The following is a 230686-nucleotide window of genomic DNA, read 5'->3' on the forward strand; positions in this document are numbered from 1 at the left end:
GTCGTCCGGCGGGAAGACCTCGCAGAAGGTGATCGGGGTGGCGAGGCCGGGGACCGGTGTCACCCAGCGGTCGTCGACGCCGAAGTCCCGCAGCGCCTGGTGGAGGTACTCGCCGAACGGGTCCTGGCCCGTGCGGGTGATGACGGCGGTGTCCCGGCCGAGCCGGGCGGCGGCCACCGCGACGTTCGTCGCCGATCCGCCGAGGAACTTCCCGAAGGACGTCACCTGCGGCAGCGGGACGCCCGTCTGCAACGGGTAGAGGTCCACACCGATCCGCCCCATGGTGATCAGGTCGTACGCCATCGAGTTCCCTTCACGCTCCGGTTCCGTCAAGGTCTAGCCCCGCGGGAGCGACCCTGTCAATGTTTTGTCCAGACATTCGGACTACCTATTGACACCCTTCGGTTCCGGCCTGAAGCTGGCCGCCATGACGTCGTTGTCACCTCAGTCCTCACTCTCGCGCATCCGGATCGGCTCGGCGCCCGACTCCTGGGGTGTGTGGTTCCCCGACGACCCCCAGCAGGTCCCCTGGCAGCGCTTCCTCGACGAGGTGGCCGCCGCCGGATACGAGTGGATCGAGCTGGGCCCCTACGGCTATCTGCCGAAGGACCCCGCCGTTCTCGCCGAGGAGACGGCCAGACGTGGCCTGAAAGTGTCGGCCGGCACGGTCTTCACCGGGCTGCACCACGGCCCCGACGTCTGGGAGAAGACCTGGGCCCACGTGGCCGACAACGCGGTCCTCGCCCAGGCCATGGGCGCCCGGCACCTCGTCGTCATCCCGTCCTTCTGGCGGGACGACAAGACGGGCGAGGTGCTGGAGCCCAGCGAGCTGACCGTGGAGCAGTGGCGGCACCTCACCCAGCTCACCGAGCGGCTCGGGCGGGAGGTGCGGGAGCGGTACGGCCTGAAGATCGTCGTCCACCCGCACGCCGACACCCACATCGACAGCGAGGAGAACGTCGTCCGCTTCCTGGACGGCACGGACCCCTCGGTGGTGTCGCTGTGCCTCGACACCGGGCACTACGCGTACTGCGGCGGGGACAGCGTCAAGCTGATCGAGACGTACGGCGAGCGCATCGGCTACCTGCACCTCAAGCAGGTCGACCCCGAGATCCTGGCGGACGTCCGGGCCAAGGGGACGCCGTTCGGGCCCGCCGTCGCCCAGGGCGTGATGTGCGAGCCGCCGAAGGGTGTGCCCGAACTGGGGCCGGTGCTGGCGGCCGCGCAGAAGCTGGACGTGGATCTGTTCGCGATCGTCGAGCAGGACATGTATCCGTGCGAGCCGGACGCTCCGCTGCCGATCGCCAAGCGGACGCGGGCGTTCCTGAGGTCCTGCGGGGCGTAGGCGCTCCGCTGGGTTGGCCGGGCCGGGTGCTGTGGTGCTGTGGTGCTGTGGATCAGCGGCACCCGGAGTGTGCGGTGGCGCACAGCACCCGGGGGCTGGGGGATCGTCGCGAGTGCGGGTGCGTCGTGGTTGGTCGCGCAGTTCCCCGCGCCCCTACCGGGGGCGGGCGGCGGCTGCGGAGGCGCGCCCTGTTCGTCATCACTGTCACGAATGACTTGGTTCTGTCACATGTGTCACGGGTGCGCGGGGGTTGTGTCACATGTGGCCCACGGCGACTTCCCGGTGATCACTGTGCGTCGTTGAGCGAGCACAGGCTTGTGATCGCCAGCGCAGCGCCCGGCTCCCCCGACGGTCTTCCCGGCCGCCACCGCGGTGCGCGCGGGGAGGTGCCAGATGACCGACCGACGCCTCTGGTCGTACAAGGACATCGCGGCGCACATCCGTGTGCAGCCCGACACCGTCCGCTCCTACCGCAAACACGGGTTGCTGCCGCCGCCCGACCATGTGGAGGGCGGCAAGCCCTACTGGTACGCGGACACAGTCCGAGCCTGGGTCGCCTCCAGACCCGGCAACCGGGGGCGCAGGACGGTCGACTGACGACCGCGCTCACCGACCACCCGGCTTAGAGCTCCGAACAAGAGTGGAGCCCGGCTCGCGACGCCTGGCACGCACGCTCGCCGCGTTGCCGAAGCCCCTGGTAGTCCCGCTACAAGGAGCTTCCGGCGCCTTGCGATCGCACGCACCAGACGCCGCGAGCCGATCGGACTCCACTCTTGTTCGGAGCTCTTAAGCGTTTGCCCCCGTCTCCTCGCGCCGACGAGGATTCCGGGATGAGCTTCTCCGTGAAACCCGTGCTCACCGGTGAGAGGACCGTACTGCGGCCGTTCACCGCGGACGACACCGCCGTGATGGCCCGCATCCTGGCCGACCCGGACGTCATCCGGCTCACCGGCAGCCAGGACGGACCGTATGAGCCGGAGCGGCTGCGCACCTGGTACGGCAGCCGCAACGAGCAGACCGACCGTCTCGATCTGGGCATCGTGGACCGGACGAGCGGCGAGCTGGTGGGCGAGGTCGTGCTCAACGAGTGGGACGAGCCCAACCGCAGCTGCTGCCTGCGGATCCTGATCGGTCCCGACGGGAGGAATCGGGGGCTGGGCACGGAGGCCGTGCGGCTGACGGTCGGCCACGCCTTCGAACGGCTCGGCATGCACCGCGTGTCGCTGTATGTCTTCGCCCACAACCCCCGGGCCCGGCGCGCCTACGAGAAGGCGGGGTTCGTGGCCGAGGGCGTGGAGCGGCAGACGCTGTGGCAGGACGGGGAGTGGATCGACGCCGTCCGGATGTCGATCCTGGCCCCCGAGTGGGCCGCGCGTCGCGCGCGGCCCGAGACCGGCCGGGCCGACCTCACGGCTCGCTGACCTTCACGAACGGTCCGCCCACGGCTCGATGACCGTGACTCCGCTGCCCGGGGCCGTGCCCATCGCGGCGAGTGCCGCGGGGACCGCGTCCAGCGGGATCGTCGAGGTCAACAGGAGGTCGGGGCGCAGGACGCCCGAGCGGACCAGTTCCAGCATGGGCGGATAGGCGTGGGCCGCCATGCCGTGGCTGCCGAGGAGTTCCAGTTCCAGGGCGATCGCGCGGGCCATGGGGACGGGGGTCGTGCCGGTCGACGACGGGAGGAGGCCGACCTGGACGTGGCGGCCCCGGCGGCGGAGGCTGCCGACCGAGGCCGCGCAGGTGACCGGGGAGCCGAGGGCGTCCAGCGAGAGGTGGGCACCGCCGCCGGTGAGGTCCCGCACCGCCTCGGCCGTGTCTCCCACCCCCGAGGCGTCCAGGCAGGCCGCCGCCCCGAACTTCCGCGCGAGGTCCAGGGCCTGGGGCGAGACGTCGACGGCGATCACGCGGGCCCCGGAGGCCGCCGCGATCATCACCGCCGACAGGCCCACTCCCCCGCAGCCGTGCACGGCCACCCATTCGCCCGCCGCGACCCGGCCCTGCGCCACCACCGCCCGGAACGCCGTGGCGAAGCGGCATCCCAGGGAGGCCGCCGTGCCGTACGACAGTCCGTCCGGCAGCGCCACCAGGTTCACGTCGGCGTGGTCCAGGGCCACGTACTGGGCGAACGAACCCCAGTGCGTGAACCCCGGCTGGGTCTGCCGCTCGCACACCTGCTGGTCCCCGGCGGCGCAGGCGGCACAGCCGCCGCAGGCACAGACGAACGGGACGGTGACCCGGTCGCCGGGGTGCCAGCGCGTCACCCCGGCGCCGACCTCCTGCACCACCCCGGCGAGCTCATGGCCGGGGACGTGCGGCGGGGTGATGTCGGGGTCGTGGCCCATCCAGGCGTGCCAGTCGCTGCGGCACAGGCCGGTGGCCTCGACGCGGACGACCACTCCGTGGACCGCCGGGGTGGGGTCCGGCACGTCCCGTACCTCGGCCGGCTCACCGAACCGCTCGAACACCACCGCGCGCATACGCCCTCATCCTCACCCTCACCGTCCCGGCAGGCCGACCGGCCGACCGGCCGACCCGTCTGCCTGCCGGCCTGCCGATCCGTCTGCCTGCCGATCCGCCGATCCGCCGGAGATCCTTTCCGGGTAACGCTAACCAGAGATCTCCACCTTGTCGTGGTCGCTCTGCCTGTCGCTGCCGCTCTCCTCGTCGCCGTCGCTCTCCTGGTCGGTGCCGCTCCCCTTGTCCCGGTCGCTCGGCTCGCCCTTCCCGGACGCGGTGGCCGGGGCGGGCGGGGTGCTCCTGGTCCCCGTCTCGGTCTCCTCCTCGGCCGCGGTCGCGGTCGCGCGCGGGGCCGACTCCCCCTCGCTCAGGCCGAACCGCTCGTGGAACCTGCGCAGCGGGGCCGGGGCCCACCAGGTGGCACGGCCCGTGAGCCGCATGAAGGCCGGGACCAGCAGGCTGCGCACGATCATCGCGTCCATGAGCACGGCGAGGGCGAGGCCCAGGCCGAGCATCTTGGTGTTCGTCACCCGGGAGGTGCCTATGGCGATCATCACGACGGCCAGGATGACGGCGGCTGCGGTGATGAGGCCGCCGGTGCGCTGGAGGCCGTGGCGGACGGCGGCGGTGTGGTCGCCGCCGTGGTCGTACTCCTCCTTGATGCGGGAGAGCAGGAAGACGCCGTAGTCCATGGAGAGGCCGAAGGCCACACAGAACATGAGCACCGGCAGGGTCGTCTCGATGGAGCCGGAGGGGGTGAAGCCCAGCAGGCCGGAGAGGTGGCCGTCCTGGAAGACCCAGATCATCGCGCCGAACATCGCGGTGAGACTGAGCGCGTTCAGCAGGACCGCCTGCAGGGGGACCAGCACACTGCCGGTGAGCAGGAAGACGAGCAGGAGGGTGACCACGGCGATGAAGGAGAGGGCCAGCGGCAGGCCGCCGCCTATCGCCGCCTTGGTGTCGACCAGGACCGCGCCCGCACCTGTCACCGACGTCCTGAACGGGGCGTCGGCCGCCTGGGCCCGTATGTCGTGGACCAGGTCCTGGGCGGCCTCGTCGACCACGTCGCCCTTCGGCTGGACGGCGAAATAGGCCGCGTCGCCGTTCACCACGGGGCCGTCCACCCGGAGCACATCGGGCAGGGCGGCGATCTCGTCCTTGTACGCCGCGTACTCGGCCTCGGTCGCCCGGCCCTCGGCGAGGATCTCCAGACCGCCGCCGGGGGTGCCCGGGAAGTCCTCCCGGATGTGCTGCTGGACGACACGGGACTCGGCGGACGCCGGGAGCTGACGGTCGTCGGCCGAGCCGAACTTCACGCCGAGGAAGGGCAGGCCGAGGAGGACCAGGCCGGCGGTGGTGGCGATGGCGAAGAACGGGGCGCGGCGCATGACGAAGCCGGCCATGCGGCCCCAGGCGGCGCCCTCCTCCCGCGCGGGAGCCCCCTCGGCCCCGCGGCGCTTGAACAGCTTGCGCAGGTCGAGGGCGTTGACCCGCTCGCCCAGCAGCACCAGGGCCGCCGGGAGCACGATCAGGGCCGCCGCCGCGGCGAGCAGGACGACCGCGATTCCGGCGTAGGCGATGGACTTCAGGAAGGACTGGGGGAAGACCGCCATCGCGGCCAGCGAGACGGCGACCGTGAGCGCCGAGAACAGGACCGTGCGTCCGGCGGTGCGCAGGGTGGTGCCCACGGCGGTCCGGGGGTCTGCGCCGGCGGACAGCTCTTCCCGGAAGCGGCGCACGATGAACAGGGCGTAGTCGATCGCGAGGCCGAGGCCCATGGCCGTGGTGAGATTCAGCGCGAAGATCGAGACGTCGGTCAGCTCGGTGAGACCGCGCAGGATCGCGTTGGTGCCGAGGATGGCGACGACGCCCACGACGAGCGGCAGCAGGGCGGCGACCGCGCTGCCGAAGGCCATCACCAGCAGGATCAGGGTCACCGGCAGGGCGATCAGCTCGGCCCGCAGGAGATCCTCCTGGATGATCGTCTGCATCTCGTGGCGCACGGCGACGATGCCGCCGACCTTGACCTCCACCGGGCCGTGCGTGCCGCGGAACTCGGGTGTGATGCGGTCCAGCGTCGCGTTCATCGTGGTCTCGTCGCCGGTCAGACGGGCCGCTATCAGCGCCTGACGGCCGTCCTCGGCGCGGAGGGTGGGGGCACCGGTCTGCCAGTAGGAGCCGACGCCCGTGACGCCCTTCTCGGCGGCGAGCCGCTCGGTCAGCCGCTTCGCCTCGGCGGCGACCTCCGGAGCGTCGACCGAGGCGTCGCCCGCGTCGACCATCAGCAGCAGGTTCGGCTGGGAGTTCGGGAACTCGCGCTGCAACGCCTTGGTCGCATAGGTGGACTCCGCCTTGGGGTCCTCCCAGCCGCCGCTGGTCAGACGGTCGGCGACATCGCTGCCCGCGAGGACCGCGAGGGCGGTGATCAGCAGGGCCACGAGCAGGGAGAGCCGGGGACGGGCGGTCACCAGTCTGGTCCAGCCTCCCGCTCGGGGTGGCCTGTTGACTTCGGTCATGGTGCGGTGTCCCCTTCACTCTGATCCGTGCCGTGCGCAGCCGGGCGGACGGATGCGCCACGCCATAAACTGGCAAACACGAGACCTCGCTCGCGTTTCACCAGAATGCGAGCGACGACTCGTGTTTGTCAATCAGGTCCGAGAAGCTGGGGACAACCGCATGCCCACCCACCAGGAGCAGGAGCAGCCGCGCCGCCGCCAGGCCCGCGGCGAGCGCCGCATCGCCCAACTCCTCGAAGCCGCGGCCTCGGTGTTCGCGTCGACCGGGTACGCGGCCGCGAGCACCAACGCGATCGCCCGCGAGGCAGGCGTCTCACCGGGCACGCTGTACCAGTTCTTCCCGAACAAGGAAGCGATCGCGATCGAGCTGGGCCAGCGGCTGATGGCCGACATGCGGGCGGCGTACGGCGAGGCGCTCGCGCCGATCGATCCCGCGACCCCGCTGGAGCAGGCCGTGGCGGCCGCCGTCGACCGGTTCATCGACTTCAACTGCCACAACCCGGTGTTCTTCACCCTCATGCACGGCCCTGACGTCCCCGGCCGGATGGCGGAGGAGCACGACGCCCTCCACAACACCCTGATCACCCGGGTCGAGAACCTGCTCTCCCCACTCCTGCCCGACCGGCCGGCCGCCGCGGTCACCCGCATCGCGCACGTCTGCATGGCCCTCTACATGGCGGGCCTCGAACTGGTCCTCGCCAGCGAGGGCGACGACCGCGAGGCGTACATCCAGGAGCTGAAGGACGTGCTGTTCCGCTACCTCGACCCGCTGGTGGGCGACCGCCTCCGTGACGCGCAGGCGGCTTCGGCCTCCCCATCGACCCCGACCGCGGCCCCCACCCCGGCCTCCACCCCGGCCCCCTGAACCCGCGTGCCCCAGCCGAGCACCCCACCTCTCTTGGATTCATACCCCCTAGGGGTATAGGGTAGGAGACCTGAAGGGTTACACGTACCCCACACACCCCGATGAGGAGCAACGACATGACCGCCCAGACCGACACTCCCGGTTCCGTCACCGCCGTCTACAAGGTGAGCGGCATGAGCTGCGGCCACTGCGAGGGCGCCGTCTCCGGTGAGATCTCCGAGATCGCCGGCGTCTCCTCGGTGAAGGCCGTCGCCTCCAGCGGCGAGGTCACCGTGGTCTCGGCCGCCCCGCTCGACGAGGAGGCCGTGCGCGCCGCCGTCGACGAGGCCGGCTTCGAGCTGGTCGGCACCGTCTGAGAACCGCCCGCCCAGGCGGGGCCCCGCCCCGCCCCCGGGCCGCACCTGCGCACCTTCCCCGGAGCACGGACACGGACATGACCAGCACCACCGAAGTGACCCCCGCGGGCGAGTCGGCCCATGAGGTCGAACTGATGATCGGCGGCATGACCTGTGCCTCCTGCGCGGCGCGAGTGGAGAAGAAGCTCAACCGCATGGACGGCGTCACCGCCACGGTGAACTACGCGACGGAGAAGGCGAAGATCGCCTACCCCTCGGGGATCGAGGTCGCCGATCTGATCGCCACCGTGGTGAAGACGGGCTACACGGCCGAGGAGCCGCCGCCCCCTGCACCCCCGGCGGCCGACCCCGGGGCGGACCGGGAGCCGGGCGCGGACGCCCCGGAGGCGGACCCGGAGCTCGCCGCCCTGCGGCAGCGGCTCACCGTCTCGGCGCTGCTGGCCGCCCCGGTGATCCTCATGTCCATGATCCCGGCCCTCCAGTTCGACAACTGGCAGTGGCTCTCGCTGACGCTGGCCGCACCGGTCGTCGTGTGGGGCGGACTGCCCTTCCACCGGGCCGCGTTCACCAACCTCCGGCACGGCGCGGCCACCATGGACACCCTGGTCTCGCTCGGCACGCTCGCGGCCTTCGGCTGGTCCCTGTGGGCCCTGTTCCTGGGGCACGCGGGCATGCCGGGCATGCGGCACGGTTTCGAGTTCGGCGTGTCCCGCACGGCCGGCTCCTCGACGATCTACCTGGAGGTGGCCGCCGGGGTCGTGGCGTTCATCCTGCTGGGCCGCTATCTGGAGGCCCGCTCCAAGCGGCGGGCGGGCGCCGCCCTCAAGGCGCTGCTGCGGCTCGGCGCCAAGGACGTCGCGGTGCTGCGCGAGGGCCGGGAGACCCGGATACCGGTCGAGCGGCTCGTGGTCGGCGACCGTTTCGTCGTACGTCCCGGCGAGAAGTTCGCCACCGACGGCACCGTCGTCGAGGGCTCCTCCGCAGTCGACGCGTCGATGCTCACCGGCGAGTCCGCACCCGTGGACGTGACCGTCGGCGACGCCGTCACGGGGGCGACCGTGAACGCCGGCGGCCGGCTCGTCGTCGAGGCGACCCGGGTGGGCGCGGACACCCAGCTGGCGCGGATGGCGCGGCTGGTGGAGGACGCGCAGAACGGCAAGGCGGAGGTGCAGCGGCTCGCCGACCGGATCTCGGCCGTGTTCGTGCCCGTCGTCCTCCTGATCGCGGTGGCCACGTTCGGCGCCTGGCTCGGCGTCACGGGCGACACCACCGCGGCCTTCACCGCCGCCGTCGCGGTCCTGATCATCGCCTGCCCCTGCGCGCTGGGTCTCGCCACACCGACCGCGCTCATGGTCGGCACGGGCCGCGGCGCCCAGCTCGGCATCCTCATCAGGGGCCCCGAGGTGCTGGAGTCCACCCGCCGGGTCGACACCGTCGTCCTGGACAAGACCGGCACGGTCACCACCGGCCGGATGACCCTGCAGAAGGTGCACGCCGCCGAGGGCGTCACCGAGGACGACGTCCTGCGCCTCGCGGGCGCCGTCGAACACGCCTCCGAACACCCCGTCGCACAGGCCATCGCCGCGGCCGCCGAGGAGCGCCTCGGCCCCCTGCCGCCCGTCGAGCACTTCGGGAACGTGCCCGGGAAGGGCGTACACGGCCGCGTGACGGGCCACGACGTGGAGGTGGGCCGGATCCACGACGGGCCGCTTCCGGAGGTCCTCAAGGCCGCGAAGGAGGCCGCCGAGGACGAGGGGCACACGGCGGTCGTGGTGGCCCGCGACGGCACGGCGGTCGGCGTCCTCACGGTCGCCGACGCGGTCAAGGACACCAGCGCCGAGGCCGTCCGCAGGCTGCGGGCACTCGGACTGACCCCGGTCCTGCTGACCGGGGACAACGCGCGGGTGGCCCGGTCGGTGGCCACGGCCGTCGGCATCCCCCCCGAGCAGGTGATCGCCGAGGTCCTGCCGCAGGACAAGGTCGACGTCGTACGGCGGCTCCAGGGCGAGGGCCGTACGGTCGCCATGGTGGGGGACGGGGTCAACGACGCCGCCGCGCTCGCCACGGCCGATCTGGGACTCGCCATGGGTACGGGCACGGACGCGGCGATCGAGGCCGGCGACCTCACGCTCGTCCGCGGCGACCTGCGGGTGGCCGCCGACGCCATCCGGCTGTCCCGCCGCACCCTGGCCACGATCAAGGGGAATCTCGTCTGGGCCTTCGGCTACAACGTGGCCGCGCTGCCGCTCGCCGCCGCCGGACTGCTCAACCCGATGATCGCGGGGGCCGCGATGGCCTTTTCGTCCGTTTTCGTGGTCACGAACAGCTTGCGACTCAGGGCATTCGCGTGACGACCGGGCAAAAGTGCCTCTAGAGTCCGGAAGCAGCCTCACATAAGCTCTTCACAAGGCTCGCGCATCTTCCTTACGCTGGGACCTCGGTCGCCGTATCGGGTCTCTTGCGCATCTTCAGGACATATGGCGAGAGACGCAGATCACAGTGACGTGAACGTAACCAACGAAGGGGTTCGTGAGTCTAAGTTGGCGATGTCAGAAGCGTCTTGGGGGGCGCGACTGGCATCTGGGGATGTCTTGGGGGACGTTCCCGGAATTGCGTTGCCGGGGCACGTACCCGGGGAGCTTTGAGCGGCCCTCCCGTCCGTACGCGTCCCGGCAGACCGCACATCACGCACAACATCTCCATATACGCAGGACGGGCCTCGCCCGTTCCGCGCAGCGATTCAGGCGCTGGTCCACCAGACGCCCGGCCGGATCCCGTGGGGGGAATCCGCACCGGGACATGGGAAGGCGCCCTGCTCGCCGGCCCGTGGGGGGACCAGCGGCGCAGGGCGCCTTCTTCTTGCGCCCGTACAGGCCTTCGTGCCGGTACGGGCTTTCTGCGCGTGTACGTCCTCTCCGCGCGGGCGTGGACCGTACTCGGCCGTGCGGGCCCGGCAACCGAAACGGGCGCGGGGGAACCGGATGACCGGCTCTCACGCGCCCGCGAGGGGAGACGACCCGTAAAGGGGCCTCGGCAAAGGGGCCTCAGCGGGCCTCGACCGGAACGAAGTCGCGCTCGACGACACCCGTGTAGATCTGACGCGGGCGGCCGATGCGGGAGCCCGGCTCCTTGATCATCTCGTGCCACTGGGCGATCCAGCCCGGCAGCCGGCCGAGGGCGAACAGGACCGTGAACATCTCGGTCGGGAAGCCCATCGCGCGGTAGATCAGACCCGTGTAGAAGTCCACGTTCGGGTAGAGGCTGCGCGAGACGAAGTAGTCGTCGGAGAGCGCGTGCTCCTCCAGCTTCAGGGCGATGTCCAGCAGCTCGTCGGACTTGCCGAGCGCGGAGAGGACATCGTGCGCGGCAGCCTTGATGATCTTGGCGCGCGGGTCGAAGTTCTTGTAGACCCGGTGGCCGAAGCCCATCAGACGGACGCCGTCCTCCTTGTTCTTCACCTTGCGGATGAAGGAGTCGACATCGCCGCCGGCGTCGCGGATGCCCTCCAGCATCTCCAGCACCGACTGGTTGGCGCCGCCGTGCAGCGGGCCCCACAGGGCGGAGATACCGGCGGAGATCGAGGCGAACATGTTCGCCTGCGAGGAGCCGACGAGGCGGACCGTGGAGGTCGAACAGTTCTGCTCGTGGTCCGCGTGCAGGATGAGCAGCTTGTCGAGGGCCGAGACGACGACCGGGTCGAGCTCGTACTCCTGGGCGGGGACCGAGAAGGTCATGCGCAGGAAGTTCTCGACGTAGCCCAGGTCGTTGCGCGGGTAGACGAACGGGTGACCGATCGACTTCTTGTACGCGTAGGCGGCGATCGTCGGGAGCTTGGCGAGCAGGCGGATCGTGGAGAGGTTGCGCTGCCGCTCGTCGAACGGGTTGTGGCTGTCCTGGTAGAACGTCGACAGGGCGCTGACCACGGAGGACAGCATCGCCATCGGGTGGGCGTCCCGGGGGAAGCCCCGGTAGAAGTTCTTGACGTCCTCGTGCAGCAGCGTGTGCTGGGTGATCTCGTTCTTGAACGTGGAGAGCTCGTCGACCGTCGGGAGCTCGCCGTTGATCAGCAGATAGGCGACCTCCAGGAAGGTGGAGCGCTCGGCCAGCTGCTCGATCGGGTAGCCGCGGTAGCGGAGGATGCCCGCCTCGCCGTCCAGATACGTAATGGCGGATTTATAGGCGGCGGTGTTGCCGTAACCGCTGTCCAGGGTGACCAGACCGGTCTGGGCCCGGAGCTTCCCGATGTCGAAGCCCTTGTCGCCGACGGTGCTGTCGATCACCGGGTAGGTGTACTCGCCGTCGCCGTACCGCAGTACTACAGAGTTGTCGCTCACGTCTTCCCTCACCGACGTAGTGCCTCATCTTCGAGGTGCCCTGACTGTCTCTACCATCCCCCAATTGGCTCAGGAGAGTGCACTCGGGGTCGACCATCGGGCCTATCGGCGGCACTGAGTGCCGCCAACTTGCACATCCTGCCCGCTCCGTCCGGCATCTGGAAGGGCTGTGTGACCTTCGCGACTCATTTGATCGATCAAATTTCACTCACGTGTCGCCGGGGAGTCGCGAGAGGGCCCCTCATCGGTCCCCTCACCTCGATCCTGGGGGCTGCAGTGCCCTTGGCGCGAGCCGGAAGTCGAGGGCCGTATACCGTCGGCCCGCGGACACGGTGCGCACCGCCTGGCCGATGGCCTTGCGGGAGCCGACGAGGACGACCAGTTTCTTCGCCCGGGTGACCGCTGTGTAGAGCAGATTGCGCTGGAGCATCATCCACGCGCCCGTGGTGACCGGCACGACGACCGCCGGGTACTCGCTGCCCTGGGAGCGGTGGATGGTCACCGCGTAGGCGTGCGCCAGTTCGTCCAGTTCGTCGAACTCGTAGGCCACCTCCTCGTCCTCGTCGGTGAGGACCGTCAGGCGCTGGTCGACCGGGTCGAGAGCGGTGACCACGCCGACGGTGCCGTTGAACACGCCGTTGGCGCCCTTGTCGTAGTTGTTGCGGATCTGGGTGACCTTGTCTCCGACGCGGAAGACCCGGCCGCCGAACCGCTTCTCGGGCAGGTCGGGGCGGGCCGGGGTGATGGCCTGCTGCAACAGGCCGTTGAGGGTGCCGGCGCCGGCCGGGCCGCGGTGCATCGGGGCGAGCACCTGGACGTCCCGCCGCGGGTCCAGGCCGAACTTGGCCGGAATCCGACGGGCCGCCACGTCCACGGTGAGCCGGCCCGCCTCCTCCGTGTCGTCCTCGACGAAGAGGAAGAAGTCCTTCATGCCGTCCGTGACCGGGTGGTGCCCGGAGTTGATGCGGTGCGCGTTGGTCACCACGCCGGACTGCTGGGCCTGGCGGAAGACCTTGGTGAGCCGGACCGCCGGGACGGGACTCCCCTCGGCGAGCAGATCGCGCAGCACCTCGCCGGCGCCGACGCTGGGCAACTGGTCCACGTCCCCGACGAACAGCAGGTGCGCGCCCGGCGGCACCGCCTTCACCAGCTTGTTGGCGAGGAGGAGGTCCAGCATGGACGCCTCGTCGACCACGACCAGGTCGGCGTCCAGGGGGCGGTCCTTGTCGTAGGCCGCGTCGCCGCCGGGCTTCAGCTCCAGGAGGCGGTGGACCGTGGAGGCCTCGGCGCCGGTCAGCTCGGCGAGGCGTTTGGCCGCCCGGCCGGTGGGGGCGGCGAGGACGACCTTGGCCTTCTTGGCGCGGGCCAGCTCCACGATCGAGCGAACCGTGAAGGACTTTCCGCAGCCGGGGCCGCCGGTCAGCACGGCCACCTTCTCGGTGAGCGCGAGCCGGACGGCGGCCTCCTGCTCGGGGGCCAACTCCGCGCCCGTACGGCCCCCCAGCCAGGACAGCGCCTTGTCCCAGGCCACGTCGTGGAAGCCGGGCATCCGGTCCTCGTCCGTGCGCAGCAGGCGCAGCAGCTGCGCGGACAGCGACAGTTCGGCGCGGTGGAAGGGGACCAGGTAGATGGCGGTGACCGGGTCTCCCCCGTCCTGCCCGGGCACCTTCTCCCGGACGACACCGGGCTCGCCGGAGTCCTCGTCCGGCTCGGACAGCTCCGCCAGGCACTCGATGACCAGGCCCGTGTCGACCTGGAGGAGCTTGACGGCGTCGGCGATCAGCCGCTCCTCGGGGAGGAAGCAGTGGCCCTGGTCGGTGGACTGCGAAAGGGCGTACTGGAGGCCCGCCTTGACGCGCTCCGGGCTGTCGTGCGGGATGCCGACCGACTGGGCGATCTTGTCGGCGGTGAGGAACCCGATGCCCCAGACGTCGGCGGCGAGGCGGTAGGGCTGGTTCTTCACGACCCCGATCGAGGCGTCGCCGTACTTCTTGTAGATGCGGACCGCGATGGACGTGGAGACCTCGACGGTCTGGAGGAACAGCATGACCTCCTTGATCGCCTTCTGCTCCTCCCAGGCGTCGGCGATCTTCTTCGTGCGCTTGGGCCCGAGGCCGGGGACCTCGATGAGGCGCTTCGGCTCCTCCTCGATGATCTTCAGGGTGTCCAGTCCGAAGTGCTGGGTGATGCGGTCGGCGAAGACCGGGCCGATGCCCTTGACCAGGCCGGAGCCGAGGTATCTGCGGATGCCCTGGACGGTGGCCGGCAGCACGGTCGTGTAGTTCTCCACGGTGAACTGCTTGCCGTACTGCGGGTGGGAGCCCCAGCGGCCCTCCATCCGCAGCGACTCGCCGACCTGGGCACCGAGGAGCGCGCCGACGACGGTGAGCAGGTCACCGGCGCCGCGGCCGGTGTCCACGCGGGCGACCGTGTAGCCGTTGTCCTCGTTGGCGTACGTGATGCGTTCGAGCACGCCTTCGAGCACGGCGAGCCGGCGCTCCCCGGTCCCCTCCTGGGCGGCCGTCTGATTGGGCATGATCCGACGGTACAGCGAGGGTGTGACAGGGGCGGGGGCAGCGGCGGACGTCAGTGGCGGGGGTACGCCTTCAGGGCTTCGAGGAAGGGGGCGAAGACGGCTACGGGGAAGGTGAGGGTGGGGTCGGCGGGGGTCTTGGAGTCGCGGACGGCTATGTGGGTGGGGGTGGTGGCTATCTCCACGCAGTTGTTACCGTCGCCTTCGCCGGAGTAGGACGACTTGCGCCAGTCGCTCATCGGGTCCTCACAACTCTTTCGCCAGCCGGTTGATGAAGTCACGCGACCTGTCCGGTGCCAAAGACACCGCCTCTACCCTACGGAAACGCGTTCGATAGCTGGCGAGTTGGGCCTCGGAGTCGATGAGCATCAAGCCGTGAGGGGCGTCGCGCACCACGGTGTCCAGCTTGGCGACGGGGCCACCGACGTATGTCATCACGCTTGAGGCCCTGGCGAAGCCGTCCAGGTCGAAAGGGACGACACGCAAGGTGATGCGGTCCACTTCGGACAGCTCAAGGAGCCGGGCGAGTTGGGCCCTGGCGGCAGCACGGTCGCCGACCCTGATGCGGAGTGCGGCCTCGTGGATCACGATCTCGTGCGGGAAGGCGACCTTCCCCTGCCGAGCCATTCGATGACGTACGCGCAGGTCGAGCTCCTCCGGAGTGAGTTCAGGGATCCTGGAGGAGAAGACCGCGCGAGCGTAGTCCTCAGTCTGGAGGAGGCCCGGGACGTACAGGACGGCCACGTCCCGTTGGTACGCCGCGTGGTGATCGAGTTCCGACAGGTCCAGGAACGGCGTCGGCAGCCTCCCCCGGTACTCCTCCCACCAACCCCGCGTCCGGTCTGTGGCGATCGCGACCAGGGCGTCGACGAACTCCGTGTCTGTGCAGGCGTAGTGGGACGCGAGACGGCGCAGCCGCTCCTCGCTCACGCCGATGAGCCCCGACTCGATGTGACTGATCTGCACCCGGTTCGCCCCGAGGAGCGCTGCCGATTGGACTGCCGTCAGGCCAGCCGCTTCGCGGAGTCTGCGAAGTTCAACGCCCAGGCGTACCTGACGAGCCGTCGGTTCGCGCCTCTGGACCATGCGCTTTCCTCCTCTTTCGGGGTCGGATTCCACATTCGGCTTGCTTGGGGTTACAGGTTACCCCTACCTTCTGTGACACGACGAACACGCTGCGGAAGCGCACCGCGCCGTCATGCCGCGACGGCGTCGGCGATGCCACCGTGCGTGAAATCTCCTTATTCTCCACGGAGTTGATGACCCATGCCCGAAACCTGGGACTACACCCTGCACATCCCCAACGACCCCAGAGCCGTCACCATCTGCCGCCGCACCTTGCGGCTGATCCTCACCATGCACGGCCTCATCGGCCTCGTGGACACCGCCGAGCTGCTCGCGACCGAGCTGGTCTCCAACGCCGTGCTGCACACGAAAGGGCCCGCCGCGCTCCGGGTGCGGCGGTCACCGGAGGGGATGGTGTGGATCGGGGCGTGGGACGCCGACCCCGAACCACCTGAGCCCCCACAGCGGCTGGAGCGGATGGGCGAACAGGAGGGCGGACGGGGGCTGGGGCTCGTCGCGGCCTGTACGCAGTACTGGGGGTGGATGCCGTCCGCCAGGTTCGGCAGTCCGGGCAAGTACGTGTGGTGCGAGCTGGCAGCGGCACAGGGGGCAGCCAGCCCCCTATAACGACACAGGAGGGGATACCGATGAACCACAACGGCCCACAGCGCGATACCGCCGGACTTCTTCTACCGGTGCGACACCTGGCTCTGTCATGCTGGGGATGGTGGCGGCGCTGGGCAGGACGGGGTGAGGCAAGCGCATGACAGAGCAGCCGACTGACGAGACTCAGCCGGACGAACCACCCCCCGAGCCGACCTACGAACCCAATCCAAAACACAAGCCCATCCCACAACCGGGCAGACGCGGTTCGATCTGCCCGCCCGGGGCCGACGGCCCGGGGCTGCTCGAAGTGAGCGACCAGATCGACCGACAGCGCTACGCGACCGATGGCACGCAGGCGTACATGGCCCAGTGTCACGACTCCGTACGCAACTTGTGGCACGGATACCCTGTCAGCTGGGACGAAGTGCCACCCAAACTGGTCGCCAAGTGGATATCCGAGGCGAAAGTCGACCGAAGGACCGTACGAAGGGCACAGAGGAGGCGAAACTAAGCATGGCCGTAACCTGGGAGCGATTCAGTGGCGCCACGGACACGTTCGCCATCCGCCTTTCATTCATGCCTGATCCCGATCACGGGGTCGCAGCCGAACCGGACGAGAGCGCATCGTGGGGAGCTCTTCAGATCTGGGTCGCCGGTCAAAACCTGTGTGCCCACGTCGACCAGGGCGAAATCCTTCAGAGTTCCCACTGGTACCTTCTTCCCTTCCTTGAGTGGCTCACCGACAATTGGAACCCCCTCCTGCATGAAGAGCGGTTGCCCAATAGGAACATGGAGGCAACGGCCGTAGCATCGGTCGACCGGACACGGAACGCACCGCCTCTCGCCAGCGAGGTGGAAACACTGGCCTGGGAAGAAGAGCGCTATGACTGGCGCTCCCGTCACGCTCTTCGTTCGGCGCGCGCAGGTGGACTTTTTCCGAATGTAATCATCCGCAGAGTTCGCGATTCAGTTGAGGTCAGCTGGGACGACGAACCTCTGGCAGGAACGCAATCAGATTTCGCGTACACCTCCAGCGGCGGCGCGGCATTGTTGCCTCCAGCCCAAGTGGCAAGCGCTTTTTATGAAGTAGCAAGCGAGGCGATCCATCACCTTCACTCCCTGCATCCCGAGAGTGCTCGAATCCAGAAGGTGAAGTCTGCGCTGGATTCCCTGAAGACTCCTGTTCAGGACGAGACTCGGTTGAGCTGGCTGGCCGGTTTGCGCTCCTGCGGCTTCAGGCCCGGGATAAGCGATGAGGCCGGCGGAAGAATCAGGGACTCATGGGAGTACATCCGTGGAGTCATCGGTGATGCGTCGGCCGCCGCGCGCGCCGCACTCACGGTAGCGGACAGAAATCCGCTGGTAGTGACCGGGTCCTGCCAGGCTGCGCTGCTCTTCGGAAGTGTCTCCCCGACGGTTTCCGAAGCGGACATCGAAAGGCTGGCCGCCCTCCTGCTCCAGCAGTACGACGCCACCGGCGAGGCGCACGCCCGCCTGGAGGAGTGCGCAGAGGACTGCCAGGTGTCTCTTCAGGTTCCGGCCTGGGAGCAAGGCTATGAACTAGCGGAATCGCTGCATGACGATATCCAGTCGGACAGTTCTGTGGATGTCGATCAGTTCGCGGAATCACTGGGAATCCAACTCACTCGGATCCAGCTCGACGATGTGAACGTTCGAGCATGCAGTCTGGTGGGGCCACAACACGTACCGACAATCGCGCTCAACTCTTCCTATGCCCGCGGCTCCTCCCTTCATGTCAACCGATTTTCCGTGGCGCATGAACTGTGCCATCTACTTTATGACCGGACTCATGGAAAGCGCCTCGCCATCGCCAGTGGCCCTTGGGCGCCTGTCGATGTCGAGCGACGCGCCAATGCCTTCGCGGCGATGTTCTTGATGCCTCCCCATCTGGTGCAGGAAGCGATTTCAGCGTGTCCGGATCCGATAAATACTCCTGAAGGAGTTTCCTTCGTTTCCGCCAGACTTCGGGTGGGCTTCCATGCCACCGTCGAACACCTCTACAACCTGACGTTCATGACCGAGGAGGAGAAGGAACTTCTCCTGAGGCGGCCGCTCGGCTCCGCACGCTGAGCCGAGTCGGGCTGTTCTCCGTCGCGGTGAACCCTTGCCGACAGGGCATACAGGAGACCGGCTTGCGGCCCGACGGCGGAGCCGGGCACCGCGGGTCCCGGCCATGAAACCGAGGCCGGCCCAGGTAGAGCTGTGCTGGCGGACGGAGTCGATGTCCGGTGTCAGCGCGGCTTCGGTGTCACACCTTGATCACTCGGACGCGGGGGCCGCACAGCATGCCGAGGTCCTCGGGATCCGAGGTCAGGACGGTCACGGGGGCGGGAGAAGCCGACGCGGTGGCGGCGACGATGGCGTCCAACGCGTACTTGTGGCCATGGAGCCCGGCCGCGGCGAGCAGCTTGCTCGCGTGGCGGGCGATCGCTTCGGTGGGCCGGACGATGTTCACACGGGAGGCCGCGTAGTCGAAGCGGGCCTGGCTGGTTCTGGGGTCGCGTGCTTCGACGAGGGTGACGGAGCCGGCGATGACCCGGATGTCCTCGGCCTCGGCGGCCGCGAGCCACTCGGTGAGCTCGGGTGAGCGGCGTACGAGTTTGGACAGACCTTCGCAGTCCAGGACGAGAGTGCCGCTCACGCGGCGTCCGCCGAGCCGGCCGCGTCACCGCGCAGCAGCGCCCTCTTGGCCTCGACCGCAGCCTGGTCCACCGGCTCGTGTTCGGTCTCCGCGTCTTCGATGAGTTCGCGCAGCCGGTCCCGTTCAAGCTGGCGTTGGATGAGGGCTTCGACGTAGGCGGACATGCCTCGCTTGCCGGTGCGCGCCTTGAGCGCGGCGATCGTGCCCTCATGGAGGGAGACGGAGACCGGGCGGACGGGGCCCTCGCCGGGGGCGGGGTCGGGAGTGGCAGCCGCGGAGGCATTAAACAAAAGTCCTGTTATTCGAGCGATGACCTTTACGCCGCCGGACCGGCCCCCGCTTCGCACGGCCCCGACCCCGACCCCCCGAGCCCGGCCCCCGCTCCACGCGCACCCCGATCGGACCCCCTCGGTCACGATTGAATTTCGGCCACCCCCACCCCCTTGTTTCCGTCCGTGTAATCGATTCCAATCCTCCCTACACGTCGATGTAATCGATTCCACGAGGAGGTGGAGCGGCGATGGCGAGCATCAAGGACGTCGCTGCCGAGGCGGGGGTCTCCGTCGCCACGGTGTCGCGGGTCCTGAACGACCATCCGTCGGTCAGCGCGGACGCCCGCGCGCGGGTGCTGGCCGCCGTCGAGACGCTGGGCTACCGCCCGAACGCCGTCGCCCGCTCCCTGCGCACCGACCAGACCCACACCCTCGGCCTGGTCATCAGTGACGTGATGAACCCGTACTTCACGGAGCTGGCCCGGTCCGTGGAGGAGGAGGCCCGCGCGCTCGGCTACAGCGTGATCATCGGGAACGCCGACGAGCGGCCGGACCTCCAGGACCACCATGTGCGGAACCTGCTCGACCGGCGGATCGACGGGCTGCTCGTCTCCCCCACCGACGGCGGCTCCCCGCTGATGCTGGACGCCGTGCGGGCGGGGACGCCGATGGTGTTCGTGGACCGGTGGATCCCGGGTGTGGAGGTGCCGGTCGTCCGGGCCGACGGACAGGCGGCCGTCCGGGATCTGGTGGCGCATCTGCACGGGCTCGGGCACCGGCGGCTGGCCATCATCGCGGGCCCGGCGGCGACCACGACCGGCCAGGAGCGTGTGGCGGCGTTCCGTGCGGCGCTGCGGGCGTACGGGCTCGACCTGCCCGAGGACTACATAGGGCAGGGCGACTTCAAGGCCGAGAGCGGGCGCCGGGTCACCGAGGGCTTCCTCGATCTGGCCACGCCGCCCGAGGTCGTGTTCGCGGCCGACAACCTGATGGCGCTCGGCGCGCTGGACGCGGTGCGCGCGCGGGGGCTGCGGGTGCCCGACGACATCGCGCTGGCCGCCTTCGACGACATCCCCTGGTTCGTGCACACCGATCCGCCGATCACGGCGATCGCCCAGCCCACGGGCGAGCTGGGGCGCGCCGCCGTGCGCGCACTGGTCGACCGCATCGAGGGGCGGCCCCCGCAGTCCGTCACCCTCCCCGCCCGTCTCGTCGTACGCCGCTCGTGCGGCGAGCCCGCTCCCCCCGAGCGACCGGCTTCCCCACAGCCGTCCCCCGTAACGAACAGGAGCCAGACGTGAGCAACCCGGACGAGTTGCTGCGCATCGAAGGCATACGGAAGTCCTTCCCCGGTGTGGTCGCGCTGGACGGCGTCGACTTCGATCTGCGCCGGGGCGAGGTGCACGTACTGCTCGGTGAGAACGGTGCCGGCAAGAGCACCCTCATCAAGATGCTCTCCGGTGCCTACACGCCCGACGCCGGGCGGATCCTGGCCGGCGGCGAGGAGGTGCGCATCCACGGTGCGCAGGACTCCGAGCGCCTCGGGATCGCGACGATCTACCAGGAGTTCAACCTGGTGCCCGATCTGACGGTCGCCGAGAACATCTTCCTGGGGCGGCAGCCGCGCCGCTTCGGGATGATCGACCGCAAGCGGATGGAGGCGGACGCCGCCGTCCTGCTGGAGCGGGTGGGCGTGGACGTGTCGCCCCGCGCGCGGGTCCGTGAACTCGGTATCGCGCGGCTCCAGATGGTGGAGATCGCGAAGGCGCTGAGCCTGGACGCGCGCGTGCTGATCATGGACGAGCCGACGGCCGTGCTGACGACCGAGGAGGTCGAGAGGCTCTTCGCGATCGTGCGCAGGCTGCGCGAGGACGGGGTCGGGATCGTCTTCATCACGCACCATCTGGAGGAGATCGCCGCGCTGGGTGACCGGGTGACGGTGATCCGGGACGGGAAGAGCGTCGGACAGGTTCCGGCGTCCACGCCCGAGGAGGAGCTGGTACGGCTCATGGTGGGCCGGTCGATCGAGCAGCAGTACCCGCGCCGGCGGCCGGACGCCGGGGAGGCGCTGCTGGCCGTCGAGGGGCTCACGCGGGACGGCGTGTTCCACGATGTGAGCTTCGAGGTGCGGGCCGGTGAGGTCGTCGGCATCGCCGGGCTCGTCGGGGCCGGCCGTACGGAGGTCGTGCGGGCCGTGTTCGGCGCCGACCCGTACGACAAGGGGGCCGTGAAGGTCTCCGGCACCCCGGTCCCCCGGCACGACGTCAACGCGGCGATGACCGCGGGTGTCGGTCTCGTCCCCGAGGACCGCAAGGGCCAGGGGCTGGTGCTGGACGCGTCCGTCGAGGAGAACCTGGGTCTCGTGACCCTGCGGGGCGCCACGAAGGGCGGGTTCGTCGACCTCAGGGGGCAGAGGGCGAACGCGGCGCGGGTCGCCGAGCAGTTGGGCGTGCGGATGGCGGGACTCGGCCAGCAGGTGCGGACGTTGTCCGGCGGCAACCAGCAGAAGGTCGTCATCGGCAAGTGGCTGCTCGCGGACACCAAGGTGCTGATCCTCGACGAGCCGACGCGCGGTATCGACGTCGGCGCGAAGGTCGAGATCTACGAGCTGATCAACGAGCTGACGGCCGCCGGCGCCGCCGTCCTGATGATCTCCAGCGATCTGCCCGAGGTGCTCGGTATGAGCGACCGGGTGATCGTCATGGCCCAGGGGCGGATCGCAGGCGAACTGCCCGCCGCCGAGGCCACCCAGGACGCGGTGATGGCGCTCGCCGTGTCCACCCCGCACACGACCACACCTGACACCACCACGACCGGAACGGAGGCCACCGGTGGCCGCTGACACGCTCAAGAGCACGACGGGCGCGAGTGGCCCCTCGGGCCTGCGCAGAATCCTGCTCGACAACGGCGCGCTGAGCGCCCTGATCGTCCTCGTCGTCGCGATGTCGGTGCTGTCCGGCGACTTCCTGACGGCCGACAACCTGCTGAACATCGGCGTCCAGGCGGCCGTCACCGCCATCCTCGCCTTCGGTGTCACCTTCGTGATCGTCTCGGCGGGCATCGACCTGTCGGTCGGTTCGGTGGCGGCCCTGTCGGCGACCGTGCTGGCGTGGAGCGCCACGTCGGAGGGCGTACCGGTCCCGATAGCCGTCCTCCTCGCGGTCGTCACCGGTATCGCGTGCGGTCTCGTCAACGGCTTCCTCGTCTCCTACGGGAAGCTGCCGCCGTTCATCGCGACGCTCGCGATGCTGTCGGTGGGGCGCGGTCTGTCGCTGGTGATCTCGCAGGGCAGCCCGATCGCGTTCCCGGAGTCGGTGTCGCACCTGGGTGACAACCTGGGTGGCTGGCTGCCCGTGCCGGTGCTGGTGATGGTCGTCATGGGGCTCGTCACCGCCGTGATCCTGGGCCGTACGTACATCGGGCGGGCCATGTACGCGATCGGCGGCAACGAGGAGGCGGCCCGGCTGTCCGGCCTGCGGGTGAAGCGGCAGAAGCTCGTCATCTACGCCCTGTCCGGGCTGTTCGCGGCCGCGGCGGGCATCGTGCTTGCCTCCCGGCTGTCGTCCGCGCAGCCGCAGGCCGCGCAGGGCTACGAGCTGGACGCGATCGCGGCGGTCGTCATCGGCGGCGCCTCGCTGGCCGGCGGCACGGGCAAGGCGTCGGGGACGCTGATCGGCGCGCTGATCCTCGCGGTGCTGCGCAACGGCCTCAACCTGCTGTCGGTGTCGGCGTTCTGGCAGCAGGTCGTCATCGGTGTCGTGATCGCGCTGGCGGTGCTCCTCGACACGGTCCGCCGGAAGGCCGGGGCGACCCCGGTGGCCGCCGGGGCCGGTGGCTCGGGCGACCGGCGCAGGCAGGCGGTGACGTACGTGCTCGCCGCGGTGGTCGCGACGGCGGTCGTGGGCGCGACGTCCTTCCTGCACGGCGGTTCGTCGGCGGCCAAGAGCCAGAAGATCGGGCTGTCGCTGTCCACGCTGAACAACCCCTTCTTCGTGCAGATCCGCGCCGGCGCGCAGGACGAGGCGAAGAAGCTGGGCGTCGACCTGTCCGTGACGGACGCGCAGAACGACGCCTCGCAGCAGGCCAACCAGTTGCAGAACTTCACCAGTGAAGGTCTCGGCACGATCATCGTGAACCCGGTGGACTCCGACGCGGTGACCCCGGCGGCGAAGGCCGTGAACAAGGCGGACATCCCCCTGGTGGCGGTCGACCGGGCGGTCAACGGCGCGGACACGGCCGCGCTCGTCGCCTCCGACAACGTCAGCGGCGGGAAGCTGGCCGCCGAGGCGCTCGCGGAGAAGCTGGGCGGCAAGGGCGAGATCGTCATCCTCCAGGGCCAGGCGGGCACCTCCGCGAGCCGGGAGCGCGGCGCGGGCTTCGCCGAGGGACTGAAGGCGTACCCGGGCATCAAGGTCCTCGCCAAGCAGCCCGCCGACTGGGACCGCACCAAGGGCCTCGACGTGATGACGAACCTCCTCCAGGCCAACCCCGACGTCGACGGTGTCTTCGCGGAGAACGACGAGATGGCGCTCGGCGCGATCAAGGCGCTCGGCGCCAAGGCCGGGAAGTCCGTCCAGGTCATCGGCTTCGACGGCACCGCCGACGGGCTGAAGGCCGTCGAGGGCGGCACGCTGTACGCGTCGGTCGCGCAGCAGCCCGCGGAACTCGGCAGGATCGCGGTGCGCAACGCGGTGCAGGCCGCGGAGGGCGAGAAGGTGAAGAAGTCGGTGATGGTGCCGGTGAAGGTGGTCACGTCCAAGAACGTGGCCGAGTTCGCCGGCTGACACGACGCGGTGGCCGGACGGGGAGCACGCTGCCCCGTCCGGCCGCCTCGGCATTTCCGCCCGGCGGCGCGACCGGCCGCCGGGCGGCTCCAACCCAGCACAGGGAGATGCTTCATGTACGACTACGACCTCCTGGTCGTGGGATCGGCCAACGCCGACCTGGTGATCGGTGTCGAGCGGCGGCCGGGGGCCGGTGAGACGGTGCTCGGCTCCGACCTGGCCGTGCATCCGGGCGGCAAGGGCGCCAACCAGGCGGTGGCGGCGGCCCGGCTCGGGGCTCGCACGGCACTGCTGGCGCGGGTCGGCGACGACGGCAACGGCCGGCTGCTGCTCGACTCGCAGCGCGAGGCGGGGGTCGACACGGCGGGGGTGCTGGTCGGCGGGGCGCCCACCGGGGTGGCCCTGATCACCGTGGACCCGACGGGCGACAACAGCATCGTCGTGTCCCCCGGCGCCAACGGGAGGCTGACCCCCGAGGACGTCCGGGCCGCGGACCCGCTGCTCCGGCGCTCCCGGGTGGTGTCGGCGCAGCTGGAGATCCCGCTGGAGACGGTGGTCGAGGTCGTACGGCGGCTGCCGGAGGGCACGCGGTTCGTGCTGAACCCGTCGCCGCCGCGGGAGTTGCCCGGGGAGGTGCTGGCGGCCTGTGATCCGCTGATCGTCAACGAGCACGAGGCGCGGGTCATCGCCGGGGGCGAGCTGGCGGGGTCGCCGGAGGACTGGGCGCGGGCGCTGCTGGCACTCGGGCCGCGCTCTGTGGTGGTGACGCTGGGCGCGGAGGGCGCGCTGGTCGCGACCGCCGAGGGCACCGCTCGGGTGGCGGCCGTGAAGGTGGCTGCCGTGGACACCACGGGTGCCGGTGACGCGTTCACGGCTGCGCTGGCGTGGAGGCTCGGATCGGGCGAGGAGCCGGTACAGGCCGCCGCGTACGCGGCGCGGGTCGGGGCGGTGGCGGTCACCAGGGCCGGGGCGCAGGTGTCCTTCCCGACGGCTGAGGAGGTCGTCGCGCTGGAGGGTGGGGGGCGGTGAAGCGGGCCGGGATACTCAACCGTCATCTGGCCGGGGCGCTCGCGGAACTGGGGCACGGGCACGGGGTGCTGGTGTGCGACGCGGGGATGCCGGTGCCGCGGGGGCCTCGCGTGGTGGACCTCGCGTTCCGGGCGGGGGTGCCGTCGTTCGCCGAGGTGCTGGACGGGCTGCTCGACGAGCTCGTGGTCGAGGGCGCGACCGCCGCGCACGAGGTCCGGGACGCCAATCCGGAGGCGGCGGCCCTGCTGGCCGGCCGTTTCGCCGGGCTGGAGCTGGTCCCCCACGAGCGGCTGAAGGAGCTGTCGGCGGACGCGCGGCTGGTCGTACGGACCGGGGAGGCGCGGCCGTACGCGAATGTGCTGCTGCGCTGCGGGGTGTTCTTCTGAGCGGGGCACTCCGCCGAAGGGCCGTACACGTTTCGAGGGGCCCGGTCGACGACCGGGCCCCTCGGCTTTCCCCTCCCCCGCCAGAACCCCCGCGATCCCCCCAGATCCCCCTCCAGAAGTCCTGACACCGAGTACGACCCGCGGGGCGGGGTGAGGGTTGCACGGGCTCCTGAAGTTTTTTCGGCACGCCGATGGCCCCCCCTGCCCGAATGCGGAGTGAGTGCTCACTCATTGACGGAGTGAGCACTCACTCCGTACTCTCGGAGTCATGACAGCACCGAAGGAAAGCCAGACCACGCGCCGCCGCGCTCCCGGCATGTCGCCGGAGGAGCGGCGCGCGATGATCATCCAGACCACGATCCCGCTGATCGCCGAGTACGGCGCCGCGGTGACCACCGCGAAGGTCGCCCGCGCCGCGGGCATCGGCGAGGGCACGATCTTCCGGGTCTTCGCCGACAAGGACGAGTTGCTGCAGGCCTGCCTGGCGGAGGCGCTCTCCCCCGAGCACGCGGTTCGCGAACTCGGCGCGATCGAGATCTCCCAGCCGCTGCCCGACCGGCTCGCGGAGGCCGCCCAGGCGCTTCAGGCGCACCTGGCCCGCATGGGTGCGATCGCCGGCTCGCTGCACGCCTCCGGGCACCGCGGCGGCAAGCACCCCGGCACGGTGCGCGGGGCGGGGCGCGACGAGTCGACGACCCGGATCCGCGCGGCCCTCGCGGAGCTGCTGGAGCCCGACAGGGCCGCGCTGCGCCGGCCGCCGGAGCAGATCGCGGCCCTCTTCTTCGGGTTGCTCTTCACCCAGCCGCACCTGGAGGACGAGCCGGAGATGAGCACCCAGGAGCTGGTGGAGGTCTTCCTGCACGGCGCGCTGGCGGGGGGCGCCAAGTGAGCACGCGGGGACGGCGCTTGACGACTTCGGGCCTCGCGGCCGTGGCGCCCGTCCTGGTGTGGCTGGTCGCGGACCCGGTCCTGGGGCACCGGCTGCGGATCACCGACGGCGAGCGGACGCTCGACATCGGCGCGGCGCCGGTGGCGTCGGTCGCGTTACTGGCGGCCCTCGCAGGCTGGGGGCTGCTGGCCGCGCTGGAGCGGTTCGGAGTACGGCGCGCCCGCGCCGTCTGGACCGGAGTGGCCGTCGCCGTACTGGCCGTGTCCTTCCTGCCGTTGACCGGCGACGGCATGGACGGCGGCACCCGGGCCGCGCTGGCCCTGATGCACCTGGCTGTGGCGGCGGCGCTGATCCCGGGCCTGCCCGCGAGGGACGCCGCCGCGGCTCCGCCGGCACCGACTGCGCCGCCGACGGGAACCTAGTGCCGCAACAGGCACCAGTGCGGCGGCTCAGCCGGAGCGTCGTGCGGCGGGGCCGACCGCCGCAGTGGCTCCTGGCGGATCGGCCCCACGGAGGGCGCGAGCCAACGCGCCCGCGCCACAGCCCTGTTCGAGTTATGTCCCGATCATGTCACTTCGCGGGCAAGTGCGTTGCGGGTGCAACGGGGTGTGGGGGAGCATGGCGGGGACGTAGGTGACCCAGACACACGGGGGTGGACACGACGTGAAGTTCGACATGGGGTCGACGACTCTGGCGGACCTCGGCAAGAGCACGCTCGGTTCGAGCGACGACCTGGGGACGCTGATCCAGTTGCTGATCAGCGCGGCTGAGCCGCTGGAGGGCAAGTTCAACGGCGCGGGCAAGCTGGCGTTCGACTCGTTCAAGAACCGCGCGGACGAGATCACCGCGGACCTCAACAGCTCGCTCGCCGCGATCCTGGGCGGCCAGTCGGGCATGGACAACGCCTTCGGCACCGGTGACGTGGAGTCCCAGGACAACGCCAACCAGAACATGGGCCTCGCGAACTTCGACGCGGCCCGCTTCGGCGCGCGCTAGCCACCGGCCACCGGCCACCGGCCCGTTCATCGAGAGCCCGAGAGTCACGAGAGCCCACGAGAGCCACAGGGGGACATCAACCATGGGTCAGAACCAGGACCGCCGTTCGTACGACACCGGTGCCTCGGGTGAGGTGCAGACCTCGCTCGGCACCATCGTGGGCCAGCTGGAGCGCGTGCTCAGCGACCGCGACGCCGCGGTGAAGGCCGCGATGACCGACTTCCAGGCCGACGGTGTCTCCGACGACTACCACGGCAAGGAAGAGCGCTGGAAGAAGGCCGCGGGCGAGGTCCGCGAGATCATCCGCCTGGTGCGCACCACACTGGAACAGAACGACGGCACCGCCCAGTCCACGCTGGCCAAGGCCCGCGCGGCGGTCGACCAGATCGGCTGACGCCGGCCGGCGTCCTCCGCGCTGAGCGCGTGAACAGGGAGTGAGGGAAGGCAGCCGTGGCGGCGCAGGATTACGACAGCCAGTTGCTGGAGTCGGTGTCGGTGCGCCGTCGACGGCTGCGCGACGCCCTGCTGTTCGGGGCACAGCGGCAGCGGCGCTCGGTGGACGAACGGATCGGGAAGGTCTTCGCCGGGATCGTCATCGCGGCGGTGTTGTGCGCGGGATGTGTGGGGTGGTCGTTCGTGTCGAACCGCATCATCGGCAAGAGCCCCTACGGGAGTTCGGTACAGCCGTCCGCGACGCCCTCGGCGAGCCCGTCCGGGGCCTCCTCCACCTCTCCGACCAGCACTTCTACCCGGTGATAGGTTCGAACGCGTGATGTCTACGGGGGCCCTGAGCCAGGAGACGACCGGCGGTCGCACGGCACTCAGCCGGGTCACGCTGGTCGGTGAGCGGCGGCGCGTGGATCTCGTGCTGCCGTCGCGGGAACCGGTCGGGCTGCTGCTGCCCGAGGTGATGCGGCTGCTCGACGACCGGGTAGGCGGACAGCCGGAGTTGCGGCATCTCGTCACCGCGGACGGCAGCGCGCTCGCCCACGACAGCACGCTGGAGTCGGCCGGGGTTCCGGACGGCGCCGTACTGCGCCTGGTGCGCGCCGAGGACGCCCCGTCGGCGCCCGTCGTGCACGACGTCACGGACGAGGCCGCCGAGGACCTCGACGCACGCGGCCTGCGCTGGGGCCCGGCCGCACGGCGGGTCACCGCAGGGCTCGCCACGGTCGGCTGGGCCCTGGCCGCCGGCTGGCTGGCACGTGCCGAGTACGCGGCCGGAACCGTCGCGGGCGCACTGCTCGCCGTCGCCGTGGTCGCCGCGCTCACGGGCGCGCTGCTGGGGCGGCTGAGGAAGCTCGGGCTCGCCACGACGCTGATCGCGACGGGCGGGGCGCTGGGCCTGCTCGGCGCCTCGACGCTGGCCGACGCCCAGGACTGGTCCGGCACCGCACGGGTGGCGGCGCTGGCCGGCGCCGGGATCGTCACGCTCGCCCTGCTCGGCCTGTTCAGCCCGCTCGGGCGTGGCGGGCTGGTCGGGGCCGGGGCACTGGCCGGGGCCGCGGTGTGCTGGCTGGGCGTCGCGGCGTTCGTGTCGGGACCGGCGCCGATGGACGAACAGGCCCGTGTGGGCGCCGTCCTCGCCGTCGTCTCCGTGATCGTGCTGGGTCTGCTGCCCCGGCTCGCGCTGATGGCGTCCGGCCTCTCCGGGCTCGACGACCGGCGCTCCGGCGGGGCCTCCGTGAGCCGCTACCAGGTGGCGGCCGCGCTCACGGCCACCCACCGGGGGCTGGTGCTCGCGACGGTGACGACGGCCGTGTCGGCCACCGCCGCCGGGGTGTTCGCGCTGCGCGCGCCCACCAAGTGGACCCTCCTGCTGGCCGTCGTCACCATGGTCGTCCTCGCGCTGCGTTCCCGGGCGTTCCCCCTGGTCGCGGAGGTCGTGGTGCTGCTGGGCGCGGCCGCGGTGCTCGCGGTGCGGCTGGTCGCGGTCTGGGTGGACCGGTCCGGCGACGCGGCCGGTCCGCTCGCCGTGCTCGTGCTGCTGGCCGCACTGCCGCTGCTGGTGCTCGCCGTGCAGCCCGCGGAGCATGTCCGGGTCCGGCTCCGGCGCCTCGGCGACACACTGGAGTCCATCGGCGTCATCACCCTGTTCCCGCTGCTCATCGGGGTGTTCGGCGTGTACGGGCGACTGCTCGACACCTTCGCTTAGGAGCTGGGGGCGCACATGGCGCAGGCAGGGGACTGGCAGCGGGACGTGCTGCGCGAACTGCGACAGGAGGGCGCGGCGTCGAACGCGGGCGCCGGTGCCGCGTCCGGTTCGGGACCGTCCGGGGCCGATGCCGCGCCGGGCACCGCGGGTACGCCCGCCGGCACCGCGCGGCGGGCCGAGCCGACGCTCCGGTTGGTGCGCTCGGTCCCGTCCGGGCCGGCCGAGGAGGACGGCGGCGACAGGACGGGACAGGCGGTGCCGGGGCGGCCTGAGGCGGTGCAGCCGGAGGCGGCAGGGCCGGGGCCGGTGCAGCCGGAGGCGGCAGGGCCGGGGCCGGTGCAGCCGGAGGCGGCAGGGCCAGGACCCGTGCCACCAGGGTCCGTACAGCCGGGACCCGTGCAGGGCGTGCCCGTGCAGGGCGTGCCCGTGCAGGGCGTGCCCGTGCAGGGCGTGCCCGTGCAGGGCGTGCCCGTGCAGGGCGTGCCCGTGCAGCCTCTTCCCGGGCACCCGGTGCCGGTGCAGCACGCAGCCGTCGAGCCACAGCCGCGGCCCCGGCCGATGCCGGGGGCGCCCGTGCACCCGGCGCCCGTACAGCCCACGCCCGGTGTCCGGCCACAGGTTCAGCTCGGGCCTCGGGAGCCCGGCCCCGGCGTGGACCCCCGCGTCGACGTCCCCCGGGCGTCCGCGCAGCCGCCGGGCCTGCCCGAGCAGCCCGGCGACCCCCGCCCCGCCCCCCGCACCACACCCCCGGCCCCGCCGACGCCGCGCGGCTCCCGGGTGCCGCAGTCCCCGGCGCACACACCGGAGTCGGTGCCGACCATCGATCCCCGGCTGGCGCATGCGCTGGGGCGGCCGCAGCACGGGGACTCCGTGGCCCGGCGTACGGGGCGTTCGATCAAGAAGCTGACGGCGTCCGCCGCGCAGGATGTGGCGGAGGAGACGCGGATCGCACAGGAGTTGCAGCAGCCGGTGACGACGGGGCGGGTGATCGCCGTGACGTCGATCCGCGGCGGCGTCGGCAAGTCGACGGTGGCCGCGCTGCTGGGGCGGACGTTCAACCACTACCGGCACGACCCGGTGCTCACCCTGGAGGCGGACGCCGCGCTCGGCACGCTGCCGGTGCGGATGGGCGCCGACTCGGTGCGCTGGGCGGCGGCCGACCTCGCGCGGATCCTCAACCCGGCGATGCAGCTCACCGACGTCACCGGCTATCTGGTGCCCGTGTCGGACGGCGGCTGGCTGCTGCCCGCCAGTCAGGGCCGGGTCGGCGCCCCGCTGGACATCCGGACGTACCGCACGGTGACCCTCGCGCTGCGGCGCTACTTCGCGGTGACCGTCGTGGACTGCGAGACGCTGCCGGGCGAGGTGGCGCGTACGGCGATGGACACGGCGCACGCACGCGTGGTCGTCGCCCCGATGACCGCCGAGGGCGTCAACGGCACCCGGCAGGTCCTGGACTGGCTGGGCCGGTTGCCGCACTCCGCGCTCGCCTCGACGGTCGTGGCGCTCACCGCCAACTCGCCCGACGTCACCCTGGACCGGAAGACGGCGGTCGCGCACCTGAAGGAGTCCGGCGTCCACGTCGTCACCGTCCCCTACGACCGGCACCTCGCCCAGGGCGGCCCCATCCGCACCGCCCTGCTGGGCCAGGCCACGCGGGAGGCGGCCGTGACGCTGGCGGCGGAGGCGATGACCCGGGCGGTGAGGATGCGATGAGCGGCCGGCCCGGCACCGCGTCGTCCGACCGCCCTCACGGCACCGCTCTGTACGACCACCCATGGGAAGAAGGGGTCCGTCCGTGACCCAGCAGTTGGTCCACCGGCCCGCGCGCAGCACCCGCCCGCTCGGCGCGGCCGAACCCCGCACGATCGAGCCGCCGCCGAACCTCCCGGAGGGCAAGGCGGGCTCGGCGGCGACGGCGCTGCTGCCGATGGCGGGTGTCATGGGCTCCGTCGTGATGATGACCGTGATCCGCAGCAGCCAGTTCGCGGCGCTCGGCGCGGTCGTACTGGTCTTCGCGCTGCTCGGCGCGGTGGCCCTCTTCCTGTCGCAGCGCGGCAAGGCGCAGCGCACCCGGCGTACGCAGCGGGAGCGGTACCTGGAGTATCTGGAGGAGCTGCGCGAGGAGCTGGGGGCCGAGGAGCGCGAGCGGCGGACGCTGGCGAGGGTGCTGAATCCGCCTCCGGAGGCCCTCTACGACCTGGTGCGTGATCCCGCGCGGCTGTGGGAGCGCAGGCGGCGGGACGCGGACTTCCTGCGGGTGCGGGTAGGCACCGGCGACGTACCGGTGGCGGAGCTGGCCATCGGGCAGAACCAGGGCGGTGTGATGACTCCGCCGGACCCGTTCATGCTGAACGAGGCGCGTGCCCTGCTGGCCCGCTACTCGGTCGCCAACGACTGCCCGGTCACCGTCCCGTTGGACCGCGCCGGCAACGTCAGCATCGTCGGCGACCGGGAGGGCGTGCTGCGGGTGGCGAGGGCGCTCCTCGTCCAGGTCGCCGTGACGCACGCCCCGGACGACGTGGCCCTGGCGCTCGGCGTCCCCGGGGAGCGGCTGTCCGACTGGGAGTGGGCGAAGTGGCTGCCTCATGTGCTGGACGGCCAGGAGCACGACGGGCCGGTGGCCGCCCGGCGGATCGCGCCGAGCCTGCCGCAGCTGGCCCGGCACTTCCGCCATGAGCTGGGGCGGCGCGCCTCCTACGCGGCGGAGGTCCGCCGGGGGCTGGCCGACCGGGGCGCCCTGCGGCTGGCGTCACGCATGCTGGTGGTGAGCGACGAGTACGGGGAGACGGCCGCCGAACTGCCGCTGCCGGACACGGCGGTGGGGCTCAGCGACATGGGAGTCACCGTGCTGCACCTGCTGGAGCGGCAGGTGCACGAGCCGGACCAGGTGTCGGTGCGGATCACCGTGCGGGGCGACCAGGTCGAGGTCGAGGACCTCCGGGAGGGCCACGCGGTCGCGCAGGGCTCCTCCGACGACGTGACCGCCGCCGGGGCCGAGGGCCTCGCCCGGCTGCTCGCGCCGCTGAGGCTGTCGGCCGAGTCGGCGGCCGAGGGCACCCCGGTCACCGGGCCCGTCGACTTCCCCGTACTGCTCGGCGTGGACGACCCGGCGGTGCCGGACCTGGACCGGCTGTGGGCGCCGCGCGGCGAGCGGGAGTTCCTGCGCGTGCCGATCGGCCTGACGGACCGTCATGAGCCGGTGCTGCTCGACCTGAAGGAGTCGTCCGAGCTGGGCATGGGCCCGCACGGACTGTGCGTGGGCGCGACCGGTTCCGGCAAGAGCGAGCTGCTGCGCACCCTGGTACTGGCGCTCGCCGCCACCCACCCTCCCGAGGACCTCGCGCTCGTCCTGGTCGACTACAAGGGCGGCGCGACCTTCGCCCCGTTCACCGGACTCCCGCACGTGGCCGGGGTGATCACCAACCTGGAGAACCAGGCGGGGCTCGTCGAGCGGGTGCACTCCAGCCTCGCCGGAGAGGTCAAGCGGCGGCAGCAGGTGCTGAAGGACGCGGGGAACGTCGCCGACATCGGCCACTACGCGGCCCTGCGGGGCAGCAGCCGCCCGGACCTCGAACCGCTGCCGCACCTCTTCGTGGTGATCGACGAGTTCGGCGAACTGCTCACCGCCAAACCGGACTTCATCGACCTGTTCCTCTCCATAGGCCGCATCGGCCGCTCCATCGGCGTCCATCTGCTGCTGTCCAGCCAGCGCATCGAGGGCGGCAAGCTCAAGGGCCTGGACACCTATCTGTCGTACCGGCTGGGCCTCAGGACTTTCTCCGCCGACGAGTCGCGGACCGTGCTCGACACCACCGACGCCTTCCATCTGCCGCCGCTGCCGGGCTTCGGCTACCTCAAGGTGGACACCTCGACGTACGAACGGTTCAAGGCGGGGTACGTGTCCGGCGCGTACCGGGGGCCGGCGCTCGCCGCGCGGGAGGACGACGAGACGCCACTCGTGTGGCCCTACCCGGCGTACAACGCGCCGGACGGCGCGCCCGCCCCGGGCGCCGCGCCCGAGGAGCCCAAGGCGACCAAGCGGGAGACCGGGCCGACGGTGATGTCGGTGATGGTCGACCGGCTCGCCGGGGCGGCGCGGCCGGTGCGGCGGATCTGGCTGCCGCCGCTGCCCGACGCGATCACGCTGGACGCGGCGGCCGGGCCCGTCCAGGTGGACGAGCGCGGGCTGCGACTGGCCGCCCGGCAGGGGCCGTTGCGGGTGCCGCTCGGGGTGCTGGACGACCCGGCCAGGCAGTGGCAGGGCCACTGGGTGCTCGATCTGACGGTGGCGGGCGGACACGCGGCCGTGATCGGCGGCCCGCAGTCCGGCAAGACGACGCTGCTGCGGACCCTCGCGCTGTCGCTCGCGGCGACCCACACACCCGCCGAGGTCGCCCTCTACGGCCTCGACCTGGTCGGCGGCGGACTGTCCGCACTGGCCGGGCTGCCGCACGTCGGGGGGATCGCCGGGCGGGCCGACCGGGAGCGGGCGGCGCGGACGGTCGCCGAGGTGCGGACGATGCTGATCGAGCGCGAGGAACTGTTCCGCGAGCACGGCATCGACTCCGTCGACCAGCTGCGGCACCTGCGCGCCCAGGGCAGGCTGCGGGAACTGGGCTCCACCGACATCGTGCTGCTCATCGACGGGTTCGGCGCGCTGCGCGACGAGTTCGCCGAGCTGGACGACACGGTCGTCGACCTCCTGAAGCGGGGCGGCGGCTACGGCATCCACGTCGTCGGCGGCATGCTCCGCTGGAACGACGTGCGGATCGCGACGCAGTCCATGTTCGGCACCCGGATCGAGCTGCGGCTCAACGACCCGAGCGATTCGAGCGTCGACCGCAAGCTCTCCCAGACCCTGTCGCCGGACACCCCGGGGCGGGTCCTCACCGACGGCAAGCTGTTCGCTCAGGTGGCGCTGCCGCGCCTGGACGGGAGGCCGTCGACGGGCGACCTCGGTCCGGCACTGGAGGACGCGGCCCGTACGATCCGCTCCACCTGGCACGGCGAACTGGCAGCGCCCGTCAGGGTGTTGCCGACCCGGCTGCCCGCCGGCCGGCTGCCTTCACCGGTCGCCGAGCCGGGCCGGGTCCCGATCGGCGTCGACCAGGACGCCCTCGCCCCCGTACTCCTCGACCTCTTCGGCTCCGACCAGCATCTGCTGGTCCTCGGCGACAACGAGTGCGGCAAGACGAACCTGTTGAAGCTGGTCGTCGGCCAACTGGTGGAGCGGTACTCGGACGAGGAGCTGGTCTTCGGCGTCTTCGACCCCCGGCGCGGACTGCGGGGCGTGGTCCCGGAGCCGTACCGGGGCGGTTACGCGCACAACGCGAAGCTCGCGGCCGGGCTGGCGTCGGGCATCGCGACCGAGCTGGAGAAGCGGATGCCGGAGACCGCGGACCCGGACGCGGTGACCGACGAGCCCGCCTTCGAGGGGCCGCGCATCGTGATCCTGGTCGACGACTACGACATCCTCACCACGGCCGGGCAGCAGCCGCTGTCGCCGTTCCTGCCGTATGTGTCGTCGGCGCAGGACATCGGCCTGCACTTCGTGATCACCCGGCGGACCGCGGGCGCCTCGCGGGCCGTCTACGAGCCGCTGCTCCAGACGCTCCGCGAGACCGGGACGGCCGCCCTGCTGATGACCGGCGAGCGGAGCGAGGGCCAGCTCTTCCCCGGCCTGTACCCGTCCGCGCAGCCGCCGGGCCGGGGCACGCTGGTGCGCCGGGGCCGCGCCCACCAGCTGATCCAGACCGCGCTGTCCGGCGAGGAGGCCGACCCCAGGTGACGACTCAGCCGGGACGGCACACGCCCACGACGGCCCGGCCGGGATCGCACCCGCCCGTGTCCGCCCGGCCGGGATCGCACCCGCCCGTGCACGCCCAGTCAGGACGGACCCCCATGACCACCGAGAAGGACCTCACATGACCAAGGACGTCATCGCGCTCACCCCGACGATGCCCAACGTCTGGGCGCTCATGGCGAGTCTGTACGCGGGCGGCTCCGACCTGGACCTGTCGGCGGCGGCCGACGGAGCGGTCGTCCAGCTGCACGGTCCCGGCGGACGCCCCCTGGTGTCCGTGGAGTCCCCGCTGCTGGTGCAGGTGCCGGGCGAGGCGGAGCGGCTGCTCGGGCAGCGTGTCCAGGCCCCGTACTGGTGGACGGAGGCACGGGCGTCCACGGCCGTACCGGAGGCGGAGAAGCTGGCCGGGGCGGTGTGCGGCCGGCTCACCGCGCTGCTGGGCGGCACCACGTGGCCGGCCGGGGCCGCGAGCACGGAGGCCGTCGATGTGTCCGCCGTGCCGTCGGCGGGGTCCGGGCAGCCCGCCGTGGACGTCGTCACGGAGAACGCGGCGGTCGTCCTCATCGACCGCCCGGTGGTCGCCCTCACCAGCTGGCTCGCCGAGATCATGCGGACGACCGTCGCCTCCCGGCGGTCCCTGCAGATCGTCACCCCGCCCCGGGTCCGTCTGAGCGCCCCCGCCCGGACGACGCTGGCCCGCGTCCCCAACCGGTGGGTCGTGCAGGACCCGGAGTGCGGCTACTACGACGGCCTGTCGGGAGCGGTGCTGCGCTGGCGGGACGGGGCCTTCTCGCCCGCGCTGTCGGAGGACGGCCGGGCCACGGTGGCCGCCGCGTTCACCCGCCGTACCGGGGAGGCGCCGGGCCGCCGGCTGATCGTCGCGATCCGTACGGCGCACCGGCCCGACGAGCGGCTGCTGCTGGGCGGCGCGCTGGAGACCGCGTGGGAGACCCTGACCGGCTCGGTGCCCGGCGGCTGGGGCACGGCTGAGCCCGTCAACCTGCCTTGGTCGCCACGCCAGTTGACGGACCTGGCCCGGGAGCGGATGCCCGAGCCGTCGCAGCTGGTCGTGGTGGGCCGACCCGAGCGTCCGGCCGTCGCGACGATGCGGGTGACCCGGACGCCGAGGGGCGTGGAGGAGGACGTGGTCCTGACCGTCGGGTACGCGGAGGGCGAGAAGCCGCCCCTGGACCGCGTACGGGCGCTGGCGGAGGAGCTGGTCACGGAGCACTCCCTGGTGACCATGCTGACGTCCGTGCAGGCGGCCCCCGCCGACCTCACCACCGCGCCCCGTCTGGAGGGGCCGCCCGTCCCGGCCGCCTTCACCCTGGGCCCGGACGACGTGCGGGCCGTCGGCCTCGACCACGCCCGCCGGCCGCCGCTCGACCTGAGCCCCTCGGAGCTCGGCCCGACGTCCCGCCCGGCGCTGCACTACCCCCTGGGCGACGGGGAGGACCCGGCGGCCTGGGGACGGTTCCAGCAGCTCACGACCCATCTCCGGAGCGATCGTTCCCAGCCATCCACACCTGCTCAAGGGCGGTGACTCGCGTCACGTACACAATGACCATTACGAGCAGTACGAGCACTGACGGGTGAGGGATTTACCGGCCTGACCTGGGTCTCTAACCTCCCGGCAACAGCTGCCAGCAGGCACGCGCCAGGAGGAGAACCATGGCCAGATCCAGCCACTTCGGCACCGGACACATCGCCGTCACCGGCACGGCATCCACGTACCGGCGTCCCGTCCGGCGCCCCTTGGCGGCCGCGGTCGCCGCGACCCTCGCGCTCGGCACCCTGGCCGCCTGCGGCGGTGGGGAGAGCGACGCGCCGAAGGTCGCGGAGAACAAGATCTCCGCAGGCAAGGTGCCGGACTACTACCCGGCGGACTACTCCGACCTGATCGAGGCGGCGGAGAAGGAGGGCGGCAAGCTCACCGTCTACTCGAACCTCGGCGACGAGAACATGGCGCCGATCGTCCGGGACTTCAAGAAGAAGTACGGCTTCATCAAGACCGTCTCCGTCAACGAGCTCGACAGCGACGAGCTGTTCCAGAAGACCCTCTCCGAGAACGCGGCCGGGTCCTCCCCGGCGGACGTGCTGATCTCCAGCGCGGCGACCGCGTGGGCGGACTTCTCGGCCCGCAAGGGCACGGTCCTGGAGTACGAGTCGCCGGAGCTGAAGGAGCTGGGCGACAGCGCGCAGCTGCTGCCGAGCGTGTACTCGATGTCACAGGACCCGATGACCATCGCGTACAACACCTCGCTCATGGAGAAGCCGCCGACCACCCTGACGGACTTCGCGGACATCCTCACGTCCGACGAGGACACGTTCAAGAACAAGGTCACGGTCCGCGACCCGGAGGGCTCGTTCGGCTTCACGGTCACGCGGGCGCTCACCGAGGGCAACCCGGAGGCGTGGGACGACCTGAAGCGGATCCTCCCGCTGACCCGCCCGGAGACCTCCTCCGGCACCCAGCTGGAGAAGATCGTGTCCGGTGAGTACTCGGCCGGCTTCCTGATCAGCGCCTCCCCCGCGTACCCGGTGGTCGAGGACAGCGCCGGCCTGGTGAAGATCGTCTTCCCGAAGGACGGCACGGTCGTGCTGCCGCGCGGCATCGGTATCGCCGCCGAGGCCCCGCACCCGGCGACCTCGAAGCTCTTCCTGGACTTCGCCCTCTCCGACGAGGGGCAGCGCGCGGTCGCCGAGGGCGGTCTGGCCTCGTACCGCGAGGGCGTGAAGGGCGAGGGCCTGCACACCTACCAGGAGGTCGTCGACGCGGTCGGCGAGGAGAACATCATCCACGTCAAGTACGAGCCGGTCGCCAAGGACGACGCCGCGGCCTGGCTGGAGCGCTTCGACGGACTCCGCAAGTAGGCAGTGGTCAGGGACGATCGGAGTCAGAGCAGATGTCAACCCTCACCCAGCCACCCCGGACACCGGCCGGAGCGTCACCCGCGGAGACGTTCGAGCCTCCGCGCTACCGCCGCCCCCTCGGCATCGGTCGGGACACGGTGGTCCAGTACGCGGTCCTGGCGTTCCTCGCCGTACTGGTGCTGGCCCCGATCGTCCCGACCCTGTACCAGAGCATCCGCAACCGCCCGCTCTACGAGGCGGGCGGCGCCTTCACCCTCAGCGGCTACACCGACCTGTTCACCAAGGCGGGGTTCGGTGAAGTCGCCCTGAACACGCTGCTGTTCGCCTCGCTGACCACGGTCCTGAGCCTCGCCATCGCCATCCCCATGGCGATCGTGGTGGTCCGTACGAAGCTGCCGGGCGGCCGGCTGATCGCGCTGGCGATGCAGTGGCCCTTCTTCATCTCGTCGCTGATCCTGGGCTTCGGCTGGATCATCATGTACGGCCCGGCCGGTTTCGTCAGCGTCAAGGTCCAGCAGGTCTTCGGCTCCGTGCCGTGGAACCTGTACTCGATCCCCGGTATGGCGCTCACCGAGGCCGTGGCGCTCGCGCCGATCGCGTACGTCTTCTGCGCCAACGCCCTGCGCCAGTCGGACGCCTCGCTGGAGTCGGCCGCCCAGGTCTGCGGGGCGGGCCCCTTCCGCATCCTCGCCCAGGTGATCGTGCCGCTGCTGCGGCCGCCGATCGTCTACAGCGCGATCCTCGTCTTCTCCGTGTCCATCGAGACGCTGAGCGTGCCGCTGCTGTACGGCCAGCCCGTCGACATCGACGTGTTCTCGACGTTCCTCTACCACAACGGACTTCAGTCGGTGGACCCCGACTACACGATGCTGGGTGCCGCCTCCACGGTCATCCTCGTCGTCACCCTGAGCCTGGTCGCCGTCCAGGCGAAGCTGCTGAAGGACGCGGCCCGGTTCGTCTCCGTGCGCGGCAAGGTCACCCGCCCGCGCAAGCTGGACCTGGGCTGGCTGAAGTGGGTGAGCATCGCCTTCATCTGGCTGTACGTCGTCGTCGGCGCCCTGATCCCGATCGCCGGCCTGGTGATGCGGTCCTTCACCCTCGTCTTCACCCCGCTCCAGTCGCCGTTCAGGACGGTGACGACGAAGAACTACGAGCTGGTCTTCGACTCCGACAACTATGTGCAGTCCCTGTGGAACAGCCTGATCGTGGCCGGGGTCGGCTCGGTGGTCGTGTCCGCCCTCGCCGTGTTCGCGGTGATGGTCGCGAGGCGGTCGACCTTCCGCTGGGGCCGGGCGGTGGAGTACCTGGCCCTCATCCCGCAGTCCCTGCCCGGCATCATCATCGGCATCGGCTTCTTCTGGGCCTTCGCGCTCGCCCCGTTCGGCATGGGGTCCGTCCTCCAGGGCACGGTCTACGCCGTCATCATCGCCTTCGGCATGCGGGCCCTGCCCAGCGCGTTCGGCTCGGTCGCCCCCGCGATCATGCAGATCGGCGGTGAGCTGGACAACGCGGCCCGCGTCTCCGGCGCCGACTGGCTGATGACCTTCTTCCGGGTCCTGCGGGCCCTGATCACCCCGGCGTTCGCCGGAGCGCTGGTGCTCACCTTCGTGATCATGCTCAAGGAGTACTCCCCGGCCGTCTTCCTCAGCTCGGCCGACAACAACATCCTCGGCACCACCATGCTCAGCCTGTGGACACAGGGCAGGGCCGGGTCCGTCGCCGCACTGGCCACCCTCCAGATCGGCATCACCGCTGTCTTCGTCGCCCTGGCGGGACTGCTCATGAAGGGAAAGCACCATGCCTGAGGTGACCGTCAGGAACCTGGCGAAGACGTTCGGCGACAACTCCGTCCTGCGCGACGTCACCTTCACCATCAAGGACGGCGAGTTCTTCACGCTGCTCGGCGCGAGCGGCTGCGGCAAGTCGACCACGCTGAACTGCATCGCGGGACTCGAGCAGCCGACGGAGGGCTCGATCTCGGTGGGTGGGAAGCCCTTCGTGGACGCGTCGGCCGGCGTGTTCCTCCCGCCCGAGGAACGCAACCTCGGCATGGTCTTCCAGTCGTACGCGCTGTGGCCGCACATGACGATCGCGAAGAACCTGGCCCTCCCGCTCACCATCCGCAAGGTGCCCAAGGACCGGCAGAAGACCCTCATCCACGACGCGTTGGACAAGGTGGGCCTCGCGAACCTGGCGGGCCGCTACCCGCACCAGCTGTCGGGCGGCCAGCAGCAACGCGTGGCGCTGGCACGTGCGTTGGTGTACTCGCCGACGGTCCTGCTGCTCGACGAGCCGCTGTCGAACCTGGACGCGAAACTCCGCGAACAGGCCCGCGCCTGGCTGAAGCGGCTCCAGGAGGAGCTGGGCATCACCACGGTGTACGTCACGCACGACCAGGACGAGGCCCTGGCGCTGAGCGACCGGATCGCCGTGATGGAGGGCGGCAACATGATCCAGATCGGCACGCCGCACGAGATCTACGAACGTCCGGCCGCGCCCGCGGTGGCGGCGTTCGTGGGCCGCTGCAACTTCCTGACCGGCAAGGTGGTCTCGCTCGACGGCACCCGGCACGGTGTGCGCCTCGACGCGAGCGGTGAGACGGTGCGGGTCGACAGCGAACGCCCGGTCGCGGTCGGCGAGTCGGTCACGGTGGCGGTCCGCCCCGAACGGCTGGAGGTCGTGGCCTCCGCCGAGACCCCGGCGGGCGTGAACAGGCTCGACACCGAGGTCATCACCAGCTCCTACGTCGGCTCCCGCTACGAGTACGACGTCCGCCTCGGCGACCAGGTCGTCCAGGTCCTCAGCGGCAACGGGGGCCTGTCGGGCGAGGTGGCGCTGGTCTTCGAACCGGGGCAGGCGCTGCTCTACCCGGACAAGGTGGAGTTGTCGGCGGACGAGAGGGACCTGCTGACGGTCGCCTAGCGGCCCCCACCTCCCCTCCCCCTCCCGGTCCCCGGGGGCCGCCTCCCCGGTCCCCGGGGACACCGCCTCCGTACCCCCGCGTCAGGCATCAGGCCGTCAGGCGTCAGGCGTCAGGCGTCAGGCGTCAGGCGTCAGGCGTCAGGCGGAGGGTGACGGCGACCGTCGCGGGGGCGCCGGCGGTCGGGGCGGGGATCGTGACATGGGCGCTCGCCGTGCCGGCGAGGGTGGCGGCGTCGGCGTCCGTACGGCACACGACGGTGTACGTCCCCGCCAGGGGAGCCGTCATGGCGAAACGGCCCTGGGCGTCGGTCAGGGCCGCGATGTCGGGCAGCGGGCCGGGGCCGTCCGCGAGGACGACACGCGCGCCGCCCGCGGGGGCCCCCGAGGCGTCGGTGACGACGCCTCGGATCACTCCTGCGGGCGCTTGATGTGCGTTCATGCCTTCCAGGCCGTGAAGTTGTTGGCGACGGCGGTGGTGATACGGGTACCCGAGTTCACCCGGGCGCCGCCGTACGCGTGGACGGCGACTCCGTAGCGGCCGCCATTGTAGAAGCGGTAGACCGCGCTGCCGCTCTGGCCGCCGTAGGTGTCGATGTCGTAGTACACCTTGCGCGGACCCACCGAGTCGATGCGCCGGGCGTCATACCAGAGGGTGCCGTACGGCTTGTCCGCCGGGTAGCCGGCGATGTTGCCCGTGGTCTGGAGCAGTTCGCCGTCGGACCACACGCCGTAGCCGAACCAGCCGGTGGCGTTGCCGGCGTTGCTGGGCAGGATGATCGCCCCGTAGTCGTACTCGTGGTTCCCGTTCTGCGTCCAGCCGGTCACCGAGCGGAAGCTGGTGCTGGTGTACGGGCCGTACGGGGCGGAGGCGCCGTTGCGGCCGGGCCACACCCTGATGCTGCGCACCCAGCCGTCGCGGCCGGGGACTCCGCTGTTCTTGATGAAGACCACGTGCCCGGCGGTGGCGATGGTGTGCGGGCCGATGAACCAGCCGGTGCCCACCCACGCCGAGCCGTCGGCGGCGGTGATCTCCAGGAAGCAGTGCGCCCGCCACGGGTACACGCCGGTGTCGGTGATCTGGACCCGGTCGTCCGGCAGATGGACCGTCTCCTGTTCGATGAGCGGCCCGAACGACGCCTCCCCGATGTCCCGCACGACGCCGATGTCGTACGTGGCGATCTCCGCGGCCGCTTCCGGAGCGTCGGGCAGCCGGTAGCCCTCGACCGCCTCGATCCCCTCACTGGTCGGACCCGCCGGGCTGCCCGCCTCCCCGGTGTCCGGTGCGGCGACCACCGGATGTCCCGGCGCCGGGACGAGCAGACCTTCCGGCTGGTTGGACACGGCGACGTGGTACTGGAGTTCCTGCGACATCTACGACTCACCATCCCTGTCTGGCGCATGTCTTGCTTTAAGCCCTTTAAAGGACTTGATGACCCTTCAGATGAAATATCCCAGGGGACACCAGAGTGACGGGAGGGCGCGACTGACGGTGACGGAAGCACGGGAGTACCCCCGGGAGAGACGTTCCGCGCTTCGCATGACTTCACTGGGAGTGACGGGAGTTCAAGGCGGCCGTCACGTCCGGGTCAGGAACCCGGCGCGACGGCGGCGCGCTGCAGGCGGAGTTGGCCGATCTCCGCCGCGTTCTTCATCAGTTCGGCGTTCACCCAGGCGACCATGTGCGCCACGGTGTGCCGGGGGTCGTCCTGCCAGGGGAACGCGGCGGTCGACTCCAGGTCGGCGTCGGTGAGGCGGTCCAGCGCCTCCAGCCAGTCCACGCGCAGGGCGCGCAGCCACCCGACGGCCGGCTCGCCCGCGCCCGGCCAGCCGATGTCGCTCCGCTCGCGAGGCGGTCTGCCGTGGGCGTGGTCGGCGGCCACGCTCCACCACCAGCCGATGTGCCAGCTCAGCCAGGCGACGGTCGGTACGGGTACGGGGTCGGGCTCGGTCTCCGCCCAGTCCGGTACCCAGGTCCCGTCGTCGGCCCGGCGCATCGTCCAGCAGATCGCGGCGGGTTCCCACAGGAAGTCGTCGGGTTCGATTCTCTCCAGGTGGTACTCGAACAGCGACCAGGTCAGGTCGAACTGCCAGCGCAGCAGATCGAGCGCGCTACGTGGGGCGGGATCATGGCGAGAGTCGGTCACCGGCCGACCCTCGCACAGCGGCCGTGCCGTTGAGAAACGGGTTTCCGCAGGGGTGAGCGGCACCCGGGTTCTCGACGGTGCGGCCTGTCCCCGTGCGTGCGCGCCGCCGGTTCCCGGGGGCACCACAGTGTTCCCGGGAACCGGTCGGCGACCGTTTCATGCCGCGTGCAGCACGAACCTCCGTGCCGTCTCCGACAGGAGCGCGTGGCCGTCGCCGGCCCACAGCTCGTCGTTGAACAGCTCGACCTCGATGGGACCCGTGTAGCCGGCGGCTTCCACGTACCCCTTCCACTCCCGCATGTCGATCGAGCCGTCGCCGATCTGGCCGCGGCCGGTGAGCACGCCCGCGGGGAGGGGGGTGATCCAGTCGGCGAGCTGGAAGGTGTGGATGCGGCCGCCGGCGCCCGCGCGGGCGATCGCCGCGGGGGCCGTGTCGTCCCACCAGATGTGGTACGTGTCGACCGTGACGCCCACCTGGTCCGCCGGGAAGCGTTCCGCGAGGTCCAGGGCCTGGTTCAGGGTGGCCACCACGCAGCGGTCCGAGGCGAACATCGGGTGGAGCGGTTCGATCGCCAGGCGGACGCCGTTCGACGCCGCGTACGGGCCCAGCTCGGACAGGGCGTCCGCGATGCGTTCCCGTGCCCCGTGCAGATCCTTGGAGCCGGGCGGGAGGCCTCCCGAGACCAGGACCAGGGTGTCGGTGCCGAGCGTGGCCGCCTCGTCGATCGCCCTGCGGTTGTCGGCCAGGGCCGCCGCCCGCTCCGCCTCGTCGATCGCCGTGAAGAAGCCGCCCCGGCAGAGGGTCGTGACCGTCAGGCCCGCGTCGCGGACCAGCTTGGCCGTCGCCTCCAGGCCGTACTCGGCGACCGGTTCACGCCACAGGCCCACGCCGGGGATGCCCAGCTCGACGCAGCCCCCGACCAGTTCCGGCATCGAGAGCTGCTTCACCGTCATCTGGTTGATGCTGAAGCGGGAGAGGTCCCCCGTCGTCGTCCCGGTGCTCACTGGGTCACCCCGTACACGGACAGGAGGTTCTTCATCCTTGCCTCCGCCAGCGCCGGGTCCTGGAACAGGCCCAGGCCGTCGGCGAGTTCGTACGCCCGCGCGAAGTGCGGGAGGGAGCGGGCCGACTGGAGGCCGCCGACCATCGTGAAGTGCTCCTGGTGGCCCGACAGCCACGCCAGGAGGACCACGCCCGTCTTGTAGAAGCGGGTGGGGGTCTGGAAGAGGTGGCGGGAGAGTTCGACGGTCGGGTCCAGGAGTTCCCGGAAGCCCTTCACGTCGCCCGTGTCCAGGACCCGGACCGCCTCCGCCGCCAGTGGGCCCAGCGGGTCGAAGATGCCGAGGAGGGCGTGGCTGAAGCCCTTCTCGTCGCCCGCGATCAGCTCGGGGTAGTTGAAGTCGTCGCCGGTGTAGCAGCGGACGCCCTGCGGGAGCCTGCGGCGGATGTCGATCTCGCGCCGGGCGTCCAGCAGGGACACCTTGATGCCGTCCACCTTGTCGGGGTGGGCCGCGATGACGTCGAGGAAGGTGTCCGTGGCCGTGTCCAGGTCGGACGAGCCCCAGTAGCCCTCGAGCGCCGGGTCGAACATCGGGCCGAGCCAGTGCAGGACGACCGGCTCGGCGGCCTGGCGCAGCAGGTGGCCGTAGACCTCCAGGTAGTCCTCGGGGCCCCGCGCGGCGGCGGCCAGCGCCCGCGAGGCCATCAGGATCGCCTGGGCACCCGATTCCTCGACGACCGCGAGCTGTTCCTCGTACGCCTTGCGGATCTCGTCCGGGGACGCCGGCGCGGTCAGCTGGTCGGTGCCGACGCCGCACGCGATACGGCCGCCGACCGCCCTGGCCTCCTCGGCGCTGCGGCGGATCAGCTCCGCCGCGCCCGCCCAGTCGAGGCCCATGCCCCGCTGGGCGGTGTCCATCGCCTCGGCGACGCCCAGCCCGTGCGACCACAGGTGGCGGCGGAAGGCGAGCGTCGCGTCCCAGTCGACGGCCGCCGAGGAGTCCGGGGACACGTCGGCGAAGGGGTCGGCGACGACGTGCGCCGCCGAGAAGACCGTGCGGGACGTGAAGGGGGCGCCGGTCGTGAGGGCGAGGGGTTCCGGGCGGGGGGTGTAGGTCTTCAGCCCGCCCGCGCCGTCGGGGAGTCGGATCGTCACAGCTGGATCTCCGGTACGTCGAGGCGGCGGCCCTCCGCCGAGGACCTCAGGCCCAGTTCGGCGAGCTGGACACCGCGGGCGCCGGCCAGCAGGTCCCAGTGGTAGGGCGCGTCGGCGTAGACGTGCTTGAGGAACAGCTCCCACTGCGCCTTGAAGCCGTTGTCGAACTCGGCGTTGTCGGGCACCTCCTGCCACTGGTCGCGGAAGGAGTAGGTGGCGGGGATGTCGGGGTTCCACACCGGCTTGGGGGTGGCGGAGCGGTGTTGGACTCGGCAGTTGCGCAGGCCGGCCACCGCCGAGCCCTCGGTGCCGTCGACCTGGAACTCGACCAGCTCGTCGCGGTTGACGCGCACGGCCCAGGAGGAGTTGATCTGGGCGATCGCACCGCCGTCCAGCTCGAAGATCCCGTACGCGGCGTCGTCGGCGGTGGCGTCGTACGGCTTGTCCTGCTCGTCCCAGCGCTGCGGGATGTGGGTGGCGGTGAGGGCCTGGACGGACTTCACCCGGCCGAACAGCTCGTGCAGGACGTACTCCCAGTGCGGGAACATGTCGACGACGATGCCGCCGCCGTCCTCCGCGCGGTAGTTCCAGGAGGGGCGCTGGGCCTCCTGCCAGTCGCCCTCGAAGACCCAGTAGCCGAACTCGCCGCGGACGGAGAGGATGCGGCCGAAGAAGCCGCCGTCGATGAGGCGCTTCAGCTTCAGCAGGCCGGGCAGGAACAGCTTGTCCTGGACGACGCCGTGCTTGATGCCGGCGCCGTGGGCGAGGCGGGCCAGCTCCAGGGCGCCCTCCAGGCCGGTGGCCGTGGGCTTCTCCGTGTAGATGTGCTTGCCGGCCGCGATCGCCTTCCTGAGGGCCTCCTCGCGGGCTGAGGTGACCTGGGCGTCGAAGTAGATCTCCACGGAGTCGTCGGCGAGGACCGCGTCCACGTCCGTGGACCAGTGTTCCAGCCCGTGCTGCTCGGCCATCGCCTTCAGCGCGTGCTCGCGGCGGCCCACGAGGATCGGCTCGGGCCACAGGACGGTGCCGTCGCCGAGGTCGAGTCCGCCCTGCTCGCGGAGGGCGAGGATGGAGCGGACGAGGTGCTGTCGGTACCCCATGCGCCCCGTCACGCCGTTCATGGCGATCCGTACGGTCTTGCGTGTCACGGCCGATCCCTTCGTCTACGTCTGCGTTGCTGACTTGTTCGTTCTGGTTCGTACGCGTCCGGCGCCGCGTACGCCCGGAGGACCCGCGAAGAGGTGAGCGTGACAGCAAGCGCTTTCTATCTAGTGAGAAGCTAGCCTCTGGGCAGCGGTCCGGACAAGACCGCGGGGGGTTCGAGTTGTTCGAGGGGGCGAACAGCGATCGCGGTCGTATGGTTCCCCGAACAAGCCGCACGGCCCTGCTCAGGGGACACGCGGCCGGCTGGACGAGCCGCACGGCTCACGACGACTCGAACGAGACGCTCACCGGAGGCGAGTAAAACGATGACAGTGACCCTGGCGGACGTGGCGGCCCGTGCGCAGGTGTCGCCCGCGACCGTCTCCCGGGTGCTCAACGGGAACTATCCGGTGGCCGCGTCCACACGGGAGCGGGTGCTCAAGGCCGTCGACGAGCTGGACTACGTCCTGAACGGGCCCGCCAGCGCTCTCGCCGCCGCCACCTCCGATCTCGTGGGCATCCTGGTGAACGACATCGCCGACCCCTTCTTCGGGATCATGGCGAGCGCCATCCAGAACGAGATCGGCGGGCCGGGCGGGCGCGCGGGCGGGGAGCGGCTGGCCGTGGTGTGCAACACGGGCGGCTCCCCGGAGCGCGAGCTGACGTATCTCACGCTGTTGCAGCGGCAGCGGGCCGCGGCCGTCGTGCTGACCGGCGGGGCCGTCGAGGACCCCGCGCATCTCGCCGCGGTCGGCACCAAACTGCGCAAGCTGACGGAGGCCGGGACGCGGGTCGTGCTGTGCGGACGGCCGCCCACGCCCGACGCCATCGCGATCACCTTCGACAACCGGGGCGGCGGGCAGCTGCTCACCGAGCATCTGATCGCGCTGGGGCATCGGCGGCTCGGATACATCGCCGGGCCCGAGGAGCGGACCACCACACGGCACCGGCTGGAGGGCCACCGGGCCGCGCTGGCCGCGGCCGGTATCGAGGACGACCCCGGACGGACCGTCTACGGACGCTACGACCGGCTCTCCGGGTACGAGGCGACGCTGGAGCTGCTGCGGCGCGACCCGGCGCTGACGGCGGTCGTCGCCGCGAACGACACGGTGGCGCTGGGCGCGTGCGCGGCGCTCCGCGACTCCGGCCTGCGCATCCCCGACGACGTCTCCGTCGCCGGGTTCGACGACCTGCCGTTCAGCATCGACGCGGTGCCGGCGCTGACGACGGTGCGGCTGCCGCTGTCGGAGGCGGGGGCCCGGGCGGGACGGATCGCGATGGGGCGCGAGGAGGCGCCGCCGGGCGGGATCGCCATGGTGCGGGGAGAGCTGATGGTGCGGGGATCCAGTGGGAGGCCTCGGAAGGCCTGAGGTGGAGTCGGGTGGATTCCGAGGGGGTGGGGGCGGGCTTTCGGGTGGGGCTGGTTCCGGATGGGGCCCGCGCCAGGTGGGGCCGGCGCCAGGAGAGGCCGTGGTTGCTGTCGGCGCTCGGCGGTCCTGCGGCGGGGATGCGTGCGGTGGCCGGCCGCGCGCCGCGGAACGGGAGGGCATGCGGCCGGGATCGATGCTGTCCGCCTGTCGTACCTGGTCGGGTCGGGGAGCAGTCAGGCTCGGTTCGCGGCCCCGCCGGGCCTGCGTCCGGCTCGGCCTGCGGTCACCTCGGCCCGCAGGCGGCTCATCTTCTCCGGGTCGCCCCACGGTCACCTCGGCCCATGCCCGGCCGAACCCCCACCCGTCTCAGCCCGCGCCGCCTCGGCCCGTGTGGGGGCTGCGGCGGCGCGGGCCGGGACGGTGTACCGGGAGCGGTCGTGCCGTGATCAGTCGCGGCGGATCAGTTCCGGGTCGATGCGCCGTCCGACGAGCGGAAGCGTTCCGAGGGCGGACAGGGCCGCCACGCCCGCCGCCGCGAGAGCGAGCACCGGGAGCCCCGCGAAGTCCCAGTAGATCTCGCTGCCTCCGGTGATCAGATAGGAGGCCTCGGCAAGCTTGCCCGTCACGAGCGCCAGCGCAAGCCCGATGCTCAGAGGGAGCACCACCTGGACGCACTGCACGGTCCGCATCGTGCGGGCGCGTGCGCCGATCAACGTGATCGCGGTGACCTGTGCGCGCCGCTCCACCGCCCGGTCGGTCACCGAGACGACGAAGGCCGCGGTGCCGATGACCAGACCCATGATCATGCCGACGCCGAGCAGTGTTTCGAGGACGGCGATCTGCTGGAGCCCCTCGATGTTCACGCCGACGGGGTTGATCTCGGCGGTCGGGGTGACGGCGGCGATCCCGTCGAGGACCCTGCGGACCTGGTCGCGGTCGGAGCTGCTGGTGAGAACGTATTCCGCCGCCTCCGGGCGGGCGGTGGCCGGCAGCGCCGACGGCGGGATGAGCACCTCCGCTCCGCCCACCCCCGACGGGTCGTACCCGTTGTAGGCGATCTCGTCCTTCGGAAGGGTGATGCTCAGGCTGCTCTTGCCCTGCCCGCCTTCCGGTATGCGGAAGACAAGGGTGTCACCCGGGCGCGCGCCCTGGCCGGTGCCCGAGTTCGGATCACTGAGCCGCATCACCTTGCCGTCCACGCAGCCCTCGGAGCGCTGTACCAGCTTGGTGAGCTGGTCGCAGGTGGCGACGACGGCGCCGGCGTAGGGCTGGTCGGCGGGACCGTCGGGGTCGTTCCAGGACATCATCGTCACCGCGTGCGCGCGCACCCCCGGCACCTCGGCGAGCCTGCGCTGTTGGTCCGGGGTGAGGGTGGAGAGCGGGATGGCGTAGTCCTGCACGGGGGCCGAGGGCCGGGAGACCTGCTCCAACTGGATCAGGACGCCTTGGGCCAGGGAAGCGGAGAAGACGAGCAGCACGAGCCCGGTGACGACCCGCATGGTGCTGCCCGGCTCGACCTCGTTGCGGCGCATGGCCAGGTTCAGGGTGAGGGACTGGGTGGTTCGCGCGAGCCGACGGGCGAGGGCGAAGGACAGCAGGGGCAGCGTCAGCACCAGTCCCAGGCCCGTCAGCAGAATGCCCGCCGGGATCAGGATCGTGTTCGGGCCGACGCTGTTGGCGGGTTGGCCGGTGAAGCCCGTGGCGCAGTAGCCGGCGACGATGCCGAGGCCCGTCACCAGCAACAGGGCTCCCCACTTGGTGGGACGCCTGGGCGCGGCGGTGCGGCGTACGGCCAGTGGGTTGGCGGCGGCGTCGCGTGCGCTGGCCCGGCCGACGAACCAGGCGAGGAGCGGTGCGCCGATCAGACAGACGGCGACGGTCGTCACGGACAGCGCGCCGTCGGCCGGGTACCACCGCAGACTGGGCAGGCCGGTCCGGGTCATCACCTGGTTGAGGATCCAGTACTCGCCGAGACCGAGTATCGCGCCGAGCAGGGCCGCGACGACGGTCTCGGCGGCGTTGACCCGCTGGGTGCCCTTGGTGCTCAGGCCCAGCAGCCGCAGCGAGGCGAGGCGGCGGTTCCGGCTGGCGGCGGAGAGCCGGGCGCAGACGGAGAGGAAGATGCCGAGGGGGAGCAGGACGAGTGATCCCAGGGCGAAGCGGATGTAGGTGAGGGTCGAGGGTTCCACGGCGGGGAAGGGCGCGTAGCTGTATCCCCAGCCCTTCAGGGCACGGCCCTCGTCGGCGATCTTGTCGCGGGGCGTGCCGATGTAGGCGAACAGCTCGTCGGGGTGGGCGAGCCCGGTCGGGCCGATCAGGCCCTTCTCGTTACCGGGCAGGAGTGATGCGATCGCGGGCCGGTCACGGAGCAGCTCGTGTGCGCGGGGGGAGAGGAACACCTCGCCGGGGCCCGGGAGTTGCTTCAGTCCCGGCGGTGCCGTGTCGGCGCCCTCGGTTCCCTTGGCGATGAACACCCGGGTGAACGGCTTGGCCCCGTAGGGATCGGTGCGCTGGAGGACCAGTGTGGACTGCGCGGACCGCGCGGAAGCGGACCGAGGCTCGCGCGCGGCGGATCTGCCGTCGTGTGCGTCGAGGATCTGCGGGATGGTGAGGACGAGGGCGAGGCAGCAGACGCCGAGGGAGCCTCCGCCCGCCATGAGGAAGAAACGTATGCGGTTGCCTCGGCCGGCGCCGAACAGCAGGCGCAGACCCAGCAGGAACTCCCTCACGCCGCCCTCCGGGGGGTGAGGACTCCGTCGGACATCGCGTAGTGGCTGTCGGCCTGCGCGGCGACGGCGGGGTCATGGGTGACCAGGATGACGGCGGTGCCCTGGGAGCGCGCCAGGTCGAGGAACTCCTTCAGCACGGCGGACGCGTTGGCACTGTCCAGGGATCCGGTCGGCTCGTCGGCGAACACGACGGCCGGGCGGTGTACGAGGGCCCGTGCGACGGCGACGCGTTGGCTCTGGCCGCCCGACACCTGCGACGGGCGGCGCTCGCGCAGATCGCCGAGTCCCAGCCGGGCGAGGACCTCGCCGGCGGTCGCGAGCGCGGGACGCTTGCGCTGTCCGGCCAGGCGCAGCGGCAGGGCGGTGTTCTCCTCGATGGTCAGCTCGGGGAGCAGTTCGCCGTACTGGAAGACGAAGCCGAAGCGTTCCCGGCGCAGCGTGCTGATCTCGTCGTCGGTGAGATCGCCGAGGGTCTGCCCCTCGAACCGCACGTGCCCTCGCGTGGGAGGCAGCACTCCCGCGAGGCAGTACAGCAGCGAGGACTTTCCCGAACCGCTCTGGCCGGTGATGGCCGCGACCTCCCCCCGTGAGATCGAGAGGTGGGCGCCGCTGACAGCCAGTTGCGTGCCGTAGGCAAGGTCAACGCCCTTGGCGGAAAGGACTTCTGACGTACTGATGGCTTCCCCCAAAGAAGCGACCGGGCCCAGGGTCGCCCTGGGCCCGGTACTTGGCGTTGCAGCTGCTGCTTACCGCTGGTAGTGCTTGGTGGTAGAGCAGTTGTCGGGGTTCAGGGAACCCTTGTCCCGGCAGACGCGGATGTACGCGTCGTCGGTGTAGCGCTGCGGAGCCGCCCAGTTGAGGTGGTTCAGGGCAACGGTCTGCTTCTGCTTGCCGTTGTAGCGGTTCCAGTCGTAGCCCTCGACCTTCACCTGCATGTACACGTTGTGGTCGTCGTCGTGGTCGGTGTCCTGGAGCCGACCCTTCCACTCGAAGGCGCCGTGGTTCGTGCCCGCCGGGTGCCACTTGTACTCACCGTGGTGGAACTTGGCACCACCGGTCGAAAGCGTCGGAATGTCGTGCCACGAGGCGGCGAACGCCGTCCCCGCCCCCATGGCGAAGAGACCCACGGCAAGGGCACCGACTGCCAACTTGCGCATTTTTCCTCCCGTTTGTGTTCTGTTGTACGGCCCTGGCGGTCAGTCCAGAGCGGCCACGAAAGCTAACACGACCGCGGAGGGGGATGGGGATGATCAGTTCGATCTTGCCCCGCCTGTCCGATTGCCCGACCGGCACTCTTTGCGAGAGCTTTCCCCTGGCATTACATGAACATGACCTTCCGGATCGCCACCGGAGGTGTCACACACCGTGACGCTTCGGCGCGCGTCTGTCACTGGTCCGTCTTACGTTGGGCGTGAAAGCTCCCCCCACCTAGGAGGAACACCATGGCCGCCAAGGGCAAGGGCAACATGGACAAGATCAAGGGCAAGGCCAAGGAAATGACCGGCAAGGTCACCGGCGACCGCGAGCAGCAGGTCGAGGGCAAGATGCAGCAGGCACGCGGCGAGGCGAAGAAGATCAAGGGCAAGGCCCAGGAGCGCGCCCAGGGCACACGGCGCACCCCCTCCAAGGGCGAGCGCATCTGAACGACGCCGACCGTGCGCGCTCGGCGCAGGCCGAGCTGAGCCGGTGAAAGGGGCTCGCGTGACTGCGGAGCCCCTTTCGCGCGGGTGTGCACCCGGAGGCAGGCAGCCTGGGCACGGAGTGGCGCGGGGCTCCGTGCGGGGGACGTGGGGCGCCCCCGCGTGGATCTCGACCGACCCCGCTGCGGCCCCCTGTCGTCCCGTCTGATCTTCGGGTGACTTAATTTCGGATCGCGGGTACTCGGCGCGCATGGATGTCCGGTCGGAGGAACCGTCGCTGCCTGCGGGCAGGGGCGGGATCTCGGGTGCCCTCGTCGGGCATCTGCGGGGGAGCGGGCCGCTGCCCGACGAGCGGGCGGTCGCGGGGGCCGACCCGTTCGGGGAGGATCTCCAGCTCGCGCTGTACGTCTGTTACGAGCTGCACTACCGCGGCTTCGCCGGTGTCGCCGACGACCGCGAGTGGGACCCGGAGCTGCTGCGCTTCCGGGCCTCGCTGGAGTGGCCGTTCCTGGAGGCCCTGCGGGCCGACGCGACCCGGCACAAGCGGGCCGACGAGGCGCTGGACGAACTGCTGGTGGAGCCCGTCGACGGCACCGGCGTCAGCCGGTTCCTCGCGGAGGAGGGCGAGCTGTGGCAGCTGCGGGAGTACGCCGCCCAGCGCTCCCTCTACCACCTGAAGGAGGCCGACCCGCACGCCTGGGTGCTGCCCCGGCTGTGGGGGCGGGCGAAGGCCGGGATGGCCGCCGTGGAGTTCGACGAGTTCGGCGGTGGCCGGGCCGACCGGGTCCACGCCCGTCTCTTCGCCGACCTCATGACCGACCTGGGACTCGACCCGGCCTACGGCCGCTACGTGGACTCCGCCTGCGCCGAGGCCCTCGCCCTCGTGAACCTGATGTCACTGTTCGGGCTGCACCGTGCCCTGCGGGGCGCTCTCGTCGGCCACTTCGCGACCGTCGAGATCACCTCCTCCCCCGCCTCCCGGCGGCTCGCCAGGGCGATGCGCCGGACGGGGGCCGGGGCCGCCGCCGAGCACTTCTACACCGAGCACGTCGAGGCCGACGCCGTGCACGAGCAGGTCGTACGGCACGAGGTCGTCGCCGGGCTGCTGGCCGTCGAACCGCATCTGGACGCCGACGTGGCGTTCGGCGTGGACGCCACGAACCATCTGGAGGACGCCCTCGCCGACCGTTTCCTCGACGCCTGGCGGGCCGGCCGGTCCTCGCTGCGGGCACCCGTCTGACCCGGCCCCCACGGGGCACCCGCCCGCCCCACCCCCTTGCTCCCCACCCCCTTCCTCCTCCCACCACGACAGACCACCCCCTCACCCGGCCGCCCGATACGCACCAGTCGGACCCGCTGAACCGGACCCCCACAGACCCGGAGGCCGAAGCACCGTGAACCCCCTCTCACCACCCCTCGCTCTGCCAGGCGTCTACGCCCCGCAGGACGACACCGAACTTCTGGTGCACGCCCTGGGGCGGGAACCGCTCGCGCCGCGGGCCCGGGTTCTGGACGTCGGTACGGGTACGGGTGCCGTGGCGCTGGCCGCCGCCCGGCGGGGGGCGCGGGTGACCGCCGTGGACATCTCGTGGCGGTCGGTGATCAACGCCAAGGTCAACGCCGTGCTGGCGGGGCTGTCGCTGAGTGTCGTCCGGGGGAACCTGCTGGCCCCGGTGTCGGACCGGTCCTTCGACCTGATCCTCTCCAACCCGCCGTACGTACCGGGGCCGGAACCGGACCCCGGCGGCGGCACCCCCGGGCGGACGCCGGTCGTACGGGGCGCCGCACGGGCCTGGGACGCGGGGTGGGACGGGCGGCTCGCCCTGGACCGCATCTGCCGGGACGGGCCGGCGCTGCTCCGGCCCGGCGGGGTGCTGCTGCTCGTGCAGTCGACGCTGAGCGACGAGGAGGGGACGCTCGCACAGCTGCGCGCGGCGGGCCTGCGGGCCGAGGCCGTGGACCGCCGGTACGTCGCCTTCGGCCCCGTGCTGCGGTCGCGGAGCACCTGGTTGCGCGACCGGGGGCTGCTGGGGGACGAGGGGGACGACGAGAAGGAAGAGCTGGTGGTCATCCGTGCCGAACGACCCTGCTGAGCGCCGCCGCATCACCCTCCGGCGTCCCGGCCCGCTGCTGGTCGAGGGCCCCGTCGAGGTCACCACGGAGGACGGTACGACCGTGTCGTCGGACCGCTTCCTCGTGGCCCTGTGCACCTGCCGCCGCAGCCGTGTCCACCCCTGGTGCGACACCAGCCACCGGCAGCGTTCCGGGGGCGGGGCCGACGCCGACCGCCGGCGCCGCCCGTCCGACAGCCCACCCGAGCCTCCCTGAGCCACCTGCCGAGCGTCGTCGGGCCGCCCGAGCCGGGTCTCGCCGAGCCGCTCACCGCCAGCCGCGCACAGCCGTCCGTCCGAAGGGAACCCGGCCGCCATGCACACCTACGCGGGCAAGCAGAAGTCGTACTGGATCGAGACCGCGCCCGAGGTGGGCCCCCATCCGGCGCTCGACGGGGACCTCGTGGTCGACGTCGCCGTGGTGGGGGCGGGCATCGCCGGCATCAGCACGGCGTGGGAACTGGCCCGCACGGGTCGCAGCGTGGCGTTGCTGGAGGCGGACCGGGTCGCCGCGGGGGTGACCGGACACACCACGGCGAAGGTGAGCGCGCTGCACACGCTGGTCTACGACCGGCTGCGGCGCCACCGGGGCGCCGAGGCCGCGAGCCTGTACGCGCGGTCGCAGACGGAGGCGATCCGGCATGCCGCCGCGGTGGTGGAGGAGCTGGGGATCGCGTGCGACTGGGAGGAGACGGAGGCGTACACGTACGCCGAGGACGAGGGCCGTGTGGCCGGGCTGAGGGCCGAGGCGGAGGCGGCGCGGGAGGCCGGGCTGCCCGCCTCGTTCGTGACGGAGACGGGGCTGCCGTTCCCGGTTGCGGGGGCCGTGCGGGTGGCGGAGCAGGCGCAGTTCCATCCGCGCAGATACCTGCTCGCGCTGGTCGACGACTTCGTGCGGCAGGGCGGCGTGGTCCATGAGCGGACGCGGGTGACACGGCTCAAGGAGGGCTCGCCGTGCCGGCTGACCACGGAGGCGGGGTTCACGGTGACCGCCGGGGACGTCGTGGTCGCCACGCACTACCCGGTGTTCGACCGGGCGCTGCTGTTCACCCGGCTCTCGCCGCGCCGGGAGCTGGTCATGACGGCGCCGATCCCGGCGGACGCCGACCCGCGGGGCATGTACATCACGCAGGAGCAGCGCACGCGGTCCGCGCGCACCGCCCCGTACGGGGACGGGCGGCGGCTGCTGATCGTCACCGGGGAGCACTTCACACCGGGCACCGGCAATGTCGGGGAGCGGTTCGACCTGCTCGCCGAGTGGGCCGTCGAACGCTTCGGGAAGCTCGACTTCACCCACCGCTGGGCCACCCAGGACAACGACTCCACCGACTCCGTCCCGCTCGTCGGCCCCTTCCACGCGGGCAGCCGGCACACCTGGGTGGCGACCGGGTTCGGCGGCTGGGGCATGAGCAGCGGCATCATGGCCGGGCGGCTCCTCACCGACCTGATCATCGGCCGGAAGGCGGCGTGGAGCGACCTGTACGACCCGCGCCGCATCCTCAGCGCCGTGCGGGAGGCGCCGAGCTTCCTCAAGCATCAGGCCCAGGTCGCCCGGCACTTCGTCGGCGACCGGCTCTCCCCGTCCTCCGACACCTCCTTCGACACGATCGCGCCGGGCGACGGGGCGATCGTCCGGGTCGGCGGCCACCACTGCGCGGTGCACCGCGACGACGACGGCGTCCTCCACGCGGTCTCCGCCCGCTGCACCCACCTGGGCTGCCTCGTCGCCTTCAACCGCGCCGAACGCGCCTGGGAATGCCCCTGCCACGGCTCCCGCTTCGACCCGGAGGGCCGCATCCTCCAGGGCCCTGCGACGAAGCCACTGGAACAGCGGGAGATCTGACGGCGGCCCTTTGCCCCCGCCGGCGGATGACCGCGTGCCGTATCGACCGATGAGCGACGAGTAGGGTCCGACGACATGAAGCTTGCGTTTTCCACTCTTGGTGTGCCCGGTGTTCCCGTCTCCGAGGTCGTACGCCTCGCGGCCGGGCACGGCTATCACGGTGTCGAGTTGCGGGCCCATCCCGAGGAGCCGGTGCATCCGGGGATCGGGGACGCGGAACGGGCGGAGGTGGCGGCCGCGTTCAAGGAGGCCGGCGTGGAGATCCTGGGGCTGGCCGGGTACGCCCGGGTCGCGGCGCCGGGGGACGACGGGCCCGTACTCGACGAGATCCGGGCCCTGCTCGACCTGGCGCGGGACCTGGGCGCGCCCTTCGTCCGCGTCTTCCCCGGCGGCGACCCGGACGGCGGACAGAGCGCGGAGGAGGCCGACGCCGTCGCGGCCAGGCGGCTCGGCGCCGCGGCGGAGGACGCGGCCGAGCGGGGCGTGCGCATCCTGCTGGAGACCCACGACTCGCACCGCACCGGCGCCGACGCCATCCGCATCCTCGGCCCCGTCGGCCACCGCAACGTCGGCGCGCTGTGGGACGTCATGCACACCTGGCTCGGCGGCGAGCAGCCCGCCGAGTCGTACGCCGCCCTCTCCCCCTTCCTCGGCTACGTCCAGGTCAAGGACATCGCCTCGGCCGACGACACGACCCCGGTGCCGCTCGGCGCGGGCGTCCTCCCGCTCGGCGAGTGCGTGGAACTCCTCTCCCGCAAGGAGTGGGACGGCTGGCTGTGCTGGGAGTACGAGAAGCGGTGGTACGAGACGGCCGCGCCGCTGCCGGGCCTGCTGACGTCGGGGAGGGAACATCTGGGGCGGCTGCTCAACGACGCGGCCTGAACGGTGCGGGCGGGTGGGGGCTGATGATGAAGCGCACGGGGCGCGGCCCCGGCCGCCTTTCAGGGGCGCGGGGCGGTGACGGATGCGGCTCCGCCGCGTGGGCGCGGGAAACCACGAACCACCCGCACCCGCCACAAGCGCCCGCACCGCCGGGCCACTACGCGCCGGGCTCCGGCAGCAGCCGCGGCTCGACCCGGTCCTCGACGACCGTGTCCCCCTCCCGCCGCACGATGTACGCCCCCTTGCCGGGCACCTCGGAGACCACCTCCGTCAGCTTCGTGCCGTGGTACACGAGGCCCACCCCGTCGTCGGTGCAGTGCGTCTCCGGCAGTGTGCCGTCCGCGACGAGGTCGTGGACGAGGGGGCGGCGGCCGGCGTCGCTGTCGTAGTGGACGCCGTTGCCGTAGGGGAGGTACGCCAACGCGTCGGTGACGGGACGCAGCCGCGGGCCGAAGGAGTCGGTCGTGCCGCCCCGGAACCAGCAGATGGAGCCCGCGCTCACCCCGCTGAGGACGACTCCGGCCTCCCAGGCCCGCCGGAAGACCGTGTCGAGGCCGTGGACGCGCCAGACGGCCAGCAGATTGGCCACCGAGCCGCCCATCACCCAGACGACGTCCTGTTCGAGGACGGCGCCCTCGACGTCCTCGATGTTGGGCATCGGGAAGAGCTGGAGCGGGGTGAGGTCGAAGCCCGCCACCCGCGCCGCCTCGCTCATACGGGCCGTCATGTGCTCGGCGTCACCGATGGCCGTGCCGACGTACATGACCTTCGGACGACGGCCGTTCACACCCGACAGCTCCACCGCGTGGTGCACGAGCGAGTTGAAACCGACCCAGATGCGGTCCCCCCTGCGGTGGCCGCCCGAGGTGGCGACGATGGTGGGCTCGGTGGCAGTCATGGCCGGGAGATTAGCAAGGCGGGGCGGCCCTTCCGGCCTCCGCTGCTGTACGGGCGTTCAGTTGGCCGACGGGCCGCCGGACATTCCCCGCCGAAGCTCCGCGAACGCCGCCCCGAACTCCGCGTGAAAGTCCGGGAAGGTCTTCCGTACGCAGCCGGGGTCGTCGAAGGTGATGCCGGGCACCCGAAGTCCCGTCACCGCGAAGGACATGACGATGCGGTGGTCGCCGTACGTCCTGATGTCCGCGCCGGCCGTGGGCGCCCCCGGGCTGATCTCGATCCAGTCGGGCCCGGTGGCGACCTCCACGCCCAGCCGCCGGAGGTTCTCCGCGCAGGCGTCGAGCCGGTCGCACTCCTTGACCCGGGTGTTGGCGACGTCCTCGATACGGACCGGCCCGGAGGCGAACGGGGCGATCGCGGCGAGGGTCGGCATGGTGTCGGAGATGTCCCGCATGTTGACGGTGAGGCCGCGCAGTCGGCCGGTGCCCGTGACGGTCGTCCGGTCGTCCCGTACGTCGACCCGGGCGCCCATCCGGCGCAGTACGTCCACGAAGCGCAGGTCGCCCTGGAGCGCGCCGGTGCCGAGGCCGGGGACGGTGACCTCGGTGCCGGTGAGGGCGGCCGCGGCGAAGAAGTAGCTCGCGGTGGAGGCGTCCGGCTCGACGGCGTAGGCCGTCGCACGGTAGCCGCCGGGCGCGACCGCGTAGGTGATGCCGGTGCCGTCGTCCGTGCGGCGGACGTCCGCGCCGAAGGCACGCATCATCGCCGTGGTGATCTCGACGTACGGCTCCGAGACCAGGTCGGTCACCTTGATGCGGAGACCGTCGCGGGTGAGCGGGCCGAGGAGCAGCAGGGCGGTGAGGTACTGCGAGGACTGGCCGGCGTCGAGGGTGACGTCGCCGCCGGTGACGCCGTTCGCCCTGATGCGCAGCGGGTGGTGGCCCTCGGCCTCCTCGTGCACCAGGTCGACGCCGAGGTCCCGCAGGGCCCTGGTGAGGGGGGCGAGGGGGCGGCGGCGCATCTGGGCGGAGGCGTCGAAGCGGTAGGTGCCGTGGCCGGCGGCGGCCAGGGTCGGCAGGAAGCGGGCCGTGGTGGCGCCGTCGCGGCAGTAGACGTCGGCGGTGGTGACGGCGGGGCCCTGCGGGCGGCCGTCGACCCGCCAGGTGTCGGGGGTGCGGCCCACGCGGTAGCCGAGCCGGGTCAGCCCCTCGGCGAAGCCCTCGGTGTCGTCGGACCGCAGGGGGCGGCTGAGCGTGGTGACTCCGTCGGCGGCGGCCGCGAGGAAGAGGGCGCGGGCGGTGATGGACTTGGAACCGGGGATGTGCACGAGGGGCATGGGGCCATGGTCGCGCCCGAGCGCCGCCGCGCGTGGTGGCGTCCGCCAGGTGGACCGGGCGCCTCATGGCTCGGGGGTGCGGGTGGTTCTGGCGGGTGCGGGTGCGTCGTGGTTTCTCGCGCAGTTCCCCGCGCCCCTGGAGGGACGGGCCTGCGGCCCGCCCTCCCCCGGAAGGCGTGCGCCTGCGGCCGAACGGCGCCGTTGAGAGGCACGGGGCGCAGCCCCGGTCGCTCTTCAGGGGCGCGGGGAACTGCGCGAGAAACCACGAACCACCCGCGGACGCCGACGAACCCGAACCCCCTTCCCCTCACGCGCCCCGACACCCCCACCCCCACCAATTTCCGAGATCCCGCCCCTCCCCGGGAACCCGGACCCGCCCCGCCCCGTCCAACCGGCATGCTGCCGGGTGAGTCTCCGCAGCGCGGCCCGTCGGCCTCGCCGCTGGCTGCGATCGCTGACCACCCCTCTCCACCGCCTGCGGCCGGCAGCACGCCGTCACCGGCGCGCCCCCTCCGACAGCGCCGGTGACGGCCCCTCCCCCGCGGCCGCCCGCCGCGTTCCCGTGCGGTCCCTTGACCGGAAGAAACTTCCCGGATATTCGTGACTCCTCGGAAGTTTCCTTCAGTGGATCTTCTCCGGAAGGAGCGCACGTGCCCTCCAGACGTACCGTCCTCGCCGCCTCGGCGGGCGTCACCGCGGCCCTGGCGGTCGGCCCCACCGCACAGGCCGGCACCCCCGACGACAGGAGACTCGGCCGTCTCGTCTCCCGTATGACGCTGGAAGAGAAGGTCGGTCATCTCTTCGTGATGCGGGTCTACGGGCATTCCGCGACCGCGCCCGACCAGGCCGACATCGATGCCAACCTCCGGGAGATCGGCGTCCGGACGGCCGCCGAGCTGCTGGCGAAGTACCGGGTCGGCGGGATCATCTACTTCTCCTGGGCGCACAACACCCGGGACCCGCACCAGATCGCCGCGCTGTCGAACGGCATCCAGCGTGCCTCCCTCGGCCTGCCGCGCGGGCTGCCCGTGCTGATCGCCACCGACCAGGAGCACGGCATCGTGGCGCGGGTCGGCAGGCCCGCGACGCTGCTGCCGGGTGCGATGGCCCTCGGCGCGGGAGGTTCGCGGACCGACGCCCGCGAGGCCGGCCGGATCGGCGGGGCCGAACTCCGCGCGCTCGGCATCCGCCAGGACTACGCCCCCGTCGCCGACGTGAACGTCAACCCGGCCAACCCGGTCATCGGCGTCCGCTCCTTCGGCGCCGATCCGGCGGCCGTCGCCGGCCTGGTCGCCGCGCAGGTGAAGGGGTATCAGGGGGCCGGGGTCGCGGCGACCGCCAAGCACTTCCCGGGACACGGGGACACGGCCGTCGACAGCCACTACGGCTTCCCCGTCATCGAGCACACCCGGGAGCAGTGGGAGGCCCTCGACGCGCCGCCGTTCCGGGCCGCGATCCGGGCCGGCATCGACTCGATCATGACCGCGCACATCATGGTCCCCGCCCTCGATCCCTCGGGCGACCCCGCCACCCTCTCGCGCCCCGTCCTCACCGGCATCCTGCGTGAACGGCTCGGCTACGACGGGGTGGTGGTCACCGACTCGCTCGGCATGCAGGGCGTACGGGAGAAGTACGGCGACGACCAGGTGCCGGTGCTGGCGCTGAAGGCCGGTGTCGACCAGCTCCTCAACCCGCCCTCGCTGGACATCGCGTGGAACGCGGTGCTGAACGCCGTACGCGCCGGGGAGCTGTCCGAGTCCCGTCTCGACCGGTCGGTCCTGCGCATCCTGCGGCTCAAGGCGAAGCTGGGGCTGTTCGAGAAGCCGTACGTCAGTGACGCGGGTGTCGACCGGGTGGTGGGCATCCGGCGGCATCTCGACGCCGCCGACCGGATCGCCGAGCGGACCACGACCCTGCTGGTCAACGAGGGCTCGCTGCTACCGCTGTCCCGGCGTACGCACAGGAACGTGCTGGTGGTCGGCGCCGACCCCGCGTCCCCCTCGGGGACCACGGGCCCGCCGACGGCCGTCCTCGCCGCCGAACTCGCCTCCCTCGGCTTCACCACGAGCCGCCTGCCCACCGGTACGGCCCCCACGCAGGCCGTCATCGACCAGGCGGTCGCGGCGGCGCGCGGCAAGGACGCGGTGGTCGTGGGGACGTACAACGTGACGGCGGGCAGCACCCAGGAGACCCTCGTCGAACGGCTCCTCGACACCGGCGTACCGGTGGTCGCGGTGGCGCTCCGCAACCCGTACGACGTGGCGCGACTGCCGCGGGTGAAGGGCTGCCTGGCCGCCTACTCGTGGACGGACGTCGAGGTGCGGGCCGCCGCGCGGGTACTGGCCGGGCGTGTCGCGCCGCGCGGGCGGCTGCCGGTGCCGGTGCAGCGGGCCGACGACCCGGCCCGGGTGCTCTACCCCATCGGACACGGGCTGAGGTACCGCTCCTGATCACAGGGCCCGGCGTGCGGGAGCCCGGCCTACGGGTCCTGCCGTACGGTGCCTACGCCGTGCCCCCAGCGCACCACCCCCAACGTACGCAAAGCGCCCCGTATGCCGGGCAGGGCTCCCCGCCGCCGGGTCACGCTGGAGGCCGTGCGTCGGAGGGTGATCATGCGAGGGGTGCGTCGCGTTCGCGCGCGGGCAGGTCGCGTCGGCGGGCGGGCCGGTGTGCTCGCCGCGGCCGTCGTGCTGGCCGGGGCGTTGGTGTCCGGCTGTCAGGTCTGGCCGGGTGGTCCGGGCGGTCCGGGTTCGGAGCCCGAGGCGCGGCCGGGAGGCACCGCGCCCACCGTGCCGGCCGGCCACGGGACCGTGTTCCTCGGGATCGACGAGTGCAGTTCCTTCGGGACGACCAGCTTCACCGAGGTGCCCTGCGCCGGCGAGCGTGCCGCCGCCCGGGTCGTCGCCCGGCACGACGGAACGGCCTCGCAGGGGCCGCCGTGCCCGGCGACCACCGACTTCGTCCTCCACATCGGCGAGTCGCGGCGCCCCACCGGCACGGACGGGGGCGGCGACGGCGCGATACCGCGGGGCTACGCCTGCATGCGCAAGCTCCAGCCGCCGCACCCGGGCGACCCCGGCGGCGGCGGAGGGCCCCGGACCATCGCCGGCGACTGCGTCTACGCCGCCGGGCGCGGCGAGGTCCGCGAGACCGCCTGCGACGGCAGCGGCGGGCACGCCCCGGAGTACCGGCTCACGGCCGTCGTCGAGGAGAGGGCGCGGTGCCCCGTCTCGACGGACCTGTATGTGCGGCTGGGCGGCGGCAGACCGGTCGGATGCGCCCGGTCCGTGTGAACGCGGGCCGCGGCGCGCGGTGTTCACGACTTCCCCGCCGAGCACCCCTCCGAACGGCCGTATGCCGGATCGATATCATCCGCTTACGGTCCGTACGACGACGGTGGGGGAACGATGGCCCAGGATGCCCAGGGCGCTCCGGGCAAGGAGGAACTGCCGGAGATCCCCGGCTACCGCATCGACTCCCACCTCGGCTCCGGCGGCATGGGCCATGTCTACCTAGGTACGTCGCCCTCGGGCCGCCAGGTCGCCGTGAAGGTGATCCGCGGCAACCTCGCCCATCAGCCCGACTTCCGCGGCCGTTTCCGGCGTGAGGTGACCGCCGCCCGGCAGGTCAGCGGGGCCTTCACCGCGCCCGTCGTGGACGCCGACCCGGATGCCGACCCGCCCTGGATGGCGACCCTCTTCGTGCCGGGGCAGCCGCTGGACGAGCGGGTCACCAAGGGGCCCGCCCTCACCGACGAGGAGCTGTACCGTCTCGCGACCGGGCTCGCGGAGGCGCTGCGGGACATCCACCGCGTCGGGATCGTGCACCGCGACCTCAAGCCGGGCAATGTGCTGCTGGCCGACGACGGGCCCCGGGTCATCGACTTCGGCATCGTGCGCGCGGCCGACGACTCCGTGCTCACGGCCCCAGGGCTCACGGGCACCGGCGTCACGATCGGCACCCCGCCGTTCATGTCGCCGGAGCAGATACGCGCCCGGAAGGACGTCGGGCCGGGCAGCGACATCTTCTCGCTGGGCTCGGTGGTGACATACGCGGCGAGCGGCCGGGTGCCGTTCGACGCGACGGACGTGTACACGATGGTGTACCAACTGGTGCACGAGCCACCGAAGTTGGACGCCCTGCCCGGCTGGCTGCGGCCGACGGTCGAGCGCTGCCTGGCCAAGGAGCCGGAGGACCGTCCAAACGCGGCGGAGCTGCTCTCGCTGCTGACCGACGCGTATCCGGGCACCCTGGACGGGCCCGCAACCCCGACGGCACCGGCCCCGCAAGCCACCGCCGCCGCCGCCGCGCCGGACGGGGAGACGGGCACCCCGACGGACGCGGGCGCGGAGACCGACACCGCCGGGGACGCGGGCCGGGGCGGCGACCCCGCGTCCGACGCCGACGCGTCCGACGCCGACGCGGACGACGACACCGCCTCCGACGCCACGGACACGGGGTCCGTGACGACGGACCTGGGTTCCGTGACGACGGACCTGGGCCGCCTCCCCACTCCCCCGCCCCGGCGCGGGCGCCGTCGGCGGGTGCTGTCCGTGGCGGCTGCGGTCGTGGCGGTGAGCACGATCGCGGGCGGGCTGGTGTACGGGTTCCGGGAGGGCGGGGACGACGCGGGGACCGGTCCCACGACTCGGCCGCGGACGGTGACGAGCCAGCCGAAGGGCTCCGCCGAGTACATCGCGGCGCAGTCCGGTTCCGGCAACTTCTCGTACGCGTACCACGACAGTGCGGAGCGCCGCCCGGACGGCTGGCGGCAGTGGCAGTACAACCTCCAGAACAGCGACTGCGTGTACGCCGACTCGTCCCTCGTGTGCTTCGGCGACTGGGCCGTCCGGATCGACGCGGCCACCGGCAAGGAGCTGTGGCGCAACAGCAAGGTCTCGACGTACGGGAGCCAGAACAGCCCGGTCGTCGTGGGTGGCGTCGCGGTCGTCAACGTCGGCGACCGTCTCGTGGGGCTCTCGCTCGCCGACGGCTCCGTGAAGTGGCGCTATGCCACGGCGGTGCTCGCCGAGCGCCTGATGAGCGACGGCGAGCGGGTGTACTCGCTCACCGAGGACGGCACGGTGTACTCCGTCGACGCGCGTACGGGCACCAAGCCCTGGGTCGGGGGCTCCCATTTCCCCAGCAGGAGCGGCACGGCCGGGCAACGGGTGCTGGGCGACCGGTTCTACGTGTTCTCCACCAAGGACACCGAGATCGGCGACGACTACGTCACCGTCCTCGACAAGGACAGCGGCAGGCGCCTCGCCTCCTTCAAGCTGCCCGCGGTCTGCTCGCCCGGCACGGAGGCACTGCTGGAGGAGGACGGCAGGCCGCAGTTGTACTGCGCCGCCGTGGACAAGTACTCGGCGCCGTCGGGCCAGGGGGTGCTCCGCATGGAACTGGCCAAGGGTGCCGAGGTGACCCGCACAGAGGCCGGAGCGACCCTGGGCGCCGGACAGGACGGACCCGAGCTGTCGGTGACACCGGGCCGGGTGATGTACGTGGCGGCCACCGCCACGGGCGGCGAACTGGTCTGCGTCGACGCGGCCCGGCGCAAGGAGCTGTGGCGGGTGCCGATCCCCGGCAAGGGCCAGACCGACGCGCCGCCCATCCAGGCCGGTGACCGGGTCTACGTCGTCAACAGCCGGGGCGCCGCCGCCTTCGACGCGCGAACCGGCAAGCTGGTGTACCAGCACAGCGTGCCGTACCTGGACGACGAGAGCGGCTTCGACACCGGCCTCGACACCGAACCCCTCGTCGCCGGCGGCATCCTCTACGCGCCCTCGACCAAGGCCGGCTGGGTGGCTCTGGACACCGAGGCCACCTGAGCCACCTGAGCCACCTGAGTCACGCGGTGTCCGAGTGCAGTCGAGCCCCGGTGCCGCCGTCGGGCGGCACCGGGGCTCCGGTCGTGCGTGGTGTTACGGACGCAGCGTCATCTCGCGCTCGACGTCCCGCTTGTCGAGCTTGGAGTCGAACTTCGCGAGCGGCTTCGCCTTGCTCGCGTCCTGCTGGACCGCGACCGGGGCGACGCCCGCCCACTTCAGGATGCGGGCCGTGGCGAGGTCCTTCTCCGACTCGACGAGGCCGGCGACACGGGCGCCGTGGTTGGCGCCGGGGGCCGTGAAGACGTACGAGTCACGCGCCTTCTTGCCGAGGTGGAACGGCTCGGCGCCCCACGGGTCGTTCTCGCCGTACACGAAGAGCATGTGGCGGGCGTTGTTGCGGACCCAGGTGTCGACGTCCCGCATGGCGTGCGGCTGGAACTTCATCCTGATGTCCCGCGGGACGAAGTTCCGCGGCGGCTGGTAGCCGTAGCGGATGTACTTCTTCTCGATGTGCGGGAACTTGATGGTCGGCGCACCGAGCTGCGTGCCCGCCTGGTAGTAGTACGGCGTGTACGGCTCCAGGCCCTGGTCGGCGTAGGCGGAGAAGCCCGAGATCGAGTCGATCGAGTTCCAGATCTCGTCGTCGGTGGCGGCCTTGGCGTTCTTGGGGATGCTGTCGCCGTCGCAGTCGGCGAGCAGGCTGTACTGCCAGAAGCCCCACACGTAGTCGAGGACGACGGCCTCGTACGCCTTGTCGAGGCTGCCGATGGTGTTGAAGGTGAGGCCCTCGGCGGCGGCGAACTCCGCGTACTTCTTCTCCAGCGGCTCACGGCGCACCAGCGCCTCGCGCTGCACCGCGTTCAGCCGGTCGCGGCACTCCTTGGTGCCGACGTTCGCGAAGAACCGGTCGTACGCCGCGTCCTTCTTGTTGACCACGTCGTTGGGGGCGACGTAGGCGACGACGCCGTCCATGTCCTTCGGGTAGAAGCGCTCGTAGTACGTGGCGGTCATACCGCCCTTGGAACCGCCCGTGGAGATCCACTTCTTGTCGTAGATCTTCTTGAACGCCTTGAAGATGCGGTGCTGGTCGCTGGCGGCCTGCCAGATGTCCAGCTTGGTCCAGTCGGCCGGGGCCGGGCGGGACGGCGTGAAGAAGCGGTACTCCATGGAGACCTGGTTGCCGTCCACGATCTGCGTGGGCTCGCGGCGGCTCGGTGTCGTGGAGACGTTGTAGCCGCCGGTGTAGAAGACCGTCGGGCGGCTGGTGTCCTTGTGCAGGACGGTGATCCGCTGCTGGAAGGTGCCCTTGGCCGGGTGGCGGTGGTCGACCGGCTGCGTGAAGTTGAGGACGAAGAAGCGGTAGCCCGGGTAGGGCTTCTCCTCGATGAGGCTCACGCCCGGTATCGCGAGCAGTCGGTCCTTGATGTCGGTGGTGTCCGGCTGGGCGGCGGTGGCCGCGCCCGCCGTGCTCAGTGTGCCTATGAGCACCACGAGCGACAGCACCCACCTGAGCGCTTTGCGCATGCGTTCTCTCCCCTATGGAACGGCTGTGCGCCGGAAGCTATCGGAGCGGCCGCCGGGGCACCAGGGAAGAAAGGGGCCAACCGGACTGCTTTCAGGCGCAGATGGCGGGGATAGGGAAAACCCTGTGTGCGGTGGTGCGGTGGTGCGGTTCGGTCCGGGGTGCGGCGCGGCGGTTGCCCCGGCCGCGGCGGGTGTTCAGCGCAGGATCCAGCCCGAGGTGTAGTGCCGGGAGCCGACCCGCGCGTGGACGCACACGGGGCGCCGGCCCGCGTGGACGGTGACGGGGCCCGCCGGGTGCTTCTTGTTCCGCACCCACTGCCCGGCCCACGCCCGGATGCGGATGGTGCCCCTGCGGGCCTTCGGTCCGCCCTTGCCCATGGCCTGCTTGCGGGGCACGAGCACGGCGCACACGTACCGGGTGCCCTTGCGGTAGACGTGCACGGTCCCGGCGTCGAAGGTCAGGGTCCGCACCTTGCGTCCGGCGCAGGACGAGGCCGCCGTCGCGCTGCCCGCGGGACCGGCCAGGGCCAGCAGCCCGGCCAGGGTCAGTACGGCCAGCGCGCACGCCATCGGCCGGCGTATCGCTCCCTTCGTACCCCTGCTCACCGTCTGTCCCTCCCACCACAGATGCGTACTGGTATTCGGACGCGCAACAGGGCCCGAACGGTTGCGCGACCGGAGGGAAAGGCTACGGAGGTCGCCTACGCCTTCATCACCGGCTCGCCCACGAAGGTCCGCCAGAGCTGCGCGTACCGTCCGTCGCGGGCGAGGAGTTCCTCGTGGGTGCCGTCCTCGGCGACGCGGCCGTGGTCCATGACGACGACCCGGTCGGCGCGGGCCGCGGTGGTGAGACGGTGGGCCACGACGAGCGTGGTGCGGCGGCCGGCGAGCCGGTCGGTGGCCTGGTTGACCTGGGCCTCGGTGGCCAGGTCGAGCGCGGCCGTCGCCTCGTCCAGCAGCAGGACGTCCGGGTTCACCAGCTCGGCGCGCGCGAGGGCGATCAGCTGGCGCTGGCCCGCGGAGAGGTTGCGGCCGCGTTCGGCGACCTCGTGGAGGTAGCCGCCGTCGAGGGTGGCGATCATGTCGTGGGCGCCGACGGCCCGCGCGGCGGCCTCCACCTCGGCGTCGGTGGCGTCGGGGCGGCCGTAGGCGATGGCGTCCCGGACGGTGCCCTGGAAGAGGTACGCCTCCTGCGGGACGACGCCCAGCCGGTGCCGGTAGGACGCGATGTCGAGGTCGCGCAGGTCGGTGCCGTCGACCGTGACCCGGCCGCCGGTGGGGTCGTAGAAGCGGGCGACCAGCTTGACGAGGGTGGACTTCCCGGCGCCGGTCTCGCCGACGAAGGCGACGGTCTGCCCGGCCGGGATCCTCAGGTCGACGCCGCTGAGCGCCACCTCCTCTCCCGTGGAGCCGCCGTACCTGAAGTCCACACCCTCGAAGGCGATGTCGCCGCGCAGCGACCGCACCTCCAGGGGCTTGTCGGCGGACTTCGTGGACGTCGGCTCCTGGAGCAACTCCTGGATGCGGCCCAGGGAGACGGTGGCCTGCTGGTAGCCGTCGAAGACCTGGGAGAGCTGTTGGACCGGGGCGAAGAACAGGTCGATGTAGAGCAGGTACGCCACCAGGGCACCGGTCGTCAGGGTGCCCGCGTCGACCCGCCGGGCGCCCACGATGAGCACCGCCGCGGCCGCGACCGACGCCAGGAACTGCACGAACGGGAAGTAGACCGAGATCAGCCACTGGCCGTGCACCCGGGCCCTGCGGTAGCTGTCGCTGCCGGCCGCGAACCGCTCGCCGCCGTCCTTCTCGCGCCGGAACGCCTGCACGATCCGCAGTCCGGCCACCGACTCCTGGAGGTCGGCGTTGACGACGGAGACCCGCTCCCGGGCGAGTTCGTACGCCTTCACGCTCGCCCGGCGGAAGAAGAACGTGCAGAAGACCAGCGGCGGGAGCGTGGCGAAGACGACCAGGGCGAGCTGTACGTCGATCACGACCAGGGCGCCCATGATGCCGAAGAAGGTGACGACGGAGACGAACGCGGTGACCAGGCCGGTCTGGAGGAACGTCGACAGGGCGTCCACGTCGGTCGTCATCCGGGTCATGATCCGGCCCGTCAGCTCCCGCTCGTAGTAGTCGAGTCCGAGCCGCTGGAGCTGGGCGAAGATCTTCAGCCGGAGCGAGTACAGGACGCGTTCGCCGGTACGGCCGGTCATCCGGATCTCGCCGACCTGGGCCGCCCACTGGGCGAGGACCGAGAGCAGGGCCAGCAGGGAGGCGGCCCAGACCCCGCCGAGGACGGCCTGGGAGACGCCCTCGTCGATGCCGTGCCGGATCAGGACGGGCAGCAGCAGGCCCATGCCCGCGTCGACCGCGACCAGGGCCAGGCTCAGCAGCAGGGGCGGCCCGAAGCCGCGCAGCAGTCGCCTGAGACCGTACGAGCGCTCGGGGGCGACCGCGCGGGCCTCGTCGATGTCCGGGGTGTCCTTCGCCGGGGGCAGCGCCTCGACCTGGGCGAGGAGTTCGGGGGTGGCGGGGGTGCCGGCGAAGGCGGCGTCCCGGGGCTCCCGGTCGCCGGTCCACAGCCGGGGCGTGATGCCGCGTTCGGCGTCGAACTCGGCGTCCAGCTCGTCCCGTATCGAGTCGGGCACGGCGTCCTCGCCGGCGGGCGTCTGCCGCAGGTGGCCGGGTGAGACGCCGCCCAGCTCGTCGGGGTCGGTGAGCAGCCTGCGGTACAGGGCGGAGCGGCGCTCCAGCTCGTCGTGGGTGCCGATGTCGGCGAGGCGGCCCTGGTCGAGGACGGCGATGCGGTCGGCGAGGTTGAGGGTGGAGCGGCGGTGGGCGATCAGGAGGGTGGTGCGGCCCTCCATGACGTGTTTGAGGGCCTCGTGGATCTCGTGCTCCACACGGGCGTCCACGGCGGAGGTCGCGTCGTCGAGGACCAGCAGCCGGGGGTCGGTGAGGATGGCACGGGCCAGGGCGACGCGCTGGCGCTGGCCGCCGGAGAGGGTCAGGCCGTGTTCGCCGACCTTGGTGGCGTAGCCCTCGGGCAGCTCGGCGATGAAGCGGTCCGCCTGGGCGGCGCGGGCGGCCGCCTCGATCTGCTCGTCGGTGGCGTCGGGGCGGCCGTAGGCGATGTTGTTGCGGACCGTGTCGGAGAAGAGGAAGGAGTCCTCGGGAACCAGGCCGATGGCGGCGCGCAGCGAGTCGAGGGTCAGCTCGCGGACGTCGTGGCCGCCGATGAGGACGGCGCCCCGGCTCACGTCGTAGAAGCGCGGCAGCAGCAGCGAGACGGTCGACTTGCCGGAGCCGGAGGAGCCGACGACGGCGAGGGTCTCGCCGGGCCGGATCTCGAAGCTCAGCCCGTTCAGCACGGGGCGGCCGTCGTCGTAGCCGAAGGACACGTCGTCGAACTCGACGGTCGCGGGCGCGTCGGCGGGCAGCGTCTTCGTCCCGTCGGTCAGCGTCGGCTCGGTGTCGATCAGCTCCAGCACCCGCTCGGTGCCGGCCCGCGCCTGCTGGCCGACGGTGAGGACCATGGCGAGCATGCGGACGGGCCCGACCAGCTGGGCGAGGTACGTCGAGAAGGCGACGAAGGTGCCGAGCGTGATGTGCCCGCGCACCGCGAGCCAGCCGCCGAGCGCCAGCATGGCGACCTGGCCGAGCGCGGGGACGGCCTGGAGGGCCGGGGTGTACCTGGAGTTGAACCGGATGGTGCGCAGCCGCGCGGCGAAGAGCCGCCGGCCCACCTCGCGCAGCTTCCCGGTCTCCTGTTCCTCCTGCCCGAATCCCTTCACCACGCGTACGCCGCTGACGGCGCCGTCGACGACGCCCGCGACGGCGGCGGCCTGGGCCTGGGCGTACCAGGTGGCGGGGTGGAGGCGGGTGCGGCTGCGGACGGCGATCCACCACAGGGCGGGGGCGACGGCCAGCGCGACCAGGGTGAGCGGGATGGACAGCCACGCCATCACGACGAGGGAGATCACGAACAGCAGGAGGTTGCCGATGGTCATCGGCAGCATGAAGAGCAGGCCCTGGATGAGCTGGAGGTCGCTGGTGGCGCGGCCGACGACCTGGCCCGTGGACAGCTCGTCCTGGCGGCGCCCGTCGAGCCGGGTGATCGTCCCGAACATCTCCGTGCGGAGGTCGTGCTGGACGTCGAGGGCGAGGCGTCCGCCGTAGTAGCGGCGGATGTAGGTGAAGACGTAGACGAGGAGGGCCGAGCCGATGAGGGCGCCGGCCCAGGGCATCATGGCGCGGGTCCTGTCCCCGATGACGTCGTCGATGATCACCTTGGTGATCAGTGGGACGAGGGCCATCAGGGCCATGCCGGCGAGGGACGAGCCGAGGGCGAGGATGACGTCCTTGGGGTACCGCCAGGCGTACGCGGCGAGCCGGCGCGCCCATCCGGCGGCCTGCCCGGCCCCCGGTTCCGTCGCCGGCTCTCCCATGGCGTCCTCCCCCTGTCGCGCGGCCACGCGGTGCCCTCCTCGTCGTCGTGCGGGATGTGTTCGGAACACACCAACGCGGTCAGCTGCGGATTTCATCCCGCCGCGAATGTTTCGGGGCCGGGCGCCCCACAGCTCGGGGGTACGGGTCGTTGGCGACTGCGGGTGGGTGGGGGTTGTACGCGCGGTTCCCCACGCCCCTGAAGGATCGGGCCTGCGGCCCGCCCTTCGGCTGAAGAGGACGGGCGCAGACCCGGCCTCTCAGGGGCGCGGGCGGTGACACATGCGGCTCCGCCGCGTGGGCGCGAGAAACCACGAACCACCCGCACCCGCCGACGCGAGGCGCACCCCCGAGTCACTAAGGGTTGTCCCGTAATTCCCGGTGGATCAGCGCGCGGCGTCGGATGCGGTGCATCGCAAGGCGGAGGGGCATCCGCATACTGGATGTATGCGGATGTTCCGACAACGCGGCGAGGTGCCGTAGCCGGCGTCGCGCGCCCGCCGGGGATTACGGGACAACCCTTAGGCGCTCACCGCCTCCGCCTCCGCCCGCTCCTCCGCCGCACTCTCGCCCCCGCTGAACACACAGACCCCCGCGCACACCGCCGCGATCACCGCGGCCACGTACCAGTTCCCGCCCGGTACGTCCCGGGATGTCGCCAGGTCGAACAGGGCGCCCGCCAGGAGGGAGCCGATCATGTTGCCGGCGCTGCGGAAGAAGTGCATCGCGCCCATCGCCTTGGCGAGGCGGTCCGCGGGGACCTTGCGGGCGACCCAGATGTCGAAGGACGGGACGAAGAGGATCTCGCCCAGGACGACCGTGAGGCAGCCCACGACGATCCACGGCACCGAGCGGCCCGCGCCGAACGCCGTGAACGCCACCGTCATCCCGGCCAGGCCCACCGCCATCACCGCACCCGGGCGGAGGTGCTTGATCAGGAACTTGAACAGCGGGTACTGGAGCACCAGCACGCTCAGGCCCGTGATCCAGAACGGCGCGGACGGCGCCCAGCCCGGCGCGTACTCCTCCATGTGCAGCGGGATGCCGACCATGAAGCCGATGGAGAGGAACCAGAAGACGGCCGACAGCAGGAAGTAGCGGGTGGCGCCGCGGACCTCGATGCCCTTGAAGACGGCCGTGCTGAACAGCGGCACCCGCTCCGCCGGCCTCCGCGCGGCCTCCCCGAAGCCGTCCCTCGGGATGAACGCCGAGGACGCCAGGCAGAAGCCGATGAAGATCGCGAAGACGACCGAGAAGAGGGTGCGCAGGTCGACGTCGGCCAGCAGACCGCCCACCAGCGCGCCGCCGAAGAGGCCCACCTGCGCCGACATCTGGAAGGTCGAGAAGGCCTTCGGGCGCTCGTCGTCGGGGTACGAGACGAGGATGTTCTTCAGGCCCGGGAAGGCGGTGCCGGAGCCGAGCCCGATGAGGAAGGCCAGCGCGCTGTAGACGGCGACGCCGCTGCCGAAGCCCATCAGGCCCAGCGCGACCGCCTCCATGGCGGTGCCCGCGAAGACCGCTCCCCGGATGCCGATGCGGGAGGCGACCCCCTCGTAGCAGAACGTGGCGGCGAGCCGGCCGACGTACGTCATGCACATCACGACACCGGCCCAGAAGCCGCTGTCGGTGCCGCCGAGGGAGGCGACGAGGACGGGGAACCAGATGAAGTTCCCGATGTGGGCGAGGAAGATACCGGCGTTCACGCCGATCAGTGCCCGCCTGCGTTCGATGGTCACGCGGCCATTCCCTTCGGTTCGGTCCCTGCCTGGGCGGCCCGCAGGGCGGATATCGCGCGGGCGAGGGCCGCGCGGTCGATCTCCACGCCCCGGACGACCGTCCTCACGGGCAGCGCCGACAGCGGGCGGTCTGGGGCGGAGCCGTGCAGCAGGTTGTAGGTGGCGTCGGCGCCCGCGCTCAGCGGGTGCGCGCCCGCCGGGGCGCCGCGCAGCTCGTCGAAGTAGCGGCGGCCGCCGACCGTGGCCTGGTGGCGCAGCGCCGGGTCCAGTGAGGCGTCGTCGCCGCGCAGCAGGTCCAGCTCGCCGAGCAGGGAGTAGCCGTGGTAGGCGCCGGTGTTGCCGGAGTCGGTGCCGACCAGCAGGTCGCCCCGGCCGAGCGCGGCGAGCGCGTTGCGCCGCATGTCGGCGAGGGCGGCGGTGCGGGTCTCCTGGACGCCGTACTCGATGCCGTACGGCTTCTCGATGCCCTTGACGAAGTCGAGGTTGCGGACGTCCTGGGTCTCGGCGAAGCCCTCGCGGGAGTACTCGGCCAGGAACTCCTCGCCGGTCATGATCATCGGGCGGAGGCCGGCGAGCGTGGAGACGAACCGCGCTCCCGCGAACTCCTTCCAGTCGGCCGCGTCGAGCGTGCGGTCCCGGACGGTGTGGGCGAAGAGGCGGAAGCCGCACGCGTACGCCCAGCGGGTCTCCTGGAGGGTGTTGCAGTCGATGACCGCCGTGACCCCGCGCTCGGCGGCCATCCGGGCGGTGAAGCGCAGCACCCGCTCCGAGAGGCGGGAGAAGCGGACCGGGCTGCCCGGCTGCTCGGTGCCGTCGGTGAACATCACCTTCAGGAAGGTGCCGCCGCGCTCGGCGTTGGCGCGCAGCGCGTGGTCGAGGTCGGACTCGACGGCGAGCATGTGGACGGGGGCCGGGAACTCCACGCCGTGGCCGGTGCGGCCGGCCGCGTCGGTGGTCGCGGTCACCGCGTAGCCGCAGTGCACGATCTCCGGGTACGGCCACGGGGAGGCCTCCCGGCCGGCCGCCCAGGCGTCGGCGACCAGCGGGAAACCGAACATGTCCACCACGTGGGAGACCCCGTGGTACAGGTACTGGAGGGCCACGATCCGGGGGTCCTCGACCGTGTCGTCCCAGTTCGCGGGGAGCGAGACATGGGCGTGGGTCTCGGTGTAGCCGGGCCACAGTTCGAGCTCGCCGCCCCGGCGGGCGCCGGCGGGGGTGAGGGCCGTGTAGACGCCGTCCTCGGTCGTGACGTCGTAGAGGGCGCCGGGGTCGAGGGCCGGAACGGCCACCCCGCGCAGGGTGACCGGTCCCGTGCGGCCGCGTACGGCCTGGCTCATCGGGCCGCCTCGACCTTCAGCCGCAGGTCGATGGCGTCCAGGGCGTCCTCGTTGCGCTTGTTGACCTCGTCGCGGTCGGCGCCGGTGAAGATGATGTGGCCGATCCAGTCGAAGTTGCTCTTGGAGAGGCGGCTGACCTCGACGCCGGGCTTCTTGTAGGCGAGGGCGCTGTGGAAGCCGGGCAGGTCCTGGAGCCGGTCGAAGCCGATGGACTCGACGGTGCCGGCGACCGGGGAGCCGAACCAGTGGCCGCCGGCGATGGTCTCGCCGGGGAAGGGCAGCTCGGGGCGCTCGCCGAGGGCCTGGCGGATGACCTCCAGATAGGCGTCGACGCCGGAGCTGATCTGCATCAGGCTCGGCACGATGCCGCCGATGAGCCGGCCGTTGACCTCGCACAGCACCGGGCCGTCGGGGCCGAGCAGGAACTCGGTGTGGATGAAGCCGAAGTCGACGCCCAGCTCGTCGAGGACCCTCGTGGTCATCGCGAACAGCTCGTCCTGGAGCGGGTGCCCGGTGAAGTAGGTGGCGCCCATCTCGATGAAGTGCGGGAAGCCGCTCAGCGGACGGTCGGTCAGGCCGAGGTTGACGACCTCGCCCTTGCCGAGGACGCAGGACTCGACGGAGATCAGCTCACCGGTGACGAACTCCTCGATCAGGATGTCGGGGATGCGGACGACGCCGCGCCCGTAGTCGACGACGTCCGCGAGCTCCACGAGGTACGCCGCCAGGTCGTCCTCGTCCTTCAGGTGCAGCACATGCAGGCTGGCGGTGCCGTCGGAGGGCTTCACCACGCAGGGGAAGCCGATCTCGCGGACGGCCGCCTCGACCTTCGCCGGGTCGGAGACGTGCGCGAAGCGCGGCTGGCGGATGCCCTTGCCGTCGAGGGTGAGGCGGGTGAGGTGCTTGTGGCGGGCGTTGCGGGCGCCGTCGACGCTCATGCCGGGCAGGCCGAGCGCCTCCGCGACGGCCGCCGTGTGCACGGTGTGGTACTCGCTGTAGGTGGTGACACCGTGGACCGGGCGCTCGGCGTGGATCGTGCGGGCCAGCGCCGTCAGCTCCTCGATGGAGAACGCCTTCTCGCTCCTGATCACCCGGCAGTTGGGGTGGGCGTAGGCGGCCTCGGTGAGCGGGGAGACCGCGAGGTAGAAGTCGGGGTCGACGGAGACGAGGGTGACGTCGTGGCCGAGGTCCAGGGCGTTGGCGATGCCGGCCATGCCGTTGGGGTTGCATTCGATCATGAGGATGTGCACGGGGACTCCTGAAGTCGGTGTGGGTGGTGGGTGATTGCGGGGTGACGCGAAGCTCAGCCAGTGCCGACGTGCGCCCGCGCCCCTGCCTTGTCGACCGCGGCGAGCACGGCGGGCAGGTCCAGGCCGAGGGCGGCCATGACCTCCTCGTGGTCGCCGCCGTGCGCGGGCCAGCTCCGGTCCGCGCTGACGGAGGTGACACGGTGGTCCGGCAGAAGCAGCGCGAGCGCCTCCGCCACGCCGCCCTGGCCGCGGTGCTCCTCGACGACCACGAACCGGCAGTGGTGGCGGGCGAGTTCGGCGGCGGCGCGGGCCAGGTTCTCGTGGTCGAGGTAGACCAGGTGGGCGTGGGCGGTGCCGGGGGCGGCCCGCCGGGCGGCGAGGGCGAGCCGGGTGCCCTCCTCACCGACGGAGACCAGGCACACGTCGTCGGGCCCGGCCCTGAACTCCCAGTTCACCAGCGGCAGTTCGCCGCCGGGCAGCGGCAGGGGCAGGGACGCGTATGTGGCGTTGCGTCCGGTACGGATGTAGTGCGGGCGCCCGGAGCGGACGGCCTCCCGCACCACCGCGCGCATCTCGGCGTCGCCGTACGGGGCGGCGATGGTCACGCCGGGCACGCTGCGCAGGATCGCGAGGTCCTCCAGGCAGTGGTGGGTGGTCCCGAACCAGGCGCCGGAGACCCCGGCGTACGGTGCCACGACCGTGACTCCGGCGGCCAGATAGCCGAGGGTCAGCTTCAGGCTCTCGGCGGCGCGCAGCGCGGCGAAGGGGGCGAAGGTGCTCACGAACGGCTTGTGGCCGCCGGCCGCGAGGCCCGCCGCCATGTCCACCATGGCGCCCTCGGCGATCCCGAGGTTGAAGAAGCGCTCCGGGTGGGCGGTCTGGAAGGGGTGTCCCTTGCCGCCCAGGTCCGCCTCCAGGCAGACGATCGTGTCGTCGGAGCCGGCGAGCCGGGTCAGCTCGTCCCGGTAGGCGTCGCGCCCGGACAGGGTCACCGGGCGCTCGTCGGTGCGGGGCGCGGCAGGCTCGGCCGCGGGGGTCTCGGGCGTCCGAGCGGTGAGGACGCCGGCCCGCTCGCCCGTGGTGGTCATCGGACACCCCGCTTCCACTTGGCGGCGCGCGCCTCGTCGATGGTCACGTAGTGGCAGCCGGGTCTGCCCTCGACCGCGCGTACGCCCTTGCCCTTGACGGTGTCCGCGATGACGGCCAGGGGCCTGCGGGCGGCCGTGCGGTCCTCGGCGAACAGGGCGGTGAGGGCGGCGAGGTCGTGTCCGTCGGCCTCGGCGACGTCGAACCCGAACGCGGCGAACCGCTCGGCGAGCCGGGGCAGCGGGGAGATGTCGGCCACCATCCCGTCGTTCTGGCCGCCGTTGCGGTCCACGACGAGGACGAAGGTGCCCAGCTCCTGGGCGGCGGCGACCTGGCAGGTCTCCCAGACCAGGCCCTCCTGCAGCTCGCCGTCACCGGCGACGGCGATGCCGAGCCCGTGGTCGCCGGAGAGCCGCTGGGACAGCGCCCAGCCGGCGGCGTACGGGACGCCGTGGCCGAGGCTGCCGGTGGGGAAGCGGACGCCGGGCACCTTGGGGCCGGGGTGGCCGGTGTAGGGGTGGCCGGCGAGGCCGTACAGCGGGGCCGGGTTCTCCGGGAGGATGCCGCTGACGTACAGGGCCGCGTAGAGGCCGGCGGCCGCGTGGCCCTTGCTGAGGACGACCTCGGTGCCGTCGCCGGCGGAGGCGCGGTGCAGGGCGGCGATCAGGATGTCGAGGACGGAGAGGCTGCCGCCGAGGTGGCAGCCGCGCGGGCTCGCCGCCATGTCGACGACCAGCCGGCGGGCCCGGACGGCACGGTCGGCGAGCACGGCCTGCAATTCGTCTTCCTGAAGGGGCTGTTCGAGGACGGTCGTGGTCATCGCCTGCTCCCCTCGGGCAGGGTGAACCACCGGTTGACCGCGTCGGCGAGCAGTGAGCGGGCGGTGCGGTACTCCATGGGGTCGATGCGTTCCTCGTCGGTGTGGTCCAGGGAGGAGTCGCCCGGCCCGTACGCGACCATCGGCACGTCGTGCCAGGTCGTGGCAAGGGTGTTCATGTCGGACGTGCCCTTCTTCACCACGAAGCGGGGCCTGATCCCGGCCTGGGCGAAGGCCCGGGTGAAGACCTTGACCAGGGCGCTGGACCGGCCGCCGGCGTGACCGGGGGTGGCGCGCAGCACCTCGACCCGTACGTCCTCGCGGGCGTGGCCCAGCGCGACGGCCCTGAGTGTCTCCACGTCGGCCTTGGGCGGCACCCGGAAGTTGAGGATGCCGGTGGCGGTGCTGCGCTCCCGGCCGTTGTCCACGTGGACGTCGATGACGGCGCTGAGCGCGTCCGGCACCTCGGCGAGCACCGCGGCCCGGACGCGGCCGAGCACGTCGATGAGGTGGTCCGGCGCGGAGACCGCGTCCATCCCGGCGGAGTGGCCGCTGGGCACGGAGGCGGTGATCCGGAGCTTGAACAGTCCGAAGTAGCCGAGGGTCAGGGTGCCCGAGCCGCTGGGCTCGCCGATGACGACGGCGTCGGCCGGGTAGCGGTCGCGGGCGAAGAAGGCGCCCTTGGAGGAGGAGATCTCCTCCTCGACGGCGCCGACCACGCACAGCCGGCCGTCCTCGGGGATGTCCGCGTGGGCGAGGACCTCCAGGAAGGCCGCCAGGCTGCCCTTGGCGTCGACACTGCCGCGGGCCCACAGCTCGCCCTCGCGCCACTCGGCGGGCCAGTGGTGCGGGACCGTGTCGAGGTGACCGAGGAGCATCAGCCGGCGGGGTCCGTCGCCGCGGGTGGCGACCAGGTTGCCCGCCTCGTCGACATGGGCGTCCATGCCGCGCTCCCGGCACCACTCGGCGAGGTAGCCGGCGAGTTCGGCCTCGTCGCGCGAGACGGAGGGCACGCAGGCCACACGGGTGAGCAGACCGAGGTCGGCGGCGGGCTCCTTGGTGCGCCAGAACCGTGTCCAGCCCGACGGCTCGCCCATGGTGTGCGGGCCGGTGATGGCGACGTCGGCGCCGCTGTCCCGCATGGCGATCTCGGCGGCCCGCACCTTCTGCCGCATCCTGCCGCCCGCGTACCGGGCGCCCTCGCCCGGATAGGCGTCGAGGAGCGTCGAGCGCGGGTCGGCCGGGTCGGTCAGCAGCCCGGCGGTGCCCGTGACCAGCCGCAGGTGGTCGGCGCCGAGCGCGCCGGTCAGGACGGCGGCGACGACGTCGGCGTCCACGTTCAGCGGGGCCCCGCCGGCCGGGTCGGCGACCGGCGGCGACAGACAGACCACGTCGTACGCCTCCAGCAGCGCCGTCAGCCCGTCGGTGTCGACGTCGGTGGGCACACCGGCCCGGTGGTCGCGGACGACCACGGTCCGGCCCTCGGCGGAGACCGTCTTCAGAGGGCGGTTGGCCCTGCCGGTGACGAGTCCGCCGCGCGCGGCCACCGAGGTGAACACGGTCAGTCCGAGCGCCCGCAGCTCCCGTTCCACGGCGGGCAGCGTGACCCGCTCGTAGGCGTCGACGAGGTGGGCCATCTCCTCCGGCGGGCAGTAGCGCACCGAGTCGCCGCCGGCCAGCCGCAGCTGGGGCATGGGCCGTCCGATGGACGTGTAGTGGCGTTCGATGCCGGTGGCGCCGCCCGCGACGAGCAGCACCCGGGCACCCCGGGCCACCAGATCGGCCAGCTCCTTGTGGATCGCGCCCCGGTCGAGGGTCGCGCTGCCGGCCTTGATGACGTACAGGGGCCGGGTGGACCGGGAGGCGTACGCGGCGGCCCGCGCGACCGGTGCCACGGCCGGCGCGGCCGGCGCGGCCGGCGCGGCCGACTGGTCGGTCACGGTCGTCGGGTGTTCCGTCAGTGACGTCATGGGGACACCGCCGTCGTGGGCAGTCCGGCGGTCTCGTCGAGGCCGTGGACGAGGTTCATGGCCTGGACGGCCTGTCCGGCCGCGCCCTTGATGAGGTTGTCGAGCGCGGCGACGGCGACGACCTGGCCGCCCTGGACCGCGATGGCGACCTCGGCGACGTTCGAGCCGACGACCGCCTTCAGCATCGGGAAGTCCTGCGGCGCCTTGGGCGCGGGCCGCACCCGTACGAACGGCTTGCCGACATACGCCTTGGCGTAGGCCCGCTTGACGTCCAACGGGGTGACGCCGTCCCGGAGTTCGGCGTAGGCGGTGACCAGGATGCCGCGCGCCACGTCGAGGCTGTGGGTGGAGAACCGGAGGTCGACGGCCGCGCCGGTGAAGTCGGCGATGGCCTGCCGGACCTCGGGCGCGTGCCGGTGCCCGTACAGCTTGTGCACCCGGAAGTTGCCGCTGCGCTCGGCCGGCGGCTCGCCGCTGCCCCGGCCGCCACCGGTGGAGCCGGTCTTGGCGTCGACGACGACCCGGTCCGTGGCGAGCGGCTCGGCGCCCGCGAACAGCGGGTACAGGGCGTAGATCGAGGTGACGGCCATGCAGCCGGGCAGGTTGACGAACCTGCCGTCCGGCACCACGGGGCTCAGCTCCGGTACGTAGTAGGCGAAGTCCTCCAGCGGCGGGTGCTCGGCGGTCTTCGGGTAGTGCGCGCGCACCTCGTCCTCGGCCCGCAGCCGGAAGTCGCCGCCCAGGTTCAGCACGCGCTTGGCGTGGGCCGCGATCAGCGGCAGCCGCTCGGGCAGCGCGCCGGTGGGCAGGCAGCCGAAGGCGACGTCGACGGCGTCGATGTCCGCCAGCCGGTCCAGCGGCCGGAACTTCAGGCCCGCCGCCCTCGGGTGGTTGCGCAGCCACGGGTGGACGCTGCCGACGGTGGCTCCGGCCGCCCGCTCGGCGGACAGGAAGGCGAGTTCGACGTGGGGGTGCTCCAGGAGCAGCCGGATGACCTCGCCCCCGGTGTATCCGCTGGCGCCGACGACGGCGACCCTGATCTTCTGTCGTGAGAGGCCGGTGTCAGCCAAGGCGGGCCGCCTTCTCGTACGGCCGCACGTAGTCGCGCTCCTCGACGAGTTTGCGGATGGCGTCGGGGCGGCGGGCGACCTTGCGGAAGGCGTCGGCGTAGCGCAGGATCCGCTCGTACTCGACCGGGGAGCGCAGCTCGCGGCAGAGGACGAGGGTGGAGTCGAGCATGCCGAGGGTCACGGGGAAGTCCTCGGGCCGGTGGTCGCGCACGGCGCCCGGGTTGAGGCTGAACGGGTAGCCGTTGCCGAACCCGTCGCGGTGGCGGAAGGGCAGGTGGCAGGGGATCGGCGTGTTCTGCCACTCCCGAGCCGGTACGCCCTCGGCGACGAGCAGCTCGTGCACGGCCTCCTTGACCGCGTGCACGGGCAGGTCCGCCAGCCCGACGGCCCCGGGGTGCAGGGTGATCCGGTACATGTTGTACGCGTGGACGTGCCCGGCGGGCACGTGCGGCGGGGTGAACAGCCCGGTGCCGTCGAGGGCCTCGCCCAGCAGGGCGGCGTTGCGGGCGCGGATCTCGTCGTAGTAGGGCAGCCGCTTGAGCTGGCTGGTGCCGAAGGCGGCGGCGATCCACGACATCCGGTAGTCGATGCCGTGCCGCGCGAGGTAGTCCACGGCCCGGCCGTACGCCTCCTCCGTGGCGAAGAAGGCGATGCCGCCCTCGCCGCCGAGCGGGAAGTTCTTGTCGGCCATCAGGCTCTGCCCGGCCGCGTCGCCGAACGAGCCGGCGACCCGGTCGCCGATCTTCGCGGAGTGGGCGTGGGAGGCGTCCTCGACGAGGGCGATGCCGTGCCGGTCGGCGAGGGCGCGCAGCGCGGGGACGTCGGCGGGCAGTCCGTGCACGTGCACCGGCATCAGCGCCCGGGTCCGCTCGGTGACCGCGGCAGCGGCGGCGGCCGGGTCCATGCAGTACGTGACCGGGTCGACGTCGACGAACACGGGAACGGCATGGGCGGCGACGACGGCCTGCGCGGTGGCGATGAACGTGAAGGCCGGCACGATGACCTCGTCGCCCGGCCGCACCCCGGCGCCGACGAGCGCCATGTGCAGGCTCGACGTGCCGCTGGCGGTGGGCAGGGCGTGGGCGGCCCCGACGTACTGCCGGTAGGCCTCGGCGAAGTCGGCGACGACCTTCTCGGGGGTCTGCCGCTGGGCGAGCATCAGGTTGAACACGTCTTCCTTGGTGATGACCGGGAAGAGCGTGCGGCGCAGCGCCTTGGGGATGATCTCGCTGCCGCCGAGGGCGGCGAGTTCCTCGTCGAGGTCGGCCGGATCGGGCAGCGGGAGGGGCGAGTTCGGGAAATCGGTGATCATGACTGCTTCGCTCCGGAGGTCGCGGCGGGCCGCGCCGCCTGGGTCAGGGCCATCCGCACACAGGCGGCCACGAGCGGGCTGAGCCGGTAGTTGAACTGCACTCCGGGCACGAGGTCGGCGTCCGCCTCCTCCTGTGTCCACATCGTGCGCAGGTCGTGGGCGCCGAAGATCTTCAGCCGCTCGGCGCGGGCCCAGAGTTTCGGGTCGTCGGTGAGGACGGCGGCGGCGGGACCGAAGCCGAGGCCGGTCAGGTCCACGACGAGGGCCGGCGCGGTGGCCCCCGCGGCCAACTCGCCGAGCCGGTCGGCGTTCGCCGGGTCCAGCGCGATGTGGTCGTACGCGGCAGGTCCGTCGTACGAGGTGACGTTCACGCCGAGCCAGGCGAGGAACGCGGAGGTCTCCGCGTCCACGTCGGCCGGCGCGACGCTGTCGCCGTGGCCGATCCCCTGGCCGGCCAGCGCGGCGTGGATCGCCCCGGTGCGGCTGTTGAGCAGCACGGCCTTGCTCCGCCCGGTCTTCTTCCCGAGCAGCCGCTCCAGACCGGGCAGCTCCCGGTCGCTCTTCTCGATGCTCATCACCACGCCCGAGGTCAGGACGCGGGTGAGCACCGTGGCGGTGTCGAACAGTTCCATGTGATGCGGTGCCTCTTTCTGAAGATCGCGAGGGTGTGGGGGTGGGTGGGGTGCGTTGGCGGGTGCGGGTGCGTTGTGGCTGGTCGCGCAGTTCCCCGCGCCCCTGGAGGGACGGGCCTGCGGCCCTCCCTCCTGAAAAGCACGGGGCGCAGCCCCGGTCGCTTTTCAGGGGCGCGGGGAACTGCGCGACCAGCCCCCACCCGCCCGCACCCGCCGACGAACCCGCACCCCCGAGCTACTGGGCGCCGACGGAGACCAGCTCCGCGACGTACGCCGCGTACAGGCCCGCCACATCCACCCCGTGCCGTTCCGAGGACTTCGCGAACTCGGGGTTCGCGTTGACCTCCAGGACGAGCAGGTCCCCGGTGCTCCGGTCCTCCACGAGGTCCACCCCGTAGAACCCGGGTCCCAGGGCGTCCACCACCTGCCCGCACAGCTTGTCGATCTCGGCGGTCACCTCGACCCGCCGGACCTCCGCTCCCAGATGCGTGTTGGTCCGCCAGTCCTCCGACACCCGCTGGATCGCGACCACCGGAGTCCGCCCGATCACGACGACCCGCAGATCGTGTCCCGGCTTGTCGACGTAGGACTGCACCACGACGGGGAACAGCTTCCCCGTGGCGTCGGCGGACTCCCGCCCCCCGGCCCACGCCTCCACACACTCGGCGTTGGCCATCTTCGTGACTCCCCGCCCCCACGACCCGCTGACCGGCTTGACGACGGCCGGCATCCCCAACTCACGCACACACGAGCGGACTTGGTCGTAGCTGAAGGCATGCCGGGTCACCGGATGCGGTATGCCGTGGCGCGCGAACAGCAGCGACTGGAGCCCCTTGTCGTTGCACGCCTCGATGACGGACGACCGGTTGAGCGTGGTGGTCCCGGCGTACTCCAGCCGCCGGGACACGCTGACGGCGTCCCGGTGGGACAGGTTCCGGATCACGGCGAGAGCGGGCGGACCGCCGCGGCCCGCCACGACGCCCGCCAGATCCTCCATCAGCAACGGCCGCGCCGCGAGCCCTTCGGCCCGCAGGGCGCCGAGAAGGAGCTTCTCCTCGGGCCGCAGCATCGTCACCGAGAGCAGGACCTCGTCGGGGGTCGTCACTCGCCCCAGTCCTCTTCCACCTCGGGCGCGAGGTCGAGGCGTACACCGCTCTCGGCCTTCTCCACGACCTCGTGCTCCTGCCCGCAGGCGGTGCACTCGGTGATTTCCCCCTTTTCCCAGTCCTCCTGGACCTCGAATTCGGTGTCGCACACGAGGCACTTCGGTGCGGCGATTGCGGTGGTCATTCCTGTGACTCCTTCGTTTGTTCAATATGAAACCGACAAGCCGGATTACCTGGAGTCGGCATGCGGAATTCACCGGACGGCGATCCGGCCGGACGGTTTCCCCGTCAGCGGTCCGTGACAGAACCCCACGCCCGCCCGTGCCGCGCCGGGGCGCCGCGGGCGCCCGCCGGGGCCCGTACCGGACCGGCCGGGAACGGCCGGGAACGGCCGGGAACGGCCCCCGGATCACGGGGGCACATCCGCTTTGCACGGGCTTTACGTGGGAAGAATCAGCCGATCCCCCGGATCGGCGATGGCCCGACGGGGCTTAGGGCCAGCCCGGGTCGGCCGGCGCGTTGGCGACCTGGGCGCCGGCGACCGTCGCGCGGTCGGCCGTCCCGGAGGCGGCGGAAAGCGTCAGCGCCGCGGCGGCGACAATGGCGAGCGCGCCGGCAAGTCTGCGCAGGTACGTCATTTCTCTGATCCCCCTGAAGAATTTCCGGACTTCCGGCTCCCCGCCGGTGTCCACACGAAGAGCATGCCTCGGCCGGCCGGTTGCCGAAAGTGATTGAAGGGGTCATGATCGTGCACTGCAGAAACCTGAAGGGGGCCATGCATGTGCGGTGATGCGGACATACGCGGGGGCGCCGAGACACCGGCGGAGGTGTGCGGCGCGGGACTCGAGTTCTACCGCACCGCACTGCTGGAGGGGAGGGCTCCGGCCGCCCAAGCACCGTCCTGCTTGAGGGAGTTCGGCCTGGTGGCGTCTGCGGTGGACGACCCCGACGCGCTGGTTCCGCTACCGCCCTCGGTGGCGACGGCGGCGCTGGCACACCCGCTGGAGCGGCTGATCCTGGAGCAGCGGCAGGCCCTGGCGTCCGTGCGGGCGTCGATGTCCCAGGCGGAGAGCGTGTACCGCACCGCCCGCCGCAGGGACGACGAGTCGTCCCAGCGGCTCACCCCGGCACCGGTGATCACCGCCGCGCTGGACGAGGCGATCGAGGCCACCAAGCACGAACTGCTCACCGCGCACCCGGGCGGCAGACGGCCCGAGGAGGTCCTGGTGAAGGCGCTGCCCCGCACGCTGACGGCGCACCGCAAGGGCGTGAAGCAGCGCACGCTGTACCAGCACACCATCCGGGCCCACGGTCCGACGCTCGACTACATCAAGCAGGTCACCGAGCTGGGCGTCGAGGTGCGGACCGTCGACGAGGTCTTCGACCGGATGATCATCTGTGACCGTGCCGTCGCCTTCATCCCCGACACCGGCAAGGACCACGGCACCCACGCCCTCAAGGTCACCGACCCCGGGGTGGTGCACTTCCTGGTCTCGGCCTTCGAGTACGCCTGGGAGCGGGCGAAGCCGGTCGTGTACGAGCACGACCAGCAGCGCCCTCGGCTGCTCACCGACGAGACCCGGCTGCATGTGCTGCGGCTCATGGTCGACGGCTACACCGACGCGGCCATCGCGAGCCGGCTCGGCATCAGCACCCGGACCGTCGCCAGCCATCTGAAGAAGGCCGGCGATCTGCTGGGCAGCAACAGCCGCGCCCAGCTGGCCTATCTCACCGCGAAGAGCGGGCTGCTGGAGGACACCGCGTCGAGTGCCTGCGACTGCGATCGCCACTGCTGAGGCCCCGCCGGTTCGCGCACCGGCCGCCCCGCCGGGTCAGCGGCCGCCGTCCCCGCGCGGCACACCGCCGCCCCGCTTCGGCACCCGGCGGGCCCGGCGGCGCGGCTCGGGGCCGCACGCCGCCCACACGAGGAGCGTTCCGGCCAGGATGCCGGTCCAGAGCGTGTGGGAGTCCGCCCAGCGGGGGTCACCGGGCTGCACGAACAGCGCATGCTCGTACGGGAGGAACACCGCGGCCGCGACCGGGACCGCCGGCACCGCGGCGGCCACGGCCGGTCCGGGCAGCCGGACCGCGCTGAACCGCACCGCCGCCCCGGCGAGCGCCAGCGCCAGCCCGGACAGCGCCCCGGCCTCGACCGTGAGCGCCCCGGCGGGCAGCGCGGCCCACGGCCCGGCGTCGCCCGACCGTACGACGCCCAGGACCGCCGCCCACCAGACCGCGCCCACGAGGCAGACCACGGCCACCCGCAGCGTCTGCCGCAGCGGGCGCGGTACGGGGGCGACCCCGGTGGTGTGCCGGGCCGGATCGTCCAGGGCGAACGCCATGCCCACCGCCCCGCACAGGGCCGCCGCCCGCACCACGTTCGCCAGCACCGCAGCCGGAAGCTCCAGCGAGAACAGGGCAGGTACGGCGGCGACGACCAGCCCCAGTGCCCAGCCGGCGGCGAGCAGTCTCCACGGCAGCGCCCGCACCGTGGGCCGTGTCAGGGCCGCCGCCACCGCCGCCCGTCGCCTCACGCGCACCCCCACTCCCGGTCCGCGGCCGTCTCGGCCGGGGCGGTGACGCCCAGCAGGGCGGCCGCGCGGTCGGTGGTCGTACCGGGGGCGGACAGCTCCGCCCAGTGCGCCCGCACCGCCTGTCCCACCTTCGCCTGCGGCCGGGCCAGCAGCCGCTCGACCACGGTGAGTTCGCGGTCGCGCAGGGCGATCGCGGTGACGGGTGCCCAGATCACGCCGGGGCTGTTGTAGGCGTCCCCGGTCTTGTCGAACAGGGCCTCGCCGTCGCGGGTCGCGCGGATCGCCAGCCACACCGTCAGCACGCCGCGCGCGTCGCAGTACGCCCCCTCGTCCCGCTCGTTCCCGACGACCAGCCCTCGGGCCACGCTCGCCGCGAACTCCAACTCCCGTTCGCCGCCCCAGGCCGTGCTCGCCGTCACCTCGCCGGGCGCGGCGGGCAAGGGCTCTTCGATGCCCGACGGTCCGTCGAGCGCGTTGACCTTCTGCCGTACGGTCAGGGCCTGTTGAGCGCGGGGCCCGCCCGCCAGTGACCGCACCCGGTCCGTGACCCGGGCCCACTCGTCGGTCCAGGGCGTGAACTCGGGGAAGGCGCAGTACGTCGTCGGCCCGCGCCGCTCGCAGTCCTGCACCTCGGCCGGGTCGCGGGTCGCCACCTGACGCGCCTCGCGCACCGCGTCCGACGGTGCCGTGCCCTGGAGCACGACGGCGGCCACGACCGCCCCGAGCGCCGTGAGCGCGGTGGCCCGCACGGCCCTGGTCCGGCCGCCGCTCACCCTGACCGCGCCCGCCGCCGCCAGCACCGCGAGCGCCAGCAGATACAGGGCGTGCCAGCCCGCGGGCCGCCCGAGCAGGCCGGACGGCAGCGGCCGGGCGCCCTCGTCGAAGACGACGGGCGCCATGCCGCGCAGCCAGGCCGGGCTGCCGGAGTCGGCCACGAAGACGAAGACGGCGGCGATGACGGCGACCGCGGCGAGCGGGGCCACGAACGCCGGCCGCATCACCCGGCCCAGCAGGACACCCAGGACGGCCAGGAGCAGGATCAACAGTGGACCGGTCACCAGTTCGAACACCGAGGCGTGGCCGACCGCACCGGGCTTCAGCGCCTCGGCGGTGAACTGCCCGGCCACGATCAGCGCGCCGACGGACACCGTCGGCAGCACCGACAGGACGTGCGCGCAGGTGCGCCGCCACGGCTGCACCACCAGCACCGCGAAGGAGTTGTCGGTGCCCCGCCGGTGCGAGCGCAGCACCCCCAGGTTCGCGGCGATCATCACCGCGAGACCGAGGACCAGCTGGCCGAGCTGGGTCTCGCGGTCGACGTCATGGAGGACGGGATAGGCGTCCTCGGGCTCGCCGCCCGGCCACAGCAGCAGCGCCAGGTATCCCGCCAGCGCGACCAGTACCAGGGGGTGCAGCAGCAGGCGCCGCGCCTCCACCCGGGCCAGCGCGAGCACCGCCCGCCGGCCGTCCCCGGCCGGCGGCGCGGGTGCGGTGACCGGGGTCCCGGTCAGGGCCGTCATGCCGCCACCTCCGCCACCGTGTCGCCGCCGAGGGCCAGCAGATAGCCGTCCTCCAGCGTCGGCTCGACCAGCCGGGCCCCCTCCGGGGGGTCCCCGACGTTGCGGAACTCGCCGGTGCCGGTGCGCCAGCCGGCCCGGGCGCCCGGCTGCCGCTCCGTGCTGCGCCACACCCGGCCGTCGGCCACCGCCGTGAGCTCGGCCGGGGTGCCGTCGAACCGCACCCGCCCCTTGTCCATGACCACCACGCGGTGGCACAGCATCGCCACGTCCTCGGTCTGGTGGGTGGACAGCAGCACCGTGCGGCCCTCGCCGGCCTCCGCGATCAGCTCGCGGAACCGCATCCGCTGCTCCGGGTCCAGTCCGACCGTGGGCTCGTCCAGGACCAGGAAGCCGGGGTCGCCGACCAGGGCGGCGGCCAGCGCCACGCGCTGCTTCATGCCCCCGGAGAGTTTCCGGATCCGCTTGCCGCGCACCTCCCCGAGGCCGACCGCGTCGAGGACCCGGCGGGCCTCGGCGTGCCGGGTCCGCCGGTCCGTCAGCTCCTTGAGGATCGCCACGTAGTCGACGAACTCGAAGGCGGTGAAGTCCGGGTGGAAGCCGGGGTTCTGCGGCAGATAGCCGAGGGCCCTGCGGGCGTCCTGCCGGCCGGTGACGGTGCCCGGGTCGTGGCCCAGCACGGTGAACGCCCCGTTGTCCGGCGCGGTCGCCGTCGCGAGGATCCGCAGCAGCGTCGTCTTGCCCGCGCCGTTCGGTCCGAGCAGGCCCGTGACGCCTTCGGTGAGGCGCAGTGTCACCTCGTCCACCGCCCTGGTGCCGCGGTAGCTCAGGGTCAGGCCGGCGGCCGAGACCGTGGGTCGTGTCATGACAGCCTCCTGGCTGCGGATCGAAGGGGTCGGAAGGATCGGAGGGAAGGACCGGGCAGGGCCGCGCTGTCGAAGCGGTCGCGTGCCGCCACCAGCAGCACCGTCGCCACCACGGCGACCGCCGCCGCCGCGCCCTGGCCCTCGGCGGTGAAGGGCAGCGGCGTGCCGGAGGCCAGCAGACGGCTCAGCGCCACCAGCGCGGCCCAGGCACCGCCGACCAGGGCGGGCGCGAGGACGGGCCCCAGCCTGGCCGTCAGCGCGACCCCGGTCGAGGTCAGCGCGAGGGCCGGCAGCAGCCAGCCGAGTGCCGCGAGGCCGAGCGAGGGCAGCGCGAGGCTCGCCAGCGCGCTCAGTGCGGTCGTCGTCGAGAGCACGGCGACCGTGCGCACCATCAGCAGCCGGAAGGTGTGCATGGGCGCGACCACGGCCGACTCGTACGTCGGGTCGAGACCCGGGCCGAACGACACGGCCACCCCCGCCAGCGGCAGCAGCGGGGCCGTGGCCAGCAGCAACAGCGGTGACGCGGCGAGCGCCACGCAGACCGCGAGCAGCAGGGTCAGCACCACGGCGCCGAGCCAGGAGCCGCGCAGCAGCGGGGTCGCCGCGAGCAGCCGCGCGGTGTGGTCGGCGACCCCGGCCCGGACCAGCAGCGACTCGAAGGGGCCGGGCCGCGGGGCGTCCAGTTCGGCGTCGAGCCGGGCCCAGCCCGCGTCGGTCTCGGCGGCCGGAACCCGGGCCGCGAGCGCCGTCCGGCAGTCGGCGCAGGCGGCGAGGTGGGTCTCGACGGACCACAGCCGGGGTGGTGCCAGCACTCCGGCGGCGTACTCCCGCAGATCCCCGTCATCCGTGTGCCAGCTCATGCCAGGCCCTCCCGCAGTTGCTTCCGGGCGCGCATGGCCCGGGTCTTGACCGTGCCCGGCGGAATGCCCAGCAGGACGGCTGCCTCACGGGTCGTCAGACCGTCGATGACCGTGGCCTGGAGCACCGCCCGCAGTTCCGGCGAGAGCGCGGCGAGCGAGCCCGCCAGGTCGCCGTGGCGCACCCGTGCCAGCACCTGTTCCTCGGCGGACGCCTCGTCGCGGTGGCGCAGCCGGGCCAGCGCCTGCCTGAGCCGGCCGCGGGCGCCGTCGCCGCGCAGCGCGTCCACCAGGCGGCGCGACCCGATCCGCCACAGCCAGCCCGCCACGTCGCCCTCCCGGTGGTAGCGGGCCGCTCCCCGCCACACGTCGAGGAACGTCTCCTGGACCACGTCGTCCACCAGCACCGGATCGGCGCACCGCCCGCGCAGCCGCAGCCTGAGCCACGGCGCGTAGTGGCGGTACAGCTCCTCGAAGGCGCGACGGTCACCGTCCGCGACGGCCCGCATCAGTTCGGCGTCGCCCGGACTCCCCCGCTTCATGTCGCTCACACCCCCTCATCGGACGAGGGTCCCCCAGCGGTTCACGCGGCGGCGCCCCGGACGGACGAGGAGCCCCGCCGGGCGGCACGTCCCGGCGGCCGTGGCGCCCGGGGCTCGGACAGATCACGAGGGCGGCCGGGGCTCGGGCGGTTCACGAGGGCGGTGAGGAGCGGCTTGCGGACGAGCCGTACGCCGTCGTGCCGGCCGGTGAGGGCGGGGACGCCCCCGCCGGTGAGGACGGCGACACCGCCGGAATCCGTCGGCCGGATCCGTCCGTCGCGCGCCGCGCGAAAAAGCGAAGGCAAGGAGTCACCTACTCCTTGCCACTCTCAACGTATAGCGCACGGGGGGCCTTGCGGCAAGGCCCCCTCCGTCCCGCACAATCACCGGCCGAAGCCGTCATCCACGGAAGAACGGGGGTCGTGTCATGCGGGTGCTGTCACTGCCGTACGGGTCGCGCGGGCATGAGGAGCCGCCGACGGTGGGCGGCGTGCCGCCTGCCGTTCGGTCGGTGGGCAGACCGTCCCGGGCGGGCCGGCCCTCGCCGTCACAGTCACCATCACCGTCCGCGCCGACCGCACGGCGGTGGCCGTGAGGCCGCGGCTCGACGCCACCGGCGTGCGTGAACCGCCCGAGTCCGTATGAGCGCCCTTCCGCCCCTCCCCCACCCTGCCGTACTTGCGGGTCCCCAGCGGCCCGGATCGGAGTCAGCCGCAGTGAGTTCCCTGACCACCCGTGCGTTCGACCTTCCCGAGCGCCTCGCCGCCAAGGCCGACCCGGCGCTGATCGCCGGTGACGAGCGGCACTTCGCGGCCGTCGCGGAGTGCCTGGAGCGGACGGTCGCCGAGCTGTCCGACCGGCTCGCGGCCGAGCGCAGGGCGCCGGGCGGCACGGGCAGGCAGGCGATGGACCGGGACGCGGAGATCCACCGGCTCACCGCCCGGCTGCGCACCCTGCGCCGCTTCGGTCTGGATCTGTGCCTCGGCCGCATGGTCGGCGCGGACGGCGCGGAGCCCGTCTACGTCGGACGGCTCGGTCTCACGGACGGTTCGGGCCGCCGGCTGCTCGTCGACTGGCGCTCGCCCGCGGCGGAGCCGTTCTTCGGGGCGACCCACGCCAACCCGATGGGGCTGGCGAGCCGCCGCCGGTACCGCTGGACGGACGGCCGGATCAGCGACTACTGGGACGAGGTGTTCACCTCGGACGGGTTCGAGGGGCACGCCGCGCTCGACGACCAGTCCGCGTTCATCGCCAGTCTCGCCGGCAACCGCTCGGAGCGGATGCGGGACGTCCTCGGCACCATCCAGGCCGACCAGGACGCCGTCATCCGCGCGGGCTCCCGTGGCGCCCTCGTCGTCGACGGCGGCCCCGGCACGGGCAAGACGGTCGTCGCCCTGCACCGCTCCGCCTATCTCCTGCACGCCGACCCCCGCGTCAACCACCGCCGCGGCGGCGTCCTGTTCGTCGGCCCGCACCGGCCCTACCTGTCGTACGTCGCCGACGTCCTGCCGGGTCTCGGCGAGGAGGGCGTGCGGACCTGCGTACTGCGGGACCTGGTCGCCGAGGGCGCCGACGCCGGCATCGAGGCCGACCCGGACGTGGCCCGGCTGAAGGCGTCCGCCGGCATGGTGAGGGCGATCGAGGAGGCCGTCCGGTTCTACGAGGAACCGCCCGCCGAGGGGCTGTTGGTGGAGACCCACTGGTCGGACGTGTGGGTGGGGGCCGACGACTGGGCCGAGGCGTTCGCGGCGGCGGAGCCCGGCACCCCGCACAACGAGGCCCGCGAGCAGGTCTGGGACGAACTGCTCACGATCCTGGCGGACAGGTACGACGACGAGGCCTCGCCCGCCCTGCTCAGGAAGGCGCTGGGGCAGGACCGGGACCTGCGGGCCGCCTTCGACCGCGCGTGGCCGCTGATCGAGGCCGCCGACCTCGTCGCGGACCTGTGGACGGTCCCCGCCTATCTGCGCAGGTGCGCGCCCTGGCTCGGCCCCGACGACGTACGGACGTTGCAGCGGACGTCGGCCCCGCAGGCCTGGACGGTGTCCGACCTGCCGCTCCTCGACGCGGCCCGGCAGCGGCTCGGTGACCCGGAGACGGCCCGGCGCAGGCGCCGGCAGGAGGCCGTGCTCGCCGCCCAGCGCGACCGCATGGAGCGGGTCGTCGACAACCTGATCGAGGCCGCGTCCGTCTCCGGCGCGGACATGGACGACGGCGAGGGTCTGGTGGTGATGCTGCGCGGCCAGGACGCCAGGGTCAGCCTGGTCGACGAGTCCGAACTGACCGTCCCCGAACCGGACCTGCTTGCCGGCCCGTTCGCGCACATCGTCGTGGACGAGGCACAGGAACTGACCGACGCGGAGTGGCAGATGCTGCTGTCGCGCTGCCCGTCGCGGAGCTTCACCGTCGTCGGCGACCGCGCCCAGGCCCGGCACGGGTTCACCGAGTCGTGGCGGGAGAGGCTGGAGCGGGTCGGCCTCGACCGCGTCGAACTGGCCTCACTGAGCATCAACTACCGCACACCGGCGGAGATCATGGCGGAGGCCGAGCCGGTCATCCGGGCGGCGCTGCCGGACGCCAACGTCCCGACGTCCATCCGCAGCGGCGGCGTGCCCGTCCTCCACGCGGCCGCGGCCCGGCGGGACGCGATCCTCGACGAGTGGCTCGCCGCACACGACGAAGGGATCGCCTGTGTCATCGGCGATCCCTCGTTCCGGGCGACCCCTCGCGTCCGCTCCCTGACCCCCGAGCTGTCGAAGGGCCTCGAATTCGACCTGGTCGTCCTCGTCGACCCGGAGGACTTCGGCGCGGGCGTCGAGGGGGCGGTGGACCGCTATGTGGCGATGACTCGCGCGACAAAGCGACTCGTCGTGCTGACGAGCGGCTGACGAGCACCCGGTGGACGGCCGACGAGCACCGGGTGGGCGGCCGACGCCGGCCCGGGGCCGCCGCCGACGGTGGTCGGAGGTCGACGGCGGCCGGACGGGCGTCGACGGCGGCCGGCCCGCTGGCCGGCTGGCGGGCCGCTGGGTCAGCCGGCCGGCGGGCCGCGGGTGTCAGCCGGCGGGCGGCACCGCCGGGAAGGCCTCCTTGGGCTCGCTGGTCGGCACGTACCGCTGCGCGGTCGCCGCGCTCGTCACGGGCACCAGGTCCTTGTGGATGACCTTGGCGACGGCCTGGATGCTGTTCACGCCGTAGGTCATGTCCGGGTTGCCGTGGGTGAGGACGGTGATGCGGTAGTCACGGCCACCGCCCTGGAACACACCGACGCTGTGCACCCGCCAGCCGTGCGTGGCCCGCGACAGCCAGCCGTTCTTGACGTGCACCTTCACCGTGGACGGTGCCCCTGCAGGGGTTCCCCAGCGCTGCGAGGAGACGACCTTGTTCATCAACTTCAGGATGTAGGCGCGGGCGTTGTCGCTGAGGACGGTGTTCTTCGCGGCGATGAGCGCGAGCAGCCGCTGCTCGTCGCGGACCGTGATCTGGGTGAGGCCCCAGTAGTTGTCCGCGCCGGGCTTGGTCTGGGTCATCTTGGCGGCGGCCAGGAAACCCTTGATCCTGGTCATGCCGAGCTGCTTCCACAGGGTGCTGGTGGAGGCGTTGTCGGACTTGGTGATCATGGCGGTGGCGAGCTTGGTCTCACGGTCGGTGAGGTACCGGCCGGACTTCTTGGCGTCCCAGAGGAGCGCCGCGAGCACGGTCACCTTCACCACGCTGGCCGAGTCGTAGGCGGAACCGCCGCGCAGGGTGCAGGTGGTGTCGGTCGTCCGGTCGTACACCCCGACCGCCACCGTGCCCTTGCGCTTGGCGACCGCCGCCGCGATGTCCTTCTGGAGCTTCTCGGCCAGCCCGGCCTTGTCCGACGTGCACGTGACCGGCGGCGGTGCGGCGGCGGCGTTCGGCGCGAGGCCGAGGGTCAGCGGTACGAGGAGTCCGGCCCCTGTGCCCGTGGCGAGCACACGGGTTCTGCGGGACGTCCGGCGCGTCCGGGACATCCGGTGAGTCATTAAGGTTTCCCCCTCGAGTGACAGCGGACGCACCCGTGGCACGTCCACCTCACTCGACTCGCGAGGATGACCGAAAGTTGTACGCCAGTTCGTAATTCCCGGCATCGGTCCGTACCCGGTGCTAGCGTCCCCGGGCACCCTCCCCTCGCATTCCGACGAAACGGACTTCCCACCGCCATGCCCCATTCGTGGACCACTCGCGCCGAGACCGGCGCGGACATCCCCGCTGTCCGCGCCGTCAACCTCGCGGCGTTCGGCCGGCCCGACGAGGCCGACCTCGTGGAGGCCCTGCGCGCCGACGCCGGCTGGATCGACGGCCTGTCGGTCGTCGCCACGGGGGAGGACGGCACGGTCGTCGGCCACGCGCTGCTGACCCGCTGCCACATCGACACCGCTCCGGCCCTGTGCCTGGGGCCGGTGGCGGTCCTGCCGGACCGGCAGAAGACCGGTGCCGGTGCGGCGGCCGTCCGGGCCGCGCTCCGGGACGCGGCGTCGATGGGCGAACGCTTCGTCGTCGTCCTGGGCCACCCGGAGTACTACCCCCGGTTCGGCTTCAGCCGCGCCTCCCGGTACGGCATCCGTCTGACCATCGACGTCCCCGACGAGGCCCTGATGGCACTCGCCCTGGATCCCGGCCACCCCCTGCCGAGCGGCACCGTGCACTACGCGGCACCGTTCGGCATCTGACGGGGTGGAGTGCGGGGGCGACGCACGACCGCCCCGCACGGAACGCCGCTGCGGCGCGCGGCCGGCCGGCTCAGCGGTCGTCGGCGCAGAGGGCCGCGTCCACCGCGCCCTGGAGGTGGCGGAGGCTGTCGCCCGCCGCCGCCCAGGTGGTGGTGTAGACGGTCACGGTGCCCCGGCCGCCCGTGGCGCGGCCGCCGGCGACCGAGCTTCCGGGAAGGTCGCCGCCGTGGCCCCAGTAGGCGCCGCCGCAGCTGAGGGGGATGGAGGAGACGCCGTAGCCGTAGCGGCTGCCCGGCGGGTAGACGTCGCGGCCGCCGACGTCACTGGTGTCGCCGGTCATCAGGCGCACCGCCCAGCGGGGCAGGAGCCGGCCGCCGAACAGGCCGTCCCAGAAGGCGTTGAGGTCGCCGGGCGTGGTGACGAGCCCGCCGGACGCGCCGAACTCGTACCCCGGCAGCTCGGTCACGTCCACCCGGCCGGCCTCGGGTCGCGCGGGGTGGATGCCGTAGTTGCGGGCGTGCGGTCCGCGCAGGGTCAGTTCGCCGGGCGCGGGCCAGTAGGTGTGGTCCAGGCCGAGCGGACGCAGGACCGTGCGCTCGACGTACGTACGGAAGTCGGTCCCCGAGACCTCGTCGATGAGCATGCCGAGGACGAGGTAGTTGGTGTTGGAGTACCCCCAGTCGGTGCCCGGCGCGAAGACGGGCTCCTCGGCCAGCGCGAGCGAGAGGTACTCCTCGTCGGTGCCGGGCCTGCTCCAGTCGACGAGCGTGGCGTACTCCGGCAGCCCGCTGGTCTGCATCAGCAACTGCCGTACGGTGATGTCGCGTAGGGCGAGCTGCGGCACATACGCCCCCGCCCGGTCGCCGAGCCGTATCCGCCCGTCGGCGACGAGACGCATCACCGCCGTCGCCGTGAACGCCTTGGTGTTGCTGGCCATCCGGAACCGGCCGCCGGGACCGACCATGGCCCGCCCCGACTCCACGTCGGCGACCCCGGCCCGACGCGTCGCCCTCCCGTCGTGGGCGAGCGCCCCGGGCACCCCGTCCCGCTGGACGAGCAGATCCAACTGCTCCTGGACGGCGTCGGATTGCGGACGGTCGGGCTGCCGGGCGGCGGCCATGGGCGCCGAGACCCCGGTGAGTGTGGCGGCGAGCAGGACGGCGGTCACGGCAAGACGTGTGCGGCGCATCGGTGTTCCCCCTGGGTGGTTGCTTGCGTCCCCCGACCCTCCCAGCCCCCGTCGGCAAGATCACTGTGCCGGGCCCCCCAATCCCCCCTGGGGCAAACCCCCTTGACGCCCGAGTCCCTGCCGGATCTGCCACTCTTCCCGGACAGGGTGTCGTTCCCGTGCTCGGCGGGGAGCGCACCGCGTGTCAGGGAAGCTCCAGGAGGCACCCTTGCTGGTCCGTGCGTCGTCGTTCACCGTCGAACTCGGCGAGAGCGGCTATCTCATCGGCTTCACCGACGACTACGGGTACCCGAAGGAGATGCCCTTCGGCTGGCGTTGCGGCCCGGCCGCCGCGGAGAACGCGGTCGTCCTCACCACCACCGACACCGGCCCCCTCCGGATCACCGTCCAGATCCACGACGCCCCGCCGCCCGCCGAGACCGACGGCGGCTGGGAGCCGGCCGAGGAACTCAGCCTGCGCAGCGGCCTCCCCGAGGTGTGCCTCGCCACCCTCGCACCGGGCGACGCCGCGAACGCCTGGCCGGTCGACGAGCCGCCCCTCCCCGCCCCGCCCGCCCTCGGCACCTCCGGCGGCTGGGTCCGTATGCGCCTGTACTCCCACGCCGACGACCCCGAACCCGGCATCGGCGACCACGGCGAACGCCACCTGGTCCAGCTCTGGTCCGCCCCCGAGGCGCCCCCCGTCCACCCCGACCTCACCGAGGACGACCGGCGGGCCCGGGACCGGTACGCCGTCGAGGCGGCCGTCGCGGGCGGGGGCCACGTGATGTACACGGTGGTGTACCCGGAGAACCAGGGCGGTCTCGTCGACGAGGGCTGAGCCCGGGCCGCCTTGATAGGCAAGTCGCTGCTTGCCTATCGTGAGGGGCATGGCGGAGGATGTGTTCAGAGCGCTCGCCGACCCCACCCGTCGCCGCATCCTCGACGAGCTGGTGGAACGGGACGGGCAGACGCTGTTCGAGATATGCGCGCGGCTGGTCACCAAACACGGTCTGGGACTGTCGCGGCAGGCGATCAGCCAGCATCTCGCGGTCCTGGAGTCCGCCGGCCTCGTCGTCTCGCGCCGCCAGGGCCGTTACAAGTTCCACGACCTGAACACCGCACCCCTGGAGCGCATCATGACCCGATGGCTCAGGCCCGACGCACCGGAGAACACGCCATGAGGATCCACATCACCAGTGTCTTCGTCGACGACCAGGAGCGGGCCCTGCGCTTCTACACCGATGTGCTGGGGTTCGTGAAGAAGCACGACGTCCCCATGGGCGGCACGGACCGGTGGCTCACCGTGGTCTCACCGGAGGAGCCCGACGGGACCGAGCTGCTCCTGGAACCCTCCGGCCACCCGGCGGTACAGCCGTACAAGGCGGCCCTGCTCGAGGACGGCATCCCGGCCACCTCCTTCGCCGTGGACGACGTCCACACCGAGTACGACCGGCTGAGCGCGCTCGGCGTACGCTTCACCCAGCCGCCCCTGGAGATGGGCCCCGTCACCACGGCGATCCTGGACGACACCTGCGGCAACCTGATCCAGATCGTCCACAGCGAGTAGGCCCCTCGGCTCACCCCCGGCGGCCGCGCACACCGGGCGGGAACCTCACCACCCCGCGTCCCGCGCGCCCCGTACCTCGTACGCCACGAGGATGAGGGCGCTCGGCCTCGCCCGCTGCGCCGCGCCGCCGCCCGGGGCTCTGCCGCGGCCGGTGACGAGGCCCCCTTCACCTCCCGGGCCCCGCTCGCACGGGCCGGCGGAAACGCGTGGCCCGGCGATCCGTCCGCCACGTAGCCTCGACGCCCATGACGATCACCCTGCGGACCATCCACGATGTGCCCGTTCTCCTGTGTGCCCCCGAGGGCGAGCCGATCGCCCGCGAGAGCGACGTCCTGGATCTCATCGGCGACGCCGGTTACCAGGGCGCCGCATGGGTCGCCATCCCGGTCGAGCGCCTCGACGACGCCTTCTTCCGGCTGCGGACCCGGGTCGCCGGCGACATCGTGCAGAAGTTCGTCCAGTACCGCGTGGGCCTCGCCGTCGTCGGCGACGTCTCCCGCCACACGACGGCGAGCGAGGCCCTGCGGGACTTCGTCCGGGAGTGCAACCGCAACCGCCGGACGTGGTTCGTGTCCGACCTCGACGAACTGGCCGAGCGGCTTAAGAGCTCCGAACAAGAGTAGAGCCCGGCTCGCGACGCCTGGCACGCACGCTCGCCGCGTTGCCGAAAGCCCCTGGTAGCCCCGCCACAAGGAGCTTCCGGCGCCTTGCGATCGCACGCACCAGACGCCGCGAGCCGATCGGACTCCACTTCTGTTCGGAGCTCTAAGGCTGAGGGGCCGAGGCGGGCCCGCCACAGCCGACGGGCCGAGCAGGTCCGCCCCGGCCGACCGGGGGAGCGCCCGGCCGACGCGCGAGGCGGGTCCGCCGCACCGCTCAGACCAGTTCGAGTCGCCGTTCCGGTCGCGGCAGCCGCGCGGCCTTCGGCTCCCACCGTCCGACGGTCCGTGCGTAGCCGTGGACCACGGAGGCCATGGCCGCGATCAGAAGCGGTCCGGCCACCCACGGATACCTGGCCATCTCCTCCGGCAGCCAGCGGTACGACACCAGCAGCGCCGCGAAGACCGCCGTGCCGTGGGCGACCAGCCGGAGCCCCGAGCGGTCCCAGCCGCGGTCGTAGGTGCGCAGGGCCGCCTCGATCGTGAGTGTGAACACCACACCGGCGATGAGGTCGACCCCGTAGTGGTAGCCGAAGCCCAGCGTCGCGCAGAGCGTGGCGACCAGCCAGAACGTGCCCGCGTACCGCAGTGCCCGGGGGCCGCCGCGGGAGTGGATGAAGATCGCGGTGGCCCAGGCCGTGTGCAGGCTGGGCATGCAGTTGCGCGGGGTGATCCCGTCGTACGTCATGGGTTCCGGGACGCCGACCGGCGGGGCCGTGTGCGGCCACAGGTTGGCCAGGGCCCACTGCTCACCGCCGGTCCCCATCGCGCCGCCGCCGTAGGCGAAGACCGGCCCCACCACCGGGAAGATCAGGTAGATGCCCGGTCCGAGGAGCCCGATCACCAGGAAGGTGCGCACCAGGTGGTGGCGCGGGAAGCGGCGCTCCGCCGCCACGTGGCGGAGCTGGTAGAGGGCGACGACGACGGCGGCCACCGCGAGCTGGATGTAGATCCAGTCGAGGAGATGGGTGCCGACCGGGCCGGTGGCCCGGACCAGCCGGCCCATCAGCCACGACGGGTTGCCCAGCGCGTGGTCGGCGGCGGCCAGGTACTGGTCGAGCACCAGCGGACGGGTCTTGGACGTGATGAGCAGCCAGGTGTCACCGGTCTTGCGGCCGGCCACCAGCAGCAGACCCAGCCCGACGCCCTTCAGCAGCAGGGTTCTCTCCGGGCCGGTGCGGCGGGTGAGGGCGATGACGGCACAGCCGAGAATCACCCACAGCGCGCCGTTGCCGAACATCATGTCGGCGCCGACTGCCCACCGCACCAGAAAGAAAACGATGTCGATGCCGACGGCGACGGCCACCGCGATCCACCGTTGCCGCCGGGTGAGCACCACCATCGTCAACGCCATGCTGGCGTACAGCAACGGCCCTGACTTGGGGGCGAACACCACCTCGCGCGCCTGGTTGGCGATCGGCCCCGGCAGACCGTAGTGACGTGCGGCGATCTCCAGCGCGACGAAGAATCCCAGAGCCGTCACGCACACCGCGGCCCACAGCAGGACCCTGGGGCGGCGCCATTCGGCGGAGGCTATTCCGCTGCTTATTCGCGAGAACACCCGCGAGGCTATGGATATCAACTTATATGGCCATGGTGTCGCTCAGTCGGCTGGATCTCTTCGCACTGGACGGCATGGTCTCTCCCGTGAACGGGTCGGGTCGGTCGGCTGGTCACAAGTGGTACACAGGGTTGCAGGCCCGGAAAGGAAGACGAAAGGCCCCCCCTGGTGGTTGCCTTGCCGCGCCCGACCCGACCGCCCGGAGCGCTCATCCCGCAGCGATGTGCAGGACCGCGTCGGCACCGTCCAGAGTCGCCCGGTTGAGAGGGAAATATCCCTGTCGGGGTGTGATGTCGGTACGGGTGCGGGCGGTCGGGATCGCGGCGGCGGGGGCCAGGGCCCAGGTGGCTACCCGGCGTTGCAGACCGCCCTCGTAGGTGTCCGGGTCGGGCTCGCCCAGCGCGATGGACTCGCTGCGGCCGAGGCTGCCGGCGACGAAGGTGTACCGCTCGCCCGCCAGGGCCCCCACGACGGCTCCGGCGCCGTACCAGTTCACCTCCGCGTCCCCCATGCGCAGGGTGCCGGGGTTCCGCTGGAGGTGGAGGTTGTGGGAGAAGACCAGGGTCGGGCCCCGGCGGGCCTCGGCCTGCCGGATGTCGAGGAGGTTCCGGGCCATGAGCGTGTCCCGGGTGACGCACAGCCGCGTCACCCGTGCGCCCTCCTCGATGCGCCGCGCCGCCTCCCGGTGGTAGCGCAGCAGGCCGATGACGGCGGTGAGACGGACTCCGGCCCGGAACCACTCGGCCCGCGAGGTCGCCGCGATCAGTTCCGGCGCCCGTTCGTGGAGCGCGGCGAGCATGTCGTCCGCGATCACCCGCAGCCGCTCGGCGTCCGCCGTGCCGCCGACCGACCGGGCGGGGTCCAGGACCGCCTCCGTGCGACTCCACCGCTCGTCGTCGCCCACGAGGTCGGCGAAGTCGAGATCCTGTCCGGGGACCGGGCTGTGTTCCAGGTAGGCGCGGGCGTGTTCGAGGTACGGCCGGGGGCTGGGTGCGCTCATGGTCTCCAGCGGGGCGTCGAAGCCGTGGAACGCCAGCCGCTCCTCGGGTGCCCGGCTCTCGTTGTACGCGCGCATCCACGCGATCAGCCGTCTGTTGCCGTCCAGCTCACCGAAGCCGTGGGAGAAGCCCTCGCTCATCGCCGTGTCGAGGGTGCCGATCCCCTCCCGGACGAAGTCGTCCACGGTGAGCGCGGCCACGCGATCGGTCTCCAGGGCGATGGAACGGAAGCCGTGCTCGGCCAGCCCGGCGAACAGGTCGTTGCGGACACGTGCGAAGGCAGGTTCCTGGTGGGTGGGTTCGCCGAGCGCCAGAAGGTCGCACGACGGGGGCACGAAGTCTCGGATGTCCTGACTCATGAGCCTCAATCGTATCCTTGAAAGCTCGGTTGAGACTTGGCGCGGCATCATGCGTGCAGAGCACGCCCTCCAGGCCGTAAAGTCTCAAACCCATGACGAGCCTGCGACCTTCCGACCTCGCGCGTGGGCACGGCCTCTCGGCCCAGGCGGTCCGCAACTACGAGCGGGACGGGTTCCTCCCGCCCGCCGAGCGCACGGACAGCGGCTACCGCGTCTACACCGAGGTGCACGCGGCGGCGCTGCGCGCCTTCCTCGCCCTCGTCCCGGCGTACGGGCACGCGGTCGCCGGCCGCATCATGCGCGCGCTCCACGACGACGCGCTCGACGACGCCCTGACCCTCGTCGACCGCGGCCACAGCCGGCTGCTGCGCGACCGGGAGACCCTCGAAGCGGTACGGAAGGCGCTGGACCACCTGAGGGCGGAGCCCTCGGGGCCCGCCGGGCCGACGGAGCCGGGTACCGCCCGTGTCCGCACCGTCGGCGAGCTGGCCCGTCAACTGGGCGTCACCCCGGCCACGTTGCGGAAGTGGGAGGACGTCGGCATCCTCGCCCCGGCACGCGACCCGGCCACCGGGTACCGCGTCTTCCGCGCCGACGACGTCCGCGACGCGGAACTCGCCCATCTGCTCCGGCGGGGCGGCCTGCCGCTGGACCACATCGCCACCGTGGTCCGGCGGATCCGCACGGCCGGCGGTACGGACGCCCTCGCGGCCTCCCTCGGCGACTGGCGGCGCAAGCTGACCGCACGAAGCATGGCCATGCTCAACGCGGCGACCCAGCTCGGCGGTTACCTGACCCTGCTGGACATGCCCCTGCCGGACGGCGTCACCCCGCCGGCCACCGCCTCCGGGTCCTCCCGGGCCCCCTCCCCCGCGGCTCCGCGGACTCCTTTCTCGCCCTCCCCTCAGGACGGCACGCAGCACGCCTGACAGCGCACGTCAATGAGGGTCTCCCCTTGGATCACGGGTCTCATCGAGTGCTGTGCGCAAGGCGATTGACGAGTTTTCGATAACGTCACCAAACCGCCCCCCGCCGGTTACACATGGACTGACCCGTCCATGCCAATCTCTCGATTACCCACACAGTCAACCCGCGTAGACCGAGGCTCCCCGAACCACCCCTCGTTCCACGCGGCCCTCTGGGAAGGGACAACCCCTCATGCCTGCTGCGCGGATACGCAGTTGGAAGACGGTCGCGCTCGCGACGTCGGCCGTGCTCACCGGTCTCGTCCTGCCGACGGCCACCGCCGCCCCCGCCTCGGCGACGACGACGGCGTACGACGACACGTACTACGCGAACGCGATCGGCAAGACCGGCACGGCCCTGAAGTCCTCGCTGCACACGATCATCAGCGACCAGACGGCCATCTCGTACTCGGCGGCCTGGAACGCGCTGAAGGTCACCGACCAGGACCCCGCCAACAGCAACAACGTCAAACTGCTGTACAGCGGCATCTCCCGCAGCAAGTCCCTGAACGGCGGCAGCACCGGCAACTGGAACCGCGAGCACGTGTGGGCCCAGTCCCACGGCGACTTCGGCACCTCCGCCGGACCGGGCACCGACCTGCACCACCTGCGCGCCGAGGACGTCCAGGTCAACGCCAGGCGCGGCAACCTCGACTTCGACAACGGCGGCAGCACCTTCACCAACGGCGGCGGCAGCCTCATCGACTCGAACTCCTTCGAGCCGCGCGACGCCGTCAAGGGCGACGTGGCCCGCATGATCCTCTACATGGCCGTCCGCTACGAGGGAGACGACGGCTGGCCCGACCTGGAGCCCAACGACTCCGTGAACAACGGCGGGACCCGCTTCCACGGCCGCCTCTCCGTGCTGAAGGCCTGGAACGACGAGGACCCGCCGGACGCCTGGGAAGAGCGCCGCAACGACCTCATCCACAACAACTACCAGGGCAACCGGAACCCGTTCATCGACCACCCGGAGTGGGTCGAGGCGATCTGGTAACCCCGGCACCGCACCGCACGGGCTCCCGGCCGAACGGCCGGGAGCCCGTGTTCGTCGTGCCGCCCGGGCCGTCGTCCGTCACCGGACCTGTTCGACGGTGAGGTGCGCGGACAGCGCCCGCAGGAAGTCGGCCGCGTCGAAGGCGGCCCCGGCGGAGACGACACCGGTCGCGCGGGTCCGCCCCGTGAGGACCCGGTCCACCGCCTCCACCGCGAGGGGCGCGCTGACGGCGTAGATGTCCCGGCCGCGCGCCACGGCCCGCCGCTCCACCCCGCCGGAGCGTACGACGGCGTCGACGAGGAAGGTCTGCCCGGACCGCCCGTGCTCGTCGGCGGCGGTGGGCGCCGGGGTGTCCGGGTCCGCCAGTTCACCGGCGGCCTCGACGGTCATGTAGGTGGTCACGTCGGGGATGGAGAGATGACTGGGGACGGTGACGATGTCGGCCATGCTGAACTCGCCGATGACGGCCCTGGTACCCATCGGCTCGGGGAAGGACCACTTCAGGCCGGGCGCGGCGTCGTCGCGGTACTCCAGCCCCCCGTTCGCGTACCGGACCCGGCGGCCGTCCCTGCGCTCCCGGGAGACCGCGCCCGCCGCGCGGGTCCCGGCCGTGGGCTGCCAGCCGCTCAGCCCGTACGCGATGTGCGCCTCGTCGGCCGCCGTCCAGTCCCCCATCGCCGCCGTGACGAGCAGATCGCCGAGGCCGCCGTAGAAGGCCATCGCGGGCACGACCAACGCCCCGGCGGCGCGGGCGCGTTCGGCGAAGTGCGTGAACGTGTCGGCGTTGGCCTCGATCTCGGCCGCCACGTCCACGTACGGGATCCCCGCGCGCAGGGCCGCCTCGATCACCGGGGCGGCGGTCACCGCGAACGGCCCGGCGCAGTTGATCACCGCGTCCGCGCCCGCCAGCGCGCGGTCCAGCGAGGCCGCGTCGTCGACCGAGGCCGTCCGGGCGTCGAGCGTCGCCCCCGGCTCGGAGGCCGCGAGGGCCCGCAGCCTGCCCGCGTCCCGCCCGACCGCCACCGGGACGAACCCCCGCGCCCTCAGTTCCGCCACCACGAACCGCCCGGTGTGCCCGTACGCACCGAAGACCGCCACCGTGCGCCGCCCCGGCCCCGTCGCCGTACCCATCGTCTCTCCCACCGTTCGTCGCCGTCGCCGAGCCCGAAGAGCCCAGGCGGGTACCGGCGTTCCGTCGTTCCGTCGTTCCGTCGTTCCGCTGTGACCATCCTGGCGACTGAGGCGGCTCCCTCGTGAGTGTCCGGAACGACACGCCCCATACAATTCCGGACATGAGTTCTGTCGCGCTGGCCGTCACCGAGGGCATGCTGCACTTCGAACTGTCCGTGGCGTACGAGATCTTCGCGTCCGCGCCGGACGGCGTCCCCGGCCCCTGGTACGACGTCTCGGTCTGCGGACCGGACGCGGTGCGGGTCGGCCGGTTCCTGATGGAGCCCGATCACGGCCTGGACCGGCTCCCGTCCGCGCACACGGTGATCGTCCCCGGCTGGGCCGACGTGGACGAGGAGCCGCCCGCCGCGCTGGTCGACGCGGTGCGCGCGGCCCACGAGGCGGGCGCGCGGGTGGCCTCGCTGTGCACGGGCGCGTTCGTGCTGGCCGCCGCCGGTCTGCTGGACGGCAGGCGCGCGACCACGCACTGGGCGCACACCGATGTGCTGGCGGCCCGCCACCCTGAGGTGGAGGTCGACCCGGACGTGCTGTACGTGGACAACGGCAGCGTGCTCACCTCCGCGGGCAAGGCCGCCGCGCTGGATCTCTGCCTGCATCTGGTGCGTCTGGACCACGGCTCGGCGGTCGCCAACACCGCGGCCCGGCGGCTGGTCGTGCCGCCGCACCGGGCGGGCGGCCAGGCCCAGTTCGTCACGACCCCGGTGCCCGCGCGCGACGACCATCCGCTCGGGGCACTGCTCCCCTGGGTGCTCGAACGCCTCGACCAGCCGCTGACCGTGGAGGACCTGGCCCGCAGGGCGAACATGAGCGCCCGCAACCTGGGCCGGCACTTCAGGGCGGCGACCGGCACCACCCCGCTGCAGTGGCTGCTGACCCAACGCATCCGCCGGGCCCAGGAGTTGCTGGAGGCCACCGACGACGGAGTGGACGCCGTCGCGGAGGCCACCGGCATGGGCACGGCCACGACCCTCCGACGGCACTTCAACCGCACGGTGGGAGTGCCGCCGGACACGTATCGCCGTACATTCCGCGCCCGTTCCGCCGCGACGGCATCCTCGGCGGCGACGGCGCCGGGTCCCTGATCCGCGGCGCCCACGCCCTCCCGTGAGCGGCGCGGTTCCCGCGCTCAGGCCGTGTGGCGCAGGATCTCGCCGGCGAGGCGCTCGTCCAGGGCCTGGGGCAGGGTGTGGCCCATGCCCTCGACCATGACCAGGCGGGCGCCCGGGATCGCGGCGGCGGTCGCCTCGGCGTGCGCGGGCGGGAACATCGGGTCCTCGGTGCCGTGCAGCACGAGCGTCGGAGCGGTGACGGAGGCGAGGTCCGCCGTGGAGTCGCCGCCGGCGGCCCCGGCGAGCGTGTGGTGGAACCCGGCGAGCAGATCGCGGGCCCGCTCGTACACCCGTCGCTCCATCGCCCGGTACTCCTCCTCGGAGAACGGCAGCACCGGGCCGTGCAGCACCCGCCACAGCGGCAGCCGGAGGGCGAGGTACTCCTCCGGCCCGGTGTCCGGACCGGGGAAGGCGGAGGCGAGTGCGGCGAGCAACTCCGCTCTGGGAGGCGGGAGTTCGCCGGGCGACGGGGGCGTGCCCTCCATGGCCCGCCGCACCACGGCCGCCATGTCCGTGCCGAGGGGCTGGGAGGACAGGCTCGTCAGGGTCAGCACCCGCCCGGGGTCCGTGACGGCGATCCGCTGCGCGATGACCCCACCCAGGGAGGCCCCCACGAGGTGCGCGCGCTCCACCCCGAACGCGTCCAGGACGGCGAGCGCGTCGGACGCCATGTCGGCGACCGTGTACGGGCGGGCGGCGTAGTCGACGGTGGAGGAGCGCCCGGTGTCGCGGTGGTCGTACCGGATGACCCGGCGCCCCCCGTCGACCAGGCGCCGCACCAGACCGTCGTTCCACTGCACGCCCTACGCCTGCGCCCCCATGACCAGCAGCACCGTGGGGTCGCCCGGGCTGCCGAACTCCTCGGCCCACAGCTCGATGCCGTCGGTGGAGACGATCCGCTCGCGGCCGGCCAGGTACTCGTAGGTGTTCTCCGCCATGTCCTCGGTCTCCGGCATGCCCTCGGTCTCCGTCACGTTCTCGTTCTCGCCCTCGGTCCGGAACTCATTTTCCTGCATGGTCGTTCAAGATAATGACTCGGCGCAGGTCACGCACCTCTTTTTCGGGTTGGACTCCCCGACCTCCGCCCGGCACCCTGATCCCTATGGCCGGAGTCAAGGGGCAGGTGCAGAAGCGGGGCGTGGCACGTCGTCGCGCGATGGTCGACGCGGCGATCAAGCTGTTCGCGCAGCAGGGGGTACGCGGCACGGGTGTGGCCGCCATCGCCGAGCGGGCCGGCGCCTCCCCGTCCGCCCTGATCCACCACTTCGGCAGCAAGGACGGCCTGGTCCAGGCCGTCCTTGAGGAGGCCGACCGGCGCGCCCTGGAGCGGCTCTCCGTCCCCCCGGACGCCCAGCCCACCCTCGACCAGGCCTTCGACTGGTTCGTACGGGACGCCGAGCACACCGCCGCGTCCGAACGGGACCTGGCCGCCCTGCACACCACCCTCACCGCCGAGAATCTGGAACCGGGATCGGCCCTGCACACCTGGTTCCGCGGTCGGGGCCGGGCCCTGCGGGCCCACCTGAAGGCCCTGTTCACTCGGGCGGCGGCCGACGGCACGGCCCGGTCCGACCTGGATCCGGCGGCGCTTGCCACGGAGGTGGCCGCCTTCATCGAGGGCGCCCACCTGCTGTGGCTCCTGGACCCGGAGGAGGTCGACCTGACCGCCGTGCACCGCGGCTACTTCGCAGGACTGGCGGAGCGTCTGCGGATCTGACCGAAAAGCGACCAACCCTCGTGCAACCTCACTCCCGCGTACAACCCCCGCCCCCTTGTTCGAGTCGCACTCCCTGAGCAGCAGCTCTCATGACCGACTCGAAAGGCACCGCCCATGTCCCGAGCGCCCCGAGCCACCCGACGCAGGATCAGCAGCGCCCTCCTGGCCGTACCCCTGGCCGCCTCGGTGGTGCTGACCGGCTCCGGCTCCGCGTCCGCCGCCCCCTCGTCCGTCCCGGCCGCGGACGACTTCAACGGGGACGGCTACGCCGATCTGGTCGTCGGCGCGCCCTACGCGACGGTGTCCGGCAAGACCAAGGCCGGCTACGTGGCCGTGATGTACGGCTCGGCGGGCGGCCTGTCGACCGCGAAGAAGAAGATCGCCAGCCGTTCGACCACCGGCGTCCCCGGGGCAGCCACCCAGAACCAGCTCTTCGGCGCCACCTTCGCCAAGGCCGACCTCGACCGCGACGGCTACGGCGACCTCGTGATAGCGGGCGGCAAGGAGGGCTCGGTGATCCTGTGGGGTTCCGCGTCCGGCCTGACCGGCGGGACGAGCATCGCGTACGGGGCCGCGCCCCAGGCCGGTGACTTCGACGGCGACGGCAAGACCGACCTGGCGCTGTTCTCCGCGCAGCGGGTGAGCGGCGACGACCCGTCGGGCGCCCCGGCCGCGCTGTGGAAGGGCCCGATCAAGCGCACCGGCCAGCCCACCGCCGTCCTACCGCTCCTCGACAAGTCGCTGTGGTGGGGCTACTCCGAGGAGGACGCCTCCTGCGCGACCGGCGGCGGCTGCGAGGACGGCCCCTCCTCCATCACCGGCCCGGTGGTCTCGGGCGAGGTCGGCGACTTCAACGGCGACGGCCGCGACGACATCGTCCAGTGGGTCTACACCGGCGACGGCACCTGGGGGAACCGCCTGCTCATGGGCGGCGGCGCCACCGGCTTCACCCGCGGCCAGGCGCCCGGCGACACCACCGGCGGCGACACGGGCACGGGCATCGGCGACGTGAACGGCGACGGGTACGACGACCTGGTGGTCGGCGCCGACGACTGGTCCCAGAAGGGCCGTATCGCCTACGGCTCCGCCGCCGGCCTCACCGACGCGAACACCCACGCCTTCGACCAGGACCTGCCGGGCTTCCCGGGGGCGCAGGAGGAGGGCGACCGCCTGGGCTCCGCCGTGTCGGTCGCCGATGTCACGGGCGACGGTTACGCCGACGTCGTGCTCGGCATCGAGGGCGAGGATGTCGGCAGCACCACCGACGCCGGTTCGGTCGCCCTGCTCCGCGGCAGCGCCTCGGGCCTCACCGGCACCGGCGCCCAGGTGTTCCACCAGAACACGGCGGGTGTCCCCGGAGTCGCCGAGGAGAACGACGCGTTCGGCGCCACGACCGCCCTGCTCGACGTCAACGGCGACGGCCACCGCGACCTGGCCGCCGCGTCCATCGCCGAGAACGCCTCCAACGGCGCCGTCTGGCTCCTGCGCGGCACGGCCTCCGGCCTCACCACGAAGTCCGCCCTGGCCTTCGGCCCGAAGGACCTGTCGGCCCCGTACACGAACGCGATGTTCGGCAGCTTCCTGCGCTGACGGGCGCCGACCTGCGCAGGCCGTCAGTCACCGCGCCCATGGCCTTGAGGGCGACGTAGCCGACACCGGCTGCACACAGACGCCCTGCCCCCGTCAGGCGCCACACCGACGTTGCCCTGGGAGATGCCCTCAGCATCAGGGACGATGATCCTGACGCCCCGGCCGAGTCGTGGTCCGCTGACGTTGCCGTCTCCGTTGCCGTCAAGGCACCCAAAAGCCCCACCGGCGCCATTGCCGGTGGGGCTTTTGAACCGATCGACCCCGCCAACCTCACCCGTGCCTTCCTCGTGCTCCTCGACAAGTCCGGCCTCCGACGCATCAGCTTCCACGACCTCAGGCACTCGACGGCCACCCTGCTCCTTGAGCAGGGCGTCGAGCTCGTCGTCATCAAGGAACTACTCGGCCACGCCCACATCGGCGTCACCGCCACCGTCTACGCCCACGTCCGACTCCGCCTTCAACGAGAGGCCATCGACACCCTCAGCACCCCCCTGTACGGTCCCGCCAACGATGAGCCGGCCCGCAACGACGGCTACGACCCGCCGTCGTGCGGAGCCATCGTCCGCTGACGTTGCCGGCAACTACTGCCGTCAGACCGCCCCGAAAAGCCGCAGCAGCCCTCTCCGGAAAAAACGGCAGGGCTGCATTCTTGCGCACTCTTTGGTTAGCCGTCCGTACACTCAGGCCAACGAGAAGACGGAATTCAGGCTCCGGTTCCGCGATTGACCATGAGCCCGAATAGCCCATCATTGACCACTCCCCTCACCTGCAAGCAGGGCCCGGAGACGCCTAACCTCTTCCACAAGGCGTGGCACAGCCTCCCGCGCCATTGCGATGAAGGCCGCATTCTCGTCCCAGCGTTCGTCGCCAGAATCGATGTATCGCGGATGCTGAACCAAAGTTGCGGCAATCATGTCTCGATGATCAAAGTTCGGCCACCTCTCGGCAGTACCAGTGCCGGGAGCCGTGCTCACCGCCACAAGATTCATGGCGGAGTCATCGTCCAAGGTCCTAACGAACCAAGGCGCCGGAGTGGCCGCAGAGCACAACTCCTCGATCTCCTCGAGTTCATCTTCACGCATGTAGCCACCTTCTACCAGCCTGTTTACCCGGTCTAGGGTGCCCCGCAAGCCAGCAAGCACGGGGCACCCCAAACAGCATGATCAACTAATATCGCTCACTCGAATATCCGAGCCTTTCGATATTTTTATAGAATCTCTTGTCGTTTGTGATGATCGACAATCCATCCTGTATCGCCGAATGCAAGACCGAAGCGTCGTCGTCGGCAATCATCGGATTGAAGGACTTACCCTTCCACATGCCCCTGAGGCGAGCTTGCAGTGAAGCAACGCCTTCGCTGGTGGAAGCCGGTCCCATGCGTCCTCCCCGCTCCGACAACCAGCTACCAATGGCATCTGCCGAGTGTCCACCTTCGAGTAGTTCACGATGAGCAGTCGGCGAAAGCACCGGGGCGCGCCCCGCCAAGGCGGCATCTACTTCAGCGGTCTTTGCGCCCGAGAGGGCATCCGTCACTGCATTCGTGTCGACTGCCACCTCGCCGCAATTGTGAACGAGAACCGGCGTAGCCCCCGCCAGCACATAGTACGTGTGCTGCGCGGCACCCCTCTACCTGCTTTTATGCAGGTCAAGCGTGGTTTGCTGGTCCGGTGAAGTGCGCAGATGTCCGTGGTTGTGCGGCGTTGTTGCCGTCAGCTACTGCCGTCAGGCGGTTCAGCCCAGGTACGGCTTCTCGCGCTGTTCCAGGAAGTGCTGGAGCCTGAGCCGTTGGGTGTGGTGCATCGGCAACTGCTCGATCTGTTCCGGCGGTACAAACCGGAGTTCGGTGGACTCGTCGGAGATAGCCAGCTGACCGCCGGTGATGCGGGCGGTGAAGCAGACGTTGAACTGGCGGCGCATCTCGCCGTCGGTGTAAGCGATGATGTGCTTCGGGTCGGTGTAGGTGCCGACCAGGCCGGTGATCTCGACGTCCAGGCCGGTTTCTTCCCTGACCTCGCGGACGGCCGTGCCGGGCAGGGAGTCGGTGAGGTCCATGCCGCCTCCGGGCAGGGCCCACAGGTCGTTGTCGCGGCGGCGCTGGAGGAGGATGCGCCCGTGGTCGTCGGTGACGACGGCGGAGGCGGCGACGACCATGCTGTTCGGCTTGGGCGCGTTCGGGTCGTCGTAGTACTCGGTGCGGGCCACGGTCAGTCTTCCTCTCGTACGGGGGTTGCTGTCGTCCACACGGCGTCGAAGCTGTCGGCGTAGGTGTCGAACATGCCGCCTGCCTCGTGTCGGCGAAGATGCCATACGGGGGCGGCGTACGCGTTGACGCCCCAGACGTGTGCGTTGACGAGTTGCTGGTCGTCAGCGCGGTAGAGGGAGTTGTAGAGCGTGGTGCTGTGGGTGCGGACTTCGATGCCGGGGGTGCCGGCGAGGGGTCTGTAGTGCATGAGCGCGAGGCGGCACCGGGATTCGATGCCGTGGCCGAACCGCTCTTCCTGGCCGCGGGCTTGGACGTTGTCGCTGTCGGGGTCCCCGATCGCGATGCGGGCGGTGCAGCCTTCGGCGGCGCGTTCGGTGAGGAGTTGGTTCAGCCGCGGGTACGCCTCGTGGAGGAAGACGGCCGCGTAGACGAGGATGTCGATCCGTTCCCGGGCCTGGGCCATCAGGTCGGTGAACGTCGAGACGGGGATATCGGCCCGCTGTTCGTAGAGCGCGACCAGTTCGGGGCTGATGGCGCGGGCGGGGCGGGCCTGGCGCAGGGCCGGCCAGAGTGCGTGCACGTCTTCTCCCAGGGCTTTGGCCGCCTGTAGGGCTGTGGCACGGCGTGGGGTGCGCCCGAGGTTCACCCAGCGCTCGACCGACTTGGGGTCGACCTCGACCTCGTGGGCGAGGGCAGCGTACGTCCAGCCTCCGGCTGCCATGACGGCTCGTAGTCTCTCGTTCGGCACGAGTCTCCCCCTTGGTCTCGGGACGGCACCAGGGACGTTCTACACGGCGCGGGACGTCCCGGAGTGGGGTTTGGTGGAGGTTCCTTCGTCCCGGTAACCGGCGTGAGGATCGGTGTCGACCCTGCGGCACCGATGCGCCCGGGGGCACGGTCCACGCCGTCGAGGAGTGTCAACGTGCGAAAGAGCGCGACCACTTGTGTTCCCTCCCTGCGACTGAATGCCTGGTCGCGGTCCGCCTCGCCGGGGTGGTCACGATGATGACGGCCCGCAACCCTGACGCGGTCGAGCACACCGCCTCGCCCAGTGTGGGCGCCCTGGTGGTCGACCGGCGGAACGGCAAGGTCGGCGTGGTGATGGGGCAGGTGGGGACGTATGTGCAGCTTCGGCCGCCGTGCGGTGGCAGGGAGTGGGACGTGCCGCCCGAGGATGTACGTCCGCCGACCCCGGGCTAGGAATTGAGCGCGAAGGTGGCCGTGGCCAATCGGAGGTGGGGACGGTGACCCCTCGCTCGGTCCTGCGCTACGAGACCTGGACTCTCCAGCCCGACCGCGAACCGGACGCGGAGCCGGTCCTGTACGCGATGCAGTGCGCGGTGGACGGAGAGACCTCACCGACAAGCGAGGACTTCGCCGAACCGCAGGACTGGGTGCTGCGGCACTGCGGCCAGAACCCGTCCCACCACACCTACCGGGAGATCATCACCCGTCCCTGGAGGACCTGGCGCCAGACGTGACCCGCCCCGCTGGCCCACGCACCGCACCGCGCTGACCCACCCGACTCCCGTCCCTGCCGGGCACAGCCGATCGAGGCTCCCCCGTCCTCGTGAGCCCCGGCAGGGACGGGCCCTCACGTACGTGCCGGGCCCATGGCCATGAGGTTCTGGCCCCAGCCACAGAATGTCAGCCACGACGGCGGGCATGCCGACCGATCACCCGCCACGTGTGTCTCGCTCAACCCCGCACCGGCGACAGCCCAGCTTCTCCATCGTCACGACCCCCGCCAGGCGGCAAGCATGGGCGTCCGGGACGGCACGAGCCTGCCGGGCGGCCTCTCGGGTGCCCGGCCGCCGACGCTGGCCACCGCCCTCGGTGAGCCCGGTGACGGACGTGAAGGGTCGGCCCCCCTGGTCGGCCCTGTGCCTGCGATCCGGCCGTAGGACGGTCGTCGGCGACAACTTGCTCTGCCAGGAGCCCAGTTACGGTCAGCCCGGCGACCAGGTCGATTGCCGCTCCGGTAGCCCTGGATCACCCACGGCTGCCGGGGTGGCTCGCCGCCTGCGGCGTAGCTGGCCTCCCGATTGAACGGCGGGTTTGTCGGCGACGGCGGCCAGCCTCGGCGGGCGGGGGCCGCCTTGAACCTCGTAGAGAAAATCTGAACGCACACCCTGGGCTGCCTGGTGTCCCACATGGCAGCACAGCGGACACGTGTTCACCACGCCACAGGGCAGGGCCATCGACCCGACCAACCTCAGCCGTGCCTTCGCCACGCTCCTCCGCAAGGCCGGCCTCCGCCGCATCCGATTCCACGACCTTCGCCACTCGACGGCCACCCTTCTCCTGGAGCAGGGAGTCGAACTCGTCGTGATCAAGGAACTCCTCGGCCACGCCCACATCGGCGTCACCGCCACCGTCTACGCCCACGTCCGACTCCGCCTCCAACGCGACGCCATAGACACCCTCAGCACCGCACTCGACGGCCCGACCGCAGCCAAGGCAGTCGGGTTCGGCGACGATGAACCGCCAGCCAGTGCTGCTCTCGTCCGTTGACGTTGCCGTCAACTACTGCCGTCACCCCGTGCAGAAGCCCCGCCAGGAGTCACCTGGCGGGGCTTCTGTTTGCTCGTGTTACGACATGATCGGCGTCTGCTACCGCGTCCAGACGACGTTTTGCGGCAGCACTCCGTCCTCCCAGAGCCGGTCGAGCCTAGCGAAGAGCCTGGGCAAGCTGGTGTCGAACTCTGCCCACGCCACCGGGTCCAACTCCCGCCATGGATCCGAGATGGTCAGGCCGGGCGGCAGAGGACCGGTTGAGCCAGACATCTTGCGGCATGCAGCACACCACGTGTAGCTGATCACCGCGGGACGATTCGCGTGTTTCGTATTTCTGAGGTAAGTGCGAACCGAAACCTCTCCGCACGAAGGGCAAAGCCACTCTGACTGATCTCGGAGGAAATTTCGATCTCGCCCGAGAGCCTCGACTTCCGAGGGAGTGAAGCGCGTTACCTGAATCATGAACCCGTCCTTCGCCTGAAGACGCCGAGCATAGCTTGCCCGAATTCCTCCGCAGCGGACTCCGTTCCGCCCATGGAGCCCGGCCAAGTGGCATACATCCGGTGATGATGGATCTCGTGGAAGATCGTGGCCACAGCCGTATCCATATCGGCCAGTCCCATGTTGGAGATCTGGATTACCGGACGTCCTCGCGGGCCCAGATTCGGCATCCCATCCCTCGACGGCGGGACTGCGAGCGTCTGCCGCTCCCTCCAGCGCACCCGCAGCGCCGGCCTCACCCACCTCCCCACCAAGACCCGAGCGTCTGAACGCCGCATCGCCCTCCCGACCGAGTGCATCCGCGCGTTGCACGGCCACTGGGAACGACAGGAAGAAGAGCGAGAAGGGGCAGGGGCGGACTGGAAAACCTCCGGTCTCGTCTTCACCACAACGGCGGGCGGCCCCCTCGACCCCGCCAACATCACCCGACACTTCCGCGGACTCCTCAATCGGGCCGGGCTACGCCGCATCCGCTTCCACGACCTCCGGCACTCGACGGCCACTCTGCTCCTGGAACAGGGCGTCGATCTGGTGGTCATCAAGGAGCTGCTCGGCCACGCTCACATCGGCGTCACAGCCAGCGTCTACGCCCACGTACGGCTCCGCCTCCAACGCCAAGCCATCGACACCCTCAACAACGCGCTCGACACCGAAAACGATGACTCTGGCGACCCACCTTCCGCCGCACGCCTCCGCTGACGTTGCCGTCAGCGTTGCCGTCAAAGCCCCGCCAGCGTCCTTGCTGGCGGGGCTTTGACGGTTCAGCACGCCTCTAGAGTTCCCAGTTGCTAAGCGCGGCAACCTCTTCGATGGAACGCGTCAGCCTCCCACCAAATTCAGTCGATGACGCCTGGATTCGATTCACAGCCGAGGCGCGAGGTTCCCCTTGGCCAGAGGCCGCTGCCTCGCGAGCAAGAAGGTCAAGCACTTCACGCTCTGCGTCGATCTCCATTTGAACAAGAGGTCCCGCTGGAGGGGAGGGATCTCCATATCTCACGACCACAGGCTTCTCTCCCCCTACCTTGAAGTCGAGCATGGAGAGCAGTGACCTGATGGTGTTCACAGCCATCTCGGCCTTTGCGGCGGATGGCCTCATCGAAACCGCGAGTGCATTTCCAACCAACGCCACGGATTGGGCCACATAGAACTCGGGGCGGGAGGAATCATCCTCGTCATCCTGAGATTCCATCTCCAGCTCATCCAGCGCCTCAGCGCAGTCATCCTGCACGGAATCCCCGGCAGCTGCCGCCCAGACAAGCCCGAGCGAGGCGTCGACCCAGTCAGACTGCTCTGATCGGCCGAGGGCTCGGCAGAAGACGGCACCCCGCTCCGCCGCTGCGGCACAGATCAGCACTAGTTCAGGTTCCGAAGCATTCGAGATTGCCTGCAGTTCCGGCGAAATCCCCATGTTTCTAGCCTCCAGTGGCCCAGAAGATCGTGAATGGTGAGTTCTGTGCGGCATGACCACGTATCCCCGCACCTCCCACTGTTATCCCACGAACATTCAGCATGGGCGAACAGATGGAAACACAGAAGTTTCTTGATGCCGCACCGAACACGGCATGCTCATTGGGTCCCAAACTGTTAAGGATTCCTTCTTCGGCATGCCCGGCAGCCTGCACGAACTCCTCCCCCGGCCTCAGTGTCCAGCCGGAAGGCATAGCGCCCCCTCCATTGATTCCAATGCGAGTGGTGAATGCCTTCGTCTTGGAGTTAAAGACACCGATTACTGCCGTAGTGCCCTTCACGTCCGCCATGAAGTAGTCATTCCGCGAGGCTTGCAACTCTTCCGCACGGCCAAGTGCGAGCATTGCATCGTCTTCAGTCGCAACCCCTGGACCACAGTTGTGCACCAGGACCGGCGTGGCGCCCGCCAGCACATAGTACGTATGGGCGTCATCGACCGTCAGGTTGTGGACGGTGGCCGAGCCGCTGGTCCGGTGTTCCACCGCAGTGATTTGCACCAGGGTGCCCGCGCTCGTGAGCAGCCACTGACCGTTCTTCAGGTCGGTGGCGTCGACCCAGTCACCGAGTTCGGGAACCCAGAAGGGGTGCCCGTCGGTCGCGGTGACCGTGTCCGTCGCCGTGCCCTCGATGCCGTCCGTGTCGACCGTGAGCTCAACCAGGTGCTTGAGGCCCTCGCCCTTGATCTCGGCGGTGACCGTCTCCGCGGTCGTCTCACCCGTCTCGGGGTCCGTGGCGAGGACCTTGTCACCGGTCTCGACGTCCTCGATCGGCTTGGTGGAGCCGTCGGCCATCAGGACGAGAGTGCCGGGAGTGAAGCTGTTGCCGACCTTGCATGAGCCGCCCTCGGCGGGCGCGTCGGCGTCCTTGCCGCCTCCACCACCGGTGTCGGACTTCTTCTCCGCCCCGTCGCCCTTCTTGCCGCCGGAGTCGCCCTTCTTGGCCTCGGGTGCCTCCTTGGCCTTGGCCGGCGGTGCCGGGGCCGGCTTCTCCTTCGGCTTCGGGGTGACCGGCGGGGTGACCTTGTCGGCGGCGTCGACCGCGTCCTCGGTCTTCTTGGTCGCCTTGGTGGCATCCGACGCCGTGTCAACGGCGTCCACCGCCTTGTTGACGTAACGCGCGCCCTTCGCCGCCGACGCCCCATAACCAGCGATCGGAATCGCCGAGGCGTAGGCCAGGCCCGCGTCGATGTAGTTGCCCTCGGCCGTGTACCAGAGGCCGTTCAGGAGGTCGGCCGGCTCACCGAAGCCGGGGACCAGGCCCACGACGTCGAGGGTGGCATGGCCGAGCGGGCTGATCCAGGACTCGCCCCAGTACAGACCCGTCGGGTCCGGGAAGGCGAGCGGGTTGTTGCGGCCGTACGCGTAGGCGTTCAGATGCTGCGGGTCCCCGACGTTCAGAGCGGGGTCGACGGAGACGAAGCGGCCTGCCGCCGGGTCGTACGCGCGGGCGCCGAGCTGGATCAGCCCGGTCGTCGCGTCCTCCGTGCCGCCCACGAAGGACTTGTCGCCCGGCCACGCGCCCGCCGCCGGCTTCGCACCGCGCACCTCACCGAACGGCAAGGTACGACGCTGAGTGATCGCCGAGTCCGCCGCCTTGACGGCGATCTCCGCGGTGCCGTTCTGTCCGCCGACCAGCCAGGTCACGCCGGACGTGGTCCGGACCGCGATCCGCTGACCGGCGTGCGAGTAGTAACGCGTGCCCGACAGGGAGTTCTTGGCCCTGTCGAGGCGGATCTCCTGGCTGCCCAGGTACAGCGTGACCGCGCCCTTCTCCTTGCGGAGCAGGCGGCTTCCGTCCGGGCCGTACACGTACGAGGTCTTGTTCGCCTCGTCCAGGTTGTCGCCGGACAGGTACGGGGTGACCGCGCTCAGGCGACCTTCCTCGTCCCATTCCAGCTTCTGGTCCACCGCTGGGGCGAGGTCCGTCGCCGCCTTGGTGCGACGGACGGTGTTGCCCGTCTCGTCGTACTGGAAGCTCTGGGCCGACGTGACTTCCTTCGCCGCCCCGCCGGACGTACCCGGCGTGACCGTGCGGACCTCCGCCGACTTCAGGGCATGGGCGTGCGTACCGCCCTTGGTGTCCTGGGCCTTCGGTACGTACGTCGTCGTCTGGGTGATCGCCGCGTCGCCGTTGGTACCGGTGGCGTGACGGACCTCGCCGGTGCGGTTGCCCGCGGCGTCGTAGGTGTATGAGTGCCGGTACGGTGCCGGGCCGCCGACGGTCGCCTCACCGCCGCTGGGTGCGCAGGTGGTGGCGCTCTGGGTCCATGCCTCGGTCAGACGGCGCAGGTAGTCGTAGGTGAAGCACTGGACGTCCGCGGTGCCGCCCTCGGGCGTGTCCGCGATCCTTCGGATGTTGCCGGTGTCGTCGTACCCGTACGTGATGTCGGAGTCCGGGGTCTTGACGATCTCCCGGTCGATGCGGGCGCGCTCCAGGCGCCGGGTGCCCTCCTCGTAGGTGTTGGTGAGCCAGGTGTACTTGTCGGCGCTGGCGGTGCCCAGGGTCAGCTGGAGCATCTCGCCGTAGTTGGAGTAGCGCGTCTCGCGGGCGTAGTCCGTCGTGTCGCCGAGAGTGAAGGACGGCAGACCGGTCGCCGTGTAGCCCGTGGTGATCGTCTCGGCGGGGAGACCGCCGACCGCCGGGAGACGGACGTCGTCGATCGATCCGTCCGGCTTGTACGTCGCCGTCGAGGTGTACGTGCCGGCCAGCTTGCCCGTGTCCTCGGAGGCGGGGATCGTCACCGACGTCTTCGTCGGACGGCCCGCCACGTCATACGCCTCGATCGAGGACGTGTAGGCGTCGTCCCCCACCCACTTGGTGGCGGAGGTCAGCCGGCCCTTGCCGTTGGGGACGGTCGCGCTGTCGTACTCCCAGGTCGTCAGCTTCTTGTCGCCGCTGTACAGCGAACGCTGACGGCCCAGCTTGTCGTAGGAGAAGGTGAGAGTGGTGTCCCGCTGGTTGCGGACCGTCTTCACCTGGTCGAGGTCGTTGTACGTCATCCACGTCGTACCCGCGTCGGGATCGACGGACTTGGTCTGGCGGCCGCGCACGTCGTGGTCGTACGACCAGACGTTGCCCGCCTCGTCCTTGACCTCGGCGAGGCGTCCTGCCGCGTCGTAGTCGTAGGACGTGGTGTCGGCCGCGCCGGTGGGTGACGACGCCTTGAACTCCAGGACCTTCGTGGTCTGGCCCTGCGCGTTGGTGTACGTCGCGGTGGGGGTGGCGCCCGCCGGCGGGTCGACCGTCGTGTGGTCGCCGTGGTACGCCGTCTTCGTACGCCACTTCTCCGTGCCCGCGACACGGAAGATCGAGTCGGTGGCGCGGCCTGCCGCGTCGTAGACCGTCTCCGTCTCCCTCGGCGTTCCCTCGGAGGAGTCCGCCACGTTCACGAACGTCGTGCCGACGGCCGCCTTGTTGTAGAAGGGGCCGATCTCCCTCACCGCGAGGCCCCGGGTGTCGTACTCGGTGATCGTCACCACCCGACCCGAGTTGGCGGCCGGGGTCTGTGTCTGACGGGGGCGCAGCAGACCGTCGGAGAGCTGGTGGCTGGTGGCCACCGAGCCATTGGGGAGCAGGGACTTGGTGGTGGTGACCACCGGCGCGTTGTTGCGGATGAGGTAGGCGTATTCGAGGCTCGGTGTGTCCGAGGCCTTGGCGCGGCCCGGGAGCCAGACCTTCAGCAGGCGCCCGAGGGCGTCGTACTCCAGGTCGGTGCGCTGTTTGTTGGCGTCGACCGTGGCGGTGACCAGGCCCCAGCGGCGGTCGACCGTGGAGGTGGTGGTGTTGCCGAGCGGGTCCTCGACCCTCATGCCGGTGACGGGACCGCCGGTCGTCGGCGTGTAGGTCGTCTTCGTCGCGTTGCCGGCCTGGTCGGCGGACTCGATGACCCGGCCGTGCACGTCGTACTTGGCCGTCGACGTCGTCACGTACTGCGGGGTGCCGTCGGCCGTGTAGCCCTTGACCTTCTCGCTGCGTACCACATCGCCCTTGGTGGGCGTGGTTCCGTAGGTGTCGCGGTCGTCGTACCAGGTGCGGACGTCGGAGATCGCCTCGCCCTTGAAGGACGTGGGCGCGCCGTCGTCGCAGTTGACGGGGACGACCGTGACGCGCTTCAAGAGCGTGAGCAGGTTCGCCTCGGTGTTGCGGTTGTACTCGTTCGTCGTGCAGGTGTCGTCGTCCTTGACGGCCAGGTCGCCGGAGTCGGAGGAGCGGACGAGCATGCCGTACGAGTCGTAGAAGTGCTCGATGGCGGCACGGCGGACCTTGCCGTCGTCCAGGGCGGTGCGGGTCTTCGTGGTCTTGACGGCCGCGTACGACGCCTCGTCGTTGCCTTCCGTCGCCGTGGGCTCGGACTTCCACGGAGTGCTGACGGACCCGGTGATCTCCGTGTCTCCGTTGAAGCTGCGCTGCTCCACGACGAAGCCCTGGTGGCGGGCGTCGTCGCGGATCTTCGTGCCGTCGGTGGCGGTGACGGTGACGGACTTGGTGCCGCCGGACTCCTTCTCCCGGTCGCCGTCCATGCCCTGGAGGTAGGTGGTCTCCGTGCGGAGCTGCTTGCTGCCCGCCTCACCCGTCCTCATGGTGACGGTGCGGTAGCCGCGCCACTGGTTCCAGGTCTTCTTCTTGGCCTTGACCAGCTCACTGTCGTCGAAGGCCCAGGCCGCGCCCGAGTAGTCGTAGGAGGTGACCTTGTTGGGGCCGGTGACGGTGACCTCGTCCTCGATGACCGTGTCGACGACGAACTTGTGGAACCAGTCCTCCTTCTCCCCGATCGTGCCCTCCTTCGACCAGAAGGACGGCATGCAGCGCTTGGTGTTGGTCTCGGGGGTGGGGAGGTTGGAGGGGGTGCACTCGGTCGGCTTGTAGTTGACCGAGATCGTGCCGCCCGTCTCCGACTGGATGGCCCGGATGCGCCACTTGTACATCGGCAGGCGGTCGTGGGAGTCGGAGTGGACCCGGTTGGCGTCCTGGCGCTCGTAGAAGGTGACCTTCGGGAGCTTGTTGGCGCCGTCCTTGCCGGAGTGGGTGACCGACTCCAGCCACAGGGCCGGGGCGTGGGTGGTGTCGGCGCTCTGGTACTCGTGCGCCAGCTCCCACTCGTCGACGTCCCCGTACGTCTTGCCGTCGGAGCCCAGAACCTGTGTGGTGACCTTCGCGAGGCGCTTGCGGGAGAAGAACGTCGGGGACCACTGGTCCTTGCACTCCGTGTCGGAGGTGCAGATCTGCTCGAACGGCACGTCCGGCCAGCGCTTGGCGGTGGACTCCTTCAGGTCGCCCGGCTGACAGTCGGCGGCGGCGCCCTCGCAGCGCTCGGCGACCTCGAAGACGACCTGGGAGGGCGCGGCGGTGGTGTTCTCCGTACCCTCGCGCTCGCCGTACTCGATCCGCTTGAGATAGCCGCCGCGGTCGTAGGAGACGACCTTGTCGCCGCGTACGCTGTCGTACTTGTTGGTCTCGGTGCCGTAGTAGTACGTCATCGAGTTGCCGTGCCCGTCGACGACATAGTCCAGGTTCCAGCGCCAGGCCTGCTGGCAGCGGGACTCCTTGAAGGTGTCCGCGTGGCAGGGCTCGCCCTTGTCGTCACCGAAGACCGGCACCTCCCACGAGGACCCGGTGAACTCGGTGTCCGCGGACTCCCGCTTGCCCTTGCCGAAGTGATAGCGGGTGCCGTCGGTGGTCGTGACGACCCAGTACTCGTTGTTGTTGTCCGCGTTGGAGCCGTCGTACTTACGCTCGATACGGGTACCGTCGTCCTGCTTCAGCCGCCACTGGTCCTTGCCTTTCTTGACCAGCTCACCGGCCCGGCCGCCGAAGTTCATGGTGGCGTTGTCGGAGTGCCAGCACAGGTCGTACTTCTGCGATCCGGCCTCGTCGTGGTCGTCCTCGGTGCACGAGCGGTACGAGCGCTCGATGTAACCGGCGGAGAGGTCGAAACCCTCACCGATCCAGGACGTCTGGTTGTTGCTGGAAGCCGTACGGCCGTCCGTGGAAGCGGAGTTGTAGCCGAGGCCCAGCTGCGGGGAGGGCCCGGCGATGGCCGGGGGCACCCGCAGCGGGTACTGCCAGGTGAAGCCCCCGGTCTGGCCGGCGACCTGCCAGGACGCGGACGGAGCCAGCGATGTGGCCGTGTAGGAGCCGGAGCCGCCGGAGGGCGCGGCCACGGCCGCGAGCAGCGGGGCCTTGGCTGTGGGCAGCGCCGCCACGTCGGCCGTGAGCTTCTGCCCGCGGACGTCGTTGTCCGTCTTCAGCCGGGTGACGGTCTGGCACTTCGCCGCCTCAGGGGTGGTCAGCGCACAGGCGGGCAGCTGGATCAGACGCAGGCGCTGCGCCCAGTCGCCGCCGTAGGCGTGGGCGAAGGAGGCGTAGTCGACCTCGACCGAGACCTTGCCGTTGGTGGCGGAGGTGTCTGCCCGGGACACCTTCAGCAGCAGCCCGTCGACACCGGCCTTCTGGGCGGCGGCATGGCTGAGGACATCGACCTTGGTCCGGGTGGGTACGTCTGCCGCTCCGGCCGCCCGGTCCGGCTTGGCAGCCGTCCTGGGCGGACCCACGCGGACGGGCAGCGATCCGGCCTTCGCGCCGGACGGCGTGCTCCGCTTCTTGGAGCCCGCCTTCTCGGAGCCCGCCAGGTCGACGGTCGCGCTGCCCGCCTTCGGCCACGCCGCCTTGAGGTTCAGCGGTTTGCCGTACCCCTTGGTGTGCCTGAGCGGCGTGACCTGGCCGCCCTCCTCGACCACCGGGGTCGAGGCGACGTCCTGGGTCTTGGGCCGCCGCTTCTCACGCGCCTCGTCGGGGTCGTCAGCGAGAGCGGGGGTGCCCTGGAGCAGGGTGACGGTCAGTGCGGATGTGAGGGTGACGCCGAGGGCTTTGGCCCAGGGGTGTGTTCTGTGTCTGCGAGATGCGCGCACGCGCGCTCCCCCTCCCGTATGGGTGTGGAAAGTGCCCAGGTGCCCGAGGAGTTCGGGCACCCGGGTGGACGGCTCTGGTCAGGAGTCGTCAGTGATCGTCGGCGGTCATCAGTTGTTCGCGAGCCGGAAGATCTCCGTCGCGGACAGCAGGCCGGGGACGAGGCGCACGTCGTCGATGTCACCGGCGAAGGGGTCGGACCAGTCGGCGCCGTACCGGGCACGGCCGACGTTGAGGCCCTCGGCAGCGTTCCAGACGTCGGTGACGGTGGCGCTGCCCTGCTCCTCGCCGTCGACGAAGAGGGTGAGCTTCCGGGCCACCGGGTCGTATGTACCGGCCAGATGGACCCACTTGTTGACGGTCGCGGGGCGCTCGCTGCTCGCCATGGCGCGTACGAGGTCGGAGCCTGCCGTGTCACTGATGTGCCGGCCGAAGATCCAGCGCTTGTAGGCGGTGGAGTAGTAGAGGTTGAAGCCGTTGCCCTGACTGCCCGCCTGGCTGACCACCGAGATGTTCTTCGCCAGCGACGTGGGCCGCACCCACGCCGAAACGGTGAACGCCTGCCCGGTGTGCACGGCGGACACGGCGGTGGCGTGGTCGGTGGTGCCGTTGAAGCGCAGCGCCCTGTCGGCCGGATCGCCGGCGGCGTTGTGCCCGGCGACCCAGTCGGCGCCCTTGACCGTCAGGTCCCGGTCATGGCCCGAGCTGTCGGGGGCGGTGGCCCCGGAGGTCTGGTCGAGACCGTAGACGGCGGCGGCACAGGTGTCGGCGAGGACGTCGGCGCAGGCACGGTCGACGGTGAAGAAGAACTTCTCCAGCGGGCCCCGGTTACCGGCCCGGTCGACACTGCGGACGTACAGCACGTTCGGGCCGAAGGTACTGGTCGGCACCCCGATGGTGGCGTTGCCGCCCAGAGAGGCCGGGGTGGCCTTGCGGGTGGGGGTGTCGTTGCCGAGGTCCCACTCGTAGTACTCGACGTCGTTCTTGAAGACCGAGTCGGAGTTGCCGTTGGCGGAGAGGGTGAAGTGCCGCTTGGCGCCCGCCGGGAGGTCGGCCTCGTCGGCGACGGGTTCGACGCGCGGCTTGGTGTCGGGCCGCTCCACATCCACCACGAACTCGCACCAGTCGGACCACTCGGAGTACCCGGAGTCCTTCAGCTTGTCGGTGGAACCGTCGTAGGTCTGGGCGTGCCACTTGTAGCCGTGGCCGTGCTTCAGCTCTCGGACGGGGATCTCCCGCTCGAACCTGCCCTCGTTCTGCGGCCCGTCCTTGCCCTCGTAGACCATGGGCCGGCCGTCGACCTGGTCCCAGACCCGGAAGGTCGCGGTGAGGTTCTGCCCGGAGCCGTCGGTGTGGGAGTCGGCGTCGGTGCCCGTGACGGACATGACCGGGGTCGCGTCACGGATCCAGGGACGCTTGGTGTTGTCGGTGGTGCAGGTCCTCTCCTCCGGGTTGGTCAGCTTCTCCCCGGTGGGCTTGTTCGGACGGGTGTTGTACGTGACGACGAGCTTGGCGTTGTCACCCCGGAACCGCTTCCAGGAGTTGGGGTCGTCCTCGTCGGCGGCCCGCAGCGAGAACGCGATCGGGTCCTCTCCGGCGGCCTTCCTGCGGACGGAGGAGGTCAGGTTCTCGTTCGTTTCCTCGGCGTTGTCCGCGAAGTGCACCCAACTGGGCGGAGCGTCCGGGCTGCAGCTGTCACCCCGGCCGTAGGCGACGTTTTTGTCGACCAGCAGGTCACCGTCCTTGGGCTTGTTGTTCCAGTTGGTGGCCGAGTCGACGCCGCCCTCGGCGACCATGTGCAGGTTCACGGTGCTCTTGGTGCAGGAGAAGGAGAACGTCTCGTAGACCTGGAAGACCGCCTTGGAGATCGTCCGGTTCTTCCAGCCCTTCGTGGCGAACTGGAAATACATCCGGTTCGTGTACGGCGAACCGCTGCACACGTAGTAGATGCCACCGATGGTCTTGGCCGAGCAACGGCCCACACCCTCGTCGTCCTTGAACTTGTGGAACTCGGTGCTCGGGTTGGCGCTGGACACGTACAGCCACTCGCTCTTCGACATACCGGCCTCGGGATCGATGTAGACCGGGAAGTCGGTGTCGGCGGCGGTGAGCAGGGCCCGGTCCGGCTCGACGGTGACCTCGGACGCCGAGACACCGAGGACCATGTCGGCGACCTTGGCAGCGGCGTCGGGGGCTTGCTGCGGCGCGGCTGCGGCTCCGGAGGCGGACACCGCGTCCGCCGGGATCTCCGCTCCGGTGCCCGAGGAGTCCCACATCCTGGGGGCCTGTCCTGCGAAGACACGCTTGCCGGAGGCGTCCACCGCCTGGAGACCTCCCGTCGGGCCGGTGGAGAGGTCCAGGCCCTCGGACTTCACTGGAAGCCGTAGTTCGGCGAGCTCTGGACGGAGGGCTGCCTCGGGCGTTTTCACTTCCAGGACGTACGAGTAGCCGGTGACCGAGGCGCTTGCCAGCAGGTCCACGCCCGGCAGCACCTCACGGTACTCGGCGGTGTCTCCCTTCAGGACCGGCTCGGGCAGCGGTTCGGGCCAGCGCAGAGTGAAGGACTTCCCGTTCTCCCCGAGCGTGACGAAGTCGGACGAGCCACCGGCCGCGAAGGCGAGGTCGACGACTGCGGCCTTGGGGCGGATCGAACCGTCCGGACGCCGTTCCAGCGTCGCGTCCGTCTGCTGCCAGCTCCCGTCGGCGCCTCGCACCCGCTGCGGCTGGACGCTGGTCTCACTGGTGAGTGAGCCGTCGGGGTTGGCGTAGACGAGTTCGTCCTCGGTGCGTCGGTCGACGATCTCCACGGGCTCACCGGTGGCGGCAGCGGAGGCAAAGGCGGATGCCTCGGCGGAGACCGACGCGCTGTCGCCGGTCGGTGTGGTGGACGTGCCACCGGAGTCGTGCACTGCGGCAGCAGTGCTCGATGTTCCGGTGAGTACGACGGCGGTGCCGAGCAGCACGCCGAGTTTCAGGGCAGCGCGAGGCCGCCGGATCCAACGGGCGGTCATTCCCGTTGCTCCTTCCCCCGTGGGGTCTCCGAGAGCCCCGTTATGAAGTTTGTGTGGCCGAACTGTGGGCCACTAGTGGTCGATTGGAAACCTAAAGTGACAGCCGGGGCTCCGGGAAGGGGTATTAATTCGTACACTCAGGCGATTCTCTGGATAAATGATCACGCACGCTCGCATGATGTACGTCACACGACCGGAAGGAGGAGGAATGCTTCTGTGAAGACCCGTTCCGGCCGTGGTCGCCTCCGACCGCGCATCGGACGGGGCTCATCCTCCCCGGCGCAATGGACCACCCCGGCCTCGACGCGGGCGGCCTCGGCGGCGACCGGCCGAACGGGGCAAGCCGTCGGCCGCGACGGCCACGTCCTCGCGCGGCTTCGCCGCGTCCGTGTCGGCGGGCGGTGGTTCGAGACGCGGACGGCGTGCCAATGAATCAGGCATGTCGAGAGAAGAGCTCGCCCATCACTCCTCAGCCGGGCGTCTGTTGGCAGCCCTGTGGACGTTGCGTGTCCTGGCTCGGCCCGGTGAGACGCCGCCCGAGCCGGACGAACTCCGCGGCAAGGAGCAGCCTTCGGAGTACCTCCGCGGGCTGCTGCCGCGCATGGCGGAGGACCTCATGAAGGCCAAGCAGCGGGGAGGCGGTTACTGGGATGCCGCGGCCGACGTGTTCCGCGCCGTCCCCGGCCTCGCCCCCACGGGGCAGATACCCGACAAGACCATGGGCCCCGCCCAGCAGCGGGCCTTCGTGGACGCGTACGACGAACAGCGCATCGCGTACCGGGAGAAGTTCGGTCGGGTGCTGGGAAGTTGACGGGTGGTTCCGCCGAACAACGGCCTGGCGCCGTGCCGTCGATCAGCCGGTCGGGCGGCACGGCGTCCGGCCACCGCCGCGTCTCACTCCGGGCCGGTGTGCGTGGGCGCGAACATCCGCAGCACCGCCGGGAGCACCACCACCGAAGGTCCGGGCGTGGCAAGGGACTTGGCCAGGTCCTCCGCGAGCGTCTCGGGGCTCGTGCGGACCGCCGGTACGCCGAAGGACTCCGCGAGCGCCACGTAGTCCGGTCGGGTCAGTTCCGTGCCGGTCGTCTCACCGAAGGCGTCGGTCATGTACTCGCGGAGGATGCCGTAGCCGCCGTCGTCGACGATCAGCCAGGTGACGTTCAGGTCGTGTTGGCGGGCGGTGGCCAGTTCGGCGACGGAGTACAGTGCGCCGCCGTCGCCCGAGACGGCGAGGACGGGGGAGGTGGGGTCGGCGACGGCCGCGCCGAGGGCCGCGGGGAAGGCGTAGCCGAGGCCGCCGGAACCCTGCGCGGAGTGCATGGTGTTGGCGCCCCGCGGGTCGAACGCCGACCACGCCCAGTACGCGAGGATCGTCATGTCCCAGAAGGAGGGTGCCCGGGGCGGCAGGGCCCGGCGGATGGAGGCCAGCAGATCCTGCTCCAGGGTGAGTCCCTGACCGTCGATGCGTGCGCGGACCTTCGCCAGCACCTCCCGCACCCGCTCGGGCGCCGACTCGTCCTCGCGGGGCTCCTCGATCGTCTCCAGCAGGGCCTGGAGCGCGAGGCGCGCGTCCGCGTGGATGCCCAGCGCCGGATGGTTCGACTCCAGCTTGCCGAGGTCCGCCTCGATCTGGACGATCCGGCCGCGGGGCTTGAAGGTGTGGTAGTTCGAGGAGAGTTCGCCGAGGCCCGAGCCGACCACCAGCAGGACGTCCGCGTCCTCCAGGAAGTCCGTGGTGTGCCGGTCCTCCAGCCAGGACTGGAGCGACAGCGGGTGCGTCCACGGGAAGGCGCCCTTGCCGCCGAACGTGGTGACGACCGGCGCCGACAGCCGCTCCGCCAGCTGCCGCAGCTTGCCCGCCGCGTCCGCCCGTACGACTCCCCCGCCCGCGATGATCGCCGGGCGGGCGGCGGTCGACAGCAGATGCGCCGCCAGGGCCGTCAGTTCGGGGCGCGGGGGCAGTTCCTCGGGGAAGGCGTCACCGCCCGTCACCACCGGGATCGTCGTCTCGGCGACCAGCACGTCCTGCGGGATCTCCACCCAGACCGGGCCGTGCGGGGCGGTCAGCGCCGACTCCCAGGCGGCGGCGATCGCGGACGGGATCTGGGACTGCGTACGGACGGTGTGGACGGACTTGACGACGCCCCGGAACGAGGCCGACTGGTCGGGGAGTTCGTGCAGATAGCCGTGGCGGCCGCCGCCCAGGCCCGCCGTCGGGATCTGGCTGCCGATGGCGAGGACGGGCGCCGAGGCCGCGGCCGCCTCCTGGAGGGCGGCCAGCGAGGTGAGCGCCCCCGGGCCCGTCGACAGCAGCAGCGGGGCGGCCTCGCCGGTGATCCTGCCGTAGGCGTCCGCCGCGAAGCCCGCGTTGTTCTCCACGCGCAGGCCGACGTACCGCAGGCCGGAGCGGCGCAGCGCGTCGAACATGCCGAGGGCGTGCTGGCCGGGCAGCCCGAACACCGTCGTCGCGCCGAGCCCGGCCAGCGTCTCCACGACCAGGTCCCCGCCGTTGCGGCCCGGCGGAGGGTTCAGCGCGGCCTCCCGCTGGGCGGCGGTCGGGCGGAGTACCAGGTCGTGGTCGTGGGTCACTGCGCTGCCTTCTCCTCGTGGTCCCGGTGGCGGGTCACCCGGCCGGGTTCCCCTTGCGGGCCTCGGCGATCTGGCGGGACATGATCGTGGTGAGTTCGTACGCCGTGTGCGAGGCGGCCACCGCGGTGATCTCGGCGTGATCGTACGCGGGCGCCACCTCGACGACGTCGGCGGAGACCAGGTTGCAGGAGGCCAGGCCGCGCAGGATCTCCAGGAGTTCCCGCGAGGTCATGCCGCCCGCCTCGGGGGTGCCGGTGCCGGGCGCGTGGGCCGGGTCCAGGCAGTCGATGTCGATGGAGATGTAGAGCGGGCGGTCGCCGATGCGCTGGCGCAGCTGGTCGGCGACCTCGTCCGCGCCGCGCCGGTAGATGTCGGCGGACGTGACGATGCCGAAGCCCATCTTCTCGTCGTCGGTGAGGTCCTGCTTGCCGTACAGCGGGCCGCGGGTGCCCACGTGGGAGAGGGCCGAGGTGTCGAGGATGCCCTCCTCGACGGCCCGCCGGAACGGGGTGCCGTGGGTGTACTCGGCGCCGAAGTAGGTGTCCCAGGTGTCGAGGTGCGCGTCGAAGTGGAGCAGCGCGACGGGGCCGTGCTTCTTGGCGACCGAGCGGAGCAGCGGCAGGGCGATGGTGTGGTCGCCGCCGAGGGTCATCAGCCGGGCCCCGCTGTCCAGCAGCTCGTCGGCGGCCGCCTCGACGGTCTCCACGGCCTCGTTGATGTTGAACGGGTTGGCGGCGATGTCACCGGCGTCCGCGACCTGGGCGAGCGCGAAGGGCGAGGCGTCCTGGGCCGGGTTGTAGGGGCGCAGCAGCCGGGACGCCTCTCGGATGGCGTTGCCGCCGAAGCGGGCGCCCGGCCGGTAGGAGACACCCGAGTCGAACGGCACGCCCACGACCGCGACGTCGGTCCGGCCGCCGACCTCGTCCAGGCGCGGCAGCCGGGCGAAGGTCGCGGGCCCCGCGTAGCGGGGGATGCGGGAGGAGTCGACGGGTCCGCGCGGGTGGCCGCCGGCTGCCGGGGTCTCGATGCTGCTCATGGTGCGTGTTCTCCCAGAGGTGGATGCGGTGCGTGCGGGTTCGCCGACGGGGGCGTACCTCGACAGTAGGTGGCCGGAGAGCGACTGCGAAGTGTACGTTTCATCCATTGGAGCCGCGCCTGATGGAGGGAACGCACATCATGTCGGACGCGGCGGCCCCGACCGTGCCGCCCACCCCTCCCGTGCCCCTGGCCGCCCTCCTCGCCCGTGAGGACCTGGGGCTGCGGCAGATCGCGGGCCCGGCGGGCGGCGGCACGGTGATCCACGGGGCGCACACCTCGGAGATGTCCGACCCCTATCCGTATCTGCTCGGCGGTGAGCTGCTGCTGACGGCGGGCGTGCACATCCCGGAGGCCGCCGGGTCCGGCACCTGCCCGGACTACTCGGACTACTTCGACGCCTACGTCTCCCGGATCGTCGCGGCGGGCGGCGCGGCCCTCGGCTTCGGCCTCGCCCCGGTCCACGACTCGGTCCCGGAGGCCCTGGTGACCGCCTGCGCCACCCATGGGCTGCCCCTGATCGAGGTCCCGCCCCGCACCACCTTCTCCGGGGTCGCCCGAGCCGTCTGGCAGCTGATGGCCCAGGCGAGGCACGCCGAACTCCGCCGTGTCACGGAGGCCCAGCAGAGCCTCGCCGCGGCCGCGTCCCAGCCGGACCCGGTGCGAGCGGTCCTGCGCCGGCTGGCCCGGCGCGTCGGGGGCCGGGCGGTGCTGTACGGCCCGGAGGGCACGGAACTGGCGGCCTTCGGAGGCGTGCCGGAGGGCGCGGAACCGGCGGCCTCGGGCCGCGATCCGCAGGAGACGGTCGCACAGGCTCTGGCCGCCCTCGCAGCCGTCGTACACCCCGGCCCCGGCAGCGGCGCGGGGAACGGCGCGACAGGCCACCACGCACCCGCGGCCGCGGCCGCACCCGCAGCCACACCCCCGGCCGCCACAGCCCAGCGATCCCCCGAGCTCTCCCCGCGCACCCCCACCCCCACCCCCGCCCCCGCCCCGGCCTCCGCCACGGACACGGTCGGCGGCACCCACCTCACCGCCTACGCCCTCGGCTCACCGCCCCGCTTCACCCTCGCCGTCGCCACCCCCCGCCGCGACCCCGGCACCCACACCATCACCTCCGTCGCCGCCGTACTCCTCTCCCTCCTCACCGGCGAACAGCGGAGCGGCACCGGCGCGGCGCGCGTCTCCGCCCTGGTCCGGCTGCTGCTCGGGGCGGCGCCGCAGGACATCGCGCCGCTGCTGGGCGGAGCCGACACATGGCTGGTCGTGCACGCGTGCCCCGCCGACGAGGCCCGGTCGCCCGACCCCCTCATGGCCACCGCGCTCGGCGCGGCCCTCGGCTCCGCCCTGGTGGACGCCCACGGCGACGTCGTACGCGTCCTGGTGCCCGCGGGCCGCGGCGTCACCGCCCAGCCGGGCTGGACGTGCGGGGTGAGCGCGCCGGCGGCCCCGGAGGCGTGGCCGACCGCGGACGCGCAGGCCGCCCGAGCGCTGGCCCGGGCGAGGGCCACCCGGACGGCCCTGGTGCGGCACGGGGCCCGTACCGCGTTCGCCGATCTCGTGCCGGCCGAGGACGCCGCCGCCCACGCCCGCGCGCTGCTGGCGCCGCTCGCCGGCTCCCCGGCACTCGTGGAGACGCTGCGCACCTGGCTTTCGCTGCACGGCAGTTGGGACCGTACGGCCGTCGCGCTCGCCGTGCACCGCAACACGGTCCGTCAACGGGTCGGCCGGTGCGCCGCGTTGCTGGGGGCGGACCTGGACGACCCGGACGTACGGATGGAGTTGTGGTTCGCGCTGCGCGTGGAGTGAACCGGTGGCGCGGAGCGGCCGGCCGACGGAGAGTGACGCGGGTCGCAGCGGGCGGTACGCCCGCGACTCCCGCAGTCGTCTGCCTCACAATGGACGCATGCCGATACCCGGGACCCCCAGCCGCGCCGAGCTCGTCGAACACCTCGTACGGACGCGCATCGCGGGCGACGTCGCCACGCCGCGCGAGAACAACCTCTCCCACTACCGCGAACTGGCCAACGGCAACCGCCACTACTGGCTCGGCCTGGAACTCGGCGACCGCTGGAGCGACGAGCAGGACGTGCTGGCCGTGATGGCCGAGCGCGTCGGTGTGAACGACGACCCCGGGTACCGCTACGGCCAGGACACCATCGACCCGGATCTGACGGTCGACGCGCTGGAGCGCATGGCGGCCCGGCTGCGCAAGGCGGCGGAGGGCGGGCAGCGCGTCCTGTTCGCCACCGGCCACCCCGGCGGCCTCCTGCATGTGCACCACGAGACGGCGCGGGCGCTGCGCGCGGCGGGCTGCGAGATCGTCGTGATCCCGGACGGGCTCCAGACGGACGAGGGGTACGTGATGCAGTTCGCGGACGTCGCCGTCCTCGAACACGGCGCCACGCTCTGGCACACCCACTCGCCCGAGCCGATGCGGGCCGTCCTGCGGGGGCTGGAGGGGGCCGGCCGGCCGCTGCCCGACCTGGTGGTCGCCGACCACGGCTGGGCGGGCTGCGCGGGCCAGCTCGGCATCGACTCCGTCGGCTACGCGGACTCCAACGACCCCGCGCTCTTCCTGGGCGAGGCCGAGGGCACCCTCCAGGTGGCGGTCCCGCTCGACGACCACGTGGTCAGCCCCCGCTACTACGACCCGATGACGGCGTACCTGCTGGAGCAGGCGGGGCTGGCGGAGGGTTAGGGCCACCGCCGCCGGCCGCGGGCGGGTCCGCGGCTGGCGGCGGGTCCGGTCGGGTGGGCCCCGCCTCAGGGCGTCTTCGGCCGCGGGACGCGGACGACGCCCTCCTGGATCACGGAGATCGCGAGCTGTCCCTCCCGGGTGTAGATGCGGCCCTGGCCGAGACCGCGGCCGGCCGACGCGGACGGTGACTCCTGGTCGTACAGGAGCCATTCGTCGGCGCGGAACGGCCGGTGGAACCACATCGCGTGGTCCAGCGAGGCCCCGACGACGTCGCCGACGGCCCAGCCGCCGCGTCCGTGCGCCAGCAGGATGGAGTCCAGCAGCGTCATGTCGGAGACATAGGTGGCGAGCACGACGTGCAGCAGCGGGTCGTCGTCGAGCTTGCCGTTGGCACGGAACCACACCTGGGAGCGTGGCTCCCGGGGCTCTCCGTAGCGGCCGTAGGGCGGGTCGTCGACGTAGCGCAGGTCGACGGCGGCCCGGGCCTCCAGCATCTTCTCGACGACGGCCCGGTCGAGGCCGTACCCCGGGAGCCGTTCCTCGGCGGTGGGCAGGCTCTCCGGGTCGGGCGCGGACGGCATCGGAGCCTGGTGCTCCAGGCCCTCCTCGTGCCGCTGGAACGACGCCGACAGGGCGAAGATCGGCTGCCCGTGCTGAACGGCGACGACCCGGCGCGCGGTGAAGGAACGGCCGTCGTTCATCCGGTCGACCGTGTAGACGATGGGCGCGCCGGGGTCGCCGGTGCGCAGGAAGTACGCGTGGAGGGAGTGGGGCAGCCGGTCCGCGGGGACCGTCCGCCCCGCGGCGACGAGCGCCTGTGCCGCGACCTGCCCGCCGAAGACGCGCGGGACGATGGCGGGCCTGGACCGGCCGCGGAAGATGTTCTCCTCGATCTGCTCCAGGTCGAGCAGATCGAGGAGATCCAGAAGTGGTGCCTGACTCATGGGGTCAGTTGTACTGGACGGTAATTGCCAGGACCTTACAGACCCATGTCCTTCGCGATGATCGTCTTCATGATCTCGCTGGTGCCGCCGTAGATGCGGTTGACGCGGTTGTCCGCGTACAGACGGGCGATCGGGTACTCGTTCATGAAGCCGTAGCCGCCGTGCAGCTGGAGGCAGCGGTCGATGACGCGGTGCGCGACCTCGGTGGTGAACAGCTTGGCGCTGGCGGCCTCGGCCGGGGTCAGCTCACCGGCGTCGAGGGCCTCCGTGGCGCGGTCGACGACGGCCTCGGCGGCGTCCACCTCGGCCTGGCAGGCGGCCAGCTCGAACTTGGTGTTCTGGAAGGCGGCGACGGGCTGGCCGAAGACGACGCGGTCCTGCACGTACTGCTTGGCGAACCGGATCGCGGCCTTGGCCTGCGCGTAGGCGCCGTAGGCGATGCCCCAGCGCTCGGAGGCGAGGTTGTGGCCGAGGTAGTAGAAGCCCTTGTTCTCCTCGCCGAGGAGGTCCTCCACGGGGACCTTGACGTCGACGAAGGCCAGCTCGGCGGTGTCGGAGGTCTTCAGGCCGAGCTTGTCGAGCTTGCGGCCGACCGAGTAGCCCTCGGCCTTGGTGTCCACGACGAACAGGGAGATGCCGTGACGGCGGTCCTCCTTGGTCGGGGTGGCCGTGCGGGCGCACACGATCATGCGGTCGGCGTGCACACCGCCGGTGATGAAGGTCTTGGCGCCGTTGAGGACGTAGTGCGTGCCGTCCTCGCTGAGCTTGGCGGTGGTCCGCATGCCGGCGAGGTCGGAGCCGGTGCCCGGCTCGGTCATCGCGATCGCCCACATCTCCTCGCCGGAGACGAACTTGGGCAGGTACCGCTTCTTCTGCTCGTCGTTGGCGAGCATCTTGATGTACGGCAGGCCGAGCAGCACGTGCACGCCGGAGCCGCCGAAGGTGATGCCGGCGCGGGCGGTCTCCTCGTAGAGGATGGCCTCGAACTTGTACGAGTCGATGCCGGCGCCGCCGTACTCCTCGTCCACGCGGATGCCGAAGACGCCCAGCTCGGCGAGCTTGTAGTAGAAGTCGCGCGGCGCCTGACCCGCGGCCAGCCACTCGTCGTAGACGGGGACGACCTCGGCCTCGATGAAGGCACGCAGGGTCTCCCGGAACGCCTCGTGATCCTCGTTGAACACCGTACGGCGCACGGCCGACCCCTTTCTGCGCCCGAACCGGCGCCACTCTCACCCACATGGCCGCAAGCCAGTGGAGTCCAGGGCCGACGACCCGACTCCGGTTGTCTAAGCGCTTGCTCAGAGCAACCGTACCGGCGAGTACGAAGAGTCGTCCAGAGAGGAAAGGGCGTAACGCTCGTCACGCCGGGCACCCCGCCCGGCTCTCGCGCCGGTGCCCGAGGCGGCGCCCGCAGGGGCGGTCAGGGCAAGCCGAGGAGCCGCCGGAGGGCGCGGTCAGGGCGTCCGTACGGAGGTTTCCGGCGCGGGGCAGCCCCCGATCGTCGCGGGCGCGGTCCACCGGCGACGGGGTTCGCGTGATCAGCGACCCACGCACTCGCGGGCGGGCCCCGGGACGAGCCGGACGCCCCTCACCGGGTGACGGGCCTCCGCACGGGGCCGCCCGTCACCGGCCGGCCCACCCGGCGGCGCGCCAGGCACCGAGCCCACCGGAGGCCGGGTCGGGGCACTTCTGATGCATCCCCGCGGCCCCGGAACGCCTCTCGCCGCACCGGACGCCGCTCCGTCTCCCCCGCAGGTCCATCAGAAGGGCTGGCTGGACGACGTGCCGGAGCGGCCGTCGCCCTGGCCGCCCCCGGACGCCTCAATCCCCTGCCGCCGCCGCGAAGGCCCCCCGGGCCATCCGGTGCAGGAGTTCCGCCGTGGCCGCGCGGCCCGGAAGGGAACCCGGGCGGCCCAGGTGGGGGGTGGAGTTCAGGAGGCCGAAGACCGAGTGGACGGCGGAGCGGGCGGCGGGCTCGGCCAGGCCCGGGTAGACCTCGCGCAGCACGGCGACCCACAGCTCGACGTACTGCCGCTGGAGCTGACGCACGAGCTTGCGGTCGCTGTCGCGGAGGCGGTCCAGCTCGCGGTCGTGCAGGGTGATGAGAGGACGGTCGTCGAGGGCGAAGTCGATGTGCCCCTCGATGAGCGAGTCGAGCACCGCCCCCGGATCCGGCCGGCTCCCGACCCCGTCCACCCGCACACCGACGGGACCCCCGACGGCCGACACACCCCCGGCACCACCGGCCGCCGCAACGCCACCAGCGCCACCAGCGCCACCGGCCCCAGCAGGACCAGCGCCCCCGGCCCCTCCGGCGACCCCGGCACTCCCCGCACCCCCGGCGCGCCCGGCACCCACGGCCCCCCGGCCACCCCCCGCCGAGCCGTCCGCCTCCGCGACCCTGCGCTTCGCGCCGGTCAGCAGCCGGCCGCTGATGCCGACCAGGAGCTCCGCGAGCATCGCGTCCTTGCCGGCGAAGTGGCGGTACAGACCGGGGCCGCTGATGCCCACGGCGGCGCCTATCTCGTCGACGCCGACACCGTGGAAGCCGCGCTCGGCGAAGAGCCGGGCGGCCTCCTTGAGGATCTGCTCGCGGCGGGTGGGCGCGTCGGTTCTGGTGGCCATGGAACCAATTCTAGACAGGGAGGTTAGCGGTCGTTAACCTGAGGGAAATGCGTTAACGCTCATTAACAAAGGTGAGGGGACCGCACGATGGACCAGGCACCGGAGCTCACGACCGCGGCGGACCCCGCGGCGGAGTCGTTTCGGGCCAATGAGGCCGCGCACCGCGCCCTCGGCGAGGAGCTGCGCGCCAAACTGGCCGCGGCCCGCCTCGGCGGCGGCGAGAAGGCGCGCGCCCGGCACACCGCACGCGGCAAGCTGCTGCCGAGGGACCGGGTCGACACCCTCCTGGACCCGGGCTCGCCCTTCCTGGAGCTGGCCCCCCTCGCCGCCGACGGGATGTACGACGGCCAGGCGCCGGCGGCCGGGGTGATCGCGGGGATCGGCAGGGTCAGCGGCCGCGAGTGCGTGGTCGTGGCCAACGACGCCACCGTCAAGGGCGGCACGTACTACCCGATGACGGTGAAGAAGCACCTGCGGGCCCAGGAGGTGGCACTGGAGAACCGCCTCCCCTGTGTCTATCTCGTCGACTCCGGCGGCGCCTTCCTGCCGATGCAGGACGAGGTCTTCCCCGACCGGGAGCACTTCGGCCGGATCTTCTACAACCAGGCCCGGATGTCGGGCGCCGGTATCCCGCAGATCGCGGCCGTCCTCGGCTCGTGCACGGCGGGCGGCGCGTACGTCCCGGCGATGAGCGACGAGGCCGTGATCGTCCGCAACCAGGGGACGATCTTCCTCGGCGGCCCGCCGCTGGTGAAGGCCGCCACCGGCGAGGTCGTCACCGCGGAGGAGCTGGGCGGCGGCGAGGTCCACTCCCGGGTCTCCGGTGTGACCGACCACCTCGCCGAGGACGACGCCCACGCCCTGCGGATCGTGCGGACGATCGTCTCCACCCTCCCCTCCCGGGGCCCGCTCCCCTGGCCGGTCGAGCCGGCCGTCGAGCCCAAGGTGGACCCGTACACGCTGTACGGGGCGGTGCCCGTCGACTCGCGCACCCCGTACGACGTGCGGGAGGTCATCGCGCGCGTGGTCGACGGCTCGCGCTTCGCCGAGTTCAAGGCGGAGTTCGGGCAGACCCTCGTCACCGGCTTCGCCCGGATCCACGGCCACCCGGTGGGGATCGTCGCCAACAACGGCATCCTCTTCTCCGAGTCGGCCCAGAAGGGCGCCCACTTCATCGAGCTGTGCGACCAGCGCGGCATCCCGCTGGTGTTCCTGCAGAACATCTCCGGCTTCATGGTCGGCCGGGACTACGAGGCCGGCGGCATCGCCAAGCACGGCGCCAAGATGGTGACCGCGGTGGCCTGCACCCGCGTCCCCAAGCTGACCGTCGTCGTCGGCGGTTCGTACGGCGCGGGCAACTACTCGATGTGCGGCCGGGCGTACTCACCGCGCTTCCTGTGGATGTGGCCCAACGCCAAGATCTCGGTGATGGGCGGCGAGCAGGCCGCGTCCGTCCTGGCGACGGTGAAGCGGGACCAGCTGGAGGCGCGGGGCGAGCAGTGGCCGCTGGAGGACGAGGAGTCCTTCAAGGACCCGATCCGCGCCCAGTACGAGCGCCAGGGGAACGCCTACTACGCCACCGCCCGCCTCTGGGACGACGGCGTGATCGACCCGCTGGACACCCGCCAGGTCCTGGGCCTCGCCCTGACCGCCTGCGCCAACGCGCCCCTGGGTGACCCCCAGTTCGGCGTCTTCCGGATGTGAGGGGGCTGTGAACGTGACCATGTTCGACACGGTGCTGGTGGCCAACCGCGGCGAGATCGCCGTCCGCGTCATCCGCACCCTCCGCGCGATGGGCGTCCGGTCGGTCGCGGTGTACTCCGACGCGGACGCCGACGCCCGGCATGTACGGGAGGCCGACACGGCGGTACGGATCGGTCCGGCGCCGGCGGCCGAGAGCTATCTGTCGGCCGAACGGCTGCTGGAGGCGGCGGCCCGCACGGGCGCCCAGGCGGTGCACCCGGGGTACGGCTTCCTCGCGGAGAACGCCGGGTTCGCGCGGGCGTGCGCCGAGGCGGGCCTCGTCTTCATCGGGCCGCCCGCCGACGCCATCTCCCTCATGGGCGACAAGATCCGCGCCAAGGAGACGGTACGGGCCGCCGGGGTGCCGGTGGTGCCCGGGTCCAGCGGCAGCGGTCTGACCGACACCGAACTCGCCGACGCCGCACGGGAGATCGGGATGCCGGTGCTGCTGAAGCCCAGCGCGGGCGGCGGCGGCAAGGGCATGCGGCTGGTGCGGGACGAGGCCGCGCTGGCCGACGAGATCGCCGCCGCCCGCCGCGAGGCCCGCGCCTCCTTCGGCGACGACACCCTGCTCGTGGAGCGGTGGATCGACCGCCCCCGGCACATCGAGATCCAGGTCCTGGCCGACAACCACGGGCACGTGATCCACCTCGGCGAGCGCGAGTGCTCCCTCCAGCGCCGCCACCAGAAGATCATCGAGGAGGCGCCCAGCGTCCTGCTCGACGAGGCCACCCGTGCCGCGATGGGCGAGGCGGCGGTCCAGGCGGCCCGCTCCTGCGGCTACTCCGGCGCGGGCACGGTCGAGTTCATCGTCCCCGGCGGCGACCCGTCGTCGTACTACTTCATGGAGATGAACACCCGCCTCCAGGTGGAGCACCCGGTGACCGAGCTGGTCACGGGCGTCGACCTGGTGGAGTGGCAGCTGCGGGTCGCGGCGGGCGAGCGGCTGGCCCTCGCGCAGGACGACGTCCGGCTGACGGGGCACGCCGTGGAGGCCCGGATCTGCGCCGAGGACCCCTCGCGCGGCTTCCTGCCCTCCGGCGGCACGATTCTGAGGCTGCGCGAACCGCAGGGCGACGGCGTCCGCACGGACTCGGGTCTCACCGAGGGCACGGAGGTCGGCTCGCTCTACGACCCGATGCTCTCCAAGGTCATCGCGTACGGCCCCGACCGGCCCACCGCGCTGCGCCGGCTCCGGGCCGCCCTCGCCGGGACGGTCACCCTGGGCGTCCAGACGAACGCCGGGTTCCTGCGCCGGCTGCTGGCGCATCCGGCGGTGGTCGCGGGCGACCTGGACACGGGCCTGGTCGAGCGGGAGGTGGACGGGCTCGTACCGGACGGGGTGCCCGAGGCCGTGTACGAGGCGGCGGCGGCCGTGCGGCTCGACGGGCTGACGCCCCGTGGGGAGGGGTGGACGGACCCCTTCTCGGTGCCGAACGGCTGGCGCCTGGGCGGCGCGTCCGTCCCCCCGGTCTTCGATCTGCGGGTGCCGGGACTCGAACCCGTCGCGCACCGCCCGCCGGGCGCGCACACCGTCACCGACGACCGGGTGTCCGTGACCCTGGACGGCGTCCGCCACACCTTCCACCACGCCGCCGACTGGCTCGGCCGCGACGGCGACGCCTGGCACGTACGGGACCACGACCCGGTGGCCGCCGCCCTCACCGGCGGGGCGCACGCGGGCGCGGACTCGCTGACGGCGCCGATGCCCGGCACGGTCACCGTGGTGAAGGTGGCCGTGGGCGACCAGGTCGGCGCCGGTCAGAGTCTGCTGGTGGTGGAGGCGATGAAGATGGAGCACGTCATCTCCGCGCCCCATGCCGGGACCGTCACGGAGCTGGACGTGGCGCCGGGCACGACCGTCGCCATGGACCAGGTGCTGGCGGTCGTGGCCCCGCACGAGCAGGACGAGGAGGCGACGCGATGACCTCGTCCGACAGCACGGCGGCGAGCGCCGGGGGTCCCGGGCCGCTCGGCCTTCCGATGACCGTGCCCGCGCCGGCCGCCGACGGGCTCCCGGCCCGGGTCCGTATCCACGAGGTCGGTGCCCGAGACGGCCTGCAGAACGAGAAGACCGCCGTCCCGACGGAGGTGAAGGCCGAGTTCGTGCGCCGCCTGGCCGACGCGGGGCTGACGACGATCGAGGCGACGAGCTTCGTGCACCCCAGGTGGGTGCCGCAGCTCGCCGACGCCGAGGCGCTGTACCCCCTGGTCGCCGGTCTCCCCGTGGACCTGCCGGTGCTGGTGCCCAACGAGCGGGGTCTCGACCGGGCCCTGGCGCTGGGAGCCCGTCGGGTGGCCGTCTTCGCCAGCGCCACCGAGTCCTTCGCCAAGGCCAACCTGAAGCGCACGGTCGACGAGGCGCTGGCCATGTTCGACCCGGTCGTGAGCCGGGCGAAGACCGACGGCGTGCATGTCCGGGGCTATCTGTCCATGTGCTTCGGCGACCCCTGGGAGGGGCCGGTCGCCGTCCCGCAGGTCGTCCGGGTCTGCCGGGCCCTGATCGACATGGGCTGCGACGAACTGAGCCTCGGCGACACCATCGGCGTCGCCACGCCGGGCCATGTGCAGGCGCTGCTCACCGCGTTGGGCGAGGCGGGGGTGCCGGCCTCGGCCGTCGGTGTCCACTTCCACGACACCTACGGCCAGGCCCTCGCCAACACCCTCGCGGCGCTGCGGCACGGCGTCACGACGGTCGACGCGTCGGCGGGCGGCCTCGGCGGCTGCCCCTACGCGAAGAGCGCCACCGGCAACCTCGCCACGGAGGACCTCGTGTGGATGCTGCGGGGCCTCGGCATCGACACCGGAGTCGACCTCGGCCGTCTCGTCGCCACCAGCGCCTGGATGGCCGACCACCTGGGCCGACCCAGCCCGTCCCGCACCGTACGAGCCCTCTCCCACAAGGAGCAGTGAGATTTCATGGACCACCACCTCTCTCCCGAACTGGAAGAACTCCGCCGTACGGTAGAGGAGTTCGCGCACGAGGTCGTCGCGCCCAAGATCGGCGACTTCTACGAGCGGCATGAGTTCCCGTACGAGATCGTGCGCGAGATGGGCCGTATGGGGCTGTTCGGGCTGCCGTTCCCGGAGGAGTACGGCGGCATGGGCGGTGACTATCTGGCGCTCGGTATCGCGCTGGAGGAGCTGGCACGGGTCGACTCGTCCGTGGCCATCACCCTGGAGGCCGGGGTGTCCCTGGGCGCCATGCCCATCCATCTGTTCGGCACGCGGGCCCAGAAGGAGGAGTGGCTGCCGCGGCTGTGCTCCGGGGAGATACTGGGCGCGTTCGGCCTCACCGAGCCGGACGGCGGCTCGGACGCCGGCGCGACCCGCACCACGGCCCGGCTGGACGAGGAGACCAACGAGTGGGTGATCAACGGCAGCAAGTGCTTCATCACCAACTCCGGCACCGACATCACGGGCCTCGTCACGGTCACGGCGGTGACCGGCCGCACCCCGGAGGGCAAGCCGCTGATCTCCTCGATCATCGTCCCGTCCGGCACCCCGGGCTTCACGGTGGCGGCCCCCTACTCGAAGGTCGGCTGGAACGCCTCCGACACCCGTGAGCTGTCCTTCTCCGACGTCCGGGTCCCGGCGGAGAACCTGCTCGGCGAACTCGGCCGCGGCTACGCCCAGTTCCTGCGCATCCTGGACGAGGGCCGGATCGCCATCTCGGCGCTCGCCACGGGTCTCGCCCAGGGCTGTGTCGACGAGTCGGTGAAGTACGCCAAGGAGCGCCACGCCTTCGGCCGGCCGATCGGCTCCAACCAGGCGATCCAGTTCAAGATCGCCGACATGGAGATGAAGGCCCACACGGCCCGCCTCGCCTGGCGTGACGCCGCCTCGCGCCTGGTCGCCGGGGAGCCCTTCAAGAAGGAGGCGGCGCTGGCGAAGCTCTACTCCTCCACGGTCGCCGTGGACAACGCCCGCGACGCCACGCAGATCCACGGCGGCTACGGCTTCATGAACGAGTACCCGGTGGCCCGGATGTGGCGGGACTCCAAGATCCTGGAGATCGGCGAGGGCACGAGCGAGGTCCAGCGCATGCTGATCGCCCGGGAGTTGGGGCTGGCGGGCTGACCGCGCCGCGCCGGGAAGGCCGGATCCGTTCTCACGGATCCGGCCTTCCGTCGTGTCAGGAGCGGTACGACAGACAGGGGGTGGGTCGCCCTCAACAGGCTTGTGGCAAAGCGCTGTTGGGTCCCACGCGCCGTCAGGTGACCCTCTCGACACCGCCTTCGAACGACGACACCGCTCACCGGATCATGCGTCTTCGACGCCCGGCGAACCCGTTCGACCTTCGATTCACAGGGAACTCAAAGTCTGCCCCACACCCGGGCGAGGGCACCCCGGCAGACAGACCCCGCCCTCTGGACAAGTGGTGAGGTTAGGCTAACCTACCTTCGAACTCGCCCTCGGGCGGCACCCCGCCCCGTTCGAAAGTAGCCATACTCATGCCCAACGCCAGAGCCGCTCACCTCACCCGCCGTGGCATCCTCGCCGCCGGTGGCGCACTCGGCCTCGGTGCCGTGCTCGCCGCCTGCGGAGACGACGACGCGAGCAGCGGCGCCGGCTCCGGCAAGGAGACGGCCACCGCCAAGTCGGGCCCCTGGACCTTCAAGGACGACCGGGGCGAGACCGTCAAGCTCGACAAAACCCCGGCGAACATCGTCGCGTTCGTGGGCGTCGCCGCCGCACTGCACGACTACGGCATCGGCGTGAAGGGTGTCTTCGGCCCGACCAAGACGCAGGACGGCAAGGCCGACGTGCAGGCCGGCGACCTCGACGTAAGCAAGGTCACCGTCGTCGGCAACGTCTGGGACGAGTTCAGTGTGGAGAAGTACGCGGCCCTCTCCCCCGACGTCCTCATCACCACGATGTTCGACGACGCGGGCACCCTCTGGTACGTGCCCGAGGCGTCCGCGGAGAAGATCGCCAAGCTCGCCCCGAGCGTCGGCATCTCCGTGTTCGACCGTCAGATGACCGAGCCTCTCCAGCGCGTCTACGAGCTGGCCAGGTCGCTGGGCGCGGACGTCGAGTCCGAGAAGGTCACCGCCGCGAAGAAGCGGTTCGAGGACGCCGCCGCCCGGCTGCGCGCGGCCACCAAGGCCAAGCCCGACATCAAGGTGCTGGCCGGTTCCGCAAGCCAGGACATCTTCTACGTCTCCGGCTCGAACCTCTCCATCGACCTGGAGTACTTCAAGGCCCTCGGTGTGAACTTCGTCGAGCCGAGCGCCGCGGCGCTGAAGGCCGGCGGCGGCTGGTTCGAGAACCTCAGCTGGGAGAACGTCGACAAGTACAAGGCGGACGTCATCATCATGGACAACCGCACGTCGGCGATCCAGCCGGACGCGATCGAAGAGGCGACCTGGAAGAAGCTGCCCGCGGTGAAGGCCGGGCAGGTCATCGGACGCAACCCCGAGCCGATCCTCTCCTATGACAAGTGCGCGCCGCTCCTCGAGGAGCTGGCCGAGGCGATCGAGAAGGCCAAGAAGGTCAGCTGACCGACGCGGTTCGGCCGCGGGCCGTGTGCGGCTGCTCTCGCTCACACGGCGGAGCCGGACATGCCGGCGCCCCGCGCACCTGGCCGGCCAGGGTTCGCCCTTTCTCACCGACGTAACCGCCCGTGATTCAGGAGCTCTCTCATGACGACGGCCGTAGCCGCTCCGTTCCGTTTCTTCTCCCTCCAGGTCGTACGGACGGAGCGGCTGGGGCCGTCTCTCGTACGCGTCTCGTTCGCGGGGGACGACCTGCGGTTCTTCCTGTCGGAAGGAAGGGACCAGTCGCTGTCGCTGTTCCTGCCGCAGCCCGGGCAGGACGTCCCGGCCGTGCCCCATGAGCTGGGCGACGGGTGGTGGCAGGCGTGGCGGGAGCTGCCGGACGACGTGCGGGCGGTGATGCGCTCCTACACTCTGCGGGCGATGCGCACCGACGCGTACGGGGAGACCGCCGAGATCGACATCGACTTCGTACTGCACGGGGTGGAGCCGGGGGCCGCCGTGCCCGCCGGGCCGGCGTCCCGGTGGGCGTCCAAGGCGAAGGCAGGGGACAGGGTCGTACTGCTCGGGCCGGCGATCGCCGACAACCGGGCGATCCGGTTCCGGCCGCCGCACGACACCGATCTGGTGGTGATCTGGGGGGACGAGACGGCGCTGCCCGCCGTCTCGGCGATCCTGGAGTCCCTGCCCGCGGGGACGCCGGCGCGGGTGTGGCTGGAGGTCCACCACGCGGGGGACATCCAGGACCTGGCCACCGAGGCCGACGCCGGGATCACCTGGCTGGTGCGGAGCGAGGGCGCGCCGTCCGGGCTCGACGCCGTCCGGGCCGCCCAACTGCCGCCCAGCGCGCTTCCGTACGCCTGGATCGCCGGGGAGTCCGGCCGGGTCAGGGAGCTGCGCCGCCATCTCGTGCGGGAGCGCGGGATCGACAGGCGGCGGGTGACCTTCGTCGGGTACTGGCGTGAGGGCCTGACGGAGGAACAGCTGCGGGAACGCGGCGAGTAGCATCCTCGGCCCCAACTCCCGTGGCTCTCACCGTGACTGACGTGATGACAGTCACGGATGAGACATGACCACCCCCAAATTAATTAGGTTAGGCTAACCTAAGTTGAACCGGTGATTCCCCCACCCCTCACCTCTCCGTCCCGCCCCGGACCCCCCCCCGCTCGGAGGACCTCCCCATGCGCTCGCACCTGCTCAATGACACGACCGCGGAGCGGTACCGCCGCACCGTGACCGAAGGCGTGGAGCGGGTGGCGGCCAAACTCGCCACCACCGACCGGCCGTTCACCGGTGTCACCGTCGACGCCCTCGCTCCCGCCATCGAGAGGATCGACCTCGACAAGCCGCTGCACGACACGGCCGCCGTCCTCGACGAACTCGAGGACGTCTACCTCCGGGACGCGATCTACTTCCACCACCCCCGCTACCTCGCCCACCTCAACTGCCCCGTCGTCATCCCGGCCGTGCTCGGCGAGGCCGTCCTGTCCGCCGTCAACTCCTCGCTGGACACCTGGGACCAGTCGGCGGGCGGCACCCTGATCGAGCGCAAACTCATCGACTGGACCAACGAGCGCATCGGCTTCGGCTCCTTCGCCGACGGTGTGTTCACCTCCGGCGGTTCGCAGTCCAACCTCCAGGCGCTGCTGCTCGCCCGCGAGGAGGCCAAGACCGACGACTCGGCGAAACTGCGCATCCTCGCCTCCGAGGTCAGCCACTTCAGCGTCAAGAAGTCGGCGAAGCTGCTGGGCCTCGGTCAGGAGGCCGTGGTCTCGGTCCCGGTCGACGGCGACAAGCGGATGCAGACCATGGCGCTCGCCCGGGAGCTGGAGCGGTGCAAGGCCGAGGGCCTCGTCCCGATGGCCGTGGTCGCCACCGCCGGCACCACCGACTTCGGGTCCATCGACCCGCTGCCCGAGGTGGCCGAGCTGTGCGCCCAGTACGGGGCGTGGATGCACGTCGACGCGGCCTACGGCTGCGGACTGCTCGTCTCGCTCAAGCGCCGCGCGCTGCTCGACGGCATCGAACGCGCCGACTCGGTCACCGTCGACTACCACAAGTCCTTCTTCCAGCCGGTGAGTTCATCGGCCGTGCTGGTCCGGGACGGGTCCACCCTGCGCCACGCGACCTACCACGCGGAGTACCTCAACCCGCGCCGCATGGTCACCGAGCGCATCCCGAACCAGGTCGACAAGTCCCTCCAGACCACCCGCCGCTTCGACGCGCTCAAGTTGTGGATGACCCTGCGCACGATGGGCGCCGACGGTGTCGGGCAGCTCTTCGACGAGGTCTGCGACCTGGCGAGGGAGGGCTGGCGACTGCTCGCCGCCGACCCGCGCTACGACGTGGTCGTCGAGCCCCGGCTGTCCACGCTGGTCTACCGCTACATCCCCGAGGCCGTCACCGACCCCGCCGAGATCGACCGCGCCAACCTCTACGCCCGCAAGGCCCTGTTCGCCTCCGGCGACGCCGTGGTGGCGGGCACCAAGGTGGGCGGTCGCCACTACCTGAAGTTCACCCTGCTCAACCCCGAGACCACGGTGGACGACATCGCCGCCGTACTCGATCTGATCGCCGGCCACGCCGAGCAGTACCTGGGAGAATCCCTTGACCGCGTCGCTTCCTGAATCCGCCGTGCACATCCACGACTTCATCGGCATCGGACTGGGGCCCTTCAACCTCGGCCTGGCCTGCCTCACCGAGCCCATCGCCGAGCTCGACGGGATCTTCCTGGACGCGAAGCCGCACTTCGAGTGGCACTCGGGGATGTTCCTCGACGGCGCCCACCTCCAGACCCCGTTCATGTCGGACCTGGTCACCCTCGCCGACCCGACGTCGCCGTACTCCTTCCTCAACTACCTGAAGGAATCCGGCCGGCTGTACTCGTTCTACATCCGCGAGAACTTCTACCCGCTGCGGGTCGAGTACGACGACTACTGCCGCTGGGCCGCGAACCGGCTGAGCAACCTCCGCTTCGACACCACGGTCACCGAGGTGACGTACGAGGACGAGGTGTACATCGTGCGGACGGCCGGCGGTGACGTCCTGCGCGCCCGCCGGCTGGTCCTCGGCACCGGAACGGTCCCGTACCTCCCCGAGGCCTGCGAGGGCCTGGGCGGCGACTTCTTCCACACCGCGCACTACATGCACCGCAAGGCGGAGCTGCAGAAGAAGAAGTCGATCACGATCGTCGGCAGCGGCCAGAGCGCCGCGGAGATCTACTACGAACTGCTCTCCGAGATCGACGTCCACGGCTACCGGCTCGACTGGGTGACGCGCTCCCCGCGTTTCTTCCCGCTGGAGTACACCAAGCTGACGCTGGAGATGACGTCCCCGGACTACATCGACTACTTCCGCGCGCTGCCCGAGGAGACCCGCTACCGGCTGGAGAAGCAGCAGAAGGGCCTGTTCAAGGGCATCAACTCGGAGCTGATCGACTCCATCTTCGACCTGCTCTACCAGAAGAGCGTCAGCGGCGGCGGCCGCCCGGTCCCGACCAGGCTGCTCACCAACTCCTCCCTGAACAGCGCCGCCTACGAGGACGGCCGGTACACGCTCGGCTTCCGCCAGGACGAGCAGGGCAAGGACTTCGAGATCGAGACCGAGGGCCTGGTCCTGGCCACCGGCTACCACTACCGGCCGCCGGCGTTCCTCGCACCGATCCGCGACCGCCTCGTCTTCGACGGCCACGGCCGCTTCGACGTGGCCCGCAACTACGCCATCGACACCACCGGCCGCGGGATCTTCCTGCAGAACGCGGGCGTCCACACCCACAGCGTCACCTCGCCCGACCTGGGCATGGGCCCCTACCGCAACGCGTCCATCATCCGCGAGCTGCTGGGCACCGAGTACTACCCGGTCGAGAAGACCGTCGCCTTCCAGGAGTTCGCCGTATGACCTTCACCTTCCGGCCCCTGGACCCCTTGAAGGACGCCGAGCTGCTCCACGGGTGGGTCACCCACCCGAAGGCCGCGTACTGGATGATGCAGGACGCCCGCCTGGAGGACGTCGAGCGCGCCTACATGGAGATCGCCGCCGACCCGCACCACCACGCCCTGCTGGGCCTCGGCGACGGCGAGCCCGCGTTCCTCATGGAGAAGTACGACCCCGCCCACCGCGAGCTGGTGGGCCTGTACGAGCCGGAGCCCGGCGACGTCGGCATGCACTTCCTGGTGCCGCCGACGGACACCCCCGTGCACGGGTTCACCCGGTCCGTGATCACCGCCGTGATGGCGCATCTCTTCGAGGACCCGGCCACCCGCCGCGTCGTCGTCGAGCCGGACGTGTCCAACAAGGCGGTGCACGCGCTCAACGCGTACGTCGGTTTCGTCCCCGACCGCGAGATCGACAAGCCGGAGAAGCGGGCACTGCTGAGCTTCTGCACGCGAGAGCAGTTCTTCACCAGTCGCGGCTCCGCCGCCCGAGGAGTTCCCGTATGACCCTGTCCGATGCCGTGGCGCATCTGTCCCCCCACCGCTGGGCACGGGCCAACCGCCTGCTCGTCCGCAAGGCCCTCGCCGAGTTCGCCCATGAGCGGCTCATCACGCCTCAGGCCACCGCCGACGGCCGCTTCGAGGTCCGCAGCGACGACGGTCTGACCCGCTACGGGTTCACCGCGAAGCGCTACGCCCTCGACCACTGGCAGGTCGACGCCGACTCGATCTCCCGTCATCGGGACGGCGTCGACCTCCCCCTCGCCGCCCTGGACTTCTTCATCGAGCTGAAGAGGTCCCTCGGGCTGAGCGACGAGATCCTCCCGGTCTACCTGGAGGAGATCTCCTCCACCCTCTCCGGCACCTGCTACAAGCTCACCAAACCGCAGGTCCCGGTCGCCGAGCTGGTGGACGCCGGTTTCCAGGCCATCGAGACGGGGATGACCGAGGGCCACCCCTGCTTCGTCGCCAACAACGGCCGCCTCGGCTTCGGCGTCCACGAGTACCTGTCGTACGCCCCCGAGACGGCGAGCCCGGTGCGCCTGGTCTGGCTGGCCGCGCACCGCTCCCGCGCGGCGTTCACGGCCGGCGTGGGCATCGAGTACGAGGCGTTCCTGCGGGAGGAGCTGGGCGCGGAGACGGTCGCCCGCTTCACCTCGGTCCTCACCGAGCGGGAGCTGGACCCGGCCGACTACCTGTTCATCCCGGTCCACCCCTGGCAGTGGTGGAACAAGCTCTCCGTGACCTTCGCCGCCGAGGTAGCCCGGCAGCACCTCGTCCTGCTCGGCGAGGGCGACGACGAGTACCTCGCCCAGCAGTCGATCCGTACGTTCTTCAACCGGTCCCACCCCGAGAAGCACTACGTGAAGACGGCCCTGTCCGTCCTCAACATGGGCTTCATGCGCGGCCTGTCGGCGGCGTACATGGAGGCGACCCCGGCGATCAACGACTGGCTGGCCGGGCTGATCGAGAACGACCCGGTGCTGAAGTCGACGGGACTGTCGATCATCCGCGAACGCGCCGCCGTCGGCTACCGGCACCTGGAGTACGAAGCCGCCACCGACCGGTACTCCCCGTACCGCAAGATGCTGGCCGCGCTGTGGCGCGAGAGCCCGGTGTCCGGGCTCCAGGAGGGCGAGACGCTCGCGACGATGGCCTCCCTGGTCCATGTCGACCACGAGGGCAACGGCTTCGCGGCGGCCCTGATCGAACGCTCGGGCCTGCCCCCGGCGGAGTGGCTGCGCCGCTACCTGAAGGCGTACCTCACCCCGCTCCTGCACAGCTTCTACGCCTACGACCTGGTCTTCATGCCGCACGGCGAGAACGTCATCCTCGTCCTGAAGGACGGGGTCGTCGAGCGGGCGGTCTTCAAGGACATCGCCGAGGAGATCGCGGTCATGGACGCGCATGCGGTCCTCCCGCCCACAGTCGAACGCGTGCGCGTGGACGTCCCCGAGGACAAGAAGCTCCTGTCGATCTTCACGGACGTCTTCGACTGCTTCTTCCGCTTCCTCGCCGCCAACCTGGCCGAGGAGGGTGTGCTGGCGGAGGAGGACTTCTGGCGGACGGTCGCCGAGACGGTCCGCGACTACCAGCAGGCGATGCCCGAACTCGCCGACAGGTTCGCCCAGTACGACATGTTCGCCCCCGAGTTCGCGCTGTCGTGCCTCAACCGGCTCCAGCTGCGCGACAACCGCCAGATGGTCGACCTGGCGGACCCGGCGGGCGCCCTGCAACTCGTCGGCGACCTGAAGAACCCCATAGCGGGCCTCTAGTGCCGCAACAGGCACCAGCCTCCGGCACACACCCCAAGAGCAGACGGGCACCTCGGAGTACGGTCCTCCGAGGTGCCCGTCGCGTTCCGCCGATGAACACGGGTGCGGCTGAGCGGGGCGGGTCGCGCAGCTCCCCGAGCCCTACCGCGCAGGCCAGTCCACCTGCGGCGACCGGTGGTACCCGATTCCGAGCGCCTCCCACCGCGGCCCCTGCGCGGCGAGCCGCACCCGGTAGTCGTCCCAGTCGTGGGTCGACGCCGGCGACCAGCCCAGTTCGGCGACGCCCGGCAGCCGGGGGAAGGCCATGTACTCGATGTGGTCGGAGGTCACGATCGTCTCCGTCCACAGCGGCGCCTCGACCCCCCGGATCGCGGTGTCCGGCACCCCCGCCAGATAGGCGCCCGGATCCCAGTCGTACGACCGCCGCACCTCCACATGCCCCGCCCAGTCGAGCCCCAGCGGCGTGTCCTTGTCGTACTTCATGTCGAGGTAGATCCGGTCGGCGGGCGAGAGGATGATCCCGGTGCCGTTGCGTGCGGCGGCCGCGACCTGCTCCTTCTCCTCGGGTTTCGTGCCGTCCAGGCCCCAGTACTGGGCGAGGGCGCCCCGCGCCGGGGTCGCGCCGGTGAGCTGGTGCCAGCCGACGACCGTCTTGCCGTACCGGGCGACGACCGGCTGCACCCGGTCCATGAACGTCACGTAGTCCGCGTGGCCGGTGGAGTGCGCCTCGTCGCCGCCGATGTGGAGGTACCGGCCGGGGGTGAGCGCGGCCAGCTCCCGCACGACGTCGTCCACGAAGTCGTACGTCACCTCCTTGCCGACGCACAGCGAGCTGAAGCCCACGTCGGTCCCGGTGTAGAGCGGGGGCGCGACGCCGTCGCAGTTCAGCCCGGCGTAGGAGGCGAGGGCGGCGTTGGTGTGGCCGGGCATGTCGATCTCGGGGACCACCTCCAGGTGACGGGAGGCCGCGTACCGGACGATCTCCCGGTAGTCGGCCTTCGTGTAGAACCCGCCGGCGCCGCCGCCGACCTGGGTGGAACCGCCGTACGCGGCGAGACGCGGCCAGGAGTCGATCGCGATGCGCCAGCCCTGGTCGTCGGAGAGGTGCAGATGCAGCTTGTTGAACTTGTAGAGCGCCAGCCGGTCGACGTACCGCTTGACCTGGTCGACGGTGAAGAAGTGCCGGGAGACGTCGAGCATGGCCCCGCGCCAGCCGTAGCGCGGCACGTCCTCGACGGTGCCGCCCGCGACCGTCCAGGGTCCCGGCTGCCGGGAGTCCTTCTCGACGGCCGGGGGCAGCAGCTGGCGCAGGGTCTGCACCCCGTGGAAGAGGCCGGCGGCCGTGCGGGCGGTGATCGTCACGCCGGAGCGGGCGCTGCGGAGCCGGTACCCCTCCCGCCCGAGAGCCGTCTCGTTCGCGGCCAGCCGCAGCCGGACATCGCCTGCCCGGCCCGTCCCCTGGCCCGCCCCGCGGCCCTTCGCGTGGTCCGTCACGGGCAGCCGGTAGCCCGTCGACGGCCGCAGGACGCCCGCCAGGTACTCTCCCACCCCGCGTGCCTCGGCGCCGCCGTCCACGACGACGCGTGTGCCGCTCGTCAGCCGGTACGGCGCTCCCTGGGCCTCGACCCGTGCGGGGGCCGGGATCACGTGCCCGAGCGGGACCGTGGTGACGTCGGCGTTCTCGGACACGGGGGCGGCTCCCACGGCGAGGATCCCGGACACCACGAGCAGCAGCGCACCGAGCAGGCGGGTCGATCTGTGGCGCGGTCTCACAACGTGCTCCCTCCCACAACCGAACGGACGACACCACCATCCCCGCAATGCGCCGCCAGGTCTAGACCACATCGTCACGCGACCGGTGGAAGAATGCCCGGCATGGCGGAAATCCTCCAGCGGGACGGGACGTGGACCTTCGACGGCGGCACCCTGCGGCTCACGCCTGGCCGCGACAAGAGCGTGAGCCTCCTCCGCAAGACACTCGGTGAACTCGCGATCCCGCTGGAGGCGTTGGCGGGGATCTCGTTCGAGCAGGGCAGGAGGTCGGGGCGGCTGCGGCTCAGGCTGCGCGACGGCTCCGACCCCCTGCTCCAGGTGACGGGCGGCCGGCTCACCGACGGCAACGACCCGTACCAGCTGAGCGTCGACGCCGACCGGTACGGAGTCGCCGAGTACTTCGTGGACGAGACACGCAACGCACTGCTGCTGGACCAGGTTCCGTCCGACGCGGTGGGCGCCTATCTGCTGCCTGGCCCGGTCGTCCCGCTCTCCGTGTCCGCCGGGGACGGCACGGCGAGCTTCGACGGCGAGCACGTACGCCTGGAGTGGAACTGGAAGACCGAGGACGCGAAGGCGGCGGCCGGGCCCCGCACGCTCGCGCCGGCCGACATCGCGGCCGTGGAGTGGCAGCCCTCGGTCGGCCTGGAGAACGGCTGCCTGCGCTTCACCGTGCGCAACGCGCCGACCAAGGCGCCACCCAAGTACGACCCCAACTCGGTGGAGCTGTGGGGCTTCAGGAAGGACCCGCTGATGGCCCTGGTCGCGGCGGCGGTTCAGGTCCGGCTGCCGCACCCGGCGAGCGCCACCGGCACCCGGCCGGCCCAGCCGGCACCCGCCGGCGGCGGGGACGACCACGACGCCCTGCTGCGCCGCCTGCGCGAACTGGGCGAGCTGCACACCTCGGGTGTCCTCACCGACGAGGAGTTCACGCTGGCCAAGCAGGCGGTCCTGCGACGCATGTGACGCGCCCGAAGACCGGGGCGACGCGCAGGTGTGCGCCGAGTGCGCCCCGGTGGGCACGCGAAATCCCCCAAGGGCCTGCCCGAAATCGGGCAGAATTCTTGCGAAACGCACTCACGTACCCCAGGATCTACCGGGTGCACGACGAACTGGTTGATCACCTGACGCGGTCCACGCCCCTGAGCCGGGGCGAGGCGCTGCGTGTGATCCAGGACGTGCTCGCCTACTTCGACGAGACGACGGAGGACTACGTCCGTCGCCGCCACCGCGAGCTCCAGGCCCAGGGCCTGGTCAACTCGGCGATCTTCGAACGGATCGAGGCGGACCTGAAATACCGGGCGGTCGCGCCGCCGGAGCTCACGCTCCGGCAGCTGCGCCGCATCGTCTACGGCTGACGGAACGGCCACGGACCCGGGCCACACCGACCGAGAAACGGGATACCTGTATATGTGCGGAATTGTCGGTTACATCGGCAAACGTGATGTCGCGCCGCTGCTCCTGGAGGGCCTGCAGCGCCTGGAGTACCGGGGCTACGACTCGGCGGGCCTGGTGGTCACCTCGCCCAAGACGGCCGGCCTGAAGATGGTCAAGGCCAAGGGGCGGGTCCGGGACCTGGAGGCCAAGGTCCCCGCGCGCTTCAAGGGCACCACCGGCATCGCCCACACCCGCTGGGCCACCCACGGCGCCCCCTCCGACATCAACGCCCACCCGCACATGTCGGCCGACGACAAGGTCGCCGTCGTCCACAACGGCATCATCGACAACGCCTCCGACCTGCGGCGCAAGCTGGAGGCGGACGGCGTCGAGTTCCTCTCCGAGACCGACACCGAGGTCCTCACCCACCTCATCGCCCGCTCCCAGGCGGAGACCCTGGAGGAGAAGGTCCGCCAGGCGCTGCGGATCGTCGAGGGCACCTACGGCATCGCCGTCATGCACGCCGACTTCAACGACCGCATCGTCGTCGCCCGCAACGGCTCCCCGGTCGTCCTCGGCATCGGCGAGAAGGAGATGTTCGTCGCCTCGGACATCGCCGCGCTGGTCGCGCACACCCGCCAGATCGTGACCCTGGACGACGGCGAGATGGCCACCCTCAAGGCCGACGACTTCCGCACGTACACCACGGAGGGCACCCGCACCACCGCGGAGCCCACCACCGTGGAGTGGGAGGCGGCCTCGTACGACATGGGCGGCCACGACACGTACATGCACAAGGAGATCCACGAGCAGGCCGACGCCGTGGACCGCGTGCTGCGCGGCCGCATCGACGACCGTTTCTCCACCGTGCACCTCGGCGGCCTCAACCTGGACGCCCGTGAGGCGCGCCAGATCCGCCGGGTCAAGATCCTCGGCTGTGGCACCTCGTACCACGCGGGCATGATCGGCGCCCAGATGATCGAGGAGCTGGCCCGTATCCCCGCCGACGCCGAGCCGGCCTCCGAGTTCCGCTACCGCAACGCGGTCGTGGACCCCGACACCCTCTACGTCGCCGTCTCCCAGTCCGGTGAGACCTACGACGTGCTGGCGGCCGTCCAGGAGCTGAAGCGCAAGGGCGCCCGTGTCCTCGGCGTGGTCAACGTCGTGGGCTCGGCGATCGCCCGCGAGGCGGACGGCGGCATCTACGTCCACGCGGGCCCCGAGGTCTGCGTCGTCTCCACGAAGTGCTTCACCAACACGACGGTGGCCTTCGCGCTGCTCGCCCTGCACCTGGGCCGCACCCGTGACCTCTCCGTCCGCGACGGCAAGCGGATCATCGAGGGCCTGCGCAAGCTGCCCGGCCAGATCGCGGAGATGCTGGACCAGGAGGAGGAGATCAAGAAGCTGGCCCTGGAGTACGCCGAGGCCCGCTCGATGCTCTTCATCGGCCGTGTCCGCGGCTACCCGGTCGCCCGCGAGGCCTCCCTCAAGCTCAAGGAGGTCTCGTACATCCACGCCGAGGCCTACCCCGCCTCCGAGCTCAAGCACGGCCCGCTGGCCCTGATCGAGCCCGCCCTCCCCACGGTCGCCATCGTCCCCGACGACGACCTGCTGGAGAAGAACCGTGCCGCCCTGGAGGAGATCAAGGCCCGCAGCGGCAAGATCCTCGCCGTGGCCCACCGGGAGCAGGAGAAGGCCGACCAGACGATCGTCGTCCCCAAGAACGAGGACGAACTCGACCCGATCCTGATGGGCATTCCGCTCCAACTCCTCGCCTACCACACGGCCCTGGCCCTCGGCCGGGACATCGACAAGCCGAGGAACCTGGCGAAGTCCGTGACGGTGGAGTAGGACCACCTCCGAGGCCGGGCCGGACTTGCCTGCGGCGCGGGGCCGTACGACTGTGCGGCTCCGCCCCGTCGGCGCGGGCGACCCGGGCAACCCTCCCGGGCCGGACGACCGAACGGGCCCCCACGTGCTGCCGTCGGCCACGGGGGTCCGTTCGTGCGCCGTGCGGTCCTCACCCCATCCCACCCCGGGGCACGGGGAGTTGAGAAAAGGGGCGGAGGGAGCGGGGGGACGGACTACGGAGTGACGGACTACGGGATGACGATGACGGGCCGCTGCGCCCGCTTGGCGAGCCGCCCGGCCACCGAGCCGAAGATCCGCCCGACGATGCCGTGCGTGGACCCGACGACGATCGCGTCGGCCTCGTACTCCCGCCCCACCTCTTCGAGTTCGTGGCAGATGTCACCGCCGCGCTCGACCAGGATCCACGGCACCTCGGCGAGATAGTCGGCGCAGGCGAGCTCCAGCCCGAGCACCTCGGTGCGGTGGTCCGGTACGTCGACGAAGACCGGCGGCTCGCAGCCGGCCCACACGGTCGTGGGCAGCCGGTTGGCCACATGGACGATGATCAGGCCCGAGCCGGAGCGGCGGGCCATGCCGATGGCGTAGGCGAGGGCGCGCTCACTGGACGTCGAACCGTCGAAGCCGACGACGACGCCGTGCTTGAAGGCGGGATCGCAGCTGGAGCGCGCCTCTTCCGCCGCGAGGGGGTCGGCCGCCGTGTGATCGGCGACGGGACGCCGCTTGCGGTCCGCGGGGTCGAAGAATTCGTGACCGGCCATGGGTGTCTCGGCGTTTGGATCCTCGTGGGTGGGACGACGTGGATGGGACGTCAGTGTGCGGCGGAGCTGTGTCCGGGAATCATCTTCCCAACCCCATACCCCCAAGGGTACGGCCGCACGCCTCCTCCGCGCACCGGCTCCGCGGGGTTCCAGGGAGCATGCACGACCCCCGCCCGTAACGCAATGGTTGCTGCCACGTACAGCCGGTTCGCTCCGCCCGGGTCCGCCCGGGTCCGCCCGAGGGAGCCGTGGCAGTGACCGACGGGTCGAACACGCGTTGAACCCCGGTAAGCCAGAGCCGAGGGAGCCAGAAGCGAGCCAGCACGTGTCCGCACACCGCCCCGCCCCGCAGAACCCCCGCCCCGTCCCCGACGCCCCCCGCCCCGTCCCCGCGGACCGCCCTTCCCCGGCGGACCGCCCTCGCCCCGCCGGCCGCCCCCGCGGCCCGGCCCGCCCCTTCGCGTCCGACGGACCGCCCCCGGCCCCCGCCCCCGCCCCCGTCGGCACCGCCACCGACGTGGTCCGCTGGGCGGCCTTCAGCTGCGTGCTCGTACCGGTCGTCCTCGTCTGGTACGGCACCTCGCCGGCCGGCGCGGCGGGCTCGGCGCTGGGCCTCGCCGCGGTGACCGGAGTGTGCCGCGTCCTCCTGCGCCGGTCCGAACGCGGCGCGGCGCACGAGGCACACCTGGCCCAAGCGGCACACCTGGCCCAAGCGGCACACACGACCCACGCAGCACACACGGCCCGCGCGGCGCACGCGTCTCACACAACCCACACCGTCCCCACGGGCCGTTCACCGCACATGGCCCGATCCGGCTGCCCCGTGGCCGAAGAACACACCCCCTGCCAAGACCGGCAGGACGGCACCGGTCCGGGGGCGCACGGGAGCGTACGGAACTCCGGTCCGAGTACGCCGGTCGACTGACCGGTTTCCGCACTCGCCCCCGTATCTTTTCAGCCAACTTCGGCCCATCAGGCATCCCTGGGTCGAACGCCCCTCCACCCCCGGTTCGACCTGCACTGAAAGGGGTCCAGGGGCCGCGCGCACCCTACGTGGACCAGCCACTGGGACGAGGCGCACTTCCCTGCACGGCCCACGAGTGCAACGCTTCGTGATCGAATGCTTTACGCCAAGTTGCCATGTCGACAATGTGCCGGATGGCGAACCGGGTCACGCCGGCACCACGGGACACAGTAGATTCGATCATGACTGTCTTACGGCGGGGGACTCGTGCAGGACCGAGGGGAAACGTGCAGGAGCGACACAACCGAGGAGCCGCGACCACCGAGGGGGGCTTAGCAGGATGAGCCACGACTCCACCGCCGCGCCGGATGTGGCGGCCCGGAAGCTTTCCGGGCGACGCCGCAAGGAGATCGTCGCGGTGCTGCTGTTCAGCGGCGGCCCCATCTTCGAGAGTTCCATACCACTGTCGGTGTTCGGGATCGACCGCCAGGACGCCGGCGTGCCGCGCTACCGCCTGTTGGTGTGCGCGGGCGAGGAAGGCCCACTGCGGACCACAGGGGGCCTGGAACTCACCGCACCGAACGGCCTTGAGGCGATCTCGCGGGCGGGCACGGTGGTCGTGCCCGCATGGCGTTCGATCACCTCACCGCCGCCGGAGGAAGCGCTCGACGCCCTGCGTCGCGCGCACGAAGAGGGCGCCCGCATCGTCGGGCTGTGCACCGGTGCGTTCGTGCTGGCCGCCGCCGGACTGCTGGACGGCAGACCGGCCACCACGCACTGGATGTACGCGCCGACGCTGGCCAAACGCTATCCGTCCGTCCATGTCGATCCACGGGAGCTCTTCGTGGACGACGGGGACGTGCTGACATCGGCCGGCACCGCGGCCGGAATCGATCTCTGTCTGCACATCGTGCGGACGGACCACGGCAACGAGGCGGCCGGCGCGCTCGCCCGCCGGCTGGTGGTCCCGCCGCGCCGCTCGGGCGGCCAGGAGCGCTATCTCGACCGGTCTTTACCGGAGGAGATCGGCGCCGACCCGCTCGCCGAGGTCGTCGCCTGGGCGCTGGAGCACCTCCACGAGCAGTTCGACGTGGAGACGCTCGCGGCGCGCGCGTACATGAGCCGGCGGACGTTCGACCGCCGGTTCCGGTCGCTGACGGGCAGCGCACCGCTCCAGTGGCTGATCACCCAGCGGGTGCTGCAGGCGCAGCGTCTGCTGGAGACGTCGGACTACTCGGTGGACGAGGTCGCGGGCCGTTGCGGCTTCCGTTCTCCGGTGGCGCTGCGCGGGCACTTCCGCCGCCAGCTCGGCTCGTCTCCCGCGGCGTACCGGGCGGCCTACCGTGCCCGCCGCCCCCAGGGCGACAAGCCCGCCGAGCACGACACCCAGACCGGCCACCCCGGTCCGTCCGCGGTGTCGGCGGAGCACACCCACGGGGTGCCGCTCCAGGCCCGTCGTACGGCCGCGGCGAGCGCCCTGGCGCCGTCGGCGTCCCTGTCGGCGGACGGCGCCAAGCCGGAGCTGTACGCCACCGGCCGGCTGCCGGGGCAGCGCAGCGCGCACTAGCCCGCACCGGCGCATGACGGCCCGGTCCCGCACTGGATCACCCCGGTGCAGGACCGGGCCGTACGGTTGTCACGGGCCGTAAGGTGAGACACATGAACGATCGCATGGTGTGGATCGACTGCGAGATGACCGGCCTCTCGCTGTCCGACGACGCGCTCATCGAGGTGGCCGCCCTCGTCACCGACTCCGAGCTGAACGTGCTCGGCGACGGTGTCGACATCGTCATCCGCCCGCCGGACTCGGCGCTGGAGACCATGCCGGAGGTGGTGCGTCAGATGCACACCGCGTCCGGCCTGCTCGACGCACTGCCCGGCGGCACGACCCTGGCGGACGCCGAGGAGCAGGTCCTCGCGTATGTGCGCGAACACGTGAAGGAGCCGGGCAAGGCGCCGCTGTGCGGCAACTCGGTGGGGACGGACCGCGGCTTCCTGCTGCGGGACATGCCGACGCTGGAGGACTACCTCCACTACCGCATCGTGGACGTCTCCTCGGTCAAGGAGCTGGCCCGGCGCTGGTACCCGAGGGCGTACTTCAACAGCCCCGAGAAGAACGGCAACCACCGCGCCCTGGCGGACATCCGCGAATCCATCGCCGAACTCCGCTACTACCGCGAGGCGATCTTCGTCCCGCAGCCCGGCCCCGACTCCGACACCGCCCGCACGATCGCCGCGAAGCACGTTCTGCCCGCGGGATAACCCCGTTCCGGGGGCCCGGCCGGGCCCCGGACGCCCTGCGGGGAAACGTGTGCGCGGGCACCCCTGAAGACCCTGTACACTTTTTCTCGGCCGGTCGGGGAAACCTTCGGATGAACCGCCGGTCATGGTGGGTGTAGCTCAGCTGGTAGAGCACCTGGTTGTGGTCCAGGATGTCGCGGGTTCGAGTCCCGTCACTCACCCTGATACATCGGCCCCGGCCCGCGAGAGCGGACCGGGGCCGATCGTCGTTCGGCGGGCCGCTCGTCGTTCACTCACCCCCGTGACCCACACGCCACGCACCACGTCCCCATACCCCGCACTCCCGCGCGCCGGACCGGCCGGAACTCTCGTTGACCCCCGTTGGATTAAGGTCTTAATCTAACGGGGTGCCACGATACGCAGACCCGGTGGAACGACGTCGGCAGGTCGCTCAGGCGCTGTTGCGCGTGGTCGATTCGGAGGGCCTGGAGGCCGCGAGCATCCCGCGCATCGCGCGTGAACTCGGCGCGACCACGGGCCTGGTGCAGACGTACTTCCGGACGAAGGACGAATTGCTGGTCTTCGCCGCGCAGTATGTCGGCGAGGCGATGAACGCGCGCGTCGCGACCCTGCTGGAGGAGTGCGACCCGCACGCCGTCAAGCAGCGGCTGCTGGTCTCCCTCGGCGTCCTCACGGGCGCCGACGAGGCCACCGGGGCCGAGGCGAGGATCTGGCTGGCCTTCCTCGCGCGGGCCGCCTACCACCCCGCACTGCGGGAGGTGCACTCCGCCGGGGCCCGGGAGATCCGCGACCGGTGCGCCGACGCGCTGGCCGCCGCCCAGCGGCTCGGGCAACTACCCGCGGATCTCGACCCCCGGGCCGAGGCCTTCGCCCTGATCGCCTTCGCCGACGGCCTGACCGTCCAACGAGCCGTCGAGCCCGAACTGCTGCCACCCGACCGCGTACGGCGGCTGCTGAGCCGCTACCTGGACCGGCTGATGGACCATCAGGGACACCGAGGAGAACCCCTTTGAACACCCCGTTAGCGCTGTCGCTGGCCGGCCTGGCACTGCTCGACAGCACCAGCATGGGCACCCTGTTCATCCCCGTGTGGCTGCTGCTTGCCCCGGGACGCTTCACCGTCGGCAAGGTGCTGGTCTACCTGGCGACCATCACCGTCTTCTACTTCGCCGTGGGTCTCGCCGTCGTCCACGGCGCCGACAACCTGTTCTCCTTCGCGAGCCGGGCCCTGGACGCCAGGACCGGCCTGTGGATCCAACTCGGCCTGGGAGTCGGCCTGTTCCTGCTCAGCTTCCGCTTCTCCCCCGAGCGGCGGAAGAAGAAGGGGGGAAACGCCACCGGCGCGTGGCGCGACCGCGTCGGCGCGAACTCCTCGATCGGCTGGATGGTGGGGCTGGCCCTGCTGGCGGGACTGGCCGAGGTGGCGACGATGCTGCCGTACCTCGGCGCCATCAGCATGCTGACGACCTCCGGTCTGGACACCGTCGAGATCACCACACTGCTGGCCGGGTACTGCCTGGTCATGGTGGTCCCCGCCCTGCTGCTCCTGGCCGGACGCGCCCTGCTGCGCCCGGCGGTCGAACCCGCCCTGGAGCGCATGAACGACTGGATCTCCCGGCGCGCGACGGGCGCCACCGGGTGGGTCCTGGTCATCGCCGGCTTCCTCGTCGCCCGGGACGCGGCGGCGCGACTGTGGGTCCCCGAGGCGTTCGGCTGACCCGGATGGCGCGGCGGCCGCAGGCCTGCGGCTCCCCGGCGGAACGCCGGGCGCTCCGCCGGCACCGGCCGTTGGAGCGCGTGGTCCCGGGAGGGCGGTGCGAGGCGTGGTATCGCCTCACCCCCGGCTCCCTCGGCGTGCCCCGGCGGGGCGGGTCCACGGCCCCGCGCGGGCACCGGACCGCGTCAGGACGACGCCCGCGCCACCAGCTCCGTGGGGAGGACCACCTGGCGGCGCTCCAGACCCCGGGAGATCGCCGGACGGCGGTCGGCGATCTCGTCGAGGAGCAGGTCGATCATGGCGCGGCCCATCTCCTCGATCGGCTGGCGCACGCTGGTGAGGGGCGGATCCATGTGGCGGGCGATGGCGGAGTCGTCGTAGCCCACCATGGCGACGTCGTCGGGTATGCGGCGCCCGGCCTCGCGCAGGACCTGGCGGGCGCCGGCCGCCATGACGTCGGACTCGGCGAAGACCGCGTCGAGGTCGGGGCAGCGCTCCAGCAGCTCCCCCATCGCCCGGCGGCCGCCCTCCTCGGTGAAGTCACCGGGGACGATCAGCCGCTCGTCCACCTCGCGCCCCGCGTCCTCCAGGGCCTCGCGGTAGCCCTCGATACGACGCTGGGCGCCGTACACGTCGAGGCGGCCGGTGATCGTGGCGATGCGGGTACGGCCCCGCTCCATCAGATGCTCCACCGCCGAGCGGCCGCCGCCGTAGTTGTCGGAGTCGACCGAGGGCAGCGTCTCGTGCTGCGAGCGCGGGCCGCTGATCACCGCCGGGATCTCCAGCTGCGACAGCAGATCCGGCAACGGGTCGTCGGCGTGCACGGAGACCAGCAGCACCCCGTCCACCCGGTGGGCCGCGAGGTACTGGGCCAGCCTCCGGCGCTCCCGGTCGCTGCCCGCGAAGATCAGCAGGAGCTGCATCTCCGTGTCGGAGAGCTGGGCGCCCACGCCCTTGAGGATGTCGGAGAAGTACGGCTCGGAGAAGAAGCGGGTCTCCGGCTCGGGTACGACCATCGCGATCGCATCGGTGCGGTTCGCGGCGAGGGCGCGGGCCGCCGTGTTCGGGACGTAGCCGAGCTCGGCGACGGCCGCCTCGACCGCCGCCCGGGTCGCCTCGCTGACCCGTGGCGAGCCGTTGATCACCCGCGACACCGTGCCCCGGCCGACACCGGCTCGTACGGCGACCTCTTCCAGGGTCGGCCGCCGGCCGCTTCGGCCCCGTGCTCCGTGGCCTGCCACCATGCTCGCCTCCCGTTCACACCGCGCTGGCGTGGAATCTAACAGTCCCGCTCCTCGTACGACGCCCGGCGACCCGGCATCCTGGACCTCGGGCCCGGTCCGGGACCGGCGCGGGCCCGCCGCCGACCCGCCGGCCCCCCCTTGATCCGCCGACCTCTGAAGACCACCCGGCCCGCCGGGCGGGTGTTTCGGGGCAGGCCCGGCCCACGGTCCCGGGATTAGTTAACAGCCCGATAACCGAAGACATCTCTCCGCGCCCGTTCCCTTGACACCCCCGCACGAACCGACGACTCTTCAACACATCACCTGTGGGAGCGCTCCCACAGTACCTGGCACATACACATCCCGCACGTTCCCCGCCCGAGCCGCAGCAGTGACAAGACGGGCCCAACAACGCAGTTGGCCGGGGGGTCGGCACGTCAGGGCATCAGGAGGACGCAATGCGAGCACGTACCCTCCCCCACTCTCGGCTGCGGTCGGGCGGGGGCACCCGAATCGCCCGCACTACGCGCAAGACGGTGGTCATCGCCGCCGTCGCCGCGCTGGGCGCCGGGCTGCTCGCCGGCTGCGCCGACGACGGCAAGGACGAGGACGACACGTCGTCGGGTAGTGGTGGCGGCGGCAAGACCAAGATCACCCTCGGTCTCTTCGGCACCGCGGGCTTCGAGGAGTCCGGCCTGTACAAGGAGTACGAGAAGCTCCACCCGGACATCGACATCCAGCAGACCGTGGTGGAGCGGAACGAGAACTACTACCCCGCTCTCCTCAACCACCTGACCACCGGCAGCGGTCTGCAGGACATCCAGATGGTCGAGGTCGGCAACATCGCCGAGATCGTCGGCACCCAGTCGGACAAGCTGCTCGACCTGTCGAAGTACGGCAAGAAGGACGACTACCTGCCCTGGAAGTGGCAGCAGGCCACCACCTCCGGCGGCCAGACCGTCGCGCTCGGCACCGACGTCGGCCCGATGGCCATCTGCTACCGCAAGGACCTCTTCGAGAAGGCCGGACTGCCCACCGACCGCGCCGAGGTCGGCAAGCTGTGGGCCGGCAGCTGGGACAAGTTCGTCGAGACCGGCAACAAGTACAAGGCGAAGGCCCCCAAGGGCACCACGTTCGTGGACTCCCCCGGCGGTCTGCTGCAGGCGATCCTCAGCAGTGAGAAGGACCGGTTCTACGACTCCTCCGGTGAGGTCATCTACAAGACGAACCCGGCCGTCAAGGACGCCTTCGACCTCACGGCGAAGGCCGCCGAGGACGGGCTGGTCGGCAACCAGACGCAGTTCCAGCCCGCCTGGGACACCACGATCGCCAACAGCAAGTTCGCCGCGATGTCCTGCCCGCCGTGGATGCTCGGCTACATCAAGGGCAAGTCGAAGCCCGAGGCGGCCGGCCAGTGGGACATCGCCCAGGCGCCGAAGTCCGGAAACTGGGGCGGCTCCTTCCTGTCCGTGCCCAAGAACGGCAAGAACGCCGAGGAGGCCGCCAAGCTGGCCGCCTGGTTGACCGCGCCCGAGCAGCAGGCGAAGCTCTTCGCCGTACAGGGCAGCTTCCCCAGCACTCCGGCCGCCTACGACTCGGCCGCGGTGAAGGACGCGAAGAACGACATGACCGGTGACGCGCCGATCGGCACGATCTTCGCCGAGGCCGCCAAGAACATCCCCGTCCAGACGATCGGTCCGAAGGACCAGATCATCCAGCAGGGCCTGACCGACAACGGCGTGATCCTCGTGACCCAGGGCAAGTCGGCCGCGGAAGCGTGGAAGAACGCCGTCAAGACCATCGACAACGCACTGGACAAGTGACCGGTATGCCCACACGGCACGACGCCGCCGCGCCCCCCGTCAAGGGGGGCGCGGCCCCGGCCCGCCCGCCCGCGGAGTCCGCGACCGAGGAACGCCGCCGGGCCCGGCTGTCCCGCCGCTGGCAGCGGGACGTGCGCTGGAGCCCGTACGCCTTCGTCTCGCCCTTCTTCCTGCTGTTCGTCGCGTTCGGCCTGTTCCCGCTGCTCTACACCGGCTGGGCCTCGCTGCACGCGGTGGAACTGACCGCCCCCACCGACATGAGCTGGGTGGGGATGCGGAACTTCACCCGCATCTTCGACGACGAGTTCTTCTGGAACGCGGCGAAGAACACGCTGATCATCGGGATCATCTCGACCGTCCCGCAGCTGATGATGGCGCTGGGCATCGCGCACATCCTCAACTACAGGCTCCGCGCCTCGACCTTCTACCGGGTCGTGATGCTCGCCCCGTACGCCACGTCGATCGCCGCCGCGACCCTGGTCTTCGTGCTGCTCTTCGGCCGTGACTACGGAATGATCAACTGGTTCCTGGGGCTCTTCGGCATCGACCAGATCGACTGGCAGAACGGCACCTGGTACTCGAAGATCGCCGTGTCGACCATCGTCATCTGGCGCTGGACCGGCTACAACGCGCTGATCTACCTGGCCGCGATGCAGGCGATCCCGCAGGACCTGTACGAGTCGGCGGCCCTCGACGGCGCGAGCCGCTGGAAGCAGTTCCTGCATGTGACGCTGCCGTCGCTGCGCCCGACGATCCTGTTCACCTGCGTCGTCTCGACCATCGGCGCCTCGCAGCTCTTCGCCGAGCCCCTGCTGTTCGACGCCAACAAGGGCGCGTCCGGCGGGTCCCAGCACCAGTTCCAGACGCTCGGCCTGTACCTGTACGAGCAGGGCTGGGTGAACCAGCACCTGGGCCGCGCCTCGGCGATCGCCTGGACGATGTTCCTGATCCTCATCGCGGTCGGAATCATCAACTACGTCATCTCGCGCCGGCTGCGCGCCAGTAGTTAGGAGACCGGCCGTGACGACGACAATCACCAAACCCCCGGCCGACGCGGCGCCCGAGCCGCCGGAGAACGGCAGGCGCAGGCGCGGACCGAAGGCGGCGCGGGCGGGCGGTCAGCACCACGCCGGGCCGGTCGCCTACATCATCCTCATCGCGTTCACCCTGATCTCGCTGTTCCCGCTGTTCTGGACGGCGGTCGCCGCCTCCCGGGACAACGCGCGGCTGGCGGAGACCCCGCCGCCGTTCTGGTTCGGCGCGAACCTCTTCGACAAGATCGAAGTGGCCTGGAAGGACGCCAACCTGGGCGAGGCGTTCCTCAACACCACGATCGTGGCGGGCGTCTCCTCGCTGACCATCGTCTTCCTGTCGACGATCGCCGGGTTCGCCTTCGCCAAGCTGAAGTTCAAGGGCCGCGGCGCGCTGATGCTGATCGTGATCGGCACGATGATGGTGCCGCCGCAGCTCCAGGTGATCCCGCTGTACATGATGGTCGCCAAGCTCGACTGGACGGACCAGCTCCAGGCGGTCATCCTGCCGTCGCTGGTGAGCGCGTTCGGTGTGTTCTTCATGCGGCAGTACCTGCTCCAGGCCCTGCCCGACGAGATCATCGAGGCGGCCCGCGTCGACGGCGCGAGCAGCTGGCGGGTGGTCTGGCACGTCGTCTTCCCCGCCGCGCGGCCCGCGATGGCCGTGCTGGGCATGCTGATGTTCGTCCAGACCTGGAACGACTTCCTCTGGCCGTTCCTCGTGCTGACCCAGCTGGGCAACCCGACCGTGCAGGTCGCGGTCGCCGGTCTGGGCCGCGGCTACACCCCCGACCAGGCCCTGATCATGGCGGGCGCGCTGCTCAGCACGCTGCCGCTGCTCCTGGTCTTCGCGATCTTCGGCAAGCAGATCGTCGGGGGCATCATGCAGGGCGCGGTGAAGGGCTGACCCCCCGCGTCATCCGTTCGTGTCCGTGGGGGCCGGGCCACCGCCGCCCCGGCCCCTTCCTCCCCTCCGATCCACCTTCCCCCCACCCACATCGTCGGTCTGATCGACCACCAATGGGAGCGCTTCCATGCCTGAGCCCACGACGCCAGTGACCTTTCCTCCCGCCTTCCTCTGGGGCGCGGCGACGTCCGCGTACCAGATCGAGGGGGCGGTGCGGGAGGACGGCCGCACGCCCTCCATCTGGGACACCTTCAGCCACACCCCGGGCAAGACGGCCGGTGGCGAGAACGGTGACATCGCTGTCGACCACTACCACCGCTACCGCGACGACGTGGCGCTGATGGCGGACCTGGGCCTCTCGTCGTACCGCTTCTCGATCTCCTGGTCGCGGGTGCAGCCGACGGGCCGGGGCCCGGCGATCCAGCGTGGCCTGGACTTCTACCGCAGGCTGGTGGACGAACTGCTGGCGAAGAACATCAAGCCGGCCGTCACGCTCTACCACTGGGACCTGCCCCAGGAGCTGGAGGACGCGGGCGGCTGGCCGGAGCGCGAGACCGCGTACCGCTTCGCCGAGTACGCGCGGATCGTGGGCGAGGCGCTCGGTGACCGGGTCGAGCAGTGGATCACGCTGAACGAGCCGTGGTGCAGCGCGTTCCTGGGGTACGGCTCCGGGGTGCACGCGCCGGGCCGTACGGACCCGGTGGCGTCGCTGCGCGCGGCCCACCACCTGAACCTGGCGCACGGTCTCGGCACGGTGGCGCTGCGCTCGGTGATGCCGGCGCGCAACTCGGTTGCGGTGAGCCTGAACTCGTCGGTCGTCCGGCCCCTGTCGAACACCCCGGAGGACCTGGCGGCGGTCCGGAAGATCGACGACCTGGCGAACGGGGTCTTCCACGGGCCGATGCTGCACGGGGCGTACCCGGAGTCGCTGTTCGCGGCGACGTCGCAGCTGACGGACTGGGCGTTCGTGCAGGACGGCGACGTGGCGACGGCCCACCAGCCGCTGGACGCGCTGGGGCTGAACTACTACACGCCCACGCTGGTGGGCGCGGCGTCGGCGGACATGGCCGGGCCGCGGGCGGACGGCCACGGCACGAGCGACCACTCGCCCTGGCCGGGCGCGGACGACGTGCTGTTCCACCAGACGCCGGGCGAGCGTACGGAGATGGGCTGGACCATCGACCCGTCCGGCCTGCACGAGCTGATCATGCGGTACACCCGTGAGGCGCCCGGACTGCCGCTGTACGTCACGGAGAACGGCGCGGCCTACGACGACAAGATGGACGCGGACGGCCGCGTCCACGACCCCGAGCGCATCGCCTACCTCCACGGCCACCTGCGCGCCGTGCGCCGCGCCATCGCCGAGGGCGCGGACGTCCGCGGCTACTACCTGTGGTCCCTCCTGGACAACTTCGAGTGGGCCTACGGCTACGGCAAGCGCTTCGGCGCGGTCTACGTCGACTACGCGACGCTCACCCGCACGCCCAAGTCCAGCGCGCTCTGGTACTCCCAGGCGGCGAAGACGGGCGCCCTCCCGCCGCTGGCGGCACCCACGGCGTAACACCGACACCGGGGGCCGCGAAGCCCCCGGCCACGAACGGAGGGCAGGGGAAACCCTCCGGGGGGAACGGGGGCAAGGGGCGCGGTGCCATTAGGGGAGCACCGCGCCCCTCGGGGTTGTCACGTTTCACCAGGGCTTTCAGAGACTGCCCGGCGCCGCGAGCCACTGCGTCGGCTGACCGGTGACCGAGGCGATCGTCTCGAAGTCGTGGTCGTAGTGGAGCATCGTCAGGCCCTGTAGCTCGGCGGTCGCGGCCACGAGCAGATCCCCCGCGCCCGCACTGCGGTGCCGCCCCTTCTCGGTGAGCTCCCGCTGCACGTCCCACGCGCGCGTGACGGCCCGCTCGTCCAGGGGCGTCCAGCCGAACAGCGCGTCGAGATCGTGGACCAGTTCCGCCCGGTCCTCCGCGTTCTTCGCGCTGTAGAGGAACTCGACCTCGGCGAGGGGGCAGCGCGCGATCAGCCCTTCCTCCAGGGGCCTCTCCCAGACGGAACGGGCCGGGCGCCTCAGGATGCGGACCAGGGCGCTGGTGTCGATGAGGTAGGAGGCGGTGCTCACCGACGGTACGTCTCCTTGTCCAACAGCACGTCGAAGTCACCCGCGTCCGCCTTCGCCGCCAGCCGGGCCAGTGCGAGCGCCCGCTTCTTGCGTTCCACACCGTCCCTGAGCGCCGCGTTGACGGTGTCCTTCTTCGTCCTGGTCCCGAACGCTATGGCGGCCTCCGCCAGCAGATCCTCATCGATGTCGATCAGTGTCTTGGCCACGGGGAACCTCCTGGATATCCAAAAGATGAATCAGTATATCCGTAGAGGGAAGAAAACGCCGGGCGCCCGCACGGGCACCGACTCCGAAGTCGTGCTCGTACGGGCGCCCCAAGCAGGTCGCCACCGTCAGCGCGGTTCCCGTACCACCGCCACATCCCCCGCCGCCAGCTTCAGTGAGCCGGTGGGGACGGGGCTGCCCGTCAGGAGGTCGACGGCGTTCGGGGCCACCTCCACCTCGGCCTCCGCCTCCCCGTGGTTGATCAGGAAGACGTAGTCGGCCTCGGGGCCGCGGCGCAGGGCCGCCTCGACCGTGCTCGGGGTCGTGCGGACCGGGCGGACGCCCGCCTCCTCGCGGATGCGGTCCAGCAGGGACGCGAGGGCCGCCGGGTCGGGGCGGGTCGCCACGTACCAGGTCGTGCCCGTGCCGTACGTGTGGCGGGTCACCGCCGGGACCCCGGCCAGCGGGCCGGAGGCGAACGTGGCGACCGGCTCGGCGCCCCGCAGGGCGACCCGCTCGGACCACAGGGCACCCCGGGCGCCCTCGCCCAGGCCGGTCAGCTCGACCGACTCGTCCGGCAGCAGCGGGAAGACCTCGTCCGTGTGGACGCCCAGCGCCTCACGGAACGCCCCCGGGTAGCCGCCGAGGCGGATGTGGCAGTTCTCGTCGACCGCCCCGCTGTGGAACCCGACGGCCAGCGTGCCGCCCCGCTCCGCGAAGCCGGTGAGGTTCGCCGCGCCCTCGTCGTCCACCAGGTACAGGCTCGGCGCGAGCACGAGCTTGTACGCCGACAGGTCCGCGTCGGGGCGGACGAAGTCCACCGCCACGCCGGAGCGCCACAGCGGCTCGTACCAGGCCCGCACCAGGTCCTGGAATCGCAGCTCACCGCTCGGCTGGGAGGGGAGTTCGACGGCCCACCACGCGTCCCAGTCCCAGACGACCGCCACCTCGGCCGTGCCGGTGCTGCCGCGTACCTCCGCCAGCGCCTTCAGGTCCGCGCCCAGTCCGACCACGTCCCGCCAGATCCGGCTGTCGGTGCCCGCGTGCGGGAGCATCGCCGAGTGCCACTGCTCGGCGCCCGCCTTGGCGGCCCGCCACTGGAAGTAGGCGATGCCGTCGGCGCCGCGCGCCACATGGGAGAGCGCGTTGCGGCGCAGCTCGCCCGCCGTCTTGGCGCGGTTGACCGGCTGCCAGTTGACCGCGCCCGTGGAGTGCTCCATCAGCAGCCAGGGGCGGCCGCCCGCGAGCGAGCGGACCAGGTCGCCGCTGAGCGCGATGTCGATCTCCGACTCGGGGTCCGTGGACTGGAGGTAGTGGTCGTTGGAGACGATGTCCAGCTCGGGGGCCCAGCGCCAGTAGTCCAGCTTGTCGAAGTTGTACATCACCATGAAGTTGGTGGTGGCGGGCACCTCGGGGGCCGCGCCCCGCAGTACCTCGCGCTCCGCCTTCAGCAGGGACAGCAGCGCGTCGCTGCAGAAGCGGCGCCAGTCCAGCTGGTGCGTCGGGTTGGGCACGGCACCGGTGGCGCGGGGCGGGATGATCTCGTCCCAGTCGTAGTACCACTGGCTCCAGAACGTCGTGCCCCAGGCGTCGTTCAGCGCCGCCAGGTCGTCGCCGTACTTCTCGCGCAGCCAGACGCGGAACGCGGCCGCGCTCGTGTCGCAGTAGCACTCGCCGTTGTGGCAGCCGTACTCGTTGTGGACGTGCCACATGACCACCGCCGGGTGGTCCGCGTAGCGGCGGGCCAGCTCGCCGGCCATCCGCAGGGCCGCCTCGCGGTACGCGGGGCTCGACGGGCAGAACGTCTGGCGGCTGCCGTACGACAGCGTGCGGCCGTCCTTGTCCACCGGCAGCGCCTCCGGGTGGGCGCGGAAGAACCACGCCGGGGGCGCCGCCGTCGGGGTGGCCAGGTCGGCCGCGATGCCGTTCTCGTGGAGCAGGGCCAGGATGCGGTCCAGGCGGGAGAAGTCGTACTCGCCCTCGCGGGGCTCCAGCAGCGCCCACGAGAAGATGTTGACGCTCACCATGGTGACGCCGGCCTCGCGCATGAGGCGTACGTCCTCGTGCCAGACCTCCTCGGGCCACTGCTCGGGGTTGTAGTCGCCGCCGTACGCGATGCCGGGGACGTTCAGGGTGCTCATGGGTCGGGGAGTTCTCTTTCGAACGGGGCCGGTGTCAGCCCTTGTTGGCGCCGAGCGTCAGACCGCTGACGAACTGACGCTGGAGCGCGAAGTACACGACCAGCGTCGGGATGGCGGTGAGCAGGGCGCCGGCGGCGACCAGGTTCGGGTCGGTGAAGTACTGGCCGGAGAGGTTGTTCAGCGCCGAGGTGATCGGCATGTTCTCACCGGTGGAGATCAGCACCAGGGCCCAGAAGAAGTCGTTGTAGATCCAGATGGACAGCAACGTCGCCAGGGCGGCCATCGCGGGCTTGCACAGCGGCAGCACGATCTGCCAGTACAGGCGCCACACGGAGGCGCCGTCGACGAGCGCGGCCTCGGTCAGCTCGTGCGGCAGGGAGCGCATGTAGTTGCTCAGCACGAAGGCGCAGAAGCCGGACTGGAAGGCCACGTGGATGAGGACCAGACCGAGCGCGGAGTCGTAGAGCTTGCCGCTCATCGTGATGCCGGGGATGTCGATGAGCAGGTACAGGCGGTACAGCGGGGTGATGATGACCTGCTGCGGGAGCAGGTTGCCCGCGGTGAAGACCAGCAGCAGGAAGAGGTTGACGCGGAAGTCGAAGCGGCTGACGTAGAACGCGACCATCGACGACAGGAACAGCGTCAGCAGCACCGCGGGCACGGCGATGATCAGCGTGTTCACGAAGTAGTGCGTCATCTCCGACTGGGTGAACGCGTTCGTGAAGTTCTCGAGGCTGAGCTTGTCGGGCCAGGAGACATAGCCCTTCTCGCTGGTCTCGCCGTACGGGCGCATCGCCGCGTAGAGCGCCCACAGCAGGGGCGCCAGCCACGCCAGTGCCGCGCCGGCGAGGAAGACGTGCAGCAGGACCCGGGCGGGGCGGACGGGAGTGCGCTTCTTCAGAGCGCCGGTCGCGACGGTGGTGCTCATGCGCGCCGCTCCTTCCGGAAGGTCGCGATCAGGTAGGGGATGATCACGGCGAGGGAGATCACCAGCAGGACGACGGCGATGGCCGAGCCGTATCCGATCCGGCTGGACTCGCCGATGATGTTGTTGGTGACCAGGATCGACAGCAGCTCCGTGCCCTCGGCGCCCTTGTTGAAGACGAAGACGAGGTCGAAGGCGCGCAGGGCCTCGATGATGGTGACGACCAGGACGACCGTGTTCGTCGGGCGCAGCGTCGGGAAGATGACGTTCTTGAAGGTCTGCCACTCGTTGGCGCCGTCGAGGGCGGAGGCCTCCCGCAGGGACGGGTCGACGCTCTTCAGGCCTGCCAGGTACAGGATCATCATGTAGCCGGCGTGGCGCCAGGAGGCGGCGATGAGGATGGCCCAGAGGTTGAGGTCCGGGTCGCCGATCCAGTCGATGTAGTGGCCGGGCTTGTTGGCGCCGATGATGCTGTTGATCAGCCCCGTGTCGGGGTTGTAGACCAGCTGCCACACGAAGCCGATGACCGCGAGCGACATCACGACGGGCAGGAAGAACGCGGTCTGGTACACGCGGCTGAAGCGGATCTGCTTGTCCAGCTGCACCGCGAGGAACAGTCCCAGCGGCGTCGGGATCAGGATCAGCGCCACGAACCACACGATGTTGTGCTCGACGGCGGGCCAGAACTGCGGGTTGTTGGTGAACAGTTCCCTGAAGTTGTGCAGCCCGACCCACTTGATGGAGTCGAAGCCGATGCCGTCCCAGGTGGTGAAGGCCAGCGCGATCGAGGCCAGCGCGGTCACCCAGACGAGGGCGACGTGCAGGAACGTGGGCAGGCCCGCCATCAGGCCCAGCGTGACCCGGTCACGGCCGGTGAGCAGGCGCTTGTGCCCCTGGGGCACCTTGGTGGCCGCCTTCGCGGCAGGGGTGGAGCCCGGAGGCGGCGCGGGCGCTTCCGGGCTCTTGGTGGGTGAGGTCGTCATGTCTGTCGGTCATCCAGTCGTGAGGACGGTCTTGAGGACGGACGGTCCTGGGGGGCAGCCGCCCCGACGGCCGCCGGCGACCGCACAGGCGGTCGTGGGGCGGCCGTCGGGACGGTCGGCCGTCAGGACGCGAAGATCGTCTTCTTCTGGCGCTCGATCGACGAGAGCAGGCTGTCGACGCCCTTGGGGTCACGGATGAACTTCTGCAGCGACGGCTGCATGACCGTGGAGGTGAAGTCCGGGCGGCTGTCGCGGTCCATGAACTGCGTCAGGCTCTTCGCGCCGGAGATCATCTCGTACGCCTTCTTCTGCAGCGGCGTGTACGAGGAGGTGTCGGCCTTGGTGGAGGCGGCCACCACGTTCGGGTCGGCCTTGAGGTAGATCTCCTCCGCCTCGGGGGTGCCGAGGAACTCCAGGAGCTTGACCGCGCCGGCCTTGTTCTTCGGGCTCTTGCTCATCATGAAGCCGTCGGTCGGGGCCTCGACGGTGTCCTGGCCGTACGCCGGGTCGATCTCCGGGAAGGCGAAGAAGTCCAGGTCGTCCAGGTCGGCCTTGTTGGTGAACTGCTGGCCCACGAACGAGCCCAGCAGGTACATGCCCGCCTTCTTCGACACCAGCGTCTGCGCCGCGTCCTGCCAGGTGCGGCCGACCGCACCCTCCTGGTGGTACGGCAGCAGCTCGGTCCACAGGTCGAACGTCTTGCGGACCTTGGCGTCCGTCCAGGAGACCTTGCCCGCCATCAGCTCGACGTGGAAGTCGTAGCCGTTGGCACGGAAGTTGATCTGGTCGAAGGTGCCCATCGCCGGCCAGGCGTCCTTGTCACCGAAGGCGATCGGGACGAGGCCGTCCTTCTTCATCTGCTTGCACAGCGCGATGAGCTGGTCCCACGTGGTGGGAACCTCGTAGCCCTTCTCCTGGAAGACGCTCTTGCGGTAGAAGAGCGCCCAGGGGTACGTGTACAGCGGGACGAAGTAGGACTTGCCGTCCTCGCCCTGGCTCAGCTTCTTCATCGCCTCGGGGAAGTTCCCGCCGATCGTCTTCCAGACGTCGTCGATCGGGCTGGCCAGCCCCTTGGAGGCGAAGAACTGCATCCGGTAGCCCGCGAACCAGTGGAACACGTCGTCCGGCGTGCCCTGCAGGTAGGAGTTGATCTGCTCCTGGAACGTGTTGTGGTCCTTGGTGTTCACGTCGACCTTGATGCCGGACTTCTTGGCGAAGTCGGCGTAGATCTCCGCGAACGCCTTCTTCGGCACCGCGTCCGAGGCGTTGGAGCCGAGCGAGACGGTCTTCGAGTCAGTGGCCGAGCCGCCACTGCCGCCGCAGGCGCTGAGCAGCGGGATGCCCGCGCCGAGCGCCGCGGCCCCGCCTATGCCGCGCAGCACGGTGCGGCGGCTCGTACCGGGCACGGAGAGACCGGAAGGTGTGAGATGCATGAACGGCTCCCTGGGGACAAGGTTCGGTCATCAAGAGGCCCTCGCCGGCTACTGATCGAAATCAACCAGAAACCAACTTGACCGAACATGGTGGTCGCCATAACAGCCCTATGCCAGGTCGCGCGTCAAGCCTTCTTGTCCCCCTTTGTTGAAACGTAATCCCTGTTCGTCGAAACGTGACCGTCACACAGGTGAGCTTTCTCACTAGTTGCCATATACACATATTTGGGTGTGCGGGGACCGCACAGGACCCGTCACGGGCACGGTCCGGCACGGCTGTCCCACCCGGGCGATCCGGCACGGACGGCCCCCGCGCGAGCGGCCCGGCACGGACGGCCCCGCACGGACGGTTCGGTCAGCCGGCCGGGTGCAGGATCGCCTCTCCCGTGACACGCACGCCGGTGGTGTCGCCCGGCCGCACCGGCAGCGGGCCCGCGACGCGGATGCCGACCGGGGTCTCGTGGCCGTCGACGGCCACGGTGACCATGGCGTCGTGGCCGTAGAAGCACACGTCGGTGACCGTGCCCCGCACGGCGCCCTCTGCTGCCGGGGCGGTGAGCCGGAGCTGTTCCGGGCGGAGCAGCAGGGTGCCCGCGCCCGGCGGTCGCGCCGGAGCGGCGAGCGGGACGGTACCGAGCGGGGTGCGGGCCCTGCCGTCGCCGCCGACGGTGGCGGGCAGCAGCACCGCGTCGCCGACGAAGGCCGCGACCCAGGGGTCGGCCGGACGGCGGTAGAGGTCCTGCGGGGTGTCGCACTGGGCGACCCGGCCGTCCCGGACGACGGCGACGAGGTCGGCCGTGGAGAGGGCCTCCTGCTGGTCGTGGGTGACGAGGACGGCCGTGGCCCCGGTCGCCCGCAGCGCGGTCCGCACGTCGGCCCGTACGCCCGCTCTGAGGGCGCTGTCGAGGGCGTTGAACGGCTCGTCCAGCAGGACGAGCTGGGGCCGCGGCGCGAGGGCCCGGGCGAGGGCCACGCGCTGCTGCTGACCGCCGGAGAGTTCGTGCGGCATCCGGTCGCCGTATCCGGCGAGGCCGACGAGTTCCAGGAGTTCGCCGGTGCGGCGCCGCCGTTCGCCCCGGGGCAGCCCGGTCAGCCCGAAGGCCACGTTCCGGGCCACGCTCAGGTGGGGGAAGAGGGCGCCCTCCTGGGGCACGATCCCGATGCGGCGCCGCTCCGGCGGCACATGGACACCGGGCCCGGCCAGGGTCCGTCCGCCGAGCCGGACGGTGCCCGTGTCGGCCCGCAGGAACCCGGCGACGATCCGCAGGAGGGTGGTCTTGCCGCCTCCCGAGGGGCCGAGGACGGCCGCCAGCGCGCCCGACGGGACGGTGAGCCGGAGGTCGCGCAGGACGGGCTCGTGGCCGGCCCCGTAGGACTTCGTGAGTCCCTCCACGTGGAGCGCGTTGCCGTCCGGGGGCGCGTTGCCGTCCGGGTCGTCCGTGTGCGACGGGTTCGCGTGCGGCTCGTTTGCGCGGGTGTCCTTCACCGGCCGCTGTGACGGTTCTTGTTCGATCGTGTGCTCTTCGTCGGTGACGGACCCGTGCGTGCCCGGCGCGTTCGTGTGTGACTCGTTCATGATCGGTGCCTCCCCAGCAGGTACGAAGGCACGGCGGCCAACAGGATGAGCGCGGCGGCGTAGGGGGCGGCCGCCGCGAAGGAACCCGCTCCGGTCTCGGTCCAGAGGCGGGTGGCGAGCGTGTCCATGCCGGTGGGACGCAGGAGCAGGGTCGCCGGGAGTTCCTTCATGCAAACGACGAAGGTCAGCGCGGCCCCGGCGGCGACCCCGGGCGCGGCCAGCGGGACGGTGATCTCGCGGAGCACCTGCCAGGGCCGGCGGCCGAGCGAGCGGGCCACGTCCTCCAGGACGGGCGGGGCCTGGAGCACGGCGGCGCGGGTGGCGGCCACCGCGACCGGGAGGAAGAGGACGGCGTACGCGCACACCAGCAGCGGCAGCCGCTGGTAGAGCGGGTAGGCGTAGCGGACGGCGAAGAAGACCAGGGACAGGGCGACCGTGATGCCGGGGAGCGCGTGCCCCGCGTAGGCGGCCTGTTCCAGCAGCTGTGCCCCGCGCCCCCGGTGCCGGGCGGCGATCACGCCGACGGGCAGGGCGAGGAGCGTGGTGAGGGCGGCGCCCGCCGCGGCGACGCCGAGCGTGGCCCAGGCCGTCTCGGTGAGGCCGCCGAGGTCCCAGGTTGCGGAGGAGCCGACCGCGAGCCAGTAGCCCAGGGTGCCGAGCGGGAAGGCGACGGCCACGGCGACGACCGCGCCGCACCACAGCAGGGCGAGCGGCTTCCAGCGGCCGAGCGCCACGGGCGCCGCGGGGCGGGCGGTGCCGCCGCCGGTCCTGGCGTGCCCGGCCCGGCCGCGGGTCCGCGCCTCGGCGGCGACCAGGGCCACAGTCATCAGCACCAGGACGACGCTGAGCGCGGCGGCGGGGGTGCGGTCGAAGGAGGCCCGGTACGAGGTGTGGATGGCCCGGGTGAAGGTGTCGTACCGCATGAGCGAGACGGCGCCGAAGTCCGAGAGCACGTACAGCGCGACGAGCAGGGCCCCGCCCGCCGCCGCGGGACGCAGCTGCGGCAGGGTGACCCGGAGGAACGTGCGGAACGGACCGTGCCCGAGGGAGCGCGCGGCCTCCTCCTGCGCCGGGTCGATGCCCCTGAGCGCCGCCGCGACGGGCAGCAGCACATACGGGAAGCTGACCAGGGTCAGCGAAAGCGCGGCCCCGCCGAAACCGGCGAGGTCCGGTTCCGCCGACAGCCAGGTGAAGGCCGCGACATAGCTGGGCACGGCCAGCGGCAGCGTCGCGGCGACCGACCAGAAGCGGGCGCCAGGCAGCGCCGTACGCACCGTCAGCCAGGCCAGCGAGACACCGAGGACCACGCATGCCGCGACGACCACGGCGGTCAGGCCCAGGCTGCGCCCGAGGAGGTCCAGCGTCCGCTGGTCGGCGACGACCTCCCAGGCGAAGGCGGGGCCGCGTTCGAGCGCGCGGACGGCGAGGTAGCCGAGCGGGAGCAGGGCGAAGAGGGCGGCAACGCAGGCGGGGACCAGGAGGACCAGCGGCGGCCTGCGTTCCGCCCCGCGTCCGGCGAAGCCGGCCGCCTCCGCCGGACGGGGGGCGGCCTGCGTGCGCGAGGCGGTCTGCGAGGGGTTCACGGACGGTCAGACCAGCCCGACGTCCTGGAGCATCGCCAGGGTCTCCTGGAGGGACTCCAGCTTGCCGAGGTCGATGTCGGGCGACTGGAGCGACTCGAACGGCGGCAGCCCCTCGACGGAGCTGGTGACGCCCGCGGCCAGCGGGTACTCCTTCGTCGTGTCCGCGAAGTAGGTCTGCGCCTCCTTGGACAGCAGGTAGTCCACGGCCTTCCGCGCGGTCGCGGTCTGCTCGGAGTCGGCGGCGAGGACACCGGCGCCGGCCACGTTGATGAGCGAGCCGGGGTCCTTGCCGGGCAGGAAGTGCAGCTTGGCGTCGACGCCGTCCTCGCCCTTCTCGGCGACCCGCTCGTACCAGTAGTAGTGGTTGACGAGGCCCAGGGAGACCTCGCCGGCCTCCACTGCGTCGAGGGTGGCGAGGTTGTTGGTGTAGGTCTTGGCCCCGTTGGCCTTGAGGTCCTCCAGCCACTTCCGGGCCGCGTCGTCGCCCTCCAGGACGCGCATCCCGGTGACGAACGCCTGGAAGGAGGCGTTGGTGGGCGCGAAGCCGACCCTGCCCTTCCACTCGGGCTTCACCACGTCGTGGACACTGTCCGGGACCTCGTCCGCGCTCACCCGGTCCGGGTTGTACGCGATGACACGGACGCGCCCCGACAGGCCGACCCAGTCACCCTCGCCGCTCCGGTAGGCCTTGTCGACCTTGTCGAGGGTGGCCTGCGGCAGCTTCGCCAGCATGCCCTCACGGGAGAGCGCGCCGAGCGCGCCGGCGTCCTGGGAGAAGAACAGCCCGGCCTTGGTGCGGTCGCCCTCCTCCAGGATCTGCGCCGCCAGCTCGGCGCTGTCGCCGTAGCGCACCTCGACATCGGCGCCCACGGCCTTCTCCAGCTTGTCCAGGATCGGCTTGACCAGCTTCTCGTTGCGACCGGAGTAGATGACGAGGGTGTCGCCCCCGTCACCCGACCCGCCCCCGTCCTTGCCGTCGGAGCCGCAGGCGGCGAGGGCGGGAAGCAGCAGACCGGCCGCGACGAGCACGAAGATCCGGCTACCCAGAGGGCGTCGCATATGTATGCCTTTCCTGCGCGACTCGCCGATGTACCGCCCACCGCGGCCTCGGTCGGCGAGGGCGAACTGACGCTTTTTGGCCAACTGTGAACATGCTATGAATAAGGTAAAGCTTGCCTAAGCGTCAAGGGGCGTGTGCTTCCCGCGGACGCTGATCCGGAAAGGCCGCGCCCCGTGATCCACTCCTCCGGCCCCGTCCGGGCCCCGTCCGTCGCCCTGCCCTCCCGTACCGCCCCGGCCGCCCCGGTCCTGCTCCCGGGGCCGCAGCTGCGGCCGCGCGGGGTGCCCTTCGCCCGCGGCCTAGCCGCCCACGGCGACCGTGTCGCCCTGCACACCCCGACCGGTGCGGTCACCTACCGCGCCCTCGCCGAGCGCGTCGCCGCCACCGCCGAGCGACTCGGGCGCGTGCGGCGACTGGTGCTGGTGGCCGGGGCCAACCGCACCGAGGCGCTGGTCACCCATCTGGCCGCTCTCTCCGCCGGCCACCCCGTGCTGCTGGTGCCCGGCGACAGCGAGGACGGCATCGCGTCCCTCATCGCCGCGTACGCGCCCGACGTGGTGGCCCGCACCGGCGCCGACGGCGCCTGGACGCTCGACGAGCGCCACTGCGGCACCGCCCACACCCTCCACCCGGACCTCGCCCTCCTGCTGAGCACCTCGGGCTCGACGGGCTCACCCAAGCTCGTCCGGCTCTCGCACGAGAACGTGCAGGCCAACGCGGAGTCCATCGCCACGTACCTCGGCATCACCGACACCGACCGGGCGGCCACCACCCTCCCGATGCACTACTGCTACGGCCTGTCCGTCATCCACAGCCATCTGCTGCGCGGCGCCGGGCTGCTCCTCACGGAGCGGTCGGTCACCGAGGACGCCTTCTGGACCGAGTTCCGCGCCGCCCGCGCCACCTCGCTCGCCGGTGTGCCGTACACCTTCGACCTGCTCGACCGGATCGGCTTCGACCGGATGGAGCTGCCCCGACTGCGCCGGATCACCCAGGCCGGTGGCCGGCTCGCACCCGAGCGCGTCGCGCGCTACGCCGAGCTGGGGCGCCGTCGCGGCTGGGACCTGTTCGTCATGTACGGGCAGACCGAGGCCACGGCCAGGATGGCCTACCTGCCGCCCCACCTCGCGGCCACCCGGCCGGAGGCCGTCGGCATCCCCATCCCGGGCGGCTCCTTCCGCCTGCGCCCGCTCGACGACGACCACGCCCCCGGACCCGGCCACGCCCGGGACAGGAGCCCGGCCACGGACGAGGAGAGCCACGGACCCGAGGTGGGCGAGCTGGTGTACTCGGGCCCCAACGTGATGCTCGGCTACGCCGAGAGCCCCGCCGACCTCTCCCTCGGCCGCACCCTCACCGAACTCCACACCGGCGACCTCGCCCGGCGGGCCCCCGACGGCCTGTACGAGATCGTCGGCCGCCGCAGCCGCTTCGCGAAGATCCTCGGCCTGCGCATCGACCCGCAGCGCGTCGAGGCAGTGCTGGAGCGACACGGCGTGAAGGCGTACTGCGCGGGCGACGGCGACGAGTTGGCGATCACCGCGGCCGGAACCGCCGCCGACGAACCCCGCCTGCGGCGCCTGGCAGCGGCCTCCTGCGGCCTCCCGCCCCGAGCGGTGCGCCTGCGCGCGCTCCCCGAGGCGGACCTCCCCCGCCTGCCCACCGGCAAGCCCGACTACGCGGCCGTCCGCAGCCTGACCCGCCCGACCGCACCACCCTCCGCCACGGCACCTTCGCCGGACCCGACGGCGCCGCCCGCCACGCGGACCCCGCCGACGGCCTCGCCGACACCGACGGCCACGGCCACGGCCACGGCCACGGCAGTGACCGCACACCCCCCGCTCGGCGGGCGCACCGCGAGCACCGGGGACACCCCGGCCGACGAGCACCCCTCAGCCGGCCGGCCCGCGGCACGCGACCGGCACTGCACGGCCGAACTGCGCGCCCTCTACGGGGAGATCCTCGACCGCACCGACGTCACCGACGACAGCACCTTCGTCGGCCTGGGCGGCGACTCCCTCTGCTACGTCGAGATGTCGCTGCGCCTGGAAGAGGCTCTCGGCGCCCTCCCGTCCGACTGGCACACCCTCCCGATCCGCGACCTGGCCCCAGGGGCGGCCTCGGCCCCGACCCGGACCGAGATGCGGCCCGCCGCCAACCGCGGCGGCATACGCCGCACCCTGGAGACCGGCATCGCCCTGCGCGCCGTCGGCATCGTCCTGATCGTCGGCTCGCACATCCAGCTCTTCACCCTCCAGGGCGCCGCCCACATCCTCATCGGTGTCGCGGGCCACAACTTCGCCCGCTTCCACCTCACCGAAGCCGAACACCGGGTGCGAGTGCGGCACCTGTGGCGCAGCATCGCCCGGATCGCCCTGCCGAGCGCGGCGTGGATCACCGCGGCGGTCCTCGCGACCGGCCTCTACGACCCCGCGAACGCCCTCCTCCTCAACAGCCTCGTCGACCAGGGACCCGAACGCCACGAGTGGCACTACTGGTTCATCGAGGCACTGCTCTACTTCCTGGTCGCCCTCGCCCTGTTGCTGGCCTTCCCCCTGCTCGACCGTCTGGAGCGCCGGTACTCCTTCGGCGTCCCGCTCGCCCTGCTGGCCATCGGTCTCCTCGGACGCTACGACGTGGCGGACCTGGCACCCGCCCGCTTCCACCTCGGTCCCACGGTGGTCTTCTGGCTCTTCGCCCTGGGCTGGGCCGCGGCCCGCGCCACCACGGCCCGGCGGCGGGTGCTGCTGACCGCGGTCCTGCTGCTCGCCACGCCCGGCCTCTTCCAGCCGGACCAACAGCTGCGCACCGCCACGGTGATCACCGGCCTGACCCTGCTGATCTGGGTCCCGACCCTGCCCAGCCTCGCCCCCGTGAACCGCCTCGCCGGACTCCTCGCGAGCAGTTCCCTCTACATCTATCTGACCCACTTCCAGGTCTACCCGCGCCTCCAGCACGACTTCCCCGCCCTCGCTCTCCTCGCCTCCCTCGCCGTGGGCATCGCCTACGCGGCGGTGGCGACCCGGGCGACCCGCGCCATGCGCCGGCGTGAGCCCGCGGGCAGCCGCGCGCCCCGGAGCACGGCTACTTGAACACCGAGACCAACCCGGTCTGTCTGCGTCGCCGCACCGCCCCCCGGTGCCCCTTCCGGGCCGCCCCCTTGCGATCCTGGCCACCCAGCTGGATCCAGATCCGCACCTCGGTCCCGCCCAGCACCGACGAGCCGATGCGTACGTCGCCGCCCGTCGCCTCCGCGAGGCGGCGCACGATGTCGAGGCCGAGCCCGGTCGAGCCGTCGTGCCCGGAGCCGCGTCCGCGGGCCATGGCCGCCTCGGGGTCGGCTATGCCGGGGCCCGCGTCGGAGACGAGCACGATCACGGCGTCCTCGGCGTTGTGCACGTCGACGGCGAAGGCGGTGCCCTCCGGCGTGTGCCGGAAGACATTGCCGAGGAGGGCGTCGAGGGCGGCGGCGAGGTCGGCCCGGGCGACGGGTATGCGGACCGGCCGCTCGACCCCGGCCACCCGCCACTTGCGGCCCTCGTCCTCCGCGAGCGCCGACCAGAACGCCATCCGCTCCCGGACCACCTCCGCCGCGTCGCACCCGGCGCCCGGCCCGGCCGCCGCGGTCTGCGGCTTGGCCTCCCGCGCCGTACGGATGATGGTGTCGACCTCGCGCTCCAGCTGCTCCACCGCCGCCCGGGTCTGCTCGGCGGCCGGCCCGTCGCCCAGCGAGGCCGCGTTGAGCCGCAGCACGGTCAGCGGCGTCCGCAGCCGGTGCGACAGGTCGGCCGCCAGCTCCCGCTCGTTCGCCAGGAGTTGGACGACCTGGTCGGCCATCGCGTTGAACGCCACCGCCGCCAGCCGCAGCTCCTTCGGCCCCTCCTCGGGCACCCGCGCGCCCAACTGCCCCTCCCCCAGCTCGTGGGCGCTCTCCACCAGCCGCCGCGCGGGCCGGACCATCCGCACCCCGAGCCGGTCGGCCACCGCGACCGAGCCGACGATCAGGGCGAGGCCCACCCCGGCGAGCACCGCCCAGGCGGTGGCCACGCCGTTGCTCACCGCGGCCTCGGGGACGAAGACCTCGACGACCGCTATCTCACCCGAACCGAGCGCGGTGGGCTGGAGCAGCGTGGAGCCGCCCGCCACCTCGGTGGTGGACGCCCGGCCCAGCTCGCGCACGGTGGCGATGTCCTTGTCGGAGGCCCGCTGCCTGCCGAGGTCGAGCGCGGCGGTCCGGTCGCCGCCCGCCGGGATGTGGACCGCGAGCCCGTCGTCCGCGCCCGCCGATGCGACGACCCGCTCCAACTGCTCGCGGTCGTCGGTGATGGACAGGGCCGGGGCGATGGCCGCCGCCTCCCGCTCGGCGCCCGAGAAGGCACGGTCGCGGGCCATCTCCTTGATGACCAGTCCGAGCGGCACCGCGAAGGCGACCACGACCATCGTGGTCACCGCCACGCACACCTTGACCAGCGCCCACCTCATGGCAGCACCGCCGGCCCCGGCGGCTCCAGCTTCACCCCGACGCCCCGCAAGGTGTGCAGATAACGCGGCTGCGCCGCGGTCTCCCCCAGCTTCCGCCGCAGCCAGGACAGATGGACGTCTATCGTCTGGTCGTCCCCGTACGACTGCTGCCACACCTCGGCGAGCAGTTCCTTGCGGGGGACGACCACGCCGGGCCGGCCGGCGAGGAACGCGAGGAGGTCGAACTCGCGTCGCGTCAGGTCGAGTCGTACGCCGTCCAGCTCGGCCTGGCGGCGCAGCGGGTCGATGGCGAGACCGCCGACGCGGATGGACGTGGACGGAGGCGGCTCCCCCACCGGGCCGCGCGCGCGGCGCAGCACCGCGGCCATCCGGGCGGACAGGTGATCGACCGAGAACGGCTTGGTCAGATAGTCGTCCGCGCCCGCGTTGAGCAGGCGGACGATCTCCGTCTCGTCGTCCCGCGCGGTGGCGACGATCACCGGCACATCGGTGATCCCGCGCAGCATCTTCAGCGCCTCGGAGCCGTCCAGATCGGGCAGCCCCAGGTCGAGGACGACCACGTCGAAACGGTGATGGGCGACCTCGCGCAGCGCCTCCAGGGCCGTACCGACGCTGCGCACGGTGTGTGCGGCGTCGGTCAGATGCCTGATCAGCGCCGAGCGTACGAACTGGTCGTCCTCGACCACGAGCACACTTGCCATGCGCCGCACCGTACGCCATCGGAGCGAGGCCGGTCGGGGCCTGTGGACAACTTGTCCACACCCTCCGCACACGCGGCCGCCACAGGCCCTCCACGCACCGGGCGGGCCCCGGCACCCACGACACGGGCGGGACTCGTGGTGCAGGATGGCCGCGATGCGCAGAGGACTCCTACACGTACTGGCCTGGCTGCTCGCCACGGGCGCGGCGGTCACGCTGTCGTGGTGGGGTGTCCACACGGTGATGGCCGGCACCGCCTACGACCCGCCCCGCGCCCTGCCCATCACCGCCGCCGGCGCGAAGGACCGGGAAGAGCCCGCGGAGGTCTCCGACACGGCCCGCCCGGACGCCCCCTCCCCCGGTGCCGGCCGGCCCGAGCGGGAGGGGAGCCCGGGCAGCGGCACCGGCAACGCCTCTCCGGCCCCGTCGAAGTCCCCGCGTACCGGCCCGAGTCCGGGCACCGGCCCGTCCGGCGACTCCGGCCGGGTCAAGGCGTACGACACCGAGGGCGGCCGGGTGGTCCTCTCGCTGACGAAGACGTACGCGACCCTCGTCTCGGCGACGCCCGGCTCGGGCTGGTCGATGCAGGTGTGGAAGACGGAGGCCTGGATCAGGGTCGACTTCGCCGCCGGTTCCGACCGGGTGTCGGTGTTCTGCACCTGGCACGACAGCGCGCCCCGCGTGGACGTCCAGAACTTCTGACCGCCGTCTGCCGCGCCCTGGCCTCGGGTCAGCGGAAGACCGAGGGCGGCGGGGCGGGCGAGGCGACGGCCGCCGCGTCGGTCACGGGCACCGCCCCGCCGGTGAAGTCGGTGAGCGCCCTGCCGTGCTCGACGCGCCCGGGGTGCGGGTCGGAGGCGGCACGGCGGGTGAGTTCGGCGAGGGGCAGCGGCCGTCCGGAGGCCACCAGGACCGCGTTGCCGAATCGTCTGCCCCGCAGCACGGCCGGGTCGGCGAGCAGCGCGAGTTCGGGGAAGACGGCGGCGACGGTGGCGATCTGGCCGCGCAGGTGGGTGAGCGGAGGGCCGTCGGCGACGTTGGCGGCGTAACACCCGTCGGGCCTCACCACCCGCCGTACGTCCGCGAGGAACTCCGTCGACGTCAGATGCGCCGGGGTGCGCGCCCCGCTGAACACATCCGCGATCACCACATCCGCCCAGCCGTCCGGCATCCTGGCCAGGCCCTCACGCGCGTCCGCCGACCGCACCCGTATCCGGGCGTTGGGGTCCAGCGGCAGCTCTCGCCGTACGAGTCGGACGAGCGCCGCGTCGCGCTCGACGACCTGCTGGGTGGACCGGGGCCGGGTGGCGGCGACGTACCGCGCGAGCGTGAAGGCGCCCCCGCCGAGATGCACGGCGTGCACGGGCCGCCCGGCCGGGGCGACGAGATCGATCACATGCCCGAGTCGCCGCTGGTACTCGAACGACAGGTACGCGGGATCGTCGAGGTCGACGTGCGACTGCGGAGCCCCGTCCACGAGCAGCGTCCAGGCCCGCGTCCGGTCGGGATCCGGCACCAGCTCGGCGAGCCCCCCGTCGACCGCTTCCACGACGACGTCGGCTCCCCGTCCCCGCCCCTTCCTGGACCTGCCCATCCGGCCATTATCCGGCCCGGGGGGAGAGCGCGCGCACCGGCGGGGCTCACCGGCAGTTGTCCGCGGCCTCGATCAACCGCGCCGCCTCGCCCAGTGCCGCCCGCAGCACCGCCGGATCCGTCGCCAGGTCGGCTTCCTCCGGCGGCAGCAGCCAGTCCGCGCCGTCGGCGGAGTCCAGCGCCGCGCCCTGCCCCTCGCTCTGGGTACAGGTACTGCCCGGCACGTCCCACGCGTCGGCCGTACCGGGCGGGACGACGAACCCGAGGGTGTCGCAGGCGTCGTCGTGCAGGACGGGCCCCACGGTCATGACGGGCCCGACCACGTCGAGGGCACCGCGCCGGAGGATGTCGACGGCCTCCAGGCCCTGTCGCGCGGGGACGGTCACGAGGTCGCACTCGGAGGCCGACTGCGCGGACGAAACGGCGTTCTCGGGGGTCGGCCAGCGCTCCGCGGCGGGTACGTCGGACATCTGCGTACGGGGTTCGACGTTCTTCATCCGGGCCTCCACCACGTATCAACCCCCTTTTCCGGCAGGCGGCATCGGGAGTTCGGGCGCTCCCGGTCCACGTTGCCCAACGCGCGGGCCCGTCAAGGGCTACGGCGAAACCGCGCCGCAAAGGATGGCAGTTCATGGCAGATCAAGCATGAGATATCCGGTTTGTAGCCAAACCTGGCGTCGCTGCGCCGGCGGGCCGGGTACGTTCTTGCACCGCCGGACACAGAGGAACCAACCATCCGGGACGCGGACAACTCGACGCGGACAACTCCTCTGATTCCGGCACGGTTCGACGGTTCGCGAGAGAGGGCCCGACCATGGCGTCGTCATCGGTGACCTCATCCCAGTCCCCCCGGCCACAGCGGCCGAACCTCGCCTTTCGGCAGCTGCGCGGGCAGCGTTCGCCGGGCGAGTTCGCCGCGGCGGTACGGCGGGCAGCGCAGGAGATCGGTGAGCGCGTGAGCTGTGACGCGCGCTACGTCGGGCGGGTCGAGTCAGGAGAGATCCGCTGCCCCAACTACGCGTACGAACGGGTGTTCCTGCATATGTTCCCGGGCCGGACCCTGACCGACCTGGGGTTCGCGCCCCGCGCGGAGGTACGCGGCCGGGGGGCGCGCTCCACCGAGGAGGCGCCCTCCCCTCGCGCCGAGAGCCGCTCGCGCTCCTCGCTTGACACGAGGCGTGAGACGGAAGAGACGTACGAGCCGTATGACACGCAAGAGACGTACGACATGCAGGACCCGCGGGGCGACACGGACTGTGCGCGCGGCCCGCGGGACACGCACCACACGTACCAGGACCACGAGGAGAGCGACGTGCAGCGTCGCGCATTCATGACCGGGGGTACCGCCGCGATGGCGGCCGCCTCCTTCGGCCCCTTCGCCCTCGCCGGCACGGCCTCGGCGACGGGCCGTCCCGTGCACCGCGCGGGTGCGTCGGAGGCGGGCGCCCTCGAAGCGGCCGTACGCAAGATCCGGCTGCTCGACGACCGGCACGGGGCCGACGGGCTGTACCGCAGGGCCTCGGCGCCGCTGCGGGCCGCGTACGCGCTGCTCGACGCGTGCACCACACGGCAGGCCAGCGCCGACCGGCTGTACGCGGGGGCCGGTGAACTCGCCATCTCCGTGGGCTGGCTGGCCCATGACTCGGGGCGCTTCGACGACGCCCGCTCCCACTACGCGGAGGCGCTCGCCACGGCCCGGATGTCGGGCGACCCGGCACTGGAGGCGCACGCGTTCTGCAACACGGCGTTCCTCGCGCGGGACGCCGGCCGGCCGCGGGAGGCGGTACGGGCGGCGCAGGCCGCGCAGCGGGTGGCGCGACCGCTCGGTTCACCGCGGCTGATGTCCCTGCTGGCACTGCGGGAGGCGGGCGGCTGGGCGGGGCTCGCGGACCGCACCGGGTGCGAGCAGGCGCTGGCCCGGGCGCACGCCCTGTACGGGCGGGGGGTGTCCGACGCGGACCCGGAGTGGATGACCTTCTACGGGGAGGCCGAGCTGGAGGCGCTGGAGGCGCAGTGCTGGTCCACGCTCGGCGACTGGCCCCGGGCGGCCCGGCACGCGCGGCGTGCGGCGCAGCTCCAGAACCCGCACTTCACCCGCAACATCGCGCTCTACACCGCCGAGCTGGCCGACGACCTCGCGCGCGGGGGGCGGCCCGACGAGGCCGCGGCGGCCGGGATGCGGGTCCTCGACCTGCTCGACGAGGTCCAGTCCTCCCGGGTCCAGCAGATGCTCGCGGGGACGGCCCGGGTGCTGCTGCCGCACCGCCGCGCCGCGGGCGTGTCGGCGTTCCTGGAGCGGCACGCGGGGGTCGCCCGTACCTCCGCCCAGTGACCGCGGACCGCTGATCAGCCGGCCAGGTGCCCCGTGTCGTTCCACGACTCGATCGCCGGGTCCCCGTAGGCCCAGCCGAGGACCGACAGGGAGGTCGGGTTGAGGCGGACGCGGGCGGCGAAGCCGATGCCCTGGCCGAGCCAGCGGGCGGCTATGGAGCGCAGGATGTGGCCGTGGGCGAAGACCAGCACATCGCGCTCCTCGCTCCGCGCCCAGGTCACCACCTCGTCCGCGCGCGCGGTGAGCTCCTGGAGGGTCTCCCCCTCGGGGACGCCGTCGCGCCACATGAGCCAGCCGGGCCGCACGGAGTGGATGTCGGCGGGGGTGAGCCCTTCGTACGCCCCGTAGTCGACCTCCATGAGCGTGTCCCACTCGGTCGCGCGCTCGCCGAACCCGGCCAGTTCGCAGGTCTCCCGCGCGCGTGAGAGGGGGCTGGTGCGGACCTCGACACCGGGGAGCCCGTCCAGGGGCGGCCGGTGGAGGCGTTCACCGAGCAGCTTGGCGCCGCGTCGGCCCTCTTCGAGGAGGGGGACGTCCGTCCTGCCGGTGTGCTTCCCGAGCCGGGACCATTCCGTCTGTCCGTGCCGGGCCAGCAGGATGCGCGGTGCCATGAGAGACCTTTCCGGGTGTCCTCCGGGAGAAGGAAGAATGAAGAGGCGGATGCGTCCATCATCGCGCACACTGCCGGGGGGCAACCCGAGGGGCGATCTCAGCGTCTTGGACAACGTCCTGCGCACGGGACGACGTCCCGCGCACGACTCACAGATGAACATGGTGGACGCAGATGGGGGAGGGCGGTCGGATGCCGCAGACCGAGGCGGCCGAGGCACCGGTCACCGAGAGGGCCGACGCACCGGTTACCGAGGCAGTGCCCGGCACGCGCACGCGGCTCCGCTGGTGGACCGAGCTGCCGCTGATCCTGCTGGTGTACGGGGCGTACTCGGGGGGCCGGCTGCTCGCCCGCGGTGACACGTCGAGCGCCGTGGAGCACGGCCTGGCGATCCTGCGCTTCGAGAAGGCACTGAGCCTCAACGCCGAGCATCCGCTGAACCGCCTGTTCACGCGGGAACCCTGGATAGGCATACCCGCCGACTTCTGGTACGCGTCCCTGCACTACCTGGTCACGCCCCTGCTCCTGGTGTGGCTCTTCCGGTCCCACGCCGTGCGCTACCGCGCGGCCCGCACCTGGCTGATGACCTCCACGTTCATCGGGCTGATCGGCTTCACCCTGCTTCCGACCTGCCCGCCCCGGCTGCTCGACCCGGCGCACGGCTTCGTCGACACCATGGCCCACTACAGCTCGTGGGGCTGGTGGGGCGGCGAGGCCAGCGCCCCCCGGGGCCTGGGCGGCATGACCAACCAGTACGCGGCGATGCCGAGCCTGCACGTCGGCTGGGCGCTGTGGTGCGGGGTGATCCTCTGGCGCTTCGGCGGCGGCTCGCGCCTGGTCAGGGCCGCGGCCGTCGCGTACCCCCTGATCACCACGATCGTGGTGATGGGCACCGCGAACCACTACTTCCTCGACGCGGCGGCGGGTGCCGCCGTGATGGGCGTGGGTCTGCTGCTGACGCCGCTGGTGCTGCGGACCGCCGACCGGTGCCGGGCCGCGCTCGGGATGACGGCGATGCCCGGCGGCCGGGCCGACGCGGGCACCCCGGGCCGGGGCGGGTGGCCGCTCCGGCAGGCGCGGGCGGACGAGGCCGTCACCTCCGTCACGGTGGCCTCTCACGGCGCCGCGTCCCCGATTGTCAGTCCCGGATGCCAGACTTCGCCGGGTGAGCGAATTCCACGGCAGCGGATCACCGACCCCGAGCCGGGTGCCGCCCCCTCGCAAGCAGGGGACGGCGCTCCGGCGGCAGCTCGCTGAGCTGCGCGGACCCGAGGTCCCACCGAAGGCGCTGGACGCGCGCGCCCTCGCCGCGCTCGCGGCCAACCCGGGCTGCGAGCGCCGTGCGCTGCTGGACGGCGCCGGGGTGAACAAGGCGGTGCTGGCGGACGCGCTCGGTTCGCCCTCCGCCTTCGGCCAGTCCCAGTTCGCCTTCATGCGGGGCAACGCCTTCGAGGCCCGGGTGAAGGCGGACGGCGGCGCGGAACTGCTGAGACTCGTCCACGGGAAGCTGGACCCGGGCGCCGAGCCACCGGCCACGGCTTCCGTCCCCGACCTCGCCGCCGTCGGCCCCGAGGGCCGCGCCGCCCGTACGGCCCTGGCCCTGAAGGAGGCCACCGGCGCGGGCGGTTGGGCGCTGCTCGACCACCCCATGCTCGCCCTGGACGTCGCGGGCTCCCCCACCTTCCTGGAACCGGACGCGGTGGTGGTGCACCCGGACGGCGGCTGGACGGTCGTCGAGATCAAGTCCTTCCCCATGCTGGACGGTTCGGCGGACCCGGCGAAGGTGGGCGCGGCCGCCCGCCAGTCCGCCGTCTACGTCCTGGCGCTGGAGGAGGTGGCCGCCCGGCTCGACCCCGCGCCCCACGTCCACCACCGGGTGCTGCTGGTGTGCCCCAAGGACTTCACCAACCTCCCGACGGCCGCCGCCGTGGACGTCCGCAAGCAACGCGCGGTCACCCGGCGCCAGTTGGACCGGCTCACCCGGATCGAGGAGATCGCGGGGTCCCTCCCCGAGGGCACCTGCTTCGCCCCTGGTCTCCCCCGTGACGAGCTGACGGCCGCCGTCGAGTCCCTCTCCGCGACCTACGCCCCCGAGTGCCTCGCCGCCTGCGAGCTGGCCTTCCACTGCCGGGCCCGCTCCCGCGCCGAGGGCGCGGTGACGCCCCTCGGGCGCGCCGCACGGGCCGAGTTGGGCGGGCTCACCACGGTCGAGGACGTCCTGGCGGCGGCCCACGGCACGGCGGGCGACCCCGACGACCCGACGGTGGCGGCGCTGCGCCGGGCGGCGGAGCTGCGCGCGGAGGCCCTGGCGGCGGCCGGTGCGGCCGGCCCGGTCACCGAGGGGGCCGCGTGTCGCTGATCGCCACCCTCGCCCGGCTCGAAGCCATCAGCACGGGCCGCGCCCAGCCGGCCGCCACCGTCCTGCACCGGCATCTGTCCGCGCGCCCGCTCGTGTTCGTGCCGCTGACCACCGCCGGTGAGGCCGGGGCCCCGCTCGGGGCGCTCGTCGGCACCGACCGGGACGCGCCCCGGCTGCTGGTCGTCCCCCAGCCCCGCGACCGCGACCTGCGGTTCGCGTTCCTGGCCGAGCTGGCCGACGTCGTGCTGCCGTACGTGGACGCGTACGCCGACGTCGTGGAGGCGGCCGAGCGCAGCGAGACCGACCCGGAGACCGGCAAGCGGGTCAAGGTCGAGGTCGAGCTGTGCGCGGACGCCCCGCAGCTGATCGTGCCGAGCCGCACCGGCATCGACTTCGTACGGCTCCTCGGGCGCTCCATGCGGTTCCGGCGCACCGCCGAGCAGGACCCGGAGGCGCCCTACCCGGCCCCGCCGCGGGTGCCGTTGCTCGGGCGGTGGCTCACCCATTTCGGGGAGCGGGCCCGGGTGCCCGGCTCGTCGCTGCTGCTCGCCCTGACCGATCTGCTGTCGCGGCACTGGGCGACCGGGCAGTCCGGCGTCGAGGACCAGCACCTCGCGTCGCTGCTCGCCTGGATCGACCCGCCGGAGGGCGAGTCGGGCGAGGCGGCGGCGCGGCGGGCCGAGCTGGCCCGGGACTCCGAGGGCCAGTTGCTGTGCCCGCCCGCCGGTCCCGCCACGGACCCGGCGTTCGACAACAGGCTGCTGGCCCCGGCCATCGAGCGGTACGACCGGGCGCGGCTGGCGCTGGCCGCCGCCGAGGACGGGCTGGAGGCGGACGAACGGCTGGGCGCACTGGCCGCCGCCGAGCGTGAGATCCGCGCCCTCGTCGAGAGCCGCACCCGGCCCACCTGGGACGCCGTCTGGCACGGCCTCGACCTGCTGCGTGCCCTGCCGGAGGGTGCCCACGCGGCCGACCGGTGGACCCGCGACCGCTGGTCCTTCACCGGCCACCGGGACCGGGTCGTCGCCGGGGAGCCTCCGCAGCCCCGCATCGACGACGCGGTCACCGCCGCGAACAAACTGGCCGCGCGCGAGCGGGAACAGGCCCGGCTCGACGCCCAGGAGGCCCTCGACGACCCGCTGGTCATGGCCGGGCGGCGGCTGTCCGGTGAGGCGTTCGCCGGCGAGGTCACGGATGTCGTGATGGCGTACAGCGAGGGCAGGCGGCCCAGCCCCCGGCCGCTGGTGACCGTACGGACGCGGGACCGGCCGCATCTCGGGGAGCGCGCGAAGGTGTACCGCTCGCTGGGCGGGAAGCCGCAGACCGCCGAGTTCGTGGCGTCCGAGGAGGACGCGGAGGACGCCCGGGGCGTGCTCCTGGTGCTGCGGATCATGGACAAGATGGGGCGGGGCAAGGAGCCGGAGGTCGGATCGGTCCCCGAGAAGGGCGACCGGGTCTGCTTCACGCTCTTCGAGCACGACCAGCGGGGCGGCGCGAAGCTGCCCGAGCCGGAGGACACCCCGTGGACGCACGGCGGGCCGCCGGGCGAGCCCGACGCCGTACCGCTGCCGGACCCGGTGACCGAGGAGGACGTCCTGTGACCAGCGCCGAGGCAGTGCTCGACCCCGGGGCCGCGGCGGGCCGGGCCACCGAGGCGATCCTGCGCGACACCCTGCACGGCACGCACCGCGGGGTCGTGGTCGACTCACCGCCCGGCGCCGGGAAGTCCACGCTCGTCGTCCGTGCCGCGCTGGAACTCGCCTCCGCCGGGCGCCCGCTGATGATCATCGCGCAGACGAACGCGCAGGTGGACGACCTGGTCGTCCGGCTCGCGGAGAAGGACCCCGAGCTGCCGGTGGGCCGACTGCACAGCAGTGACTCCGACCCGTACGACAAGGCGCTGGACGCCCTGCCGAACGTGAAGAAGTCGACGAAGGCGGCCGAGCTGGCGGGCCTCGACGTCGTGATCTCCACGGCCGCCAAGTGGGCCCATGTCAAGGGCGTGGAGCCGTGGCGGCACGCGATCGTCGACGAGGCGTACCAGATGCGGTCGGACGCGCTGCTGGCCGTGGCGGGGCTGTTCGAGCGGGCGCTCTTCGTCGGCGACCCCGGGCAACTGGACCCGTTCTCGATCGTGGGCGGCGAGCAGTGGGCGGGCCTGTCGTACGACCCGTCGGCCTCGGCGGTGACGACGCTGCTGGCGCACAATCCCGAGCTGCCCCAGCACCGGCTGCCGGTGTCGTGGCGGCTCCCGGCGTCGGCCGCGCCGCTCGTCTCCGACGCGTTCTATCCGTTCACCCCGTTCCGCAGCGGTACGGGCCACGGGGACCGGAGGCTGGCGTTCGCGGTGCCGTCCGACGGTTCCGGCCCGGACCGGGTCATCGACGAGGCCGCCGAGTCGGGGTGGGGTCTGCTGGAGCTGCCGGCCCGCCACACGCCCCGGACCGACCCGGAGGCGGTACGGGCGGTGGCGCTGGTCGTACGGCGGCTGCTCGACCGGGGCGGGGCGGCGACGTCCGAGCGGGCCGAGGAGCCGGTGCCGCTGACCGCGGACCGGATCGCCGTGGGCACGGCCCACCGCGACCAGGCCGCCGCGGTGCGCTCCGCGCTGGCCGAGCTGGGAGTGTCCGATGTGGTGGTCGACACCGCGAACCGGCTCCAGGGCAGGGAGTACGACGTGACGGTCGTCCTGCATCCGCTCTCCGGCCGCCCGGACGCGACGGCCTTCCACCTGGAAACCGGACGCCTGTGCGTCCTCGCCTCCCGCCACCGGCACGCCTGCATCGTGGTCTGCCGGGCGGGCGTGACCGACCTCCTCGACGACCACCCGTCCACCGAGCCGGTGCAGCTGGGGGTCACGGTCAAGTTCCCGGACGGCTGGGAGGCCAACCACGCGGTGCTGGCGCGGCTGGGCGAGCACCGGGTGCCGTGGAGTCCGTGACCCACCCGGCGGTGTGGGCGGGACCGCCTCGCCGGCCCGCTCCCGCCGGGCGCCCGGCACGACGCCTGTGCGGGGTGGGTGGACCGGCGTGTGGTGCCGGCCGCCGGCCGGGTGATCATGACGGTCCTTCCCGGTGGTGTGGGCCGGTGACGTCGGCGACGGGCGCGGAGCCGGCGCTCGCGGGGTGGTCGGTCCCGGTCGTGGTGTCGCCGTCGGCGTCCTCGCTCCGGCCTCGGGTGGCGATCAGCGACCAGCCGATGGACACGGTGATGGTGACGACGATGACACCGAGGGTGAGGGGGATGGGCAGCTTGCCGACGGGGGTCTCGGACAGGATGAGCTTCACGCCGGCGAAGGCGAGCAGGACCGCGAGGCCGTAGTGGAGGTAGGCGAAGCGGCGCAGTAGTCCGGCGAGGCAGAAGTACAGGCTTCTGAGGCCGAGGACGGCGAAGGCGTTGGCGGTCCACACCAGGAAGGTGTTGGTGGTGATGGCGAGGATCGCGGCGACGGAGTCCACGGCGAAGATCAGGTCGGTTGCCTCGATGGCGACCAGCGCCACGAACAGCAGGGTGGCCACCCGGCGTCCGTCGATCCTCGTGAAGAAGCGGCCGCCGTGATAGCGGGCGTCGGTGGGGACGATCTTCTTGACCAGGCGGACCACGACGTTGCGGTCGGGGTGGATCTGCTCGTCCTTGGAGACGGCCATCTTGTAGCCGGTCCAGATCAGGAACGCGCCGAAGAGGTAGGCGGTCCAGAAGAACAGCTGCAGCAGCTCGGCGCCGACGAAGATGAACACCAGCCGGAGGACCAGGGCGCTGATGACGCCCCAGAACAGGACCTTGTGCTGGTAGACGTCGGGGACGGCGAAGAAGGAGAAGACCAGCGCGAACACGAAGACGTTGTCGATGGACAGCGCCTTTTCGATCAGATAGCCGGCGTAGTAGGTGGAGGAGACCTCCCCGCCCTGCCACACGAGCAGAACCAGGCCGAAGGCAAGGCCGATCGCGATCCAGATCCCGGACCAGACGGCGGCTTCCCTGAAGCCGATCACATGGTTGTCCCGGTGGGCGATCAGGTCGACGGCGAGCATGCCGGCGATGACGAGCGTGACCGCGGCCCACACCCACAGCGGGACGCTGAACGACAGATCATTCATGGCAGGTCGGCTTTCTCTGGCTCAGGACAGGAGGGTGCGAGAGGAAACGACTGGAGGGCGTCCGGGATCCGCTACCGGGGGACACCTCGGCTCCCTGTCAGCCGAAGAGGAGGGGGTGGTGGCGCCTCCAGCGTCACACGCCACCCCACCTACGTCAACATTTACGCGAAATTATTTTCGGCAATTGCGTTTCGCGAAAAGTTACTGACGGAGGCCGGCCTGATTCGTATGATGAGGGCCATGAGTCGGCCTTCTGCCCCGCGCGGCGACCAGTGGACGTTCCTGACCAATCACGCCCGCGTCCTGATCGCGCTCGCGCAGGATCCGGAGGCCCGGGGACGCGATGTCGCCGACCGGATCGGCATCACCGAACGCGCCGTGCAGCTGATCGTCGCCGACCTCGAAGCGGCCGGATACCTGACCCGCACCCGCGTCGGCCGCCGCAACCGCTACACCATCGACCCCACCGTGGCGCTGCGCCACCCCGCCGAGGCCGGCCATCCCGTCGGCGACCTGCTGGCCACCTTCCTGCACCGCGAGGACACCCCCGCCGACGACGCCGGGATCGCCACCTCGTAACCACCCCAGCGGCCCGCGGCAGTGCGTGGCGCATGACGGCGGCCCCCGGCCGCCCGCCGAGGGGCGACGGATTCCCGGGCTCCACTCGGGGGATTTCCGGCCGGGCGGCGGCGTGATGCCGCGCTTCCCGCCCCCACCGGTACGACCATGCCGACGTACGCGACACCGGCCCCGGGGACAGCCATGAGAAGAGAGCACGGCACGCCGGTGGCCACCGGCGTCACCGCCGAACGCCTCGCCGGACTCCGCTCGTGGAACCTGGGGCTCACGCTGCTGCACCTGGTCCAGGCCGTGGCGATCGTCCTCCTCGCGGGAAGCTTCTCGATCACCGTCACCTCCTCCGTCCCCGAGGGGCCGCCGGGAACGAAGGCACCAGCCCCCGAAGCACTGTTCGACGTGCCGATCGGCTGGGCCGTCGCCGTCTTCCTCGCTCTCGCGGCCTTGGACCACCTGCTGACGGCGACGGTCTGCCGCGACGTCTACGAACGCGACCTCAGGCAGGGCATCAACCGCTTCCGATGGCTGGAATACGCGCTGAGCGCGACTCTGATGGTGCTCCTCATCGGCTTCTACGCGGGCATCACCGGCCTCAACGCCGTCATCGCCGTCGTCGGCGCCAATGTCGGGATGATTCTCTTCGGCTGGGTCGAGGAGGTCATGAACCCGCCCGGGCGGGCGGTGACCACGATGCTCCCGTTCTGGTTCGGGACGCTGGTCGGTGTGACCCCGTGGTTCTCGATCGCGTACAACACCGTCGCGGCCGACACCGTACCCGGCTTCGTGTACGGGATCGTCCTCGTGCAGGCCGCCCTCTTCTTCAGCTTCGGCCTCAACCAGTGGCTCCAGTACCGAGGGGTCGGCCGGTGGTCCGACTACGCGTACGGCGAGAAGACCTACCTGGTTCTCAGCCTCGTGGCGAAGTCACTCCTGGCCTGGCAGATCTTCGCCGGCTCCCTCGCCGAGTGAGCCCCGTCCCCACCGAGCGCCGACGCGATCGCGGTCGACCCCCTGGACCGGCCGCAAGACGCGGAGGAGCCCTCCCCGACGGCAGGGCCCGTCACGGCGCCCCCTCGCCCCGGCAGCTCCATCAGGCTGCGGGTGAGGGAGCGACCAGCGGCGTCCAGCACGCTGATGGGGCCGCGTGGATGAACGGACCGCCGCGGATGGCGGCCGCCTCCATCACCGCGCCCGCGTCGAGCCCCGGCGGCCCGCTGCGTGAGGCCACCAGCAGCGAGCAGCCGTGGGCGACAGCCACGTCCAGCAGGCCCTTCGCCGCACCCAGCCGTCCGCTCCGGCCGGCGGGGCGGTGGTAGACGGCCGACTGGTGGGCGATCCCCGCGCGGACCACGCGCGGCATCGCCCGTCCCAGCACGGCTCGGACCGCTACGCCGTCCGGGCGGGGCGCCACGGCCCGCAGCGGCGGCTGCGGCTGCGGCATCACGGCGATCAGCAGCAGCGGCGCGCCGCGGGCGGCGGCAAGCCGCACGGCGAGATCCACGACAGGCGAGTCGTCGAGGCGGTCGGCCAGCACCGCGGCCACGGGGGCTCGCAGGCGCGAACGACGCGGTGCGGTAGCGGCGTCAGAAGTGGGCGGGGAGGGCACGTGGGGGCAGTTCATGACCGTCACACCTTCCGGGAGAGGGCGGAAGCGGGGCACATCCAGCGTCTCCTCCACGATGAAAATACGTCAACACTTACGCGAAAGTTTTTTCGCGTAAATATGAGCGGGTTTCCTGGAGCAGCGAGGCACCCGGCCCGGGGACCAGAGCGTGAGCACCCTTCGCGTCGGGGGCGCGTGGTCCGTTCCGAATCAACGCGATGCCCACTTGCGCGGTCACGCGACAATGGACGGTGGCTCTCCATGGGACACCCCCGAGGACGGGCCCACCGCACCGTCGTACGAGGAGGAGAAGACATGGCGGAGCCCACGCCGCGTCGGCACGAACCGCGGCTACGCCCCGCGCCCCTGCTCTTCGAGCCGGCGGAGGCGGCCGGAGACCCCGAGCACTTCTTCGACCTCGAGTCGATCGACGATCCGCGGGCGTTGCTGTCGCGGGCGACGGAGCTGGCGCAGGCGTTCCGGGCGGCCGCCGACCGGGCCGTGGAGTTCCAGGCGATCGCGGCGGCCCAGCTGGCCGACCCCCGGCGGTTCGACCGCCTGACCGCGGCGGACATCGCCGAACGGGCGGAGTGGACCGAGGACTACGCGAAGAAGATGGTCGACTTCGGCGGGGATCTGCTGCGAGGCCGGGACGCGAGCGGACCGGACACTCTCTGAGCCGCTGAACCCCGCCTTCCCGGACCGGCGCGACACCTCTTCCAGCCCGAACCCCGTCCTGGCATATGCCGGGCGGGCAAGATACCCCACTTGCCTCGTGTCCGTACCGCATTCCCGCAACCCTGGGGAACCAGGCGATGACGGACGGTAGACCTGAAGCATGAGCGCTGGATCTGATGCGGGCAGGTTTCCACGGGATCGGGTCGACGCCACGGGGGTGACGGCGGAGGGGGCCGAGTGGCTGGCCTCGGCAGGAACGTATCCGCGACGTACCTCGGCGGCCTGGCGGGAGGAGCGGCCGATCGCGCCGCCGGTACTGCCGTGCGGGACGGCGTTCGACGTGGTCAGCGCGCCGGCGATGTTCGGGAGGCGGATGCTGGGCCGGTTGTGGGCCGAGGGGCCGGGATCCGGTCCGGTGGCCGTGTACCGCGGACGGATGCTGCTCTTCGCCTCCCCCGGCACCGCCCACCGGCTGCCCACCCTCCTGGAATGGGAGGAGTGGAACTCCCCCGGCCGCACGAGCGCCGTCCCGCCGCTCCTCTGCCACGGCAGCGGTGACACGGTCACCGTCCCGGCCCTGCACGCCCCGGACACCCCCCGCGACCGAGGCGATGGCGACGGCGCCCGGGGCGGCACCGATGACCGCGACCGCCCCGGCGGCGGCCGCGACCGCGAGGGCCGCACCCTCCCCGTCGCCCGGCCCGGGTCCCGCTGGGTCGTCGCTCCCGACACGCGGCGGCCGTGGCTTCCGGGACCCGAGGTTCTGCTCTGGGCGGCCGTGCGGGCGGCCCGGGCCAGCGCCTCCGCGAGGGTACGGATATCGATTTTTCCTCCCGCCGATCAGGGTGCTAAGGTCTACGACGTCAGCAGGCGCCGCTAGCTCAGTTGGTTAGAGCAGCTGACTCTTAATCAGCGGGTCCGGGGTTCGAGTCCCTGGCGGCGCACGACACGAAGAAGCCCCTCGCGACAGCGAGGGGCTTCTTCGTTGCGCCCGCCTTCCGCCTTCACCCCCGCCTACGCCCCCGTCGCCGTGATCTTCACCGTCCAGGACCCGGACGGCGTACGGCCCTCCACCTCGACGCGGACGCCCTCTCCGGGCACCGTGAAGCTCTCGCCCACCCGCATCGGCGCGTCCGCGAGGGGCGGGTAGACCGAGTCGTCCCAGCAGGCCCCGGTGAGCGGGTGGGTGTCGAGGACCTCGATGGGGCCGCCGCCGGACTCGGCGCCGCTGCGGACGCGGTAGACGAGGACGCCCTCCGTGCAGACGGAGGAGTCGTTGCCGACCGCTCCCCGCACCTCGATGCCGAGGGCGCTGTGGGGCCCCGTGCGGACGACCGCCAGCTTCGTACCCCGGCCGGCGCCGAACCCGCTCGCCGAACCGGCCGACACGGCGCCCCCGGAGACCCCGCCACCAGTGGATGACGCGCCGCCGTCCGCGGCGAGCCCCCACCCGCCGCCGTCGGCATCCTCTCCGCCGCCGGCTTCCCGGGCCCGCACGACGCCGTCCGGCGTGTGCCGAGGACCCGCCGCCACGGCCTCCAGCGTCAGACGTGTGGCGCCGGCACCCCGCACACACGCCACCTGGTGCTGTTCGAGCCATCCCAGTTTCCACTTGTGCCAGGCGAAGAAGTCCGGGGCGAGGGCGAACTGGCTGCCCATGAGGTCCCAGTCGCCGACATGGGTGTCCCAGTCGCCCTTGCCGTCGGCGGGGCGGTGGTAGAGGTCGGGCAGATCGAAGACATGGCCCGTCTCATGGGCGAGGACGAGGCGGTCCGGCGGATGCCTCTCGAACACCGTGACGACGCGACGCAGAGCCGTCCCGTCGACCCTCAGCGGAGCCTCCAGGTTCACCACCTTCGTCGCGTCCGAGTCGACGCCGGGCGCGTCCGGGTCGGCGATGAAGTACACGATGTCGTAGCGGGAGAAGTCGACGTGCGGGTCGGCGGCCGCGAGGGCGTCCCGCAGATAGGCGGCCCGGTGCGGCGCGTTCCAGTCACGCCGTATGGCGTACGACGTGGAGGACCGCGGCATCTCCAGCCACTCACGGCGCGGATGCGGGCGGAGGGTGAACTTTCCGTAGGACGCACGTTCGAAGAACTGACTGGTGGCCGGAAAGTGATCGGCGGTCAGCTGGGACGGCGTGGTGATGGGGACGGAATCCGGAAAAGAGAGGAACACCAGTACGGCGTCGAGGTCGCGAGTGGGGCGCGGATAGCCGGCGTTCCAGGTGTCGAGCCCCTCCGAGTGATGCGCCTGGGTCCTGCGCAGAGCGCACGCCTCGGACAGGGGGACGGCGACCGAAGGGGCCGTGATCAGGGAGGTCGCGGCAAGGGCGGTCAGTGAGGTCAGCATGGCCGCCGTACTGCGCAGTGTGGGCACCCGGCCGTCGAGGAGTCCCTGCCGGACAGGCCCCTTCCAGGGGTGCGGACACTGCACGGGGACCTCCGAACGCGAGTCTTGGGACACCGCGTCCAGATTTTCCGACTTATCAGCACTTTGCCCTGTTTCTCTGCCCCAGAAGAGTGAGGGACGATCGCACTGTCCCCCCACGCCGACACCCCGTGCACTCACGGAACGTCACAAGCGGTCGATGATTCGGGGCAGCCGTTCAGCTCGGGGCAGAAACGATCTGTCAGATCAGGTCGTTGTTCAGGGAGACTGGAGAGTGGCTAGAAGGCCCTGAGGGCAGCCTCTATGATCGGCACACTTTCCTGCACGGACACGGCCGGAGCGCCCTTCGCACTTGGTTCGGCCGATCCGACGACACAAACGAGATCCGTACGAAAAACGAGTGCACTGCGGGAGCGAACGGTGAGCGGAACGTCCCAAGGGCCGGCGCCCGCGACAGACCTCGTCCGGTCAGCGACTACAGAGCGTCATGCCGAACCATTGGATACGGCGGGCACGTCGGACACGGCTGACGCGTCGGGCACGGCGGAATCGCCGGCCCCGGCAGTGGTGGAAAGCACCCCCTCCGCCTTCTCGGCGGCGCCGCTGGCCATGGCCGTCGTCGACCGGGAGGGCCGGGTCGTCACCGCGAACGCGGCGATGGAGACGCTGCTCAGGAGCGGCTCCCGACCGCTGGCGGGGCGCGTCGCGGCCGAGTTGGTCGACCTGGCCGCGGAAACCCGCACCTGGCACGCGTATCGGGAGGTGCTGCGCGGGCGGCAGGCCCGGCTGCGCTGTACACGCCGACTCAAACGGCCCGACGGGACCTCGCTCTGGGTCCAGGTGTCGGTGGCGCCGCTGCCCGAGGAGGAGGGCGCGGTCCTGCTCTCGGTCACCGACATCAGCGCCAACCGTCAACTTCAGGCCAGGCTCCAGCACTTGCAGCTGCACGATCCGGTGACCCGGCTGCCCAACCGCACCCTCTTCTTCGAACGGCTGGCCGCCGCCCTGGAGCGGGACGCCTACGAGGAGTCCCGCACCGGCCGGATCGGCCTGGTCTATCTGGACCTCGACGGGTTCAAGGCGGTCAACGACACGCTCGGCCATCGTGTCGGCGACCGGCTGCTCTCGGCCGTCGCCGAGCGGCTCACCCGGTGTGCCGAGGCGGCGGCGTACAGCCGGCCGGCGGGCACGGCGACCGCCACCCCGCTGGTGGCCCGGCTCGGCGGCGACGAGTTCGCCCTGCTGGTCGAGGACTCCACCGGCACCGAGCAACTCGCCGATCTGGCCGAGTCCGTGCTCAGGACCCTCCAGGCACCCTTCGACCTGGCCGGGCAGCGGCTGTCCGTGTCGGCGTCGATCGGGGTCGTGGAACGGCAGTCGGCGAGCACCACGGCCACCGGGCTGATGCAGGCCGCCGACACGACGCTGTACTGGGCCAAGGCCGACGGCAAGTCCCGCTGGACGCTGTTCGATCCGGAGCGCAACGCCCACCGGATGACCCGTCAGGCACTGTCGTCCACGCTGCGGGCGGCCGTCGGGCGGGGCGAGTTCGTCCTGGAGTACCAGCCGCTGGTGGGGATGGCGCAGGGCGAGGTGCGCGGGGTGGAGGCGCTGGTGCGCTGGCACCATCCGCAGTTCGGCCTGTTGACGCCGAATCGGTTCATCTCACTGGCGGAGGAGGACGGTTCGATCGTCCAGCTCGGCCGCTGGATCCTCGCGACCGCCTGCCGGCAGGCCCGCCGCTGGCAGCTCGACCACCCCGGCCGGGCGCCGATCTTCGTCAGCGTCAACGTCGCCGTGCGCCAGGTCTGGGACTCCGACCTCGTCGCCGATGTCGCCGAGATCCTCTCCGAGACGGGCCTCGCCCCGCATCTGCTCCAGCTCGAACTCACCGAGTCCGCGCTGATGGGCTCCGCCGGCCGCCCGCTGCAGGCGCTCAAGGCCCTCAGCGACATGGGGGTCCGTATCGCCATCGACGACTTCGGCACGGGCTACTCCAACCTCGCGTACCTGAGCCGGCTGCCGGTGTCGGTGCTGAAGCTGGACGGGGCGTTCGTACGGGGCTTCCAGTACGAGACGCCGCAGGAGGGCGGGACCGGGGACGACGGGGTGCCCAACCCCGCCGACGAGATCATCGTCGAGGCCCTCGTCCAGCTCGCCCACCGGCTCGGGCTGACCGTCACCGCGGAGGGCGTGGAGACCGACGCCCAGGCCTCCCGGCTGCGCAGACTCGGCTGCGACACCGGCCAGGGATGGCTGTACTCCCGCGCGGTGTCGCCCGAACGGATCGGCGAACTGCTGGGCGCCGCGGCCTGCCCTCAGGCCTGAGCGGCCCCTTCGCCCCGGGGGACGCGCGGCAGGTCGTAGGCGTCCGCGACCAGTTCGTAGGAGCGCAGGCGCAGCTCCGGGCTGTGGGCGTGGGTGGTGAGCATCAACTCGTCGGCGCCGGTGCGCTTCTGGAGGTCGTCGAGGCGGGTGCGGACCTCGTCGACGGTGCCGTGGATCACGTCGGCGTTCCAGGATTCGATGAAGTCCTGTTCGACCATGCTGAATCGGTACGCCTCCGCCTCCTCCGGGGTCGGTACGAGACCGGGGCGGCCGGTGCGCAGGCGGACCATGTTCAGGGCGGCGGCCCTGACCTGGCGGCGGGCCTCCTTCTCCTCGTCGGCGGCGAGGGCGGAGACGCCGATCAGCGCGTACGGGGCGTCGAGGACGGCGGAGGGGCGGAACGACTCCCGGTACAGGTCGAGCGCCGGGACCGTGTTCCGCGCGGAGAAGTGGTGCGCGAAGGCGAAGGGCAGGCCCAGTTCGCCGGCCAGGCGGGCGCTGAAGCCGGAGGAACCGAGCAGCCAGATCGGGGGCCGGTGCGGGGACTGCACACCACCGGGTGAGCTGCCCTGGATCGGGCCCGGCACCGCGTGGATACGGCGGTAGGGGTGGCCGTCGGGGAAGTCGTCGTCCAGGAAGCGGGTCAGCTCGGCGAGTTGCCCGGGGAAGTCGTCGGCACCCTCGTGGAGGCCGGCCGAGCGGCGGAGGGCGGCGGCGGTGGCGCCGTCCGTGCCGGGGGCGCGGCCGAGACCGAGGTCGACGCGGCCGGGGGCCATGGCTTCCAGGGTGCCGAACTGCTCCGCGATGACCAGGGGCGCGTGGTTGGGGAGCATCACGCCGCCGGAGCCGAGGCGGATGCGGGTGGTGTGGGCCGCGAGGTGGGCGAGGATCACGGCCGGGGAGGAGGAGGCCACGCCGGGCATGGAGTGGTGTTCCGCGACCCAGTACCGGTGGTAGGCGCGGTCCTCCGCCTGGCGGGCGAGGGTGACGCTCGTGCGGAGGGCGTCGGTGGCGGTGCGGCCGGCGCCAACGGTGACCAGGTCGAGGACGGAGAGCGGGACCGGGGCGGTGCCCTGTGTCTTGCCTCGGATCTCGTCTGCGGTCACGGGGGTCCTCCTGCTGCAACGGCGGTTCTCGGGCTGTGCGCAGGCTTAACAGGAGGGTGTCTCCGTTTATTCCGCGCGGATCCGTGGGAGCGGGGGCGCCCGGGGGCTCGGGGGGGGGCGGGTTCGTTGGCGGGTGCGGGTGGGTGGGGGTTTCTCGCGCAGTTCCCCGCGCCCCTGAAAGGCGGCCGGGGCTGCGACCCGTGCTTTTCGCCTGAAAGGCGGGCCGCAGGCCCGATCTTCAGGGGCGCGGGGAACTGCGCGAACAACCACAACGAACCCGCGCCCCCGAGTCGCTGAGCGCCCCCGCTCAAGGCCCGGGTACGTACCCTCGCTGTTTGTCGACCACGTTGGGCAGCCGCTTGCCCGCCTCCCACAGGCCGTACAAGTCCACGAACTGCGCGGCCAGCGCATCGCGCCAGCCGACCGTGTCGCCGCTCATGTGGGGCGAGACGATCAGGCCGGGGACGTCCCACAGCGGGTCGTCCGGGCCCAGCGGTTCGCGCTCGAAGACGTCCAGGGCCGCGCCCGCGATCCATCGTCTGCGCAGGGCGTCGACGAGGGCCTCCTCGACCACGAGCTGTCCGCGGCCCACGTTGACGAAGCGGGCGGACGGCTGCATGACGCCGAAGCGGCGGGCGTCGAACATGCCGCGGGTCTCCTCGGTCAGCGGCGCCGCCGCGACCACCCAGTCGGCGCGGGCGAGCAGCCGGTCGAGGTCCTCGGGGCCGTGGACGCCGACCCGCGGCACCCGGCCGACGAGGGCACTGTGCACGCCGATCGCCTTCAGTGACCGTACGATCGCCCGCCCGATGGGCCCGGACCCGACCACGCAGGCGCGGCTTCCCGCGACGCGCAGCGTCTCGCGGTGGCGCCACTCCCGCCGGCCCTGGAGTTCCCAGCTGCGCGGCAGATCCTTCGCCATGCTCAGGACGAGCGCGGCGACATACTCGGCGATGGGCTCGTCGAAGATCCCGCGGGCGTTCGTCACCACCGTCTCGGAGACGGCGAGTTCGGGGCACAGGAGGTGGTCGACGCCGGCGCTCGCCGTGTGCACCCAGCGGGGGCGGGGTCCCTCACCCGGCCAGGCCGCCCGTACCGCACGGGAGGTGAAGTCCCACACGAGCAGCACATCGGCGTGCGGCAGCCGCTCGGGCAGCGTCGACGCGGCGGTGTACTCGATCGTCGCCCGTCCGGTGAGCCGCCCGAGCCGGGGCCGCGGCTCGGCGTCGAGGACGAGGAGCGTCGGTCTGCGTGTTGCGTTCATGTCGGCGGGAAACCGTCCGTCGTGCGGCCGGAGCCGAGCCGGGATCGTGGGGGGATGCGGCTGGACCGGCCCGGTGGGATGCGGGTGACGTGCACTGATCGACCACGCTCGCACCCGAACCCACCGTCGTCAACACGGATTTGCGCACGTTCTGTCGCCTCTCCCTCTCACTGTGTGAGGGCGGGTGGCCGCGGTGATCGTCTCCGTCCCCGCGAACCCGGCCCCAGCGCCCCGGCGTCGCCACCCCGGCTCGAAGCGGCACGGGGGACGCCCCGCTCTCTCGGCCAACCAGGTGAGGATGTGGGCGGCACTGCGTCATCTGGGTACCCGGGCGGTGGGTCCGTACCAGGCTCTGCTCGACGAGCCGGCCAGGCAGTCGTCCGGTGCGGAGCCGTACCGCCACCGCCGGTACTGCCGGAACAACAGGAAGGTTGGGCATGACCGCTCTCGGATTCCTCTACCCGGGCCACTCCGCCGAGGACGACTATCCACGCATAGAGCAACTCCTGGGCAGCGACATCCGGGTCGACCTCGCGCACACCGACGTCCGGGAGGACGCGCACGGGGTGGACGCCCTGCGCGAGATGGGCGCGCCCGAGCGGCTGGCCGCCGGCTGCGAGGCGCTCCGGCTGTCGGGAGCGGAGGCGGTCGTCTGGGCGTGCACCAGCGGCAGCTTCGTCCATGGCTTCGAAGGCGCCCACGAACAGATCCGTGCCCTGGCCCGCACCGCCGGCCTGCCCGCCTCCTCCACGTCCTTCGCGTTCGTCCACGCGGCGCGTGAGGTGCACGCGACCCGTGTGGCGGTGGCCGCGACCTATCCGGACGAGGTGGCCCGGCTCTTCGTCGACTTCCTGACGGCGGGCGGGCTGGAGGTCGTCTCCGTGCGCGGGGCCGGCGTAGCCACGGCGGCGGAGGTGAGCGCCTGGACCGGCGACGACATCCTCGCCCTCGCCCGGGACGCCGACCACCCCGACGCCCAGGCGGTCCTCCTGCCCGGCACGGCCCTCCACACCGCCTCCCACATCCCCGTCCTGGAGAAGCAACTCGGCAAGCCGGTCCTCACCGCCAACCAGGTCAGCGTCTGGGAGGCGCTGCGCCTGGCCGACCGAAGGGTGAACGCCCCGGAACTGGGCGCCCTGTTCACCAGGGAACCCATCGTGCAGGCGTAGGCCGCGGGAAGGTCCCGGTGGTGCCGGGCACGGTCCCGGGAAGGTCCCGCGTCCCGTTCGTCCAGGGGCGCGGGGAACGGCGCGAAGGCGACCCCGGCGAACCCTGAGCCGCCGACGAACGCGCCCCACGCGGCCCTCGGGCACCGAGCGGGGGCACCGGCGGAGTGTGTGCGAGGGTCGTGAAGGCGCCGCGAGTGGCCCGAATACATCGCATGGGGTCGGGTAGCCGCGCGGCCATGGCTCCAGCAACGAAGACTTCCGGAAGAACCGGCACCTCACGTGATCCCAGCCGCCGGGCGCTGCTCGCCGGCGCGTCCGCGCTCGCGACCGCGGGCGCGCTGGGCGCCGCCGGGTGCAGCCGGGTCGCCTCCGCCTCCGGGGTGGAGGGGGGTGACCTGCTGGACCGGCTGCGAGCACAGGGCGTCGCGCGGCTCGGTATCGCGGGGGAGATCCCGTTCGGTTACATCGACACGAACGGCGAACTGACCGGCGAGGGGCCGGAAGTGGCCAGGATCATCTTCAGGCGGCTGGGCGTGGAACGCGTCCAGCCCGTCCCCACCGAGTTCGGCTCGCTGATACCCGGCCTGAACTCGCAGCAGTTCGACGTGGTGTCCGCCGGGATGTACATCAACCCCGAGCGCTGCGGGCAGGTCGTCTTCTCCGAGCCGGACCACCAGATGCTCGACGCCTTCGTGGTCCGCAAGGGCAACCCCAAGGGCCTGCGGGACTACGCGGACGTGATCCGCGCCAAGGCCCGCTTCGCCACCGGCTCCGGCTACGCGCAGATCGAGCACGCGGTCGAGGCCGGCTACCCGGAGAGCGACATCGTGATCGTCCCCGACCAGGTCGCGGGCATGAACGCGGTCGAGGCCGGACGCGTCGACGTGTTCGCGGGGACGTCCCTGACCACCCGTGAGGTCGTCAAGAAGTCCCGCAGGACCGAGGCCACCGAGCCCTTCGCCGCGCGCGTGGACGGCAGGCCGCGGGTGGACGGCGCCGGCTTCGCCTTCCGGCGGACCGAGACGAGGCTGCGGGACGCCTTCAACGCCGAGCTGCGGAAGATGAAGGAGAGCGGCGAGCTGCTGCGGGTCCTGCGGCCCTTCGGGTTCACGGAGGTCGAGATGACCGACCTCACGATGCGGGAGCTCTGTCGCGCATGACCTCGGGCCTCTGGGAACTCGTCCTGCGCGGTGTCTGGGTCACCGTCCAACTGCTGGTGTTCGGCGGGCTGCTGGCCACGGCCGTCGCCTTCGCCGTGGGGATCGCCCGCACCCACCACCGGTGGGTCGTCCGCTTCCTCGCGGGCGTCTACACCGAGGGGTTCCGCGGCACCTCCGCGCTGATCATGATCTTCTGGGTGTACTTCGTGCTGCCGCTGGCCTTCGGCTGGCAGCTCGTCCCCATGTGGGCGGCCGTCCTCGCCCTCGGGCTGACCTACGGGGCGTACGGCGCCGAGATCGTGCGCGGCGCCCTGAACTCCGTGGACCCCGCCCAGCGCGAGGGCGGGATCGCGCTGAGCTTCTCCCCGTGGCAGCGGATGCGGCTGATCCTGCTGCCCCAGGCGGTGCCGGAGATGATCCCGCCCTTCGCCAACCTGCTGGTCGAACTGCTCAAGGGCACGGCACTGGTGTCGATCATGGGCATGGGTGACCTCGCCTTCAGCGGCAGCCTGGTGCGGCTGGCGCTCCAGGAGAGCGTGGAGATCTACACGTACATCCTGCTCATCTACTTCGTGATCGCCTTCCTGCTCACCCGGGCCATGCGGGCGCTGGAGCGGCGGCTGAAGGCCGGGGTCGGCAGGGCCCCGGCGAGAAGGAAGGCGGGCGCGGCACCGGCGCGCGTACCCGAGTCGGCGGGCGCCGGAGGTGGTGCGTGATGAACTGGGACTGGAACGCGGTCGTCGACTTCCTCCCGCACCTGTGGGACGGCCTGATCGTCACCCTCCAGGCGCTGGCGCTGGGCTCGGTGGTGTCGTTCGCGCTCGGACTGGTGTGGGCGCTGCTGGTGCGGACGCCGACCCGGTGGGTGAGCTGGCCGGTGGGCGTCTTCACGGAGTTCGTCCGGAACACCCCGCTGCTGGTGCAGCTGTTCTTCCTCTTCTATGTGCTGCCCGAGTGGGGCCTGACCTTCTCGGCGCTGACCACCGGCGTCTTCGCGATCGGGCTGCACTACTCGACGTACACGATGCAGGTCTACCGCGCCGGGATCGAGGCGGTGCCCGCGGGCCAGTGGGAGGCGGCCACGGCGCTGAACCTGCCGCTGCGGCGCACCTGGACGGTGGTGATCCTGCCGCAGGCGGTCCGCCGGGTGGTGCCCGCGCTGGGCAACTACGTGATCTCGATGCTCAAGGACACCCCGATCCTCATGGTGATCACGGTCCCGGAGATGCTCGGCGAGGCACGGCTCTACGCCCAGGAGACCTTCCGCTTCACCGAACCCCTCACCGTCATCGGAGTGGCGTTCATCGTCATCTCCTATCTCGCCTCCGTCCTCCTGCGAACCCTGGAGCGTCGCCTTGTCCGCTGACACCCCGCTGATCAAAGAACCCGAGTCCCCCGTCGACCGTGCCGCGGACCACGCCGAGCTGATCCGCTTCGAGAACGTGACCAAACGATTCGGCAGCAACACGGTCCTGGACCGGCTCGACTTCTCCGTCGACGCCGGCAAGCACGTGACGCTGATCGGCCCGTCCGGCTCCGGCAAGACGACGATCCTGCGGCTGCTGATGACCCTGACCAAGCCCGACGAGGGCACGATCACCGTCGGCGGACAGCGGCTGTTCCCGGCGAGCGACAGGCAGTGCCGAGAGGTGCGCAAGAACATCGGAATGGTGTTCCAGCAGTTCAACCTCTTCCCCAACATGAAGGTGCTGCGCAACATCACCGAGGCCCCGGTCACCGTCCTCGGCCTGTCCAGGGACGAGGCCGAGGCGCGCGCCCGGGAGCTGCTGGACATGGTCGGGCTCGCCGACAAGTGCGACGCCTACCCGACCCAGCTCTCCGGGGGCCAGCAGCAGCGGGTGGCCATCGCCCGCGCCCTGGCGATGCGCCCGCAGGTGCTGCTCCTCGACGAGGTGACCTCAGCGCTCGACCCCGAACTGGTCGCGGGGGTCCTCGATCTCCTCCGGGACATCGCCCGCACCACCGACATCACGATGCTCTGCGTGACCCACGAGATGAACTTCGCCCGGGACATCTCGGATCAAGTTCTGATGTTCGATTCCGGCCAGGTCATCGAGTCGGGCAGCCCCGAGAAGATCTTCGGCGAACCCGAGCACGAACGTACTCGGGAGTTCCTCGGCGCGGTCCTCTGATTACGTGCCGTGAGCGGTCGAACACGGGCGAACATCCGAGGTCGATCCGGCGGGCCATGACTCTGGCATATGCCAGAGTGCTGATCCACCAGTTGAGAGGCCCGTGGGCTCGCGGATTTTCTCGCGAACAACCCCTGCGCGTATGCCCCTTGGGCCGTATCGTGGGACACGGCAAGCTGTCCGAAAAACGGCCCGAGAAGCGCAGGGGGAAACCGTGGCGCTCAAGCACGAGCCGACCGCGCCGAACCACTCGGCCCAGGACGCGCTGCGCGTCCTGGAGACAGTGGCGCGGCACGCAGGTGGCGTCACCGACGCCGAGATCGCCCACCGGACCGGCGTCGGCAGCGAGCGGTTGACCGCGCTCCTGCTGATGCTGCGCCGTGAGGGATACGTCGAGCAGACCACCGACGGCGCCTATGTCACCGGAGTCGCACTCGCCAGGCTGGGCTCCGCCCAGGGCCATGACCAGGCCCTGCGCGAGCAGCTCCAGCGCACCCTGGACCGACTGCGCGACTCCGTGGGCGCCGCCGTCTACATCAGCCGCTACGAGGACGGGGAGATCAAGGTCACCGGCTGCGCCGAGGGGCCGGGCACACCCGCCGTGCACCAGTGGGTCGACTTCCGTTCCGCGGCCCACGCCACCGCCATAGGCAAGAGCCTGCTGGGCCAGCTCGACCTCAACGCCCGGCGGGACCACCTGTCCCGGCACCGGCCGGCCCGGCTCACGTCCCGCACGATCACCAACGAGAGGGTGCTGCTGAACAAACTCGACGCCCAGTCGCCGACGGTCCCGGTCCTGGACCTCCAGGAGTACGCGCCGGGCACGGTCTGCGCGGCGGTCCCCATCACCGCGGGCTCCGCCGTCGGCTGTCTGGCCCTGTCCCTGCCCCTGGAGCACGCGCACCGGCTCCGCCAGGCGGCACACACACTGAACCGGGGTGCGGCGCCGGTCCTTCTCTCGCTGGCGATCTGACAGGCCCGCGGGCCAGAGATCCACGTCACGTTTACCTGGTCGAAGGCACCCCTGAACACCAGGTAGTATTTTCTCTGTCGCCGGCCGCGAAAGCGAAAAGCGACAGAGTCTGCGCCGCTAGCTCAGTTGGTTAGAGCAGCTGACTCTTAATCAGCGGGTCCGGGGTTCGAGTCCCTGGCGGCGCACGATGACGATGGCGGGACATGTTCGCGGAAAGCGCGAACATGTCCCGCCATCGTCGTTTTCCGCGGCTTCGCCGCGCGCTGTGGGGGCTTCGCCACCCACACCCCCGGCCGTGGTGCGGGACTCAGCTGCGCAGGTAGGCCAGGACGGCGAGCACCCGGCGGTGGGTGTCCTCGGCCGGGGGCAGGGCGAGCTTGGCGAGGATGTTGCCGATGTGTTTGCCGACGGCGGCCTCGGTGACGACCAGGTCCCGGGCGACGGCGGCGTTGGACTTGCCCTCGGCGACCAGGGCGAGGACCTCGCGCTCGCGCGGGGTCAGCGCGGCCAGCGGATCACGCCGCCTGCGCAGCAGCTGCCGTACGACCTCGGGGTCGACGACGGTGCCGCCGGCCGCGACCCGGTCGACCGCCTCCGCGAACTGCTCGACCTGCCCGATACGGTCCTTGAGGAGGTAGCCGACGCCGGTGCCGTCCCCGGTGTCGAGGAGTTCGGCGGCGTAAGCACGTTGCACGTACTGGCTGAGGACGAGGACGGGCAGGGCCGGGTTCTCGGTACGCAGGTCGAGGGCGGCGCGCAGCCCCTCGTCACTCTGTCCGGGCGGCATCCGGACGTCGGTGACGACCAGATCGGGCCCGTACGACGCCACCGCCCGCCGGAGCGCCTCCGCGTCGCCGACCGCCGCGACGACCTCGTGGCCGAAGCGGGCCAGCACCCCGACGAGCCCCTCGCGGAGCAGCACGCCGTCCTCGGCGAGCACGATCTTCAGCGCGTGGGGCACGGGATCTCCAGGGACAGGACGGTCGGGCCGCCGGCCGGGCTGCGGACGGTCAGTTTCCCATCGAGGACGGCGAGCCGGTCGGCGAGCCCGGTGAGGCCGGTGCCGGCTGCGGGGTCCGCGCCGCCGTGCCCGTCGTCGCGCACCTCCACCCGCAGTCGCCCGCCCGCGTACCGGCCGGTGATCCACGCCTGCCCGGCACCGCTGTGCCTGCCGATGTTGGCGAGCGCCTCGCGGACCGCGAAGTACGCGGCGGACTCCACCGGCTCGCTGAACCGCGGCAGGTCGGCGTCGACGGTGACGGGGACGGCGGACCGGTCGGCCACGTCGGCGAGGGCGTCCGGCAGACCGTAGTCGGCCAGCACCTGGGGGTGGATGCCGTGGATCAGCTCCCTCAGCTCCCCGAGCACCCGGTCGGCTTCCCGATGGGCGTCGGCGAGCCGGCCGGCCAGCTCCGGCGGGGCGTCCAGCCGGGCCAGGCCCAGCGTCATGCTCAGGGCCACCAGTCGCTGCTGCGCACCGTCGTGCAGGTCGCGTTCGATGCGGCGCCGCTCCGCCTCGAAGGCGGCGACCAGCCGGGCCCGCGAGCGGGTCACCTCCGCCAGCCGCCGCTCCCCCTCGGCCTCGCCGGGCGCGAGCAGCAGCCGGGCCACGGCGGCGCGGGCCCGGGCGTACAGGGTGAGCGGCCACAGCAGCGCCGGCAGGAGGACGAGTCCGGCGGCCGCGCACAGCAGTGCCTGGCCGGGGGTGTCGATCAGCCAGAGCTTGGCGATCCGGGTGTCGCCGCCCGAGAGGGCCAGTTGCACGGGCGCCCCGATCATCGCGCCCGGTACGGCCACCGCCGCGCACAGGGCCAGCGCGTCCAGCGGCCACAGCGCGAAACCGAGGAGCAGCGTGTACGCCAGCTCCCGCCAGGTCGCCCGCTCGGTGCACCGCAGCCGGGCCCACGCGGCGAGCCCGGGCTCGGCCGGGGTGGCGTGCGGGCCGGGCGGCGGGGGTGTGCGGGCGAGAAGCAGCCGCCTGCGCTCCAGGGCGCCGACCGGTACCCCGGACAGGGCGACGAGGGCCAGCAGCGGAAGGCCCACGAGAAGGGGCGCCAGGGCGAGGCCGAGCGCGCCCAGGACGAGGAGCCCCGGCATCAGGGGCGCGCCCACGAGCACACCGCTCAGCAGGTACGCCACCGCACCCGGCGCGTCTCGTACGATCGTTCGGATCACGGGCTCACGGTAGGCGGCGGGGCAGGGCAACGACCATACCGACAGGGGGCGTTCCCGGGGTGGGCCCAGCCCTACCCTCCCGTGGGTCCGTCTGGGCGGTGCCCACACGCCTGCCCGCCTATCTCGTCAGCAGCTCCTCCCGGCCGCGCGCCCGGTACTCGGTGACGAGGTGCGCCAGGTCCACCGCGGTGAGCCTGCGGTACGCCCACTTGCCCGGGGGGCGCCACCACACGGGGTCGGGGCAGCGGAAGCCCTCGCGGCGGAGGGCGGCCCGCTGGATCTTGTTGGTGGCGGTGACGGGCATGCGGGGGACGACGCGTACGAAGCTCGGGGTCATCTTGGTGCCCAGGTCCGGCTGGGAGATGAGGAACTCGGTGAAGCCGTACGGGTCGAAGGTGCCCGCGATGGTCGCCATGACCTGGTCCCCGGCGACCGGGTCCGGGACGGCGTAGACGGCGACGGCGTCGGCGCCCTCGTACCGGGCGAGGATGTTCTCGATGACGGCGGCGGCGAGGTTCTCGCTGTCGACGCGCAGGCGGTCGTCGGTGCGGCCCGCGAAGTAGAGGAAGCCGTCCGCGTCCCGGTAGAACAGGTCCCCGGTCCAGTACCAGCCGCCGTGGCGGCGGGCCGCGTCCGCCTCGGGGTTGCGCCAGTAGCCCTCGAACGGGTTGGGGCCGCGGTTGACCAACTCACCTATCGCCTCGGTGCCGTTGAGGAGGCGTCCGTCGTCGGCGAAGACGGCCGGGGGGCACTCCTTCCGGCTCTCGGGGTCGACCACGGCGAGGTCGTCGCCGGGTGCCGCCCGCCCGATCGCGCCCGGCGGGGTCCCCGGTGTCCGCTGGATCGCGGCCCCGCCCTCGGAGGAGCCGTAGCCCTCGACGAGCCGCACCCCGAACCGCCGCTCGAAGGCGGCCGCGTCCACGGCCCCCGCCTCCGTGCCGAAGCCCGTGCGCAGGGGGTTGTCGTGGTCGTCGGGGCGGGGCTCGGTGGCGAGGAGGTACTGCACGGCCCGCCCGACATAGGTGAAGTACGTGGCGCCGTAGGCCCGTACGTCGTCCAGGAAGCCGGAGGCGGAGAACCGGCGGCGCAGGGCGACGCCCGCCCCGGCGGCCAGGGCGGGTGCCCAGTCGGCGATCACGGCGTTGCCGTGGAACATCGGCATGCAGACGTAGTGCACGTCGCCTCGCCGCACACCGAAGCGGTCGGCCAGTGTCCGGCCGGCCGCCGCGAGCCGCCCCTGGGAGCAGATCGCCGCCTTGGGGGCGCCGGTGGAGCCGGAGGTGAAGCAGAGAAGGAGGCGGTGGGACGGGGTGGCCGCGGTGGGATCGGGTTCGGCGCCCGCGTAGGGGGCGACGAGGGCGGCGTACTCCTCGGTGTCCGTCACGAGGAGCCGTACGCCGGGCAGGGAGAGGCCGTCGAGCAACGGCAGGTGGGCGCGTTCCGTGACCAGGACCCGGCACTCGGTGTGGAGGATGTCGCGGGCCAGTTCCGGGCCCCGGCGGGTGGGGTTGATCCCGGCGACGGCGGCGCCCGCGAGGGCGGCCGCGCCCAGCCACAGGGGGTACTCGGGGGTGTTGTCGAGGAGGACGCCGAGGTGCGGCTCGGCGCCGGGCGGCAGCAGGTCCGCCAGGAGTGCCGCACGGGCGGCGGCCCCGGCCGCGACCTCGTGGTGGGTGAGCACCTCGTCCTCGAACCACAGCCCCGGCCGGTGGTCGCCCCACCGGTCGGCGACGAGCTGTGCGACCGTTCGCCTCGTGGACTCCATACGGGCGCACGGTAATTGACGCAACGTCAGATGAGGAGGGGCAATCTCGGTCAGGGGGTCGGGAACGAGGTGTCGTTGGAGAACCGGTGGTACGTGACCATGAATCCGACACAGAAGACGAAGATCACCGCGAAGAAGGCGAGGAGGCCGGCGGCGGCCACGGCGTGCTTCACCCTGCCCGGCTCGTGGGCCGTGGCCACCACGGTGCGGCCTTCGGCGTAGTGGACCGTGACGAAGTCGCCCTCGACCGTCGTCATCGGGCCGTCCTCCTCCTCGAAGCGGATGGCGCGGCCGTCACGCGTCGTGAACTCGTACACGTGGTGGATCGTGGTGTGCACGGCGCTGCTCCGGCCCGTGCCCTTGCTGACCGTCGTGAACGCCTTCAGACAGCGGCCCTCCGCCGTCAGCCCGCTGTTCCAGGCGCTGCGGATCTGCAGCCAGCGGCGCAGCACGCGGTACGCCATGAAGGCGACGACGGCCATGATCACGACGGGAACGGTGTACAGAAAAACATCCACGACGGTCCCCCGCTGTCGACGAACGCCTCGGTCGTCGGCGTGTGGGGAACGTACCCGCGCGGGGGCCCCGCGCAGCTCAAGCGATGCTCAGAACTCGCGGGGCCGGGTGCGTTGTTCGGTCAGAACGTGACGTCCGAGCAGGCGTAGAACGCGTTACCGGTGTCGGCGATCGTCCATACCGCGAGGATCACGTGGTGGCCGCTCAGACCGGACGGCAGGCGGCCGGTGTGGGAGAGCGTGGACGGGGGGCGCTGACCGTTGTAGGGGACGGTGAAGAACGGGGTGAGGTTGAGGTCGGAGCGGGCGAGGGCGTGGTTCTGGTTCCAGCCCGGTTTGGTGACGTAGTACTTGAAGTCGGTGGTGGCGTGCATGGCGGTGAACTGCCAGCGGAAGGTGTGGTTCTGGCCGCCTGTCACCCTGGTCGTGGGCCAGGCGCCGCCGCCCGGCCTGGTGGGCGAGTCGAGCCGGCCGAACCGGCTGTGCCCGGCGGAACAGATCTGGCCGTCAGCCGGCCCTGAGCCCGGGAAGCCCTTCGGGCCCTCCACGCTCTGCGGCTCCCACTGGATGTCGCCGCAGTTCGTGACGGTGCCGTTCTGACAGAGCTTCTGCCGGCTGACGGGGAGATCGGTGTAGCCGTGGCCGGAGGCGCCGCCGCTGGAGAGGACGAGGGCCCCGGTGGTGGCGAGACCGACGCCGGCGGCGTACCACTTGGCGCGTTTTCGGGTGAGGGTCCTTGGACGCATGCTGCCGCTCCCTGGAGTACGTGGGGATGTTCCAGGTCTAGACCAAGCATCAGAGTAGGAGCGGTAGTTAGCTGTGTCCATATCAACGGCAGGCCCTGCCCGGCACGGTGTTCACGGGGACGTTTCGCGCCGCCCCGTGTAGAACGCCACCGTCAGGTCCTTCACCAGTGCCTTGCGCTCGTAGTCGTCGAGTTCGACCAGGCCGCGCATCGTCAGCCGGGTCACCGTGTCCTCGACGGAGTCGACGACCGAGGTGAGCACGGTGTCGCGATGCTGTGCGTCGAGCGCCGCGATCCGCCGGCGCTGCATCACCGCGGCGACCTCGGAGGCGTACTCGATCCGGGTCGGCTGGACGGAGAACACCTCCAGACCGACCGGTGCCGTGTCCGCGACCAGCAGCCGCGTCAGCGCCTCGCCGACCGCCTCCGTGTTGCGCAGGGTCGAGTCCCTGACCAGGGCGCCCGGCGGTACGTCGGCGGGGAGCCGGGACAGCACCCGGGAGAGCGCCGCCTCCACGCAGTCGCGCAGGTACCGCTCGTGGTCCTCGATCCCCAGCACGGCCCGCGCGGTGTCCCGCACCCGCCAGGCGACCAGGACGACCACCCGAAGCGCCACGCCGTTGGCGTCGACCGCCGGCATCGGCTCGCTCCGCCAGTGCCGCAGCCGTACGTCGACCCGGCGGCGCAGCACGAGCGGGTTCACCCAGAGCAGTCCGGTGCGGCGGACGGTCCCCCGGTACCGCCCGAAGAGGTTCAGCACGAAGGCCCGCCCGGTCCGCCCCCGCGCCAGCCCGCCGAACCCGAACAGGGTCAGCGCCCCGGCACCGGCGTACGCGGCCCACTGCGCCGCCCCGAGCCCCCCCGCGGGCACGTCCGGCAGCCCCAACGCCCGTACGGCCAGACCCGGCAGCACACCGGCCCACCACGACGTCAGCACGCATCCGGCCACCCCGCAGGCCCCGCCCAGCACACCCACCGCCCCGGGCAGCACCCGCGCGTGACGCTCGACCAGGTCCGGGTCGACCTGGACGGCGGGCCGCGGCTTCACCGAGGCGGGTCCCCGCCCCACCCGCGGCTGCTCCCCCGTCCCCCGCCGCCGGCCCACGACCGCGGGGGCGACCGGCCCGGACACCGGCTCCGGGTCGTCCCGGAACAGCAGATGGACGGGGATCTCGGTGGTCGTCTCGTTCTGGATGAGCCGCGCGGTCCTCGCGACCCCTTCCGGCTCCGGTGTGGGTGAGGTGGTCGTACTCATACGTGCCTCCATGCCTCCGCGCGGGAAGAACCGTGGTGAGAGCTGGTGACGGTGGAGAGGGTGCGAGCGCCGGGCCGGGTGGCGGCCGCCTGGCCGGGCCGGACTGTCCGGCGAGGGTGCGCGGTTGACGCGGGGCGGTGGCGTCAGGAGGACCGGCGGCGCCGGGTCTCGGGGCCCGGGTAGCCGTCCGCCGCGCCGCGGCGCCGGCCCTGGGCCCGCTGGAACGCCTCCGCGTTCCGCCGGTCCCACTCGCCCCGACGCGGTCCCGGCCCCGGCCCCGGCCCCGAGGTGCCGTAGGTGCCGAAACCCTTCTCCACCAGCCGTTTCCCGAGCGGGGTGACATGCTCGTCGTGCGCGCCGGGCCGGAACGCGCCCCGGCCAGGACGGCCGCGCACACCGTGCGAGGCGGGCGTCGGGGGCGCGACCGGCGGGCGGGACGTGGAGGAGAGGCGGCCCCTGCCGCGCTCCACCGGCGACCGGCCCCGCCGTATGACGTGGCGGTTGTCCGCGCCGGGCCCGGAGGAGGCGGTGCCCGGATACCGGTCGCTCCTCGGCCTTCCCGCCGGCCCCTTCGTACCGCCACGTCCAAAGGACTCGGGGGAACCGGCGGGGCCGCCCGTCGCCCGCTCCGGGGAACCCGCGCCGTGGTCGACCGGGCCCTGGTGGCGGTAAGGCACACAGCGGGTCGGGCCGGTCCGGTGGCCGTACGGGGCGAGCCGTCGGCGGGTATGCGGGCAGGTCGACGCGTAGGCGACGCAGGAGGTGCGCGTGGGGTCCGGCCACTCGTCGGGCGACGCCTCCCCGGCGGCGGGGTGGCCAAGGCCGCGCGTGGTCGAGTACGGCATCGCTCGTCGTCGGTGAACACAGCCCGGGCATTCGCAGGCGGCAGCCCCCGGATCGATTTCCTCGAATGCCGGAGTATCCATGCGATTCCCCTCACGGGCAGGGCGGAGAATTCCACGATTCTGCACGACGTCAAGTTTTCCAAGCGTCGCGTGTTGTCGCATGCTGACGGTCCAAACGATGTACGGGCGGTACGGGGAGAACCGACGGCTCGCCGGCCGGGGACCACGACCGGGGACCGTTCGCGCGAATCCACGAACCCACGAAAAACAGGGGGCGCTCGATGTCCATTGGGGGCGCGTGCGACCGCGCACGCAACCACTCATGTCCCGCGCACCACGATCGACCGCGCCGGCACACCCGCCCGCCACAGTGGTCGGAAGCACCCCCGGCGCTCGGGTAAACTTTCACCGCACGCGCCGCTAGCTCAGTTGGTTAGAGCAGCTGACTCTTAATCAGCGGGTCCGGGGTTCGAGTCCCTGGCGGCGCACCACCGAAGAGGCCCCTCGCAGCAGCGAGGGGCCTCTTCGCATACCCCGCGCCGGCCGCGGAGCAGCGCTGTTTCACAGATCCTCCACCCCTGTCCCAATCATCTGGTATGACCGGAAACCGCCGTGTTCCTCACCTTGCGATCAAGATGAGGACCATAGAACCCTGAGGCATAAGGGGCCGCGGATACGGGGCAGTTGGGGGGCCGCGGGCGCAAGGGCGCTCGGGGGATGGGGATCATAGCCTCCCGGCGCTCGCGGCGACGCGCACATTCTCGAACGAATGCCCAGAGAGGCGTCAATGCAACCGGAAGTCCGCCACCCCGTGTCTTTATGGTGTAGATCACATAGTGACGGCTATCCGCCACTGATACGTCCGTAACGGTCGAGGGGGACCGGAGCGGACGGAAAACCGACTAACACACACGAACGTGTGTGCGGGGGGAATGACTCATGACGCCGACGGGCGCCCGGCATAACTCCGACCCGTCCGAAACGACACGACCGAAGGTTCCGTCGCACCGGACCGGCACCTTCCGAAAGTTGAGGAAGACACTTCCCAGATACGACTACGAGCACTACAGCCGACTCGCGGGGCCCCTCACTCAGCCCGATCCGAGCAAGCCCTACACAGTGCAGTACCGCTCCCTGATCTCCCAGGAGCCGCACCGCATGAGGGTCGCCCTGATGCTGGCCGCCGCCCCGCTGCTCTCCCTGGTCCTGCTCACCTGGCTGCTCCAGCCGGAGCACTGGACCAGGCGCGACTACGTCGAGTACGAGTTCCTGCCCGCCCTCGACATGGTCATGCTGGTCTCGATCGGCCTGATCGAGTTCTTCCGCTGCATGAACGTGCTCTCCAACGCGCACGCCACCCTGGTCGCCCGCGACCCGATCCCCGTGGTGCCCGAGGCCGGCACCCGAGTCGCCTTCCTCACCTCCTTCGTGCCCGGCAAGGAGCCGCTGGAGATGGTGACGAAGACCCTGGAGGCCGCCGTCAGGCTCCGCCACCGCGGGCTGCTGCACGTGTGGCTCCTCGACGAGGGCGACGACCCGGAGGTGAAGGAGGTCTGCGCGCGCCTCGGCGTGCACCACTTCTCCCGCAAGGGCATCGCCAAGTGGAACCGGCCCAAGGGCCCGCACCGCGCCAAGACCAAGCACGGCAACTACAACGCCTGGCTCGACGCGCACGGTGACGACTACGACTTCTTCGCCTCCGTCGACACCGACCACATCCCGCTGCCCAACTACCTGGAGCGGATGCTCGGCTTCTTCCGCGACCCGGACATCGGCTTCGTCATCGGCCCCCAGGTGTACGGCAACTACGACAACTTCGTCACCAAGGCCGCCGAGTCGCAGCAGTTCCTCTTCCACGCGCTGATCCAGCGAGCCGGCAACCGCTACGGCGCGCCGATGTTCGTGGGTACGTCGAACGCCGTGCGCATCAAGGCCCTCAAGCAGATCGGCGGGCTCTACGACTCGATCACCGAGGACATGGCGACCGGCTTCGAGATCCACCGCCACAAGAACCCGCTCACGGGCCGCAAGTGGCGCTCGGTGTACACCCCGGACGTGCTCGCGGTGGGCGAGGGTCCCAGCGCCTGGACGGACTTCTTCACCCAGCAGATGCGCTGGTCGCGCGGGACGTACGAGACGATCCTCAAGCAGTACTGGAAGGGCTGGTACTCACTGCCGCCGACCAAGCTCTTCAACTACACCATGATGATCATCTTCTATCCGATGTCCGCCCTCAACTGGATCCTCGCCGCGCTGAGTTGTGCCCTCTTCCTGGGCCTCGGCGCCTCGGGCGTGAACATCGACCCGACGGTGTGGCTGATGCTCTACGGGAACGCCTCGGCGCTCCAGATAGGCCTGTACGTCTGGAACCGCAGGCACAACGTCTCCCCGCACGAGCCCGAGGGCTCCGGCGGTGTGGCCGGCATGGTGATGTCCGCGCTGTCCGCGCCGCTGTACGCCAAGGCTCTGATCGACTCTGCGCTGCGCCGCAAGAGCAAGTTCGTCGTCACGCCCAAGGGCGACTCGGCCAGCCCCGACCGGTGGTTCGGCACCTTCCGGTACCACTGGTACTTCATCGCGATCTTCGGCGGTTCGATCGTCGCCGGCTTCGCCTTCGGGCACTCGCATCCGGCGATGATCATCTGGGCGACGTTCGCCCTGCTGATCACCGCCCTGCCCATCGTCGTCTGGCGTCACATGCTGCGCCAGGACAAGAAGAAGGCCGCCGCCTCGGCCGCGCTGCAGGGGTCGATGGTCGCACCGCCCGAGGCCGCCGCCACGCCCTCCGCGTCCCCCCACGCACCGCACACCCCACACGGGCCGCACGCTCCCCAGCACAAGCCGAGCTGGGCCGCGTCCGGTCCGGGCGGCGGGGGCGGCGGGGGCGGCGACCAGACCATGCAGATCGCCCTGGGCGGACTGGGGGGACGTAAGGAATGAGTGACCGTGCAGGCCGCCGCCGCGCCCGTCGCCTCGCGATCGGCTCGGCGGTGGTCCTCGCGCTGGCCGGGATGAACGGGCCGTGGCTGTACCGCTTCGGCACCGAGCAGTACCACCAGTACAAGATCAACAGACCTGAGTACAAGGCCGCCAACGGCCACTGGCAGATCGTGGAGTTCCCGAAGGAGTACCGGCAGAACACGATCCACGCCGCGCTCCTGCACACCGGCAAGGTCCTGTTGATCGCGGGGTCGGGCAACGACCAGGACAACTTCGACAGGAAGAGGTTCGACACCCGCGTCTGGGACCCGGTCAAGCAGACGATCAAGCGCGTACCGACCCCGGCCGACCTGTTCTGCACCGGGCACACCCAGCTGTCCAGCGGCCGGCTGCTGATCGCGGGCGGCACCAAGCGCTACGAGAAGCTCAAGGGCGATGTCACCAAGGCCGGCGGCCTGATGATCATCCACAACGAGAACCCCGACAAGAGGATGGAGCTGAAGCCGGGGACGAGGTTCGTCGGCAGGAAGAACGGCAAGACCTTCGTCCTGAAGGACGAGGTCGAGATCAGGAAGGCCACCAAGACCTTCGACCCGGACACCGGGAGGTTCACCGGGAACAAGCCGGGGATCGCCCGCGCCTACGTCGAGGCCGAGAGGAGCGGCAAGCGGTACGAGACCGGCACCGAGGACAACTACCGGATCACGGGCCTGAAGGGCGCGGACGCCCGCAACACCTACGGCATCGCGCAGAAGCTCGCCCTCGACAAGAAGGACTTCCAGGGCATCAGGGACGCCTACGAGTTCGACCCGGTCGCCGAGCGGTACATCAAGGTCGACCCGATGAACGAGGCCCGCTGGTACCCGACGCTGACGACGCTCACCGACGGCACGGTCCTCAGCCTCTCCGGGCTGGACGAGATCGGCCAGCTGGTCCCGGGCAAGAACGAGATCTACGACCCCGCGACGAAGAAGTGGACGTACACCAAGGGCATCCAGCAGTTCCCCACGTATCCGGCGATCTCCCTGATGCAGAACGGCAAGCTGTTCTACTCGGGCGCGAACGCCGGGTACGGCCCGGACGACGTGGGCCGTCAGCCGGGCATCTGGGACCTGAGGACCAACAAGTTCACCGAGGTCCCCGGCATGAGCGACAGCAAGCTGCTGGAGACCGCGGGTACGGTGCTGCTCCCGCCGGCCCAGAAGGAGACGTACATGGTGATCGGCGGCGGCGGGGTCGGTGAGTCGGAGAAGTCCAGCAGGAAGACCCGGATCATCGACCTGCTGGACGACAGCCCGCGCTTCGTGGACGGACCGGAGCTCGACAAGGGCACCCGGTATCCGCAGGCTTCGATCCTCCCCGACGACACGGTTCTCATCTCCGGCGGTTCGGAGGACTACCGGGGCCGCGGCGACTCCGACATCCTGGAGTCGCGCATCTACGACGCGCGCACCGGCAAGATGCGGCGGGTCGCCGATCCGCTGGTCGGCCGCAACTACCACTCCGGGTCGATCCTGCTGCCCGACGGACGGGTCGTCTTCTTCGGGTCGGACTCCCTCTACGCCGACAAGGCCAACACCAAGCCCGGTGAGTTCGAGCAGCGGATCGAGATCTACACCCCGCCGTATCTGTACCAGGACGCTCGGCCGACGCTGTCGGGCGGGCCGAAGACGGTCGCGCGCGGCGGGAAGGCGACCTTCCGGACGCGGCACGCGTCGTCCGTCAAGTCGGCTCGGCTGATCCGGCCGAGTGCGTCGACGCATGTCACCGACGTCGACCAGAAGTCCATCGCGGTGGACTTCACGACGTCCGGCGACGAACTCACGGTGACCGTGCCGAAGAACCGGAATCTCGTGCAGTCCGGGTGGTACATGCTGTTCGTGACGGATGACGCGGGGACGCCGAGCAAGGCGCAGTGGGTGAAGGTTCCGTAGGGGGTTCGTTCTCGGGTTCCCTCTCGGTCCCTCTCGGTCCCTCTCGGGTTCTCTCTCGGTCCCTCTCGGGTTCTCTCTCGGGTGCGGGTGCGGGTGCGCGTGCGGGTGCGGGGCACGTGGGGGCTGGTCGCGCAGTTCCCCGCGCCCCTCGGAAAGCAGGGGCCGCGCCCCCTGCTTTCCGGCGCATGACGCGCAGCGCGACGCGGAGTCAGCGGCCGGCGAGAAGGCCGTCCACCAGGGCTTGAAGCCCGTCCCGGTAGGTGTCCTCGGCGGTCAGCGGAGCCCAACGGCCTGCGGCCTGCGCCAAGCGGGGCAGCTCGATCGGGTCGAGGTCGGCGAAGACTCTTTCCCGGTAGGTCGCACGGTCGTCGTCCGCGCGCCGTCGGGCCGCTGTCGCCCTGACCACGATCTCTCCGGCGGTGTAGTACCAGATCGCGCGGTAGCCGTGCACGGCGCGGTCGAGGGAGAGGCCGCATTCGACCAGGCCGTCGACGATCTGCTCGACGAACCACAGCGCGCTCGTGGACAGCAGGTCGTCGGCGGTCAGTACCTCCACGATCCAGGGGCAGGCGGCGAGCGCCTCGTGGACGGCGGTGGCAGCCACGATGATCCGCTCGCGAGGGTGGGCGGGCAGTTCCGGTCGGCGCAGGGCCCGGGCGGCGTAGTCGTCCAGCAGGAGGACGAGCAGTTCCTCCTTGTCGCGGACGTGGTGGTAGAGCGCCATCGGCGTGCTGCCGACTTCCGTGGCCAGCCGCCGCATGGTCAGCCGGTCCACGCCCCCCTCGTCCACGATCCGGCGTGCCGCCTCGATGATCTCCCCGCGAGAGATGCGGGGAGGCCGGCCCAGGGTCTTGCGCGGTGCGGACGGTTGCGGCATGCCCCCCATCATTCCCCAGGTGTCGACAACGGCGAACCCCGGCGGTAACTTTTCTTACATGTATAGAAACTCTCGAGGGAGGCCCGGGGTGGTGCCGGCGGCGGCCGCCGCAGCCCAGTTCGTCGCCGCCCTGGACACCACGGCCACCGATCCCGCCGCGCTCAACGATGGCTACGCCTTGGGCCTGGCCGTCACGGCCACCGTTCTCGTGCTCGCGGCAGTCGTGGCGGTGGTCGTGCTGCCGCGCCGCCAAGTCGTCACTCCCGTCCCGTGATCCGCCGACCCCGCCGAGAACCGGCTGGAAGGAATCCCGTCATGACGAACGACACCGTCGACCTGTTCGCCTCCGCGCTGCTCTTCCACCCCGACGGCGATGTCCGAGCCGTCGAACGGCGGATGACGAGCGGCGGCTCCGGCGCGTGGCAGATCGCCGCGTTCCACGTGGAGAGCGATGCCGACGTGCACGCCGACCAGTGGGAGATGCACCCGGAGGCGGAGGAAGCGGTGTGCTGCCTGACCGGCGGCGTCCGCCTCTACTTCCGGCCCGACGCGCCCGGCGGGGCCGAGGACATGGTGCGGTTGCGGGCAGGCGCCGCCGTGGTCGTCCCCCGGGGCCGCTGGCACCGCCTGGAACTGGACGCCCCCAGCGACCTGATGTCGATCACCGTTCGCAACGGCACCCGCCTCGAAACGCGCACCGGCACCCACTGATCGACAGGTGGCCCTGCGAAGAGGGCCGGGCCACCACGAAACGAATCTCACCCGAAGACGTGACGGCGACCGGCCCCGTTCACTCCGACGCCCTGGCCAACTTCAGCGCGTACTCCGGCCACCACTCCCCCGCCTTGGGCCCCCCTTTGCACTCGCCGTCCGACTCTCCCGGCCGCTTGACCCACAGGTACGCGTCCACCAGCGGATCCGCGGTCCTCGTCGTCGGCGTCTCCCCCAGCGCCCGCCCCGGCGGGTTGCACCACTGCTCGTCCTTGCGGCCCCCGGTGTAGGGGCCGTTGCCGTTGCGGCTGGTGTCGATGACGAACGGCTTGTCGCCGATCTTCGCGGAGAGCCGCTTGCCGTACTCGATGGAGTCCTCGGTGGTGTAGAAGTTCGAGACGTTGACGGCGAACCCGTCGGCCTTGTCGACGCCGGCCCACTTCAGGGGTTCGGCGATCCTGTCGGCCTCGCTCCACCCGGCGTTCCCGGCGTCCAGGTACACCTTCGTCTTCTTCAGCGCGCCGAGCTTCTCGATCGCGCCCTTGAGCAGGGCGTACCGCTCCTCGTGGAACTCGCCCGGCGTGCAGCCGTCCACCACGTGGAGGACCGCGTCGGGTTCGAGGACGACCGTGGCGGGACGGTCCCCGATGCCCTGGGCAACGCCGTCGATCCACGTCCGGTAGGCGTTGCCGTCGGCCGCGCCGCCGCCCGAGTACTGGCCGCAGTCGCGGTGCGGGATGTTGTAGAGGACGAGGACGGCGTCCCGGTCGGCCTTGTCCGCCGCCTCGGTGTACCCCCTGGCCTCCCGCTCCGGGTTCTCGGGGCCGATCCACTCGCCCGTGGGCTGTTCGGCGATCTTGCGGATCAGCTTGGCGTTCTCGTCCTTGCCCGCTTCCTCGTAGGCGGCCACCTGGGCCGCCGCGTTCCCCTTCGGATTGACCCAGAACGGGCCGGATTCGCTGGGCTGTTGGCTGATCCCGGAGTCCGTGGTCTTGTCGTCCTCGCCGTCGCCGTCTCCCCCGAAACAGCCTGCGAGCAGCAACGTGGCCCCCGCCACCGCCACGGACGCCCGAACTCCGGCCCCCCTACTGGCGTACATCCAACTCCCCCTTGGGTGCACCGTGTCGTAAGCCCCGATCCTGGCATATTTCCCGCATCGCCCACGAGGTTGCCCCGGCCTTGACCGGGAGCTGTCGTCTCCTGATCGCGTCGGACGGAAACCGTGCGCCAACGGGGGCCGCACGTCGTCCGTATGATCGAACGTCAGTTACCGCCCTCATGTCACATCACCTCTGGCCCATCCGGTCCGTCCGTTCCACAGTCGCTTCTCCCTCCCGTTGCGGTGCCGGGTTACTCCCGCGGCCCGGACGGGCGCGGTCGAGGACCGGCCCGGCCGACGGCTCCCGGGGGAGCGGATCGTCGACCGGCCCGGGCACGCCGTACCGGGTCACGCCGCGCGACGGCTCAGGGGCGGGTGCCGCTGAGGTACGCGGAGACGACGACGTTCGCCGTGTAGGTGCGGCTCTTCTTGTCGAAGGTCCCGCCGCAGGTGATCAGGCGGAGTTCGGCGCGGCCCGACTGCCGTACGCCGTAGGCCTGTCCGGCGTCGAAGGCGTCGCGGCCGATGACCTGCACGTCGTCCACGGTGAACTCGGCGACGGTGCCGTCGTCCCGGGCCACCCTGATCAGCTCGCCGAGTTTGAGGGCGCTGAGCTTGTAGAAGACGGCGGGGCGGGTCTCGGTGTCGACGTGTCCGACGAACAGCGCGGTCCCGGCGGCGCCGGGCCGGGTTCCGGCGGCGTACCAGCCGACCACGCCGGGCTGGTCGTAGGAGGGCGGGTCGATCGCCCCGTCGACGTCGAGACCGCGCGCCACGACCGGCGCCTGCACCCCCATGGCGGGGATGTCGAGGCGCTGCGGGCGTGCGCCCCGCGACGGTTCCACAGCGGGCGGCAGTTCCGCCTGCGCCGGCCTGCCGACGGCGGCCACGTCACCCGTGGTCGGCGCCGATATGCCGTGCCGAACGTCGGTGACCTCGCGGCCCCAGAGCCACAGGCCGAGCAGCAGCACGGCCCAGGCGACACCGGTGGTGAACCGGCCGGCGCTCGAACCACCGCGGCGCTCGCCGATGTCGGAGTAGTCCTGACCGGACACGGTGTCCCCTTACTCCGTGCCCCGGCGCCTGCGGGCGCCGCGTACCACCGCGACCGCTGCCGCGACACCGGCGAGGACCAGGCCGACCACCGCGTGCCGGGCGCCGGGGCCGGTGTTCCGGGCGTCCATGGAGTTGAGGCCGTCGGCCGAGGCGGCGGCGTCCGCGGATGCCGCCGGGTCCGCCGCCAGCAGTGCCGCTCCGCCGCCGCCCGCGCGTACGGGGGCGACCGGGGAGGCCGGCGCCGAGGGCGGCCGCTCGGTGGGCCGGGACGAGGTGGAGGGCCTGACGGGGGACGGCTTGCCGTCGCCGACCTTGATCGTGCCCTTGACCTTGTCCTCCTTGCCGTCGCAGGAGACCCGCACCGTGTACTTCCCGGGTTTCAGCGTGGACCGGACACGGGTCTCGCCGGTCAGGGTGCCCCCCTTGCCGCCGAGTTCGGTCAGCTGCGCGTCCGCGACGAACGCCTTCGAGGCGGCGGTGCCGGACTTGCCCGCGCAGCCCTCGGCCCGCACCTGGATGTCGGTGCCGGGTGCCGGCCGGGCCGGCACCACCGAGACGTCCCCGGAGTCGGCCGCGTGGACCGTGGGAGCCGACGCGGCCAGCGCGGCGGCGACCACCGCCCCGGCACACAGAGTGAGTCGCAGTGAGCCCATGGTGAACCTCCAGACTCCTGAGACTCCCCCGCCGGGAGCCGGGCCGCATCCGGGGAGGGGCCGTGGCTGCTCCGTACGGGTGGCCTGGGGTTTACGGTCCGGGCCACCCCTCGCATGGGGGAAGGGGGCGCGGCTCAGATGCGGTCGACCAGGTCCGCGATGGAGTCCACGATCTTCGACGGCCGGTAGGGGAACTTCTCGACCTGGTCCGGTGTGGTCAGGCCGGTGAGCACCAGGAAGGTCTGCATCCCGGCCTCCATGCCGGCGAGGACATCGGTGTCCATGCGGTCGCCGATCATGGCGCTGGTCTCGGAGTGGGCGCCGATCGCGTTGAGACCGGTGCGCATCATCAGCGGGTTCGGCTTGCCCGCGAAGTACGGCTTCTGCCCGGTCGCCTTGGTGATCAGCGCGGCCACGGCACCGGTCGCGGGCAGCGGGCCCTCGGTGGAGGGGCCGGTCTCGTCCGGGTTGGTGGCGATGAAGCGGGCGCCGGCGTTGATCAGCCGCACCGCCTTGGTCATGGCCTCGAAGGAGTAGGTGCGGGTCTCGCCGAGGACCACGTAGTCGGGGTCGTGGTCGGTGAGGACGTACCCGATGTCGTGCAGGGCGGTGGTCAGACCGGCCTCCCCGATGACGTACGCCGTGCCGCCGGGCCGCTGGTCGTCCAGGAACTGGGCGGTGGCGAGGGCCGAGGTCCAGATGTGGTCGACGGGGACGTCCAGGCCCATGCGGGAGAGCCGGGCGTGCAGATCGCGCGGGGTGTAGATCGAGTTGTTGGTGAGCACCAGGAACGGCCGGCCGGACTCCCGCAGCTTCTTGATGAAGGCGTCGGCGCCGGGGATCGGCACACCCTCATGGATGAGCACCCCGTCCATGTCGGTGAGCCACGACTCGATGGGCTTGCGCTCTGCCATGTGCGATCTCCTGCCGTACGTGCGGATGCGCTCCCAACCCTAGGGCTGCATGGCCGGAAAGAGGAGGGCGATCTTGGCCGCTGAGACCGCCCCGCCCACTCACCGCCGGCGCCTGCGCATCCCTGCCGCCAGTACCCCTCCCACGGTGAGGGCCGACATCCCGACGGCGTACGGCAGCAGGACGTGCCCGGCGCCGCTGTCGGCCAGCTCCCCGGGGTACGGCCCGGCGTCCCGCGCCCCCTCGGGCTCCGCGCCCGCCCCGCCGCCGTCGGCCCGCCCGCTCTCGCGCGGCCCCGGGGGCCCTCCTTCGTCCCGGCCGCCGCCCTTGCCCTTCTTGTCCTTGCCACCGGCCTGCTCGTCGCCCTTGCCCTTGCCCTTGCGGCCGTCCTGTTCGGCGCCCTCGTCCTCCCGCGCGTCCTCGTCCTCGCCCCCGTACTCGTCGGTGATCCGGAAGCGGTAGTCGTTCGACTCCCCCACCCACTCGCTGTCGTCGCCGCGCCGCTGGACGACGGCCGCGTTGGCGACGACGTCGTTCGGCACGGCCGCGTCGGAGGTCACGGAGAGACGGACCTTGACGGTGACGGTGCGGCCGGCGGGCACGGTGAAGCCGTCGCCGTCCTCGTCGAGCACCGCGACCAGTTCGTCCGCGTCGGTCTCCTCGAAGGTGACCGGCCGGGAGGTGGTCCCCTCGGCGTCCTCGAAGTACTCCAGCTGCGCCTGCGACCGCTCCAGCGCCCGCCCGTCGTCGACCAGCACGACCACCGGGTGGATGTCCGCGCAGGTCCGGTCCGTGGTGTTGGTGAGCTCCAGCGCCCAGTTCCCGAAGCCGCCGCCGGCGACATACGTGGCCGGTCCCTCCTCGATACGGGTCCGGATCGGGAACTCCCCGCCGTCGGCCCCCGCGCACCCGGCGGCCTCGCCCACCGCCGCGACCGCCGCTCCCGGACCGCCGCCGAGGCCGACTCCGACGGCGAACACCAGGGCCAGACAAGTACACAGTCGCATGAACACATGACCATGCCAGCGCCTTCGGAACAGACGAGGAGCCACGCCCGGGGCCGCCGAGGAGACCGGGGAAGTCCGCTCGATCAGCGGAGGAGGGGCACCTGCGCGGCACGGCCCGGCCGTCCTTCCGACGGCGCGGGCCTGCGACGGGTGCGGCTCCGCCGCGTGGGCGCGAGCGACCGGGCCGAACCCGGGGCCGCCGACCGTCGCCTTCCCGTCCCGTACGGCGATCAGGCACCTTCCGGGCCCCTCGCCGGGGGCGCCCCGGCGGACCTACCCGTCGGCCCGCCCGAACAACGGCGCCAACAGCAACTGAGCCGCACCCTCGGCAACCACCAGCGCCCCGCCGGAGGCGATCCGTACCGGCACATACGGCTCCTCGCCCTGCAGCCGGGCCCACTCGTCCAGCACGGCCCCCACCCCCCGTACGAAGACATCCGGCCGCTCCTCGACCGTGCGCCCCCCGAGCAGCACCAGCTCGATGTCCAGCAGCCCGACGAGGTTCGCGGCCCCCGTCCCCAGCACCCGCGCGGCCTCGTCCACGTCCCCCCGGGCGACGGCCGCGAGGCACAGCGCCTCGATGCACCCGCGGTTCCCGCAGCTGCACGGGGGCCCGTCCAGCTGGACGATCTGGTGCCCGAACTCCCCGGCCCGGGTCCGCGCCCCCCGGTGCACGGACCCGCCGAACACAAGCCCGGCGCCCAGCCCGGTGCCGAGGTGGATGTACGCGAAGGAGCCATGCGTCCCGAGGGCCACGGCGAGCCGCAGCGCCGCCGCGTTGGTGTCCTTGTCGACGACCACGGGGGTCCGCAGCCGCCGGGCCAGGGCCGCCCGCAGGGGGAACCCCTCCCACTCCGGGAATCCGGTGACGCGGTGGAGCACGCCGTGCAGGTGGTCGAGGGGGCCGGGCAGGGCGACACCGACGCCGAGGAGGGGGGCGTCCTCCTCGGCGAGCAGTGCCTCCACCTCCCGCGCCGCGCTCTCGACGACGGCGTCCGCGCCGGCCCCCAGGTGCAGCGGGGCGCACCGCTCGCCGACCACCGTGCCGGTGAGGTCGCAGACCACGGCGGTGAGCGCGTCGCGGTCCAGGTGGAGGCCGACCGCGTGACCGGCCTCGGGGACCAGCCGCAGGACGGTGCGCGGCTTGCCCCCGGTGGAGGCGCGGTAGCCCGCCTCCGTCACGAGTCCGTCGGCACGGAGCCGGGCGATGATCTTGCTGACCGCCTGCGGGGTGAGGCCCGTGCGGTCGGCCAGTTCGAGCCGGCTTATCCCGGCCGCCCCCGCGGTCCGCAGCAGGTCCAGCACCAGCGCCCCGTTGTGGCTGCGCAGCGCCAGGAGGTTGACGCCCGACGCTCCCGCGGCGCGGCCGTTCCGGTTGCCCGTGCCGTTCCCATTGCCGTTCACACCCCCATTGTCCCCCGTGCTTGCACTTTGGCAACAGCGTTGCTTAAGTGGACGTATGACAGGCACCGCGAACGGCAAGGACTCCACCGGTACGGCCCCCTCGGCCCCGCACACGCCCGGTGCGGCACCCGCCGCCCCCCTGCGCGTGGCCCTGGTCGGCTACGGCCTGGCCGGGTCCGTCTTCCACGCCCCGCTGATCGCCGCGACACGGGGCCTGGCCCTCGACACGGTCGTCACCTCGAACCCGGAGCGGCAGGCACAGGCCCGCGCCGAGTTCCCGGACGTACGGCTCGCCGCCTCCGCGGACGAACTGTGGGCCCGGGCGGACGAGTTGGACCTGGTCGTCGTCGCCTCCCCCAACAGGACGCATGTCCCGCTCGCGACCGCCGCGCTGGAGGCGGGCCTCGCGGTCGTCGTGGACAAGCCGCTCGCCGGCACGGCGGCCGAGGCCCGCGAGCTGGCCGCCCTCGCCGACTCCCGCGGCCTGCTGCTGTCCGTCTTCCAGAACCGCCGCTGGGACAACGACTTCCTGACCCTCCGCAAGCTGCTCGGCGACGGCCGGCTGGGCGAGGTCAGCCGATTCGAGTCCCGCTTCGAACGCTGGCGCCCCCAGCTCAAGGGCGGCTGGCGCGAGTCCGGCGACCCGGCAGAGATCGGAGGTCTCCTCTACGACCTGGGCAGCCACCTGGTCGACCAGGCCCTCACTCTCTTCGGTCCGGCCACCCTCGTCTACGCCGAGTCCGACCTGCGCCGCCCCGGCGCCGAGGCGGACGACGACACGTTCATCGCCGTCACCCACGCGAGCGGCGTCCGCTCCCACTTCCACGCCTCCGCCGTCGCCCCCCAACTCGGCCCCCGCTTCCGGGTGCTGGGCTCGGAGGCCGGCTATGTGAAGTACGGACTCGACCCGCAGGAGGCCGACCTCCGCGACGGCGCGCGCCCCGCACCGGGCGCCCCCTGGGGGGTGGAGCCCGAGGAGCTGTGGGGCCGTATCGGCGCCGGCGAGTCCCCCGCCACCGGCGGCGGCAGCCCCGTCCCGACCGTCCCCGGCGACTACCCCGCGTACTACGCGGCCGTGGCCGCCGCCCTGCGCGGCACCGGCGAGAACCCGGTCACGGCGTACGAGGCGGCCGCCGCGCTGGACGTCCTGGAAGCGGCACGGAAGTCGGCGGCCGAGGGAGTGGCGGTGAGGCTCGCATGACGAACTCCCCGAGCACCGGGGCCCCCAGCGGGGCCCCCAGCACCGGGACCCCGGGCATCGAGACTCCGGGCATCGAGGAACTGGAGGCGCAGGAACGCCGTCTGGTCCTCCCCCGCTTCACCTTCGAGGACGCGTGGGCGCTGGGCTCCCTGCTGGTCGGGATGGCCCGCGAGCGCGAGGCCCCCGTCGCCGTCGACATCCGCCGCGGCGCCCAGCAGCTGTTCCACGCCGCGCTCCCCGGTTCGACCCCGGACAACGACGCCTGGATCGACCGCAAACGGCGTGTGGTGGAACGCTACGGCGCCTCCTCGTACCTCGTCGGCGCCCGCTTCCGCGCCAAGGGCACCACCTTCGAGGCCTCGTCCCGCCTCGACCCGGACCGCTACGCCGCCCACGGGGGCTCCTTCCCCCTGGCGGTCGAGGGCACCGGCGTCATCGGCACGGTGACGGTCTCGGGACTTCCCCAACTGGAGGACCACCAAATGGTGGTGGAGGCGCTGGAGCGCTTCAAGGGAGGCAGGTAACCGCCGGCCCCTCCCCGGGGGCGCGGGAAACCGCGCGACCAGCCGCAAGGAACCGGTGGCCGCCGTACCGCGGCACCCCGCCGCGTGGGCCCCCTCCCTCAGGCTTTCTCAGGCTCCCCTCAGGCTTGCGAGAACTCCTGCCGCTGCCGCCCGAGCCCCTCGATCTCCAGCTCCACCACGTCCCCGGCCTTCAGGAACGGCTTGGGCTCGGGCTCCCCCAGGGCCACGCCCGCCGGCGTGCCCGTGTTGATGACGTCGCCGGGGTGGAGCGTCATGAACTGGCTGACGTACCGCACGACCTCACTCACCGGGAAGATCTGCTCGGCGGTCGTCCCGTCCTGCTTCAGCTCGCCGTTGACCCACAGCCGGAGCCCCAGCTTCTGCGGATCGGGCACCTCGTCCGCCGTGACCAGCCACGGCCCCAGGGGGTTGAACGTCTCGCAGTTCTTGCCCTTGTCCCAGGTCCCGCCGCGTTCCAGCTGGAACTCCCGCTCGGACACGTCGTGCGAGACTGCGTACCCGGCGACATGCGTGAGCGCGTCCTCGCGGGACTCGACATACCGCGCCGTACGGCCGATGACGACCGCGAGTTCGACCTCCCAGTCCGTCTTGGCCGACCCGCGGGGCACCAGCACCGTGTCGTGCGGCCCGACGACGGTGTCCGCCGCCTTGAAGAAGATCACCGGCTCGGCGGGCGGCTCGGCCCCCGTCTCCCGGGCGTGGTCGTGGTAGTTGAGCCCGATGCAGACGATCTTGCCGATCCGGGCCAGCGGCGGCCCGACGCGCAGTCCCGTCGCGTCCAGCTCGGGAAGCTCTCCCGTCTCGGCCGCCTCCCGGATACGGCCGAGTACCGCCTCGTCCGCGAGCAGCTCGCCGTCGATGTCCGGCACGATCCCCGAGAGGTCCCGCAGGACGCCCTCGGCGTCGAGCAGCGCGGGCCGCTCCGCGCCCGCCGTACCGACTCGCAGCAGCTTCATGGTCACTATCTCCCTCGATCGCCGGCCGCCCGACCGATGGGTGCAGCCATCGGAGGACTGGTCGATCGTCCAAGGTCACCATCCGCTCCGCAATACCCGGTTCACGGACTGGACCGCTACTCGACGGTAGGGGCCGGGGGACACCCGGCGACATCAGGCGGGCGTCCACTCCACGACGGGGAACCGGCGGCTACTTGGCGGCGGGGGCCGGGGCCGCGGCGGGGTCCACCGGGTACAGCGCCGCCCGTTCGATCGCGCTCCATGTCGTACTGGTCACCACGTACAGCGCGGCCGCCAGCGGGACCACCGCGACGGTGAGGAGGGTGAAGAACGACATGAACGGCATGATCTTGCTGACGGCGCCCATGCTCGTCGCCAGTCCGGGCACCTGGTCGTCCCCGGCGGCCGGCATCCCGGCCGTCCCCGCCGCCATCATCCGCTTCGTGCGGCGGAAGTTGAAGGCCGCGACCCCGGTGACGATCACGAACAGCCCCACGTAGACGAGGCCCTGTGCTCCGAGCGGACCGCCCGCGCCCAGCGCGTCGGCGAAGCGGTCGCCGAGGGGCGCGGCGAAGAGCCGGTGGGTGAGGAGTTCGTTGGCCTCGCCGCCGATGTCCGTGTTGGAGAACAGGTGGTAGAGCAGGAAGAACGCGGGGAGCTGGAAGAGGCTGGGCAGGCACCCGGACAGCGGTGACACCTTCTCGGCGGCGTGCAGTTCCAGC

The 230686-nt window shown here is 71.6% G+C and carries 195 protein-coding genes, 4 tRNA genes and 4 pseudogenes (2 of these 203 running past the window's edge); 105 read left to right on the forward strand and 98 right to left on the reverse strand.

Features of this window, described 5'->3' with window-relative positions:
- Positions 1-303, reverse strand: the 5' portion of a protein-coding gene (gene iolC, locus AC067N_RS07530; RefSeq protein WP_478677960.1) for a 5-dehydro-2-deoxygluconokinase. Its footprint begins 648 nt before the window's first position; only the first 303 of its 951 coding nucleotides appear in the window; it begins with the start codon at positions 301-303; the stop codon falls past the left edge of the window.
- A 124-nt stretch (positions 304-427) separates the two neighbouring features.
- Between iolC and AC067N_RS07535 the strand changes: the two genes are divergently transcribed.
- The 3 genes from AC067N_RS07535 to AC067N_RS07545 all read left to right on the forward strand — a co-directional run bounded on the left by AC067N_RS07535 (position 428) and on the right by AC067N_RS07545 (position 2766).
- Complete coding sequence (locus AC067N_RS07535; protein WP_478677961.1) at positions 428-1345, forward strand: sugar phosphate isomerase/epimerase family protein; 918 nt, start codon at positions 428-430, stop codon at positions 1343-1345.
- Between the two features lie 393 nt (positions 1346-1738).
- Entirely contained in the window at positions 1739-1942 is a 204-nt protein-coding gene (locus AC067N_RS07540; protein WP_478677962.1) for a helix-turn-helix transcriptional regulator, read from the forward strand.
- Positions 1943-2175: 233 nt separating this feature from the next.
- Positions 2176-2766, forward strand: coding sequence for a GNAT family N-acetyltransferase (locus tag AC067N_RS07545; protein ID WP_478677963.1), 591 nt, complete (start codon positions 2176-2178; stop codon positions 2764-2766).
- 3 nt (positions 2767-2769) lie between these two features.
- On the opposite strand, the gene AC067N_RS07550 is transcribed toward AC067N_RS07545, so the two are convergent.
- Both AC067N_RS07550 and AC067N_RS07555 read right to left on the reverse strand, forming a co-directional pair.
- Complete coding sequence (locus tag AC067N_RS07550; protein WP_478677964.1) at positions 2770-3822, reverse strand: zinc-dependent alcohol dehydrogenase family protein; 1053 nt, start codon at positions 3820-3822, stop codon at positions 2770-2772.
- Positions 3823-3951: 129 nt separating this feature from the next.
- Positions 3952-6318: an MMPL family transporter gene (locus AC067N_RS07555; protein ID WP_478677965.1), complete on the reverse strand. Its 2367-nt coding sequence runs from the start codon at positions 6316-6318 to the stop codon at positions 3952-3954.
- A gap of 160 nt (positions 6319-6478) precedes the next feature.
- On the opposite strand from AC067N_RS07555, the gene AC067N_RS07560 reads away from it, so the two are divergent.
- The 3 genes from AC067N_RS07560 to AC067N_RS07570 all read left to right on the forward strand — a co-directional run bounded on the left by AC067N_RS07560 (position 6479) and on the right by AC067N_RS07570 (position 9890).
- Positions 6479-7183 carry a TetR/AcrR family transcriptional regulator gene (locus AC067N_RS07560; RefSeq protein ID WP_478677966.1) on the forward strand — a complete coding sequence of 235 codons (705 nt, stop codon included), beginning with the start codon at positions 6479-6481 and terminating at the stop codon, positions 7181-7183.
- A gap of 116 nt (positions 7184-7299) precedes the next feature.
- Positions 7300-7539, forward strand: coding sequence for a heavy-metal-associated domain-containing protein (locus AC067N_RS07565; RefSeq protein ID WP_099964616.1), 240 nt, complete (start codon positions 7300-7302; stop codon positions 7537-7539).
- Between the two features lie 77 nt (positions 7540-7616).
- A complete protein-coding gene (locus AC067N_RS07570) occupies positions 7617-9890 on the forward strand; it encodes a heavy metal translocating P-type ATPase (protein ID WP_478677967.1) in 2274 nt (757 codons plus the stop codon).
- Positions 9891-10583: 693 nt separating this feature from the next.
- Here the strand turns inward: AC067N_RS07570 and AC067N_RS07575 are convergent.
- The 4 genes from AC067N_RS07575 to AC067N_RS07590 all read right to left on the reverse strand — a co-directional run bounded on the left by AC067N_RS07575 (position 10584) and on the right by AC067N_RS07590 (position 15492).
- Entirely contained in the window at positions 10584-11873 is a 1290-nt protein-coding gene (locus AC067N_RS07575; RefSeq protein WP_055715012.1) for a citrate synthase, read from the reverse strand.
- 253 nt (positions 11874-12126) lie between these two features.
- Entirely contained in the window at positions 12127-14409 is a 2283-nt protein-coding gene (gene recD2, locus AC067N_RS07580; RefSeq protein WP_478677968.1) for an SF1B family DNA helicase RecD2, read from the reverse strand.
- Between the two features lie 50 nt (positions 14410-14459).
- Positions 14460-14645 carry a DUF397 domain-containing protein gene (locus AC067N_RS07585; RefSeq protein WP_478677969.1) on the reverse strand — a complete coding sequence of 62 codons (186 nt, stop codon included), beginning with the start codon at positions 14643-14645 and terminating at the stop codon, positions 14460-14462.
- Positions 14646-14652: 7 nt separating this feature from the next.
- Positions 14653-15492, reverse strand: a complete 840-nt coding sequence (locus AC067N_RS07590; RefSeq protein ID WP_478677970.1) for a helix-turn-helix domain-containing protein — start codon at positions 15490-15492, stop codon at positions 14653-14655.
- A gap of 180 nt (positions 15493-15672) precedes the next feature.
- On the opposite strand from AC067N_RS07590, the gene AC067N_RS07595 reads away from it, so the two are divergent.
- Both AC067N_RS07595 and AC067N_RS07600 read left to right on the forward strand, forming a co-directional pair.
- Positions 15673-16098, forward strand: a complete 426-nt coding sequence (locus AC067N_RS07595) for an ATP-binding protein (protein WP_478677971.1) — start codon at positions 15673-15675, stop codon at positions 16096-16098.
- A gap of 492 nt (positions 16099-16590) precedes the next feature.
- A complete protein-coding gene (locus AC067N_RS07600; protein ID WP_478677972.1) occupies positions 16591-18168 on the forward strand; it encodes an ImmA/IrrE family metallo-endopeptidase in 1578 nt (525 codons plus the stop codon).
- Between the two features lie 178 nt (positions 18169-18346).
- Here AC067N_RS07600 and AC067N_RS07605 read toward each other — a convergent pair whose 3' ends face one another.
- Positions 18347-18739, reverse strand: a complete 393-nt coding sequence (locus AC067N_RS07605; protein WP_478677973.1) for a DNA-binding protein — start codon at positions 18737-18739, stop codon at positions 18347-18349.
- A complete protein-coding gene (locus AC067N_RS07610) occupies positions 18736-19029 on the reverse strand; it encodes a hypothetical protein (RefSeq protein ID WP_478677974.1) in 294 nt (97 codons plus the stop codon). Before AC067N_RS07610 ends, AC067N_RS07605 begins: the two co-directional genes overlap by 4 nt.
- A gap of 230 nt (positions 19030-19259) precedes the next feature.
- On the opposite strand from AC067N_RS07610, the gene AC067N_RS07615 reads away from it, so the two are divergent.
- The 17 genes from AC067N_RS07615 (at position 19260) to AC067N_RS07695 (ending at position 40852) form a co-directional block, all read left to right on the forward strand.
- On the forward strand, positions 19260-20312 hold the full coding sequence (locus AC067N_RS07615; protein WP_478677975.1) for a LacI family DNA-binding transcriptional regulator: 1053 nt from the start codon (positions 19260-19262) through the stop codon (positions 20310-20312).
- Positions 20309-21853 carry a sugar ABC transporter ATP-binding protein gene (locus tag AC067N_RS07620; RefSeq protein ID WP_478677976.1) on the forward strand — a complete coding sequence of 515 codons (1545 nt, stop codon included), beginning with the start codon at positions 20309-20311 and terminating at the stop codon, positions 21851-21853. Before AC067N_RS07615 ends, AC067N_RS07620 begins: the two co-directional genes overlap by 4 nt.
- On the forward strand, positions 21843-23795 hold the full coding sequence (locus AC067N_RS07625; protein WP_478677977.1) for an ABC transporter permease/substrate-binding protein: 1953 nt from the start codon (positions 21843-21845) through the stop codon (positions 23793-23795). Before AC067N_RS07620 ends, AC067N_RS07625 begins: the two co-directional genes overlap by 11 nt.
- A 114-nt stretch (positions 23796-23909) precedes the next feature.
- The gene (locus AC067N_RS07630; RefSeq protein ID WP_478677978.1) at positions 23910-24824 is read left to right on the forward strand and encodes a ribokinase; all 915 of its coding nucleotides are present in this window, start codon (positions 23910-23912) and stop codon (positions 24822-24824) included.
- Positions 24821-25210: a D-ribose pyranase gene (gene rbsD / locus AC067N_RS07635; RefSeq protein ID WP_478677979.1), complete on the forward strand. Its 390-nt coding sequence runs from the start codon at positions 24821-24823 to the stop codon at positions 25208-25210. Before AC067N_RS07630 ends, rbsD begins: the two co-directional genes overlap by 4 nt.
- A gap of 268 nt (positions 25211-25478) precedes the next feature.
- Positions 25479-26099: a TetR/AcrR family transcriptional regulator gene (locus tag AC067N_RS07640; protein WP_478677980.1), complete on the forward strand. Its 621-nt coding sequence runs from the start codon at positions 25479-25481 to the stop codon at positions 26097-26099.
- Complete coding sequence (locus AC067N_RS07645) at positions 26096-26521, forward strand: DUF6069 family protein (RefSeq protein ID WP_478677981.1); 426 nt, start codon at positions 26096-26098, stop codon at positions 26519-26521. The genes AC067N_RS07640 and AC067N_RS07645 overlap by 4 nt, the downstream gene beginning before the upstream one ends.
- Positions 26522-26762: 241 nt before the next feature.
- Positions 26763-27095 carry a hypothetical protein gene (locus tag AC067N_RS07650; RefSeq protein ID WP_048821142.1) on the forward strand — a complete coding sequence of 111 codons (333 nt, stop codon included), beginning with the start codon at positions 26763-26765 and terminating at the stop codon, positions 27093-27095.
- An 82-nt stretch (positions 27096-27177) separates the two neighbouring features.
- A complete protein-coding gene (locus tag AC067N_RS07655) occupies positions 27178-27489 on the forward strand; it encodes a pore-forming ESAT-6 family protein (RefSeq protein ID WP_055521555.1) in 312 nt (103 codons plus the stop codon).
- Positions 27490-27545: 56 nt separating this feature from the next.
- Positions 27546-27851, forward strand: coding sequence for a hypothetical protein (locus AC067N_RS07660; RefSeq protein WP_478677982.1), 306 nt, complete (start codon positions 27546-27548; stop codon positions 27849-27851).
- 16 nt (positions 27852-27867) lie between these two features.
- A complete protein-coding gene (gene eccD, locus AC067N_RS07665; protein ID WP_478678290.1) occupies positions 27868-29250 on the forward strand; it encodes a type VII secretion integral membrane protein EccD in 1383 nt (460 codons plus the stop codon).
- A gap of 15 nt (positions 29251-29265) precedes the next feature.
- On the forward strand, positions 29266-30966 hold the full coding sequence (locus AC067N_RS07670) for a CpaE/TadZ family protein (protein WP_478677983.1): 1701 nt from the start codon (positions 29266-29268) through the stop codon (positions 30964-30966).
- An 82-nt stretch (positions 30967-31048) separates the two neighbouring features.
- Entirely contained in the window at positions 31049-35041 is a 3993-nt protein-coding gene (gene eccCa, locus AC067N_RS07675) for a type VII secretion protein EccCa (RefSeq protein WP_478677984.1), read from the forward strand.
- 136 nt (positions 35042-35177) lie between these two features.
- Positions 35178-36599, forward strand: a complete 1422-nt coding sequence (locus AC067N_RS07680) for a DUF6177 family protein (RefSeq protein ID WP_478677985.1) — start codon at positions 35178-35180, stop codon at positions 36597-36599.
- 128 nt (positions 36600-36727) lie between these two features.
- Complete coding sequence (locus AC067N_RS07685) at positions 36728-37930, forward strand: ABC transporter substrate-binding protein (RefSeq protein WP_478677986.1); 1203 nt, start codon at positions 36728-36730, stop codon at positions 37928-37930.
- Positions 37931-37962: 32 nt separating this feature from the next.
- Complete coding sequence (locus tag AC067N_RS07690) at positions 37963-39735, forward strand: ABC transporter permease (protein ID WP_478677987.1); 1773 nt, start codon at positions 37963-37965, stop codon at positions 39733-39735.
- A complete protein-coding gene (locus AC067N_RS07695) occupies positions 39728-40852 on the forward strand; it encodes an ABC transporter ATP-binding protein (RefSeq protein WP_478677988.1) in 1125 nt (374 codons plus the stop codon). Before AC067N_RS07690 ends, AC067N_RS07695 begins: the two co-directional genes overlap by 8 nt.
- 124 nt (positions 40853-40976) lie before the next feature.
- Here the strand turns inward: AC067N_RS07695 and AC067N_RS07700 are convergent, their stop codons facing one another.
- The 6 genes from AC067N_RS07700 to AC067N_RS07725 all read right to left on the reverse strand — a co-directional run bounded on the left by AC067N_RS07700 (position 40977) and on the right by AC067N_RS07725 (position 46300).
- Positions 40977-41291, reverse strand: coding sequence for a carboxypeptidase-like regulatory domain-containing protein (locus AC067N_RS07700; protein ID WP_478677989.1), 315 nt, complete (start codon positions 41289-41291; stop codon positions 40977-40979).
- The gene (locus AC067N_RS07705) at positions 41288-42223 is read right to left on the reverse strand and encodes a trypsin-like serine peptidase (RefSeq protein ID WP_478677990.1); all 936 of its coding nucleotides are present in this window, start codon (positions 42221-42223) and stop codon (positions 41288-41290) included. Before AC067N_RS07705 ends, AC067N_RS07700 begins: the two co-directional genes overlap by 4 nt.
- A gap of 215 nt (positions 42224-42438) precedes the next feature.
- Positions 42439-42996 (reverse strand): DinB family protein, encoded by a 558-nt coding sequence (locus tag AC067N_RS07710; RefSeq protein ID WP_478677991.1) that lies wholly within the window; start codon positions 42994-42996, stop codon positions 42439-42441.
- 156 nt (positions 42997-43152) lie between these two features.
- Positions 43153-44001, reverse strand: a complete 849-nt coding sequence (locus AC067N_RS07715; protein ID WP_478677992.1) for a sugar phosphate isomerase/epimerase family protein — start codon at positions 43999-44001, stop codon at positions 43153-43155.
- Entirely contained in the window at positions 43998-45152 is a 1155-nt protein-coding gene (locus AC067N_RS07720) for a dihydrodipicolinate synthase family protein (RefSeq protein WP_478677993.1), read from the reverse strand. The genes AC067N_RS07715 and AC067N_RS07720 overlap by 4 nt, the downstream gene beginning before the upstream one ends.
- On the reverse strand, positions 45149-46300 hold the full coding sequence (locus tag AC067N_RS07725) for a Gfo/Idh/MocA family protein (protein ID WP_478677994.1): 1152 nt from the start codon (positions 46298-46300) through the stop codon (positions 45149-45151). Before AC067N_RS07725 ends, AC067N_RS07720 begins: the two co-directional genes overlap by 4 nt.
- Positions 46301-46621: 321 nt before the next feature.
- Between AC067N_RS07725 and AC067N_RS07730 the strand changes: the two genes are divergently transcribed.
- Complete coding sequence (locus AC067N_RS07730) at positions 46622-47665, forward strand: LacI family DNA-binding transcriptional regulator (RefSeq protein ID WP_478677995.1); 1044 nt, start codon at positions 46622-46624, stop codon at positions 47663-47665.
- A gap of 446 nt (positions 47666-48111) precedes the next feature.
- On the opposite strand, the gene AC067N_RS07735 is transcribed toward AC067N_RS07730, so the two are convergent.
- From AC067N_RS07735 to AC067N_RS07745, 3 genes are read right to left on the reverse strand one after another with little or no spacing between them, the layout of a single operon-like run.
- Positions 48112-50394: an ABC transporter permease family protein gene (locus tag AC067N_RS07735; protein ID WP_478677996.1), complete on the reverse strand. Its 2283-nt coding sequence runs from the start codon at positions 50392-50394 to the stop codon at positions 48112-48114.
- Positions 50391-51083, reverse strand: a complete 693-nt coding sequence (locus AC067N_RS07740) for an ABC transporter ATP-binding protein (RefSeq protein WP_478677997.1) — start codon at positions 51081-51083, stop codon at positions 50391-50393. Before AC067N_RS07740 ends, AC067N_RS07735 begins: the two co-directional genes overlap by 4 nt.
- Positions 51084-51140: 57 nt before the next feature.
- The gene (locus tag AC067N_RS07745; protein WP_478677998.1) at positions 51141-51551 is read right to left on the reverse strand and encodes a hypothetical protein; all 411 of its coding nucleotides are present in this window, start codon (positions 51549-51551) and stop codon (positions 51141-51143) included.
- Positions 51552-51836: 285 nt separating this feature from the next.
- On the opposite strand from AC067N_RS07745, the gene AC067N_RS07750 reads away from it, so the two are divergent.
- The 6 genes from AC067N_RS07750 to AC067N_RS07775 all read left to right on the forward strand — a co-directional run bounded on the left by AC067N_RS07750 (position 51837) and on the right by AC067N_RS07775 (position 56870).
- Positions 51837-52037, forward strand: coding sequence for a CsbD family protein (locus tag AC067N_RS07750; RefSeq protein ID WP_478677999.1), 201 nt, complete (start codon positions 51837-51839; stop codon positions 52035-52037).
- 247 nt (positions 52038-52284) lie between these two features.
- Positions 52285-53274, forward strand: coding sequence for an iron-containing redox enzyme family protein (locus AC067N_RS07755; protein ID WP_478678000.1), 990 nt, complete (start codon positions 52285-52287; stop codon positions 53272-53274).
- 154 nt (positions 53275-53428) lie between these two features.
- Entirely contained in the window at positions 53429-54127 is a 699-nt protein-coding gene (locus AC067N_RS07760; protein ID WP_478678001.1) for a HemK2/MTQ2 family protein methyltransferase, read from the forward strand.
- Positions 54108-54362 carry a CDGSH iron-sulfur domain-containing protein gene (locus tag AC067N_RS07765; protein ID WP_478678002.1) on the forward strand — a complete coding sequence of 85 codons (255 nt, stop codon included), beginning with the start codon at positions 54108-54110 and terminating at the stop codon, positions 54360-54362. Before AC067N_RS07760 ends, AC067N_RS07765 begins: the two co-directional genes overlap by 20 nt.
- Before the next feature lie 99 nt (positions 54363-54461).
- Positions 54462-55988 (forward strand): FAD-dependent oxidoreductase, encoded by a 1527-nt coding sequence (locus AC067N_RS07770; protein WP_478678003.1) that lies wholly within the window; start codon positions 54462-54464, stop codon positions 55986-55988.
- Between the two features lie 75 nt (positions 55989-56063).
- Complete coding sequence (locus tag AC067N_RS07775; RefSeq protein WP_478678004.1) at positions 56064-56870, forward strand: sugar phosphate isomerase/epimerase family protein; 807 nt, start codon at positions 56064-56066, stop codon at positions 56868-56870.
- Between the two features lie 157 nt (positions 56871-57027).
- Here AC067N_RS07775 and AC067N_RS07780 read toward each other — a convergent pair whose 3' ends face one another.
- Both AC067N_RS07780 and aroA read right to left on the reverse strand, forming a co-directional pair.
- The gene (locus tag AC067N_RS07780) at positions 57028-57768 is read right to left on the reverse strand and encodes a Type 1 glutamine amidotransferase-like domain-containing protein (protein WP_478678005.1); all 741 of its coding nucleotides are present in this window, start codon (positions 57766-57768) and stop codon (positions 57028-57030) included.
- Between the two features lie 57 nt (positions 57769-57825).
- The gene (aroA, locus tag AC067N_RS07785; protein ID WP_478678006.1) at positions 57826-59103 is read right to left on the reverse strand and encodes a 3-phosphoshikimate 1-carboxyvinyltransferase; all 1278 of its coding nucleotides are present in this window, start codon (positions 59101-59103) and stop codon (positions 57826-57828) included.
- A gap of 650 nt (positions 59104-59753) precedes the next feature.
- On the opposite strand from aroA, the gene AC067N_RS07790 reads away from it, so the two are divergent.
- From AC067N_RS07790 to AC067N_RS07800, 3 genes are all read left to right on the forward strand, one after another.
- Positions 59754-61553, forward strand: coding sequence for a glycoside hydrolase family 3 protein (locus AC067N_RS07790; RefSeq protein ID WP_478678007.1), 1800 nt, complete (start codon positions 59754-59756; stop codon positions 61551-61553).
- Positions 61554-61724: 171 nt separating this feature from the next.
- Positions 61725-62396, forward strand: coding sequence for a hypothetical protein (locus AC067N_RS07795; protein ID WP_478678008.1), 672 nt, complete (start codon positions 61725-61727; stop codon positions 62394-62396).
- Between the two features lie 114 nt (positions 62397-62510).
- Positions 62511-64934, forward strand: a complete 2424-nt coding sequence (locus AC067N_RS07800) for a protein kinase domain-containing protein (RefSeq protein WP_478678009.1) — start codon at positions 62511-62513, stop codon at positions 64932-64934.
- 93 nt (positions 64935-65027) lie between these two features.
- On the opposite strand, the gene AC067N_RS07805 is transcribed toward AC067N_RS07800, so the two are convergent.
- The 15 genes from AC067N_RS07805 to AC067N_RS07875 form a co-directional block, all read right to left on the reverse strand.
- On the reverse strand, positions 65028-66458 hold the full coding sequence (locus tag AC067N_RS07805) for a S28 family serine protease (RefSeq protein WP_478678010.1): 1431 nt from the start codon (positions 66456-66458) through the stop codon (positions 65028-65030).
- Positions 66459-66653: 195 nt separating this feature from the next.
- Positions 66654-67028, reverse strand: coding sequence for a hypothetical protein (locus AC067N_RS07810; RefSeq protein WP_478678291.1), 375 nt, complete (start codon positions 67026-67028; stop codon positions 66654-66656).
- A 131-nt stretch (positions 67029-67159) separates the two neighbouring features.
- Positions 67160-70906 carry an ABC transporter ATP-binding protein gene (locus AC067N_RS07815; protein ID WP_478678292.1) on the reverse strand — a complete coding sequence of 1249 codons (3747 nt, stop codon included), beginning with the start codon at positions 70904-70906 and terminating at the stop codon, positions 67160-67162.
- A gap of 519 nt (positions 70907-71425) precedes the next feature.
- On the reverse strand, positions 71426-72640 hold the full coding sequence (locus tag AC067N_RS07820; RefSeq protein ID WP_478678011.1) for an MFS transporter: 1215 nt from the start codon (positions 72638-72640) through the stop codon (positions 71426-71428).
- Complete coding sequence (locus tag AC067N_RS07825; RefSeq protein ID WP_478678012.1) at positions 72637-73980, reverse strand: amidohydrolase family protein; 1344 nt, start codon at positions 73978-73980, stop codon at positions 72637-72639. The genes AC067N_RS07820 and AC067N_RS07825 overlap by 4 nt, the downstream gene beginning before the upstream one ends.
- Complete coding sequence (locus tag AC067N_RS07830) at positions 73977-75230, reverse strand: ATP-grasp domain-containing protein (RefSeq protein ID WP_478678013.1); 1254 nt, start codon at positions 75228-75230, stop codon at positions 73977-73979. The genes AC067N_RS07825 and AC067N_RS07830 overlap by 4 nt, the downstream gene beginning before the upstream one ends.
- 53 nt (positions 75231-75283) lie before the next feature.
- A complete protein-coding gene (locus tag AC067N_RS07835) occupies positions 75284-76318 on the reverse strand; it encodes a transketolase family protein (protein ID WP_478678014.1) in 1035 nt (344 codons plus the stop codon).
- Positions 76315-77136 (reverse strand): thiamine pyrophosphate-dependent enzyme, encoded by an 822-nt coding sequence (locus tag AC067N_RS07840; protein WP_478678015.1) that lies wholly within the window; start codon positions 77134-77136, stop codon positions 76315-76317. Before AC067N_RS07840 ends, AC067N_RS07835 begins: the two co-directional genes overlap by 4 nt.
- Positions 77133-79103 carry a M20/M25/M40 family metallo-hydrolase gene (locus AC067N_RS07845; RefSeq protein ID WP_478678016.1) on the reverse strand — a complete coding sequence of 657 codons (1971 nt, stop codon included), beginning with the start codon at positions 79101-79103 and terminating at the stop codon, positions 77133-77135. The genes AC067N_RS07840 and AC067N_RS07845 overlap by 4 nt, the downstream gene beginning before the upstream one ends.
- A complete protein-coding gene (gene argC / locus AC067N_RS07850; protein WP_478678017.1) occupies positions 79100-80173 on the reverse strand; it encodes an N-acetyl-gamma-glutamyl-phosphate reductase in 1074 nt (357 codons plus the stop codon). The genes AC067N_RS07845 and argC overlap by 4 nt, the downstream gene beginning before the upstream one ends.
- Complete coding sequence (locus AC067N_RS07855; RefSeq protein ID WP_478678018.1) at positions 80166-81485, reverse strand: DegT/DnrJ/EryC1/StrS family aminotransferase; 1320 nt, start codon at positions 81483-81485, stop codon at positions 80166-80168. The genes argC and AC067N_RS07855 overlap by 8 nt, the downstream gene beginning before the upstream one ends.
- Positions 81482-82117, reverse strand: coding sequence for a PLP-dependent aminotransferase family protein (locus AC067N_RS07860; protein ID WP_478678019.1), 636 nt, complete (start codon positions 82115-82117; stop codon positions 81482-81484). Before AC067N_RS07860 ends, AC067N_RS07855 begins: the two co-directional genes overlap by 4 nt.
- 235 nt (positions 82118-82352) lie before the next feature.
- Positions 82353-83222, reverse strand: a complete 870-nt coding sequence (locus tag AC067N_RS07865; protein ID WP_478678020.1) for a RimK family alpha-L-glutamate ligase — start codon at positions 83220-83222, stop codon at positions 82353-82355.
- Positions 83219-83407 (reverse strand): lysine biosynthesis protein LysW, encoded by a 189-nt coding sequence (locus AC067N_RS07870; protein ID WP_468071186.1) that lies wholly within the window; start codon positions 83405-83407, stop codon positions 83219-83221. The genes AC067N_RS07865 and AC067N_RS07870 overlap by 4 nt, the downstream gene beginning before the upstream one ends.
- A 307-nt stretch (positions 83408-83714) precedes the next feature.
- On the reverse strand, positions 83715-83915 hold the full coding sequence (locus AC067N_RS07875) for a hypothetical protein (protein ID WP_478678021.1): 201 nt from the start codon (positions 83913-83915) through the stop codon (positions 83715-83717).
- An 87-nt stretch (positions 83916-84002) separates the two neighbouring features.
- Here AC067N_RS07875 and AC067N_RS07880 point away from each other — a divergent pair, with 87 nt between their 5' ends.
- On the forward strand, positions 84003-85019 hold the full coding sequence (locus tag AC067N_RS07880; protein ID WP_478678022.1) for a helix-turn-helix transcriptional regulator: 1017 nt from the start codon (positions 84003-84005) through the stop codon (positions 85017-85019).
- Between the two features lie 36 nt (positions 85020-85055).
- Here the strand turns inward: AC067N_RS07880 and AC067N_RS07885 are convergent, their stop codons facing one another.
- From AC067N_RS07885 to AC067N_RS07910, 6 genes are read right to left on the reverse strand one after another with little or no spacing between them, the layout of a single operon-like run.
- Positions 85056-85763 carry an ABC transporter gene (locus AC067N_RS07885; protein ID WP_478678023.1) on the reverse strand — a complete coding sequence of 236 codons (708 nt, stop codon included), beginning with the start codon at positions 85761-85763 and terminating at the stop codon, positions 85056-85058.
- Positions 85754-87277: an ABC transporter permease gene (locus tag AC067N_RS07890; protein ID WP_478678024.1), complete on the reverse strand. Its 1524-nt coding sequence runs from the start codon at positions 87275-87277 to the stop codon at positions 85754-85756. Before AC067N_RS07890 ends, AC067N_RS07885 begins: the two co-directional genes overlap by 10 nt.
- Complete coding sequence (locus AC067N_RS07895) at positions 87274-88140, reverse strand: ABC transporter ATP-binding protein (protein ID WP_478678025.1); 867 nt, start codon at positions 88138-88140, stop codon at positions 87274-87276. Before AC067N_RS07895 ends, AC067N_RS07890 begins: the two co-directional genes overlap by 4 nt.
- Positions 88137-89000, reverse strand: a complete 864-nt coding sequence (locus AC067N_RS07900) for a cupin domain-containing protein (RefSeq protein ID WP_478678026.1) — start codon at positions 88998-89000, stop codon at positions 88137-88139. The genes AC067N_RS07895 and AC067N_RS07900 overlap by 4 nt, the downstream gene beginning before the upstream one ends.
- Positions 88997-89539: an RNA polymerase sigma factor gene (locus tag AC067N_RS07905; RefSeq protein WP_478678293.1), complete on the reverse strand. Its 543-nt coding sequence runs from the start codon at positions 89537-89539 to the stop codon at positions 88997-88999. The genes AC067N_RS07900 and AC067N_RS07905 overlap by 4 nt, the downstream gene beginning before the upstream one ends.
- 41 nt (positions 89540-89580) lie before the next feature.
- Positions 89581-89844: a hypothetical protein gene (locus tag AC067N_RS07910; RefSeq protein ID WP_478678027.1), complete on the reverse strand. Its 264-nt coding sequence runs from the start codon at positions 89842-89844 to the stop codon at positions 89581-89583.
- Between the two features lie 411 nt (positions 89845-90255).
- Between AC067N_RS07910 and helR the strand changes: the two genes are divergently transcribed.
- The gene (gene helR, locus AC067N_RS07915) at positions 90256-92427 is read left to right on the forward strand and encodes an RNA polymerase recycling motor ATPase HelR (RefSeq protein ID WP_478678028.1); all 2172 of its coding nucleotides are present in this window, start codon (positions 90256-90258) and stop codon (positions 92425-92427) included.
- A gap of 168 nt (positions 92428-92595) precedes the next feature.
- On the opposite strand, the gene AC067N_RS07920 is transcribed toward helR, so the two are convergent.
- Positions 92596-93534 carry a serine hydrolase gene (locus tag AC067N_RS07920; RefSeq protein ID WP_478678029.1) on the reverse strand — a complete coding sequence of 313 codons (939 nt, stop codon included), beginning with the start codon at positions 93532-93534 and terminating at the stop codon, positions 92596-92598.
- 189 nt (positions 93535-93723) lie between these two features.
- Here AC067N_RS07920 and AC067N_RS07925 point away from each other — a divergent pair, with 189 nt between their 5' ends.
- The gene (locus tag AC067N_RS07925; protein WP_478678030.1) at positions 93724-94233 is read left to right on the forward strand and encodes a GNAT family N-acetyltransferase; all 510 of its coding nucleotides are present in this window, start codon (positions 93724-93726) and stop codon (positions 94231-94233) included.
- A 70-nt stretch (positions 94234-94303) separates the two neighbouring features.
- Here the strand turns inward: AC067N_RS07925 and AC067N_RS07930 are convergent, their stop codons facing one another.
- The gene (locus AC067N_RS07930; RefSeq protein WP_478678031.1) at positions 94304-95422 is read right to left on the reverse strand and encodes a serine hydrolase domain-containing protein; all 1119 of its coding nucleotides are present in this window, start codon (positions 95420-95422) and stop codon (positions 94304-94306) included.
- Between the two features lie 181 nt (positions 95423-95603).
- Here AC067N_RS07930 and AC067N_RS07935 point away from each other — a divergent pair, with 181 nt between their 5' ends.
- From AC067N_RS07935 to AC067N_RS07950, 4 genes are all read left to right on the forward strand, one after another.
- Positions 95604-96242: a hypothetical protein gene (locus AC067N_RS07935; protein WP_478678032.1), complete on the forward strand. Its 639-nt coding sequence runs from the start codon at positions 95604-95606 to the stop codon at positions 96240-96242.
- 49 nt (positions 96243-96291) lie between these two features.
- Positions 96292-96585, forward strand: a complete 294-nt coding sequence (locus AC067N_RS07940; RefSeq protein ID WP_478678033.1) for an ArsR/SmtB family transcription factor — start codon at positions 96292-96294, stop codon at positions 96583-96585.
- Positions 96582-96971, forward strand: a complete 390-nt coding sequence (locus AC067N_RS07945) for a VOC family protein (RefSeq protein ID WP_478678034.1) — start codon at positions 96582-96584, stop codon at positions 96969-96971. Before AC067N_RS07940 ends, AC067N_RS07945 begins: the two co-directional genes overlap by 4 nt.
- 245 nt (positions 96972-97216) lie before the next feature.
- Entirely contained in the window at positions 97217-97594 is a 378-nt protein-coding gene (locus AC067N_RS07950) for a DUF4180 domain-containing protein (protein WP_478678035.1), read from the forward strand.
- 253 nt (positions 97595-97847) lie between these two features.
- Here the strand turns inward: AC067N_RS07950 and AC067N_RS07955 are convergent, their stop codons facing one another.
- Together AC067N_RS07955 and AC067N_RS07960 are read right to left on the reverse strand one after the other, a co-directional pair.
- Positions 97848-99134 carry a phosphatase PAP2 family protein gene (locus AC067N_RS07955; protein WP_478678294.1) on the reverse strand — a complete coding sequence of 429 codons (1287 nt, stop codon included), beginning with the start codon at positions 99132-99134 and terminating at the stop codon, positions 97848-97850.
- A gap of 265 nt (positions 99135-99399) precedes the next feature.
- Positions 99400-100548, reverse strand: coding sequence for an erythromycin esterase family protein (locus AC067N_RS07960; RefSeq protein ID WP_478678036.1), 1149 nt, complete (start codon positions 100546-100548; stop codon positions 99400-99402).
- A gap of 92 nt (positions 100549-100640) precedes the next feature.
- Here AC067N_RS07960 and AC067N_RS07965 point away from each other — a divergent pair, with 92 nt between their 5' ends.
- A complete protein-coding gene (locus AC067N_RS07965; RefSeq protein ID WP_478678037.1) occupies positions 100641-101477 on the forward strand; it encodes a TioE family transcriptional regulator in 837 nt (278 codons plus the stop codon).
- A gap of 229 nt (positions 101478-101706) precedes the next feature.
- The gene (locus tag AC067N_RS07970) at positions 101707-102510 is read left to right on the forward strand and encodes an endonuclease I family protein (protein WP_478678038.1); all 804 of its coding nucleotides are present in this window, start codon (positions 101707-101709) and stop codon (positions 102508-102510) included.
- Between the two features lie 78 nt (positions 102511-102588).
- On the opposite strand, the gene AC067N_RS07975 is transcribed toward AC067N_RS07970, so the two are convergent.
- A complete protein-coding gene (locus AC067N_RS07975; RefSeq protein WP_478678039.1) occupies positions 102589-103641 on the reverse strand; it encodes a saccharopine dehydrogenase family protein in 1053 nt (350 codons plus the stop codon).
- 161 nt (positions 103642-103802) lie between these two features.
- On the opposite strand from AC067N_RS07975, the gene AC067N_RS07980 reads away from it, so the two are divergent.
- Positions 103803-104783 (forward strand): helix-turn-helix domain-containing protein, encoded by a 981-nt coding sequence (locus AC067N_RS07980; protein ID WP_478678040.1) that lies wholly within the window; start codon positions 103803-103805, stop codon positions 104781-104783.
- Positions 104784-104827: 44 nt separating this feature from the next.
- On the opposite strand, the gene AC067N_RS07985 is transcribed toward AC067N_RS07980, so the two are convergent.
- Entirely contained in the window at positions 104828-105610 is a 783-nt protein-coding gene (locus AC067N_RS07985; protein ID WP_478678041.1) for an alpha/beta fold hydrolase, read from the reverse strand.
- Positions 105611-105613: 3 nt separating this feature from the next.
- Entirely contained in the window at positions 105614-105826 is a 213-nt protein-coding gene (locus AC067N_RS07990; RefSeq protein WP_478678042.1) for a hypothetical protein, read from the reverse strand.
- An 86-nt stretch (positions 105827-105912) separates the two neighbouring features.
- Here AC067N_RS07990 and AC067N_RS07995 point away from each other — a divergent pair, with 86 nt between their 5' ends.
- The 3 genes and pseudogenes from AC067N_RS07995 to AC067N_RS08005 all read left to right on the forward strand — a co-directional run.
- Positions 105913-106527 (forward strand): TetR/AcrR family transcriptional regulator, encoded by a 615-nt coding sequence (locus AC067N_RS07995; RefSeq protein WP_478678043.1) that lies wholly within the window; start codon positions 105913-105915, stop codon positions 106525-106527.
- Between the two features lie 114 nt (positions 106528-106641).
- Positions 106642-108117, forward strand: coding sequence for an FG-GAP-like repeat-containing protein (locus AC067N_RS08000; protein WP_478678044.1), 1476 nt, complete (start codon positions 106642-106644; stop codon positions 108115-108117).
- 251 nt (positions 108118-108368) lie between these two features.
- Positions 108369-108686 (forward strand): annotated as a pseudogene (locus AC067N_RS08005) (tyrosine-type recombinase/integrase); the annotation flags it as partial.
- A gap of 177 nt (positions 108687-108863) precedes the next feature.
- On the opposite strand, the gene AC067N_RS08010 reads toward AC067N_RS08005, so the two are convergent.
- The 4 genes from AC067N_RS08010 to AC067N_RS08025 all read right to left on the reverse strand — a co-directional run bounded on the left by AC067N_RS08010 (position 108864) and on the right by AC067N_RS08025 (position 111041).
- Positions 108864-109199, reverse strand: coding sequence for a hypothetical protein (locus AC067N_RS08010; RefSeq protein ID WP_478678045.1), 336 nt, complete (start codon positions 109197-109199; stop codon positions 108864-108866).
- 85 nt (positions 109200-109284) lie between these two features.
- Positions 109285-109671, reverse strand: coding sequence for a hypothetical protein (locus AC067N_RS08015; RefSeq protein WP_478678046.1), 387 nt, complete (start codon positions 109669-109671; stop codon positions 109285-109287).
- A gap of 177 nt (positions 109672-109848) precedes the next feature.
- The gene (locus AC067N_RS08020) at positions 109849-110319 is read right to left on the reverse strand and encodes an NUDIX hydrolase (protein ID WP_478678047.1); all 471 of its coding nucleotides are present in this window, start codon (positions 110317-110319) and stop codon (positions 109849-109851) included.
- Positions 110320-110321: 2 nt separating this feature from the next.
- Positions 110322-111041: an XRE family transcriptional regulator gene (locus tag AC067N_RS08025; RefSeq protein ID WP_478678295.1), complete on the reverse strand. Its 720-nt coding sequence runs from the start codon at positions 111039-111041 to the stop codon at positions 110322-110324.
- 284 nt (positions 111042-111325) lie between these two features.
- Between AC067N_RS08025 and AC067N_RS08030 the strand changes: the two genes are divergently transcribed.
- From AC067N_RS08030 to AC067N_RS08045, 4 genes and pseudogenes are all read left to right on the forward strand, one after another.
- Complete coding sequence (locus AC067N_RS08030; protein WP_478678296.1) at positions 111326-111520, forward strand: hypothetical protein; 195 nt, start codon at positions 111326-111328, stop codon at positions 111518-111520.
- A 35-nt stretch (positions 111521-111555) separates the two neighbouring features.
- Positions 111556-111801, forward strand: coding sequence for a DUF7848 domain-containing protein (locus AC067N_RS08035; RefSeq protein ID WP_004000830.1), 246 nt, complete (start codon positions 111556-111558; stop codon positions 111799-111801).
- A 673-nt stretch (positions 111802-112474) separates the two neighbouring features.
- Positions 112475-112834: pseudogene (locus tag AC067N_RS08040) on the forward strand (tyrosine-type recombinase/integrase); the annotation flags it as partial.
- Between the two features lie 681 nt (positions 112835-113515).
- Positions 113516-114037, forward strand: a pseudogene (locus AC067N_RS08045) (tyrosine-type recombinase/integrase); the annotation flags it as partial.
- 73 nt (positions 114038-114110) lie between these two features.
- Here the strand turns inward: AC067N_RS08045 and AC067N_RS08050 are convergent.
- From AC067N_RS08050 to AC067N_RS08060, 3 genes are all read right to left on the reverse strand, one after another.
- Positions 114111-114746, reverse strand: a complete 636-nt coding sequence (locus tag AC067N_RS08050; protein ID WP_478678048.1) for a hypothetical protein — start codon at positions 114744-114746, stop codon at positions 114111-114113.
- 4 nt (positions 114747-114750) lie between these two features.
- Complete coding sequence (locus tag AC067N_RS08055) at positions 114751-121713, reverse strand: polymorphic toxin-type HINT domain-containing protein (RefSeq protein ID WP_478678049.1); 6963 nt, start codon at positions 121711-121713, stop codon at positions 114751-114753.
- A 108-nt stretch (positions 121714-121821) separates the two neighbouring features.
- A complete protein-coding gene (locus tag AC067N_RS08060; protein ID WP_478678050.1) occupies positions 121822-124722 on the reverse strand; it encodes a LamG-like jellyroll fold domain-containing protein in 2901 nt (966 codons plus the stop codon).
- A gap of 439 nt (positions 124723-125161) precedes the next feature.
- Here AC067N_RS08060 and AC067N_RS08065 point away from each other — a divergent pair, with 439 nt between their 5' ends.
- Entirely contained in the window at positions 125162-125533 is a 372-nt protein-coding gene (locus AC067N_RS08065) for a hypothetical protein (RefSeq protein WP_478678051.1), read from the forward strand.
- 83 nt (positions 125534-125616) lie between these two features.
- Here the strand turns inward: AC067N_RS08065 and AC067N_RS08070 are convergent, their stop codons facing one another.
- Together AC067N_RS08070 and speB are read right to left on the reverse strand one after the other, a co-directional pair.
- Complete coding sequence (locus AC067N_RS08070; protein WP_478678052.1) at positions 125617-127311, reverse strand: thiamine pyrophosphate-binding protein; 1695 nt, start codon at positions 127309-127311, stop codon at positions 125617-125619.
- Positions 127312-127345: 34 nt separating this feature from the next.
- Entirely contained in the window at positions 127346-128347 is a 1002-nt protein-coding gene (speB, locus tag AC067N_RS08075) for an agmatinase (RefSeq protein ID WP_478678053.1), read from the reverse strand.
- A gap of 122 nt (positions 128348-128469) precedes the next feature.
- Between speB and AC067N_RS08080 the strand changes: the two genes are divergently transcribed.
- Positions 128470-130155 carry a PucR family transcriptional regulator gene (locus tag AC067N_RS08080; protein WP_478678054.1) on the forward strand — a complete coding sequence of 562 codons (1686 nt, stop codon included), beginning with the start codon at positions 128470-128472 and terminating at the stop codon, positions 130153-130155.
- 97 nt (positions 130156-130252) lie between these two features.
- A complete protein-coding gene (locus AC067N_RS08085) occupies positions 130253-131047 on the forward strand; it encodes a phosphatase (protein ID WP_478678055.1) in 795 nt (264 codons plus the stop codon).
- Positions 131048-131112: 65 nt separating this feature from the next.
- Here the strand turns inward: AC067N_RS08085 and tesB are convergent, their stop codons facing one another.
- The 3 genes from tesB to AC067N_RS08100 form a co-directional block, all read right to left on the reverse strand.
- Positions 131113-131991 carry an acyl-CoA thioesterase II gene (gene tesB / locus AC067N_RS08090; protein WP_478678056.1) on the reverse strand — a complete coding sequence of 293 codons (879 nt, stop codon included), beginning with the start codon at positions 131989-131991 and terminating at the stop codon, positions 131113-131115.
- A 35-nt stretch (positions 131992-132026) separates the two neighbouring features.
- Positions 132027-133184, reverse strand: a complete 1158-nt coding sequence (locus AC067N_RS08095; RefSeq protein WP_478678057.1) for an acyl-CoA dehydrogenase family protein — start codon at positions 133182-133184, stop codon at positions 132027-132029.
- Between the two features lie 628 nt (positions 133185-133812).
- Positions 133813-134616, reverse strand: a complete 804-nt coding sequence (locus AC067N_RS08100) for a TetR/AcrR family transcriptional regulator (RefSeq protein ID WP_478678058.1) — start codon at positions 134614-134616, stop codon at positions 133813-133815.
- An 87-nt stretch (positions 134617-134703) separates the two neighbouring features.
- On the opposite strand from AC067N_RS08100, the gene AC067N_RS08105 reads away from it, so the two are divergent.
- The 10 genes from AC067N_RS08105 to AC067N_RS08150 all read left to right on the forward strand — a co-directional run bounded on the left by AC067N_RS08105 (position 134704) and on the right by AC067N_RS08150 (position 148065).
- Positions 134704-136320, forward strand: coding sequence for a carboxyl transferase domain-containing protein (locus AC067N_RS08105; protein WP_478678059.1), 1617 nt, complete (start codon positions 134704-134706; stop codon positions 136318-136320).
- Positions 136321-136339: 19 nt separating this feature from the next.
- Entirely contained in the window at positions 136340-138286 is a 1947-nt protein-coding gene (locus tag AC067N_RS08110; protein ID WP_478678297.1) for an acetyl/propionyl/methylcrotonyl-CoA carboxylase subunit alpha, read from the forward strand.
- Between the two features lie 56 nt (positions 138287-138342).
- Complete coding sequence (locus AC067N_RS08115) at positions 138343-139272, forward strand: hydroxymethylglutaryl-CoA lyase (RefSeq protein WP_478678298.1); 930 nt, start codon at positions 138343-138345, stop codon at positions 139270-139272.
- Between the two features lie 6 nt (positions 139273-139278).
- Complete coding sequence (locus AC067N_RS08120) at positions 139279-140439, forward strand: acyl-CoA dehydrogenase family protein (protein ID WP_478678060.1); 1161 nt, start codon at positions 139279-139281, stop codon at positions 140437-140439.
- Positions 140440-140813: 374 nt separating this feature from the next.
- Positions 140814-141863, forward strand: coding sequence for an ABC transporter substrate-binding protein (locus AC067N_RS08125; RefSeq protein WP_478678061.1), 1050 nt, complete (start codon positions 140814-140816; stop codon positions 141861-141863).
- A gap of 141 nt (positions 141864-142004) precedes the next feature.
- Positions 142005-142862: a siderophore-interacting protein gene (locus tag AC067N_RS08130; protein WP_478678062.1), complete on the forward strand. Its 858-nt coding sequence runs from the start codon at positions 142005-142007 to the stop codon at positions 142860-142862.
- A 176-nt stretch (positions 142863-143038) separates the two neighbouring features.
- The gene (desA, locus tag AC067N_RS08135; RefSeq protein WP_478678063.1) at positions 143039-144484 is read left to right on the forward strand and encodes a lysine decarboxylase DesA; all 1446 of its coding nucleotides are present in this window, start codon (positions 143039-143041) and stop codon (positions 144482-144484) included.
- Positions 144465-145754 (forward strand): lysine N(6)-hydroxylase/L-ornithine N(5)-oxygenase family protein, encoded by a 1290-nt coding sequence (locus tag AC067N_RS08140; protein WP_478678064.1) that lies wholly within the window; start codon positions 144465-144467, stop codon positions 145752-145754. Before desA ends, AC067N_RS08140 begins: the two co-directional genes overlap by 20 nt.
- On the forward strand, positions 145751-146296 hold the full coding sequence (locus tag AC067N_RS08145) for a GNAT family N-acetyltransferase (RefSeq protein WP_478678065.1): 546 nt from the start codon (positions 145751-145753) through the stop codon (positions 146294-146296). Before AC067N_RS08140 ends, AC067N_RS08145 begins: the two co-directional genes overlap by 4 nt.
- Positions 146293-148065: an IucA/IucC family protein gene (locus tag AC067N_RS08150; protein WP_478678066.1), complete on the forward strand. Its 1773-nt coding sequence runs from the start codon at positions 146293-146295 to the stop codon at positions 148063-148065. The genes AC067N_RS08145 and AC067N_RS08150 overlap by 4 nt, the downstream gene beginning before the upstream one ends.
- A gap of 141 nt (positions 148066-148206) precedes the next feature.
- On the opposite strand, the gene AC067N_RS08155 is transcribed toward AC067N_RS08150, so the two are convergent.
- Positions 148207-149838 carry a beta-N-acetylhexosaminidase gene (locus tag AC067N_RS08155; RefSeq protein WP_478678067.1) on the reverse strand — a complete coding sequence of 544 codons (1632 nt, stop codon included), beginning with the start codon at positions 149836-149838 and terminating at the stop codon, positions 148207-148209.
- A gap of 102 nt (positions 149839-149940) precedes the next feature.
- On the opposite strand from AC067N_RS08155, the gene AC067N_RS08160 reads away from it, so the two are divergent.
- From AC067N_RS08160 to glmS, 3 genes are all read left to right on the forward strand, one after another.
- Positions 149941-150804: a DUF4429 domain-containing protein gene (locus AC067N_RS08160; protein WP_478678068.1), complete on the forward strand. Its 864-nt coding sequence runs from the start codon at positions 149941-149943 to the stop codon at positions 150802-150804.
- Positions 150805-150938: 134 nt separating this feature from the next.
- Positions 150939-151196 (forward strand): hypothetical protein, encoded by a 258-nt coding sequence (locus AC067N_RS08165; RefSeq protein WP_131567882.1) that lies wholly within the window; start codon positions 150939-150941, stop codon positions 151194-151196.
- A gap of 52 nt (positions 151197-151248) precedes the next feature.
- On the forward strand, positions 151249-153066 hold the full coding sequence (gene glmS, locus AC067N_RS08170; protein WP_478678069.1) for a glutamine--fructose-6-phosphate transaminase (isomerizing): 1818 nt from the start codon (positions 151249-151251) through the stop codon (positions 153064-153066).
- A gap of 248 nt (positions 153067-153314) precedes the next feature.
- On the opposite strand, the gene AC067N_RS08175 is transcribed toward glmS, so the two are convergent.
- Positions 153315-153845, reverse strand: a complete 531-nt coding sequence (locus AC067N_RS08175; RefSeq protein WP_478678070.1) for a universal stress protein — start codon at positions 153843-153845, stop codon at positions 153315-153317.
- 1304 nt (positions 153846-155149) lie between these two features.
- On the opposite strand from AC067N_RS08175, the gene AC067N_RS08180 reads away from it, so the two are divergent.
- The 5 genes from AC067N_RS08180 to AC067N_RS08200 all read left to right on the forward strand — a co-directional run bounded on the left by AC067N_RS08180 (position 155150) and on the right by AC067N_RS08200 (position 158788).
- A complete protein-coding gene (locus AC067N_RS08180) occupies positions 155150-156376 on the forward strand; it encodes a helix-turn-helix domain-containing protein (RefSeq protein ID WP_478678071.1) in 1227 nt (408 codons plus the stop codon).
- Positions 156377-156468: 92 nt separating this feature from the next.
- Positions 156469-157071, forward strand: a complete 603-nt coding sequence (orn, locus tag AC067N_RS08185) for an oligoribonuclease (protein WP_055511897.1) — start codon at positions 156469-156471, stop codon at positions 157069-157071.
- A gap of 127 nt (positions 157072-157198) precedes the next feature.
- A tRNA-His gene (locus AC067N_RS08190) sits at positions 157199-157271 on the forward strand.
- Positions 157272-157478: 207 nt separating this feature from the next.
- Positions 157479-158084, forward strand: coding sequence for a TetR/AcrR family transcriptional regulator (locus AC067N_RS08195; protein WP_478678072.1), 606 nt, complete (start codon positions 157479-157481; stop codon positions 158082-158084).
- A complete protein-coding gene (locus tag AC067N_RS08200) occupies positions 158081-158788 on the forward strand; it encodes a GAP family protein (RefSeq protein ID WP_478678073.1) in 708 nt (235 codons plus the stop codon). Before AC067N_RS08195 ends, AC067N_RS08200 begins: the two co-directional genes overlap by 4 nt.
- A 185-nt stretch (positions 158789-158973) precedes the next feature.
- Here AC067N_RS08200 and AC067N_RS08205 read toward each other — a convergent pair whose 3' ends face one another.
- On the reverse strand, positions 158974-160029 hold the full coding sequence (locus AC067N_RS08205) for a LacI family DNA-binding transcriptional regulator (protein ID WP_478678299.1): 1056 nt from the start codon (positions 160027-160029) through the stop codon (positions 158974-158976).
- A 440-nt stretch (positions 160030-160469) separates the two neighbouring features.
- Between AC067N_RS08205 and AC067N_RS08210 the strand changes: the two genes are divergently transcribed.
- From AC067N_RS08210 to AC067N_RS08225, 4 genes are all read left to right on the forward strand, one after another.
- Entirely contained in the window at positions 160470-161834 is a 1365-nt protein-coding gene (locus AC067N_RS08210; RefSeq protein WP_478678074.1) for an ABC transporter substrate-binding protein, read from the forward strand.
- Positions 161835-161839: 5 nt separating this feature from the next.
- Positions 161840-162844: a carbohydrate ABC transporter permease gene (locus tag AC067N_RS08215; protein WP_478678075.1), complete on the forward strand. Its 1005-nt coding sequence runs from the start codon at positions 161840-161842 to the stop codon at positions 162842-162844.
- 10 nt (positions 162845-162854) lie between these two features.
- Positions 162855-163772 (forward strand): carbohydrate ABC transporter permease, encoded by a 918-nt coding sequence (locus AC067N_RS08220; protein WP_478678076.1) that lies wholly within the window; start codon positions 162855-162857, stop codon positions 163770-163772.
- Between the two features lie 127 nt (positions 163773-163899).
- Positions 163900-165333: a GH1 family beta-glucosidase gene (locus AC067N_RS08225; protein ID WP_478678077.1), complete on the forward strand. Its 1434-nt coding sequence runs from the start codon at positions 163900-163902 to the stop codon at positions 165331-165333.
- Positions 165334-165471: 138 nt separating this feature from the next.
- Here AC067N_RS08225 and AC067N_RS08230 read toward each other — a convergent pair whose 3' ends face one another.
- From AC067N_RS08230 to AC067N_RS08270, 9 genes are all read right to left on the reverse strand, one after another.
- The gene (locus tag AC067N_RS08230) at positions 165472-165891 is read right to left on the reverse strand and encodes a PIN domain-containing protein (protein ID WP_478678078.1); all 420 of its coding nucleotides are present in this window, start codon (positions 165889-165891) and stop codon (positions 165472-165474) included.
- Positions 165888-166097 carry a type II toxin-antitoxin system VapB family antitoxin gene (locus AC067N_RS08235; protein WP_468499316.1) on the reverse strand — a complete coding sequence of 70 codons (210 nt, stop codon included), beginning with the start codon at positions 166095-166097 and terminating at the stop codon, positions 165888-165890. The genes AC067N_RS08230 and AC067N_RS08235 overlap by 4 nt, the downstream gene beginning before the upstream one ends.
- A gap of 126 nt (positions 166098-166223) precedes the next feature.
- Entirely contained in the window at positions 166224-168236 is a 2013-nt protein-coding gene (locus tag AC067N_RS08240; RefSeq protein ID WP_478678079.1) for a beta-galactosidase, read from the reverse strand.
- A 34-nt stretch (positions 168237-168270) separates the two neighbouring features.
- Complete coding sequence (locus tag AC067N_RS08245) at positions 168271-169164, reverse strand: carbohydrate ABC transporter permease (protein WP_478678080.1); 894 nt, start codon at positions 169162-169164, stop codon at positions 168271-168273.
- Positions 169161-170144 (reverse strand): carbohydrate ABC transporter permease, encoded by a 984-nt coding sequence (locus tag AC067N_RS08250; protein WP_478678081.1) that lies wholly within the window; start codon positions 170142-170144, stop codon positions 169161-169163. Before AC067N_RS08250 ends, AC067N_RS08245 begins: the two co-directional genes overlap by 4 nt.
- A gap of 122 nt (positions 170145-170266) precedes the next feature.
- Positions 170267-171577 carry an ABC transporter substrate-binding protein gene (locus AC067N_RS08255; RefSeq protein WP_478678082.1) on the reverse strand — a complete coding sequence of 437 codons (1311 nt, stop codon included), beginning with the start codon at positions 171575-171577 and terminating at the stop codon, positions 170267-170269.
- Positions 171578-171932: 355 nt separating this feature from the next.
- Entirely contained in the window at positions 171933-173153 is a 1221-nt protein-coding gene (locus AC067N_RS08260) for an ABC transporter ATP-binding protein (protein ID WP_478678083.1), read from the reverse strand.
- On the reverse strand, positions 173150-174736 hold the full coding sequence (locus AC067N_RS08265) for an ABC transporter permease (RefSeq protein ID WP_478678084.1): 1587 nt from the start codon (positions 174734-174736) through the stop codon (positions 173150-173152). The genes AC067N_RS08260 and AC067N_RS08265 overlap by 4 nt, the downstream gene beginning before the upstream one ends.
- 6 nt (positions 174737-174742) lie before the next feature.
- On the reverse strand, positions 174743-175795 hold the full coding sequence (locus tag AC067N_RS08270) for an iron ABC transporter substrate-binding protein (RefSeq protein WP_478678085.1): 1053 nt from the start codon (positions 175793-175795) through the stop codon (positions 174743-174745).
- Positions 175796-176077: 282 nt separating this feature from the next.
- Here AC067N_RS08270 and AC067N_RS08275 point away from each other — a divergent pair, with 282 nt between their 5' ends.
- A complete protein-coding gene (locus tag AC067N_RS08275) occupies positions 176078-178888 on the forward strand; it encodes a non-ribosomal peptide synthetase (RefSeq protein WP_478678300.1) in 2811 nt (936 codons plus the stop codon).
- Here AC067N_RS08275 and AC067N_RS08280 read toward each other — a convergent pair.
- On the reverse strand, positions 178881-180278 hold the full coding sequence (locus AC067N_RS08280; protein WP_478678086.1) for a sensor histidine kinase: 1398 nt from the start codon (positions 180276-180278) through the stop codon (positions 178881-178883). The genes AC067N_RS08275 and AC067N_RS08280 overlap by 8 nt on opposite strands.
- Positions 180275-180979: a response regulator transcription factor gene (locus AC067N_RS08285; protein ID WP_478678087.1), complete on the reverse strand. Its 705-nt coding sequence runs from the start codon at positions 180977-180979 to the stop codon at positions 180275-180277. The genes AC067N_RS08280 and AC067N_RS08285 overlap by 4 nt, the downstream gene beginning before the upstream one ends.
- A gap of 145 nt (positions 180980-181124) precedes the next feature.
- Here AC067N_RS08285 and AC067N_RS08290 point away from each other — a divergent pair, with 145 nt between their 5' ends.
- Positions 181125-181679, forward strand: coding sequence for a hypothetical protein (locus AC067N_RS08290; RefSeq protein WP_478678088.1), 555 nt, complete (start codon positions 181125-181127; stop codon positions 181677-181679).
- Between the two features lie 28 nt (positions 181680-181707).
- Here AC067N_RS08290 and AC067N_RS08295 read toward each other — a convergent pair whose 3' ends face one another.
- Both AC067N_RS08295 and AC067N_RS08300 read right to left on the reverse strand, forming a co-directional pair.
- On the reverse strand, positions 181708-182571 hold the full coding sequence (locus AC067N_RS08295) for a spermidine synthase (RefSeq protein WP_478678089.1): 864 nt from the start codon (positions 182569-182571) through the stop codon (positions 181708-181710).
- Between the two features lie 46 nt (positions 182572-182617).
- Positions 182618-183067 carry a hypothetical protein gene (locus tag AC067N_RS08300; RefSeq protein WP_478678090.1) on the reverse strand — a complete coding sequence of 150 codons (450 nt, stop codon included), beginning with the start codon at positions 183065-183067 and terminating at the stop codon, positions 182618-182620.
- 317 nt (positions 183068-183384) lie between these two features.
- Here AC067N_RS08300 and AC067N_RS08305 point away from each other — a divergent pair, with 317 nt between their 5' ends.
- A complete protein-coding gene (locus AC067N_RS08305) occupies positions 183385-184902 on the forward strand; it encodes a hypothetical protein (protein ID WP_478678091.1) in 1518 nt (505 codons plus the stop codon).
- A 14-nt stretch (positions 184903-184916) separates the two neighbouring features.
- On the opposite strand, the gene AC067N_RS08310 is transcribed toward AC067N_RS08305, so the two are convergent.
- On the reverse strand, positions 184917-185513 hold the full coding sequence (locus tag AC067N_RS08310; RefSeq protein WP_478678092.1) for a histidine phosphatase family protein: 597 nt from the start codon (positions 185511-185513) through the stop codon (positions 184917-184919).
- Positions 185514-185704: 191 nt separating this feature from the next.
- Here AC067N_RS08310 and AC067N_RS08315 point away from each other — a divergent pair, with 191 nt between their 5' ends.
- The 4 genes from AC067N_RS08315 to AC067N_RS08330 are packed head-to-tail and all read left to right on the forward strand — an operon-like array spanning position 185705 to position 190812.
- Complete coding sequence (locus AC067N_RS08315; RefSeq protein ID WP_478678093.1) at positions 185705-186769, forward strand: phosphatase PAP2 family protein; 1065 nt, start codon at positions 185705-185707, stop codon at positions 186767-186769.
- Complete coding sequence (locus AC067N_RS08320; protein WP_478678301.1) at positions 186720-187871, forward strand: hypothetical protein; 1152 nt, start codon at positions 186720-186722, stop codon at positions 187869-187871. The genes AC067N_RS08315 and AC067N_RS08320 overlap by 50 nt, the downstream gene beginning before the upstream one ends.
- Positions 187862-189472: a hypothetical protein gene (locus AC067N_RS08325; protein ID WP_478678094.1), complete on the forward strand. Its 1611-nt coding sequence runs from the start codon at positions 187862-187864 to the stop codon at positions 189470-189472. Before AC067N_RS08320 ends, AC067N_RS08325 begins: the two co-directional genes overlap by 10 nt.
- A complete protein-coding gene (locus AC067N_RS08330) occupies positions 189469-190812 on the forward strand; it encodes an AAA family ATPase (protein ID WP_478678095.1) in 1344 nt (447 codons plus the stop codon). The genes AC067N_RS08325 and AC067N_RS08330 overlap by 4 nt, the downstream gene beginning before the upstream one ends.
- Positions 190813-190927: 115 nt before the next feature.
- On the opposite strand, the gene AC067N_RS08335 is transcribed toward AC067N_RS08330, so the two are convergent.
- Positions 190928-191968 carry a TerC family protein gene (locus AC067N_RS08335; RefSeq protein ID WP_478678096.1) on the reverse strand — a complete coding sequence of 347 codons (1041 nt, stop codon included), beginning with the start codon at positions 191966-191968 and terminating at the stop codon, positions 190928-190930.
- 240 nt (positions 191969-192208) lie between these two features.
- Here AC067N_RS08335 and AC067N_RS08340 point away from each other — a divergent pair, with 240 nt between their 5' ends.
- Positions 192209-192547: a helix-turn-helix transcriptional regulator gene (locus AC067N_RS08340; protein WP_478678097.1), complete on the forward strand. Its 339-nt coding sequence runs from the start codon at positions 192209-192211 to the stop codon at positions 192545-192547.
- Positions 192548-192730: 183 nt separating this feature from the next.
- Positions 192731-193513, forward strand: a complete 783-nt coding sequence (gene heR, locus AC067N_RS08345; RefSeq protein WP_478678098.1) for a heliorhodopsin HeR — start codon at positions 192731-192733, stop codon at positions 193511-193513.
- A 121-nt stretch (positions 193514-193634) separates the two neighbouring features.
- Here the strand turns inward: heR and AC067N_RS08350 are convergent, their stop codons facing one another.
- Entirely contained in the window at positions 193635-194165 is a 531-nt protein-coding gene (locus AC067N_RS08350; protein ID WP_478678099.1) for a universal stress protein, read from the reverse strand.
- 297 nt (positions 194166-194462) lie between these two features.
- Between AC067N_RS08350 and AC067N_RS08355 the strand changes: the two genes are divergently transcribed.
- From AC067N_RS08355 to AC067N_RS08365, 3 genes are all read left to right on the forward strand, one after another.
- On the forward strand, positions 194463-194825 hold the full coding sequence (locus AC067N_RS08355) for a hypothetical protein (RefSeq protein ID WP_478678100.1): 363 nt from the start codon (positions 194463-194465) through the stop codon (positions 194823-194825).
- Positions 194826-194985: 160 nt separating this feature from the next.
- Positions 194986-195705, forward strand: a complete 720-nt coding sequence (locus AC067N_RS08360) for a hypothetical protein (protein ID WP_478678101.1) — start codon at positions 194986-194988, stop codon at positions 195703-195705.
- Positions 195696-195769: transfer RNA gene (locus tag AC067N_RS08365), tRNA-Lys, on the forward strand. Before AC067N_RS08360 ends, AC067N_RS08365 begins: the two co-directional genes overlap by 10 nt.
- Before the next feature lie 70 nt (positions 195770-195839).
- Here AC067N_RS08365 and AC067N_RS08370 read toward each other — a convergent pair.
- A complete protein-coding gene (locus AC067N_RS08370; protein ID WP_478678102.1) occupies positions 195840-197261 on the reverse strand; it encodes a M6 family metalloprotease domain-containing protein in 1422 nt (473 codons plus the stop codon).
- 375 nt (positions 197262-197636) lie between these two features.
- On the opposite strand from AC067N_RS08370, the gene AC067N_RS08375 reads away from it, so the two are divergent.
- Positions 197637-199544: a putative bifunctional diguanylate cyclase/phosphodiesterase gene (locus AC067N_RS08375; protein ID WP_478678103.1), complete on the forward strand. Its 1908-nt coding sequence runs from the start codon at positions 197637-197639 to the stop codon at positions 199542-199544.
- Here AC067N_RS08375 and AC067N_RS08380 read toward each other — a convergent pair.
- The gene (locus AC067N_RS08380; protein WP_478678104.1) at positions 199535-200650 is read right to left on the reverse strand and encodes an LLM class flavin-dependent oxidoreductase; all 1116 of its coding nucleotides are present in this window, start codon (positions 200648-200650) and stop codon (positions 199535-199537) included. The two genes, AC067N_RS08375 and AC067N_RS08380, sit on opposite strands and share 10 nt — an antisense overlap.
- Positions 200651-200957: 307 nt before the next feature.
- Positions 200958-201914, reverse strand: coding sequence for a D-2-hydroxyacid dehydrogenase (locus tag AC067N_RS08385; RefSeq protein ID WP_478678105.1), 957 nt, complete (start codon positions 201912-201914; stop codon positions 200958-200960).
- 271 nt (positions 201915-202185) lie between these two features.
- Here AC067N_RS08385 and AC067N_RS08390 point away from each other — a divergent pair.
- The 8 genes and pseudogenes from AC067N_RS08390 to AC067N_RS08425 form a co-directional block, all read left to right on the forward strand.
- A pseudogene (locus tag AC067N_RS08390) lies at positions 202186-202355 on the forward strand (maleate cis-trans isomerase family protein); the annotation flags it as partial.
- Positions 202352-203083: a maleate cis-trans isomerase family protein gene (locus AC067N_RS08395; protein WP_478678106.1), complete on the forward strand. Its 732-nt coding sequence runs from the start codon at positions 202352-202354 to the stop codon at positions 203081-203083. The pseudogene AC067N_RS08390 and the gene AC067N_RS08395, both read left to right, overlap by 4 nt.
- 236 nt (positions 203084-203319) lie before the next feature.
- Entirely contained in the window at positions 203320-204243 is a 924-nt protein-coding gene (ehuB, locus tag AC067N_RS08400; RefSeq protein WP_478678107.1) for an ectoine/hydroxyectoine ABC transporter substrate-binding protein EhuB, read from the forward strand.
- Positions 204240-204959: an ectoine/hydroxyectoine ABC transporter permease subunit EhuC gene (gene ehuC, locus AC067N_RS08405; RefSeq protein WP_478678108.1), complete on the forward strand. Its 720-nt coding sequence runs from the start codon at positions 204240-204242 to the stop codon at positions 204957-204959. The genes ehuB and ehuC overlap by 4 nt, the downstream gene beginning before the upstream one ends.
- Positions 204959-205609, forward strand: a complete 651-nt coding sequence (ehuD, locus tag AC067N_RS08410) for an ectoine/hydroxyectoine ABC transporter permease subunit EhuD (protein WP_478678109.1) — start codon at positions 204959-204961, stop codon at positions 205607-205609. The genes ehuC and ehuD overlap by 1 nt, the downstream gene beginning before the upstream one ends.
- A 10-nt stretch (positions 205610-205619) precedes the next feature.
- The gene (gene ehuA / locus AC067N_RS08415) at positions 205620-206396 is read left to right on the forward strand and encodes an ectoine/hydroxyectoine ABC transporter ATP-binding protein EhuA (protein ID WP_478678302.1); all 777 of its coding nucleotides are present in this window, start codon (positions 205620-205622) and stop codon (positions 206394-206396) included.
- A gap of 214 nt (positions 206397-206610) precedes the next feature.
- On the forward strand, positions 206611-207369 hold the full coding sequence (locus AC067N_RS08420; RefSeq protein ID WP_478678110.1) for an IclR family transcriptional regulator: 759 nt from the start codon (positions 206611-206613) through the stop codon (positions 207367-207369).
- A gap of 111 nt (positions 207370-207480) precedes the next feature.
- Positions 207481-207554, forward strand: a tRNA-Lys gene (locus AC067N_RS08425).
- Positions 207555-207676: 122 nt separating this feature from the next.
- On the opposite strand, the gene AC067N_RS08430 is transcribed toward AC067N_RS08425, so the two are convergent.
- The 7 genes from AC067N_RS08430 to AC067N_RS08460 all read right to left on the reverse strand — a co-directional run bounded on the left by AC067N_RS08430 (position 207677) and on the right by AC067N_RS08460 (position 214669).
- Complete coding sequence (locus tag AC067N_RS08430; protein ID WP_478678111.1) at positions 207677-208330, reverse strand: response regulator; 654 nt, start codon at positions 208328-208330, stop codon at positions 207677-207679.
- Positions 208315-209544: a sensor histidine kinase gene (locus AC067N_RS08435; RefSeq protein ID WP_478678112.1), complete on the reverse strand. Its 1230-nt coding sequence runs from the start codon at positions 209542-209544 to the stop codon at positions 208315-208317. Before AC067N_RS08435 ends, AC067N_RS08430 begins: the two co-directional genes overlap by 16 nt.
- Before the next feature lie 118 nt (positions 209545-209662).
- Positions 209663-211309 (reverse strand): long-chain-fatty-acid--CoA ligase, encoded by a 1647-nt coding sequence (locus tag AC067N_RS08440; RefSeq protein ID WP_478678113.1) that lies wholly within the window; start codon positions 211307-211309, stop codon positions 209663-209665.
- Positions 211310-211359: 50 nt separating this feature from the next.
- Entirely contained in the window at positions 211360-211827 is a 468-nt protein-coding gene (locus AC067N_RS08445) for a hypothetical protein (RefSeq protein ID WP_478678114.1), read from the reverse strand.
- Positions 211828-211946: 119 nt separating this feature from the next.
- Positions 211947-212570: a lytic polysaccharide monooxygenase auxiliary activity family 9 protein gene (locus tag AC067N_RS08450; protein WP_478678115.1), complete on the reverse strand. Its 624-nt coding sequence runs from the start codon at positions 212568-212570 to the stop codon at positions 211947-211949.
- Positions 212571-212681: 111 nt separating this feature from the next.
- Entirely contained in the window at positions 212682-213824 is a 1143-nt protein-coding gene (locus AC067N_RS08455; RefSeq protein ID WP_478678116.1) for an SPFH domain-containing protein, read from the reverse strand.
- Positions 213825-213967: 143 nt separating this feature from the next.
- Positions 213968-214669 (reverse strand): peptidoglycan-binding protein, encoded by a 702-nt coding sequence (locus AC067N_RS08460; RefSeq protein ID WP_478678117.1) that lies wholly within the window; start codon positions 214667-214669, stop codon positions 213968-213970.
- A gap of 414 nt (positions 214670-215083) precedes the next feature.
- On the opposite strand from AC067N_RS08460, the gene AC067N_RS08465 reads away from it, so the two are divergent.
- The 3 genes from AC067N_RS08465 to glxA all read left to right on the forward strand — a co-directional run bounded on the left by AC067N_RS08465 (position 215084) and on the right by glxA (position 219543).
- A tRNA-Lys gene (locus AC067N_RS08465) sits at positions 215084-215160 on the forward strand.
- Between the two features lie 448 nt (positions 215161-215608).
- Positions 215609-217609, forward strand: a complete 2001-nt coding sequence (locus AC067N_RS08470; protein WP_478678118.1) for a glycosyltransferase family 2 protein — start codon at positions 215609-215611, stop codon at positions 217607-217609.
- A complete protein-coding gene (gene glxA / locus AC067N_RS08475) occupies positions 217606-219543 on the forward strand; it encodes a radical copper oxidase GlxA (RefSeq protein WP_478678119.1) in 1938 nt (645 codons plus the stop codon). The genes AC067N_RS08470 and glxA overlap by 4 nt, the downstream gene beginning before the upstream one ends.
- A gap of 208 nt (positions 219544-219751) precedes the next feature.
- On the opposite strand, the gene AC067N_RS08480 is transcribed toward glxA, so the two are convergent.
- A complete protein-coding gene (locus AC067N_RS08480; protein WP_478678120.1) occupies positions 219752-220420 on the reverse strand; it encodes a TetR/AcrR family transcriptional regulator in 669 nt (222 codons plus the stop codon).
- A 58-nt stretch (positions 220421-220478) separates the two neighbouring features.
- Here AC067N_RS08480 and AC067N_RS08485 point away from each other — a divergent pair, with 58 nt between their 5' ends.
- Positions 220479-220694: a hypothetical protein gene (locus AC067N_RS08485; RefSeq protein ID WP_478678121.1), complete on the forward strand. Its 216-nt coding sequence runs from the start codon at positions 220479-220481 to the stop codon at positions 220692-220694.
- 41 nt (positions 220695-220735) lie between these two features.
- The gene (locus AC067N_RS08490) at positions 220736-221131 is read left to right on the forward strand and encodes a cupin domain-containing protein (RefSeq protein WP_478678122.1); all 396 of its coding nucleotides are present in this window, start codon (positions 220736-220738) and stop codon (positions 221129-221131) included.
- 79 nt (positions 221132-221210) lie between these two features.
- Here the strand turns inward: AC067N_RS08490 and AC067N_RS08495 are convergent, their stop codons facing one another.
- The 6 genes from AC067N_RS08495 to AC067N_RS08520 form a co-directional block, all read right to left on the reverse strand.
- Positions 221211-222230, reverse strand: a complete 1020-nt coding sequence (locus tag AC067N_RS08495) for a glycoside hydrolase family 6 protein (protein ID WP_478678123.1) — start codon at positions 222228-222230, stop codon at positions 221211-221213.
- 365 nt (positions 222231-222595) lie between these two features.
- Entirely contained in the window at positions 222596-223285 is a 690-nt protein-coding gene (locus AC067N_RS08500) for a class F sortase (protein ID WP_478678124.1), read from the reverse strand.
- Positions 223286-223294: 9 nt separating this feature from the next.
- Complete coding sequence (locus tag AC067N_RS08505) at positions 223295-223939, reverse strand: hypothetical protein (protein WP_478678125.1); 645 nt, start codon at positions 223937-223939, stop codon at positions 223295-223297.
- 134 nt (positions 223940-224073) lie between these two features.
- Positions 224074-224853: an HAD-IIA family hydrolase gene (locus AC067N_RS08510; RefSeq protein ID WP_468098402.1), complete on the reverse strand. Its 780-nt coding sequence runs from the start codon at positions 224851-224853 to the stop codon at positions 224074-224076.
- Between the two features lie 99 nt (positions 224854-224952).
- Positions 224953-225858 (reverse strand): cell wall protein, encoded by a 906-nt coding sequence (locus AC067N_RS08515; RefSeq protein WP_478678126.1) that lies wholly within the window; start codon positions 225856-225858, stop codon positions 224953-224955.
- A 273-nt stretch (positions 225859-226131) separates the two neighbouring features.
- On the reverse strand, positions 226132-227262 hold the full coding sequence (locus AC067N_RS08520; protein WP_478678127.1) for an ROK family transcriptional regulator: 1131 nt from the start codon (positions 227260-227262) through the stop codon (positions 226132-226134).
- Positions 227263-227317: 55 nt separating this feature from the next.
- Between AC067N_RS08520 and AC067N_RS08525 the strand changes: the two genes are divergently transcribed.
- Positions 227318-228463 carry a Gfo/Idh/MocA family oxidoreductase gene (locus tag AC067N_RS08525; RefSeq protein ID WP_478678128.1) on the forward strand — a complete coding sequence of 382 codons (1146 nt, stop codon included), beginning with the start codon at positions 227318-227320 and terminating at the stop codon, positions 228461-228463.
- Positions 228460-228987, forward strand: a complete 528-nt coding sequence (locus tag AC067N_RS08530) for a heme-degrading domain-containing protein (protein ID WP_478678129.1) — start codon at positions 228460-228462, stop codon at positions 228985-228987. The genes AC067N_RS08525 and AC067N_RS08530 overlap by 4 nt, the downstream gene beginning before the upstream one ends.
- 119 nt (positions 228988-229106) lie before the next feature.
- Here the strand turns inward: AC067N_RS08530 and AC067N_RS08535 are convergent, their stop codons facing one another.
- Both AC067N_RS08535 and AC067N_RS08540 read right to left on the reverse strand, forming a co-directional pair.
- The gene (locus AC067N_RS08535) at positions 229107-229964 is read right to left on the reverse strand and encodes a fumarylacetoacetate hydrolase family protein (protein ID WP_478678130.1); all 858 of its coding nucleotides are present in this window, start codon (positions 229962-229964) and stop codon (positions 229107-229109) included.
- A 190-nt stretch (positions 229965-230154) separates the two neighbouring features.
- On the reverse strand, positions 230155-230686 hold the 3' portion of the coding sequence (locus tag AC067N_RS08540; protein ID WP_478678131.1) for a YidC/Oxa1 family membrane protein insertase. The gene runs 233 nt beyond the window's last position; the window shows 532 of its 765 coding nt (coding positions 234-765); its start codon lies off the right edge, out of view — the gene reads right to left on this strand; its stop codon occupies positions 230155-230157.

Source organism: Streptomyces sp. NPDC042364 (genome assembly GCF_056437585.1).

Bases quoted from the DNA above. Each gene is read 5' to 3' on its own strand.
- AC067N_RS07860 (WP_478678019.1), bottom strand. From the start codon at position 82,117: ATGGAACTGTTCGACACCGCCACGGTGCTCACCCGCGTCCTGACCTCG.
- AC067N_RS08460 (WP_478678117.1), bottom strand. From the start codon at position 214,669: ATGCCGTACTCGACCACGCGCGGCCTTGGCCACCCCGCCGCCGGGGAG.
- AC067N_RS08050 (WP_478678048.1), bottom strand. From the start codon at position 114,746: ATGGGGATTTCGCCGGAACTGCAGGCAATCTCGAATGCTTCGGAACCT.
- AC067N_RS07855 (WP_478678018.1), bottom strand. From the start codon at position 81,485: ATGATCACCGATTTCCCGAACTCGCCCCTCCCGCTGCCCGATCCGGCC.
- AC067N_RS08385 (WP_478678105.1), bottom strand. From the start codon at position 201,914: ATGAACGCAACACGCAGACCGACGCTCCTCGTCCTCGACGCCGAGCCG.
- AC067N_RS08080 (WP_478678054.1), top strand. From the start codon at position 128,470: ATGGAGGGAACGCACATCATGTCGGACGCGGCGGCCCCGACCGTGCCG.
- AC067N_RS07960 (WP_478678036.1), bottom strand. From the start codon at position 100,548: ATGAGTCAGGACATCCGAGACTTCGTGCCCCCGTCGTGCGACCTTCTG.
- AC067N_RS07755 (WP_478678000.1), top strand. From the start codon at position 52,285: ATGGATGTCCGGTCGGAGGAACCGTCGCTGCCTGCGGGCAGGGGCGGG.
- AC067N_RS07980 (WP_478678040.1), top strand. From the start codon at position 103,803: ATGAGTTCTGTCGCGCTGGCCGTCACCGAGGGCATGCTGCACTTCGAA.
- AC067N_RS07800 (WP_478678009.1), top strand. From the start codon at position 62,511: ATGGCCCAGGATGCCCAGGGCGCTCCGGGCAAGGAGGAACTGCCGGAG.
- AC067N_RS07780 (WP_478678005.1), bottom strand. From the start codon at position 57,768: ATGACTGCCACCGAGCCCACCATCGTCGCCACCTCGGGCGGCCACCGC.
- AC067N_RS07560 (WP_478677966.1), top strand. From the start codon at position 6,479: ATGCCCACCCACCAGGAGCAGGAGCAGCCGCGCCGCCGCCAGGCCCGC.
- AC067N_RS08485 (WP_478678121.1), top strand. From the start codon at position 220,479: ATGTATAGAAACTCTCGAGGGAGGCCCGGGGTGGTGCCGGCGGCGGCC.
- AC067N_RS08340 (WP_478678097.1), top strand. From the start codon at position 192,209: ATGAGTCGGCCTTCTGCCCCGCGCGGCGACCAGTGGACGTTCCTGACC.
- AC067N_RS08105 (WP_478678059.1), top strand. From the start codon at position 134,704: ATGGACCAGGCACCGGAGCTCACGACCGCGGCGGACCCCGCGGCGGAG.
- tesB (WP_478678056.1), bottom strand. From the start codon at position 131,991: ATGAGTCAGGCACCACTTCTGGATCTCCTCGATCTGCTCGACCTGGAG.
- AC067N_RS08495 (WP_478678123.1), bottom strand. From the start codon at position 222,230: ATGTACGCCAGTAGGGGGGCCGGAGTTCGGGCGTCCGTGGCGGTGGCG.
- AC067N_RS07840 (WP_478678015.1), bottom strand. From the start codon at position 77,136: ATGACCACGACCGTCCTCGAACAGCCCCTTCAGGAAGACGAATTGCAG.
- AC067N_RS07775 (WP_478678004.1), top strand. From the start codon at position 56,064: ATGAAGCTTGCGTTTTCCACTCTTGGTGTGCCCGGTGTTCCCGTCTCC.
- AC067N_RS08285 (WP_478678087.1), bottom strand. From the start codon at position 180,979: ATGGCAAGTGTGCTCGTGGTCGAGGACGACCAGTTCGTACGCTCGGCG.
- AC067N_RS07770 (WP_478678003.1), top strand. From the start codon at position 54,462: ATGCACACCTACGCGGGCAAGCAGAAGTCGTACTGGATCGAGACCGCG.
- AC067N_RS07825 (WP_478678012.1), bottom strand. From the start codon at position 73,980: ATGAGCCAGGCCGTACGCGGCCGCACGGGACCGGTCACCCTGCGCGGG.
- AC067N_RS07630 (WP_478677978.1), top strand. From the start codon at position 23,910: ATGTACGACTACGACCTCCTGGTCGTGGGATCGGCCAACGCCGACCTG.
- AC067N_RS08030 (WP_478678296.1), top strand. From the start codon at position 111,326: ATGACGGCCCGCAACCCTGACGCGGTCGAGCACACCGCCTCGCCCAGT.
- AC067N_RS08335 (WP_478678096.1), bottom strand. From the start codon at position 191,968: ATGAATGATCTGTCGTTCAGCGTCCCGCTGTGGGTGTGGGCCGCGGTC.
- AC067N_RS07705 (WP_478677990.1), bottom strand. From the start codon at position 42,223: ATGTCGCAGGAACTCCAGTACCACGTCGCCGTGTCCAACCAGCCGGAA.
- AC067N_RS08060 (WP_478678050.1), bottom strand. From the start codon at position 124,722: ATGACCGCCCGTTGGATCCGGCGGCCTCGCGCTGCCCTGAAACTCGGC.
- AC067N_RS08000 (WP_478678044.1), top strand. From the start codon at position 106,642: ATGTCCCGAGCGCCCCGAGCCACCCGACGCAGGATCAGCAGCGCCCTC.
- desA (WP_478678063.1), top strand. From the start codon at position 143,039: ATGCGCTCGCACCTGCTCAATGACACGACCGCGGAGCGGTACCGCCGC.
- AC067N_RS07950 (WP_478678035.1), top strand. From the start codon at position 97,217: ATGACGATCACCCTGCGGACCATCCACGATGTGCCCGTTCTCCTGTGT.
- AC067N_RS07540 (WP_478677962.1), top strand. From the start codon at position 1,739: ATGACCGACCGACGCCTCTGGTCGTACAAGGACATCGCGGCGCACATC.
- AC067N_RS08110 (WP_478678297.1), top strand. From the start codon at position 136,340: ATGTTCGACACGGTGCTGGTGGCCAACCGCGGCGAGATCGCCGTCCGC.
- AC067N_RS07695 (WP_478677988.1), top strand. From the start codon at position 39,728: ATGCCTGAGGTGACCGTCAGGAACCTGGCGAAGACGTTCGGCGACAAC.
- recD2 (WP_478677968.1), bottom strand. From the start codon at position 14,409: ATGCCCAATCAGACGGCCGCCCAGGAGGGGACCGGGGAGCGCCGGCTC.
- AC067N_RS08250 (WP_478678081.1), bottom strand. From the start codon at position 170,144: ATGACGACCTCACCCACCAAGAGCCCGGAAGCGCCCGCGCCGCCTCCG.
- AC067N_RS08480 (WP_478678120.1), bottom strand. From the start codon at position 220,420: ATGCCGCAACCGTCCGCACCGCGCAAGACCCTGGGCCGGCCTCCCCGC.
- AC067N_RS07805 (WP_478678010.1), bottom strand. From the start codon at position 66,458: ATGCGCAAAGCGCTCAGGTGGGTGCTGTCGCTCGTGGTGCTCATAGGC.
- AC067N_RS08115 (WP_478678298.1), top strand. From the start codon at position 138,343: ATGACCGTGCCCGCGCCGGCCGCCGACGGGCTCCCGGCCCGGGTCCGT.
- AC067N_RS08315 (WP_478678093.1), top strand. From the start codon at position 185,705: ATGCCGCAGACCGAGGCGGCCGAGGCACCGGTCACCGAGAGGGCCGAC.
- AC067N_RS07965 (WP_478678037.1), top strand. From the start codon at position 100,641: ATGACGAGCCTGCGACCTTCCGACCTCGCGCGTGGGCACGGCCTCTCG.
- AC067N_RS08440 (WP_478678113.1), bottom strand. From the start codon at position 211,309: ATGGAGTCCACGAGGCGAACGGTCGCACAGCTCGTCGCCGACCGGTGG.
- AC067N_RS07600 (WP_478677972.1), top strand. From the start codon at position 16,591: ATGGCCGTAACCTGGGAGCGATTCAGTGGCGCCACGGACACGTTCGCC.
- ehuC (WP_478678108.1), top strand. From the start codon at position 204,240: ATGACCTCGGGCCTCTGGGAACTCGTCCTGCGCGGTGTCTGGGTCACC.
- AC067N_RS08525 (WP_478678128.1), top strand. From the start codon at position 227,318: ATGACAGGCACCGCGAACGGCAAGGACTCCACCGGTACGGCCCCCTCG.
- AC067N_RS08130 (WP_478678062.1), top strand. From the start codon at position 142,005: ATGACGACGGCCGTAGCCGCTCCGTTCCGTTTCTTCTCCCTCCAGGTC.
- AC067N_RS07835 (WP_478678014.1), bottom strand. From the start codon at position 76,318: ATGACCACCACGGGCGAGCGGGCCGGCGTCCTCACCGCTCGGACGCCC.
- AC067N_RS08530 (WP_478678129.1), top strand. From the start codon at position 228,460: ATGACGAACTCCCCGAGCACCGGGGCCCCCAGCGGGGCCCCCAGCACC.
- AC067N_RS08270 (WP_478678085.1), bottom strand. From the start codon at position 175,795: ATGCGACGCCCTCTGGGTAGCCGGATCTTCGTGCTCGTCGCGGCCGGT.
- heR (WP_478678098.1), top strand. From the start codon at position 192,731: ATGAGAAGAGAGCACGGCACGCCGGTGGCCACCGGCGTCACCGCCGAA.
- AC067N_RS08535 (WP_478678130.1), bottom strand. From the start codon at position 229,964: ATGAAGCTGCTGCGAGTCGGTACGGCGGGCGCGGAGCGGCCCGCGCTG.
- AC067N_RS07970 (WP_478678038.1), top strand. From the start codon at position 101,707: ATGCCTGCTGCGCGGATACGCAGTTGGAAGACGGTCGCGCTCGCGACG.
- AC067N_RS08240 (WP_478678079.1), bottom strand. From the start codon at position 168,236: ATGAGCACCCTGAACGTCCCCGGCATCGCGTACGGCGGCGACTACAAC.
- AC067N_RS07640 (WP_478677980.1), top strand. From the start codon at position 25,479: ATGACAGCACCGAAGGAAAGCCAGACCACGCGCCGCCGCGCTCCCGGC.
- AC067N_RS07670 (WP_478677983.1), top strand. From the start codon at position 29,266: ATGGCGCAGGCAGGGGACTGGCAGCGGGACGTGCTGCGCGAACTGCGA.
- eccD (WP_478678290.1), top strand. From the start codon at position 27,868: ATGTCTACGGGGGCCCTGAGCCAGGAGACGACCGGCGGTCGCACGGCA.
- AC067N_RS08300 (WP_478678090.1), bottom strand. From the start codon at position 183,067: ATGAAGAACGTCGAACCCCGTACGCAGATGTCCGACGTACCCGCCGCG.
- glxA (WP_478678119.1), top strand. From the start codon at position 217,606: ATGAGTGACCGTGCAGGCCGCCGCCGCGCCCGTCGCCTCGCGATCGGC.
- AC067N_RS07990 (WP_478678042.1), bottom strand. From the start codon at position 105,826: ATGCAGGAAAATGAGTTCCGGACCGAGGGCGAGAACGAGAACGTGACG.
- AC067N_RS07565 (WP_099964616.1), top strand. From the start codon at position 7,300: ATGACCGCCCAGACCGACACTCCCGGTTCCGTCACCGCCGTCTACAAG.
- AC067N_RS07680 (WP_478677985.1), top strand. From the start codon at position 35,178: ATGACCAAGGACGTCATCGCGCTCACCCCGACGATGCCCAACGTCTGG.
- AC067N_RS07815 (WP_478678292.1), bottom strand. From the start codon at position 70,906: ATGGGAGAGCCGGCGACGGAACCGGGGGCCGGGCAGGCCGCCGGATGG.
- AC067N_RS07945 (WP_478678034.1), top strand. From the start codon at position 96,582: ATGAGGATCCACATCACCAGTGTCTTCGTCGACGACCAGGAGCGGGCC.
- AC067N_RS08295 (WP_478678089.1), bottom strand. From the start codon at position 182,571: ATGGGCAGGTCCAGGAAGGGGCGGGGACGGGGAGCCGACGTCGTCGTG.
- AC067N_RS07920 (WP_478678029.1), bottom strand. From the start codon at position 93,534: ATGTCCCGGACGCGCCGGACGTCCCGCAGAACCCGTGTGCTCGCCACG.
- AC067N_RS07570 (WP_478677967.1), top strand. From the start codon at position 7,617: ATGACCAGCACCACCGAAGTGACCCCCGCGGGCGAGTCGGCCCATGAG.
- AC067N_RS08505 (WP_478678125.1), bottom strand. From the start codon at position 223,939: ATGGGCTCACTGCGACTCACTCTGTGTGCCGGGGCGGTGGTCGCCGCC.
- AC067N_RS08210 (WP_478678074.1), top strand. From the start codon at position 160,470: ATGCGAGCACGTACCCTCCCCCACTCTCGGCTGCGGTCGGGCGGGGGC.
- AC067N_RS08245 (WP_478678080.1), bottom strand. From the start codon at position 169,164: ATGAGCACCACCGTCGCGACCGGCGCTCTGAAGAAGCGCACTCCCGTC.
- AC067N_RS08010 (WP_478678045.1), bottom strand. From the start codon at position 109,199: ATGCGTGAAGATGAACTCGAGGAGATCGAGGAGTTGTGCTCTGCGGCC.
- AC067N_RS08360 (WP_478678101.1), top strand. From the start codon at position 194,986: ATGAGCGCTGGATCTGATGCGGGCAGGTTTCCACGGGATCGGGTCGAC.
- AC067N_RS08255 (WP_478678082.1), bottom strand. From the start codon at position 171,577: ATGCATCTCACACCTTCCGGTCTCTCCGTGCCCGGTACGAGCCGCCGC.
- AC067N_RS08350 (WP_478678099.1), bottom strand. From the start codon at position 194,165: ATGAACTGCCCCCACGTGCCCTCCCCGCCCACTTCTGACGCCGCTACC.
- AC067N_RS07995 (WP_478678043.1), top strand. From the start codon at position 105,913: ATGGCCGGAGTCAAGGGGCAGGTGCAGAAGCGGGGCGTGGCACGTCGT.
- AC067N_RS07545 (WP_478677963.1), top strand. From the start codon at position 2,176: ATGAGCTTCTCCGTGAAACCCGTGCTCACCGGTGAGAGGACCGTACTG.
- AC067N_RS07930 (WP_478678031.1), bottom strand. From the start codon at position 95,422: ATGCGCCGCACACGTCTTGCCGTGACCGCCGTCCTGCTCGCCGCCACA.
- speB (WP_478678053.1), bottom strand. From the start codon at position 128,347: ATGAGCAGCATCGAGACCCCGGCAGCCGGCGGCCACCCGCGCGGACCC.
- AC067N_RS07555 (WP_478677965.1), bottom strand. From the start codon at position 6,318: ATGACCGAAGTCAACAGGCCACCCCGAGCGGGAGGCTGGACCAGACTG.
- AC067N_RS08125 (WP_478678061.1), top strand. From the start codon at position 140,814: ATGCCCAACGCCAGAGCCGCTCACCTCACCCGCCGTGGCATCCTCGCC.
- AC067N_RS07890 (WP_478678024.1), bottom strand. From the start codon at position 87,277: ATGACGGCCCTGACCGGGACCCCGGTCACCGCACCCGCGCCGCCGGCC.
- AC067N_RS08490 (WP_478678122.1), top strand. From the start codon at position 220,736: ATGACGAACGACACCGTCGACCTGTTCGCCTCCGCGCTGCTCTTCCAC.
- AC067N_RS07535 (WP_478677961.1), top strand. From the start codon at position 428: ATGACGTCGTTGTCACCTCAGTCCTCACTCTCGCGCATCCGGATCGGC.
- AC067N_RS08145 (WP_478678065.1), top strand. From the start codon at position 145,751: ATGACCTTCACCTTCCGGCCCCTGGACCCCTTGAAGGACGCCGAGCTG.
- AC067N_RS08515 (WP_478678126.1), bottom strand. From the start codon at position 225,858: ATGCGACTGTGTACTTGTCTGGCCCTGGTGTTCGCCGTCGGAGTCGGC.
- AC067N_RS08215 (WP_478678075.1), top strand. From the start codon at position 161,840: ATGCCCACACGGCACGACGCCGCCGCGCCCCCCGTCAAGGGGGGCGCG.
- AC067N_RS08100 (WP_478678058.1), bottom strand. From the start codon at position 134,616: ATGGCCACCAGAACCGACGCGCCCACCCGCCGCGAGCAGATCCTCAAG.
- AC067N_RS07750 (WP_478677999.1), top strand. From the start codon at position 51,837: ATGGCCGCCAAGGGCAAGGGCAACATGGACAAGATCAAGGGCAAGGCC.
- AC067N_RS07880 (WP_478678022.1), top strand. From the start codon at position 84,003: ATGTGCGGTGATGCGGACATACGCGGGGGCGCCGAGACACCGGCGGAG.
- AC067N_RS07905 (WP_478678293.1), bottom strand. From the start codon at position 89,539: ATGAAGCGGGGGAGTCCGGGCGACGCCGAACTGATGCGGGCCGTCGCG.
- AC067N_RS07845 (WP_478678016.1), bottom strand. From the start codon at position 79,103: ATGACGTCACTGACGGAACACCCGACGACCGTGACCGACCAGTCGGCC.
- AC067N_RS08355 (WP_478678100.1), top strand. From the start codon at position 194,463: ATGGCGGAGCCCACGCCGCGTCGGCACGAACCGCGGCTACGCCCCGCG.
- AC067N_RS07900 (WP_478678026.1), bottom strand. From the start codon at position 89,000: ATGAGCTGGCACACGGATGACGGGGATCTGCGGGAGTACGCCGCCGGA.
- AC067N_RS08180 (WP_478678071.1), top strand. From the start codon at position 155,150: ATGAGCCACGACTCCACCGCCGCGCCGGATGTGGCGGCCCGGAAGCTT.
- AC067N_RS08510 (WP_468098402.1), bottom strand. From the start codon at position 224,853: ATGGCAGAGCGCAAGCCCATCGAGTCGTGGCTCACCGACATGGACGGG.
- aroA (WP_478678006.1), bottom strand. From the start codon at position 59,103: ATGCCCCTCGTGCACATCCCCGGTTCCAAGTCCATCACCGCCCGCGCC.
- AC067N_RS08395 (WP_478678106.1), top strand. From the start codon at position 202,352: ATGACCGCTCTCGGATTCCTCTACCCGGGCCACTCCGCCGAGGACGAC.
- AC067N_RS07595 (WP_478677971.1), top strand. From the start codon at position 15,673: ATGCCCGAAACCTGGGACTACACCCTGCACATCCCCAACGACCCCAGA.
- AC067N_RS07700 (WP_478677989.1), bottom strand. From the start codon at position 41,291: ATGAACGCACATCAAGCGCCCGCAGGAGTGATCCGAGGCGTCGTCACC.
- AC067N_RS07590 (WP_478677970.1), bottom strand. From the start codon at position 15,492: ATGGTCCAGAGGCGCGAACCGACGGCTCGTCAGGTACGCCTGGGCGTT.
- AC067N_RS08310 (WP_478678092.1), bottom strand. From the start codon at position 185,513: ATGGCACCGCGCATCCTGCTGGCCCGGCACGGACAGACGGAATGGTCC.
- AC067N_RS08160 (WP_478678068.1), top strand. From the start codon at position 149,941: ATGGCGGAAATCCTCCAGCGGGACGGGACGTGGACCTTCGACGGCGGC.
- ehuD (WP_478678109.1), top strand. From the start codon at position 204,959: ATGAACTGGGACTGGAACGCGGTCGTCGACTTCCTCCCGCACCTGTGG.
- AC067N_RS07870 (WP_468071186.1), bottom strand. From the start codon at position 83,407: ATGACCACCGCAATCGCCGCACCGAAGTGCCTCGTGTGCGACACCGAA.
- AC067N_RS07615 (WP_478677975.1), top strand. From the start codon at position 19,260: ATGGCGAGCATCAAGGACGTCGCTGCCGAGGCGGGGGTCTCCGTCGCC.
- AC067N_RS07685 (WP_478677986.1), top strand. From the start codon at position 36,728: ATGGCCAGATCCAGCCACTTCGGCACCGGACACATCGCCGTCACCGGC.
- AC067N_RS08455 (WP_478678116.1), bottom strand. From the start codon at position 213,824: ATGAGTACGACCACCTCACCCACACCGGAGCCGGAAGGGGTCGCGAGG.
- AC067N_RS07690 (WP_478677987.1), top strand. From the start codon at position 37,963: ATGTCAACCCTCACCCAGCCACCCCGGACACCGGCCGGAGCGTCACCC.
- AC067N_RS08085 (WP_478678055.1), top strand. From the start codon at position 130,253: ATGCCGATACCCGGGACCCCCAGCCGCGCCGAGCTCGTCGAACACCTC.
- AC067N_RS08450 (WP_478678115.1), bottom strand. From the start codon at position 212,570: ATGCGTCCAAGGACCCTCACCCGAAAACGCGCCAAGTGGTACGCCGCC.
- AC067N_RS07975 (WP_478678039.1), bottom strand. From the start codon at position 103,641: ATGGGTACGGCGACGGGGCCGGGGCGGCGCACGGTGGCGGTCTTCGGT.
- AC067N_RS08175 (WP_478678070.1), bottom strand. From the start codon at position 153,845: ATGGCCGGTCACGAATTCTTCGACCCCGCGGACCGCAAGCGGCGTCCC.
- ehuB (WP_478678107.1), top strand. From the start codon at position 203,320: ATGGCTCCAGCAACGAAGACTTCCGGAAGAACCGGCACCTCACGTGAT.
- AC067N_RS08225 (WP_478678077.1), top strand. From the start codon at position 163,900: ATGCCTGAGCCCACGACGCCAGTGACCTTTCCTCCCGCCTTCCTCTGG.
- orn (WP_055511897.1), top strand. From the start codon at position 156,469: ATGAACGATCGCATGGTGTGGATCGACTGCGAGATGACCGGCCTCTCG.
- AC067N_RS07745 (WP_478677998.1), bottom strand. From the start codon at position 51,551: ATGCGCAAGTTGGCAGTCGGTGCCCTTGCCGTGGGTCTCTTCGCCATG.
- AC067N_RS08150 (WP_478678066.1), top strand. From the start codon at position 146,293: ATGACCCTGTCCGATGCCGTGGCGCATCTGTCCCCCCACCGCTGGGCA.
- glmS (WP_478678069.1), top strand. From the start codon at position 151,249: ATGTGCGGAATTGTCGGTTACATCGGCAAACGTGATGTCGCGCCGCTG.
- AC067N_RS07895 (WP_478678025.1), bottom strand. From the start codon at position 88,140: ATGACACGACCCACGGTCTCGGCCGCCGGCCTGACCCTGAGCTACCGC.
- AC067N_RS08305 (WP_478678091.1), top strand. From the start codon at position 183,385: ATGGCGTCGTCATCGGTGACCTCATCCCAGTCCCCCCGGCCACAGCGG.
- AC067N_RS08120 (WP_478678060.1), top strand. From the start codon at position 139,279: ATGGACCACCACCTCTCTCCCGAACTGGAAGAACTCCGCCGTACGGTA.
- AC067N_RS08470 (WP_478678118.1), top strand. From the start codon at position 215,609: ATGACGCCGACGGGCGCCCGGCATAACTCCGACCCGTCCGAAACGACA.
- AC067N_RS08025 (WP_478678295.1), bottom strand. From the start codon at position 111,041: ATGGCAGCCGGAGGCTGGACGTACGCTGCCCTCGCCCACGAGGTCGAG.
- AC067N_RS07655 (WP_055521555.1), top strand. From the start codon at position 27,178: ATGGGTCAGAACCAGGACCGCCGTTCGTACGACACCGGTGCCTCGGGT.
- AC067N_RS07550 (WP_478677964.1), bottom strand. From the start codon at position 3,822: ATGCGCGCGGTGGTGTTCGAGCGGTTCGGTGAGCCGGCCGAGGTACGG.
- AC067N_RS08065 (WP_478678051.1), top strand. From the start codon at position 125,162: ATGTCGAGAGAAGAGCTCGCCCATCACTCCTCAGCCGGGCGTCTGTTG.
- AC067N_RS07730 (WP_478677995.1), top strand. From the start codon at position 46,622: ATGACAGTGACCCTGGCGGACGTGGCGGCCCGTGCGCAGGTGTCGCCC.
- AC067N_RS08280 (WP_478678086.1), bottom strand. From the start codon at position 180,278: ATGAGGTGGGCGCTGGTCAAGGTGTGCGTGGCGGTGACCACGATGGTC.
- AC067N_RS07585 (WP_478677969.1), bottom strand. From the start codon at position 14,645: ATGAGCGACTGGCGCAAGTCGTCCTACTCCGGCGAAGGCGACGGTAAC.
- AC067N_RS08290 (WP_478678088.1), top strand. From the start codon at position 181,125: ATGGCCGCGATGCGCAGAGGACTCCTACACGTACTGGCCTGGCTGCTC.
- AC067N_RS07810 (WP_478678291.1), bottom strand. From the start codon at position 67,028: ATGGCGTGCGCGCTGGCCGTACTGACCCTGGCCGGGCTGCTGGCCCTG.
- AC067N_RS07925 (WP_478678030.1), top strand. From the start codon at position 93,724: ATGCCCCATTCGTGGACCACTCGCGCCGAGACCGGCGCGGACATCCCC.
- AC067N_RS07940 (WP_478678033.1), top strand. From the start codon at position 96,292: ATGGCGGAGGATGTGTTCAGAGCGCTCGCCGACCCCACCCGTCGCCGC.
- AC067N_RS08260 (WP_478678083.1), bottom strand. From the start codon at position 173,153: ATGAACGAGTCACACACGAACGCGCCGGGCACGCACGGGTCCGTCACC.